At 57.1% G+C, this 230,686-nt stretch carries 198 protein-coding genes, 5 tRNA genes, 2 other RNA genes and 1 pseudogene (1 of these 206 cut by a window edge); 141 read left to right on the plus strand and 65 right to left on the minus strand.

Going from position 1 to position 230,686, the window contains the following annotated elements; translation table 11 throughout:
• The first annotated feature begins 369 nt into the window (after positions 1 to 369).
• Positions 370 to 1,776, plus strand: coding sequence for a multidrug transporter subunit MdtD (gene mdtD / locus ABIB18_RS14195; protein ID WP_069728668.1), 1,407 nt, complete (start codon positions 370 to 372; stop codon positions 1,774 to 1,776).
• On the opposite strand, the gene rbsR is transcribed toward mdtD, so the two are convergent.
• From rbsR to ABIB18_RS14230, 7 genes are all read right to left on the minus strand, one after another.
• Positions 1,773 to 2,765, minus strand: coding sequence for a ribose operon transcriptional repressor RbsR (rbsR, locus tag ABIB18_RS14200; protein ID WP_502922715.1), 993 nt, complete (start codon positions 2,763 to 2,765; stop codon positions 1,773 to 1,775). The two genes, mdtD and rbsR, sit on opposite strands and share 4 nt — an antisense overlap.
• Positions 2,766 to 2,769: 4 nt before the next feature.
• On the minus strand, positions 2,770 to 3,699 hold the full coding sequence (rbsK, locus tag ABIB18_RS14205; protein WP_069728667.1) for a ribokinase: 930 nt from the start codon (positions 3,697 to 3,699) through the stop codon (positions 2,770 to 2,772).
• Positions 3,700 to 3,761: 62 nt separating this feature from the next.
• Entirely contained in the window at positions 3,762 to 4,637 is an 876-nt protein-coding gene (gene rbsB, locus ABIB18_RS14210) for a ribose ABC transporter substrate-binding protein RbsB (RefSeq protein WP_031376181.1), read from the minus strand.
• Between the two features lie 26 nt (positions 4,638 to 4,663).
• Entirely contained in the window at positions 4,664 to 5,635 is a 972-nt protein-coding gene (gene rbsC, locus ABIB18_RS14215) for a ribose ABC transporter permease (RefSeq protein WP_031376180.1), read from the minus strand.
• Positions 5,632 to 7,140 carry a ribose ABC transporter ATP-binding protein RbsA gene (gene rbsA / locus ABIB18_RS14220; RefSeq protein WP_046289505.1) on the minus strand — a complete coding sequence of 503 codons (1,509 nt, stop codon included), beginning with the start codon at positions 7,138 to 7,140 and terminating at the stop codon, positions 5,632 to 5,634. Before rbsA ends, rbsC begins: the two co-directional genes overlap by 4 nt.
• A 7-nt stretch (positions 7,141 to 7,147) precedes the next feature.
• Positions 7,148 to 7,567, minus strand: coding sequence for a D-ribose pyranase (gene rbsD, locus ABIB18_RS14225; protein WP_046289504.1), 420 nt, complete (start codon positions 7,565 to 7,567; stop codon positions 7,148 to 7,150).
• A 182-nt stretch (positions 7,568 to 7,749) separates the two neighbouring features.
• On the minus strand, positions 7,750 to 8,151 hold the full coding sequence (locus tag ABIB18_RS14230; protein WP_031376179.1) for a YgiW/YdeI family stress tolerance OB fold protein: 402 nt from the start codon (positions 8,149 to 8,151) through the stop codon (positions 7,750 to 7,752).
• A 162-nt stretch (positions 8,152 to 8,313) separates the two neighbouring features.
• Here ABIB18_RS14230 and qseB point away from each other — a divergent pair, with 162 nt between their 5' ends.
• Both qseB and qseC read left to right on the plus strand, forming a co-directional pair.
• A complete protein-coding gene (gene qseB / locus ABIB18_RS14235) occupies positions 8,314 to 8,985 on the plus strand; it encodes a quorum sensing response regulator transcription factor QseB (protein WP_031376178.1) in 672 nt (223 codons plus the stop codon).
• Entirely contained in the window at positions 8,973 to 10,313 is a 1,341-nt protein-coding gene (gene qseC / locus ABIB18_RS14240; RefSeq protein WP_354474579.1) for a quorum sensing histidine kinase QseC, read from the plus strand. The genes qseB and qseC overlap by 13 nt, the downstream gene beginning before the upstream one ends.
• Before the next feature lie 33 nt (positions 10,314 to 10,346).
• On the opposite strand, the gene kup is transcribed toward qseC, so the two are convergent.
• On the minus strand, positions 10,347 to 12,215 hold the full coding sequence (gene kup, locus ABIB18_RS14245) for a low affinity potassium transporter Kup (protein WP_046289503.1): 1,869 nt from the start codon (positions 12,213 to 12,215) through the stop codon (positions 10,347 to 10,349).
• Between the two features lie 292 nt (positions 12,216 to 12,507).
• Between kup and ravA the strand changes: the two genes are divergently transcribed.
• The 24 genes from ravA to ABIB18_RS14365 all read left to right on the plus strand — a co-directional run bounded on the left by ravA (position 12,508) and on the right by ABIB18_RS14365 (position 39,124).
• Positions 12,508 to 14,004 (plus strand): ATPase RavA, encoded by a 1,497-nt coding sequence (gene ravA, locus ABIB18_RS14250; protein WP_031376176.1) that lies wholly within the window; start codon positions 12,508 to 12,510, stop codon positions 14,002 to 14,004.
• Positions 14,001 to 15,461, plus strand: a complete 1,461-nt coding sequence (gene viaA, locus ABIB18_RS14255) for an ATPase RavA stimulator ViaA (protein ID WP_354474582.1) — start codon at positions 14,001 to 14,003, stop codon at positions 15,459 to 15,461. The genes ravA and viaA overlap by 4 nt, the downstream gene beginning before the upstream one ends.
• Before the next feature lie 73 nt (positions 15,462 to 15,534).
• On the plus strand, positions 15,535 to 17,673 hold the full coding sequence (gene ovoA, locus ABIB18_RS14260; RefSeq protein WP_354474584.1) for a 5-histidylcysteine sulfoxide synthase: 2,139 nt from the start codon (positions 15,535 to 15,537) through the stop codon (positions 17,671 to 17,673).
• 102 nt (positions 17,674 to 17,775) lie between these two features.
• Complete coding sequence (gene asnC / locus ABIB18_RS14265) at positions 17,776 to 18,237, plus strand: transcriptional regulator AsnC (RefSeq protein ID WP_003849496.1); 462 nt, start codon at positions 17,776 to 17,778, stop codon at positions 18,235 to 18,237.
• Positions 18,238 to 18,391: 154 nt separating this feature from the next.
• Positions 18,392 to 18,832 (plus strand): FMN-binding protein MioC, encoded by a 441-nt coding sequence (gene mioC, locus ABIB18_RS14270; protein WP_031376174.1) that lies wholly within the window; start codon positions 18,392 to 18,394, stop codon positions 18,830 to 18,832.
• Positions 18,833 to 19,264: 432 nt separating this feature from the next.
• Complete coding sequence (gene mnmG / locus ABIB18_RS14275) at positions 19,265 to 21,154, plus strand: tRNA uridine-5-carboxymethylaminomethyl(34) synthesis enzyme MnmG (RefSeq protein WP_031376173.1); 1,890 nt, start codon at positions 19,265 to 19,267, stop codon at positions 21,152 to 21,154.
• A 47-nt stretch (positions 21,155 to 21,201) separates the two neighbouring features.
• Entirely contained in the window at positions 21,202 to 21,819 is a 618-nt protein-coding gene (gene rsmG / locus ABIB18_RS14280) for a 16S rRNA (guanine(527)-N(7))-methyltransferase RsmG (RefSeq protein WP_354474587.1), read from the plus strand.
• A 713-nt stretch (positions 21,820 to 22,532) separates the two neighbouring features.
• Entirely contained in the window at positions 22,533 to 22,913 is a 381-nt protein-coding gene (atpI, locus tag ABIB18_RS14285; protein ID WP_031376171.1) for a F0F1 ATP synthase subunit I, read from the plus strand.
• Positions 22,914 to 22,921: 8 nt separating this feature from the next.
• Entirely contained in the window at positions 22,922 to 23,740 is an 819-nt protein-coding gene (atpB, locus tag ABIB18_RS14290) for a F0F1 ATP synthase subunit A (RefSeq protein WP_031376170.1), read from the plus strand.
• Between the two features lie 104 nt (positions 23,741 to 23,844).
• Positions 23,845 to 24,084, plus strand: a complete 240-nt coding sequence (atpE, locus tag ABIB18_RS14295; RefSeq protein ID WP_003849523.1) for a F0F1 ATP synthase subunit C — start codon at positions 23,845 to 23,847, stop codon at positions 24,082 to 24,084.
• A gap of 105 nt (positions 24,085 to 24,189) precedes the next feature.
• Positions 24,190 to 24,660: a F0F1 ATP synthase subunit B gene (gene atpF / locus ABIB18_RS14300; protein WP_031376169.1), complete on the plus strand. Its 471-nt coding sequence runs from the start codon at positions 24,190 to 24,192 to the stop codon at positions 24,658 to 24,660.
• 14 nt (positions 24,661 to 24,674) lie between these two features.
• Entirely contained in the window at positions 24,675 to 25,208 is a 534-nt protein-coding gene (atpH, locus tag ABIB18_RS14305) for a F0F1 ATP synthase subunit delta (protein WP_031376168.1), read from the plus strand.
• 14 nt (positions 25,209 to 25,222) lie between these two features.
• Complete coding sequence (gene atpA / locus ABIB18_RS14310; RefSeq protein WP_069728658.1) at positions 25,223 to 26,764, plus strand: F0F1 ATP synthase subunit alpha; 1,542 nt, start codon at positions 25,223 to 25,225, stop codon at positions 26,762 to 26,764.
• Between the two features lie 52 nt (positions 26,765 to 26,816).
• Entirely contained in the window at positions 26,817 to 27,683 is an 867-nt protein-coding gene (gene atpG / locus ABIB18_RS14315; protein ID WP_031376166.1) for a F0F1 ATP synthase subunit gamma, read from the plus strand.
• A gap of 30 nt (positions 27,684 to 27,713) precedes the next feature.
• Positions 27,714 to 29,111, plus strand: coding sequence for a F0F1 ATP synthase subunit beta (atpD, locus tag ABIB18_RS14320; RefSeq protein ID WP_010258870.1), 1,398 nt, complete (start codon positions 27,714 to 27,716; stop codon positions 29,109 to 29,111).
• Between the two features lie 24 nt (positions 29,112 to 29,135).
• The gene (locus ABIB18_RS14325; RefSeq protein ID WP_031376165.1) at positions 29,136 to 29,555 is read left to right on the plus strand and encodes a F0F1 ATP synthase subunit epsilon; all 420 of its coding nucleotides are present in this window, start codon (positions 29,136 to 29,138) and stop codon (positions 29,553 to 29,555) included.
• Between the two features lie 160 nt (positions 29,556 to 29,715).
• Positions 29,716 to 31,086: a bifunctional UDP-N-acetylglucosamine diphosphorylase/glucosamine-1-phosphate N-acetyltransferase GlmU gene (gene glmU, locus ABIB18_RS14330; protein WP_354474590.1), complete on the plus strand. Its 1,371-nt coding sequence runs from the start codon at positions 29,716 to 29,718 to the stop codon at positions 31,084 to 31,086.
• A gap of 146 nt (positions 31,087 to 31,232) precedes the next feature.
• Positions 31,233 to 33,062 carry a glutamine--fructose-6-phosphate transaminase (isomerizing) gene (gene glmS, locus ABIB18_RS14335; protein ID WP_031376164.1) on the plus strand — a complete coding sequence of 610 codons (1,830 nt, stop codon included), beginning with the start codon at positions 31,233 to 31,235 and terminating at the stop codon, positions 33,060 to 33,062.
• 165 nt (positions 33,063 to 33,227) lie between these two features.
• Positions 33,228 to 34,271 (plus strand): phosphate ABC transporter substrate-binding protein PstS, encoded by a 1,044-nt coding sequence (gene pstS / locus ABIB18_RS14340; RefSeq protein ID WP_031376163.1) that lies wholly within the window; start codon positions 33,228 to 33,230, stop codon positions 34,269 to 34,271.
• A gap of 87 nt (positions 34,272 to 34,358) precedes the next feature.
• Complete coding sequence (gene pstC / locus ABIB18_RS14345; protein WP_031376162.1) at positions 34,359 to 35,321, plus strand: phosphate ABC transporter permease PstC; 963 nt, start codon at positions 34,359 to 34,361, stop codon at positions 35,319 to 35,321.
• A complete protein-coding gene (pstA, locus tag ABIB18_RS14350; RefSeq protein WP_031376161.1) occupies positions 35,318 to 36,208 on the plus strand; it encodes a phosphate ABC transporter permease PstA in 891 nt (296 codons plus the stop codon). The genes pstC and pstA overlap by 4 nt, the downstream gene beginning before the upstream one ends.
• Before the next feature lie 44 nt (positions 36,209 to 36,252).
• The gene (gene pstB, locus ABIB18_RS14355) at positions 36,253 to 37,026 is read left to right on the plus strand and encodes a phosphate ABC transporter ATP-binding protein PstB (RefSeq protein ID WP_031376160.1); all 774 of its coding nucleotides are present in this window, start codon (positions 36,253 to 36,255) and stop codon (positions 37,024 to 37,026) included.
• 17 nt (positions 37,027 to 37,043) lie between these two features.
• Positions 37,044 to 37,778 (plus strand): phosphate signaling complex protein PhoU, encoded by a 735-nt coding sequence (gene phoU / locus ABIB18_RS14360; RefSeq protein WP_031376159.1) that lies wholly within the window; start codon positions 37,044 to 37,046, stop codon positions 37,776 to 37,778.
• Between the two features lie 107 nt (positions 37,779 to 37,885).
• Entirely contained in the window at positions 37,886 to 39,124 is a 1,239-nt protein-coding gene (locus tag ABIB18_RS14365) for an MFS transporter (RefSeq protein WP_031376158.1), read from the plus strand.
• Between the two features lie 126 nt (positions 39,125 to 39,250).
• Here ABIB18_RS14365 and xylB read toward each other — a convergent pair whose 3' ends face one another.
• Both xylB and xylA read right to left on the minus strand, forming a co-directional pair.
• Entirely contained in the window at positions 39,251 to 40,693 is a 1,443-nt protein-coding gene (gene xylB, locus ABIB18_RS14370; RefSeq protein ID WP_354474594.1) for a xylulokinase, read from the minus strand.
• 17 nt (positions 40,694 to 40,710) lie between these two features.
• Complete coding sequence (xylA, locus tag ABIB18_RS14375; RefSeq protein ID WP_031376156.1) at positions 40,711 to 42,033, minus strand: xylose isomerase; 1,323 nt, start codon at positions 42,031 to 42,033, stop codon at positions 40,711 to 40,713.
• A gap of 346 nt (positions 42,034 to 42,379) precedes the next feature.
• On the opposite strand from xylA, the gene xylF reads away from it, so the two are divergent.
• The 5 genes from xylF (at position 42,380) to ABIB18_RS14400 (ending at position 49,374) form a co-directional block, all read left to right on the plus strand.
• A complete protein-coding gene (gene xylF, locus ABIB18_RS14380; protein ID WP_069728653.1) occupies positions 42,380 to 43,372 on the plus strand; it encodes a D-xylose ABC transporter substrate-binding protein in 993 nt (330 codons plus the stop codon).
• Between the two features lie 28 nt (positions 43,373 to 43,400).
• Positions 43,401 to 44,921: a xylose ABC transporter ATP-binding protein gene (locus ABIB18_RS14385; protein ID WP_354474596.1), complete on the plus strand. Its 1,521-nt coding sequence runs from the start codon at positions 43,401 to 43,403 to the stop codon at positions 44,919 to 44,921.
• Positions 44,914 to 46,098: a xylose ABC transporter permease XylH gene (gene xylH, locus ABIB18_RS14390; protein ID WP_031376154.1), complete on the plus strand. Its 1,185-nt coding sequence runs from the start codon at positions 44,914 to 44,916 to the stop codon at positions 46,096 to 46,098. Before ABIB18_RS14385 ends, xylH begins: the two co-directional genes overlap by 8 nt.
• A 92-nt stretch (positions 46,099 to 46,190) precedes the next feature.
• Entirely contained in the window at positions 46,191 to 47,369 is a 1,179-nt protein-coding gene (gene xylR, locus ABIB18_RS14395) for a D-xylose utilization transcriptional activator XylR (RefSeq protein WP_354474598.1), read from the plus strand.
• Between the two features lie 553 nt (positions 47,370 to 47,922).
• The gene (locus tag ABIB18_RS14400; protein WP_031376152.1) at positions 47,923 to 49,374 is read left to right on the plus strand and encodes a sugar porter family MFS transporter; all 1,452 of its coding nucleotides are present in this window, start codon (positions 47,923 to 47,925) and stop codon (positions 49,372 to 49,374) included.
• A 31-nt stretch (positions 49,375 to 49,405) separates the two neighbouring features.
• On the opposite strand, the gene ABIB18_RS14405 is transcribed toward ABIB18_RS14400, so the two are convergent.
• The 6 genes from ABIB18_RS14405 to ABIB18_RS14430 all read right to left on the minus strand — a co-directional run bounded on the left by ABIB18_RS14405 (position 49,406) and on the right by ABIB18_RS14430 (position 55,208).
• On the minus strand, positions 49,406 to 50,539 hold the full coding sequence (locus tag ABIB18_RS14405; protein ID WP_354474600.1) for an ROK family protein: 1,134 nt from the start codon (positions 50,537 to 50,539) through the stop codon (positions 49,406 to 49,408).
• Between the two features lie 128 nt (positions 50,540 to 50,667).
• Positions 50,668 to 52,179, minus strand: coding sequence for a sodium:solute symporter family protein (locus tag ABIB18_RS14410; protein ID WP_031376150.1), 1,512 nt, complete (start codon positions 52,177 to 52,179; stop codon positions 50,668 to 50,670).
• 190 nt (positions 52,180 to 52,369) lie between these two features.
• Complete coding sequence (dnaC, locus tag ABIB18_RS14415; protein WP_031376149.1) at positions 52,370 to 53,110, minus strand: replicative helicase loader DnaC; 741 nt, start codon at positions 53,108 to 53,110, stop codon at positions 52,370 to 52,372.
• Complete coding sequence (dnaT, locus tag ABIB18_RS14420; protein ID WP_031376148.1) at positions 53,110 to 53,646, minus strand: primosomal protein DnaT; 537 nt, start codon at positions 53,644 to 53,646, stop codon at positions 53,110 to 53,112. Before dnaT ends, dnaC begins: the two co-directional genes overlap by 1 nt.
• 107 nt (positions 53,647 to 53,753) lie before the next feature.
• Positions 53,754 to 54,431: a hypothetical protein gene (locus tag ABIB18_RS14425; RefSeq protein ID WP_031376147.1), complete on the minus strand. Its 678-nt coding sequence runs from the start codon at positions 54,429 to 54,431 to the stop codon at positions 53,754 to 53,756.
• A 75-nt stretch (positions 54,432 to 54,506) separates the two neighbouring features.
• Positions 54,507 to 55,208 (minus strand): autotransporter, encoded by a 702-nt coding sequence (locus ABIB18_RS14430; RefSeq protein ID WP_354474603.1) that lies wholly within the window; start codon positions 55,206 to 55,208, stop codon positions 54,507 to 54,509.
• A gap of 182 nt (positions 55,209 to 55,390) precedes the next feature.
• Between ABIB18_RS14430 and ABIB18_RS14435 the strand changes: the two genes are divergently transcribed.
• The 9 genes from ABIB18_RS14435 (at position 55,391) to ABIB18_RS14475 (ending at position 64,511) form a co-directional block, all read left to right on the plus strand.
• A complete protein-coding gene (locus tag ABIB18_RS14435) occupies positions 55,391 to 55,951 on the plus strand; it encodes a DNA-3-methyladenine glycosylase I (RefSeq protein WP_354474605.1) in 561 nt (186 codons plus the stop codon).
• Positions 55,952 to 56,067: 116 nt separating this feature from the next.
• Positions 56,068 to 56,730, plus strand: a complete 663-nt coding sequence (locus ABIB18_RS14440; protein WP_069728646.1) for an OmpA family lipoprotein — start codon at positions 56,068 to 56,070, stop codon at positions 56,728 to 56,730.
• Between the two features lie 148 nt (positions 56,731 to 56,878).
• Entirely contained in the window at positions 56,879 to 57,859 is a 981-nt protein-coding gene (locus tag ABIB18_RS14445; RefSeq protein WP_354474607.1) for a LacI family DNA-binding transcriptional regulator, read from the plus strand.
• A gap of 71 nt (positions 57,860 to 57,930) precedes the next feature.
• Positions 57,931 to 58,956 carry a LacI family DNA-binding transcriptional regulator gene (locus tag ABIB18_RS14450; RefSeq protein ID WP_031376142.1) on the plus strand — a complete coding sequence of 342 codons (1,026 nt, stop codon included), beginning with the start codon at positions 57,931 to 57,933 and terminating at the stop codon, positions 58,954 to 58,956.
• A 138-nt stretch (positions 58,957 to 59,094) separates the two neighbouring features.
• Positions 59,095 to 59,841, plus strand: coding sequence for an IolE/MocC family protein (locus tag ABIB18_RS14455; RefSeq protein WP_089561640.1), 747 nt, complete (start codon positions 59,095 to 59,097; stop codon positions 59,839 to 59,841).
• A gap of 9 nt (positions 59,842 to 59,850) precedes the next feature.
• Positions 59,851 to 60,804 carry a sugar kinase gene (locus ABIB18_RS14460; protein ID WP_031376140.1) on the plus strand — a complete coding sequence of 318 codons (954 nt, stop codon included), beginning with the start codon at positions 59,851 to 59,853 and terminating at the stop codon, positions 60,802 to 60,804.
• Between the two features lie 33 nt (positions 60,805 to 60,837).
• Positions 60,838 to 62,121 (plus strand): MFS transporter, encoded by a 1,284-nt coding sequence (locus ABIB18_RS14465; protein ID WP_354474609.1) that lies wholly within the window; start codon positions 60,838 to 60,840, stop codon positions 62,119 to 62,121.
• An 83-nt stretch (positions 62,122 to 62,204) separates the two neighbouring features.
• Entirely contained in the window at positions 62,205 to 63,179 is a 975-nt protein-coding gene (ghrB, locus tag ABIB18_RS14470) for a glyoxylate/hydroxypyruvate reductase GhrB (RefSeq protein ID WP_031376138.1), read from the plus strand.
• Positions 63,180 to 63,260: 81 nt separating this feature from the next.
• Positions 63,261 to 64,511: a valine--pyruvate transaminase gene (locus tag ABIB18_RS14475; protein ID WP_031376137.1), complete on the plus strand. Its 1,251-nt coding sequence runs from the start codon at positions 63,261 to 63,263 to the stop codon at positions 64,509 to 64,511.
• On the opposite strand, the gene ABIB18_RS14480 is transcribed toward ABIB18_RS14475, so the two are convergent.
• Positions 64,508 to 65,959, minus strand: coding sequence for an aminotransferase-like domain-containing protein (locus ABIB18_RS14480; RefSeq protein WP_354474611.1), 1,452 nt, complete (start codon positions 65,957 to 65,959; stop codon positions 64,508 to 64,510). The genes ABIB18_RS14475 and ABIB18_RS14480 overlap by 4 nt on opposite strands.
• 227 nt (positions 65,960 to 66,186) lie before the next feature.
• Between ABIB18_RS14480 and ABIB18_RS14485 the strand changes: the two genes are divergently transcribed.
• From ABIB18_RS14485 to ABIB18_RS14510, 6 genes are read left to right on the plus strand one after another with little or no spacing between them, the layout of a single operon-like run.
• Positions 66,187 to 67,653, plus strand: a complete 1,467-nt coding sequence (locus tag ABIB18_RS14485) for a hypothetical protein (protein WP_069728641.1) — start codon at positions 66,187 to 66,189, stop codon at positions 67,651 to 67,653.
• Between the two features lie 17 nt (positions 67,654 to 67,670).
• Positions 67,671 to 68,945, plus strand: coding sequence for an ATP-grasp domain-containing protein (locus ABIB18_RS14490; RefSeq protein ID WP_354474612.1), 1,275 nt, complete (start codon positions 67,671 to 67,673; stop codon positions 68,943 to 68,945).
• Positions 68,933 to 69,640: a class II glutamine amidotransferase gene (locus ABIB18_RS14495; RefSeq protein WP_031376133.1), complete on the plus strand. Its 708-nt coding sequence runs from the start codon at positions 68,933 to 68,935 to the stop codon at positions 69,638 to 69,640. Before ABIB18_RS14490 ends, ABIB18_RS14495 begins: the two co-directional genes overlap by 13 nt.
• Positions 69,641 to 69,645: 5 nt before the next feature.
• On the plus strand, positions 69,646 to 70,446 hold the full coding sequence (locus tag ABIB18_RS14500) for a 2OG-Fe(II)-dependent halogenase WelO5 family protein (RefSeq protein ID WP_031376132.1): 801 nt from the start codon (positions 69,646 to 69,648) through the stop codon (positions 70,444 to 70,446).
• A gap of 30 nt (positions 70,447 to 70,476) precedes the next feature.
• A complete protein-coding gene (locus tag ABIB18_RS14505) occupies positions 70,477 to 70,977 on the plus strand; it encodes a YbaK/EbsC family protein (protein ID WP_031376131.1) in 501 nt (166 codons plus the stop codon).
• Between the two features lie 20 nt (positions 70,978 to 70,997).
• Positions 70,998 to 71,909, plus strand: a complete 912-nt coding sequence (locus ABIB18_RS14510) for an EamA family transporter (protein WP_031376130.1) — start codon at positions 70,998 to 71,000, stop codon at positions 71,907 to 71,909.
• A gap of 229 nt (positions 71,910 to 72,138) precedes the next feature.
• Here the strand turns inward: ABIB18_RS14510 and ibpA are convergent, their stop codons facing one another.
• The gene (gene ibpA, locus ABIB18_RS14515) at positions 72,139 to 72,555 is read right to left on the minus strand and encodes a small heat shock chaperone IbpA (RefSeq protein WP_046289498.1); all 417 of its coding nucleotides are present in this window, start codon (positions 72,553 to 72,555) and stop codon (positions 72,139 to 72,141) included.
• A 289-nt stretch (positions 72,556 to 72,844) separates the two neighbouring features.
• Between ibpA and ABIB18_RS14520 the strand changes: the two genes are divergently transcribed.
• Positions 72,845 to 73,216: a YceK/YidQ family lipoprotein gene (locus ABIB18_RS14520; protein ID WP_031378056.1), complete on the plus strand. Its 372-nt coding sequence runs from the start codon at positions 72,845 to 72,847 to the stop codon at positions 73,214 to 73,216.
• Here the strand turns inward: ABIB18_RS14520 and ABIB18_RS14525 are convergent.
• The 12 genes from ABIB18_RS14525 to dnaA all read right to left on the minus strand — a co-directional run bounded on the left by ABIB18_RS14525 (position 73,188) and on the right by dnaA (position 87,313).
• The gene (locus tag ABIB18_RS14525; RefSeq protein ID WP_069728638.1) at positions 73,188 to 74,450 is read right to left on the minus strand and encodes a YidR family protein; all 1,263 of its coding nucleotides are present in this window, start codon (positions 74,448 to 74,450) and stop codon (positions 73,188 to 73,190) included. The genes ABIB18_RS14520 and ABIB18_RS14525 overlap by 29 nt on opposite strands.
• 47 nt (positions 74,451 to 74,497) lie before the next feature.
• On the minus strand, positions 74,498 to 75,820 hold the full coding sequence (locus tag ABIB18_RS14530) for an MFS transporter (RefSeq protein WP_069728637.1): 1,323 nt from the start codon (positions 75,818 to 75,820) through the stop codon (positions 74,498 to 74,500).
• A gap of 113 nt (positions 75,821 to 75,933) precedes the next feature.
• Positions 75,934 to 77,082: a galactonate dehydratase gene (gene dgoD, locus ABIB18_RS14535; RefSeq protein ID WP_354474616.1), complete on the minus strand. Its 1,149-nt coding sequence runs from the start codon at positions 77,080 to 77,082 to the stop codon at positions 75,934 to 75,936.
• Positions 77,079 to 77,696: a 2-dehydro-3-deoxy-6-phosphogalactonate aldolase gene (locus tag ABIB18_RS14540; RefSeq protein WP_031375174.1), complete on the minus strand. Its 618-nt coding sequence runs from the start codon at positions 77,694 to 77,696 to the stop codon at positions 77,079 to 77,081. The genes dgoD and ABIB18_RS14540 overlap by 4 nt, the downstream gene beginning before the upstream one ends.
• Positions 77,680 to 78,555, minus strand: a complete 876-nt coding sequence (locus ABIB18_RS14545) for a 2-dehydro-3-deoxygalactonokinase (RefSeq protein ID WP_089561632.1) — start codon at positions 78,553 to 78,555, stop codon at positions 77,680 to 77,682. Before ABIB18_RS14545 ends, ABIB18_RS14540 begins: the two co-directional genes overlap by 17 nt.
• Positions 78,552 to 79,250: a FadR/GntR family transcriptional regulator gene (locus tag ABIB18_RS14550; protein ID WP_279810135.1), complete on the minus strand. Its 699-nt coding sequence runs from the start codon at positions 79,248 to 79,250 to the stop codon at positions 78,552 to 78,554. The genes ABIB18_RS14545 and ABIB18_RS14550 overlap by 4 nt, the downstream gene beginning before the upstream one ends.
• A 130-nt stretch (positions 79,251 to 79,380) precedes the next feature.
• Complete coding sequence (gene yidA, locus ABIB18_RS14555; protein WP_046289495.1) at positions 79,381 to 80,190, minus strand: sugar-phosphatase; 810 nt, start codon at positions 80,188 to 80,190, stop codon at positions 79,381 to 79,383.
• Positions 80,191 to 80,290: 100 nt separating this feature from the next.
• Positions 80,291 to 80,770, minus strand: a complete 480-nt coding sequence (locus ABIB18_RS14560; RefSeq protein WP_316554477.1) for a NanQ anomerase/TabA/YiaL family protein — start codon at positions 80,768 to 80,770, stop codon at positions 80,291 to 80,293.
• 198 nt (positions 80,771 to 80,968) lie between these two features.
• On the minus strand, positions 80,969 to 83,377 hold the full coding sequence (gyrB, locus tag ABIB18_RS14565; RefSeq protein WP_031375178.1) for a DNA topoisomerase (ATP-hydrolyzing) subunit B: 2,409 nt from the start codon (positions 83,375 to 83,377) through the stop codon (positions 80,969 to 80,971).
• 18 nt (positions 83,378 to 83,395) lie between these two features.
• Positions 83,396 to 84,481 carry a DNA replication/repair protein RecF gene (gene recF, locus ABIB18_RS14570; protein ID WP_046289494.1) on the minus strand — a complete coding sequence of 362 codons (1,086 nt, stop codon included), beginning with the start codon at positions 84,479 to 84,481 and terminating at the stop codon, positions 83,396 to 83,398.
• Positions 84,482 to 84,795: 314 nt separating this feature from the next.
• Entirely contained in the window at positions 84,796 to 85,896 is a 1,101-nt protein-coding gene (dnaN, locus tag ABIB18_RS14575) for a DNA polymerase III subunit beta (RefSeq protein ID WP_031375180.1), read from the minus strand.
• Positions 85,897 to 85,900: 4 nt separating this feature from the next.
• Positions 85,901 to 87,313 carry a chromosomal replication initiator protein DnaA gene (gene dnaA, locus ABIB18_RS14580; RefSeq protein ID WP_031375181.1) on the minus strand — a complete coding sequence of 471 codons (1,413 nt, stop codon included), beginning with the start codon at positions 87,311 to 87,313 and terminating at the stop codon, positions 85,901 to 85,903.
• Positions 87,314 to 87,909: 596 nt separating this feature from the next.
• Between dnaA and rpmH the strand changes: the two genes are divergently transcribed.
• From rpmH to ABIB18_RS14620, 8 genes are all read left to right on the plus strand, one after another.
• Positions 87,910 to 88,050, plus strand: a complete 141-nt coding sequence (gene rpmH / locus ABIB18_RS14585) for a 50S ribosomal protein L34 (RefSeq protein ID WP_003849659.1) — start codon at positions 87,910 to 87,912, stop codon at positions 88,048 to 88,050.
• 14 nt (positions 88,051 to 88,064) lie between these two features.
• Positions 88,065 to 88,424, plus strand: a complete 360-nt coding sequence (rnpA, locus tag ABIB18_RS14590) for a ribonuclease P protein component (RefSeq protein WP_008926396.1) — start codon at positions 88,065 to 88,067, stop codon at positions 88,422 to 88,424.
• Positions 88,388 to 88,645: a membrane protein insertion efficiency factor YidD gene (gene yidD / locus ABIB18_RS14595; protein ID WP_072051038.1), complete on the plus strand. Its 258-nt coding sequence runs from the start codon at positions 88,388 to 88,390 to the stop codon at positions 88,643 to 88,645. The genes rnpA and yidD overlap by 37 nt, the downstream gene beginning before the upstream one ends.
• A gap of 2 nt (positions 88,646 to 88,647) precedes the next feature.
• Complete coding sequence (gene yidC, locus ABIB18_RS14600) at positions 88,648 to 90,294, plus strand: membrane protein insertase YidC (RefSeq protein ID WP_031375182.1); 1,647 nt, start codon at positions 88,648 to 88,650, stop codon at positions 90,292 to 90,294.
• A 91-nt stretch (positions 90,295 to 90,385) separates the two neighbouring features.
• Complete coding sequence (gene mnmE / locus ABIB18_RS14605) at positions 90,386 to 91,750, plus strand: tRNA uridine-5-carboxymethylaminomethyl(34) synthesis GTPase MnmE (RefSeq protein WP_046289493.1); 1,365 nt, start codon at positions 90,386 to 90,388, stop codon at positions 91,748 to 91,750.
• A 294-nt stretch (positions 91,751 to 92,044) separates the two neighbouring features.
• Positions 92,045 to 92,635 (plus strand): malonic semialdehyde reductase, encoded by a 591-nt coding sequence (locus ABIB18_RS14610; RefSeq protein WP_031375183.1) that lies wholly within the window; start codon positions 92,045 to 92,047, stop codon positions 92,633 to 92,635.
• A 189-nt stretch (positions 92,636 to 92,824) separates the two neighbouring features.
• Positions 92,825 to 93,574, plus strand: coding sequence for a 4'-phosphopantetheinyl transferase family protein (locus ABIB18_RS14615; protein WP_031375184.1), 750 nt, complete (start codon positions 92,825 to 92,827; stop codon positions 93,572 to 93,574).
• 319 nt (positions 93,575 to 93,893) lie between these two features.
• On the plus strand, positions 93,894 to 94,754 hold the full coding sequence (locus tag ABIB18_RS14620) for a sugar phosphate isomerase/epimerase family protein (protein WP_354474621.1): 861 nt from the start codon (positions 93,894 to 93,896) through the stop codon (positions 94,752 to 94,754).
• Positions 94,755 to 94,797: 43 nt separating this feature from the next.
• Here ABIB18_RS14620 and ABIB18_RS14625 read toward each other — a convergent pair whose 3' ends face one another.
• A complete protein-coding gene (locus ABIB18_RS14625) occupies positions 94,798 to 95,709 on the minus strand; it encodes a sugar phosphate isomerase/epimerase family protein (RefSeq protein ID WP_031375186.1) in 912 nt (303 codons plus the stop codon).
• Between the two features lie 335 nt (positions 95,710 to 96,044).
• On the opposite strand from ABIB18_RS14625, the gene ABIB18_RS14630 reads away from it, so the two are divergent.
• Positions 96,045 to 97,364 (plus strand): MFS transporter, encoded by a 1,320-nt coding sequence (locus tag ABIB18_RS14630; RefSeq protein WP_354474623.1) that lies wholly within the window; start codon positions 96,045 to 96,047, stop codon positions 97,362 to 97,364.
• Between the two features lie 52 nt (positions 97,365 to 97,416).
• The gene (locus ABIB18_RS14635) at positions 97,417 to 98,193 is read left to right on the plus strand and encodes a hydroxypyruvate isomerase family protein (RefSeq protein WP_354474625.1); all 777 of its coding nucleotides are present in this window, start codon (positions 97,417 to 97,419) and stop codon (positions 98,191 to 98,193) included.
• Between the two features lie 49 nt (positions 98,194 to 98,242).
• On the opposite strand, the gene ABIB18_RS14640 is transcribed toward ABIB18_RS14635, so the two are convergent.
• The gene (locus ABIB18_RS14640) at positions 98,243 to 99,556 is read right to left on the minus strand and encodes an NCS2 family permease (protein WP_031375585.1); all 1,314 of its coding nucleotides are present in this window, start codon (positions 99,554 to 99,556) and stop codon (positions 98,243 to 98,245) included.
• 151 nt (positions 99,557 to 99,707) lie between these two features.
• On the opposite strand from ABIB18_RS14640, the gene yieH reads away from it, so the two are divergent.
• Together yieH and ABIB18_RS14650 are read left to right on the plus strand one after the other, a co-directional pair.
• On the plus strand, positions 99,708 to 100,367 hold the full coding sequence (gene yieH / locus ABIB18_RS14645) for a 6-phosphogluconate phosphatase (RefSeq protein WP_069728629.1): 660 nt from the start codon (positions 99,708 to 99,710) through the stop codon (positions 100,365 to 100,367).
• 13 nt (positions 100,368 to 100,380) lie between these two features.
• A complete protein-coding gene (locus ABIB18_RS14650) occupies positions 100,381 to 101,313 on the plus strand; it encodes a GlxA family transcriptional regulator (RefSeq protein ID WP_031375583.1) in 933 nt (310 codons plus the stop codon).
• Here ABIB18_RS14650 and ABIB18_RS14655 read toward each other — a convergent pair.
• Positions 101,298 to 102,293, minus strand: coding sequence for an acyltransferase (locus tag ABIB18_RS14655; RefSeq protein ID WP_089561620.1), 996 nt, complete (start codon positions 102,291 to 102,293; stop codon positions 101,298 to 101,300). The genes ABIB18_RS14650 and ABIB18_RS14655 overlap by 16 nt on opposite strands.
• A 220-nt stretch (positions 102,294 to 102,513) precedes the next feature.
• On the opposite strand from ABIB18_RS14655, the gene glyQ reads away from it, so the two are divergent.
• Both glyQ and glyS read left to right on the plus strand, forming a co-directional pair.
• Complete coding sequence (gene glyQ / locus ABIB18_RS14660; RefSeq protein ID WP_031375581.1) at positions 102,514 to 103,425, plus strand: glycine--tRNA ligase subunit alpha; 912 nt, start codon at positions 102,514 to 102,516, stop codon at positions 103,423 to 103,425.
• 9 nt (positions 103,426 to 103,434) lie between these two features.
• Positions 103,435 to 105,504 (plus strand): glycine--tRNA ligase subunit beta, encoded by a 2,070-nt coding sequence (gene glyS / locus ABIB18_RS14665; protein WP_069728628.1) that lies wholly within the window; start codon positions 103,435 to 103,437, stop codon positions 105,502 to 105,504.
• Positions 105,505 to 105,580: 76 nt separating this feature from the next.
• On the opposite strand, the gene ABIB18_RS14670 is transcribed toward glyS, so the two are convergent.
• The 5 genes from ABIB18_RS14670 to fdnG are packed head-to-tail and all read right to left on the minus strand — an operon-like array spanning position 105,581 to position 111,743.
• Positions 105,581 to 106,192, minus strand: coding sequence for a glutathione S-transferase (locus ABIB18_RS14670; protein ID WP_279810139.1), 612 nt, complete (start codon positions 106,190 to 106,192; stop codon positions 105,581 to 105,583).
• 18 nt (positions 106,193 to 106,210) lie between these two features.
• The gene (gene fdhE / locus ABIB18_RS14675) at positions 106,211 to 107,137 is read right to left on the minus strand and encodes a formate dehydrogenase accessory protein FdhE (protein ID WP_354474629.1); all 927 of its coding nucleotides are present in this window, start codon (positions 107,135 to 107,137) and stop codon (positions 106,211 to 106,213) included.
• Positions 107,137 to 107,778 (minus strand): formate dehydrogenase cytochrome b556 subunit, encoded by a 642-nt coding sequence (gene fdoI / locus ABIB18_RS14680; RefSeq protein ID WP_031375577.1) that lies wholly within the window; start codon positions 107,776 to 107,778, stop codon positions 107,137 to 107,139. Before fdoI ends, fdhE begins: the two co-directional genes overlap by 1 nt.
• Positions 107,775 to 108,680, minus strand: coding sequence for a formate dehydrogenase subunit beta (gene fdxH / locus ABIB18_RS14685; RefSeq protein WP_031375576.1), 906 nt, complete (start codon positions 108,678 to 108,680; stop codon positions 107,775 to 107,777). The genes fdoI and fdxH overlap by 4 nt, the downstream gene beginning before the upstream one ends.
• 12 nt (positions 108,681 to 108,692) lie before the next feature.
• Entirely contained in the window at positions 108,693 to 111,743 is a 3,051-nt protein-coding gene (gene fdnG, locus ABIB18_RS14690; protein WP_354474631.1) for a formate dehydrogenase-N subunit alpha, read from the minus strand.
• 404 nt (positions 111,744 to 112,147) lie between these two features.
• Between fdnG and fdhD the strand changes: the two genes are divergently transcribed.
• Positions 112,148 to 112,972: a formate dehydrogenase accessory sulfurtransferase FdhD gene (gene fdhD, locus ABIB18_RS14695; RefSeq protein ID WP_425343573.1), complete on the plus strand. Its 825-nt coding sequence runs from the start codon at positions 112,148 to 112,150 to the stop codon at positions 112,970 to 112,972.
• Here fdhD and ABIB18_RS14700 read toward each other — a convergent pair.
• Positions 112,969 to 113,745, minus strand: a complete 777-nt coding sequence (locus ABIB18_RS14700) for a DeoR/GlpR family DNA-binding transcription regulator (protein WP_279810142.1) — start codon at positions 113,743 to 113,745, stop codon at positions 112,969 to 112,971. The genes fdhD and ABIB18_RS14700 overlap by 4 nt on opposite strands.
• Positions 113,746 to 113,922: 177 nt before the next feature.
• On the opposite strand from ABIB18_RS14700, the gene ABIB18_RS14705 reads away from it, so the two are divergent.
• The 3 genes from ABIB18_RS14705 (at position 113,923) to ABIB18_RS14715 (ending at position 117,313) form a co-directional block, all read left to right on the plus strand.
• Complete coding sequence (locus tag ABIB18_RS14705) at positions 113,923 to 115,263, plus strand: aspartate aminotransferase family protein (RefSeq protein WP_031375574.1); 1,341 nt, start codon at positions 113,923 to 113,925, stop codon at positions 115,261 to 115,263.
• Positions 115,264 to 115,520: 257 nt separating this feature from the next.
• Positions 115,521 to 116,138 carry a superoxide dismutase [Mn] gene (gene sodA / locus ABIB18_RS14710; RefSeq protein ID WP_031375573.1) on the plus strand — a complete coding sequence of 206 codons (618 nt, stop codon included), beginning with the start codon at positions 115,521 to 115,523 and terminating at the stop codon, positions 116,136 to 116,138.
• A gap of 212 nt (positions 116,139 to 116,350) precedes the next feature.
• Positions 116,351 to 117,313: a VirK/YbjX family protein gene (locus tag ABIB18_RS14715; protein ID WP_354474634.1), complete on the plus strand. Its 963-nt coding sequence runs from the start codon at positions 116,351 to 116,353 to the stop codon at positions 117,311 to 117,313.
• 8 nt (positions 117,314 to 117,321) lie between these two features.
• On the opposite strand, the gene ABIB18_RS14720 is transcribed toward ABIB18_RS14715, so the two are convergent.
• The 6 genes from ABIB18_RS14720 to ABIB18_RS14745 form a co-directional block, all read right to left on the minus strand.
• Positions 117,322 to 117,684, minus strand: a complete 363-nt coding sequence (locus tag ABIB18_RS14720; protein ID WP_031375572.1) for a YibL family ribosome-associated protein — start codon at positions 117,682 to 117,684, stop codon at positions 117,322 to 117,324.
• Positions 117,685 to 117,788: 104 nt separating this feature from the next.
• Positions 117,789 to 118,334 carry a mannitol operon repressor MtlR gene (gene mtlR / locus ABIB18_RS14725; protein ID WP_176035878.1) on the minus strand — a complete coding sequence of 182 codons (546 nt, stop codon included), beginning with the start codon at positions 118,332 to 118,334 and terminating at the stop codon, positions 117,789 to 117,791.
• A 64-nt stretch (positions 118,335 to 118,398) separates the two neighbouring features.
• On the minus strand, positions 118,399 to 119,547 hold the full coding sequence (mtlD, locus tag ABIB18_RS14730; protein ID WP_031375570.1) for a mannitol-1-phosphate 5-dehydrogenase: 1,149 nt from the start codon (positions 119,545 to 119,547) through the stop codon (positions 118,399 to 118,401).
• Positions 119,548 to 119,642: 95 nt separating this feature from the next.
• Positions 119,643 to 121,577 carry a PTS mannitol transporter subunit IICBA gene (locus tag ABIB18_RS14735; RefSeq protein ID WP_031375569.1) on the minus strand — a complete coding sequence of 645 codons (1,935 nt, stop codon included), beginning with the start codon at positions 121,575 to 121,577 and terminating at the stop codon, positions 119,643 to 119,645.
• A gap of 442 nt (positions 121,578 to 122,019) precedes the next feature.
• Positions 122,020 to 122,736, minus strand: a complete 717-nt coding sequence (locus tag ABIB18_RS14740; RefSeq protein WP_069728623.1) for a DUF3053 domain-containing protein — start codon at positions 122,734 to 122,736, stop codon at positions 122,020 to 122,022.
• Positions 122,737 to 122,984: 248 nt separating this feature from the next.
• Positions 122,985 to 124,583, minus strand: a complete 1,599-nt coding sequence (locus ABIB18_RS14745) for a gamma-glutamyltransferase family protein (protein ID WP_354474637.1) — start codon at positions 124,581 to 124,583, stop codon at positions 122,985 to 122,987.
• Between the two features lie 728 nt (positions 124,584 to 125,311).
• On the opposite strand from ABIB18_RS14745, the gene ABIB18_RS14750 reads away from it, so the two are divergent.
• Positions 125,312 to 125,605, plus strand: coding sequence for an HTH-type transcriptional regulator (locus tag ABIB18_RS14750; protein WP_031375566.1), 294 nt, complete (start codon positions 125,312 to 125,314; stop codon positions 125,603 to 125,605).
• A gap of 41 nt (positions 125,606 to 125,646) precedes the next feature.
• On the opposite strand, the gene ABIB18_RS14755 is transcribed toward ABIB18_RS14750, so the two are convergent.
• On the minus strand, positions 125,647 to 126,240 hold the full coding sequence (locus ABIB18_RS14755) for an HD domain-containing protein (RefSeq protein WP_031375565.1): 594 nt from the start codon (positions 126,238 to 126,240) through the stop codon (positions 125,647 to 125,649).
• Positions 126,241 to 126,303: 63 nt separating this feature from the next.
• On the opposite strand from ABIB18_RS14755, the gene ABIB18_RS14760 reads away from it, so the two are divergent.
• The 20 genes and pseudogenes from ABIB18_RS14760 (at position 126,304) to ABIB18_RS14855 (ending at position 154,319) form a co-directional block, all read left to right on the plus strand.
• Positions 126,304 to 126,768 (plus strand): MarR family winged helix-turn-helix transcriptional regulator, encoded by a 465-nt coding sequence (locus ABIB18_RS14760; protein WP_031375564.1) that lies wholly within the window; start codon positions 126,304 to 126,306, stop codon positions 126,766 to 126,768.
• Positions 126,769 to 126,863: 95 nt separating this feature from the next.
• Positions 126,864 to 127,292 carry an organic hydroperoxide resistance protein gene (locus ABIB18_RS14765; RefSeq protein ID WP_031375563.1) on the plus strand — a complete coding sequence of 143 codons (429 nt, stop codon included), beginning with the start codon at positions 126,864 to 126,866 and terminating at the stop codon, positions 127,290 to 127,292.
• Between the two features lie 326 nt (positions 127,293 to 127,618).
• Positions 127,619 to 129,310: a kdo(2)-lipid A phosphoethanolamine 7''-transferase gene (eptB, locus tag ABIB18_RS14770; protein WP_256150991.1), complete on the plus strand. Its 1,692-nt coding sequence runs from the start codon at positions 127,619 to 127,621 to the stop codon at positions 129,308 to 129,310.
• Between the two features lie 126 nt (positions 129,311 to 129,436).
• Positions 129,437 to 129,513, plus strand: a tRNA-Pro gene (locus ABIB18_RS14775).
• 34 nt (positions 129,514 to 129,547) lie between these two features.
• A non-coding RNA gene (locus ABIB18_RS14780) (RtT sRNA) lies at positions 129,548 to 129,676 on the plus strand.
• A 1,550-nt stretch (positions 129,677 to 131,226) separates the two neighbouring features.
• Positions 131,227 to 132,837, plus strand: coding sequence for a dipeptide ABC transporter periplasmic-binding protein DppA (gene dppA, locus ABIB18_RS14785; protein WP_354474639.1), 1,611 nt, complete (start codon positions 131,227 to 131,229; stop codon positions 132,835 to 132,837).
• A gap of 171 nt (positions 132,838 to 133,008) precedes the next feature.
• Positions 133,009 to 134,028 carry a dipeptide ABC transporter permease DppB gene (gene dppB / locus ABIB18_RS14790; protein ID WP_031377817.1) on the plus strand — a complete coding sequence of 340 codons (1,020 nt, stop codon included), beginning with the start codon at positions 133,009 to 133,011 and terminating at the stop codon, positions 134,026 to 134,028.
• Between the two features lie 9 nt (positions 134,029 to 134,037).
• A complete protein-coding gene (gene dppC, locus ABIB18_RS14795; protein ID WP_031377816.1) occupies positions 134,038 to 134,940 on the plus strand; it encodes a dipeptide ABC transporter permease DppC in 903 nt (300 codons plus the stop codon).
• Between the two features lie 12 nt (positions 134,941 to 134,952).
• Positions 134,953 to 135,939 (plus strand): dipeptide ABC transporter ATP-binding protein, encoded by a 987-nt coding sequence (dppD, locus tag ABIB18_RS14800; RefSeq protein ID WP_031377815.1) that lies wholly within the window; start codon positions 134,953 to 134,955, stop codon positions 135,937 to 135,939.
• On the plus strand, positions 135,929 to 136,951 hold the full coding sequence (dppF, locus tag ABIB18_RS14805; RefSeq protein WP_069728620.1) for a dipeptide ABC transporter ATP-binding subunit DppF: 1,023 nt from the start codon (positions 135,929 to 135,931) through the stop codon (positions 136,949 to 136,951). Before dppD ends, dppF begins: the two co-directional genes overlap by 11 nt.
• A gap of 504 nt (positions 136,952 to 137,455) precedes the next feature.
• Positions 137,456 to 138,046, plus strand: a complete 591-nt coding sequence (bcsO, locus tag ABIB18_RS14810; protein WP_159223043.1) for a cellulose biosynthesis protein BcsO — start codon at positions 137,456 to 137,458, stop codon at positions 138,044 to 138,046.
• Positions 138,037 to 138,840 (plus strand): cellulose biosynthesis protein BcsQ, encoded by an 804-nt coding sequence (bcsQ, locus tag ABIB18_RS14815; protein WP_031377812.1) that lies wholly within the window; start codon positions 138,037 to 138,039, stop codon positions 138,838 to 138,840. Before bcsO ends, bcsQ begins: the two co-directional genes overlap by 10 nt.
• Before the next feature lie 53 nt (positions 138,841 to 138,893).
• Positions 138,894 to 141,004, plus strand: a pseudogene (bcsA, locus tag ABIB18_RS14820) (UDP-forming cellulose synthase catalytic subunit).
• Positions 141,001 to 143,607 carry a cellulose biosynthesis cyclic di-GMP-binding regulatory protein BcsB gene (gene bcsB / locus ABIB18_RS14825; RefSeq protein WP_354474642.1) on the plus strand — a complete coding sequence of 869 codons (2,607 nt, stop codon included), beginning with the start codon at positions 141,001 to 141,003 and terminating at the stop codon, positions 143,605 to 143,607. Before bcsA ends, bcsB begins: the two are co-directional and overlap by 4 nt.
• Positions 143,608 to 143,618: 11 nt before the next feature.
• Positions 143,619 to 147,422 (plus strand): cellulose biosynthesis protein BcsC, encoded by a 3,804-nt coding sequence (locus ABIB18_RS14830; RefSeq protein ID WP_354474644.1) that lies wholly within the window; start codon positions 143,619 to 143,621, stop codon positions 147,420 to 147,422.
• On the plus strand, positions 147,422 to 147,865 hold the full coding sequence (gene bcsD, locus ABIB18_RS14835) for a cellulose biosynthesis protein BcsD (RefSeq protein WP_031375073.1): 444 nt from the start codon (positions 147,422 to 147,424) through the stop codon (positions 147,863 to 147,865). Before ABIB18_RS14830 ends, bcsD begins: the two co-directional genes overlap by 1 nt.
• Positions 147,866 to 147,874: 9 nt before the next feature.
• The gene (locus ABIB18_RS14840; protein WP_069728616.1) at positions 147,875 to 148,882 is read left to right on the plus strand and encodes a family 8 glycosyl hydrolase; all 1,008 of its coding nucleotides are present in this window, start codon (positions 147,875 to 147,877) and stop codon (positions 148,880 to 148,882) included.
• 172 nt (positions 148,883 to 149,054) lie between these two features.
• Positions 149,055 to 151,061, plus strand: coding sequence for a biofilm formation regulator HmsP (gene hmsP / locus ABIB18_RS14845; RefSeq protein ID WP_031375071.1), 2,007 nt, complete (start codon positions 149,055 to 149,057; stop codon positions 151,059 to 151,061).
• A 225-nt stretch (positions 151,062 to 151,286) separates the two neighbouring features.
• On the plus strand, positions 151,287 to 152,576 hold the full coding sequence (locus ABIB18_RS14850) for a dicarboxylate/amino acid:cation symporter (RefSeq protein ID WP_031375070.1): 1,290 nt from the start codon (positions 151,287 to 151,289) through the stop codon (positions 152,574 to 152,576).
• Between the two features lie 246 nt (positions 152,577 to 152,822).
• The gene (locus ABIB18_RS14855) at positions 152,823 to 154,319 is read left to right on the plus strand and encodes a M16 family metallopeptidase (RefSeq protein WP_031375069.1); all 1,497 of its coding nucleotides are present in this window, start codon (positions 152,823 to 152,825) and stop codon (positions 154,317 to 154,319) included.
• Between the two features lie 4 nt (positions 154,320 to 154,323).
• On the opposite strand, the gene ABIB18_RS14860 is transcribed toward ABIB18_RS14855, so the two are convergent.
• Both ABIB18_RS14860 and kdgK read right to left on the minus strand, forming a co-directional pair.
• A complete protein-coding gene (locus ABIB18_RS14860) occupies positions 154,324 to 155,196 on the minus strand; it encodes an alpha/beta hydrolase (protein ID WP_031375068.1) in 873 nt (290 codons plus the stop codon).
• A gap of 381 nt (positions 155,197 to 155,577) precedes the next feature.
• Positions 155,578 to 156,510, minus strand: a complete 933-nt coding sequence (kdgK, locus tag ABIB18_RS14865) for a 2-dehydro-3-deoxygluconokinase (protein WP_354474648.1) — start codon at positions 156,508 to 156,510, stop codon at positions 155,578 to 155,580.
• Between the two features lie 283 nt (positions 156,511 to 156,793).
• Between kdgK and pdeH the strand changes: the two genes are divergently transcribed.
• Both pdeH and ABIB18_RS14875 read left to right on the plus strand, forming a co-directional pair.
• Entirely contained in the window at positions 156,794 to 157,567 is a 774-nt protein-coding gene (gene pdeH / locus ABIB18_RS14870) for a cyclic-guanylate-specific phosphodiesterase (protein ID WP_069728613.1), read from the plus strand.
• A gap of 63 nt (positions 157,568 to 157,630) precedes the next feature.
• Positions 157,631 to 159,691 carry an AsmA family protein gene (locus ABIB18_RS14875; RefSeq protein WP_354474650.1) on the plus strand — a complete coding sequence of 687 codons (2,061 nt, stop codon included), beginning with the start codon at positions 157,631 to 157,633 and terminating at the stop codon, positions 159,689 to 159,691.
• Here the strand turns inward: ABIB18_RS14875 and ppiC are convergent, their stop codons facing one another.
• Positions 159,692 to 159,973, minus strand: coding sequence for a peptidylprolyl isomerase PpiC (gene ppiC / locus ABIB18_RS14880; protein WP_031375064.1), 282 nt, complete (start codon positions 159,971 to 159,973; stop codon positions 159,692 to 159,694).
• Between the two features lie 75 nt (positions 159,974 to 160,048).
• Here ppiC and rep point away from each other — a divergent pair, with 75 nt between their 5' ends.
• Positions 160,049 to 162,070 carry a DNA helicase Rep gene (gene rep, locus ABIB18_RS14885; RefSeq protein WP_031375063.1) on the plus strand — a complete coding sequence of 674 codons (2,022 nt, stop codon included), beginning with the start codon at positions 160,049 to 160,051 and terminating at the stop codon, positions 162,068 to 162,070.
• A 61-nt stretch (positions 162,071 to 162,131) separates the two neighbouring features.
• Here rep and gppA read toward each other — a convergent pair whose 3' ends face one another.
• Positions 162,132 to 163,616, minus strand: coding sequence for a guanosine-5'-triphosphate,3'-diphosphate diphosphatase (gppA, locus tag ABIB18_RS14890; protein WP_031375062.1), 1,485 nt, complete (start codon positions 163,614 to 163,616; stop codon positions 162,132 to 162,134).
• Between the two features lie 7 nt (positions 163,617 to 163,623).
• Complete coding sequence (gene rhlB, locus ABIB18_RS14895) at positions 163,624 to 164,916, minus strand: ATP-dependent RNA helicase RhlB (protein WP_354474653.1); 1,293 nt, start codon at positions 164,914 to 164,916, stop codon at positions 163,624 to 163,626.
• A gap of 117 nt (positions 164,917 to 165,033) precedes the next feature.
• Between rhlB and trxA the strand changes: the two genes are divergently transcribed.
• The 19 genes from trxA (at position 165,034) to ABIB18_RS14990 (ending at position 180,779) form a co-directional block, all read left to right on the plus strand.
• Positions 165,034 to 165,366, plus strand: a complete 333-nt coding sequence (gene trxA, locus ABIB18_RS14900) for a thioredoxin TrxA (RefSeq protein ID WP_003851963.1) — start codon at positions 165,034 to 165,036, stop codon at positions 165,364 to 165,366.
• 351 nt (positions 165,367 to 165,717) lie between these two features.
• Positions 165,718 to 166,977, plus strand: a complete 1,260-nt coding sequence (rho, locus tag ABIB18_RS14905) for a transcription termination factor Rho (protein ID WP_031375060.1) — start codon at positions 165,718 to 165,720, stop codon at positions 166,975 to 166,977.
• A 280-nt stretch (positions 166,978 to 167,257) separates the two neighbouring features.
• The gene (wecA, locus tag ABIB18_RS14910; protein ID WP_031375059.1) at positions 167,258 to 168,346 is read left to right on the plus strand and encodes a UDP-N-acetylglucosamine--undecaprenyl-phosphate N-acetylglucosaminephosphotransferase; all 1,089 of its coding nucleotides are present in this window, start codon (positions 167,258 to 167,260) and stop codon (positions 168,344 to 168,346) included.
• Between the two features lie 24 nt (positions 168,347 to 168,370).
• Complete coding sequence (gene wzzE, locus ABIB18_RS14915) at positions 168,371 to 169,420, plus strand: ECA polysaccharide chain length modulation protein (RefSeq protein ID WP_354474656.1); 1,050 nt, start codon at positions 168,371 to 168,373, stop codon at positions 169,418 to 169,420.
• Positions 169,421 to 169,430: 10 nt separating this feature from the next.
• On the plus strand, positions 169,431 to 170,561 hold the full coding sequence (wecB, locus tag ABIB18_RS14920; protein ID WP_031375057.1) for a non-hydrolyzing UDP-N-acetylglucosamine 2-epimerase: 1,131 nt from the start codon (positions 169,431 to 169,433) through the stop codon (positions 170,559 to 170,561).
• The gene (wecC, locus tag ABIB18_RS14925) at positions 170,558 to 171,817 is read left to right on the plus strand and encodes a UDP-N-acetyl-D-mannosamine dehydrogenase (RefSeq protein WP_089561597.1); all 1,260 of its coding nucleotides are present in this window, start codon (positions 170,558 to 170,560) and stop codon (positions 171,815 to 171,817) included. The genes wecB and wecC overlap by 4 nt, the downstream gene beginning before the upstream one ends.
• A complete protein-coding gene (gene rffG / locus ABIB18_RS14930; protein WP_089561596.1) occupies positions 171,814 to 172,884 on the plus strand; it encodes a dTDP-glucose 4,6-dehydratase in 1,071 nt (356 codons plus the stop codon). The genes wecC and rffG overlap by 4 nt, the downstream gene beginning before the upstream one ends.
• An 18-nt stretch (positions 172,885 to 172,902) precedes the next feature.
• Positions 172,903 to 173,784, plus strand: coding sequence for a glucose-1-phosphate thymidylyltransferase RfbA (rfbA, locus tag ABIB18_RS14935; protein WP_031375054.1), 882 nt, complete (start codon positions 172,903 to 172,905; stop codon positions 173,782 to 173,784).
• The gene (rffC, locus tag ABIB18_RS14940; protein WP_354474659.1) at positions 173,762 to 174,469 is read left to right on the plus strand and encodes a dTDP-4-amino-4,6-dideoxy-D-galactose acyltransferase; all 708 of its coding nucleotides are present in this window, start codon (positions 173,762 to 173,764) and stop codon (positions 174,467 to 174,469) included. The genes rfbA and rffC overlap by 23 nt, the downstream gene beginning before the upstream one ends.
• Complete coding sequence (rffA, locus tag ABIB18_RS14945) at positions 174,456 to 175,586, plus strand: dTDP-4-amino-4,6-dideoxygalactose transaminase (RefSeq protein WP_069728608.1); 1,131 nt, start codon at positions 174,456 to 174,458, stop codon at positions 175,584 to 175,586. The genes rffC and rffA overlap by 14 nt, the downstream gene beginning before the upstream one ends.
• Positions 175,586 to 176,836 (plus strand): lipid III flippase WzxE, encoded by a 1,251-nt coding sequence (wzxE, locus tag ABIB18_RS14950; RefSeq protein ID WP_354474662.1) that lies wholly within the window; start codon positions 175,586 to 175,588, stop codon positions 176,834 to 176,836. The genes rffA and wzxE overlap by 1 nt, the downstream gene beginning before the upstream one ends.
• Positions 176,833 to 177,900, plus strand: coding sequence for a TDP-N-acetylfucosamine:lipid II N-acetylfucosaminyltransferase (gene wecF / locus ABIB18_RS14955; RefSeq protein WP_354474664.1), 1,068 nt, complete (start codon positions 176,833 to 176,835; stop codon positions 177,898 to 177,900). The genes wzxE and wecF overlap by 4 nt, the downstream gene beginning before the upstream one ends.
• Complete coding sequence (gene wzyE, locus ABIB18_RS14960; RefSeq protein ID WP_069728606.1) at positions 177,897 to 179,240, plus strand: ECA oligosaccharide polymerase; 1,344 nt, start codon at positions 177,897 to 177,899, stop codon at positions 179,238 to 179,240. The genes wecF and wzyE overlap by 4 nt, the downstream gene beginning before the upstream one ends.
• Positions 179,241 to 179,265: 25 nt before the next feature.
• Positions 179,266 to 180,006, plus strand: a complete 741-nt coding sequence (gene wecG, locus ABIB18_RS14965; RefSeq protein ID WP_031375048.1) for a lipopolysaccharide N-acetylmannosaminouronosyltransferase — start codon at positions 179,266 to 179,268, stop codon at positions 180,004 to 180,006.
• Positions 180,007 to 180,164: 158 nt separating this feature from the next.
• Positions 180,165 to 180,241, plus strand: a tRNA-Arg gene (locus ABIB18_RS14970).
• A 102-nt stretch (positions 180,242 to 180,343) separates the two neighbouring features.
• Positions 180,344 to 180,419: transfer RNA gene (locus ABIB18_RS14975), tRNA-His, on the plus strand.
• Positions 180,420 to 180,435: 16 nt separating this feature from the next.
• A tRNA-Leu gene (locus ABIB18_RS14980) sits at positions 180,436 to 180,522 on the plus strand.
• Positions 180,523 to 180,542: 20 nt separating this feature from the next.
• Positions 180,543 to 180,619 (plus strand) — tRNA-Pro (locus tag ABIB18_RS14985).
• 31 nt (positions 180,620 to 180,650) lie between these two features.
• Positions 180,651 to 180,779, plus strand: a non-coding RNA gene (locus tag ABIB18_RS14990) — RtT sRNA.
• Positions 180,780 to 181,348: 569 nt separating this feature from the next.
• On the opposite strand, the gene hemY is transcribed toward ABIB18_RS14990, so the two are convergent.
• The 4 genes from hemY to hemC are packed head-to-tail and all read right to left on the minus strand — an operon-like array spanning position 181,349 to position 185,373.
• On the minus strand, positions 181,349 to 182,545 hold the full coding sequence (hemY, locus tag ABIB18_RS14995; protein ID WP_031375047.1) for a protoheme IX biogenesis protein HemY: 1,197 nt from the start codon (positions 182,543 to 182,545) through the stop codon (positions 181,349 to 181,351).
• 2 nt (positions 182,546 to 182,547) lie between these two features.
• A complete protein-coding gene (gene hemX, locus ABIB18_RS15000; protein WP_031375046.1) occupies positions 182,548 to 183,681 on the minus strand; it encodes a uroporphyrinogen-III C-methyltransferase in 1,134 nt (377 codons plus the stop codon).
• A 25-nt stretch (positions 183,682 to 183,706) separates the two neighbouring features.
• On the minus strand, positions 183,707 to 184,435 hold the full coding sequence (gene hemD / locus ABIB18_RS15005) for a uroporphyrinogen-III synthase (protein WP_354474667.1): 729 nt from the start codon (positions 184,433 to 184,435) through the stop codon (positions 183,707 to 183,709).
• Complete coding sequence (gene hemC, locus ABIB18_RS15010) at positions 184,432 to 185,373, minus strand: hydroxymethylbilane synthase (RefSeq protein WP_046289559.1); 942 nt, start codon at positions 185,371 to 185,373, stop codon at positions 184,432 to 184,434. The genes hemD and hemC overlap by 4 nt, the downstream gene beginning before the upstream one ends.
• Positions 185,374 to 185,686: 313 nt before the next feature.
• Between hemC and ABIB18_RS15015 the strand changes: the two genes are divergently transcribed.
• The 10 genes from ABIB18_RS15015 to ABIB18_RS15060 all read left to right on the plus strand — a co-directional run bounded on the left by ABIB18_RS15015 (position 185,687) and on the right by ABIB18_RS15060 (position 196,487).
• Positions 185,687 to 188,245 carry a class I adenylate cyclase gene (locus ABIB18_RS15015; RefSeq protein ID WP_031375043.1) on the plus strand — a complete coding sequence of 853 codons (2,559 nt, stop codon included), beginning with the start codon at positions 185,687 to 185,689 and terminating at the stop codon, positions 188,243 to 188,245.
• A 146-nt stretch (positions 188,246 to 188,391) separates the two neighbouring features.
• Positions 188,392 to 188,592, plus strand: coding sequence for an LPS translocon maturation chaperone LptM (lptM, locus tag ABIB18_RS15020; protein WP_031375042.1), 201 nt, complete (start codon positions 188,392 to 188,394; stop codon positions 188,590 to 188,592).
• 28 nt (positions 188,593 to 188,620) lie between these two features.
• Positions 188,621 to 189,445 (plus strand): diaminopimelate epimerase, encoded by an 825-nt coding sequence (gene dapF / locus ABIB18_RS15025; protein WP_031375041.1) that lies wholly within the window; start codon positions 188,621 to 188,623, stop codon positions 189,443 to 189,445.
• A complete protein-coding gene (locus ABIB18_RS15030; protein WP_031375040.1) occupies positions 189,442 to 190,146 on the plus strand; it encodes a DUF484 domain-containing protein in 705 nt (234 codons plus the stop codon). The genes dapF and ABIB18_RS15030 overlap by 4 nt, the downstream gene beginning before the upstream one ends.
• Positions 190,143 to 191,048, plus strand: a complete 906-nt coding sequence (gene xerC, locus ABIB18_RS15035) for a tyrosine recombinase XerC (protein WP_046289560.1) — start codon at positions 190,143 to 190,145, stop codon at positions 191,046 to 191,048. The genes ABIB18_RS15030 and xerC overlap by 4 nt, the downstream gene beginning before the upstream one ends.
• Positions 191,045 to 191,761, plus strand: a complete 717-nt coding sequence (gene yigB, locus ABIB18_RS15040; RefSeq protein WP_031375039.1) for a 5-amino-6-(5-phospho-D-ribitylamino)uracil phosphatase YigB — start codon at positions 191,045 to 191,047, stop codon at positions 191,759 to 191,761. Before xerC ends, yigB begins: the two co-directional genes overlap by 4 nt.
• A gap of 157 nt (positions 191,762 to 191,918) precedes the next feature.
• A complete protein-coding gene (gene uvrD, locus ABIB18_RS15045) occupies positions 191,919 to 194,081 on the plus strand; it encodes a DNA helicase II (RefSeq protein WP_031375038.1) in 2,163 nt (720 codons plus the stop codon).
• 67 nt (positions 194,082 to 194,148) lie between these two features.
• On the plus strand, positions 194,149 to 194,205 hold the full coding sequence (ysgD, locus tag ABIB18_RS15050) for a YsgD/CorL family protein (RefSeq protein ID WP_353846917.1): 57 nt from the start codon (positions 194,149 to 194,151) through the stop codon (positions 194,203 to 194,205).
• Between the two features lie 178 nt (positions 194,206 to 194,383).
• Complete coding sequence (gene corA / locus ABIB18_RS15055; RefSeq protein WP_031375037.1) at positions 194,384 to 195,337, plus strand: magnesium/cobalt transporter CorA; 954 nt, start codon at positions 194,384 to 194,386, stop codon at positions 195,335 to 195,337.
• A gap of 97 nt (positions 195,338 to 195,434) precedes the next feature.
• Positions 195,435 to 196,487, plus strand: coding sequence for an AbrB family transcriptional regulator (locus ABIB18_RS15060; RefSeq protein ID WP_046289561.1), 1,053 nt, complete (start codon positions 195,435 to 195,437; stop codon positions 196,485 to 196,487).
• Here ABIB18_RS15060 and rarD read toward each other — a convergent pair.
• Both rarD and ABIB18_RS15070 read right to left on the minus strand, forming a co-directional pair.
• The gene (rarD, locus tag ABIB18_RS15065) at positions 196,458 to 197,357 is read right to left on the minus strand and encodes an EamA family transporter RarD (RefSeq protein ID WP_069728604.1); all 900 of its coding nucleotides are present in this window, start codon (positions 197,355 to 197,357) and stop codon (positions 196,458 to 196,460) included. The two genes, ABIB18_RS15060 and rarD, sit on opposite strands and share 30 nt — an antisense overlap.
• 23 nt (positions 197,358 to 197,380) lie before the next feature.
• Positions 197,381 to 197,851, minus strand: coding sequence for a thioesterase family protein (locus ABIB18_RS15070; RefSeq protein ID WP_031375035.1), 471 nt, complete (start codon positions 197,849 to 197,851; stop codon positions 197,381 to 197,383).
• A gap of 194 nt (positions 197,852 to 198,045) precedes the next feature.
• Here ABIB18_RS15070 and pldA point away from each other — a divergent pair, with 194 nt between their 5' ends.
• From pldA to rhtC, 3 genes are read left to right on the plus strand one after another with little or no spacing between them, the layout of a single operon-like run.
• Positions 198,046 to 198,924: a phospholipase A gene (gene pldA, locus ABIB18_RS15075; RefSeq protein ID WP_031375034.1), complete on the plus strand. Its 879-nt coding sequence runs from the start codon at positions 198,046 to 198,048 to the stop codon at positions 198,922 to 198,924.
• A 24-nt stretch (positions 198,925 to 198,948) separates the two neighbouring features.
• A complete protein-coding gene (recQ, locus tag ABIB18_RS15080) occupies positions 198,949 to 200,778 on the plus strand; it encodes an ATP-dependent DNA helicase RecQ (protein WP_031375033.1) in 1,830 nt (609 codons plus the stop codon).
• Positions 200,779 to 200,790: 12 nt separating this feature from the next.
• Complete coding sequence (rhtC, locus tag ABIB18_RS15085) at positions 200,791 to 201,414, plus strand: threonine export protein RhtC (protein WP_031375032.1); 624 nt, start codon at positions 200,791 to 200,793, stop codon at positions 201,412 to 201,414.
• A 90-nt stretch (positions 201,415 to 201,504) separates the two neighbouring features.
• Here the strand turns inward: rhtC and rhtB are convergent, their stop codons facing one another.
• Complete coding sequence (gene rhtB / locus ABIB18_RS15090) at positions 201,505 to 202,128, minus strand: homoserine/homoserine lactone efflux protein (RefSeq protein WP_031375031.1); 624 nt, start codon at positions 202,126 to 202,128, stop codon at positions 201,505 to 201,507.
• A 113-nt stretch (positions 202,129 to 202,241) separates the two neighbouring features.
• Between rhtB and pldB the strand changes: the two genes are divergently transcribed.
• Both pldB and yigL read left to right on the plus strand, forming a co-directional pair.
• Complete coding sequence (pldB, locus tag ABIB18_RS15095; RefSeq protein ID WP_031375030.1) at positions 202,242 to 203,234, plus strand: lysophospholipase L2; 993 nt, start codon at positions 202,242 to 202,244, stop codon at positions 203,232 to 203,234.
• 52 nt (positions 203,235 to 203,286) lie between these two features.
• The gene (gene yigL / locus ABIB18_RS15100) at positions 203,287 to 204,087 is read left to right on the plus strand and encodes a sugar/pyridoxal phosphate phosphatase YigL (RefSeq protein WP_031375029.1); all 801 of its coding nucleotides are present in this window, start codon (positions 203,287 to 203,289) and stop codon (positions 204,085 to 204,087) included.
• A gap of 48 nt (positions 204,088 to 204,135) precedes the next feature.
• On the opposite strand, the gene glpT is transcribed toward yigL, so the two are convergent.
• Positions 204,136 to 205,476, minus strand: coding sequence for a glycerol-3-phosphate transporter (gene glpT / locus ABIB18_RS15105; RefSeq protein ID WP_031375028.1), 1,341 nt, complete (start codon positions 205,474 to 205,476; stop codon positions 204,136 to 204,138).
• A 376-nt stretch (positions 205,477 to 205,852) separates the two neighbouring features.
• Here glpT and ABIB18_RS15110 point away from each other — a divergent pair, with 376 nt between their 5' ends.
• Positions 205,853 to 206,716, plus strand: coding sequence for a carboxylate/amino acid/amine transporter (locus ABIB18_RS15110; RefSeq protein ID WP_354474675.1), 864 nt, complete (start codon positions 205,853 to 205,855; stop codon positions 206,714 to 206,716).
• A 182-nt stretch (positions 206,717 to 206,898) separates the two neighbouring features.
• Here ABIB18_RS15110 and ABIB18_RS15115 read toward each other — a convergent pair whose 3' ends face one another.
• Together ABIB18_RS15115 and metR are read right to left on the minus strand one after the other, a co-directional pair.
• A complete protein-coding gene (locus tag ABIB18_RS15115; RefSeq protein ID WP_312054726.1) occupies positions 206,899 to 207,378 on the minus strand; it encodes a YehS family protein in 480 nt (159 codons plus the stop codon).
• A gap of 83 nt (positions 207,379 to 207,461) precedes the next feature.
• A complete protein-coding gene (gene metR / locus ABIB18_RS15120) occupies positions 207,462 to 208,388 on the minus strand; it encodes an HTH-type transcriptional regulator MetR (protein ID WP_031375025.1) in 927 nt (308 codons plus the stop codon).
• 138 nt (positions 208,389 to 208,526) lie between these two features.
• Here metR and metE point away from each other — a divergent pair, with 138 nt between their 5' ends.
• The gene (gene metE / locus ABIB18_RS15125) at positions 208,527 to 210,797 is read left to right on the plus strand and encodes a 5-methyltetrahydropteroyltriglutamate--homocysteine S-methyltransferase (RefSeq protein WP_354474678.1); all 2,271 of its coding nucleotides are present in this window, start codon (positions 208,527 to 208,529) and stop codon (positions 210,795 to 210,797) included.
• A 58-nt stretch (positions 210,798 to 210,855) separates the two neighbouring features.
• Here metE and ABIB18_RS15130 read toward each other — a convergent pair whose 3' ends face one another.
• Positions 210,856 to 211,689, minus strand: coding sequence for a dienelactone hydrolase family protein (locus ABIB18_RS15130; RefSeq protein ID WP_089562553.1), 834 nt, complete (start codon positions 211,687 to 211,689; stop codon positions 210,856 to 210,858).
• 302 nt (positions 211,690 to 211,991) lie between these two features.
• On the opposite strand from ABIB18_RS15130, the gene udp reads away from it, so the two are divergent.
• From udp to tatD, 10 genes are all read left to right on the plus strand, one after another.
• Positions 211,992 to 212,753, plus strand: a complete 762-nt coding sequence (udp, locus tag ABIB18_RS15135; protein WP_031375022.1) for a uridine phosphorylase — start codon at positions 211,992 to 211,994, stop codon at positions 212,751 to 212,753.
• A 97-nt stretch (positions 212,754 to 212,850) separates the two neighbouring features.
• Positions 212,851 to 214,119 (plus strand): tetratricopeptide repeat protein, encoded by a 1,269-nt coding sequence (locus ABIB18_RS15140; protein ID WP_354474680.1) that lies wholly within the window; start codon positions 212,851 to 212,853, stop codon positions 214,117 to 214,119.
• A gap of 85 nt (positions 214,120 to 214,204) precedes the next feature.
• On the plus strand, positions 214,205 to 215,704 hold the full coding sequence (gene rmuC, locus ABIB18_RS15145) for a DNA recombination protein RmuC (protein ID WP_354474682.1): 1,500 nt from the start codon (positions 214,205 to 214,207) through the stop codon (positions 215,702 to 215,704).
• Positions 215,705 to 215,779: 75 nt separating this feature from the next.
• Entirely contained in the window at positions 215,780 to 216,538 is a 759-nt protein-coding gene (gene ubiE / locus ABIB18_RS15150) for a bifunctional demethylmenaquinone methyltransferase/2-methoxy-6-polyprenyl-1,4-benzoquinol methylase UbiE (protein WP_031375019.1), read from the plus strand.
• A gap of 11 nt (positions 216,539 to 216,549) precedes the next feature.
• On the plus strand, positions 216,550 to 217,155 hold the full coding sequence (gene ubiJ, locus ABIB18_RS15155) for a ubiquinone biosynthesis protein UbiJ (RefSeq protein ID WP_354474684.1): 606 nt from the start codon (positions 216,550 to 216,552) through the stop codon (positions 217,153 to 217,155).
• Complete coding sequence (ubiB, locus tag ABIB18_RS15160) at positions 217,152 to 218,789, plus strand: ubiquinone biosynthesis regulatory protein kinase UbiB (RefSeq protein ID WP_031375017.1); 1,638 nt, start codon at positions 217,152 to 217,154, stop codon at positions 218,787 to 218,789. Before ubiJ ends, ubiB begins: the two co-directional genes overlap by 4 nt.
• A 111-nt stretch (positions 218,790 to 218,900) precedes the next feature.
• A complete protein-coding gene (tatA, locus tag ABIB18_RS15165; protein ID WP_031375016.1) occupies positions 218,901 to 219,155 on the plus strand; it encodes a twin-arginine translocase TatA/TatE family subunit in 255 nt (84 codons plus the stop codon).
• 3 nt (positions 219,156 to 219,158) lie between these two features.
• A complete protein-coding gene (gene tatB / locus ABIB18_RS23790; RefSeq protein ID WP_502922716.1) occupies positions 219,159 to 219,851 on the plus strand; it encodes a Sec-independent protein translocase protein TatB in 693 nt (230 codons plus the stop codon).
• Positions 219,851 to 220,609: a Sec-independent protein translocase subunit TatC gene (tatC, locus tag ABIB18_RS15175; protein WP_354474687.1), complete on the plus strand. Its 759-nt coding sequence runs from the start codon at positions 219,851 to 219,853 to the stop codon at positions 220,607 to 220,609. The genes tatB and tatC overlap by 1 nt, the downstream gene beginning before the upstream one ends.
• A 90-nt stretch (positions 220,610 to 220,699) precedes the next feature.
• Positions 220,700 to 221,482, plus strand: coding sequence for a 3'-5' ssDNA/RNA exonuclease TatD (tatD, locus tag ABIB18_RS15180; RefSeq protein WP_089562557.1), 783 nt, complete (start codon positions 220,700 to 220,702; stop codon positions 221,480 to 221,482).
• Here the strand turns inward: tatD and rfaH are convergent.
• Entirely contained in the window at positions 221,479 to 221,967 is a 489-nt protein-coding gene (gene rfaH / locus ABIB18_RS15185) for a transcription/translation regulatory transformer protein RfaH (RefSeq protein WP_031375013.1), read from the minus strand. The genes tatD and rfaH overlap by 4 nt on opposite strands.
• Before the next feature lie 209 nt (positions 221,968 to 222,176).
• Between rfaH and pepE the strand changes: the two genes are divergently transcribed.
• The 3 genes from pepE to fre all read left to right on the plus strand — a co-directional run bounded on the left by pepE (position 222,177) and on the right by fre (position 225,210).
• Entirely contained in the window at positions 222,177 to 222,902 is a 726-nt protein-coding gene (gene pepE, locus ABIB18_RS15190) for a dipeptidase PepE (protein WP_354474689.1), read from the plus strand.
• An 80-nt stretch (positions 222,903 to 222,982) separates the two neighbouring features.
• A complete protein-coding gene (gene ubiD, locus ABIB18_RS15195) occupies positions 222,983 to 224,467 on the plus strand; it encodes a 4-hydroxy-3-polyprenylbenzoate decarboxylase (RefSeq protein ID WP_354474691.1) in 1,485 nt (494 codons plus the stop codon).
• 41 nt (positions 224,468 to 224,508) lie between these two features.
• On the plus strand, positions 224,509 to 225,210 hold the full coding sequence (gene fre / locus ABIB18_RS15200; protein WP_031375011.1) for an NAD(P)H-flavin reductase: 702 nt from the start codon (positions 224,509 to 224,511) through the stop codon (positions 225,208 to 225,210).
• A gap of 72 nt (positions 225,211 to 225,282) precedes the next feature.
• Here the strand turns inward: fre and fadA are convergent, their stop codons facing one another.
• Positions 225,283 to 226,446 carry an acetyl-CoA C-acyltransferase FadA gene (gene fadA / locus ABIB18_RS15205; RefSeq protein ID WP_354474693.1) on the minus strand — a complete coding sequence of 388 codons (1,164 nt, stop codon included), beginning with the start codon at positions 226,444 to 226,446 and terminating at the stop codon, positions 225,283 to 225,285.
• A gap of 10 nt (positions 226,447 to 226,456) precedes the next feature.
• Complete coding sequence (fadB, locus tag ABIB18_RS15210) at positions 226,457 to 228,640, minus strand: fatty acid oxidation complex subunit alpha FadB (RefSeq protein WP_354474695.1); 2,184 nt, start codon at positions 228,638 to 228,640, stop codon at positions 226,457 to 226,459.
• Positions 228,641 to 228,827: 187 nt separating this feature from the next.
• Between fadB and pepQ the strand changes: the two genes are divergently transcribed.
• Together pepQ and ABIB18_RS15220 are read left to right on the plus strand one after the other, a co-directional pair.
• Positions 228,828 to 230,159, plus strand: coding sequence for a Xaa-Pro dipeptidase (gene pepQ / locus ABIB18_RS15215; protein ID WP_031375008.1), 1,332 nt, complete (start codon positions 228,828 to 228,830; stop codon positions 230,157 to 230,159).
• Positions 230,159 to 230,686 carry the 5' portion of an IMPACT family protein gene (locus tag ABIB18_RS15220; protein WP_031375007.1) on the plus strand. 90 nt of this gene lie beyond the right edge of the window, so the window shows 528 of its 618 coding nt (coding positions 1-528); its start codon is at positions 230,159 to 230,161; its stop codon lies off the right edge, out of view. The genes pepQ and ABIB18_RS15220 overlap by 1 nt, the downstream gene beginning before the upstream one ends.

Genomic DNA, 230,686 nt, shown 5'->3' on the forward strand with positions numbered 1-230,686 from the left:
GCGAACAGTGCGTTAGCGTCCTGTCGCGAGGAGGCGTATATTACGCTTTCCTCCCTCAGAGTCAACCTCTTTTTCAGAAGCTTTTCTCCGGCGGCGCAGTCTCCTGTGCCTGCTGACCCGTCTCTCCGTAAGCCGGTGTTCCGTGTCAGTGGAGGCGCATTATAGGGAGTTTCCGGAGGCTGACAAGCGTTTCTTTAAATAAATTTGCTAAGCGCGCTTTTTTTAAACGAACGCCTTAAAAACCGCCATTTGATGATCAAATAACGCACAGAAATCCCCGTAAAGCGGAAAAAACAGGCCTGCCGCGTTGCGCTGGCGGTGCTATTCTTTTTCATTCTTCTCGCTGGATAACCCTAAGAAGGACGCTCAATGATAAAATCCGCGCGCAGCATGGCCGGTTTGCCATGGATTGCTGCCATGGCATTTTTCATGCAGGCACTGGATGCCACTATTCTCAACACCGCCCTGCCCGCTATCGCCACCAGCCTTGAACGTTCTCCTCTGGCCATGCAATCCGCTGTAATCAGTTATACCCTGACTGTGGCAATGCTGATCCCGGTCAGCGGCTGGCTTGCCGATCGCTATGGCACCCGAAAAGTGTTTATCGCTGCGGTCTCCCTCTTCACGCTCGGTTCGCTGGCCTGTGCCCTGTCACCCACGCTCTCTATGCTGGTGACCTCACGTATCGTACAGGGGGTGGGCGGCGCCATGATGATGCCGGTTGCGCGCCTGGCGCTGTTGCGTGCCTATCCGCGCAGCGAACTGCTACCGGTGCTTAATTTTGTCACCATGCCGGGACTGGTCGGGCCGATACTGGGTCCGCTGCTGGGTGGTGTAATGGTGACCTACGCCACCTGGCACTGGATCTTCCTGATTAATATTCCCATCGGCATACTCGGCATCTTCTATGCCCGCAAATATATGCCGGACTTCACCACGCCAAAACGCCGCTTCGATTTCTTCGGCTTTTTACTGTTTGGTCTGGGGCTGGTCATGATCTCGACAGGGATTGAACTGTTTGGTGAGCGTATTGTGTCAGCCTGGCTGGCGGGCGGGGTATTACTCGGCGGGATTGTTCTGCTGCTTCTCTATATAATGCACGCGCGCCGCCATCCCTCCCCGCTGATTAATCTGCCGATGTTTAAAACCCGCACCTTCTCGGTAGGCATCATCGGGAATATCGCTTCACGTCTGGGCACCGGCTGTGTGCCGTTCCTGATGCCGCTGATGTTGCAGGTGGGCTTTGGTTATTCGGCGATTATCGCCGGTTGTATGATGGCTCCTACCGCCGTGGGGTCGATACTGGCGAAGTCGACGGTGACACAACTGCTGCGCTGGTTAGGCTATCGCCGTCTGCTGGTCGGTATTACCGTCATTATCGGCATCCTGATTGCCACTTTCTCTCTGCAGTCACCCGAGGAAGGCATGATCCTGTTATTACTGCCGCTGTTTATTCTCGGCATGGCAATGTCGACTCAGTTTACCGCGATGAATACCATCACCCTCGCCGACCTGAATGACGATAACGCCAGCGGGGGTAACAGCGTGCTGGCCGTGACACAGCAGTTAGCGATCAGTTTTGGTGTCGCGGTAAGCGCCGCCGTCCTGCGCTTCTATCAGGAATTTGAAACCAGCACCGTTGCACAGTTCCACGCAACATTTCTGACCATGGGCGTGGTAACGGTGCTGTCAGCGCTGACCTTTATGCTGCTGAAAAACGGCGACGGACGGAATCTGATTACCAACCGCGATAAGAAAAAGAAGAAGACGGCTTAAGTTGAGCCCCGCGCCACCAGCTCCGGCGTCAGCACCAGCGTCTGCTGGCTGGCGTCGGGATCGTGCAGGCGATGGATTAAGGTATCGATAGCCAGTTCGCCCAGTTCATCTTTAGGTTGATGAATGGTACTCAGCGGCGGAGAAAGATAACGCGCCAGCTCAATATCGTCATAGCCCATCACGGCGACATCCTGCGGAATCTGTAAACCCGCCTGATATAACGCATGATAAACCCCGACCGCCATCGCATCATTACCGGTGAAGACCGCCTGCGGCACCGTTTCCAGCGCCAGCAGCTCAATCATCCCGTTGTAACCGCCCTGAAATTCAAAGTCGCCGTTGACCACATAACCCGGCAACACCTCCAGACCGCTTTTCGCCATCGCATTGTGAAATCCTTCCAGCCGCATCCGCGCGGTGGTTTTGTCCTGCGGGCCGGCAATACAGGCGATGCGGGTATAGCCGCTGTCGATCAGGTGCTGAGTTGCCAACTCACCGCCCAGCAGCGCATTGTCCTGGATGATGTCGCCGCGACCTTCAAACGGTGCCCAGTCCATCATCACGGTCGGAATAGAGGGATAACGGTTGAGAATGTCCGCCGACGGCAGATGACTTTCGGTACACATCATCAGCAATCCATCGACGCGCTTTTGCATCAGCGTTTCGAGACTGCGATTCATCCGCTCCTCATCACCGGCGGTATTACACAGGATCAGGCTGTAGCCACGCTGATAGCAACTGTCCTCAACGCCGCGCACCACTTCTGCATAAAACGGGTTGCTACTGGTGGTCAGCAGCATGCCGATAGTGTGGGTCTGGTTGATCTTCAGGCTGCGCGCCAGCGCCGAGGGGGCGTAGTTCAGACTGCGGATCGCCTGTTCGACTTTCTCCCGCACGCCCTCGCTGACAAAGCGATTGTTATTGATGACGTGCGAAACGGTGGAGGTAGAGACGCCCGCCAGGCGAGCGACATCTTTCATGGTGGCCAAGCGCTTAATCCTGCTGCTGCAAAAAGTCATCGATCTCCGCGCGCCACGGCACGGAGGGCTGCGCGCCGGATCGGGTTACGGCGATAGCCGCAGCGGCATGCGCAAAGCGCACCGCATCCTGCATCGGTTTTTGCTCCAGTCGCGCGGTAATAAAGGCACCATTAAAGGTATCGCCCGCAGCGATGGTATCAATCGCCTTAACGCTAAAGCCCGGAATACGCTGACCCTGGCCCTGCTCACTCAACCAGACACCGCGCCGGCCCAGCGTAATCAGTACGGTATCGATGCCTTTGGCATGCAGTGCCGCCGCAGCCCGGGCAGCGTCCTGATCGTTATGAACGGCAATCCCGGTCAGAATTTCCGCCTCGGTTTCATTCGGGGTAATGATATCGATCAACGCCAGCAGCTCATCGGAGAGCGGCGTAGCCGGTGCCGGGTTGAGGATCACCTGAGTCTGCTGTTCTCTGGCGAAACGCGCCGCTGCCAGTACACTTTCCAGCGGTGACTCCAGCTGCATCAGCAGCGCGTCAGCCTCGGCGATCACCTGCTGATGGCGCGCCACACAGTCGGGCGTTAAGGCGGCGTTAGCGCCGGAATAGATGCCGATATTGTTCTCGCCTTCACGGTTGACGAAAATCATCGCCACCCCGGTCGACTCGCCCGCCACCACTTCTACCGGAGCAGTATCAATATTGTCGCGGGCCAGTTGCTGACGAATACGTTCGCCAATGTCATCCGCGCCCACACAGGCGATAAAAGCGATATCCGCGCCAGCACGCCCTGCGGCCACGGCCTGATTGGCACCTTTACCGCCAAACGCAATCTGGTAATCCTGCCCGATCACCGTTTCACCGGGACGAGGAAAGTGCGCCAGATTAAGGATGTGGTCAGCGTTGATGCTGCCAAGAACGGCCAGTTTTGCGTTTTTGCTCATTAGGGGAGTCCGGAATAAGTGCGCCACCGGGAGGGTGGCGCAGTGCCCTGCTTTTCTTTGAGTTATTGAGTGACCAGCTTCAGGTCGACCGGATTGATCGCCTTCACTTTTTCACCCTTCAGCACTTTATCAGCGGTATCAACGCCGATCATGCCAATTTTGTCTGGCATCTGTGCCACGGTCGCAGACAGTTTGCCACCTTCTACCGCTTTCACGCCATCAGCGGTGCCGTCAAACCCCACCACGATCACATCGGTTTTACCGGCAGTCTGCAGCGCACGCAGTGCACCCAGCGCCATTTCATCATTCTGCGCAAACACAGCCTGCACGTCCGGATGGGCCTGCAGCAGGTTCTGCATCACGTTCAGGCCCTTAGTCCGGTCAAAGTCAGCCGGCTGGCTGGCAAGGATCTGGAATTTGTGGGCATCAGCAGCCTGTTTGAATCCCTCGCCACGTTCACGGGCGGCTGAGGTGCCGGCAATGCCCTGCAGCTCAATAATTTTGGCGCTTTCGCCGACTTTTTTGGCGATGAAATCACCGGCCATTTTCCCACCAAAACGGTTATCAGAGGCGACGTGGCTGACCACCGTGCCCTGCGCGGCCACGCGGTCCAGGGTGATAACCGGGATGTTGGCCTGGTTAGCCATCTTCACTGCGTTGCCGACCGCGTCAGAATCGGTTGGGTTGATCAGCAGCAGTTTGGTACCGCGTACCGTCAGATCCTGTACGTTCGCCAGCTCTTTTGCCGGGTTATTCTGCGAATCCAGCACCACCAGGTTGTAGCCCAGTTTGTCGGCTTCTTTTTGTGCGCCCTCTTTCAGCGAAACAAAAAACGGGTTATTGAGGGTCGATACCACCAGCGCGATGGTCTCTTTTGCCATGGCGCTGGTACTGAGCGTAGCGCCAAGGATCATGGCCAGTGCGGTTAACTTTTTCATCATTTCATCCTGTGTAAAGGTCAGAGTTATTTACTGCTTTTATTATCCACCAGCACCGCCAGCAGGATTACCACCGCTTTAACGATCATCTGGTAGTACGAAGAGACGCCCATCAGGTTCAGGCCGTTATTAAGGAAACCGAGGATCAGGGCACCAATCAACGTGCCGACAATACGTCCTTTACCGCCCGCCAGGCTGGTACCACCCAGCACTACAGCGGCAATCGCATCCAGCTCATAGCCGGTACCAGCCGTTGGCTGCGCCGAGGAGAGACGCGCCACCTCAATGGTGCCCGCCAGCGCAGCCAGCATGCCACTCAGTGAATAGACGATGACCTTGACGCGATTAACATTGATACCGGAGAGGCGGGTCGCGGCTTCGTTGCCGCCCAGCGCATAGATGTAGCGGCCGAGACGGGTGTGGTGCAGCATGTACCAGGCGGCGATAAATACCAGCGCCATCAACCATACCGGGGCAGGAATACCCAGCGGACGACCAATACCAAACCAGCCCAGCAGATCGGCGTTGGCATTAAAACCGGTACTGATTGGGCTGCCGTCGGTGTAGACCATGGTGACGCCGCGCAACAGCAGCATCATCACCAGCGTGGCGATAAATGCCTGCACCTTACCGCGCGCCACAATGGTGCCGGTCAGCGCACCAATCGCTGCACCGAGCGCCAGAGACGCCGCCACGGCCACCAGCGCATTCACTTCCATGCCGACCAGCGACGCGCCTACCGCCCCGGTCAGCGCCAGCAGCGAGCCCACCGAGAGATCGATACCCGAGGTCAGAATCACCAGCGTCATGCCAACCGCCATAATGGCGTTCACCGAGGTCTGCTGCAGAATGTTGAACAGGTTGGCTACGGTAAAGAAGTTCGGGCTCTGACTCGCCACCACGGCAATTAACACCATCAGCGCAATCAGCGACTTTTGTTCCAGTAACCAGCTTTTGCTAAACCAGCGACGGCTGGCAGGTAAAGATTGGGTCGTCATACCACTAAATCCTCGCTGTGTTGCTTGCCTACGGCGGCGGCCATCAGGCTCTCCTGAGTGGCTTCTTCACGGGTAAATTCGCCGCTTAAACGGCCTTCATGCATCACCAGGATGCGGTCACTCATTCCTAATACTTCCGGCATTTCAGAAGAGACAAGGATGATGCTCAGCCCTTCGGCTTTGAACTGGTTAATCAGCTGGTAGATCTCTTTTTTCGCGCCAACATCGACGCCACGGGTTGGCTCATCAAGAATCAGCACGTTGGGACGGGTCATCAGGCCGCGGGCAATCGCCACTTTCTGCTGATTGCCGCCGGAAAGCAGCCCGATCGGCTGCGCCATAGAGGGGGTTTTCACGTTGAACAGCCGGATAAAGTCACCCACCGCCAGCTGCTCAGCCGCATGCTTCAGCGTGCCGCCGCCGTGACTGAAATAGCGCAGCGCGGTCAGCGACATGTTCTCTTTGACCGACATGCCCAGCACCAGGCCGTCACGCTTACGATCTTCCGAGATATAGACGATGCCGTTAGCCAGCCCATCCTGCGGCGAACGCGTCACCACTTCCCGACCGCTGAGCCACAGGCTGCCCTGATAACGCGGCAACGCGCCATACAGCACTTTCATCAGTTCGGTACGGCCCGCGCCCATCAGTCCGGAGATGCCCAGAATTTCACCTTTGCGCAGGCTGAAGCTGACGTTATGCACGCCGGGACCGCTGACGTTATCGACTTTCAGCCGCACCTCGCCTGGCGCCTGATCCAGATGAGGATACTGATCTTCCAGTTTGCGACCGACCATCATTTCGATCAGGCTCTCTTCGGTCAGTTCGCTGACCGGACGCTCGGCAATAAACTGGCCGTCACGGAACACCGTGACGTCATCGCAGATCTCAAAGATCTCTTTCATACGATGTGAGATATAGACGATGCCGCAGCCCTGCGCTTTCAGTTCGTTGATTACCCGGAACAGCGACAGCGTTTCGGTATCCGTCAGCGCATCGGTCGGCTCATCCATGATGATCACCTGCGACTCAAAGCTCAGCACTTTGGCAATTTCGACCATTTGCTGATCGCCAATCGACAGATCGCCGACCAGCTTGTGGCTGTTGAAGCGCAGATTAAGCCGCTTAAGTAACGCATCCGCTTCGGCATACATGCGCGCCCACTGGATGCGGCCAAAGCGGTTAACAAATTCGCGACCGAGAAAAATATTCTCCGCCACGGTTAACTGGGGGATCAGGTTCAGTTCCTGATGAATAATGCCGATGCCCGCTTCCTGTGACGCTTTAGGGCCATTGAAACGGGTCTCTTTGCCGAGCCAGTGCAGCGAACCGGCGTCGAACTGATATATCCCGGTCAGCACTTTCATCATGGTAGATTTGCCGGCACCGTTTTCACCCACCAGCGCCATGACGCGTCCTGCCCGGACATTCAGTGAGGCACCCTTCAGGGCTTTTACCCCAGGGAACGATTTTTCAATGCCGTTGAGCTGCAGTAAAGGTTGCATAGCGGCCTCAGAAGGTCACACCGGCGCTGAGGATGACATTCGCAAACGGAGAACACTCTCCGCTGCGAATGACCGCCTGACTGCGCTGCGTTTGTTGTTTGAATTGATCATGGCTGGTGTAGCGGATGGTGATGGTATTTCCCTGGTGCTGTTGCAAGGCTTCGAGCACGGCGAGCAGTGCGCTATGGAGCTGCGGATTGTGCTGCTTAATCTCCTCCGCGATCAGGGCGCTTTCTACCTGCATCTCAAGCGTGACGGCCTTTACCACCGCGATAAAATCGGGCGTACCCGGTATCAGGGCTAAATCGATGCGTTGCGGTCCTGCCGGGATCGGCAAACCGGCATCGGCAATCGTCAGCGTATCTGTGTGTCCCAGGCGGGCAATCACATGAGAGAGTTCAGCGTTTAACAAGCGACCTTTTTTCATTTTTCACTCCACAGCGAAACGTTTCGCTGACAGGAGTGTATGAAAAGCCGCCAGCAACTCAATCGGCGAAGCTGAAATTTGTGATCGCTATCGAAACGTTTCGCTTACGCGGCGGGAAATTTGAATTAAGGCGGGCAGCAGGGCAGAAAAAAGGACCGCTGATGCGGTCCCGTAGTGGACGATTAAGGCAGTTTCTTAACCTGTTTAACGTCCATTTCGATGCTGTTGAAATCTTTATCCAGCTCACCGGTCAGCTCAACGGTATCTTTTGGCGAGATAGTCTGGCCGTTCCAGTGCTTATGGTCGATTTCGACTTTCATCGTACCGGTCTGATCGCGGAACAGATAATCTTCATCGCCGATCTGTTTTTCCAGCTTACCGCGTACGGTAATCCAGCTGTCATCCTTCATCTCTTCCGCCTGCTTCACCGTCACCACACTGGTGTGGTCAGCGCTGAAACCACCCTGTCGGGTCTGAACCTGCGCCGCCGGGGCATTGGGGTCGACAAAGCCGCCTTGCTGAGCAGCAAAAACCGGGGCAGAAGCCAGCATAACGACAGCTAAAATTGCAGCGTGCTTTTTCATTTTGTCACCTCTTTTCCATGATGTGTTTCGTTTTGTTGAGCCTAGTTGACCATAAGGTTCTTAACAGCTTCTTAAGAAGCAAAAATAAGCCATTTTCGCCGAAATGCGCTGTACAAGCGGCAGTCTGCTTCGTATAAAGCGCTATCACCGCAGGGAGAAATGATGCGTATTTTACTGATAGAAGACGATCGCTTAATTGGCGACGGGATTAAAGCGGGACTGGGTAAGCTGGGATTTAGCGTCGACTGGTTTACCTCCGGCGAGGCCGGATTTCAGGCGTTAAACGCCGCGCCGTGGGATGCGGTGATCCTCGATCTGTCACTGCCCGAACGGGACGGACTGGATATCCTGCGACAGTGGCGTCAGCAAGGGCAGGATGTACCGGTGCTGATCCTGACGGCGCGTGATGCGCTCGATCAGCGAGTCGAAGGGCTGCAGATGGGCGCGGATGATTATCTCTGCAAACCGTTCGCTCTGACCGAAGTAGCTGCTCGCTTACAGGCGCTGATCCGTCGCCGGCATGGTCAGCTACAGCCAGAGCTGCGTCATGGCAACGTGGTCCTGAAGCCCGACAGCCACAGCGTTACCTGCGACGGCCAGGCGATTGAGCTGAAAAGTCGGGAACTGGCGCTGCTGGAGCTGTTTATGCGCAACCCTGGCCGGGTGCTAACCCGCAGCCAGCTGGAGGAAAAACTGTATAGCTGGGACGCCGACGTCTCCAGCAATGCGGTGGAAGTGCATATTCATCACCTGCGTAAGAAACTCGGCAGCCAGTTTATCCGCACTCTGCACGGCGTGGGTTATACCCTGGGAGCGACAGAATGCGATCGGTAAGTCTGTTTCTGCGGCTTGGCATCGGTTTTGTGCTGCTGCTGGGCATCTGCTGGGCCAGCGCCAGCCTCAGTGCATGGCATCAGACGCGTGACACCATTAATGAGCTGTTCGATACCCAACAGATGCTGCTGGCCAAGCGCCTGCTGACCCTCGATTACGCCTCGCTAGATGCACCGTCCCTGCCAAAAACCCGACAGCTGCTGCGGCACCACCGTGGCGATCAGGATGATGACGCGCTGGCGTTTGCTGTCTTCACCCATGATGGCCGGCAGGTGCTCAACGATGGTGATAATGGCAGATACCTGCCGTTTGAAGCGGACTACCAGGGTTTTCATGATGGCCAGCTCACCAATGATGATGACCGCTGGCGTTTTGTCTGGCTGACCACACCAGACAAACAGTTTCGCGTGGTGGTCGGTCAGGAGAGGGAATATCGCGATGAGATGGCCGGAGATTTGATGCAGGCCAGCGTATTACCCTGGCTGATCGCGCTGCCTTTTATGCTGCTGCTGCTCATCAGCCTGGTCTGGTCGGAATTACGTCCGTTAAAGCAGCTGGCGAAGCAACTGGCTCAGCGTACACCGGATGACGGCACCCCTTTGCAGGCCGAACGGGTGCCGAAAGAGGTGCAGCCGCTGATCCTCGCGCTGAACGGCCTGTTCAGTCGCATCAGCGCAATGATGCAACGTGAACGGCGTTTTACCTCGGATGCCGCGCATGAGCTGCGCAGCCCGCTGGCCGCGTTGCAGGTACAAAGCGAAGTGATTCAGCTGGCCGTCGACGATGAAACGATGCGAACCCATGCGCTGAAACAGCTGGATAGCGGCATTGCGCGCGCTACCCGGCTGGTGGATCAGCTGCTTACCCTGTCGCGGGTGGAAGCGGATGATGCCCGCAGCGCCTTTGAACCGGTATCGTTAAAACAGACGCTGCAGGAGACGCTGGCGGCGCAACTGCCGCTGGCGGATAAAGCCGGCGTAACCCTACGTCTGCACGCAGAAGCCGAACCGGTGATACAGGGCCATCCGCTGTTGCTCTCGTTGCTGGTACGCAACCTGCTGGATAACGCGATTCGCTATACCCCTGCCGGCAGTGAAGTGGATGTGCGGCTCGCGGCCAACAGCCTGTCCGTCGAGGATAACGGAGAGGGCCTGAGCGATGCCGATCGGCAACGGTTAGGCGAGCGTTTCTGGCGACCGCCCGGTCAGGAGAAGAGTGGCAGCGGGCTGGGATTATCGATCGTGCGGAACATCGCTCAGCTGCACGCGATGCAGCTGGCGTTCAGCCAGCGCCCCGGCAGCGGATTGTGCGTCACGCTGCACTGGTAATAAAAAACCCGCCGATAAGGCGGGTTTCACAGGTTAGATCTCGACCTGGGTGCCCAGCTCGATCACCCGGTTTGGTGGGATCTCAAACTGGTCAGGGGCGCGTAACGCATTGCGCTGTAGCGCCATGAACAGCTTGCCACGCAACCGCAGATACCACGGCCGTTTGCCGATAATCAGCGACTCATGCGACATAAAGAAAGAGGTTTCCATCATCCGGCAGTTCAGCCCTTCCAGCCCACAACGGTGGAAAATCTCCTCCACGTTCGGCGTTTCGCGCCAGCCATAGCTGGCCACCACGCGCCAGAACGTCGGCGAAAGCTGCTCAATCGTCACCCGCCGCACATTGTGCACGTAAGGCGCATCCTCAGTACGCAACGTCAACAGCACTACCCGTTCGTGCAGCACTTTGTTGTGCTTGAGGTTATGCAGCATGGCAAAGGGGATCACGTTCAGTGCGCGCGACATATAGACCGCGGTGCCCGGTACCCGCACCGGCGGCGATTTCTCCAGTGACGCAATCATCGCCTCCAGTGAGTTGCCGTGCTCATGCATCCGGCGCAGCAGGCGGAAACGTTCACTTTTCCACGTCGTCATAATGATAAACATCACCAGGCCGAGGCAGAGCGGCAACCAGCCACCCGAGAAAATTTTGACCAGGTTGGCGGTAAACAGCGGCACGTCGATAAACAGCATCAGCAGCAGGATTACGCCAACCGCCAGCTTGTGCCAGTGCCAGTTTTTAATCGCCACGGTGCAGGAGAGAATTGAGGTCAGCACCATAGTACCGGTCACCGCAATGCCATAGGCCGCCGCCAGATTGCTGGAGTGTTCAAAGCTGATAATCACAATCAGCACCGCGAAATAGAGCACCCAGTTGATCATCGGGATATAGATCTGGCCCGATTCACGCTCCGAGGTATGAATGATCCGCATGCCGGGCAGATACCCAAGACGGACCGCCTGGCGCGTCAGCGAGAAGACGCCGGAGATTACCGCCTGCGAGGCGATTACCGTCGCCAGAGTCGCCAGAATCAGCATCGGGATCAGCGCCCAGTCCGGCGCCAGCAGGAAAAAGGGGTTCTTAATCGCTTTGGGATCGCTGAGCAGCAGCGCGCCCTGGCCAAAATAGTTGAGCACCAGTGACGGCAGCACCACGGAGAACCACGCCAGCCGGATCGGGATTTTACCGAAGTGGCCCATATCAGCATACAGCGCTTCTACGCCGGTAATCGCCAGTACGACGGCGCCCAGTGCAAAGAAGGAGATCGACTTATATTGCAGGAAGAAGTTAACCGCATAGGTGGGATTAAGCGCCTGCAGAACTTCAGGGTTCTTCATGATGCCGTTAACGCCGAGGATCGCCAGCACCAGGAACCACAGCAGCATTACCGGCGCAAACAGCTTGCCGACCATGCCGGTTCCGTGTTTCTGAATCGCGAACAGCAGCGTCAGCACCGCAATCGACAGCGGCACGATAAAGGGATCAAGCGACGGAGCGGCAATTTCCAGTCCTTCTATCGCCGACATCACTGAAATCGCTGGCGTGATCACCACTTCGCCATAGAAGAAGCTGCCGCCAATCAGGCCCATGATTACCAGCACCGCAGTGGCGCGGGCACCGGTATGACGGCCCGCCAGCGACATCAGGGTCAGAATTCCCCCTTCACCCGCGTTGTCGGCCCGCATGACGTAGCTGATGTATTTCAGTGAAACCACCAGCACCAGTAGCCAGAAAATCAGTGACAGAAAGCCAAATACCGCGCCGCGTTCCACGCCGAAGCCGAACTGGCCGGAGAGACATTCACGCAAGGTATACAGCGGACTGGTGCCGATATCCCCATAGACAACACCAATTGCGGCCAGCGTTAGCCCACCAAGTGACTGCTTATTATCCGAGCTCATAGAGTTATCTTTTGTTGGAGTCTAAGAGGCGCAAAAACCCCTCGCTCAAGCCATCAAAAAGCGCACAGTATGCACGTATTGCCGAAAATTCCTATACCCGGTTAACCTGACCACCGGCGGAATGCGGCGGTTTTTACCTCAGAAACCGCGGCTTATGGCCGCTTTCCCGTTAACCGAATCTTCTGAAACAAAAAAGCTGACAGCTATCAACGCTTTCACGCATCATTATCTATAGAGTAAGGCGCTTGCTTAAGCGCGGCGGCCCGACGATCGTAAGGACATTGATGTGATTATGGCTCAACCCCATCTTTTGGCAGAAAGAATTTCTCGCCTCAGCAACGCGTTAGAAAAAGGCCTGTATGAACGGCATCATGCTATTCGCCTTTGTCTGCTGGCCGCGCTCAGCGGTGAAAGCGTGTTCCTGCTCGGTCCGCCTGGCATTGCGAAGAGTCTGATTGCCCGCCGCCTCAAATATGCCTTTCAGCACGCCCGCGCCTTTGAATACCTGATGACCCGTTTCTCCACGCCTGAAGAGGTGTTTGGCCCGCTGTCGATCCAGGCGCTAAAAGATGAAGGTCGCTATCAGCGCCTGACCAAAGGCTATCTGCCCGACGCGGAGATTGTCTTTCTCGATGAGATCTGGAAAGCCGGTCCGGCCATTCTGAACACCTTGCTGACTGCGATTAACGAACGCCGCTTCCGCAACGGCGACAGCGAAGAAAAAATTCCGATGCGGCTGCTGGTCACCGCCTCCAACGAACTGCCGGAAGCCGACAGCGGTCTGGAAGCACTGTATGACCGGATGCTGATCCGCTTATGGCTGGACAACGTGCATGAAAAGCAGAACTTCCGCAGCATGCTGACGCATCAGCAGGATGAAAATGCCAATCCGGTGGCCGAATCGCTGCGCATCAGCGATGAAGAGTATGCCCAGTGGCAGCTTGGCATCAGCCAGGTCAGTTTACCCGATGCGGTGTTTGAACTGATTTATCAACTGCGTCAGCAGCTGGAGAGCCAGCCAGCGGCCCCTTACATTTCTGACCGGCGCTGGAAAAAAGCCATTCACCTGCTGCAGGCCAGCGCCTTTTACAGCGGCCGCAACGCCATCGCGCCAATCGACCTGATCCTGCTGAAAGATTGCCTGTGGCACGATGTCGCCTCAATGCAGCTGCTGGAACGTGAAATTGACCTGTTAATGACCCAGCATGCCTGGCAACAGCAGCCGATGCTGCTCAGGCTGCAACAGATCAAAGCGCGCCGGATGGCCTTGCAGCAGCAACAGAGCATGGCGCAGGCGATCACGCTGGAGAAGCACAGCGGTATGTTCAGCCGCAAACCCTATTACGATTTGCCGGAAAATCTTACCGACGAGCAGCTGACGCTGATGCTGCAACATCCACTGACGCTGCACGATATGCAGGTCACGCATCTGGTGATCGCCCGCGACGCACTGCATCAGTGGCTGCAAAAAGGCGGCGAGATACGCGGCAAGCTCAACGGCATCGGCTTCGCGCAGACGCTGGATTTGCAGGTCGATGCGCAGCACTGCCTGGCGATACGTGACGTCAGCCTGCAATCCTCACGGCTGACACTGCCTGGCGCCAGCAATAGCGATCAGCTACCCGGCGAAATTATCGAGGCGCTGGATACGCTGGAAAGTGAGTTACGCAGCCAGCGTCACCTGTTCAGCCAGCATCAGCGCTGTCTGTTTATCAGCGATGACTGGCTGGCGCGGGTTGAGACCAGCCTGCAGGATGTGGCGGAACAGCTGAAACAGGCGCGTAAATGATCTCACTGGAGACGCTCAGCACGTTGCTCTCAATTGGCGAAACGGAACTGATTGAAGAGTTGATCATCGCTCTGCTGGCGTCGCCGCAACTGGCACTGTTTTTTGAAAAATTCCCCGGTCTGAAAAAAGCCCTGCTGCGCGATGTGCCGCGCTGGAAAGCGGAGATCAACGCTGAGCTGAAGGCCACCCCGGTACCTGCTGTGCTGGCGGAGGAGTTTCAGCTGTTCCAGCGGGTGCAGCTGCTCAGCGATCGTCAGTTCAGCCAGCAGCTCGATGACACGCTACAAACGCTGGAACGCCTGCCTTCACCGTTTATTGATGAAGCCCGCCGGCTACTGCAACACACCGACATCCATCATCTCAGCAGTGCGCAGCATACGCTGTTTTTACAGCGCTGGCGGCTCAGCCTGACGCTGCAAACCCTTACGCTGAATCAGCAGTTGCTGGAGCAGCAGCGCGAACGTCTGATGGCGGAACTGCTGCAGCGTATGGCGCTGAGTGGTCAGCTGGCACCGATGCTGAGCGACGATGACGAAGCGGCGTCAGGCCGGCTGTGGGACATGAGCAAAACTTCACTGCAGCCAGGCGACTACCAGCTGATGCTGCAGTACGGTGATTTTCTGGCGCAGCAGCCGGAACTGCTGAAGCTGGCACAACAGCTCGGCCGCAGCCGGGAAGCGAAATCGGTGCCGTCACAGGATGCGCCGATGGAGGCATTTCATCAGCTGGTTCACGAGCCAGCGGCGGTACCGGAAGAGGTCAGCGGCATTCATCAGAGCGATGATGTGCTGCGCCTGCTGCCACCGGAGCTGGCTGCGCTGAGCATCAGCGAGCTGGAGCTGGAATTTTACCGCCGGCTGGTAGAGAAACGCTTGCTGACCTACAAGCTGCAGGGCGACGCCTGGCATGAAAAAGTGACCCAGCGACCGGTCAGCCACCAGCATCATGAAGAGCAGCCGCGCGGACCGTTTATTGTCTGCGTCGATACCTCCGGTTCGATGGGCGGGTTCAACGAGCGCTGCGCCAAAGCGTTCTGCCTGGCACTGCTGAAGGTGGCGCTGGCCGATCGTCGTCGCTGCTATATTATGCTGTTCGCCCATGAGGTGATTGGCTATGAGCTGACCGGTGATGATGGACTTGAGCAGGCTATTCGCTTCCTCAGCCAGCGTTTTCGTGGCGGCACCGATCTTGCCGCCTGTCTCACGGCCGTGGTTAAGCGCATGGAAGGACCGGTCTGGCAGGAGGCGGACGCGGTGATCGTCTCCGATTTTATCGCCCAGCGGCTGCCGGAAGAGGTGATCAGCGCCATCAAACAGCGCCAGCGACACAATCAGCAACGTTTTCACGCCGTGGCGATGTCGACCCACGGCAAGCCCGGCATTATGCGCATCTTCGACCATATCTGGCGCTTCGATACCGGTATGAAAAGCCGCCTGCTGCGCCACTGGCGGCGTTAAGTCATCAGGCAGAAATGCTTCTTTGCTATAGTGAATCACTGCCATTTTTTCACACAGCAATCTGGAGCACCTTGTGACGACCGTCCAACCCCATCGCGATCTGCCTGCGCCGACGCGAACCTTACTGCTCTCCGGCCAGAATAGTGAACAAAAACGTGCCGAACTGCTGACTTACTTTCTCCAGACCTGGGAGCAGTACGAAAGTCTGTTTACCTGCCTGACTGATTCGCAGGCCTGGTTTACCAAAGCCATTCCGCTGCGTCATCCGCTGATCTTCTATTTTGGTCATACCGCCACCTTCTACATTAATAAGCTGATGGCCGGATGCTACATTGAGGCGCGCCTCGACGATCGTATTGAAGCGATGATGGCGATTGGCGTCGATGAGATGAGCTGGGACGATCTCAACGACAGCCACTATGAGTGGCCCACTATCGACGCGGTACGTGACTATCGTGGTCGGGTCAAAGCAGTGGTCAGCGACCTGATCCAGACGATGCCGCTGAGCTTACCGATCCAGTGGGACAGCCCGGCCTGGGTGATCCTGATGGGGATCGAGCATGAGCGTATTCACCTGGAAACGTCCAGCGTGCTGATCCGGCAACTGCCGGTTGACTGGGTGACGCCGCAGCCGGCCTGGCCAGTCTGTCCGCTGGCGCGCCATCAGCGCCAGGATGTGCCGGTCAACAGTCTGCTGCCGATGCCGGGCGGTCGCGTTACGCTGGGCAAAACCGACGATACCTACGGCTGGGATAACGAATATGGCAGCCAGCAGATCACGCTGCAGCCGTTCAAAGCCAGCAAGATGCTGGTCAGTAACGCCGAGTTTTTTGAGTTTGTCAGCGCAGGCGGCTATCAGGACGCCCGCTGGTGGGATGATGAAGGCTGGGGCTGGTGCCAGTTTGCCCAGGCGGAGATGCCAACGTTCTGGGTCGGCACGCCAGCGATGCCCGATCAGCTTAAGCTGCGTCTGATGCGTGAAGAAGTGGCGATGCCGTGGGACTGGCCAGCGGAAGTGAACCAGCTGGAAGCGGCCGCCTTCTGTCGCTGGAAAGCCGACCAGAGCGGAATGGCTATCCAGCTGCCGTGCGAAGCGGAGTGGTATCAGCTGCGTGAACAGGTCGCCGGCGATCAGCCGCAGTGGGAGCGGGCACCTGGCAATATCAATCTGTCATACTGGGCCTCTTCCAGCCCGGTCGATCAGTTCGCCCAGGGCGAGTTCTTCGATATCGTCGGTAACGTCTGGCAGTGGACCACCACGCCGACTAACGGCTTTGAAGGCTTCAAAGTCCATCCGCTATACGACGACTTTTCCACCCCGACCTTTGATGGCAAGCATTCGCTGATTAAAGGCGGCAGCTGGATCTCGACCGGCAACGAAGCGCTCAAATCGGCGCGTTATGCGTTCCGCCGACATTTCTTCCAGCACGCCGGTTTCCGCTACGTGGTCTCCCGCCATCAGGAAAGCATGACGCTGAATCCGTACGAAACCGACGCCATGGTGTCGCAGTATCTCGATTTCCAGTATGGCCCGCGCTATTTTGGGGTCGATAATTACGCCGAAAGCCTGGTAAAACTGGCGCTGAATTACACCACGTCACACGCTGAAGCGCTGGATATCGGCTGCGCCACCGGACGCGCCAGTTTTGAGCTGGCCCGCCATTTTGAACGCGTTACCGGCATGGATTACTCGGCGCGCTTTATTGACGTGGCGCTGCAACTGACCAGCGGCGAAGATTTCCGTTATGTCGTGCCGCAGGAGGGCGATCTGGTGGAGTATCGCCAGGTGCGCCTGAAAGATTTCGGGCTGGATGGCGATCTGGCGCAGCGCATTCAGTTTGTGCAGGGCGACGCCTGTAACCTCAAACCGCAACCGGCCCGCTACGATCTGGTGCTGGCTTCCAATCTGATCGATCGCCTGCGCCAGCCTGCGCGCTTCCTGCAGGATGTCACGCCGATGCTGCGTCCGGGCGGCATTCTGCTGCTCTCCTCGCCTTACACCTGGCTGGAAGCGTATACGCCTAAAGAGAACTGGCTGGGCGGCGTACGTGAAAATGGTGAGGCGCTGACGACGCTGCAGGCGCTGCAACGGCTGCTGGCGGCCGACTTTGAACTGCTGGATACGCCGCAGGAGATGCCGTTTGTGATCCGTGAAACGGCGCGCAAGTTCCAGCACACGCTGGCGCAGGTTACCGTCTGGCGTAAACGCTAAGTTACCTGGCAGCGGCGCCCGTCGCTGCCGGTTGTTGCCTGAACCGCGCTTTTGCTGCACATTCTCCCTTGTTCAATTCAAAGCAGCCCAACGAGGATGGCCATGGCCGAACATCTGCAGCTTGATAATCTGGATCGCGGCATTCTGAATGCCCTGCTGGATAACGCGCGTACCGCTTACGCCGAACTGGCAAAACAGTTTAACGTCAGCCCCGGCACCATCCATGTGCGGGTAGAGAAGATGAAGCAGGCCGGCATTATACTGGGCACCCGCGTCGACATCGATCCGCGCCAGCTGGGATTTGATGTCTGCTGTTTTATCGGCATCATCCTGAAGAGTGCCCGCGATTATCCGGCGGCGCTGAGCAAGCTGGACGCGCTGGATGAAGTGGTGGAGGCCTGGTACACCACCGGCCACTACAGCATCTTTATTAAGGTGATGTGCCGCTCGATTGATGCCCTGCAACAGGTGCTGATCAACAAGATCCAGACCATTGATGAAATTCAATCAACAGAAACCCTGATCTCTCTGCAAAACCCGATCATGCGGACCATCAAACCCTGATCGCACTTCTCCTGTGCACAACCTTATCCCGGACGAATGCAGCGGCTGACAACGGCTGCGTTCACCTCTCCTGATCTATTAACCCTGTTTTCCACAGGTGGATCACCGCTTGATCACAGCGTACAATGCCCGCCTTAATGTCCAGGAGAGCAAGATGGCCGATATTACTTTAATCAGTGGCAGTACCTTGGGCAGCGCCGAGTATGTTGCTGAGCATCTGGAAGAAAAATTACAGGACGCAGGCTTCTCAACGCAGATGCTGCACGGCCCGGCGCTGGATGAGGTGCCGCAGGAAGGCATCTGGCTGGTGGTCTGCTCAACCCATGGCGCAGGTGAAATTCCCGACAATCTGCAACCGTGGTTCGAGGCTATCAGTGAAAGCCAGCCCGATCTCTCTCAGGTCCGGTTTGGTGCCGTCGGTCTCGGCAATCATGAATATGACCTGTTTTGCGGGGCGATTCGTCAGATCGAGACGCTGTTGATCGCCCAGGGCGCACAGCGGATCGGTGATCGACTGGAAATCGACGTACTGGAGCATGAGATCCCGGAAGATCCGGCTGAGGCCTGGGTCATGACGTGGAAAAACGCGATCTGAGACTGGTCGGGGATCGTGAAATAGTGACGATCCCCAGTGGAAGATGCTGATTTTGTCCTTTTGCAGACGTTTATTTTGTGGATAACTGCCCTCTTTTACTGCGTATAACCGGTAGTTATCCAAAGAATAACCGTAGTATGCTTTTTGAGCTGTGTATAAGTCGCCATTTAGATCCCAGCTTATACGGATCAGGATCACCGATCATTAACAGCTAGTGATTCTGGGTAATCCCCTGTTTTGACGGGTGTTCTGGCACATATCCACAGAAACCGGCGATCCTAATAAGAGATCTAACAGAAAGATCATATACAGATCTAAGATCCTTTCTTTTAAAACCGGACGATCCCGCGGCTTTCACCCCAGACGGAATTTGAGTAGAATCCACGCCCCAGGACGACGATCCGGCACGTTTATCAACCGAGGTACCACTTCATGTTTTATCAGGATCCTTTTGACGTCATCGTAATTGGTGGTGGTCATGCGGGCACCGAAGCCGCAATGGCGGCAGCCCGAATGGGTCAGCAAACCCTGTTACTCACCCATAACATTGATACGCTTGGACAAATGTCCTGTAACCCGGCGATCGGTGGCATTGGCAAAGGACATCTGGTGAAGGAAGTGGACGCCATGGGGGGTCTGATGGCCCACGCAATCGATCAGGCCGGTATCCAGTTTAGGATACTAAACGCCAGTAAAGGCCCGGCAGTCAGGGCAACCCGTGCTCAGGCCGATCGCGTGCTCTATCGGCAGGCGATTCGCACCGCGCTGGAGAATCAGCCCAACCTGATGATCTTCCAGCAGGCGGTCGACGATCTGATTGTGGAAAACGATCGGGTAGTCGGTGCCGTTACCCAGATGGGGCTGAAATTCCGGGCGAAGACCGTGGTACTGACGGTCGGGACTTTCCTCGACGGTAAAATTCATATCGGACTGGATAACTACAGCGGCGGTCGCGCAGGCGATCCACCTTCCATTCCGCTAGCAAAACGTCTGCGTGCCCTGCCACTGCGGGTTAATCGCCTGAAAACCGGTACACCGCCGCGCATTGATGCGCGCAGCATCGACTTCAGCGTACTGGCGCCGCAGCATGGCGATAACCCGATGCCGGTGTTTTCGTTCATGGGCAATGCCGCTCAGCATCCGCAGCAGGTGCCGTGCTGGATCACCCATACCAACGAAAAAACCCATGAAGTGATCCGCAATAACCTCGATCGCAGCCCGATGTATGCCGGGATCATCGAAGGGATCGGCCCGCGTTACTGCCCGTCGATCGAAGACAAGGTGATGCGTTTTGCCGATCGTAACGCGCATCAGATCTTCCTTGAACCGGAAGGGCTGACCAGTAACGAAATTTACCCGAACGGCATCTCAACCAGCCTGCCGTTTGACGTACAGATCCAGATCGTGCGATCGATGCAGGGCATGGAAAATGCGAAGATCGTACGTCCGGGCTATGCCATCGAGTATGACTTTTTTGATCCACGCGATCTGAAACCGACGCTGGAGAGCAAATTCATTAACGGTCTGTTCTTTGCCGGACAGATCAACGGCACCACCGGCTACGAAGAAGCAGCCGCGCAGGGGATGCTGGCCGGCCTCAACGCCGCGCGTCAGTCTGCCGACAAAGAGGGCTGGGCACCGCGTCGCGATCAGGCTTACCTCGGCGTACTGGTTGACGACCTCTGCACCCTCGGTACCAAAGAGCCGTACCGCATGTTTACCTCCCGCGCCGAGTATCGTCTGATGCTGCGTGAGGATAATGCCGATCTGCGTCTGACCGAAACCGGCCGCGAGCTGGGCCTGGTCGATGATGCCCGCTGGGCGCGTTTCAACCAGAAGCTGGAAGCGATTGAGCAGGAGCGTCAGCGTCTGCGCGATATCTGGGTACACCCTAAATCTGAGCGCGTTGCCGAGGTGAACACCGTCCTCAGCGCGCCGCTGACCAAAGAAGCCAGTGGCGAAGATTTGCTGCGTCGGCCGGAAATGACCTATCTCACCCTGATGACGCTGGATACCTTTGGCCCGGCGCTGGCCGATGAGCAAGCGGCAGAGCAGGTTGAGATTCAGGTCAAATATGAAGGATACATTGCGCGTCAGCAGGAAGAGATCGATCGTCAGCAGCGCAACGAGAATACCCTGTTGCCGGTGGATCTGGATTATCGCCAGGTCAACGGCCTGTCAAATGAGGTGATCGCGAAGCTGAATGACCACAAGCCAACCTCGATTGGCCAGGCGACGCGCATTTCCGGCATCACGCCGGCGGCTATCTCTATTCTGCTTATTTATCTGAAAAAACAGGGTCTGCTGCGCAAAAGCGCCTGACCTGAAACGGGGCGAGGCGACTCGCCCCCGCTGACTGGACTTACGCTGTGATCAACACACTCACCTCGCTGCTACAGGCAGCCAAGATTACCCTCTCCGATCAACAAAAACAGCAGCTGGTTGCCTATGTCGGCCTGCTGGACAAGTGGAATAAAGCCTACAACCTGACGTCAGTGCGCGATCCGCAGCAGATGCTGATTCGCCATATACTCGACAGCATTGTGGTGGCACCACACCTGATCGGTTCGCGCTTTATTGATGTCGGTACCGGACCGGGCCTGCCAGGCATTCCGCTGGCGATTGTGATGCCTGATGCGCACTTTACGCTGCTCGACAGCCTCGGTAAGCGGGTGCGTTTCCTGCGGCAGGTACAGCATGAGTTAGGACTCACTAACATTACGCCGGTGCAGAGCCGGGTTGAAGACTTCCCGGCAGAGCCACCGTTTGATGGCGTGATCAGCCGGGCATTCGCCTCACTGACTGACATGGTTAACTGGTGTCATCATCTGCCCGGGGCAGAAGGGCGCTTTTTTGCCCTTAAAGGTGTCCGTCCGGATGATGAAATCACCAGCTTACCGGCCGGCTATCGCTGTGATGAGGTGATTAAGCTGCAGGTTCCGCAGCTGGAAGGCGACCGGCACCTGGTGATCCTCCGTCAGCAATAAGCCTGAAACAGGTAAGGATTTAACCCGCTTCAGCGATTTGTCTTATCCCGCTGACTGGTGAAAAAAAGTGCATTTGATGCGTTAATAATAAAGGATTTTCATTAAGCCTCTGACGGCGGAAGGTTAAAAACGCCGACGGAAATTATCCGAAAAGCTCTGTTACATTTAACGTTTAATTCACATTTAGTTAGCACAAAGATCACTTGTATAGCGGACTAACGGAATAAAAATAGTCACGCCAGAAAATATATCAAGGTAATTACCTGGCGTGCGTAATATGAATTTCACGATTCTCATGCACAGTTCGATGTCAATAGCGTGTTTTCAGTGAAAATAGGCTTTTTTGGCGGTTAATATATTTTCAAGCCACTGATTTTTATGGCTTTAGCGCGGATATGAACGGCATGTAATTAGCGTTCTGAGAAAAGTCCTGGCGGCGCGAATGCTTATTATGTGATCTAAAGCACGCTTTAAAAGCAACTCGCCAGCCAATTTTCAGCCGGGAAAAGGCGAATCCTCACCGGGGGATGTTTGGAAAAATAGCCCTCCGGAAAGAAATTTAAATAATTGTTCACCTTTTCGCTACTTACCGATTGAAATCGCAGGTGCGGCCCGTATAATTTGCACGGCTTTTGCTGCTTGACTCAAATGCGTAAAGGCAGTCTTATACGACACGCGACATACCCCGAATGGGGCAGGAGAGTATCAGCGTCATGTCAGTGTCTCTTTACAGTGTAAAATTCGCCCGGACAGTGCTGATGATTCAGCTGGTGACAATCGTCATCATCGGCGCACTCTTTGCCCTGAAAGATGTCACCTGGGGCGTCTCTGCTGTAGCTGGCGGAGCGGCAGCCTGGCTGCCGAACGTGTTGTTTTTGTTTTTAGCCTGGCGCCTGCAGGGGCAAACCCCGGCTTCGGGGCGAGTCGCGTGGAGCTTCGCTTTGGGTGAAATAGCCAAAGTGTTCGCGACCATCATTTTGCTCATTGTGGCGTTGGGTCTATTCGGGGCGGTTTTCTGGCCGGTCGGAATAACCTGGTTATCGGTGCTGGTGGTACAAATGCTGGCACCGGCGGTAATTAACAACAAAGGGTAAGAGGCATCATGGCTGCAGGAGAAATCTCTACTCCGCAAGAATACATAGGACACCATCTGAATAACCTTCAGCTGGACCTGCGTACTTTCGAGTTAGTGAATCCGCACGACGCTCCCGCGACGTTCTGGGTATTAAATATCGATTCCATGTTTTTCTCTCTGGTGCTGGGATTCATCTTCCTGGTGTTGTTCCGTAAAGTAGCTAAAACAGCTACCAGCGGTGTGCCAGGGAAATTACAAGCGGCTATCGAACTGGTTGTCGGCTTCGTTGATGACAACGTGCGCGACATGTATCACGGTAAGAGCAAACTTATCGCCCCGCTGGCGCTGACAATTTTTGTCTGGGTCTTCCTGATGAACTTCATGGATCTGCTGCCAATCGATCTGCTGCCGTATATCGGCGAGCATTGGTTGGGCCTGCCGGCGCTGCGCGTCGTGCCGTCTGCAGACGTGAACATCACGCTCTCTATGGCGTTGGGCGTCTTTATTTTGATTCTGTTCTACAGCATCAAAATGAAAGGCATTGGCGGCTTCACGAAAGAGCTGACGCTGCAGCCTTTTAACCACCCGATCTTCATCCCGATCAACCTGATTCTGGAAGGTGTGAGCCTGCTGTCTAAACCGGTTTCTCTCGGTTTACGACTGTTCGGCAACATGTATGCGGGTGAGCTGATCTTTATCCTTATTGCCGGTCTGTTGCCGTGGTGGTCGCAGTGGGTGCTGAATGTGCCGTGGGCCATTTTCCACATCCTGATCATTTCGCTACAGGCTTTCATTTTCATGGTCCTCACGATTGTCTATCTGTCGATGGCATCTGAAGAACATTGATTTTTTTCTCAACACTACTTTCCCTCTCTATTCCGGGTGACGGCCATCAGGCCGCGGCCCGGAAGATGAAGGGAGCATTTAACTGAAACAAACTGGAGACTGTCATGGAAAACCTGAATATGGATCTGCTGTACATGGCTGCCGCTGTGATGATGGGCCTGGCGGCAATCGGTGCTGCGATCGGTATCGGCATCCTCGGAGGAAAATTCCTGGAAGGCGCTGCTCGTCAGCCTGACCTGATTCCTCTGCTGCGCACGCAGTTCTTTGTTGTAATGGGTCTGGTGGATGCAATCCCGATGATCGCTGTTGGTCTGGGTCTCTACGTGATGTTTGCTGTCGCCTAAAGCTCCTGTGTTCACTCAGCGCACAGTGTGCAAGGGTGAACGGATTCTGCCGCTTATCGTTGATAACGGCAGAAAAGTTAAATACTCAATTAGAGGCATTGTGCTGTGAACATTAATGCAACAATCCTCGGCCAGGCCATCGCGTTCATCCTGTTTGTCGCGTTCTGCATGAAGTACGTATGGCCGCCGATTATGGCTGCCATCGAAAAGCGCCAGAAAGAAATTGCTGAAGGCCTTGCTTCTGCTGAACGCGCGAAGAAAGATTTGGATCTCGCGCAGGCTAATGCGACCGACCAGCTGAAAAAAGCTAAAGAAGACGCTCAGGTCATTATCGAGCAAGCGAACAAGCGTCGCGCGCAGATTCTGGACGAAGCCAAAACCGAAGCTGATAACGAACGTGCTCGCATCGTGGCACAAGCGCAGGCTGAGATTGACGCCGAACGCAAACGTGCTCGTGAAGAACTGCGTAAGCAAGTCGCGTTGCTGGCTATGGCCGGTGCCGAGAAGATCATCGAACGTTCCGTGGATGAAGCTGCTAACAGCGACATCGTTGATAAACTGGTCGCTGAACTGTAAGGAGGGAGGGGCTGATGTCTGATCTGATTACTGTAGCTCGCCCCTACGCCAAAGCAGCTTTTGACTTTGCTGTTGAGCATCAAAGTATTGAACGCTGGCAACAGATGCTGGCGTTTGCCGCAGAAGTGGCTCGCAATGAACAGATGGCTGATCTTCTTTCAGGTGCGTTAGCACCCGAAGCGTTGGCAGCGTCGTTTAACGCAGTCTGTGGTGATCAACTGGATGAACCCGCGCAGAACCTGATTAAGGTGATGGCGGAAAACGGACGTTTGACAGCGCTTCCGGCAGTACTGGCCCAATTCATCGACCTGCGTGACGCTTATGAAGCCACCGCAGAAGTTGATGTTATCTCCGCCAGTACGCTGAGTGACGACCAGCTGAATAAAATCAGCGCCGCGATGGAAAAACGTCTGTCACGCAAAGTTAAGCTGAATTGCAAAATTGATAAGTCTGTGATGGCAGGCGTGATCATCCGTTCGGGTGATCTGGTTATTGATGGCAGCGTACGCGGCCGTCTTGACCGTCTGGCTGACGTCTTGCAGTCTTAAGGGGACTGGAGCATATGCAACTGAATTCCACCGAAATCAGCGAACTGATCAAGCAGCGCATTGCTCAGTTCAATGTCGTGAGTGAAGCTCACAACGAAGGTACGATTGTTTCTGTAAGTGACGGTATCATCCGCGTACACGGCCTGGCCGATGTGATGCAGGGTGAGATGATTGCCCTGCCGGGCAACCGTTACGCGATTGCCCTGAACCTCGAGCGTGACTCAGTAGGTGCAGTGGTAATGGGTCCTTACGCTGACCTCGCCGAAGGCATGAAGGTGAAGTGTACTGGCCGTATTCTGGAAGTACCGGTAGGCCGTGGTCTGCTGGGCCGTGTGGTGAACACCCTGGGTGCACCAATCGACGGTAAAGGCGCAATCGACAACGACGGTTTCTCACCGGTTGAAGTGATTGCACCAGGCGTTATCGACCGTCAGTCAGTCGACCAGCCGGTTCAGACCGGTTATAAGTCGGTCGATGCGATGATTCCAATCGGCCGTGGCCAGCGTGAGCTGATCATCGGTGACCGTCAGACCGGTAAAACCGCGATGGCGATCGATGCGATCATCAACCAGCGCGACTCGGGCATCAAGTGTGTCTACGTTGCGATTGGTCAGAAAGCCTCAACCATCTCTAACGTGGTTCGCAAGCTGGAAGAGCATGGCGCGCTGCAGAACACCATTGTTGTGGTGGCCTCTGCTTCTGAATCTGCTGCCCTGCAGTATCTCTCTCCGTACGCAGGCTGTGCGATGGGTGAATACTTCCGTGACCGCGGTGAAGATGCGCTGATCGTTTATGATGATCTCTCTAAGCAGGCAATTGCTTACCGTCAGATCTCTCTGCTGCTGCGCCGTCCACCAGGTCGTGAAGCATTCCCTGGTGACGTGTTCTATCTCCACTCCCGTCTGCTGGAACGTGCATCACGCGTAAGCGCTGATTATGTTGAGCGTTTCACTAACGGTGCCGTGACAGGTAAAACCGGTTCACTGACTGCACTGCCGATCATCGAAACCCAGGCGGGCGACGTTTCTGCGTTCGTTCCGACCAACGTAATCTCGATTACTGATGGTCAGATCTTCCTGGAATCGAACCTGTTCAACTCCGGTATTCGTCCGGCGGTTAACCCAGGTATTTCGGTATCGCGTGTTGGTGGTGCTGCACAGACCAAGATCATCAAGAAACTGTCCGGTGGTATCCGTACCGCGCTGGCACAGTATCGTGAACTGGCGGCGTTCTCGCAGTTCGCCTCTGATCTGGACGATGCAACCCGTAAACAGCTGAGCCACGGTCAGAAAGTCACCGAGCTGCTGAAGCAGAAACAGTATGCGCCGATGTCAGTCGCGCAGCAGGGTCTGGTTCTGTTCGCGGCCGAGCGTGGCTATCTGAACGACGTTGAGCTGGCAAAAATTGGCAGCTTCGAAGCTGCACTGCTGGCCTTCGCCGATCGCGATCACGCCGAGCTGATGGCTGAAATCAACCAGTCGGGTAACTACAACAACGATATCGAAGCCAAGCTGAAAGGCCTGATCGATACGTTTAAAGCAACCCAGTCCTGGTAATGTCTGGCGGCTTGTCTGAAAAGGCAGGCCGCAAGGCTTTGAGGAGAAGCTAATGGCCGGCGCAAAAGAGATACGAAGCAAGATCGGAAGCGTGAAAAACACGCAGAAGATCACCAAAGCGATGGAAATGGTCGCCGCCTCCAAGATGCGTAAAACGCAGGAACGCATGGCGGCCAGCCGTCCGTATGCAGACACCATGCGCAAAGTGATTGGTCACCTTGCGTTGGGTAATCTGGAATACAAGCACCCTTACCTGCAAGAGCGCGACGTTAAGCGCGTCGGCTACCTGGTCGTTTCAACTGACCGCGGGCTTTGTGGTGGTTTGAACATTAACCTGTTCAAGAAAGTACTGGCAGATATGAAGTCCTGGTCCGATAAAGGCGTGCAGAGCGATCTGTCGATTATCGGTTCTAAAGGGGCGTCATTCTTCAGTTCTGTTGGTGGCAACATCGTGGCGCAAGTCAGCGGCATGGGCGATAAACCTACCCTTTCTGACCTGATTGGCCCGGTAAAAGTGATGTTGCAGGCTTATGATGAAGGCCGCATCGACAAACTGATGATCGTCAGTAACAAGTTCAATAACACCATGTCTCAGACTCCGACCATTACCCAACTGCTGCCGTTACCGCCAGCGGAAGGTGAAGAAGAGATGAAGGCGAAGACCTGGGATTACCTGTACGAACCCGATCCGAAAGCGCTGCTGGATACCCTGCTGCGTCGTTACGTCGAATCGCAGGTTTATCAGGGTGTGGTGGAAAATCTGGCCAGTGAGCAGGCCGCACGTATGGTGGCGATGAAAGCCGCAACCGATAACGGCGGAAATCTGATCAAAGAGCTGCAGTTGGTGTACAACAAAGCTCGTCAGGCCAGCATCACCCAGGAACTTACCGAGATCGTCTCGGGGGCCTCCGCGGTTTAACCAGGTTTGGAATTAGGTAGAGGATTCAAGATGGCAACTGGAAAGATTGTCCAGATTATCGGCGCCGTTGTTGACGTCGAATTCCCTCAGGACGCGGTACCGCAAGTGTACAGTGCCCTCGAGGTTATGAATGGTGATGCGCGTCTGGTGCTGGAAGTTCAGCAGCAGCTGGGCGGCGGCGTGGTCCGTACCATTGCAATGGGTACGTCTGACGGCCTGAAGCGTGGTCTGAGCGTCAACGACCTGCAGAAACCGATTCAGGTTCCGGTCGGTAAAGCGACCCTGGGCCGTATCATGAACGTTCTCGGTGAGCCAATCGACATGAAAGGCGAGCTGAAAGAAGAAGATGGCAGCGCAGTAGAGATCGCCTCTATTCACCGCGCGGCACCTTCTTATGAAGATCAGTCTAACTCGCAGGAACTGCTGGAAACCGGCATCAAGGTTATCGACCTGATGTGTCCGTTCGCCAAGGGCGGTAAAGTGGGTCTGTTCGGTGGTGCGGGTGTAGGTAAAACCGTCAACATGATGGAACTGATCCGTAACATCGCGGCTGAACACTCAGGTTACTCAGTGTTTGCCGGTGTGGGTGAGCGTACTCGTGAGGGTAACGACTTCTACCACGAAATGACCGACTCCAACGTTATCGACAAAGTTGCCCTGGTGTATGGCCAGATGAACGAGCCGCCGGGTAACCGTCTGCGCGTGGCACTGACCGGTCTGACCATGGCGGAAAAATTCCGTGATGAAGGCCGCGACGTTCTGCTGTTCATCGATAACATCTACCGTTATACCCTGGCCGGTACCGAAGTTTCTGCACTGCTGGGTCGTATGCCATCTGCGGTAGGTTATCAGCCAACGCTGGCCGAAGAGATGGGTGTGTTGCAGGAGCGTATTACCTCCACCAAGACCGGTTCAATCACTTCCGTACAGGCCGTTTACGTCCCTGCGGATGACCTGACTGACCCGTCACCAGCAACTACCTTTGCGCACTTAGACTCAACGGTAACGCTGAGCCGTCAGATCGCCTCTCTGGGTATCTACCCGGCCGTTGACCCGCTGGATTCCACCAGCCGTCAGCTGGATCCACTGGTTGTGGGTCAGGAGCACTACGACGTAGCGCGTGGCGTTCAGTCACTGCTGCAGCGTTACCAGGAGCTGAAAGACATCATCGCCATCCTCGGTATGGACGAGCTGTCTGAAGAAGATAAACTGCTGGTGGCACGTGCGCGTAAGATTCAGCGTTTCCTGTCTCAGCCGTTCTTCGTTGCGGAAGTCTTCACCGGTTCTCCGGGCAAGTACGTTACGCTGAAAGACACTATCCGTGGCTTTAAAGGCATCATGGAAGGTGAGTTTGACCACCTGCCAGAGCAGGCCTTCTACATGGTTGGTGCCATCGAAGAAGCCGTGGAAAAAGCGAAGAAACTGTAATAACGGTTTCCCGGGAGGAATATTATGGCTATGACTTATCACCTGGATGTGGTCAGCGCAGAGAGTCAGTTGTTCTCTGGTCTGGTACAGAAAATTCAGGTGTCAGGTAGCGAAGGTGAGTTAGGGATTTTCCCTGGCCATGCGCCGCTGCTGACTGCCATTAAGCCTGGAATGATCCGTATCGTGAAACAGCACGGCGAAGAGGAGTTTATCTACCTCTCTGGCGGCGTGCTGGAAGTGCAGCCGGGCAGCAGCACCGTTCTGGCCGATACCGCTATTCGCGGTACCGATCTGGACGAAGCCCGCGCCCTGGAAGCGAAACGCAAAGCAGAAGAGCACATGAACAGCAGCCACGGTGACGTGGACTATGCTCAGGCCTCTGCCGAGCTGGCGAAAGCCATTGCTAAACTGCGCGTGATCGAACTGACCAAAAAAGCGATGTAATCCAGCTTTATGCGTCACGAAATGCCAGCCTCCGGGCTGGCATTTTTTTTGCCTGCCGGGTCATCTGCGCCCTCCCGCCTAATTTCGGCCTGAGAAAAATGTAGTAATCTCACCCTCAAACCGTTTTACTTTCACCCGTAAAAATTCACTCAGGATAGTTATGTCTAACAGTGCGATGAGCGTGGTGATCCTTGCCGCTGGCAAGGGCACCCGTATGTATTCCGATCTGCCAAAAGTTCTGCATACGCTGGCAGGCAAGCCGATGGTGCAGCATGTGATTGACGCGGCCAAAGGGCTGGGCGCGCAGCAGGTGCATCTGGTTTATGGTCACGGCGGCGATCGTCTTAAAGCCACCCTCACCGACAGCGCCCTCAACTGGGTGCTGCAGGCCGAACAACTCGGCACCGGCCACGCCATGCAGCAGGCCGCGCCCTGCTTCGCTGACGATGAAGACATTCTGATGCTCTACGGCGACGTACCGCTGATCGCTGAAGCGACGTTACAGCGCCTGCGTGAGGCCAAACCGCAGGGCGGCATCGGCCTGCTCACCGTGGTGCTGGAGAATCCGACCGGCTATGGCCGCATCGTGCGCGAGAACGGCACCATTGTCGGCATCGTCGAGCAGAAAGATGCCACGCCAGAGCAGCTGCAAATCACTGAAATCAACACCGGTATCCTGATCGCCAACGGCGGCGATCTGAAACGCTGGCTGGCGCAGCTCACCAACAGTAACGCGCAGGGTGAATACTACATCACCGATATCATCGCGCTGGCGCATCAGGAAGGCCGGGTGATTGAGGCGGTTCATCCGACGCGCATCAGTGAGACCGATGGCGTGAATAATCGTCTGCAGCTGGCAACGCTGGAACGCACTTATCAGACTGAACAGGCTGAGCGCCTGCTGCTGGCGGGCGTGATGCTGCGCGATCCGGCCCGCTTTGACCTGCGCGGTACCCTGACCCACGGCCGGGATGTGGAAATCGACACCAACGTCATCATTGAAGGTCAGGTGGCGCTGGGCGATCGGGTAAAAATCGGCGCGGGCTGCATCATCAAAAACAGCGTGATTGGCGACGATTGCGAAATCAGCCCTTATTCGGTGATCGAGGATGCGAATCTGGCCAGCGCCTGTACCGTCGGACCTTTCGCCCGACTGCGTCCCGGCAGTGAGCTGGCACATGCCGCCCATGTCGGCAACTTCGTTGAGATGAAAAAAGCCCGTCTGGGCCAAGGTTCGAAAGCGGGTCACCTCTCCTATCTGGGCGACGCGGAGATCGGCGCTAACGTCAACATTGGGGCCGGCACCATTACCTGCAACTATGATGGCGCGAATAAATCAAAAACCGTGATCGGTGATAACGTGTTTGTCGGCTCGGACACCCAGCTGGTGGCGCCGGTCAGCGTGGCGGCAGGTGCTACCATTGCGGCGGGCACCACCATCATGAAAGATGTCACCGAAGCGGGACTGGTCTACAACCGTAAAGAGCAGAATCACAAAGCGGACTGGCAGCGCCCACAGAAGAAAAAATAATTTTAACGGCCCGCTTCATGCGGGCCGATGCAGTGCCAAAACTATAATCCCCACTCTCTACAAGGCTCGGGGAACCGGCAAAGCCGGATATCAGGTCGCATGACAACGAAAGTGGCGAACAGCCATGTAGTCAGGAAAACATCATTATGTGTGGAATTGTTGGTGCAGTAGCACAACGCGATATCGCAGAAATTCTGCTGGAAGGCCTGCGTCGTCTTGAGTATCGCGGATATGATTCGGCCGGTCTGGCCGTGGTCGATCGTCAGGGGCACGTAACGCGCCTGCGACGTTTAGGGAAAGTGCAGAAGCTGGCCGATGCAGCCGAACAGCAGCCGCTGATTGGCGGCACCGGTATTGCCCATACGCGTTGGGCAACGCACGGCGAGCCGTCGGAAGCCAATGCGCATCCGCACGTTTCTGAGCACATCGTTATCGTGCACAACGGCATCATTGAAAACCATGAGCCGCTGCGCGCTGCGATGATCGAGCGTGGTTACGTGTTTGCCTCTGAAACCGACACCGAAGTGGTGGCGCATCTGGTTCACTGGGAGCAGAAGCAGGGCGGAACGCTGCGTGAAGTGGTGCTACGCGTCATCCCGCAACTGCGCGGCGCCTATGGCATGGTGATCATGGACAGCCGCGATCCGTCGCTGCTGGTGGCGGCACGCTCCGGCAGCCCGCTGGTGATTGGCCGTGGCGTGGGCGAGAACTTTATTGCCTCCGATCAGCTGGCGCTGCTGCCGGTGACGCGTCGGTTCATCTATCTGGAAGAGGGTGATATCGCTGAAATCAGCCGTCGCGATGTGACCATCGTTGATCGTACTGGTAAACCGGTGACGCGCGCAGAGATCGAATCGACCCTGCAGTATGATGCCGGTGACAAAGGCATCTACCGCCATTACATGCAGAAAGAGATCTACGAGCAGCCGATGGCGCTGAAAAGCACCCTGAGCGGCCGTTTCAGTCACGGCCAGGTCGATCTCAGCGAGCTGGGCGCAGGTGCAGAAGCGCTGCTGGCGCAGGTGGAGCATATCCAGATTATCGCCTGCGGTACCTCGTATAACTCCGGCATGGTGTCACGCTACTGGTTTGAGTCGCTGGCCAATATTCCGTGTGATGTCGAGATCGCCTCTGAGTTTCGCTACCGCAAGTCGGCGGTGCGGAAAAACAGCCTGCTGATCACCTTATCGCAATCGGGCGAAACGGCCGATACCCTGGCAGCGCTGCGTCTCTCCAAAGAGCTGGGCTATCTCGGTTCCCTGGCGGTGTGTAACGTGGCCGGTTCGTCGCTGGTGCGGGAATCTGATCTGGCGCTGATGACCAAAGCGGGCACCGAAATCGGTGTTGCCTCGACCAAAGCCTTTACTACGCAGCTGGCAGTGTTACTGATGCTGGTGGCGAAGCTGGGCCGGCTGAAAGGCATGGCGGCGGAAACCGAGCATGAGATTGTCCATGCGCTGCAGGCGCTGCCCAGCCGGATCGAACAGATGCTGGCGCAGGATAAGCTGATTGAAAATCTGGCAGAGGGCTTCTCAGATAAGCATCATGCGCTGTTCCTCGGCCGCGGCGATCAGTATCCGATCGCCATGGAAGGGGCGCTGAAGCTGAAGGAGATCTCCTACATTCACGCCGAAGCCTATGCGGCGGGCGAGTTGAAGCACGGCCCGCTGGCGCTGATTGATGCCGATATGCCGGTGATCGTGGTGGCACCCAACAACGAACTGCTGGAGAAGCTCAAATCCAACATCGAAGAGGTGCGGGCACGCGGCGGTCTGCTGTATGTGTTTGCCGATCAGGATGCGGGCTTCAGCGACAGTGACGGGATGAAGATTATCCCGCTGCCCCACGTTGAAGAGGTGATTGCGCCAATCTTCTATACCGTGCCGTTGCAGCTACTGTCGTATCACGTCGCGCTGATCAAAGGCACTGACGTCGATCAGCCGCGTAACCTGGCGAAATCGGTTACCGTAGAATAACAAAGTGGGCCCGGTCGCGGGCCCGCTTCATTTTTGCCCGCTGTCATATAACTGTCATATTTCGTACATTTCACTGTCATCAAACTGTCCTATTTTCCCTCCTGCAGCAATCACTGACTCTTACTAAAACGGCCCCGAGCCTGAATTTTCTCCCCTGGAGGGAACATGACACTGATGCGTAGCACCGTAGCCCGAATCCTCGCCGCCACCTTTGCAGTCAGCGCGGTATCTGCTTTTGCGGCCACCGATTTGACGGGCGCAGGCGGGACGTTCCCGGCGCCGGTTTATGCCAAGTGGGCAGCAGAGTATCAGCAAGCCACCGGTAGCAAAGTTAACTACCAGGGCATCGGTTCATCTGGTGGCGTGAAACAAATCATCGCCAAAACCGTCGATTTCGGTGCGTCCGATGCGCCAATGAAAGATGAAGATCTGCAGAAAAATGGCCTGTTCCAGTTCCCGACGGTAATCGGCGGCGTGGTGCTGGCGGTTAACCTGCCGGGCATCAAATCAGGTGAACTGACGCTGGACGGTAAAACCGTCGGCGACATCTACCTCGGCACCATCAAAAAGTGGAACGATCCGGCGATCGCTAAACTGAACCCGGGCGTGAAACTGCCAGAGACTAATATCAACGTGGTACGCCGCGCTGATGGTTCCGGTACTTCGTTTGTCTTCACCAGCTACCTGGCGAAAGTGAACCCGGACTGGAACAGCAAAATCGGTAAAGGCAACACCGTAAACTGGCCGGTCGGTCTGGGTGGCAAAGGCAACGACGGCGTGGCTGCGTTTGTACAGCGTCTGCCGGGTTCAATCGGCTATGTGGAATACGCCTACGCCAAACAGAACAACCTGACCTACACCAAACTGATGGACGCTGATGGCAAACCGGTCGCCCCAGGCGAAACCAGCTTCAGCAACGCGGCGAAAGGCGCAGACTGGAGCAAATCATTTGCTCAGGACCTGACCTTCCAGAAAGGCGCGGATGCCTGGCCTATCTCTTCCACCACCTTTATCCTGGTTTACAAAGATCAGGCTAATGCGGCCAAAGGCAGCGAAGTGCTGAAGTTCTTTGACTGGGCATACAAAAACGGCAGCAAAACCGCTACCGCGCTGGATTATGCCGCCCTGCCAGAGAGCGTGACCGAGCAGATTCGCGCTGCCTGGAAAGCCAATATCAAAGACAGTTCTGGTAAGGCGCTTTATCAGTAATTGACCGACCCTGGCCGGACTCCGGTTCGGTCAGACCCAACGGGCGGCGTACTGCCGCCCTGATAACTCCTGAAGACTGAGACTTCTATGGCTGCAACCAAGCCGGCATTCAAAGCCCCAGGCAAGCAAGGTGACAGAATATTTGGTGCGCTGGTCAAGCTTGCCGCGCTGATCGTCCTGTTGCTGATGGGCGGCATTATCGTCTCCCTGATCATCTCCTCATGGCCAAGCATTCAGAAGTTTGGTTTCTCCTTTTTGTGGACCAAAACCTGGGATGCCCCCAACGAACAATTTGGTGCGCTGGTACCGATTTACGGCACCCTCGTCACCTCTATCATCGCGCTGATTATTGCCGTGCCGGTCAGTTTTGGTATCGCGCTGTTCCTGACCGAACTCGCGCCAGGCTGGCTGCGTCGCCCGCTGGGTACCGCCATTGAGCTGCTGGCCGCGATCCCCAGCATTGTCTATGGCATGTGGGGCCTGTTCGTGTTTGCGCCGCTGTTTGCTGAATATTTCCAGACGCCGGTCAACGACGTGATGTCAGGCATTCCGATTGTCGGTGAGCTGTTCTCCGGTCCGGCATTCGGTATCGGTATTCTGGCCGCTGGCGTGATTCTGGCGATCATGATCATCCCCTACATCGCCTCCGTGATGCGCGATGTGTTTGAGCAGACGCCGGTGATGATGAAAGAGTCGGCCTACGGCATCGGCTGCACCACCTGGGAAGTGATCTGGCGTATCGTGCTGCCCTTCACCAAAAACGGTGTGATAGGGGGCGTGATGCTGGGACTGGGCCGCGCACTGGGTGAAACCATGGCGGTGACCTTTATTATCGGCAACACCTACCAGCTCGATAGCCCGTCGCTGTTTATGCCGGGCAACAGCATCACCTCCGCCCTCGCCAATGAGTTCGCTGAAGCGGAATCCGGCGTGCATGTGGCGGCGCTGATGGAGCTGGGTCTGATTCTGTTTGTGATTACCTTTATCGTGCTGGCGATTTCAAAACTGATGATTATGCGGCTGGCGAAAAGTGAAGGAGCGCGATCATGACCACCATTGAAGTTCAGGCGCGCGCCGAACTCGACGCATCCCGTCGTAAGATGCAGTCCTGGCGCAGCACCAAAAACAAGATAGCGCTGACGCTGTCGCTGCTGACCATGGCATTTGGTCTGTTCTGGCTGGTGTGGATCCTGTTCACCACCGTATCACGCGGCCTTGATGGCCTGTCGTGGTCGCTGTTCACCGAATCAACGCCGCCACCGAATACTGCCGGCGGCGGCCTGGCGAACGCCTTAGCGGGCAGCGGATTACTGATTTTCTGGTCGACCTTCTTCGGCACGCCGCTGGGCATCATGGCCGGCATCTACCTGGCGGAATATGGCCGCAAGTCGTTTCTGTCGGAAGTGATCCGCTTTATTAACGACATTCTGCTGTCAGCGCCGTCGATTGTGGTCGGGCTGTTTGTCTACACCATTGTGGTGTCGCAGATGCAGCACTTCTCCGGCTGGGCCGGGGTGATTGCGCTGGCGCTGCTGCAGGTGCCGATCGTAATTCGTACCACCGAGAACATGCTGCGGCTGGTGCCGGACAGCATGCGTGAAGCGGCTTATGCGCTGGGCACGCCGAAGTGGAAGATGATCTCCGCCATCACCCTGAAGGCGTCGGTCTCCGGCATTATCACCGGGGTATTGCTGGCGATTGCCCGCATCGCTGGTGAGACCGCGCCGCTGCTGTTTACCGCGCTGTCGAACCAGTTCTGGAGCACCGACATGATGCAGCCGCTGGCGAATCTGCCGGTCACCATCTTTAAGTTCGCCATGAGCCCGTTCGCCGAATGGCAGAGCCTGGCCTGGGCTGGCGTACTGATTATTACCTTGTGCGTGCTGCTGCTGAATATCGTAGCGCGGGTGATTTTTGCCAAAGGTAAACACGGTTAACTTCCGGCGCTGCCCTGCGCGGCGCCGTATAAGAGAGACGAGCAATGAGTATCGCGACTGCATCAGCCGATAAAATTCAGGTCCGTAATCTGAACTTCTATTACGGTAAGTTTCACGCGTTAAAGAATATCAATCTGGATATCGCCAAAAATCAGGTCACCGCATTTATCGGGCCATCCGGCTGTGGTAAATCGACCCTGCTGCGGACCTTCAATAAAATGTACTCGCTCTACCCGGATCAGCGGGCTGAAGGCGATATCCTGCTGGACGGCGACAACATTCTGGCGGCGCAACAGGATATCGCGCTGCTGCGCGCCCGGGTCGGCATGGTGTTTCAGAAGCCAACGCCGTTTCCGATGTCGATTTATGACAATATCGCCTTCGGTGTTCGCCTGTTTGAGAAGCTGTCACGTGCCGATATGGACGAACGGGTCCAGTGGGCGCTGACCAAAGCCGCGCTGTGGAACGAAACCAAAGACAAGCTGCATCAGAGCGGTTACAGTCTCTCCGGTGGTCAGCAGCAGCGTCTGTGCATCGCCCGCGGTATCGCGATTCGCCCGGAAGTGCTGTTGCTGGATGAACCTTGTTCGGCGCTCGACCCGATTTCAACCGGGCGTATTGAAGAGCTGATTACCGAGCTGAAGCAGGACTACACCGTGGTGATCGTGACGCACAACATGCAGCAGGCCGCACGCTGCTCCGACCACACCGCATTTATGTATCTGGGCGAACTGATTGAATTCAGCGATACCGACACGCTGTTCACCAAGCCGGCACAGAAGCAAACTGAAGACTACATTACCGGCCGCTACGGCTGATTTGACAGGAGATCGCCATGGATAATCTGAATCTGAACAAACATATCTCCGGTCAGTTCAATGCCGAGCTGGAGCACATTCGCACCCAGGTGATGATCATGGGTGGCATGGTCGAGCAGCAGCTGACCGACGCCATCACCGCGATGCATAACCTCGATGGTGAACTGGCGCAGCGGGTGATCGACGGCGACCAGAAGGTCAACATGATGGAAGTGGAGATTGATGAGGCCTGCGTGCGCATCATCGCCAAACGTCAGCCAACCGCTATCGATTTGCGGCTGGTGATGGCGATCATTAAAACCATTTCTGAGCTGGAACGGATTGGTGACGTAGCGGAGAAGATCAGCCGCACCGCGCTGGAGAAGTTCGGTCAGCAACATCTGCCGCTGCTGGTGAGTCTCGAGTCGCTGGGTCGTCATACCGTACAGATGCTGCATGATGTGCTGGACGCCTTTGCGCGCATGGACCTCAACGAAGCGATCGCTATCTACCGTGAAGATAAAAAGGTGGATAAAGAGTACGAGGGCATTGTGCGTCAACTGATGACCTACATGATGGAAGATCCGCGTACCATTCCCAGCGTACTGACGGCGTTGTTCTGCGCCCGGGCGATTGAGCGCATCGGCGATCGCTGCCAGAACATCTGTGAAATCATCTTCTATTTCGTCAAAGGTCAGGATTTCCGCCACGTTGGCGGTGACCGGCTCGACGAACTGCTGTCAGGCGATGATGGCAGCAATAAGCCCTCCTGAGTGACCGCAACCGTACGCCGCGCTGGCGTACGGTTCGGCGTTTTCGATTGGTCCCCCCGGCAACACTCTTTATACTTGCGGCACTTTTCCTTCTGAGGTGCTGAATAATGTCTCCTTCTCCCCAGGCTAAACCCGGCGTCACGCCCGGTAAAGCGATGCTGGCCGCCGTCAGCGGTTATGCGATGGATGGATTTGATCTGCTGATCCTTGGCTTTATGCTGCCGGCGATCAGCGTCTCGCTGGCGCTCAATCCATCGCAGGCGGGATCGCTGGTCACCTGGACGCTGATCGGCGCGGTCATCGGCGGTATTGTGTTTGGCCATCTCAGCGATCGCTTTGGGCGTATTCGTATGCTGACCATCACTATCCTGGTGTTCTCGGTGTTTACCGGCCTGTGCGCCGTGGCGCAGGGCTACTGGGATCTGCTGGCCTGGCGTACCCTGGCGGGCGTCGGGCTGGGCGGAGAGTTCGGCATCGGTATGGCGCTGATTGCCGAAGCCTGGCCGGCAGAGAAGCGCAACCGCGCCTCGGCGTGGGTCGGTATCGGCTGGCAGCTCGGTGTGCTGCTGGCGGCCTTTATTACGCCGCCGCTGCTGAGCGTGATCGGCTGGCGCGGCATGTTTCTGGTCGGTTTATTACCCGCGCTGGTCTCGTTTGTGATCCGTCGCAGCATGGGCGAACCGGAGGCCTATCGCCGACAGGTCAAAAACGTTCCCTCGCTCTCTTTCCCGGCGCGCCTCAAGCTGCTGGTCCGCGATCGCGCGACTGCAAAAGCCAGCCTCGGCATTTTCATCCTCTGTTCGGTACAGAATTTTGGCTACTACGGCCTGATGATCTGGATGCCGAGCTACCTCTCCTCCAGCTTCGGTTTCAGCCTGACCAAATCGGGTCTGTGGACGGCGGTAACGGTGGTCGGTATGACCTTCGGTATCTGGCTGTTTGGTGTGCTGGCCGATCGCTTTGCGCGCTGGAAGATTTTCCTGCTCTATCAGTTTGGCGCGGTAGTGATGGTGGTGATTTATGCTCAGTTACGCGATCCCGGCATCATGCTGGTTACCGGGGCGATCATGGGGATGTTCGTTAATGGGATGATTGGTGGCTACGGCGCGCTGATCTCCGATACCTTCCCGCCACAGGTGCGGGCCACGGCGCAAAACGTCCTGTTTAACCTTGGGCGGGGCGTCGGCGGCTTCGGCCCGGTGGTGATTGGCCTGCTGGCGAGCCAGTTCTCCTTTGCGGCGGCGATTACGCTGCTGGCGCTAATCTATCTGCTGGATATTGTGGCCACCCTGTTCCTGCTGCCGAAAAAGCACAGTCAGGATGACACGCTGGGCGCGATTGGCTGAAAGCAGGGCACGGATCTGCCGGGATGTGAACACCCATCCCGGCTGTGATGCTACCGGCCGGTAAACGGATAAGCGAAACGCACCGACACGGCGGTTACCGGCCAGCGCGTCGGGGTTTGTCGCGGTTTAGTGCATTAACGGCAGCAGTTGCTGATACAGCGCGGCAAACGTCTGCCGCAGCGGCTGGTAATGCGCCCTGCGCGCGCTGTCCGGCTGGTGGCGTTGCACCAGGGTAAGCGTCGGTGCCGCAGCCTGACCATCCAGCGCCAGCTGCGCCAGCCTGGCCGCGCCGAGTGCCGGTCCGACCTCACCACCGTGGCAGTAATCGAGCGTCTGACCGCTGATGTCCGCCAGCATCTGCCGCCACATCGCACTGCGTGCGCCGCCCCCGATCAACATAATACTTTTTGGCTGCACGCCGCATTCATGCAGCACATCCATCCCCTGCGCCAGCGCAAATCCCACGCCTTCCAGCACCGCCCGCGCCAGTTCCGGACGACCATGCTGGTGGGTAAAGCCAAAGAAAGCGCCTCTGGCGTTGGGATTGTTGTGCGGCGTGCGTTCGCCGGAGAGATAGGGTAAAAACCACAGCGGCGGCACGTCATCGCGCGCCCGCGCCGCCTCATCCAGCAGTGCCGGTACATCGTGACAGCCGGTCAGTTCAGCCGCCCAGTCGAGGCAGGAAGCGGCGCTGAGCATCACCGACATCAGATGCCAGCGCTGCGGTAAGGCATGACAGAAACTGTGAACGGCGCGCTGAGGATTACTCAGATAGCCCTCGCTGACCACAAAGTAGACGCCGGAGGTGCCCAGTGAGAGCATGCCCTGACCCGGCTCAGTCATGCCAACGCCGACCGCGCCCGCCGCATTATCGCCACCGCCCGCCGCCAGCGGCACCGGATTCATTTTCCAGCGCGCCGCCAGGGCAGCATCCAGCGTGCCGGTTATGGCATTGCCCTCATACAGTTGTGGCATCTGCTCACGACTGAGATCGCAGGCGCGCAGCATCTCATCGCTCCAGTCTCGCCGCGCCACATCCAGCCACAGCGTGCCTGCCGCATCTGACAGGTCGGTGGCGAAGTCACCGCTCATCCGCCAGCGCAGGTAATCTTTTGGCAACAGCACCTTCGCGATCTGACTGAAAATGACCGGTTGGTGTTGCTGCACCCACAGCAGCTTGGGCGCCGTGAAACCGGGCATCATCAGGTTGCCGGTGATCGCCCGGGCGTCCGGCACCTTCTGTTCCAGTTCACGGCACTGCGCCTCACTACGCCCATCATTCCACAGTATCGCCGGACGCAGAACGCGGCCGGCGCTGTCCAGCAGGGTCGCGCCATGCATCTGGCCGCTCAGCCCGATCGACTCAACGGCGCGCAGATCGTGCTGCCCGCTCAGCGCCTGCATGGCGTGGTCCAGCGCCTGCCACCAGCTTTCGGGATCCTGTTCGCTCCACAGCGGCTGTGGACGTGAAACCTGCAGCGGCGCTGTTTCTGTCGCCTGCACCTGGCCGGCGGCATCCACCAGCACCACTTTGACGCCAGAGGTGCCTAAATCGATCCCGATAAACATGTTCTGCTCCTGAGCCTTTAGAAATCAAACAGATAGTGATTCACCAGGTTTTCCAGCTGCTCCTGGCGTCCGCTCTGATGTTGCGGATTCAACTGCTGTTGCTGAGCATGCGCCGCCAGCGTGGCCAGTGAAAACTCGCCTTTCAAAATTTGCTGGCCGAACTCACCATTCCAGCCGCTGTAACGCTGTGCCACGCGCTTATCCAGCTCGCCGTCGTCGATCATCCGGGCCGCGACTTTCAGCGCCAGCGCCATGGTATCCATCGCGCCGATATGGCCGTAGAACAGATCGTATTTGTCGGTGCTCTGGCGACGCACTTTGGCATCAAAGTTTAAGCCGCCGGTGGTAAAGCCGCCCGCCTTGAGGATCTCATACATCACCAGCGCATTCTCCTCCACGCTGACCGGGAACTGATCGGTGTCCCAGCCACACTGCGCGTCGCCGCGGTTGGCATCGACCGAGCCGAAAATGCCCAGCGCAATGGCGGTAGCTATTTCGTGGTGGAAAGAGTGACCGGCCAGCGTGGCGTGATTGGCCTCGACGTTCACTTTGATCTCTTTCTCCAGACCGAACTGTTTGAGGAAGCCATACACCGTGGCGACGTCGTAGTCGTACTGATGCTTGGTCGGTTCCTGCGGCTTCGGCTCAATCAGCAGTGTGCCCTGGAAACCGATTTTGTGTTTGTGCTCAACCACCATCTGCATAAAGCGGCCAATCTGCTCGCGCTCCTGGCGCAGATCGGTATTCAGCAGAGTTTCATACCCTTCGCGGCCGCCCCACAGCACATAGTTTTCACCGCCAAGGGTTTTGGTGGCCTGCATGGCGCTGCACACCTGAGTCGCGGCCCAGGCGAAGACCGCCGGATCGGGATTGGTCGCCGCGCCCGCGCCGTAGCGTGGATGGGTAAAGCAGTTCGCCGTGCCCCACAGCAGCTTCACCCCGGTCTCCTGCTGCTTCTCCAGCAGCTTATCGGTCATGATGGCAAAATTGTCCTGATAGCTGCGCAGCGAATCGCCTTCCGGCGAAACATCCACATCATGAAAGCAGTAATAAGGCACGTTCAGCTTGTGAAAGAACTCAAAGGCGACGTCCGCTTTTTGCTTCGCCAGCTGCAGCGCATCACCATTTTTTTGCCATGGGCGATCAAACGCGCCGACGCCAAACATATCCGCTCCGTTCCAGCAGAAGGTATGCCAGTAGCAGGCCGCAAAGCGCAGATGTTCCGCCATGGTCTTGCCGAGGATCACTTCGTCAGGATTGTAATGACGAAACGCGAGAGGCTGAGTCGATTTGGTTCCTTCGTAACGGACGCGATCGATCTGATCGAAATAAGCGTGCATGGTTTGCTCCTTAGCATCGGGACCCGAATGGTCTGCATTGAAGCGATATTTGATATTGGCTGTCGGCGCGGCTCAATTACGATATTTCACACTGCGTATCAGATAATTATTATTTGTGCGCTGGCTCGCAAAATAAAGCTGATCTCAGCGCGGTTATTGCCGGATCTCTTGCTCAGTCCGAAAAAGATGAAATATCGATCGCGCTCATAAAAAAAGAAATAAACCAAAAAACGTAATGGCCGGATAAAAATCAGTAATTGATGTAACGGGAAAATCAGGGCAACAATTCATCCGCCTGGTTCATGGGCCTGCAACGACAATAGCCTCAACCTACAGGATAAACGCAATGAAGATGAAACATGCGCTGTTAGCCGTCTGCGCTGCGCTGGCTCTGTTCAGCCAGACCAGCGTGGCCAAAGAAGTGAAGATCGGCATGGCAATTGATGATTTACGTCTGGAACGCTGGCAAAAAGACCGCGATATTTTCGTGAAGCAGGCGGAATCGCTGGGTGCGCAGGTGTTTGTCCAGTCGGCAAACGGCAATGAAGAGACCCAGATGTCGCAGATTGAAAATATGATCAACCGCGGCGTCGATGTGCTGGTGATTATTCCCTATAACGGCCAGGTGCTGAGTAACGTGGTCGCCGAAGCGAAACGTGAAGGGATTAAAGTACTGGCCTACGACCGGATGATAAATAACGCTGACATCGATTTTTATATCTCGTTTGATAATGAAAAAGTGGGTGAGTTGCAGGCCGAAAGCATTGTGAAACAGGTGCCTAAGGGCAACTACTTTTTAATGGGCGGTTCCCCGGTAGATAATAATGCCCGCCTGTTCCGCGCCGGCCAGATGAAAGTATTAAAACCCTTTATCGATAATGGCAGCATTAAAATTGTCGGCGATCAGTGGGTCGATGCCTGGCTGCCGGAAAACGCTCTGAAAATTATGGAAAACGCGCTGACCGCCAACGGTAACCATATCGATGCGGTTGTGGCGTCTAATGATGCTACCGCCGGCGGGGCGATTCAGGCGCTGAGCGCCCAGGGACTGGCCGGCAAAGTGGCGATCTCCGGCCAGGATGCTGACCTGGCGGCCATCAAACGGATTAAAGCCGGCACCCAGACCATGACGGTATACAAGCCGATCACCGAACTCGCCACCGAAGCAGCAAAAATCGCAGTCGAACTGGGCGATGGCAAAAAGCCGGCCAGCAACAGCACGCTGAACAACGGACTTAAAGAGGTTCCATCGCGGCTGCTGACCCCGATTCAGGTCAACAAAGACAATATCGAAAGCACCGTGGTGAAAGACGGTTTCCACAAACAGAGCGAACTCTGACCGCGCCTGGCGTGAGGGAGAACAGTCGATGCTGCTGGAAATGAACAATATCACCAAGCGTTTCGGCGCGGTGAAAGCGCTGAATGATGTCAGCCTGCAGCTGGATGCGGGCGAAGTGATGTCGCTGTGTGGCGAAAATGGCTCAGGTAAATCGACCCTGATGAAAATCCTCTGCGGGCTCTATCCGCACGGTGATTTTGACGGCCAGATTTACTTTGCCGGCGACAAAATAGAGGCGCAGACCATTCGTGATACCGAGCGCAAAGGGATTGTGATCATCCATCAGGAGCTGGCACTGGTGCGGCAACTGACGGTGATGGAGAACATTTTCCTCGGTGCCGAGCTGGGGCGTTTCGGCATGGTTGATGATGAAACCATGACGCTGCGCTGCCAGCAACTGCTGGCCCGGGTCGGGCTGAACGTCTCTCCCGCCGCGCGGGTCGGCGATTTGGGCCTCGGTCAGCAGCAGCTGGTGGAGATCGCGCGTGCGCTTAACAAGCAGGTCCGGTTACTGATCCTGGATGAGCCGACCTCCTCACTGACCGAACAGGAGACGGAGGTGCTGCTCGGCATTATCCGTAACCTGCGTGAACACGGCATCGCCTGCATCTACATCTCCCACAAGCTGAACGAGGTCAAAGCTATCTCCGATACCATCTGCGTCATTCGCGACGGTCAGCATATCGCCACCCGCACGGCAACCGGCCTGAGTGAAGATGACATCATCACCATGATGGTCGGACGCGAGCTGACCGCGCTCTATCCCCATGCGCCGCATCAGATTGGCAATACGGTGCTGAAAGTCGAGAACCTCACGGCCTGGCATCCGGTTAACCGGCATATTCGCCGCGTCAACAACGTCTCCTTCAGCCTGAAGCGCGGGGAAATTCTCGGCATCGCCGGGCTGGTCGGGGCGGGCAGAACCGAAACCGTGCAGTGCCTGTTCGGGGTCTGGCCGGGACGCTGGCAGGGCGATATCTGGATCAACGGCAAGCCGGTCAGGATCACCGATTGCCGCGCCGCCATTGCACACGGCATCGCCATGGTGCCGGAAGACCGTAAAAAAGATGGCATCGTGCCGCTGATGGCGGTGGGAAAAAATATCACCCTCGCGGCGCTGGATCAGTTCAGCCACCGGCTTTCCACCCTCGATGAAGCGCAGGAACAGCAGGCGATCAACGCGGCGATTACCCGTCTGCGGGTGAAGACTTCCTCCTCTGAATTACCGATTGGCCGGCTGAGCGGCGGCAATCAGCAGAAAGCGATTCTGGCGAAGTGCCTGCTGCTTAACCCGCAAATCCTGATTCTGGATGAGCCGACGCGCGGCATTGATGTTGGTGCACGTCAGGAGATCTACCTGCTGATCAATGCGCTGGTGCAGCAGGGGATCGCGGTGATTGTGATTTCGTCCGAGCTGCCGGAAGTGCTGGGCCTGAGCGATCGGATACTGGTGATGCATGAAGGGCAAATTAAAGCTGATTTGATCAACGATAACCTGACTCAGGAGCAGGTGATGGAAGCCGCCCTGCGGAGTGAACATTATGCTTAAGAGTGAAAGTACCCAAAGTGGCCTGTCAGGAACCCCGGGCAAGCCGTCGCCCGGCAAATTCCCGCTGCCTAATCTCCAGGTGCTGGTGATGCTGGGAGCGATTGTGCTGATTGCCCTGTTCTTTACCTGGACCACCGATGGCGCGTGGCTCAGCCCGCGTAACGTTTCCAACCTGCTGCGACAGACCGCGATTACCGGCATTCTGGCGGTGGGGATGGTGTTTGTGATTATCTCGGCGGAGATCGATCTGTCGGTCGGCTCAATGATGGGATTACTGGGCGGCGCTGCGGCAATTTTTGACGTCTGGCTGGGCTGGCCGCTGCCGCTGACCATTGTGGTTACCCTGGTGATGGGACTGCTGCTGGGGACCTGGAACGGCTGGTGGGTCGCCTATCGCAAAGTGCCGTCATTCATCGTCACGCTGGCGGGGATGCTGGCCTTTCGTGGCATCCTGGTGGGGATCACCGATGGCACCACGGTTGCGCCAATCACGCCGGGCATGTCGCAGATCGGCCAGAGCTACCTGCCGGGCGGCGTCGGTTTCGGCTTTGGTTTCGCCGGTCTGGCGCTGTTTATGCTGTGGCAATGGCGTTTACGCCTGCGCCGTCAGCAGATTGGACTGGCCCAAAGCCCGGCCAGCGGCACCGTGGCACGTCAGGCGATTACCGCGATACTGGTGCTGGGCGCGATCTGGTTGCTGAACGATTATCGCGGCGTACCGACCCCGGTATTACTGCTCGCCCTGCTGTTGCTGGCCGGGATGTTTATGGCGACCCGGACCGCTTTTGGCCGACGCATTTACGCAATCGGCGGCAATATCGATGCGGCGCGACTGTCAGGGATTAACGTGGCGCGTACCAAACTGGCGGTGTTTGCGATTAACGGCGTGATGGTGGCCATTGCGGGTCTGATCCTCAGTTCGCGGCTGGGTGCCGGTTCGCCTTCGGCTGGCAACATTGCGGAACTCGACGCCATCGCCGCCTGTGTGATTGGCGGTACCAGCCTGGCCGGTGGGGTTGGCTCGGTAGCCGGTGCGGTGATGGGGGCATTTATCATGGCTTCACTGGATAACGGCATGAGCATGATGGACGTGCCGACCTTCTGGCAGTACATCGTCAAGGGTGCCATTCTGCTGCTGGCGGTGTGGATGGATACCGCCACGCGGCGTCGGGTGTAATCGCGTGGAGGATCACATTGTGGCGCAAACCATTTTTATGCCCCTGTCAGCCGTGCTATGCAATGCGCTGAGCATTTAAGGGAATCGCCACCATGCATGATAAACGTTATCGCATTACCTTGTTGTTTAACGCTAACAAGGTGTATGACCGTCAGGTTGTTGAGGGCGTCGGGGAATATCTACAGGCGTCGCAAACCGACTGGGACATTTTCATTGAGGAGGACTTCCGCTGCCGCATCGACAATATTCGGGAGTGGCTGGGCGACGGCGTGATCGCCGATTACGACGATCGCTCAATCGAAACCCTGCTGTCGAATGTGCCGGTGCCGATCGTCGGCGTTGGCGGCTCATATCACCGACAGGAGGATTATCCGCCGGTGCATTACATCGCCACCGATAATGCCGCGCTGGTGGAGCGGGCGTTTATGCATCTCAAAGAGAAAGGCATCAACCGCTTTGCCTTTTACGGTTTGCCGGCCTCAAGCGGCAAGCGCTGGGCGCAGGAACGGGAACAGGCATTTCGTCAGCTGGTGATGCGGGAGCGCTATCAGGGGGTGGTCTATCAGGGCATGGAGACCGCGCCGGAAAACTGGCAGCACGCTCAGAACCGGCTCGCCGACTGGCTGCAGACGCTGCCACCGCAAACCGGCATTATCGCCGTCACCGACTCACGGGCGCGCCATCTGCTGCAGGCCTGTGAGCATCTGAAAATTCCGGTGCCGGAAAAGCTGGCGGTTATCGGCATTGATAACGAAGAGCTGACGCGCTATCTGTCGCGCGTCGCGCTCTCATCGGTGGCGCAGGGCTCGCGGCAAATGGGTTACCAGGCGGCCAAACTGCTGCACCGCCTGCTGGATAAGCAGCCGCTACCGCTTCAGCGCATCCTGGTGCCGCCGGTCAAAGTGATCGCCCGTCGCTCTACCGACTTCCGTTCGCTGCGCGATCCTGCCGTCATTCAGGCGATGCATTACATCCGCTTTAACGCCTGTAAGGGCATTAAGGTGGAGCAGGTGCTGGATGCCATCGGCCTGTCGCGATCCAATCTGGAAAAACGGTTTCGCGATGAAACCGGCGACACCATTCATGCGATGATCCACCGTGAAAAGCTGGAAAAAGCCGGCGAACTGCTGGCATCGTCGTCACTCAATATCAATGAAATCTCGCAGATGTGCGGTTATCCGTCCCTGCAGTATTTCTATTCGGTCTTCAGGAAAGGGTACGACACCACGCCGAAAGAGTATCGCCAGCTTTATGGTGAAAACGTGTTGTAGCCGTGGGGCCAGGCCGGTCCAGGTGATACTGGCCGACCGCTCGCCTCTAAATCCTATCGTTCATAAAAGCGGCGGGATGGAAATTATATTTCATCCGCCGGACAAAACCGACTCATCGGACCAAAGTCAGGCCAGCCGCCGACAGGGTGAATGGCATGGAATACTCATTATAACCTTATAAATCATCGGATTAATAAGTAACTTTTCCCCTCTCATCCTGTAGGCGTTTTTACGCCTCCCCCAGGCTTTCAGGCTGCTGTCAGCGGAAAAAATGTCGCTCGGCCAGCCCGCTGCCGTTGAGAAAAAACGGGCTCAGGCAGCATATTGCTGTTTATTATCCTGATTAATAACCCTTTTTATGATGGTTTTACCTCAGCGCCTCCACAAAATTTTCGAACCCCGCTCACATTTCCGAAAGAATTAATCCAAATTATCTGATTTAGAAAATATATTTCACTGGTGCTTGATCGCTGAAGCCCGTAAGCCTCTGACAACTATGCCCCCTCTTTCTGAACCGTTTCGGTTCAGGCAGTAGAGAACAGGAGCCTGAAAAATGGAAACCCGGCAAAAACGCTACAACATGAAATATGTCATGCTCTGTTGCACCGTCGCCGCCTTTGGCGGTCTGCTGATGGGCTATGACTCGTCGATTATCTCCGGCGCCATCGAACCGCTCAGTGACTATTTTCAGCTCACCCCGGCAGAAACCGGCTGGGCGGTATCAAACATCCTGCTGGGCAGCCTGGTCGGCTGTTTTATTGCGCCAAAGCTCAGTGATAAATTCGGCCGCAAAAAATCGCTCGCGATTACTGCGCTGCTGTTTACCGCCTCGGTGGTTGGCACCGCAATCGCCCATAACTTTTTCACCTTTGTCGCGTTCCGTATCCTGGGCGGCCTGGCGATTGGTCTGGCGTCAGTGATCTCGCCGATTTATCTGGCGGAGCTGTCGCCGTCGAAATTTCGCGGCCGGACCAGCGCGCTCTACGCTGTCTGCTGCGTTGGTGGTCAATCGGTGGTGCTGCTGACTAACTATTTCATCAACAAATCGATGTTGCCCGAGGCGATGGTGGATATCGGCTGGCGTTACATTCTGGCTACCGCGCTGGTGCCCTGTGCGCTGTTCATCTTTTTCATTGCCTTTATCCCGGAATCACCACGCTGGAACGTGCTGAAAGGCAAAGATAAAGAAGCGCTGGATACCCTGAGCAAAATCTCTAACCCGGCGCACGCCGAGAGCGTATTCAATGAGATTAAGCACTCGTTTTCTGATGAAGCCGCCAGCCGCCATAAAGCCCGCTTCCGTCTGAATAAAACCACGCTGCCGCTGTTGATCATCGGTATTGGTCTGGCAGTCGGTAATCAGATCAGCGGCATCAACGTGATTCAGTATTTCGGCCCGACGCTGCTGAAAAATGTCTCCGGCAGCACCGATTCGGCGCTACTGCAGACTTTCTGGCTGTCAGTCTGCCAGTTTGTCGGCGTGCTGATGGGGATGGCGCTGATCGATAAGGTCGGACGGCGTAAGCTATTGCTGCTGGGGGCGATCACCTCTGCCATTTTCCTCGCCTATACCTTTATCGCGTTCTATTACCGCCTGCCGGGTCTGCTGGCGGTGGTGGGATTGTTTGCCTATATGGTGTTCTTTGGTATGACCTGGGGACAGATTGTCTGGACCGTGCTGGGCGAGCTGTTTCCCACGGAAATCCGATCAATCTGCGTCGGCATCTCAATCTGTGCCATGTCGGTGGCGAACTTTATTATCAGCACCACCTTTCCGATTCTCAACAGCAACACCGTGCTGCTGGAGATGTTCCACGGCGGCTTCCCGCTGCTGCTGTTCGCGCTGTTTTCGCTCGGCATGTACTTCTTCACCTTCCGCTACCTGCCGGAAACGGCCGGAATGCCGCTGGAGAAAATCCACGCACGCGTACTGGAGAAGTTTAATATCGACCCACGCGAAGCGGACGAGACGGTTAGCGTGCCGGTAAGTGACGTCCGATCATAAAAAGGCAGCACTCGCTGCCTTATCTGGCGGGTTAACCGACCCGCTGTTCGGCCTGCTCAATCACCGCCAGCGCCAGCCCATTGGCCGGATCGATGCGGTTTTCAAGGAAAAGCAGCTGGGTATGGGCGGCGGTAAAGGCGAGGGCGCTGGCCTGGGTGGTATCGCGCACCGCCTTGCAAAAGGCCGGGCTGGCGCTCCACGGACAATCGATCATGATGGTCGCCGGATTGAGCAGCAGCATGATCTGACTCAGCGCCGCACCCAGATAGCTACCAGCCTGCGCCATCACCTCATCCACTATTCGCGGTGCGCTGTCGCGGTTCTGCCAGCTCAGGCCGGGCTGGCGCTGCGCCAGCTGCTGTTGCACTGCCGGCTGGCTGATTAACGCCTCAAGGCAGCCCCGTCGGCCGCAACTGCAGCGCGGGCCGTCAGGCTGAACGGTCAGGTGGCCCGCCTCACCGGCGGTCCAGCTGTGTCCGGTAAAAACTTCGCCGTGCTGCACCTGCGCCCCACCAATCCCCTCTGAGATGCGCAGATAAAAGTGGCCGCTGTCGACGGAGAGCCCGCGCTGCTGTACTGCCAGCAGCGCAGCGGCCTTTACGTTGTTCATGATGCGGATCGGTAGCCGTACCTGCTTCCGCAGCGCGGTCAGCAGATCCACTTCCTGCCAGTCGAGGTGTGATGAGAGATGCATCCAGCCGCGCCGGGGATCAACGATGCCGGGAAAGCCGAGGCCTATCCCCAGCAAATCGGGGTAGCGCTCGGCCAGCTCACGACACAGCATCGCCAGCTCAGCCAGCAGCCGGGTTGGGTTTTCAGTGTCGGTACGCAGCGTCTGTTCGGCCAGTACCTGAGAAAAGTAGTCGCAGACCCGCCAGTGAATCACATTGCGTTCCACCATTACGCCTGCGCTCTTCAGCTTCTCCGGGCGCAGGGTAATCTCGATTTTAGGGCGTCCTGCCGCTGCCACGCTGACCGGTCCCAGCTCCTCAATTAACTCCTGCTCCAGCAAATCATCAATGATCAGTGAGACGGTATTTTTGCTGAGCGATAAGGTCTGGGCCAGATCCTGGCGCGAGGTGATGCGCAGTTTTCGCAACTGCGTCATGACCCGCTTTTGGTTGTTAAGTCGCAGTAACGCGGGACCTTTTCCGTTCGCTTTCATGGCGAATTCACCCACCAGAGGAGAAAGAATTCAGTGTATCAGCCCGTACGTATTCGTCATCCCACACTTTTGCGTGCTATTTCACACAACCAGGCGAGATCCGGCCGATCGGTCGGCGTCTGAGCGGCTTAACTCAGGGTTTTATGCCGCCAGACCGCTTTCGGCGATGCCGAACGATCCTGATTAAGCGCGCTCAGCAGCACATCGACCTGTGGGCTGACGGGCGAGCGACGCAGCCAGCCGAGCAGGGTAAACAGCAACAGCGAGGACAATACCGGTGCCGCCACCTGAGTCGCCAGGCTGGCATCGTCAATCACAAACCGCACGAAGAAGAAGGTCCCGACGCCTGCCGCCCAACTGACCAGCGCTGCGGTGCTGCCAGATCGACGGAAAGCGGGCAGCAAACCCAGCAGCATCGGGATCGATATCGGCCCGACCAGCCCGCCAAACCAGATAACCAGTAGCGACAATACGCCGCCGAACCGGCTGGCATTCAGGGCAATCACCAGGGTGGTGATAATAAACAGGAAGGTGGTGCAGCGTGCCACCCGTAGCGAACTCTGGCCGCGAGGAAAGGCACGCGGCCAGATGGCGGGCAGAATATCGCGGGTCACCACCGCCGTAATGGCGTTGGCGTCAGACGAGGTCATTGAGAGGGTATGGGTGAACATCGCAACCAGCATCAGCCCGATCAGCCCGTCAGGCAGTAACTGCATCGCCATCAGCGACCAGGCGCGTGACGGGTCGGCCAGATTGGGAAACAGCAGCGGTGCAGCCCACATCGGCCAGAACAGCACCAGCGGCCAGATCAGGTAGAGGGCGGCAGAGAGCAGTGCCGCCTTGCGCGCTTCGCGTCCGTCCGGTGCGGCAATAAACCGCTGCGCCAGGTTCCAGGTTCCGCCGTTGTAGCTCAGGGTGTAGATCAGCAGGTAGGCAAAGATAAAGCCAGTGGTGTAAGGACCTTGCACAATCTGAAGGTGGCTGGCCGGCAGCCGATCCCAGATAGTCAACAGCGCGCCGATGCCGCCGAGCTGAAGTCCAACCGCCACCAGCATCACAATGGCGGCGACAAACTGCACGATGAACTGACCAAAATCGTTGCAGGCATCGGCCCACAGTCCGCCGATCACGCTGTAAAACAGACTTAATCCGCCTGCAATGCAGATGCCGAACAGCGGGTCGAGACCGGTGAAGACGTTGATAATCACCGCGATGGCGGCCCATTTGGCCCCGACATCTACCGTTTTCAGCAGCACGCCGCTGCACGCCAGCACCATCTGGGTCGGCAGGTTATAGCGGGTCAGCAGATACTCGGTGGGGGATTCAATCTGCATGTAACGACGCAGCCTGGCCCAGCGCGGGGCAAACAGCGAGGAGCCGATCAATACCGCCAGCGAAATAGGCAGCGCCCACCAGAACCAGATCGTAATGCCCATGTTGTAAGCCACCGCGCCGTAGGCAACAAAAACCGCGGCGCTGTAGCCAGACATATGATGGGAAACGCCGGAGAGCCACCAGGGCATCCGGCCACCGGCAGTAAAGAAGTCACGGGTATTGCCGACCCTGCGCATCGCCCACAGCGTGATCAGCACAATCATCAGCGCGTAGAGCGCTATTACAGCGTAATCGAGCAGGCTCATGGCTGACTCCACCGGGTCACTCGCCTGTCCGGCAATCCGGCGGCGCAGCGCGGGAGGCAGAACAACAGCAGGGTGACTGAAAACGAATCGATCCGGCGGCGTTACGCAGGCTAAGCGCAGAGGTGACGCTCAGCCGTGTGGGTAGTCCGGCGGGCAATACAGCAGGCTGCCCGCCGCAGCGGGCAGGGTATTAATATTCGTCGCCACGCACCCGGCTGCGATAACTTTCCCAGTCGAAGCGCACCCACAGGCTGTTGCCGAGGCGCATCCGGTCCATGACGCGTTCGCCAAGCAGGGTGTTCATCTCATTTGGATTAAGGTTGGTTAACATGCCGGTTGGGCGCTTCGACGAGGAGCGGCGATCGACAATCTGGTTGATGATCACTTTTTCGTAGCGGGATTCGCTCTGCATGCCGATCTCATCAATCACCAGCAGGTCAACGCTGCTGAGATCCTGAAGCAGTCGCTCTTCAGTAATGCCGCTGCTGCCGCTGAAGGTGCCCTTCATGCTCGACATCAGATCGGCGACCGTCACAATCAGCACGCTTTTACCGCGCAGGATCAGGTCGTTGCCAATTGCGGCTGCCAGATGATTTTTACCGGTGCCGGGGCGGCCCGAAAAGACAAAGCTGGCGATGCTACCCTCGAATTCGGCCGCATACTGTCGCGCTTGTTCCAGTGCCTTACGCTGGCCTTCATTTTCGACACGGTAGTTGTCGAAAGAACAGTTAATATGCAGTTCGCGAATACCGGATCGGCCCATAATGCGCTGCATTTTCATTGCGCGATTCTCACGCACGATGGCTTCAGAGCGCAAACGGCCTTGTTCCTGGTTCCAGGCCAAAAGTTCTTCACCATTAGTGAACTTTGGTCGGGTACCTGCGGGCATCATTCTTTTCAGGCGACTAAAGAGATCGTTTGGCGTTTTCATTATTCACCTCGGAAACCATCGGGAATATCGTAGTCAGTACTGCTGATTTGAGTGATATCGCGCTTCGGTTGCCCGCCGTTGGCGGCACGGTTCATCTGGATGCTTCGCGCCAGCTTTTGTTGCCACTGAACATGGTGAAACAGCCGGCCCTCTGCCTGCCAGTAGGCGACGAAAGCAGCCAGCTCGCTGGCAGTAACCGGTTCGCTGAGCGCCACGCCCCAGATGGCGGCCTGGCGGGTAAAATCTGCGTCTGGCTGCCAGCCAGCATACATCGCGAACTTACCAACCGGCGCAGAGATTGCCGCAGGCGCATCGTCATACAGGCTGTCATCCAGCGCCACATCATTTGGCTGTCGGGCAGCGGCTTCCAGCGCCAGTAACTGCGCCAGACGCGCCGGGGTGATGGCGTACATCACCGGCGCGTAATCCTCTAATACCGCCAGCGTACCGTTTTCCGCCTGTTGCAGCGCGGTCAGCGGGTCCTGACGGAAGGCATCCAGGCCAATGAGCGTTGAAGTTAAGATTTTGACTGACATGAAAAGACCTGAGGTTAACGAACACCTTGCGCCGGGGCCGTGCCGCCGACGCAGAAGTGTTTATTGTACCTTTTTTAACGTTGCGGATCGCTCAAAAAGCGCGACCATTATGAGTGAGAGGTCACCGGGGAGGTTGCATGACGGGCAGAGGCGGGTTGGGTCGCACTGACGGCAACGGCAACCGGGCGGGTTTGCCATAAATAGCGCACCGAGGCCAGCCAGCACAGGCCGTAACCCAGCAGTTCGGTTCCCTCTTCCGCCATGTTTTTAACCACACGGTTATAATCGCCCAGCATCAGGTGCTGCCACAGCGAATGAATGCCAAACAGGCGGGAAAAGACCAGCACCACCAGAAAGCCGGAGGCCATCACCGGCCAGCTACGGTGCTGCAGCAGTCTGGCCAGCGCGTGCAGGGTTTTTTTCGGCGTCCGCAGCGCGACCGCAAGGCATCCTGCAGTCACCGCCAGCGCGAACCAGATCCAGCTGCCGTGCTGGATGGTATCAAACACAAAGTCGAGTTCGCGGATCAGCATGCAGCTATAGAAGCCCGCCACTAAGGTCAGCGCACCACGCTGCGCCGGACGGCGCTGAGCGGCAATAAAGAACAGGGCGGCGATCACCGCCAGCATGATTTCCTGGGTGGTTTCAGTAAAAGAGGTTTCGTGCAGCGCATCATTCATCCAGGCCACATCAATATAGATGGGCAATATCATCAGAGCGAGAAAGAGTGCTGCCAGTATGAAGACCGTTATTTCACGGCCAATAATTGTCAAATCGTTGCGCATAGTGTTACCAGTATAATGATTAGCGGACTCATTATATTTTAAACGCTCAACGCCCTTTCTCTTTTTATGCCCCGCTCAGAAGCTGGCGCTGATGCCGAGGCTATACAGCAACGGCTCATCACCATTCAGCGCACTGTTTTGTGAAAACGAAGCGAAAGCCGCCAGATTACTGTTCAGCGGCAGCTGCGCGCCGACGCTGAGGTCGATTCCGCTCTCCTGACGGGTCCCGATCGCCGCATCGCGCCGATCGTTTTGTGGCGATTCCGCCAGTGGATGGCTGTAGCTAAGCTGGGCCCACGGCGTAATCCATCCCTGCTGCATATCGACACGCCAGCCGACGCTGGCAATCTGTTCACGGCTCTGCTGATCGCTGTAATCGCACTGCAGACAGTTCATCTGCGGCGGATCGACCGCATATTGCGCCACGGGACCGGTAGTGAAGGATTCGCCAACCGGCAGATCGACCCCGGCGCGATAGCGTTTTCCCAGCGGCGTGCTGCCGACGATGCCGGTTTCACTGTGCAACTCTACCGGCAGGGCTGCCGGAGAATTGAGCGCAGCCTCGAACAGAGCGCGATTTTCGTCACTGAAGTCGAGCGAGGTGCGGGAGATCTTCTCTGCCAGAATGGTGTTGTAGTCGGGCGGCGGTGTGACGATCGCGGGCGCAGCAAAGTCGCCGCCCCAGGCAAAGGTCGGTTGCGTCAACAGTAACAGTCCTGCACCACACCAGCCGCCTATCCGATAGCACTGGTCTCTCCACCCACTTTTCTGCAACATACGATCTCCAGTCGGGGCTGAAGTTATTCCCGGGGAAGCTGGATTAACCACCGGTTTGCGATCTTGTTTTACCCGTCGTTATATAACCCATCGTCGTATAGCCGTTAGTTGTTTAACTATTAACCGATTGTTTCTAAGATCAAGCGGCCCGATAAAATATTTCCGCGATAAGGAATCAGATAATGCAACGATGTGGCTGGGTGACCCAGGATCCCCTCTATCTGGCATACCACGATACCGAATGGGGCGTGGCGCAAACCGACAAGCGCGCGCTGTTTGAGATGCTCTGCCTGGAAGGGCAGCAAGCGGGATTATCCTGGATCACCGTATTGAAAAAGCGACAGAATTACCGTGCGGCGTTTCACCATTTTGATCCACAGGCGATTGCCTTAATGGATCAGCAGGCGATTGAGGCGCTGATGCATAACAGCGGCATTATTCGCCATTCAGGCAAAATCGCCGCGATCATCGCGAATGCGCGCGCGTTTCTGGCGATGGAAGCCCAAGGGGAAGATTTTGCCCGCTTCGTCTGGCAATTTGTCGATAATGCGCAAATTGTCCATCATCATCCCGACTATAAGCTGGCACCCACCACCTCAGCGCACGCCATTGCGCTCTCTAAGGCGCTTAAGCAGCGTGGTTTTAAATTCATCGGCCCGACAATCTGTTATTCGTTTATGCAGGCCTGCGGGCTGATAAACGATCATCAGTCCAGCTGTTTTTGCCATCCTGACAATCTTTAAGCGCGATTCGTGACAAATTAAGACTTTCCCTCACCCCTTTCCTCACTTTTACGCGGCATAATCGTGCCGCTTATGGGGACAGTTTTCCCCTGTGTGTCGAACGTAAGGGAACAAAAATGCAGAAGAAATTAGTCGCGATTACCTTGTTATTAAGCGGAAGCCTGGCCCTGTCTGGCTGTACCACCAATCCTTACACCGGCGAATCGCAGGCGGGTAAGTCAGGCGTGGGTGCCGGTCTGGGTGCTTTAGTGGGTGCCGGCGTGGGCGTGCTCTCCTCATCGAAGAAAGATCGCGGTAAAGGCGCGTTGATTGGCGCAGCCGGCGGTGCAGCGCTGGGTGGCGGTGTCGGTTACTACATGGACGTGCAGGAAGCGAAGCTGCGCGACAAGATGCGCGGTACCGGCGTCAGCGTGACCCGTGAAGGCGATAACATCGTCCTCAACATGCCGAATAACGTGACGTTCGACTCCAACAGCAGTAACCTGAAGCCAGCGGGGGCGAATACCCTGACGGGCGTTTCGATGGTGCTAAAAGAGTATCCAAAAACAGCGGTAAACGTGGTGGGTTATACCGACAGCACCGGAACGCGCGCGCTGAATATGCGTCTGTCACAGCAGCGCGCCGACAGTGTCGCCAGCGCGCTGATTGTGCAGGGCGTCGCCAGCAATCGTCTGCGGACTCAGGGCGCAGGCCCGGATAATCCGGTCGCCAGCAACAGTACCGAAGCCGGAAAAGCGCAAAACCGTCGGGTTGAAATTACCCTTAGCCCGCTCGGTTAATGGGTGTCGCCCCCGCTCGGGGGCGCATTCATCCCGCTGACATTTTCGGTAAATATCAGCGTTAAAGGTTCCAGTAACGCATCTGCTGATAGAGCCACTTCAGGCTTTATGTTAGCCTGATCAAAATTTGATCAGTGAGTCATCTCTTATGTCACTTAAAGCGATTGCAGCGGCATTAGGACTTTCTGTCACCACGGTCAGCCGCGCGCTCAATGGTTACGAAGATGTCGCGCAGGAAACCCGTAAACGGATTGAAGAAGAAGCGCAGCGTCGCGGTTACCGGCCCAATGCTGCTGCCCGCCGTCTGAAAACCGGGCGTGCTAATGCGGTAGGTCTGGTTTATCCGGTCAGCGCGCCGCCGCTGAGCGACGGTCACTTCAGTGAGATGCTGCTGGCGCTGGATCAACGGCTTGCCCACCATGAAATCGACCTGCTGCTGCTGGCGGATAAGCCGCACAGCCAGCCGCTGTTAACCCGTCTGCTGCGCAGCCGCGCGGTCGATGCCATCATCGTCACCCACATCACCCCGCAGGACCGGCGACTGGCTTATCTGCTACAGACCGATTTTCGTTTTCTGGCGCTGGGCCGCAGCGATCTGTCACAGGATTACGCCTGGTTTGATGTCGACCACGCAGCCGGTTCGCAACTGGCGGTCGCCTATTGCCTGTCACAGGGCAGAGAGAAAATTGCCTGGCTCGGCAGCAACGAAAACAGCACCCGGATTCGCGATCGTCGCCAGGGCTATCTGGATGCGCTGGGCACCCTTGCGCCTTATGCGCAGGCCGCAATGCCCGCTTCGCGCCGCGCCGGCTACCAGCAGGCCTGTGCCTGGCTGGCAGAGGAAAACCCGCCCGATGCGATTATCACCGACTGCGGCCCGCTGGCAGAAGGGGCGATGGTGGCGCTGCAACAGGCTGGCCGGGCGACGGGCAACCACGCTATTTCGCTGATCGGCTGGGATGGACTGCCGCGCGATGCGATTCTCGATCATCCCATTATCACCATACGACAGGCGGCGCAGCATCAGGTCGGCGAGCAGCTGGCAGAGATGGTATTACAGCTGCTGAAAGGCACGTCGCCGCAGCAATTACAGACGTTGTGGCAGCCGTGGCTGCAATTACCGCCGTAGCGTCGGGGTTTTTTGCGACTGGACGCGGCTGTGCTAGTCTCTGCCTGGTTTCTACTTTTGCAGGATATTTCATGAAAATCAGGCCGCCTCGCGCCACCATTAGCGATGTTGCTCACGCGGCACGAACCGGAAAAACCAGCGTTTCACGCTACCTCAATGGTGAGCTGCATCTTCTTTCAGCCGATCTCAAAGCCCGGATTGAGCAGGCTATTGCCGATCTCAGCTATCGGCCAAGCCAGATGGCGCGCGGCCTGAAGCGCGGCCGCACCCGCCTGATAGGGCTGATCATCGCCGACATCACCAATCCCTATTCAGTTGACGTGATGAGTGGCATTGAAGCCGCCTGCCGCGAGCAGGGCTTCACCCTGCTGATGTGTAACACCAACAACGAAGTGGACCTGGAACAGCACTATCTGCAACTGCTGAGCAGCTATCAGGTGGAAGGCATTGTGGTGAATGCGGTGGGAATGCGCGAAGAGGTGCTGAGCCATCTGCAACAATCTTTGCTGCCAATGGTGCTGATTGACCGAAAAATTCCGGATTTTCCCTGCGACGTGGTCGGGCTGAATAATGCCGAAGCGGCGGAGACCGCGACGCGTCATCTGGTCGATAACGGTTACGACGCGCTGCTGTTTCTGAGTGAGCCGCTGGGCAGCGTCAACACCCGACGTGAGCGTTTGCAGGCTTTCCGCCAGGTACTGATGGCTTATCCGCAGGTGCAGCATGAGAATGCGGAGCTGGCGCTGCATCAACCCGCCGCGCTTGATCAGGCGCTGCGCGCCTTTCATCAACGTCACGCAGGCAAACGCAGCGCGGTAATGGTGGCCAACGGCGCGCTGACGTTGCAGGTGGCGCGATCGCTGCAGCGGATCAATCTGCATTGGGGCAGCGATATCGGCCTGCTTGGCTTCGATGAGCTGGAGTGGGCCGCGCTGGCGGGCGTCGGGATCACCACGCTGAAACAGCCCACCTGGCAGATCGGTTACAGCGCGCTGCAACGAGTGATTGCGCGCATCGAAAGCAGCGATTTGCCGGTCGCCGAACAGGTCTTCTCTGGCGAACTGATTGTTCGCGGTTCCAGCCAGCCTCTGCGCTAATTTTCAGACTTTTACTCATCCCCTGCGTGCTCGCTTCGTGAGCACGATCATAAATTCATTGTTTGCTGCTTTGCTTTGGAACCGGTTCCATCTAGGGTTTTTAAAGAACTTAAGGCGAAAGCCTCGATGGAGCACAACATGAAGCCAGACATTATCGTGGTCACCGCCGCTTACGGCCATTCGCAGATCGCCGCGCTCGGCGGTCAGACGGCACTGCTGCCGATCATTCAGCAGGCGGGCGCTGACGGCGTTGAAATCCGTCGTGAACTGTGTGATCAGGCCACGCTGGCCGATCTGCCTGCCCTGGCCGCCGCGGTGGCGCAGCATCAGCTGCACGCCAGTTATTCGGTGCCGGATACGCTGTTTTGTGACGACGGTGACGTAAATCCGCGCATAACTCACTACTTTGAAGAAGCACGCCAGTTAAACGCACAGCGTCTCAAGCTGGCGCTGGGTCACTTCACCGGCACGCTTCCGGCGTCGTTGTCGTCACTGCTGGCTGACCAGCCACTGTCGCTGACGGTGGAAAACGATCAGACCGAGCACGGCAAGCTCGCCGCCAGCGTGCAGTTTTTCGCTGCGGTCCGCGCAGCCGGACTGCCGATCAGCATGACGTTTGATATGGGTAACTGGTGCTGGACCGGCGAAGATGCCGCCCGGGCCGCGCAACAGCTGGCGGCGCAGGTCGGTTATATCCACGTGAAAGCAGCGATCCCGCATCACGACAGCTACCGGGCAATCGCGCTGGATGAAGCCGATGACGGCTGGCGCGCCCTGCTGCAACAGCTGCCCGCTACGGCTCCGCGTGGGATTGAGTTTCCGCTGGAAGGCGAGGACCTGACTGCGGTCACGCGCCATTATGTGTCGCTGCTGCGCAACGTTTAAGGAGTGAAGATGACTACGCATCACAACGGTACGCTTGATGTTGTCACTATCGGGGAAGCGATGGCGATGTTTATCGCCCGTGAAACCGGCGACCTGGCCGCCGCGGAAACCTTTGTTAAACGCGCGGCAGGTGCGGAACTGAATGTGGCGACTGGCCTGGCGCGTCTCGGCCTTAAAACAGGCTGGGTCAGCCGCGTCGGGGATGACGCCTTTGGCCGCTTTATCTGCCAGCAGCTGGAGAAAGAGGGGATTGATCATCGCCAGGTGACGGTGGATAACCGTTATCCGACCGGTTTCCAGCTTAAATCCAAAGTGGATGATGGCTCCGATCCGCTGGTGGAGTATTTCCGTAAAGGCTCGGCCGCCAGCCATCTGTCGGTAGACGATTTCGACGCGGACTACTTTGGCTCGGCACGCCATCTGCATCTGAGCGGCGTGGCGGCTGCGCTCTCCGACAGTTCGCTGGCGCTGCTGAAACATGCGGCAAAAGAGATGCGTGCGCGCGGCAAAACCATTTCGTTCGACCCTAACCTGCGGCCGGTGCTGTGGCGCAGCGAAGAGGAGATGCGTACTCAGCTTAATCTGCTGGCAGAGTACGCCGACTGGGTGCTGCCTGGCGAGAAAGAGGGACTGATTCTGACCGGTTATCGTCAACCGGAAGCGATTGCCGACTTCTACCTCGATAAAGGGGTGAAAGCGGTGGTGATTAAAACCGGCTGTGACGGTGCCTGGTATAAAACCGCCAGCGGCGAAAAAGGTCAGGTTGCCGCGATCAAAGTCGATAACGTGGTGGACACCGTGGGCGCTGGCGACGGATTTGCCGTTGGCGTGATCAGTGCGCTGCTGGAAGGTCTGAGCCTGCCGCAGGCGATTCAGCGCGGCAACAAAATTGGTTCGATGGCGATTCAGGTGATTGGCGACAGCGAAGGTCTGCCGACGCGTCAGCAACTCGGCGACGCGTAGCCCGCGCCTCACATATTGACACAGGAGTTCTCGATGAAAACGCAGACAATCGCGCCAAAACGCTGGTGGTTCATCATGCCCATCGTGTTTATCACCTACAGCCTGGCCTATCTTGACCGTGCTAATTTTAGCTTTGCTTCGGCGGCGGGGATAAACGACGATCTCGGCATTACCAAAGGTATGTCCTCTCTGCTGGGTGCCCTGTTCTTCCTCGGCTACTTCTTCTTCCAGATCCCTGGGGCGATCTACGCCGAACGCCGCAGCGTCAAGAAACTGATTTTCTGGTGCCTGATTCTGTGGGGCGGCTGCGCCTCGCTGACCGGCATCGTCAGCAATATTCCGATGCTGGCGGCGATCCGCTTTATCCTCGGGGTAGTTGAAGCTGCGGTGATGCCAGCCATGCTGATCTACATCAGTAACTGGTTCACCAAATCTGAACGGTCACGCGCTAACACCTTCCTGATCCTCGGTAACCCGGTGACGGTGCTGTGGATGTCGGTGGTGTCAGGTTATCTGATCGAATCCTTCGGCTGGCGTGAAATGTTCATTTTCGAAGGGATTCCGGCCGTTGTCTGGGCCATCGCCTGGTGGTTTATGGTGCAGGACAAACCGGCACAGGCGCGCTGGATGAGTGATGCAGAGAAAGCCGCACTGCAGGCGGAACTGCAAAAAGAGCAGGACAATATCAAAGCGGTGCGTAACTACAGTGAAGCGTTCCGTAACCGCAATGTGATTATTCTTTGCCTGCAATATTTTGCCTGGAGCATTGGCGTTTACGGCTTCGTGCTGTGGCTGCCATCGATTCTGCGTAACGGTACCCAGATGGGAATGGTTGAAGCTGGCTGGCTGTCAGCGGTGCCGTATCTGGCGGCAACCATTGCGATGGTAGTGGTCTCGTGGGCCTCTGATAAGACGCAAAACCGTAAGCTGTTTGTCTGGCCACTGCTGCTGATCGGCGCGCTGGCGTTCCTCGGTTCTTATCTGGTGGGATCGGACAACTTCTGGCTCTCCTACACCCTGTTAGTGATTGCCGGTGCAGCGATGTACGCCCCTTACGGTCCGTTCTTCGCCATTATTCCTGAGATGCTGCCGCGCAATGTTTCCGGCGGGGCGATGGCGCTGATCAACAGTATGGGCGCGCTCGGCTCGTTTATCGGATCGTGGATTGTCGGCTATCTTAATGGTGCGACCGGCAGCCCGTCCGCGTCTTACATCTTTATGGGATCGGCGCTGCTGGTGTCGGTGTGGCTGACGCTGATTGTTAAACCGGCGCAGAACAAGACGACGCCGCCGCTGCACGGGGCGAAACACGCCTGAAAGCGTAAGCCCAGACGTTAGCCCTCATTTTCCGGGCGGCCTGAGCGCCGCCCGTCACTTATTTAATGACCGGGAGCCACCGAATGAAACCCGCTGTGATTCTGTATAAAAAACTGCCCGACGATTTGCGCGCGCGCCTGGCGGCGCATGCCGAAGTGACTGAAATCAGCGATCTGTCACCTGCCAGCCAGCAGCAACACGCTGCGGCGCTGGCCCAGGCCGAAGGCCTGCTGGGATCAGGCGGTAAAGTGAATGGCGAACTGCTGGCGAAAATGCCAAAACTGCGCGCCTGCTCCAGCGTCTCGGTCGGTTATGACAATTTTGACGTCGAGGCGCTGAATCAGCGTCACGTGGTACTGATGCACACCCCGACCGTGCTGACGGAAACCGTCGCCGATACCATCATGGCGCTGGTGCTGAGCACCGCGCGTCGGGTGCCGGAACTGGACGCCTGGGTAAAAGCGGGCAACTGGCAGAAGAGCATCGGTCCGGAGCGTTTTGGCATCGACGTGCACCATAAAACGCTGGGTATCCTCGGTATGGGCCGCATCGGCATGGCGCTGGCCCAGCGCGCCCACTTTGGCTTTGGCATGAAAATCCTCTACAACGCACGCCGCGAGCATCAGGAAGCGCAGACGCGGTTTGGCGCAGAGCGCTGCGAACTGGAGACGCTGCTGAAGCAGAGCGACTTTGTCTGCATCAGCCTGCCGCTGACTGAACAGACCCATCATCTGATCGGGGCAGAGCAAATCGCTCTGATGAAGCCGGAAGCGGTGCTGATCAACGCTGGTCGCGGACCGGTGGTGGATGAAAACGCGCTGATCGCTGCTCTGCAGGCGGGAAAACTGCACGCCGCCGGGCTGGATGTGTTCGAGAAAGAGCCGCTGCCGGCCGATTCTCCGCTGCTGTCGCTGCCCAACGTGGTGACGCTGCCGCACATCGGTTCCGCGACTCACGAAACCCGCTACGGCATGATGCTGGATGCCGTGGATAATCTGATCGCTGCGCTCAGCGGTAAGGTCGATAAAAACTGTGTTAACCCGCAGGCGCTGAAGTAATCCCTGCGCCTTCCCATTGCGCCCGCCGGTGGCGGGCGTTATGGTGGACCCCCGATTCGTTATCACAAATTTTTAACCGCTATGTCCTTTTCTCAGTTCGGCGACAAATTTACCCAACATTCCGGCATCTCACGGCTGATGGAAGATATGGGCGCAGGCTTGCGTACGCCCGGCACCATCATGCTGGGTGGCGGCAATCCGGCGCAAATCCCGGCCATGAACGACTACTTTCAGCAACTGCTGCAGCAGATGCACGAGGAAGGCAAGCTCAGCGAGGCACTCTGCAATTACGATGGCCCGCGTGGCAAAGCGACACTGCTGGAGGCGCTGGCAGAACTGCTGCGTGACCAGCTGGGCTGGCCGATCGGCGCGCAGAATATTGCGCTGACCAACGGCAGCCAGAGCGCCTTCTTCTATCTGTTTAACCTGTTTGCCGGCCGCCGGGCCGACGGCAGCAAAAAGCGCGTGCTGTTCCCGCTGGCACCGGAGTATCTCGGCTATGCCGATGCCGGGCTGGAAGAGGGCATGTTTGTCTCGGCCAAACCGAACATTGAACTGCTGCCGGCCGGCCAGTTCAAATATCACGTCGATTTCGAACATCTGCCAATGAAAGAGGATATCGGGCTGATCTGCGTGTCGCGTCCGACCAATCCGACCGGCAACGTGATCACCGACGATGAGCTGCTGCAGCTGGATGCGCTGGCGCAGCAGCACGACGTCCCGCTGTTGATCGACAACGCCTACGGCGTGCCGTTTCCCGGCATTATCTTCAGCGAGGTCCGCCCGCTGTGGAATCCCAACATTATCCTCTGCATGAGTCTGTCGAAGCTTGGCCTGCCGGGCGCACGCTGCGGCATTATTATCGCCGATGAGAAAACGATTGGGGCGCTGAGCAACATGAACGGCATCATCAGCCTGGCGCCCGGCAGCATTGGCCCGGCGATTGCCGGTGAGATGATCCGCCGTGGCGATCTGTTGCGCCTGTCAGAAGAGGTGATAAAGCCGTTTTATCAGCACAAGGTGCAGCAGACCATCGCTATCCTGCGTCGCTATCTGTCAGAAGAGCGCTGCCTGATCCACAAACCGGAAGGGGCCATTTTCCTCTGGCTGTGGTTCCGCGATCTGCCGATCAGCACCGAGACGCTCTATCAGCGGCTCAAAGCGCGCGGCGTACTGATGGTGCCGGGCCACTTTTTCTTTCCGGGACTGGAACATGAATGGCCGCACACCCATCAATGCATGCGTATGAACTACGTGCCGGATGCGGAGAACATCGAGCGGGCGGTGCAGATTCTGGCCGAAGAGATTGAGACCGCCTGGCGCGACGCCTAATCCTGCGGCCCGGTTAATGACAGCTGGCACCACTGCGCCAGCTGTCGTATCGCCTGTTCAACCTCGTCATTCCAGCCGAAACCGGCATTGAGCCGGAAACAGTGGTCATAGCGCTGATCGGTGGCAAAAATATGGCCGGGCGCAATGCCAATGCCTGCATTCCGCGCTTTCAGAAACAGTGAGCGCACGTTCAGCGCCTGCGCAGGCATCTCCACCCATAACACATAGCCGCCTTCTGGATCTGAAACCTGGGTTCCCGGCGGAAATTCCCGCAGTACCGACTGACGCATGGCGCTGATTTGCCGCGCCAGCTCGCGCCGCAGTTTGCGCAGATGCGCGTCATAGCCCCCGCTGCGCAGCAGCTCAGCGACCGCCGCCTGCGACAACACCGAGGTGCCCATGGTCGAGGTATATTTCAGCGAGGCGATTTTGCGCATGTAGTTGACGCTGTGGACCCAGCCGATGCGGATGCCGGGGGCCACCGTTTTGGAGAAGCCACTGCACAGAATGGCATTCGGGCTGAAGGCGCGCATCGGGAAAGGGCGGCGCTCACCAAAGGCGGTATCGCCAAAAATATCGTCCTCAATGATCACCACATCGTTTTCATCTGCCTGCCGTGCAATATAGGCTTTCTGCTCGTTAGGAATGCTTTTCCCCAGCGGATTATTGATGTTGCACAGAGTCAGAAATACCCGCACCGCCTTGCGCTGAAACAGCCCGGTGAGCTTCGCCACATTCACATAGCCTTCCGGCCCGGCCTCAACCTCGATCACCCGCAGATTGAGGTTGTGCAGCATTTGCAGCAGCACGAAATAGCAGGGCGACTCGACCGCCACCACGTCGCCAGGCTGGGTGGTGGCGCGCAGCGACAGAGAGATAGCTTCGATACAGCCGTTGGTGATCAGGATATCGTCGGTGCTGATATTGCAGCCGTAATCGACCGCCCGGCGGGCAATTTCGACTTTTAACGGCGCATAGCCGGTGCCTTTCACCGTGTTGCCCAGCAGGGCAGGCTTGCTGTAGCCCATCTGGCGCATCAGCAAGCCGAGCTTCTTCACCGGATAGAGCGCGCTGTCGCCGTTCGCCAGATCGAGACGCACCCGGCAGTCTGAACCGAGCATCGCCAGATGCAGCTCAGTCTGTTCGTCGAGCGGGGCGATGGCGCGTGGCTGTTCGCTGACGGCGGGCAGCTGTCGCGGGCGATGCCGTTGCGGCGCCACAAAAAAGCCCGACTTCGGCCGGGCGACGGCGTAGCGCTCATCCTCCAGCGTACGTAATGTTTTCAGAGCGGTAGTGAGGCTGACGTTATACTGCGTCGCCAGGGTACGCACCGACGGCAGACGACTGTCTGGTGCCAGCGTACCGGCATGAATCGCCTGCTTGATCTGTTCGGCTATCTGGCGGTAACGACTGCTCTGACTCTCCTGTTCTCCGACAACATCGGCCATCTGTACCACCCCATATCGCGCTGATCTGTGCATATTCAACAGAGTACATTCAAAGTACTTTAGCCTGCATCTCTTAATTATTCATGACGCTAAACGGACCTGTCGCCCTGGCGATTGCGCGTCTGAGAGGTGTGCCGATCGTCATCGTCATCCGCGCAGGCCGCCGGTTGCGACATCAGGCGTTCTGGCGGTTGAGTGATTCTATTCGCGTAAGGAAAAAGTGAAAAATGAATAATCTGTCCACCATGATGAAGGAGATTCAGGGCTACCTTTCGCCGGCCATCATCGACTCTGCACAGCGCTGTTCTGACCGTCTGCTGGCGGCGTTACCCGATCGGCAGCAGCTGGAAAATAACCGAGTTCTGCTCGCCTATGGCGGCGGGAAAGACAGCAGCTACATGGTGGCCTATGTCCGCTATATCCAGGGCATCATCTGGCAGCAGCGCGGTGCCACCTTTCGCCTGCGCGTCAGCACCAATCGTCATGCGGCGATGAACGACAGCGTGATGGAGAACATCAACCGGGTTTATCAATCGCTGGCGATGCATGACGATCCGCTGGCTGAATGTCTGGTGGTGGATGGGTTACAGATTCGTCCTTTCGCCCGGCATCTGCCGATGCCGGAGGCGGTGCGGCAGCAGAATCGCAACGATGTGCTGATGAATGGCCACCGGTTTCGCGCCGATGCGCGCTCGACCTTCTGTAACGCCTGCAACCTCAGCATGGTCAACTCATTTGGTCTGGCGGCGGATTACGACGGTGGCGTGGATGTGATCATCACCGGCGACTCGCCGCAGGAGCAGGCAGCCTATGTTGCCTGGGCGCGCCATCTGTCGCGGCTGTTCGACGCGCCGGTGGCGGATAAAAGCCGCGGCTTTAGCGGTTTCCTGCAGACGCTGGATGGCGTCGCCGAACGCTATTTCACCGATATCAACGGTGCCGATCAGCTGACGCCTGCGCACCGCATTACCCATCAGTTAGCGCGCGATCCGCTGTTTTTCAATATCTATCAGGACACCGCCTATGAAGCGGGCGCGCACTGGGCGCTGCTCAGCGAGTTTATGCGCTTCCGTTTCGATGAGCTGATGTTCAGCTTCTCTGAGTCAGACTGCGGCAATCCGACCTTAATGGCCCATCTGCGCGGGCTGCGGGCGGAAACCCTGCTGCAGCGCAACTACGCCGAAGGGATCCGTGAATATGTGCGCTTTGCACTCGGCTTAATGGTGAAGAAGGATTTCCCGCCGCAGCTGATCGACGAAATGGCGGCGCGGTATCAGGATGACGCGGCGATCCAGCGTCAGCGCCAGCGGGCGGCGACGTTCGCTGTCGAGGCGTTCGATCTCAGTGAAGATCAGCTGATCTGCATGATTTACTCGCCGTTCCTCGCCCACGGGCAACAGCTTAACCACTGGCTGACCCGGCAGCAGATTGCGCTGGATGAGGCGGCGATCCGCGATCTCCTTGACCAGCGCAGTGAAGATAACGCGCTGGCGCAGCAGTTAACTCAGCTTTCCGGCATGACGCTGACGCAGATGCGTCACTGCTGGCAGAGCAACCCGGTCAGTTCGCTGCTGGACGGCAAAAGCGCCGATCCGCTGTCGCGCGTGCTGCGTTTTGATCCCCATAAAGCGGTGATTCAGGTTAACCACGGTGAGCTGAACGACACCGTGACTGAAGTCATTTCCGGGCGTTAGTCCGGTAAGGCGAGGCGATGAAAAAGATTTTTCTGCAGATTGGCGCGACCCGTGACGGACACAATCCCTACTGTGCGGTGGCGAAGCGCGACGGCTACTTTACCGTGCTGGCTGAGATGGGCGACTTTGTTGATTACCAGTCGCTGAGCCTGACGCTGCCCTTTGATCTGATCGTTCGCCTTGATCGACCAGAAAACCCGTGGGAGGTGATCCAGGCGTATCTGCACGCCGGTCTGCTGTCGCATCCACAGGTGGTGCTGGCCGGTTTTGAAGCCTACAACGCCAGCGCCGGACGGGTACGGGAAATGCTGGCCGGACCCGATGCGCCTGCCGCGTTTATCCCGCTGGATAAATATGCCCAGCGCATGGCGCTGAAAAAAGCCTGGCCCGCCTTTCCACAGCCGGAGTTCCGCTTCTTCGCCTCGCCGCTCAGCATTCTGGATGCGAAAGAGGCGCTGCTCTATCCCTGCGTGGTGAAACCGGTGGATGGCGGCGGCGGGCTGGGGATCTGGCTGATTGAACGGGCCGATCAGCTGTGCCAGGTGGTGAACAAGCTGGTACAGACGATGAATTACGGCGGCCGCGGCTTCAGCGGTTTCATTGTCGAGAGCGGATTATCAGGTGAGGAATTTTCGTTGCAGGGCGTGGTGCATCAGGGGCATCCGCAGGCGCTGACCTGCTGCCAGAAAGTGATTGAGCAGCATCGTGACGCTGAGGGCTGCGTCAGCTTTTACGAGTCGGGACATGTGGCGCTGGCGGCGGCCACGCTGCCTCCTTCATTCACCAGCCTGATGGCGTTTTGCTGCGAAACCTTTGGCTATCGTCAGGGCGCTTTCCATATCGATTTCATCCTGGTGAACGGCATTCCGCATTTTCTGGAGATGGGCTTTCGCCTGTCAGGCATGGGCGTGACAACGTTGGTGCAGGAAGCCACCGGCATCGACTGGGCAGACGTGACTTTTGGCCTGGAGGCGGGCGCGGTGCTGCCGGCATTTGCCTTCACCGCGCCGCACGCGGTAGGCCAGCTACGGTTGCGGCAACCGGCACAGCTGCAGGCGGCCGAGCGCTGGATCGATCAGCATCAGCAGGGTCAGCTGATGCCGACGCTGCGGCTGCCGACGCTGCAGGTTTCACCGCGATCGTCTTTGTATGCCGATCTGACCCGCCATGCCGGGATTCTGGCGACTTTTTGCCTGAGCGCGGCGGCGCGTGAACCGATTCTGGCGGCCTTTCATCAGGTGATCGCCGCGCAGCCCGCGGCGGCAGGGAGAAACACAGTATGTGCAGAATGATTCTGGCGCATGGCCGGTTCGACAGCGCCGCCATTCTGGAGGCCGCGCGCGCCATGAGCTGTGGCGAAAGCGCCGACCACGACGGGCCGATCAAACAGCATCCTAACGGCTGGGGCTGTCTGTGGCTGGAGAACGGCGAGATCCGCACCCTGCATGGCACCGGCGCGTTTGCCGACGCGCTGCCGGGCATTGATGTTGATCGGCTGCGCAGCCGCTTTCTGGCGGTACACGTGCGCCACGCCACCCTGAGTAAAAATCACGGGCTGGAGTTTTCGCATCCGCTGTGGCGCAACAGCGCGGGACATCGCTGGTACATGATGCACAACGGTTTTCTGCCCACCATCTATCGTCAGCTCGGCCTGACTGAATCGCGCTTCGATTCGGAAGAGTATCTGCACTATCTGGTCGATCAGATCACCCCGGCTGATTTCACCCGTGACTATCTGCGGGAAAAAATGGCCCAGGTTGCGCCAGGCGGCAGCGCAGGTAATGCGATTTTTGTCACCCGCGACAAGGCCTGGGCGTGGCAGTGGCATCCGCACGACACGCCGTATCCCGACTACTTTACGATGCATTTTCGGCAACAGGACGATTGTACCCTGATCGCGTCTGAACCGGTGGCAATACCAGGCAGCGCCGGCAACTGGCGGCGAATGAACAATCATGAACTCTATGAAATACCGTTTAGGGAGTGAGAAACATGGCTATTTTCAATCAGTTCCGCGTGATTAATCCCAACATGTTTGTGGAGTCGACCTGGCTGGATGACATCGTGACGGCACGCGTGCCGTTGCTGGTGCTGCGCAACTTCCTCACGCCGGACGTCCGTCAGGCAGTGGTGACCGATCTTCAGCGCTGCCGGGAAAAGATCCGCGTATCCCACTACCCCAACGGTGCGCTCACTACGCTCGGCCCCTATCTGGCCCGGCATACGGCGGCGCCGGATAACTACTTTACTGAGCTGCGCGACATTCAGCCGTCGCTGCCGCCGTCGCTTGGTACGTTGCGTGAACAGATCTACTACTGGGTACAACATGCGCTAAGGCTGGAGAGCCTGCGTACCGCGCAGGAGCCGGGCCGGGGCGAGTATGCCGGTTCGATTGTGCGCTTTCATGCCGACGGCGTGGCGAATCCCCTGCATAACGACAACATCGTGCGTGATGCCGCCGACAGCGGTCTGGCGGTAACCCAGATCCTGCATCAGCTCAGCTGCGTGGTCTGCCTGCAGGAGTGCAACGCGGGCGGCGCGCTACGCATCTACAACAAAAAATGGTCGCCGGAAGATGAACAGTTCAAAACCGCCGGTGAACTGGGTTACCACAGCGGCGTAGTGGCGGGCAGTGAAACCTGCGAGTTTTCACCGCGCAGCGGCGATATCTACCTGTTTAATCCCGCCTTCTATCACGAAATTGACCGGGTCGAAGGCGATACCCGCATCACCATGGGCTTCTTTTTCGGCCTGACCGATAAAAAAATGAAGCACGCTATCGCCTGGAGTTAATCCAGGTTGCGCCAGATTAAGGAGAGGGGAATGACGACGTTTGAAAAAATCATCGCGCTGCTGGATCAGCATCAGGCGAACTATCGGGTGGCAGAGCATCAGGCGGTGGGTCAGACCGATTTGATCAGTGAGATACGCGGTAACGCGCTCAATCAGGCGGCCAAAGCGATGGTGCTTGAGGTCAGCATGCCAGAGGGCGCCGATGCGCGTTATCTGCTGGCGATTGTGCCGGGCGATTGCCGCATCAATTTCAAAAGCGCGGCGCGCGCCATCGGCGGTAAGAAGTCCGCCTTTGCCGCACCGGAGATGGCCCAGGCGCTGACCGACTGCGTAATGGGTGCGGTGCCACCGTTTAGTTTTGATGACCGGCTGGCGTTGCGGGTCGATACGCGGCTGCAACAGGTCGGGACGTTATGGTTTAACGCGGGTGCGCTGGATAAGTCGATTGCGCTGGCGGTAGAGGACTATTTTCGCATTGTGGGTGACGACTGCTGTGTGGATATCGCGACGCCGGTGGCGATCACTGCCTGAAGCGGCACAAGGAGTATCCGATGTCGGTAAAAGATATGCTGTTAGCGCTGTGCGTGGTGGTGGCATGGGGCGTCAATTTTGTGGTGATCAAGTTAGGGCTGCAGGGCATGCCGCCCTTCTTGCTGGCCGGGCTGCGCTTCAGCCTGGTGGCGTTTCCCGCCATCTTCTTTGTGCGCCGTCCGCCGATTCCGCTGCGCTGGCTGGTGGTCTACGGGATGACCATCAGTTTTGGTCAGTTCGCGTTTCTGTTTCTGGCGATCAAGCTGGGCATGCCCGCCGGACTGGCGTCGCTGGTGCTGCAGGCGCAGGCGTTCTTCACGCTGCTGCTGGGCGCGCTGCTGCTGTCGGAGAAGCTGCGCTGGAATCACATTGTCGGAATTATTATCGCCACGCTGGGGATGTTTATGCTGGCCACGGCGGGCATGGAGGGCCAGACCACGGCCGGTATCACGCTGACGACAATGATGCTGACGCTGGCGGCCGCGCTGTCGTGGGGGCTGGGTAACATCACCAATAAGATCATTATGCGTAACCGCAAGGTGCCGATCATGTCACTGGTGGTCTGGAGTGCGCTGGTGCCGGTGGTGCCTTTCTTTGCCTGCTCGCTGCTGTTTGACGGCCAGGCCGCCATCCTCAATAGCCTGCTGCATATCGGGTTACAGACCATACTGGCGTTAATTTATCTGGCGTTTATCGCCACCATCATAGGCTATGCGATTTGGGGCAACCTGCTGAGCCGCTACGAAACCTGGCGCGTTGCGCCGCTGTCGCTGCTGGTGCCGGTAGTCGGGATTATCACCGCCGCGCTGGTGCTGGATGAGCATCTGTCGGGACAGCAGATGCTGGGCGCTACCATCATTATTCTGGGGCTGCTGGTAAACGTATTTGGCGGGGTAGTGGGTCAGCGTTTAGCGATGCGAACGCAGCCGTAAAGGCAAACAGAAAAACGCCGCTGGCGCGGCGTTTAAGAGCGTGATGGCTGCGTTTCGCAAAGACGCAAAAACACCATTTCTGGTCCGCTATGCTTTGCTACAGGCGTATGCTCCCATCGCGTTAATTCAATCAGCCGTCTGAAACCCTGGAGCGGAGCAGCCTTTTTGCTCCCTGAGCAGGTACTGATATCAAAAACGAAAAACGCCGCGTTAGCGGCGTTTGTTATGATTATTTCAGAATCTCAATACGGCGTGGTTTCGCTTCTTCCGGCACCAGGCGTTCAAGATCGATGCTTAACAGACCATTTTCCAGACGGGCATCGCGTACCACAATGTGGTCGGCCAGCTGGAATTTACGCTCGAAGTTGCGTTCGGCGATACCCTGATACAGGTATTTACGTTCGGTCTGCTCTTCCGGGTGGGCACCCCGCACGATCAGCACATTATCGTGGGCGGTGATCTCCAGTTCGCTCTGAGAAAAACCGGCTACGGCGATGGTAATGCGATAGTGGTTTTCATCGACCAGCTCGACGTTGTACGGAGGATAGCCGCCGTTGCTCTGATTTTGATTCGCTTCGAGCAGGTTAAACAGGCGGTCAAAGCCGATGGCAGAACGATAAAGTGGAGAGAGATCAAAATTACGCATATTAAGACTCCTGAGTTTCAGCAAGTTTTGGCAACCTTCCACTACGGGACAGGTTTCTGTACGGCACCTCACTGTCCCTTGCGGCAACGGTGAGTGCGTCCGTAATCTAAAAATGGGTGCCGGACGTCAGCTTTCAAGGGGAAAACGCAATTTTTTTCGCCTGTTTGAGAAAATGACATACACTCAGGACTACCTTTGCCGGACCAGAACGGACTTCACCCCAGAGTGATGGCGTTGTCTGGCAAACCAACTCAGTCAGGCTTCTGTCAGGACTGAAGGGATGATAATAATGAAATTGATGAAAACGTTACCGCTGGCGGGTGTAGTCTGCTGTGCCGTTGCGGCAAGCGGCTGCTCCAGCGTTATGTCACACACCGGCGCCAGTCAGGGCTACTATCCTGGCACCCGCGCCAGCGCCGATCTGCTGGTCGATGACGACACCAGCTGGGCACTAAAACCGCTGGCGCTGATCGATCTGCCTTTCTCCGCTGCGCTGGATACGCTGTTACTGCCGTGGGATTATTATCGCAACGACAGTGACAAATCGATCGACTCTCCGCGCGAGCGGGTACTGCAAAGCGAGAAGCTGGCGCATACCCAGGAAAATCTGGCGCAGGCACAGCCGATGCCGACTATGCAGCCGCCGTCGCCGCAACCGTAAACAGCTGCCGCCAGCCGTTCACCTCACGCATATAAGCAATCTGGCTTCCATCAGGCGACCAGACCACCGCGTCACCTGATGGTGGCTGCTCTGTCCGGTCAGTCAGCCGCTGACATGCTCCGCTTATCACCTCACACCGCATCACGCTGTTGTCGCAGATAAAGGCGATCGCCTCACCTCTGGGGTGCCAGCTAAACGCCGACTGGATGCTGTGGCTCAGCCAGGTGATCTGGCGTGGCTCGCCGCCGTTGGGCGATACGGTCCACAGCTGAACCACCTGCTGCGGGTCCGCCATCAGAAAGGCGATCTGGCTGCCGTCCGGCGCGGCGCGCAGCCAGTGGCGCGGTTGCAGTGCCAGACCGCGACTTACCGTCAGGCGACGCTGCTGCACGCCAGCAGGCGGTGCAGGTAACTGCCGCTCGCTGCCCTCCAGCGGCGCCTCGCCCGCGCGGGCATAATCCTCCAGCGCCTCGGGCAGATCGACAATAAACACCTCAGGCCGTTTTTCACCCTGCGCATTCAGCGTATCGCCAATAAAGGCGATGGCCCAGCGCTGCCAGCTGCCGTCCGGTTTCTGATAGCCGCGATCGCCGACCCAGCACTCTTCATAAGCGCGATTAATCTGGTCGCTGCCGGGTAGGGGCTGCGCATGGGTACGGCTGACCAGCAGACAAAAATAACTGCCGTCATATTCACGGGGATGCTGCTTCTGCGGCGTCACTGCCCGCAGCGGTACGGCGATGCCCACGTTACGCAGGTCCTGGCGGCTATCCCATTCATGCATCACATGATCGTTGTAGGTGAAGCTGAGGCGTGACCCGTCGGCACTGAACACATGTACGTGCGAGCCGCCCCGCAGCGCGCCGGGCGTAAAGGGCGGGGTAATGTCGCAGGCATCGAGATTCATCGCATTGCCGTTCTGAATAATGACGCCACGCCGATGGTGAAAGTCATACTGCCAGCTTGCGTCGGGATGCTCCGGGCCGTGAATACAGACATAGCGCGGCGGCAGATCGGGGCTGACGGTAACTACCCCGACATGGGCGCCGTGGTGCGCCTGATACAGCACCTCAACCTCGCCGGTGGTCACATTGACGCGCTCAATGGTCTGGCTGGTAAACGACGCGCCGGAGGGACGCAGGTCAAACGCCAGCCACTGGCTATCGGCGGTCCAGACATTGATATTGGTAAGCTGATGCTGGCGGGCAGCAAAGGTGATCTGTTTTTCGCGCATGGAGGCAACCTGATAAAAATGTTGCCCCACACGCTACGCCAAACGGGCTAAAGATGCAGCTTCGATTTCGCCTCACTGAGCACCCGCCCGTCACCCTCGACGGTTTTTTTTCGTCCCAGCAGCAGGCCGAGTAAGCCGCCCAGCACCAGCGCGCCCGCCACAATCAGCAAACCATCATTGTAGCTGTGGGTGGCATCTTTGATGCGGCCCATGATCGGCGGAAAACCGAGGCCGGCAATGTTCGCCACGGCGTTGATCAGCGCAATCGACGCGGCCCCGGCGACGCCGGAGATGGTCTCGGTGGTGACGGCCCAGAAGACCGGCGTAATCGCCCAGTTGAGGCCCACCATCAGCACCAGCAGACCGTAGGCCAGCCACTGTTGCGAGACTGCCATCGCGCCCAGCAGCAGCAGGCCCGCGGCGATCAACGGCAATCCCAGATGACGGGCCCGCTCACCGGTTTTGTCCGAATGACGGCCATTGAAATACATAAACAGGCAGGCAAACAGGAACGGCACCGCCGACAGCAGGCTGACCATCAGGTTACTGCGGTCCTCCGCCACGGCCTTGACAATCAGCGGCAGAAACAGCGTCACGCCGATGGTGCCAAACGCCTGCAACAGCCACAGCAGGCTGAGCGCCCAGACGCGACCGCTTTTCAGCGCCACCCGCCAGTTATGATGGTGAATGGCGGAATGCTTCTCGTCACGTTCAATGGTCTGCTGCAGCCAGCTACGCTGCTCGCCGGAGAGCCAGCGCGCTTTGGCCGGTGAATCATCAAGATAAAACCAGGTGACGATGCCGAGGAAGAAAGCGGGAATGCCTTCCAGCAGGAACAGCCAGCGCCAGCCCTCGACACCTAACATGCCGTGCATGTTCAGCAGACTGCCGGAGAGCGGCAGGCCAATCACCGATGCCAGCGCCGCACCGATATAGAACATCGACATGGCGCGGGCGCGATCGCTACGCGGATACCAGCAGGAGAGGTAGAAGATAATGCCGGGCGTAAACCCGGCCTCTGCCGCCCCGAGCAGAAAGCGCATCACATAAAGCTGGGTGGGCGTCTGGACCAGGCTCATGCCGGCGGCAATGATGCCCCAGCTCACCATGATGCGGGCGATCCAGCGCCGCGCACCGACCCGCGTCAGCAGGACGTTACTCGGCACTTCGAAGATGATGTAGGTGACGTAAAAAATGCCGGCGGCGATGCCGTACATCTCGGCGGTCATCGCCAGATCGGCATTCATCTGTAGCGCGGCGACGGAGATATTGGCGCGATCGATATAGGCAATCAGGTAGAGCAGCATGATGAACGGCATAATGCGCCGGTTCATTTTTTTCACGGTACTGAGATGCAGATGTTCACTCATCGGGAGATCCTCACGTAGGGTATAGCGGACCCGGATCCCGCATCGCGCGGGACCTGGCGAGTGTTTCTTATTATGGGGTGAAGCGGGTGGCTGCTACTGAAAAGCGGCGAACATTACCATTCGGCAACGGCGCCGTCATCGTGCCGCCACAATGGGTTGCGCCAGTCTGGGGCATCACGGCTGCGTTCAATCACCAGCGCTTCATCGATCTCAACCCCGAGACCCGGCCGGTTCAGCGGCGAAAAGCTGCCATTGTGCATGGCGAAATCAGCTTTATTGACAACATAATCAAGCAGTTCCGCTCCCTGATTATAGTGAATGCCCATGCTCTGTTCCTGGAATATGGCGTTATGCGAGACAAAATCGACCTGCAGACAGGCGGCCAGCGCCAGCGGTCCGAGCGGGCAGTGCGGTGCCAGTCCGACATCGTAAGCCTCTGCCATCGCGGCAATCCTGACGCATTCCGTGATGCCGCCAGCATGGGAGAGATCGGGCTGCACGATTGCCAGACCGCCCGCTGCCAGCACCCGCTTAAACTCGAAGCGGGAGTACATGCGCTCGCCTGCGGCAATCGGAATGTGGGTTTGCGCGGCGAGGCGCGGATAGTATTCTGCCTGCTCGGCCAGCACCGGCTCTTCAATAAACAGCGGCCGATAGGGCTCCAGTTCTTTGATCAATATTTTCGCCATCGGCGCGCTGACCCGGCCATGAAAATCGAGGCCGAATTCAATCTGATTGCCAAAGACTTCGCGGATTTGCGCCACGGTATTGACCGCCTCATCCACCGCGCGGCTGTTATCGATCAGGCTCATTTCGGCGCAGCCGTTGAGCTTGAAGGTATCGATGCCGATGGCGCGCAGCGTTTGAATCCCGGCAATCACATCGGCGGGACGATCGCCGCCAACCCAGCTGTAGGCTTTCATCCGGTCGCGAACCAGACCGCCAAGCAGTTGCCAGACCGGGACGCCGAGCGTTTTGCCTTTGATATCCCATAACGCCTGATCGATACCGGCAATGGCGCTCATCAGGATCGGACCGCCGCGATAGAAACCGCCCCGGTACATCACCTGCCACAAGTCGTTAATGCGCGCCGGGTCCTGACCGATGAGTGCATCGCCCAGTTCATGCACCGCCGCTTCGACGCTGCGCGCCCGGCCTTCGATTACCGGCTCGCCCCAGCCGCAGACGCCTTCATCGGTTTCAATTTTCAGGAACATCCAGCGTGGCGGCAGGCGGTAAGTGGTGAGTTTTGTGATTTTCATCGTACGGCATCCTTATAAGCAGCAATAAAAGCCTCAGCTTTTTCCACGGTGCGCGACAGCGGCTGACCGGCGCGGTACAGGTCACTGCCCAGTCCGGCACCGACGCAGCCCGCCGCCAGATAGTCCGCCAGGTTTTCTGGCGTCACACCACCTACTGCGAACAGCGGCACCTCCGGCGGCAATACGGCTTTGATCGCCTTGATATAGGCGGGCCCAAAAGCCGATGCCGGGAAAATTTTCAGCGCATGGGCCCCTGCGTTTAGCGCGGTAAAGGCTTCACTGGCGGTGGCGCAGCCGATGGCCGTCCAGATCTGCTGCCGGACTGCCCCGGCAATCACCTCTGCATCGGTATTCGGCGTCACCAGCAGGCGGGCACCTGCTGCCGCAACGGCGTTGACCTGCGCGACGTTCAGCACCGTTCCGGCACCAATCATGGCCCGATCACCAAACTGACGTACCAGCTGCGGCAGGGTCTGCTGCCAGTCGGGCGAGTTGAGCGGCACTTCAATACTGTCAAAACCGCACTCAATCAGGGCGCTAACGTGCGCCCCGGCTTCGTCCGGCCGGATGCCGCGCAGGATGGCGATCAGCGGCAGCTTAAAGGGCAAGGTCATCGACAATTCTCCTTATTCCTTGCTGGAAGGCACTATCGCCTGCCAGCCATTGCAGCGGGATATTGAGCAGGGCAAAAGCCGCCTGATAACGCTGGGCCAGTGCTTCACTGGCAATCAGCGTCACCGGACCGCTCAGCGCCGACTGCGCCGCCTGACTGGCGACTTCATGTCCGATCAACAAACCGGAGAGGAAATCGCTGACCGACCCGGGGGCCAGCGCACCCAGCAGATGCTGCGCCCGCACTTCAAACAGGCGCGCCAGCAGGGACGGATCGTTGATGCCGGTTTCCAGCCCGCGCTGAAAGGCCGCCGCATCCGGCTGCTGTTGAGGTAAACCGGTCCCGATCAGGGCGTGGTTCAGCAGCAGATGATGCAGTTCGCCGGTCATCACGGTGCGGAAATCGATCACCCGGCGCGCTTCGCATTTCACCCACTTGGAATGGGTACCGGGCATCACGATCAGTTCCGCCGGTGCCAGGGTTTGCGCCCCCAGCAGCTGGGTCTCTTCACCGCGCATCACGTTGTGATTGTCACGGCGGCTGACGCTTAATCCCGGCACGATCCAGCGATTTTCACCGGCTGCGGTCAGCTGCGTCGCGAGGGAGTCCAGCGTCAGCGGGCAAGGAAGATAGGGCGCGGCCTTCCAGCCGGCGTTGCTACCCACCATGCCCGCCATCACCACCGGCACCGCATTCACCGGCCAGCCGTGGGTTATCTCATCGAACACCTGCTGGTGGCTGCGGCCGTTTAAGCGGGTGACGCCCGCTTCTGAACGTCGGCTCTCAACAGCGTCGCCGTCGCGGTAGTACCAGGCGCGCAGGTTGGTCGAGCCCCAGTCGAGAGCGATATAGTGGCTCACACGATCTCCTTCAGGCGTTGGGTTGAGCTGGCAATCATGGCGCGTGCCGCCGCTTCTGCGGCGTCACCATCCTGATGGCGAATGGCATCGAACAGGTTCTGATGTTCACGCAGGGTTTGCGGCATATTGTCGCGATCGGCGCGGTAGGTGCGGGCAAAAACCGCTTTCTGCAGCTGAACCAGGGCGATACTGAGCTGTTGCAGAATCGGATTGTGAACCGAAGCCAGCAGCGCCTCGTGGTAGCGCATATCGGCTTCGTTAAAGGCGTCACGATCGTTGTGCCGGGCGATCATATCGTTGAGCGCCAGCTCGATAGCGGCTAGATCCTGCGAGGTGGCGCGTTCGGCTGACCAGCGCGCCAGCTGCGGCTCGACCAGCACCCGCACATCGTTCATCGCGGCGATGAGTTGTGGATCGTGATTGTGCTTTAACGACCATTGCAGGACGTCACTGTCGAGGAAGTTCCAGTGCTGATGCGGGGTGACGAAAGCGCCGCGATAACGCTTAATTTCAATCAGTCGTTTCGCGGTTAGCGAGCGATAAACTTCGCGGATGATATTACGGGAGGTGGCGAACCGTTCGCACAGGTCCGCCTCGGCGGGCAACGGCTGACCCGCCACAAACTGGCCGGAGACAATCTCTTCGCCCAGCGTTAAAAGAATCCGATCGGTTTTGCTGACGTCCTGCTTTTCCACTGTCTGAGTTCCTTTGCCCGGCTGATGCCTGAGCAAAAATTGTAGTACCACCTATCAAGGTTGTGCTACAATCCTGATCACAAAACAGACAATCTGTTGCGCTGCAGCCTGCCAGCAAGAAAACAGACGATTACAGCACCAGCTCTTCAATCGCGTGTGCTACGCCATCTTCCATATTGGTTTTAGTCACGAACTGGGCGATTTCCTTAACCGAATCAATGGCATTACCCATCGCTACTCCGGTGCCGGCATACTCAATCATCGCCAGATCATTTTCCTGATCGCCAATCGCCATTACTTCTTCCTGCTTCAGCCCAAGCTTCTCAGCCAGCATTCTGACGCCCTGACCCTTGTTAACCCGACGATCGAGAATTTCGAGGTAGTAAGGCGCACTCTTCAGAATGGTGTAAGTCTGGCGCGCCTGTTCGGGCAGACGAGCAATGGCCGCATCCAGCAGGGCAGGCCGGTCGATCATCATCAGTTTCGGAAAGCGGGTGGCGCGATCCATCTCTTCAACGGCGCGGTAGCGTACCGGAATCCCGGTCAGGCTGGCTTCATGAATGGTGTATTCACTGATGTCTTTATTTGGCGTATAGAGGTGGGACTTGTCGAACGCCTGGAAATGCACGCCCAGCTCACGCGCCAGCTGCTCAATGTAGAGGTAGTCGTCAAAGGTCAGCGTCACTTCCGCTACGCATTCGCCATCTTCGGCCTGATGGACCAGCGCACCGTTGTTGCTGATTGCGTACTGACCGGGCGTCTGCATATCCAGCTCCATCAGGTAGCGCTGGATACCGACAAACGGCCGGCCGGTGGTCAGCACAATCGAGACCCCCTGCTGGCGGGCGCGATCCAGAGCGGATTTCACGCCAGGCGTGATTTCATGTTGCGGATTAAGCAGGGTGCCATCCATATCGATAGCGATCAATTTAATAGCCATAGGGTCCTCGTTGCGTCTGGGTTTTGTTCAATGCTAGCGCGATTCAGCTCACATTGACCAGTTTAGCGGCAAGCGATGACAAATGACTGACGGCCGGACCTCAGCCGGTAAACAGATCGCGATGGATTTTAATCACGGCTTTTCGAATCAGGGCCGGTTCGGCGGGCGCGCAGCAGGGACGATGTACGTCATGCGGGAAGAACAGCGCAAACATGCCGGGCATCAGGGTGATCATCGACTCGTTTATCGTCTGCTGATAAAAAATCACGTCACGCTGCTGGATAAAATCTTCGGTCACCACATGCTCCGGGTGCGCGCGAGCCACGCCGATATTCTCTACGCCAGCCAGCAGGTACTGGATGTCGATGTAGCTGACGTGGGATTCTGCCCGCCGGGCGCTGGCCGGCTCGGTCATCATCTCCTGCACCAGACAGAACATTTTGTCGTCCGCGAGGATCGGGTATTTCCCGCTTTCAAGCTGGCTAAAATCTTTCTCAGCAATCCAGCTTATCGCCTGGTCAATGACCGGATGAAAGGCGTGACGTTCTGTGGCCCAGTCGAGACGATCGCAAATAATCATGGTGTAACTCCCTGTCTGAACAGCATAGTGCGCCCGCAGAGGCGCGAAGAGAGGCAAGAGTAAGGGAGGGCCCGCCGCTAAAAAGTGATCGCGATCGCAGCCTGCAGGCAACGCGGTGCCCTCGTCTGCGAGTATCGGACTGTGCAGGGCAAAAAAAAGGCCATCACTTGCGTGATGGCCTGTGACGTCAGCAGCCGATTAGATATCGATATTGGCGGCTTTCAGCGCATTCTCTTCGATGAAGGCACGGCGCGGTTCAACCGCATCGCCCATCAGGGTAGTAAATAGCTGGTCAGCGCCAATCGCATCTTTAATGGTAACGCGCAGCATACGACGGCTATCCGGGTCCATGGTGGTTTCCCACAGCTGTTCCGGGTTCATCTCGCCCAGACCTTTGTAGCGCTGTACCGAGAGGCCGCGACGCGACTCTTTCACCAGCCACTCAATCGCCTGCTCGAAGCTGGCTACCGGTTGACGACGCTCGCCACGTTCAATGTAAGCATCCTCTTCCAGCAGGCCACGCAGCTTGTCGCCGAGGCCACAGATTTTGCGGTACTCAGGTCCCTGGATGAAATCGGCTTCCAGCGGATAATCAGTATCCACACCGTGGGTACGGACGCGCAGCACCGGTTCGAACAGGTTCAGCTCGCGGTTTTCACGCACCTGCGCCAGATAGGTACTACCGTGCGCTTCGCGCTCAGTGAGATAGCTCACCAGGCTGTTCAGCCAGCGGGTCACTTCTGCTTCATTGCTCAGATCGCTCAGCGTGTCGTGATAAATCAGCGCGCGCAGCAGGGCAACCGGATAACGGCGCTCCATACGCTTGATCATCTTCTGGGTGCTGTTGAAGTCAGAGACCAGCGTCTCCAGCGGCTCACCAGCCAGGGCCGGGGCGCTGGCATTAGTGTGCAGCGTGGCACCATCAAGCGCGATAGCGATCTGGTATTGATCCATCGCGTCGTCATCTTTGATGTACTGCTCCTGCTTGCCTTTCTTCACTTTATACAGCGGCGGCTGCGCGATATAAACGTGGCCGCGCTCGATGATTTCCGGCATCTGACGGTAGAAGAAAGTCAGCAGCAGCGTACGGATGTGCGAACCATCGACATCGGCATCGGTCATGATGATGATGCTGTGATAGCGCAGCTTGTCCGGGTTGTACTCGTCGCGACCAATGCCGCAACCGAGCGCGGTAATCAGCGTGGCCACTTCCTGCGAGGCGAGCATTTTGTCGAAGCGCGCTTTCTCAACGTTAAGGATCTTACCTTTTAGCGGCAGAATCGCCTGATTCTTACGGTTACGGCCCTGTTTGGCCGAACCGCCAGCGGAGTCACCCTCCACCAGGTAGATTTCAGACAGCGCCGGGTCGCGCTCCTGGCAATCCGCCAGTTTGCCTGGCAGACCCGCCAGGTCCAGCGCGCCTTTACGACGGGTCATCTCACGGGCACGACGTGCGGCTTCACGGGCGCGCGCTGCGTCGATGATTTTGCCGACCACGATTTTTGCGTCACCCGGATTTTCCAGCAGGTATTCCGCCAGCAGTTCGTTCATCTGCTGTTCAACCGCTGACTTCACTTCAGACGAAACCAGTTTGTCTTTGGTCTGGGATGAGAATTTTGGGTCCGGCACTTTCACCGAAACCACTGCGATCAGACCTTCACGCGCATCGTCACCGGTGGCGCTGACTTTGGCTTTCTTGCTGTAACCCTCTTTATCCATGTAGGCATTCAGGGTACGGGTCATCGCCGCACGGAAGCCCGCAAGGTGGGTACCGCCGTCACGCTGTGGGATGTTGTTGGTGAAGCAGTAGATGTTTTCCTGGAAGCCATCGTTCCACTGCAGCGCCACTTCCACACCGATGCCATCTTTCTCGGTAGAGAAATAGAACACGGTTGGGTGAATCGGGGTTTTGTTTTTGTTGAGGTATTCAACGAATGCCCGGATGCCGCCTTCGTAATGGAAGTGATCAGACTTGCCGTCACGCTTATCTTCCAGACGAATCGACACGCCGGAGTTGAGGAACGACAGTTCACGCAGGCGTTTCGCCAGGATGTCATACTCAAAATCGCGCACGTTGGTAAAGGTTTCGTGGCTTGGCCAGAAGCGCACACGGGTACCGGTCAAATCGGTCTCGCCGGTCACCGACAGCGGTGCCTGCGGCACGCCATGGACGTAGACCTGCTGGTGTACTTTGCCTTCGCGACGAATGGTCAGCTCCAGCTTCTGTGACAGGGCGTTAACCACCGAGACACCGACGCCATGCAGACCGCCGGAGACTTTATAGGAGTTATCGTCGAACTTACCGCCCGCATGCAGCACCGTCATGATCACTTCAGCGGCGGAAATGCCTTCTTCTTCGTGAATGCCGGTTGGAATGCCGCGTCCATCATCCTGCACCGAAACGGAGTTATCCGCATGAATGGTGACCACGATGTCACTACAGTGACCAGCGAGCGCTTCGTCGATTGCGTTATCCACGACCTCGAATACCATGTGATGCAGACCGGTACCGTCATCGGTATCGCCGATATACATGCCCGGGCGTTTGCGTACCGCATCAAGCCCCTTCAGGACTTTGATACTTGAGGAGTCATAAGAATTCGACATCAACGTTTCTCGCTCATTTTAATCTTCAGGTTGAACCGCTATTTTACCCTGTTCCACGCGGAACATCTTGCCCTTTTCGTCGGTCATGTCGATTACATGCTCGGCAGAAATAGCGCTGACAAACACCTGCGCCTGGGTGGCTTTTAACCGCTCTGCCAGCAGGCGTCGGCGGCTGTCATCCAGCTCAGAAGCAAAGTCATCGATCAGGTAAACACAACGGCGTCCGCTCTGGCTTGTCAGGAACTCGCCCTGCGCCAGACGCAATGCACACATCAGCAGTTTTAGCTGCCCGCGTGAGAGTAAATCTTCCACCGGCGTCCCTTCAGCCCGAATACGAAAATCGGCTTTATGCGGCCCGCTGGCGGTGTAGGTCAGGGCGCGATCGCGCTCAAAGTTGCGTTCCAGCAGTTCGCCGTAATCGCTCTCTTTGTCCCAGCCGCGCTGAAATGAAAAGCGCAGCTCAAACTCGGGCAGGAACTGGCGGCAGGTGGCAGTAATCTCCGCCGAAATCGCCGCGCTGTATTCGGCGCGCCACTGGCTTATCTGTTCAGCCAGCGGTACCAGTTCCTGGTCCCAGGGACGAATCTGACTGTAACGTGAGACCTGGCGCAGGGCGGCGTTGCGCTGTTTTAACAGGCGGCGCAGGTTGCTCCAGGCGTTGAAAAAACCGGGCGTATTATGAAAGCAGCCCCAGTCGACGTAGGCTCTACGGTATTTGGGGCCGCCATTGAGCAAAGTAAACCCTTCCGGCGTGATTAACTGCATCGGTAACAGCTGCGCCAGTTCAGCCACTTTGTGGCCGTCGCTGCCGTCAATGCGTACTTTACTGTCACCGGCGCGGTTTTTGGTCAGCCCGACAGAAATCTCCCGCTCTTTACCTTCCAGCCGGCCATGCAGCACAAAGGCTGCTTCGTCGTGACGGATCACGCGGCCCGCCTGCAGGCTGCGAAACGCCCGACCGTGGCCCAGGGTGTAAATCGCCTCTAATACGCTGGTTTTACCGCTGCCATTAGCGCCGACCAGGAAATTAAAGCCGGGTGCCAGCTGCAGGTCAGCCTGCTCAATATTACGAAAATCTTTGATAAGGAGGCGGGTTAAAGCCATGAATCAATCCAGCGTGAAGGGCAATAAAATTTTGGGCCTGGCGATCCAGTGCGTCAACGGCAAAGCTGGTTTGCCCGATACCTCAGTCACCAGGCCGTCGGCGTCGCAGCTACGTTGCGCCCCGCCAGCGCACAGCCACCGGAGCGTACTGAAGTACGTGAGGATGGCGAGCACTGCCGGGGCACAACGTAGCAAGTAAGCCAGGCCGATATATTCTACAAGAAGCGCGCAGGCCCTGGGAGCATACTGAAGTATGTGACCAGGGGCGAGCACTGCCCGGAATCAGAATGGCAAGTAAGCCAGGCCGATATATTCTACAAGCGCATGGGCATCACGACGTAGGCTGCTGCCGGACTCGCCACATCTTCAATCTGTACGCTCGACACCGAGTCGGTCAGCAGCAGACGGACATTTTCACACTTCAGCGCGTTCAGCACATCCAGCACGTAACTGACGTTAAAGCCGATCTCCAGTTCGGTGCCGTTGTAGCTGACATCCAGCATCTCTTCCGCTTCTTCCTGTTCAGGGTTATTGGCGGTGATTTTCAGCTGATTTTCGGTGATATAGAGGCGAACGCCGCGGAACTTCTCATTCGACAGAATCGCTGCGCGGGCAAATGCCTGCTTTAACAGATCGCAGCCGGCTTCCAGCGCTTTATCGGGATTCTTCGGCAATACGCGGCGATAGTCAGGGAAACGACCATCAACCAGCTTCGACGTAAAGATAAAGTCGCCGACGTGCGCGCGGATATTGCTGCCGCCGATTTGCACCTGCAGCGGCGTATCGCCGCCATCCAGCAGTCGCAGCAGCTCAATTACCCCTTTACGCGGCACAATCACCGAGTGACTCGGCAGCGCCTGACCGATCGGCATTGAACAGACCGCCAGACGGTGACCGTCGGTAGCCACGGTGCGCAGCTCTTCCCCTTCGGTTTCAAACATCATCCCGTTGAGGTAGTAGCGAACATCCTGATGCGCCATTGAGAACTGAGTCGCTTCGATCAGTCGTTTCAGCGTCGCCTGCGGCAGGGTGAATTCAACCTCGCTCTGCCAGTCATCCAGATTCGGGAAATCGCTGGCGGGCAGGGTCGACAGCGAGAAGCGGCTGCGGCCTGAACGCACTAACATGCGATCGCCTTCCAGTGACAGCGTGATCTCCGCGCCTTCCGGCAATCCGCGACAGATATCGAGGAATTTCCGCGCGGGCACGGTGGTTGCTCCAGGCTCATGGGCCTGCGTCAGGGCAACGCGCGCCACCATCTCCATTTCTAAATCGGTACCGGTCAGCAACAGCGTACCTTCTGTCACCTGCAACAGCAGGTTTCCAAGAATCGGCAGCGTCGGACGACCCCCTAGCGGGCCGCTCACCTGTTGCAGCGGCTTCAGTAACTGCTCACGTTCAACAATAAATTTCATAGCGTCAGGAAGATAATGTTCTGATGAGATTAGAGAAATCTTCTTTGATATCGTGGCTCTCTTCACGCAGCTGCTCAATCTTGCGGCAGGCGTGAAGCACCGTCGTGTGGTCGCGACCGCCAAAGGCATCGCCAATTTCTGGCAAGCTATGGTTAGTCAGCTCTTTTGCCATCGCCATCGCCATCTGGCGCGGACGCGCTACCGAACGCGAACGGCGCTTGGAAAGCAGATCCGCGACCTTAATTTTGTAGTACTCAGCCACGGTCTTCTGAATATTATCAATGGTGACCAGCTTTTCCTGCAGCGCCAGCAGATCGCGCAACGCTTCGCGCACGAAGTCGATGGTGATCGCCCGGCCGGTAAAGTTGGCGTTGGCGATCACGCGATTCAGTGCGCCTTCCAGCTCACGAACGTTAGAGCGTAAACGCTTGGCAATAAAGAACGCCACTTCACCCGGCAGACGAATGTCATTCTCGTCGGCTTTTTTCATCAGGATCGCCACGCGCGTTTCCAGTTCAGGCGGCTCGATCGCCACCGTTAACCCCCAGCCAAAACGCGACTTCAGACGATCTTCCACCCCGTTGATCTCTTTTGGATAACGATCTGAGGTCAGGATGATCTGCTGATTGCCTTCTAATAAGGCATTAAAGGTGTGGAAGAACTCTTCCTGCGAACGCTCTTTATTGGCGAAGAACTGAATATCATCGATCAGCAGCGCATCGACCGAACGGTAGTAGCGCTTAAATTCTTCGATCGCATTGTTCTGCAACGCCTTAACCATGTCCTGGACGAAGCGCTCTGAGTGCATGTAAACCACTTTAGCATTGGGTTTACGCGCAATAATGCCGTTGCCTACCGCGTGCAGCAGGTGGGTTTTCCCCAGGCCGGTGCCGCCATACAGGAACAGCGGGTTGTACGCGCCGCCCGGATTATCTGCCACCTGGCGTGCCGCCGCGCGCGCCAGCTGGTTAGATTTACCTTCGACGAAGTTATCGAAGTTATGGCGGTTATTCACATTCGAACGGTAGGTCACATCAGCGGGTGCCGGCACGTTATCCCAGCTTGGACGCATGATCTGCGTCGGGGCCGGACGGATATGGCTCTGTACCGGGATAGCAGGCGCGCTGACGCTGGCCATCACCGGCTGGCTGACGGCGGCAGTTTGCTGAACCGGGCGTGTACCCACTTCAAAACGCAATAACGGTACGTTCGGACCGCAGAATTCATTCAGTAATGCGTTAATGCTATTGAGGTATTTGTCCCGAACCCAGTCGAGTACGAAGCGATTTGGAGCATACAAGGCAAGCGTATTGTCGTTTAACTCAGCCTGTAGTGGACGAATCCACATGCTGAATTCGGTGGCAGGAAGCTCATCCTGCAAACGGGCAAGACACTGTTGCCAAAGCGTAAGTGACACGGCGGACTCCACTCGTACAAATTCGATAAGAATAGTAGGCGTTACTCTAAGAAACGTTCATTTTTGACACAGACGTAAGAAAGCGCCTGCGACCGCTATCAGCGGTTTTCCGTCCTGCAATCACCGGAGGATCGTCAGCGGAAGGGCGGATCATAGCGCAAAGCGAGACAGAGATCTTCCCTTTCTACACAGTTTTGATCCTTTTTATCCACAGGCGAAAGGCGCGCAGAGAAGTTTACGCCAGTTGCGGGAAAAACCAGCAGGAATCTGGCTGAATGCGTCAGATTTTCGGGTGACTTCTCGTTTTATCCCCACGATCCGCCAATTTGATCGCAATAAGATCCGGCGCGATCCTTGCGCTTTAACCGGGAGCCCGTATAATTCGTCACCCGGCGTTGTCGCGTTAAGCCCAATGCCCGGACTCAGCGGGCTGTATCCGTGTTTCCAGGTACTGCGACACGCGAAGTAAATTGACTCGGGACTGTACAATTATTACAATCCCGCCTCTTTATTAAAGACACATTGAGGCGTCGGTCGATTTATTGGCCCGAAACGCGTCACCCAGTGAAAATTTTCAAGTTTAGGTAGAAACCGCCATGAAACGCACTTTTCAACCGTCCGTACTGAAGCGCAACCGTTCACACGGTTTCCGTGCTCGTATGGCTACAAAAAATGGTCGTCAGGTTCTGGCACGTCGTCGTGCTAAAGGCCGTTCTCGTCTGACCGTTTCTAAGTAATAAAGCTAGCCCTGATGGGTAAGCTCGCATTTCCCAGGGAGTTACGCTTGTTAACTCCCACTCATTTCACTTTCGTCTTCCAGCAGCCACAACGGGCTGGCACGCCGCAAATTACTATTCTCGGCCGCCTTAACGCGCTGGGGCATCCCCGCATCGGTCTCACCGTCGCTAAAAAACATGTGAAACGTGCCCACGAACGTAACCGGATCAAGCGATTGACCCGCGAAAGCTTTCGTCTGCGTCAACATGAACTGCCGTCGATGGACTTCGTGGTGGTGGCGAAGAAAGGGGTTGCCGATCTGGATAACCGTATGCTGGCGGAAGCGTTGGAGAAATTATGGCGTCGTCACTGTCGCCTGGCGCGCGGCTCCTGATCGTCCTGATACGCGTCTATCAACGCGGCATCAGTCCATTACTGGGCCCACACTGTCGGTTTCATCCGACCTGCTCTCAATACGGAATTGAGGCGTTACGCAGGTTTGGCGTGATAAAAGGCAGTTGGTTGACGTTAAAACGCGTATTAAAATGCCACCCTTTGAACCCGGGTGGTGACGATCCTGTGCCGCCAAAAACCTTTGATACCAGAGAACATTAACGATGGATTCGCAACGCAATCTCTTTCTCATCGCTTTTCTGTTCGTGTCTTTTATGATCTGGCAAGCCTGGCAGACGGACCACGCTCCGCAGCCACAGCAGACGCAGACCACACAAAACACTAACAGCGTAGCGGGTGATGCCGCCAGTCAGGGTGTACCGGCCAGCGGTCAGGGCCAGACGATCACCGTTAAGACTGATGTCCTGTCATTAAATATCAACACCCGCGGCGGTGATGTTGAACAAGCACAGCTGCTGACTTTCCCGGACAAACTGGGTTCCGACCAGCCGTTCCAGCTGCTTGAAACGACGCCATCGTTCCTTTATCAGGCACAGAGTGGTTTGACCGGTCGTAATGGCCCGGACAACCCGAACAACGGCGCGCGTCCTTTGTTCACTACCACGCAGGATCACTTCGAAATGGCGGAAGGCCAGTCCGAGCTGCGTGTGCCGATGACCTATACCGCTGAAAACGGCGTGGTTTACACCAAAACCTTCGTCTTCAAGCGTGGCGAATATGCGGTTAACGTCGATTATCATGTCAACAACACCACTCAGCAGCCGCTGGAAGTGTCGCTGTTTGGCCAGCTGAAGCAGACCATTGATCTGCCGAAGCACCGTGATACCGGCAGCAACAACTTTGCACTGCATACCTTCCGTGGCGCGGCGTACTCCACCAGCGATTCGAAATATGAGAAGTACAAATTCGACAATATCGCGGATAACGAGAACCTGAACACCACCACCAGCAACGGCTGGGTGGCGATGCTGCAGCAGTACTTTGCCACCGCATGGGTTCCGCGTACCGATGGCACCAACACCCTTTACACCAGCAACCTGGGTAATGGCGTGGCGGCGATTGGCTACAAATCTGCGCCGGTGACCATTGCCGCAGGCGCACAGCAGAACCTCGGTGCAACCCTGTGGGTCGGTCCGGAAATTCAGGACAAGATGGCAGCCATTGCGCCGCACCTTGATCTGACCGTCGATTACGGCTGGTTGTGGTTTATCTCTCAGCCGCTGTTCAAGCTGCTGAAATTTATCCACAGCTTCATCGGTAACTGGGGCTTCTCCATTATCGTGATCACCTTTATCGTGCGTGGCATCATGTACCCGCTGACCAAAGCGCAGTACACCTCGATGGCGAAGATGCGCATGCTGCAGCCGAAGATTCAGGCGATGCGTGAACGTCTGGGTGATGACAAGCAGAAGCAGAGCCAGGAAATGATGGCGCTGTATAAAGCAGAGAAGGTCAATCCGCTGGGTGGCTGTCTGCCGCTGGTAATCCAGATGCCGATCTTCCTGGCACTGTATTACATGCTGTCAGGTTCTGTTGAACTGCGTCACGCGCCGTTTGTGCTGTGGATCCATGACCTGTCCGCGCAGGACCCGTACTACATCCTGCCGATTCTGATGGGCATTACCATGTTCTTCATTCAGAAGATGTCACCGACCACCGTGACCGATCCGATGCAGCAGAAGATCATGACCTACATGCCGGTGATTTTCACCGTGTTCTTCCTGTGGTTCCCGTCAGGTCTGGTGCTGTACTACATCGTCAGCAACCTGGTTACCATTCTCCAGCAGCAGCTGATTTATCGCGGCCTGGAAAAACGTGGTCTGCATAGCCGCGACAAGAAGAAAGCCTAAGCGATGTAAAGCGGGAGCGATCCCGCCCTAAACGGTCTATCCTCAGGCGGTCAAAGCGACCGCCTTTGTTTTTTGTAGCGAGAGAGAATTTATGAGCCACAGCGATACCATTGTTGCCCAGGCTACGCCGCCCGGACGCGGCGGCGTAGGTATTTTGCGCATCTCCGGTGCCCGTGCAGCCGAGGTGGCGCAGCAGCTGCTGGGCAAACTGCCTAAGCCGCGTTATGCCGACTATCTGCCGTTTACCGATGCTGACGGCAGCGTACTGGATCAGGGCATTGCGCTGTGGTTTCCGGGGCCTAACTCGTTTACCGGTGAAGATGTGCTGGAGCTGCAGGGCCACGGCGGTCCGGTGATCCTCGATCTGTTGCTGAAACGCATCGTGGCGCTGCCCGGCGTACGCATCGCCCAGCCGGGTGAGTTTTCAGAGCGCGCGTTTCTCAACGATAAGCTCGACCTGGCGCAGGCCGAGGCGATAGCCGATCTGATCGATGCCAGCTCAGAGCAGGCGGCCCGTTCTGCGGTCAATTCGCTGCAGGGGGTATTCTCCACCCGCGTCAATCAACTGGTGGAAGCCCTGACTCATCTGCGCATCTACGTTGAAGCGGCTATTGACTTCCCGGATGAGGAGATCGACTTCCTCTCTGACGGCAAAATCGAAGCGCAGCTGAATGCGGTGATCGCCGATCTCGATGGCGTACGGGCTGAGGCGCGCCAGGGCAGCCTGCTGCGTGAAGGGATGAAGGTGGTGATTGCGGGTCGGCCTAACGCGGGCAAATCGAGCCTGCTGAATGCGCTGGCGGGTCGTGACGCGGCGATTGTCACCGACATTGCCGGCACCACGCGCGACGTATTGCGTGAACATATTCATATTGATGGTATGCCACTGCATATCATCGATACCGCCGGTTTGCGTGAGGCCAGCGATGAAGTCGAGCGCATCGGTATTGAGCGCGCCTGGCAGGAGATTGAGCAGGCTGACCGGGTGCTGTTTATGGTCGATGGCACTACCACCGACGCGACCGAAGCCGCGGCCATCTGGCCCGACTTTGTTTCACGCCTGCCGCCTGAGTTACCGATTACCGTGGTGCGCAATAAAGCCGACGTCACCGGTGAACAGCCAGGCCTGACAGAGATAAATGGCCACGCAGTGATTCGGCTGTCGGCACGCACCAGCACCGGGGTTGATGAACTGCGCGATCACCTGAAGCAGAGCATGGGGTTCGCCGGCAATATGGAAGGCGGCTTCCTGGCGCGCCGTCGTCATCTGCAGGCGCTGGAGTTAGCAGCGACGCACCTGCTGCAGGGCAAAGCGCAGCTGCTGGGTGCCTGGGCTGGTGAGCTGCTGGCAGAAGAACTTCGCCTGGCTCAGCAGGCGCTGAGCGAGATTACCGGCGAGTTCACCTCGGATGATCTGCTGGGCCGCATCTTCTCCAGCTTCTGTATCGGTAAATAACCTCGCTTTTGCCGGTCCGATAGTGCGTCCTTATCGGACCGGCGCCTTTCCCCGCTTTCACGCTTTCACTTTGCTGCGCACCTGCGGTGATTCTTGCTGATATGTTATTTTGCGGCGGCCCGGCATTGCCGTATAACGGTCAGAGCGCCGACCTGATGATCGACGGCGGATGGCCGTGATTTGTCCCGTCTGATAAACGCTATTATCTGCCGCCGTCGCGGCATCACGCCGGCAGCGAACCCCTATTCGTGGTCACCCTTGGGCGAAATTTTTTGCCTGAAACAGGAGAGTTGCATGAGTACACCGCTTGACACTGCCGCACTGAACACGCTGTTTACCGACGCCCGCACCCACAGTTACTGGCAGGCGAAGCCGGTCGACAACGCCCTGCTGGAACAGCTGTATAGCTTAACGGCGCTGGGCCCGACCTCGGCTAACTGCTCGCCCGCCCGCTTTGTTTTCGTGACGTCGGCGGAAGGTAAAGAGAAGCTGAAACCGGCGCTCTCTTCCGGCAACCTCGAAAAAACCATGAGTGCGCCCGTCACGGTGATCGTCGCCTGGGACCGCGAATTTTACGAGCAGCTGCCTGCGCTGTTCCCGCATGCCGATGCCCGCAGCTGGTTTACCGGCAGCCCGGAAGCGGCGAAAGAGACCGCTTTTCGTAACAGCAGCCTGCAGGCCGGGTACCTGATCCTGGCGGCCCGCTCGCTGGGACTGGATGCCGGCCCGATGTCCGGTTTTGATCCGGCGAAGGTGAATGAGGCGTTCTTTGCTGATAGTCAGTATCAGGTTAACCTGCTGATTAACCTCGGCTATGGCGAGGCGTCAAAACTGCACCCGCGTCTGCCGCGCCTCAGTTTTGAACAGGCGTGCCGGTTCGCCTGATGCCGCTGGCGTCGCGATGTCCGTCGCGACGCTTATTCTGACCCGACTGAGTTTTCACCGCCGCGAATCTAGCCAGATCGCTCATCCTATTCCTAATTTGGTTCATTCTGTGTTGTGCCGGATGCATTAAGTTAAGAAAATTCTTACAATGCAGCTGATGATTATCTGACCATTTTCACGGAGCGACAGATGGCTGGTCATTTTGTACGCTGGACGGGTAACCCCGACTTCTCTGCACAAGATATGCGCATTCCCCAGCATATTATTGAAACGGCACAGCAGTTTGCTGATAAGCGCCGTGGGCGTTTTCTTGCCGCGCGTACGCTGCTGGCCCAGCTGATGCTGCGGGTTTATGGCATTAACACGCTGCCGCGCCTGACCACCGATTGCCACGGACGCCCCGCTTTTGCTGACCCCGATCTGCCTGATTTCAGCATCGCTTATGCCGGCAATACGGTCGGCGTGCTGCTGGCTGAAGAGGGCGGCCGCGCCGGCCTGGACATGGAAATCGTGCGGGCCCGCAGTCGCCAGACTCAGGAACAGTTAATGCAGGGATTAACCTCCGGGGAGATCGCCTGGATTAATGCCCAGCAGGATTTTGTCGAAGCGGTAACGCAAATCTGGACGCTGCGCCAGAGCCTGCTCAAGCTGACCGGCGAGCGCGAAGCGGGGCTCGATTCGCTGCGGCTGCTGCCGGGCGCAGGCCGTCTGCGTTCATCGCTCTATCCCGATATCCAGGTGGTATGCGATGCTGAACCAATGCTGGTCTGGTCCTGCGCGCTCTCGCCCGCGACCCAGCGCCTGCATCTGTGGGAGATGGATAACCACCATCAGTGGATCGCCTTACGTGAAGTGGAAATGAGTAAACCGAATATTGGTCCCCGCACCCTGCGGCTGACCAGCCTGCCCAATGAACGCAGCGTGCATCCTGAAATCTGACGGAATGCTGCGGTTCGCGAGCGCTTAAGCTTCCGTTCATAAGCGCATAGATAAGTCATTTGTTCATTGTGACCAGCTGCGCAGGCTTCGGCTGACCGTCTGCTCCGAATCCTGTTGAGACTCATCACCTTTACCCCGATGTGACCCTGCCCGCAACTCTGTCTGCCGGTACGGGTTACGCTTTTTTTTGTGACCGTCATCACTTCACCCTGGCATGCTTTGCTCTATATCTTTGAACATAAGAATCGGCATTGAACGTTTGTAAAGTTTGGATGAAAAGCGCTGAAGCTGGCGTCATAGCTAACGTCTTAAGGAGACGATGATGGAAAAAATGAAGCTGGGCGTGAACAGCGCCATGTTCGATGGGCATCCACCGGAAGTTGCCTTCCAGACCGTGCGTGCGGCCGGGTTCGCTTACATTGAGCTGGCTTACAATCAGGGTTATGTGGGCCAACTCGATCCGGCCCTGTTTGGTCAGGAGAATGCCGCCCGCATCAACGATCTTAAACAGCAGACGGGCCTGAAGATGCACGCGCTTGGCTGCACCATTAACCTGGCCGCGCCGGATGCAGTGGAACAATTCCGGCTGCGGGTAGCCTTCGCCCGGCTGATTGGGGCCCGTTATCTCAATGCCTGCACTGCCCGACGCGATAATCGCGCTGCGTTAATTGAAAACCTGCGGCAGATGGCGCCGATTGCCGAAGAGGCAGGCTGCATTTTGTGTATCGAGAATGGGGGCGATCCGGATTATGACGCCTTTGCCGTGGCTGAGGATGGCTTCGCGCTGCTGGAAGCGGTCAGCCATCCGGCGGTGGCATTTAACCTCGATCCCGGCAACATGGTATCGCTCTGCCCACAGCAGGATCCTATCGCCGAGGCGCTGACGATGCTGCCCGGTGCCCGGCATTGCCACATTAAAGATGTGATGCGGCTGAACGGGGAATATCATTTCCCGCCGATTGGAGAGGGTGAACTGAATTATGCGCCGCTGCTTCAGGCGCTGGCGGAAAATGAGATTCCGGCCAGCCTGGAGATCCCCCTGCGGATGCATCGCCAGCCCGATAGCTGGCCGCAGCGGGCTGCTCAGCCGGTTGATCCGGCCATCAGCCTTGAGGTGTTAATCCGTTCGCGGCTGGCGCTGGAAAAAATGCTGGGCTACCGGCTGGCTGCAGACGACTAACGGATGGGCCCTCAGCCGGTACGCACGCGACATACCGGCAGTGTCATGCCATCTCTCCGGTCCCGGCGAGTGCCTGCTGCAGAAATTCCCGGCACGCCTGCTCGATTTGCCAGCGATCGTCATCGGGCGTGGTGCGCATCTCCACCGCAATACTGCGTTCATCTAATCGCGGATCGTTCGGCAGCTGCCGGGCTGCTGCCACGATAGCCGTCGCCACAGCGGGCGTCAGGAAACCGGGCGCGCCAAAACGCATATGGTGATCGCCATAGCCCGGATCGTGCGGATCAAGGATGGCGTTAGCCAGATGCAGCTGTGACACCAGCGCTCCCCACAGACGCAGAGCCTCGACAGGATCTTCCTGATTGAGCGCCACATGCGCGCTGTCCCAGGCGAGATAGAGCCGTGGGCAGGTCCGACGCAGCTGCTGCATCCAGCGCAGGGTTTCGTCGGTGGGGCCGATGAGCTGGCATTTATGGGCGAAGCGGTCCAGCGGCTCCAGCTGCATGATCATCTGCGGGTATTGACTCATCACCTCGCCGATCTGTTCCAGCGTCTCGCCGAGCGCGCTTTTTGCCGCTTCGCGCTGTGCCGCGCCGGGATCGCTGCCGCTGACAAAGGCAATCCGCGTTGCGCCACATTCGGCGGCGCGATGCACCAGTTCACAGGCCCGTTTCATGCTGCGTTTACGCTGAATCCGGTCAGGACTGCTGAGGTTCAGCCCCTGCTGATTCAGCACAAAGGTCATCCACTGTGTCAGCTTCACCTGTTTCGTTTCGCTGATATCCCGCAGTCGCCGGGCCTGCGCCGGTTGCAGCACCATGCCGGTTTCAATGAAACGATAAAATGGCTGCTGACTGAGGTGATCAGCAATGTCGACGACTCTGCTTTCATCCTGCATATCCGGAAAGAACAGCTCAGCAATATGAGCTGAAGGCACCAGCATGGTCTGTTTCATCCTGCCTCCTGATTCATTCATAAGTTACTAAGTAAAACATATGTTCATAGAGGGAAGTGCAGTGATGCTGTTAAAAATGCGCTTAACTTCACACTTCAGACATCGAGCCAACTTTCCAGGCACCGTTAATTAGTCACTGTTATTAATCATTGGCAGCCATTATTCAATTTATTGCGTTGCTATAGCCCATTTTCGCTGCATTTACTGAAGTGTGAGCTGCCGCAAATCTTTTCTCACAGGATCCGCTTTAATGTCTAAACATAAGATATGTTAATGAACATATGTTCAGTTCCCGGGATTTACCCGGCATCGCCACTGACAAGCGGGAGAAAGTTATGCAAGCGTTACACCCTGATTCCGATGCCGCGTCCCAGCCTACCCGGGTTCGCTGGCGCATTTTCGCCGTGCTGTTTTTCCTGCTGGCGGTCAACCTGATGGACCGTATCACGCTCTCAATCGGTATTCCGTTCATCAAGGATGAGTTCCATCTGTCGCCTGCCATGCAGGGGCTGATTCTCAGCAGTTTTTTCTGGTCCTATGCGCTGTTACAGGTGCCAGGCGGCTGGGCGCTGGATCGCTTTGGCCCGCGTAAGGTGCTGACCTTCTCCAGCATACTGTGGGGCCTCAGCCAGATTGGACTGGCGCTGGCAACCGGTGGACTGTCGCTAATCTTTGCCCGCATCGCGCTGGGCGTGGCGGAAACGCCGATTTCGCCCTCTGGCGGCAAAATGAATGCCAGCTGGATGCCCAAATCGGAACGTGGACGCGGCGCGGCCATCATGGATTGCGGCAGCCCGCTGGGTGTGGCGTTTGGCGGACTGATCATCGCCTACCTGATCGACATGCTCGACTCGTGGCGGCTGGCGTTTATCATCGCCGGTCTGTTCAGCATGTCGCTGGCGCTACTGGCGTGGTACAAGCTGCGCGATCGCCCGGAAGAGGATCCTCGGGTTAACGCCGCCGAAATGGCGCTGATACGGCAGGGCCGTGACGACGGTGTGGCGCCGGATGCGCCGCCGCCCGCCGGTCCGGGCGTTGACTGGCGGTCGCTGTGTGGCCTGATGTTTGGCCGGGCCACCTGGGCGATGATCTACTTTGGCCTGATGACATGGGGACCCAGCTATCTGGCGCAGGCACGCGGCTTCGATTTGCGCTCCATCGGTAATGCCACCTTTGTGATTTTTATGCTGGGTGCTGCCGGATCACTGGGGGCCGGATTCGCCGTCGATGCGCTGGTGAAGCGCGGCTATCAGCACGGCACGGTGGTGAAAAGCCTGATTGCGCTGTCGGGCGGCGTTACGCTGCTGATCTTCTTTGCGTTGCCGGACGTGGCGAATCCGATTACCGCCGTGGCGATGCTGTCGGTTGCCTCCTTCTTCCTGACCGGCGGCGGCAGTATCTACTGGAGTATCCCGGCGCTGATCGCCCATCCGGCGCGCGCTGGGCTGGTCGGCGGCTTTATGAATATGGCCGGCAGCGTGGGCGGCATTCTGGTGCCGATTCTCGCCGGTCTGATCCTGCAACTCACCGGCGGATACGGCGGCGTACTGACCTTCTTTACCCTGTGCGCCGCGCTTTACGTAATTGGCACGCTGTTTATCCGTTTTGCGCCGCCGACCGCGCCGCTGCCGGCCGGCAGCACTCAAGTCAGCTAACCGCACTCGCCTGGCGGCGAGGCTGCCGGGCGACATCTTAACAGGAGAGAATATGCTTCGTTTCGCCGCTAATCTGACCATGCTCTATACCGAATATCCGTTTTATGAACGCTTCGACCGCGCCGCTGAGGCCGGATTTGAGGCGGTTGAATTTTTCTTCCCCTATGGCCTGGAGAGCGCCGATATCCAGCAGGCGCTGGATCGCAACCAGCAGCAGCTGGTGCTGTTTAACATGCCGCTGGGTGACTGGGATGCAGGTGACCGCGGATTCGCGGCGCAACCGGCGCGGCGTGACGAGTTCCGCCGGGCTATCGATCAGGCGGTGAGCTATGGTCAGCAGCTGAAACCGCCGCGCATTAACTGTCCGTCAGGACCGGCCGCCGGTCAGGGCGATCCGCTGCCAACCCTGCGTGAAAACTTTGCTCTGGCCGCCAGCGCGCTCAAGGCGCACGACATTCAGCTGGTGCTGGAGCCGATCAATCACGGCGACGTACCCGGCGCGGTGATCTCCGGGGTGGAGCAGGCAGTGCGGCTGTTTGACCAGATCGACAGCGACAACCTGGCGGTGCAGTACGATCTCTGGCATTCACTGCGTGCCGGTGAAGATCCCTATCAGGTGCTGCCCGCCTTTATTGACCGTATTGCACATATCCAGATTGCGGACGTGCCTGGCCGTCATCAGCCCGGCAGCGGCGAGGTCGATTTCGAGCGGCTGTTTACCCTGCTGGATAATCTCAACTATCCCGGCTGGGTCAGCCTTGAGTTTCATCCACAGGGCGCAACGGATGCCAGCTTTGCCCACCTGTGTCAGCTCGGGGTGTTGAAATAAAAAAGGCCGCTACCCTGACGGGAGCGGCCTGATGCGGTTATCGCAGCGTTTAGTGAGCGTCGATAAACACAATCTTCAGCACGAACATCAGCGCGACAATCACCACGCAAGGGCTGATTTCACGCCAGCGGCCGGTGCCGAGCTTCATCACGCAGTAAGCGATAAAGCCCAGCGCAATCCCTTCGGTGATTGAGAAGCTGAACGGCATCATCGCGGCGGTGACAAAGGCGGGAACCGATTCGGTCAAATCATCCCAGCGCACGCGCGACAGGCTGGCGGTCATCAGTACGCCGACATAAATCAGCGCCCCGGCAGCGGCGTAGCCTGGCACCATCGCCGCCAGCGGTGACAGGAACATCACCAGCAAAAACAGTAGGCCGGTTACCACCGCCATCAGTCCGGTGCGGCCACCAATCGCCACGCCCGAGCTACTTTCAATGTAGGCGGTGACCGAGGAGGTGCCCGCCAGCGCGCCACTGACCGAGCTGATGCTGTCAACATACAGCGCCTGCTGCATGCGCGGGAAGGTGCCGGTTTCATCGGTCAGTCCGGCTTTGTCAGTTACGCCGATCAGCGTGCCCGACGAGTCGAACAGATTGACCAGCATAAAGGAGAAAATCACGCCCGCCATGCCGATGTTAAAGGCGCCTTTGATATCGACCTGACCGACCACCGAACTGATGGCTGGCGGGGCAGAAAACAGGCCAACGAACTTCACGTCGCCCAGCATCCAGCCAATCGCCGTGGTCACTACCATCGAAATCAATACTGCGGCATGGATATTACGTGACGCCAGAATAGCGATGATAAAGAAACCCAGCGCGCCCAGCAGCACGCTGTGCGAAGTCAGATTCCCTACCGCCACCAGCGTATCGGGATTCGGCACGATGATGCCGGCATTTTTCAGCCCCATCATAGCGATAAACAGGCCAATCCCGGCGGTGATGCCGACGCGCAGGCTGAGCGGGATGTTGGCAATCATCCAGTAGCGCACCCGCAGCAGCGTCAGGATCAGCAGACCGACGGCGCCCCAGAAGATCGCCCCCATACCGACCTGCCACGAATAACCCATTGCGCCGACCACCACAAAGGCGAAAAAGGCATTCAGTCCCATTGCCGGGGCCAGTGCGACTGGCAGATTGGCAAACAGTCCCATCAGAATACTGCCGAAGGCGGCAATCAGGCAGGTGGTGACAAACACCGCCTGGGTATCCATACCGGCCACGCCGAGGATCTGCGGGTTCACAAAGACGATGTAGACCATCGTAAGAAAGGTGGTCATACCCGCGATCACTTCGGTGCGCACCGTGGTGCCATGTTCCTGCAGCTTGAAGATGCGCTGCAAAAGGCCTTGCTTGCTCATGCCATCCATCCAGAAGAAAAATTCATCGGCGCGTATCCTGGCGATTTTGCCAGGCCAATACAATGATTTTTCGCAACCGATTGCCACTCTCGCAATCTGCGCTCAGTACGGTAGAGTGAGGGACTCCCACAAAATCAAAGGATAGAGTCTGATGTCAGTAGAATGCGTCTTTTTCGATTGCGATGGCACGCTGGTGGACAGCGAACTGCTCTGCACCCAGGCCTACGTCAATACTTTCGCCCGCTATGGCATCGACCTGTCGCTGCAGCAGATGTTTGAGCAGTATAAAGGCGTCAAATTGTACGACATCATCCGCGACGTCGGTGAGGCGCATCAGCAATCGTTGCCGATGGAAGAGGTGGAAACCGCCTACCGCGCCGAGGTGGCGCAGTTGTTTGATCAGCACCTGCAGCCGATCGACGGTGCCAAGGCGCTGGTTGAACAGATAAAAGTGCCGATGTGCGTGGTATCGAACGGAACGGTGAAGAAGATGCAGCACTCGCTGGGCTTAACCGGCATGCTGCCGCTGTTTGCTGACCACCTCTACAGCGGTTATGACATTCTGCACTGGAAGCCCGATCCGGAACTGATGTACCACGCTGCCGAGCAGATGCAGGTCGCGATTGAGCGCTGCATTCTGGTGGATGATTCTGAAGCGGGCGCGCGGGCCGGCATTGCCGCCGGTATTCCGGTGTTCTACTACTGCGCCGATGCGCATAATCCGGAACTGGATCATCCGCTGGTCACGCGATTCGACAACATGGCGGACCTGCCCGCGCTGTGGCGCGCCCGCGGCTGGGATCTGGTGTAATCCAGGCCAGCCGATGAAACAGACCGTCTGGTTTTTAACCCTGCCTGGAGTGATGGCGCTCGATCTGACTGGCCCGGCGGAGGCGCTTAAGCTGGCGGGCGATCGCTTTGTGCTGCGCTACATTGGACCGCAACCGCAGGTGATCTGCTCCACCGGGATGACCATCGGCGGGATTGAGCCGTTACCAGCAGGTTTGCCTGCCGACAGCCTGCTGGTGGTGCCTGGTGTTTATGACTCGCGGATCTGTTACGCCACGCCCGAAGCGCAACAGGCGCGCCAGTGGCTGAAGCAGCAGCAGGCAGCACTGCATTCACAGGCCCTGATGCTGGTCTGCGTCTGTTCCGGTGCGCTGCTGGCCGCGCAGGCGGGGTTGCTGGATGGCATTCGCTGCACTACCCATCATGAGGTCATCGATCGGCTGAAAGCGGCTGCGCCGCAGGCACTGGTGCAGGAAAATCGGGTGTTTGTCGGGCATGACAATATCTGGACCAGCGCCGGCATTACGGCGGGCATCGATCTGGCGCTGCATCTGATTAATCAGCTGTGTGATACGCCGACCGCGCTGGCGGTGGCACGTGAAATGGTGGTGTGGTTCCGCCGCGCCGGTGACGATCCGCAGCTTTCACCCTGGCTGCGTTATCGTAACCATCTGCACCCGGCGGTTCATCGGGCGCAGGATGCGATGATTGCCCATCCCGAGTACAGCTGGTCGCTGACCGAGCTGGCAGCACGGGCGCACGTCAGCAGTCGGCATCTGGCGCGGCTGTTCCGTCAGCATCTGGGCATCAGCGTGCGCGAATACCATGAACAGCTGCGGGTCAGCATTGCGCGCCAGCATCAGCAGCAGGGCAAATCAGCCGAGAAAGCGGCGCTGGCGGCCGGGTTCTCCTCGGCGCGCCAGCTGCGTCGCGCCTGTCAGCGTGACGCCGATCAGCTGACGAAGTGACGTTTATCAACGCGTTTAAGCGCCATCGCCAGTAGCAGGCTTCCGCCCAGCGTCACCCCGAATACCCACGGCAGATCGAACCACGGACGCGACATATCGTCGTAGTGATGGGTACGCAGATAGTGGATAAACAGCGCGTGAAAACCGTAGATCGGCAGAGAGTAGCGCGCAATCAGCGATAAACCCGGCAGCGCGCGCTGGTTAAGGGCATTTTTAAACACCAGCAGTAAGCTGATTGCTGCGATAAAGACCAGCGGTCCGCAGTAGAGATACCAGGTGTCGTTAAACGCGCCATTGTCCCGTAACGCCTGCTTTGTCCCGAGCGCAATGCCAATCACACAGGCGATAAACACCCCGCTGGCAGCGGGTGTCAGCCCGCGTTTTTCTGTCTCCATGGTGCCGATAGCCCGTCCTAACAGCGCATACAGCAGGTAGTAGATGCTGTCGCCGCTGACATAGAGATTGACCGGCAGGAAGTGAAACGGCCCCAGCGACTGACTGACGGTGTTCGGATTGGCCAGCACCGCCAGCACCAGCACCAGCAGCGCCACATAGCGCGCCTGTACCGACTTCACCTGAATCAGCGGCGACATCAGATAGATACCGATCAGCGCGAAGAAAAACCACAGGTGATAAAACACCGGTTTTTGCAGCATTTTCAGGATCGATCGGCCTTCACTGATCGGCGTCAGCCAGGTGATATACGCCAGTGATACCGCGCTGTAGAACAGCAGACACAGCACCAGCCGGATCATATGACGCGGCTGGGCGCTGCGTTCGCCGAAAAACAGGTAGCCGGAGATCATGAAAAACAGCGGCACGCAGACCCGCGAGGCGGAGTTCAGCAGATTGGCGACGTCCCACGACGTGCCGGTGACCGCCATCGGCCCGGTGATATACCAGGTCGTGGTGTGGATCACGATCACCATCAGGCAGGCAACCGCGCGTAAATTATCGATCCAGTAAATCTTCTGCGGCATGGCGTCCTCTTGCGCATAACGTCCGTGCGGAGAAGGGTAGCCAGGCGCGGCGGTGGCAACAACCTTTGCCGGCAGGATTCGGAGCCCTCTGTATGGCAGCAAAAGGACGCAACAACCAAACCGCGCCGCAACCGTACAGGATTTCCGGCTGCACATCGCGCGGTCAAAGGGTATACTGTCGCACTCTTTTTTCATCTAGCCAATCGCGTGCAAATTCAACATGCAAAAGTTTGATACCAAGACCTTTCAGGGCCTGATCCTGACCTTGCAGGATTACTGGGCACGTCAGGGCTGCACCATTGTTCAACCGCTGGACATGGAAGTAGGCGCTGGCACTTCGCACCCAATGACCTGCCTGCGCGCACTCGGCCCGGAGCCGATCGCCGCAGCTTACGTGCAGCCGTCACGCCGTCCGACCGATGGTCGCTACGGTGAAAACCCGAACCGCTTACAGCACTATTACCAGTTTCAGGTGATCATCAAACCGTCACCGGACAACATTCAGGAGCTGTATCTCGGGTCGCTGAAAGAGCTGGGTATGGACCCGACGGTGCATGACATTCGCTTCGTGGAAGATAACTGGGAAAACCCAACGCTGGGTGCCTGGGGACTGGGCTGGGAAGTGTGGCTCAACGGCATGGAAGTAACGCAGTTCACTTACTTCCAGCAGGTGGGCGGCCTGGAGTGTAAACCGGTGACCGGTGAAATCACCTACGGTCTCGAACGTCTGGCGATGTATATCCAGGGCGTCGACAGCGTCTACGATCTGGTGTGGAGCGACGGTCCGCTGGGTAAAACCACCTACGGCGACGTGTTCCATCAGAACGAAGTGGAGCAATCCACCTATAACTTCGAATACGCCGACGTGGATTTCCTCTTTACCTGCTTCGAGCAGTACGAGAAAGAGGCGCAGCACCTGCTGGCGCTGGAAAAACCGCTGCCGTTGCCCGCCTATGAACGCATTCTGAAAGCCGCACACAGCTTCAACCTGCTGGATGCGCGTAAGGCGATCTCGGTCACCGAGCGTCAGCGCTATATTCTGCGTATCCGCACCCTGACGAAAGCCGTGGCTGAAGCTTACTACGCCTCTCGCGAGGCACTGGGCTTCCCGATGTGCAATAACAAAAAGTAAGAGGCAGCCATGACTGAGAAAACCTTCCTGGTGGAGATCGGCACCGAAGAGCTGCCACCAAAAGCCCTGCGCAGCCTGGCTGAAGCCTTTGCCGCGCAGGTCACTGCGGAACTTGATGCCGCCAATCTGAACCACGGCGACGTCAGCTGGTTTGCCGCACCGCGCCGTCTGGCGCTGAAAGTGGCGAACCTGAGCGCCTCACAACCCGATCGGGAAGTGGAAAAGCGCGGCCCGGCGGTCAGCGCAGCGTTTGACGCCGACGGTAACGCCACCAAAGCCGCAGAAGGCTGGGCACGCGGTAACGGCATCACCGTTGATCAGGCTGAACGTCTGAGCACCGATAAAGGCGAGTGGCTGGTCTATCGCGCTCAGGTTAAGGGCGAAGCGGCTCAGGCTCTGCTGCCGGCGATGATCGCCACCGCGCTGAGCAAACTGCCGGTGCCAAAACTGATGCGCTGGGGCGACAGCGACGTGCAGTTCGTCCGTCCGGTTCACACCGTGACGCTGCTGCTGGGCGATGAGCTGATTCCCGCTACCATTCTGGGCGTGGACTCTGCGCGCACCATTCGCGGCCATCGCTTCATGGGCGAGCATGACATTACTCTCGACAACGCCGATCAGTATCCGGACGTGCTGGAGAAACGCGGCAAGGTGATCGCCGACTACCAGACCCGTAAAGCGATGATCAAGGCCGATGCCGAAGCCGCCGCCCGTCGTCTGGGCGGTAATGCCGATCTCAGCGATAGCCTGCTGGAAGAAGTGACCTCGCTGGTGGAGTGGCCAGTGGTGCTGACCGCCACCTTTGAAGAGAAATTCCTCAAGGTGCCGGCTGAAGCGCTGGTCTACACCATGAAAGGCGATCAGAAATATTTCCCGGTATATGACGATAACGGCAACCTGCTGCCGAACTTCATTTTCGTCACCAATATCGAATCCAGCGATCCGCGCCAGATTATCTCGGGTAACGAGAAAGTGGTGCGTCCGCGTCTGGCCGATGCGGAGTTCTTCTTCAATACCGACCGCAAAAAGCGTCTGGAAGATCATCTGCCGCGCCTGGAAACAGTGCTGTTCCAGAAAGAACTGGGCACGCTGCGTGACAAAACCGATCGCATCCAGGCGCTGGCCGGCTGGATTGCCGGTCAGATTGGCGCCGATGTCAACCATGCGACCCGTGCGGGCCTGCTGTCGAAGTGTGACCTGATGACCAATATGGTGTTCGAGTTCACCGACACGCAGGGCGTGATGGGGATGCACTATGCGCGTCACGATGGCGAAGCTGAAGATGTGGCCGTCGCGCTGAATGAGCAGTATCAGCCGCGCTTTGCCGGTGACGATTTGCCGTCCAGTCCGGTCGCCTGTGCGCTGGCGATCGCCGACAAAATGGATACGCTGGCCGGCATTTTTGGCATTGGTCAGCATCCAAAAGGCGACAAAGATCCGTTTGCTCTGCGTCGTGCCGCACTCGGTGTGTTGCGCATCATCGTTGAGAAGAATCTGCCGCTTGATCTGCAAACCCTGACTGAAGAAGCCGTGCGTCTGTATGGCAGCAAGCTGAGCAACGCCAGCGTAGTGGATGATGTGATCGACTTTATGCTGGGTCGCTTCCGCGCCTGGTATCAGGAAGAAGGCCACAGCATTGATACGCTGCAGGCGGTGCTGGCGCGTCGTCCGACCCGTCCGGCTGACTTCGATGCCCGCATGAAAGCGGTATCGCACTTCCGTACGCTGAATGAAGCCGCTGCGCTGGCCGCTGCCAACAAGCGCGTCTCTAACATTCTGGCAAAATCGACCGAAACGCTGAATGACAGCGTGCAGGCGTCACTGCTGAAAGAGAATGAAGAGATCCAGCTGGCGACGTTTGTCACCGCGCTGAGCAGCAAGCTGCAGCCGTACTTTGCGGAAGGACGCTACCAGGATGCGCTGATCGAACTGGCGCAGCTGCGTGAAGCCGTTGATAACTTCTTCGATAAAGTGATGGTTAACGCCGACGATCAGGCGGTGCGGGTTAACCGCCTGACGCTGCTGTCAAAACTGCGTGAGCTGTTCCTGCAGGTGGCGGATATCTCGCTGCTGCAGTAATGCTATTTGTTGTGCGGAAAAGGGACGAGCTATCGTCCCTTTTTTTATGGCCGTGGCGGCGCACCGCGCCGGCCTGTCACGCCGCAGGCGGCGTTGTCCGCGCAAAACTCTCGCGCTGAAACAGCGTCTCCGCCAGTTTCACCAGTGCCGGCCGCTCCACGCACCAGTTAGGTACCACCCGCCGGAAATTGAGGTAACCGATCATGCAGCCGGTGGCGATATCGGCCAGGTTGAGCTGGCCGTTATTGAGCCATTTGCCCTCGGCGGCAAGGGTCTCCAGCATATCGAGGCTGCGCTGGATTTTTTCCCGGTTACGCAGCAACACCTCTTCCGATTGCTGATTGCCTGGCCGCATCTGCTCACGCACAATTACCAGCGCGGCGTCGCTGACACCATCCGCCAGTTTCTCCAGCTGGCGGATGTGCAGCGACTGATGAGGATCGGCAGGCAGCAGGGCGGGCGCATCGCCGCGCAGCTCCAGAAACTCTGCAATGATGCTGGAATCGAACCAGATCTGCTGATCGTCAGCCACCAGTGCCGGGACTTTTCCCAGCGGATTGTAGTGCGGAACGTGACTGTCATCGCTGTAGGGCGATGCGTTAACGAACTCAAAGATAATGCCTTTTTCCAGCATGATGACCGAAATCTTACGCACAAACGGGCTGGTATAGCTGCCAATCAGTTTCATCGGGTTTCTCCAGGTTAGCTACGATTCGCCAGGAAACATAAAGGAGTTAAGGCTGCTGCGGGCAAAGCCTTCCTGCTCCATCCGGGCATCCAGCACCAGCGACGCCAGATCGTCGGCGACCGGTTCGATAGCCGGGTTCTTTTCCTGATACAGCATCTTCAGATAGGTGCCGCAGTCGCCGCAACTCTCCGCTTTCACCGCCGCGTGCTCACTGTCGAGCGACCAGTAGTGCAGATCGCGGGTCTGTTCGCACTGGGTACATTTACTGCGCACCACGTACCACTCGCTCTCGCACAGGTTGCAATGCAGATAACGTGCGCCATCATGGCTACCCATATGTACCACACTGGCGACCGGCATACTGGCGCAGACCGGACAAAACTGACGCTGGTCGCCCATTTCGGCGCGCGCTTTGCCCGGGATCATCGCGGCCATCTGCGCCCAGTAAAGGGCCAGCGCCGCCCAGATAAACGGTGCCTTGTCGCTGCTGACCTGTGCATATTCGCCGGCGAACAGCGCGCTGGCCAGCGTCTCCAGCTCGGTCGCCGAGGCTTTCTCCAGGTTTTCCAGCACCGCCAGCGCCTGGCCACTCATTTCTGGCTTCAGTTCAGCGATCAGTGAGTGCAGCAATCGGTGCCAATGGGTATCGCGCGGCAGCGTATGGATATTTAGCGGCGGCTTGCCTTCACTGGCACTCTGGACCAGCCGCGCCTGCAGATCCATATGCAGCGGATGGTCATACAGTACAATTTCCTGCGCTTCGGCAATCACTGCGGCAAAACGCAGATAGTCACCCAGTGGATTTTTAGCCGCCAGGTCGCGCAGTCGCGCAGCACGGCGGCTGTACAGGTTTTTCAGCCGTGGAAAAAGTAACGGCGGAATCATCTCCGCCGTCGTTTTTTCGCTCTTCTCCAGCTGATCTTGCGGGATAATGCGAATACTCATCAGGGGCGTTTTTCCTGTTTAAGAGGCTGATTACGCTGCTCACGGTACCAGCGCGGATGATGCTGTCTGGCCCAGTCGGAACTGACCCAACCCTCTACCATCGCCGTCAGGGTGCCTTTGATCCACAGCGCGGCATAAACATGCACCATGATCATCAGGATCAGCGCCGTGGCGGAAACCGAATGCACCACCAGTGCCAGTCTAATCAGCGGAATAGTGAATGCACCGGCGAAGTAAGGTCGCCAGATCACAATGCCACTGACCAGCAGCAGTACTAAGCAGATGATAGCAGCCCAGAACACACACTTCTGACCAAAGTTATATTTACCGGTATCACCGACCTCTTCATTCAGGGCAATACGGTGAATATTTCTGGCCCAGTAGAGATCGTCGCGATTGACCAGATTATGCCGCCAGTAGCGCAAAAACATCAGCATAAAGGCGGCAAACATCACCACCCCCACAAACGGATGCAGAATACGCGCCAGCTGTGGCGTGCCGAATATCAGCATCAGCCAGTTGAAGGAGGGAAAGAAAAAGCCTAACCCGCTCAGCGAAGCCAGCACAAAGCATAAGGCGACAATCCAGTGATTAATGCGTTCTGCCGGGCGATAACGCACCAGGCGATCGGAAGTTTTCATAATTTGCGCTCCTCCGCGCGATCGTCGTCGTCATCATTGTGGTGTTCGGCGACCCGGTTCGGGCCCACGCCGACATAGTGGAACAGCGAGGCGGCGAAGGTGGCGGCAAAACCGACGGCGGCCACCGGTTTCCAGATACCTTTCCAGAAGGTAACGGTCGGGCTGATATGCGGATCGGCCGGTAAGCCGTGATAGCGCTGCGGCTGACTGGCGTCATGCAGGACATACATCACATGGGTGCCGCCAACGCCTGCCGGGTTATACACCCCGGCCTGGGCGTAACCGCGCGCCTTAAGTTCAGCAACGCGTTCGGCGGCCAGCGTCAGCATGTCGCTTTTGCTGCCGAAATGAATGGCACCGGTCGGGCAGGTTTTAACGCATGCCGGCTCCTGGCCGACGCTGACGCGATCCACGCACAGGGTGCATTTGTAGACGCGGTTATCCTCTTTATTCAGTCGGGGCACGTTGAACGGGCAACCGGCGATACAGTAGCCGCAGCCAATACACTGCTCTGACTGGAAATCGACGATGCCGTTGGCGTACTGAATAATGGCACCCGCCGATGGACAGGCTTTCAGGCAGCCGGGATCGGCGCAGTGCATGCAGCCATCTTTGCGAATCAGCCACGCCAGCTTGCCGTTCTCTTCCACTTCGGAGAAGCGCATCACCGTCCAGGCTTTGGCGCTTAAGTCGGTGGGGTTGTCATAAATCCCCACGTTATGCCCGACCTCGGCGCGGATGTCGTTCCACTCTGAGCAGGCCACCTGACAGCCTTTACAGCCGATGCAGGTGGTGACGTCGATTAATTTTGCGACCTGGCGCTGATGATCGCGCGCCTGCGGTGGCGGGGTGAATCCGTTGGTCGCTGAGCGACGAATAATATCTTGTGATTGGTAAGCCATCGTCATCCACCGTTACGCTTTTTCCACGTTCACTAAAAATCCCTTGTATTCCGGGGTCTGTGAGTTGGCATCGCCAACTGAAGGGGTCAGCGTATTGGCGAGAAAGCCTTTGCGCGTCGTGCCTTCGAAGCCCCAGTGACAGGGAATGCCCACGGTATCGACCGGCTTGCCGTCGATCATCAGACGTGGCAGACGGCGCGTCACCACCGCTTTGGCTTTGATATAGCCGCGACGTGACGTCACCCTGACGCTGTCCCCAGCGCGTATTCCTTTCTCTGCGGCCAGTTCGGTGCCGATCTCGACAAACTGCTCCGGCTGCGCAATGGCGTTCAGCAGGGCGTGTTTGGTCCAGTGGCGGAACAGTTCGGTAATCGAGTAGGTGGTCGCCACGCAGGGATAGTCAGCGGCCTCGCCCAGACTGGCCGCATCGTTGCGGAACAACCGCACCACCGGACTGTGACGCTGCTGCGGATGCAGCGGATTGTCAGCCAGCGGGCTTTCCATCGGCTCGTAGTGTTCCGGGAACGGGCCATCAGCCAGTTTGTCGAGCGCAAACAGATGACCGAGACCATCGGGCTGCATGATAAACGGCCCGGCCTGCTGCTGCGGCGACAGGGTCAGCGGATAGTCCGGTACATCAATGCCGTGCCAGCGTGTGTCATCCCACTCGATCAGGCGGCGCTGCGGGTCCCAGGCTTTGCCATCGGCATCAGCAGAGGCGCGGTTGTAGAGGATGCGCCGGTTAGCGGGCCACGCCCAGGCCCAGCCGGAGATGGCTCCCAGGCCGGAAGGATCGGCGTTATCGCGCCGCGCCATCTGATTGCCCTGTGAAGTCCAGCTGCCCGCGTAGATCCAACAGGCACTGGCGGTGGTGCCATCATTACGCAGCTCCGAAAAGCCGTTAAGCTGTTGGCCTTTTTTCAGCAGCAGCGTGCCGCTGTCATCATAAATGTCAGCCAGCGCCCGGCCATTACTCTCCTGCGCCACCTCTTCCGGCGACGGGTTAGCGGGATCGTGGTAATCCCAGCGCATCGCCATCAGCGGCTCGGGGGCGGTGCCGCCTTCCTGGCGATAAAGATCGCGCAGACGCAAAAACAGATTGCCGAGAATTTTGCCGTCGTGCAGTGCTTCAGCCGGCGGCTCGGCGGCGGCCCAGTGCCACTGCAGCCAGCGCGAGGAGTTCGCTACCGAACCTGCTTCCTCAGCGAAACAGGAGGAGGGCAGACGGAACACCTCGGTCTGGATATTGGCCGGATCGACGTCATTAAACTCATCATGATGCTGCCAGAAGCTGGCGGTTTCGGTACTGAGCGGGTCGATCACCACCATATATTTCAGACGCGACAGGGCGCGACAGGCTTTATTTTTATCCGGGAAGGCGGCCAGCAGGTTGAAGCCCTGAATCAGGCAGCCGTTCAGTTCGCCCTGCTCCATCATCTCCGCCTGCGCCATGCAGTCGTAGCTTTTGTCCCACTTCGGCAACCAGTGGTAACCCCATTGATTCTCCGCGGTGGCGTTATCGCCATAAAAACTCTTCATCATGCTGACGAAAAATTTGTCACTGTTCTGCCAGTAATTAACCTGGCCCGGCAGCGGGGCCGCAGGCGTCGCCTGCTGCAGATAGCTCGCCAGGGTGGGCATTTTCTCTGACGGCAGCGGCAGATAGCCCGGCAGGCTTTGTGCCAGCAGGCCAAGATCGGTAAAGCCCTGCACGTTGGAGTGGCCGCGCAGCGCATTGATGCCGCCACCGGGCATACCAATATTGCCGAGCAGCAGCTGGATCATGGCGGCGGTGCGGATAATCTGCGAACCGTTGGTGTGATGGGTCCAGCCGAGCGCATACAGGATGGTGGTGGTGCGATCGGGCACGCAGGTGGCGGCCAGTTGCTGGCATATGCTGAGGAAGCTCTCCTGCGGTGTGCCGCACAGACGCGCCACCATTTCCGGCGTATAACGGCTGGCGTGCTCCCTGAGTAGGTTGAGCACGCAGCGCGGATGGCTGAAGCTCTCATCGCGTTGCGCATGGCCGTTTTCATCGAGCGCATAGCGCCAGCTCTGACGATCGTAGTGGCGCGATGCGGCATCGTAGCCGCTGAACAGGCCGTCGCTGAAGCGGTAGCCCTCATCAACAATCAGCGCGGCGTTGGTAAAGGCGCGCACATACTGGTGCTGAATGTGGTCATGCTGCAGCAGATAGTTAATCACCCCCATCAGGAACACCACGTCGCTGCCGGCGCGTAGCGGGGCGTAGAGATCGGCGACCGCGGCAGAGCGGTTAAAACGTGGGTCGACCACAATCACCTGGGCCTGGTTGTGAATTTTGGCTTCAATCACCCATTTAAACCCGACCGGATGCGCCTCGGCCGGATTGCCGCCCATGATCAGCACCACATTGGCGTTTTTGATGTCGTTCCAGTGATTGGTCATTGCGCCGCGCCCGAAGCTCGGTGCCAGTGCGGCAACGGTGGGGCCGTGACAGAGCCGCGCCTGATTCTCCAGCGCCACGATGCCGAGCGCACGCGCAAATTTTTGGTCGAGCAGGCCGGTCTCGTTGCTGGCGGCGGATGAACAGAGCATCGCGGTGGTTGGCCAGCGGTTAACCGTGAGTCCGTCGGCGTTGCTGGTCTGGAAATGGGCGTCGCGATCCTGCTTCATCAGCCGGGCGATGCGCTCAAACGCCTCCTGCCAGCTGATGCGCTGCCATTTATCGCTGCCTGGCGCGCGGTATTCCGGGTATTTCAGCCGCTGCTCACTGTGGATAAAGTCGAGCACGCCGGCCCCTTTTGGACAGAGTGAGCCGCGACTGACCGGATGATCGGGATCGCCTTCGATATGGTAAATCGAGGCGCTGGCATTTTTCGCACCGTCACCCAGGCTGTAGATCAGCATGCCGCAGCCGACCGAGCAGTAGGTGCAGTTATTGCGCGTTTCTCTGGCGCGGATCAGCTTATATTCTCTGACGCTGGCGAGGGCGTTTACCGGGGCAAACCCTAATAGTGCTGCGCTGGTGCCAGCCAGACCGCCGGCACAGATTTTGAAAAAACTCCGTCTGCTTACTTGCATTGATTATTCTTCTTTATTAACTCCATTGCGAATCAATGCAAAATAGCAGCCCTCCCTGTATGCAAATTGACCCGGGTCAACAGGTTAGTCATTAGTAATCCATTTTTTACATAGTGTTAAAATTTCTCTGACAAAAAAGTCCCGTTACTCCCTCTTTATGAGTAGGGGGCAACAACGATCGCGGCCGGAGGCTGGCCGCGTTTAAAGCATGAGGAAGAATCATTCTCATTCTGCCGCCAGCGGGCGCGGCAGGCGCAATCTGCGTCAGCGGAAACGCATCAATTGCCCCGTGGTTTATTTGCGCTGTCCCATGCCAGAGGGCAAAATTAGCTGCTGCCGGGCTGTTTTTGAACGACAGCGCGGTCAGTCCTCTTTCATTATTTGTTAACAACAGGTCGTACTCTTTGAACGTTATTCCGCACGCTTCCGACGAAGATTTAACAATTCAGCCCGGCATCAGCGAGGCCCAGGTGTGGCAGCGCGCAGATCTTGCGGTGGCGCAGCCTGACTGGCTGGCGGAAGAGGTCCCGGTGGCGCTGGTCTATAACGGCATTTCTCACGTGGTGATGATGACGACGCCAAAAGACCTGGAGGCGTTTGCGCTGGGTTTCTCGCTGTCGGAGGGGATTATCGACGCGCCGGAAGATATTTTCGGGATGGATGTGGTGCCGGGTTGTAACGGTATTGAAGTGCAGATTGAACTCTCCAGCCGCCGCTTTATGGCGCTTAAAGCGCAGCGTCGTGCGATGGCCGGTCGCACCGGCTGCGGCGTCTGTGGCGTTGAACAGTTGGATCAGATCGGCAAACCGCTGTCGCCCTTACCGTTTACCCAGACCTTTGCTCTCGCACAGCTGGATCGGGCGTTGGGCCAGCTGAAAGATTACCAGCCGGTCGGGCAGAAAACCGGTTGTACCCACGCCGCTGCGTGGATCCAGCCGGATGGCCAGCTGGCGGGCGGCTGTGAAGATGTCGGCCGTCATGTGGCGCTGGATAAGCTGCTGGGCTACCGCAGCCAGTCAGACTGGGGCGATGGCGCGGTACTGGTATCCAGTCGCGCCAGCTATGAAATGGTGCAGAAATCGGCGATGTGCGGCGTCGAGATTCTGTTTGCGGTTTCGGCGGCGACGCGGCTGGCGGTTGAGGTTGCTGAGCGATGCAACCTGACGCTGGTCGGCTTCAGCAAGCCGGGACGCGCGACCGTTTACAGCCATCCGCAGCGCCTGATTTAAACCACTATTACCTGCGGCAGCGCCTGCTGTAAGGCGGCCAGCGCAGAAGAAATCTCACCGCCGCCATCGGTAATCAGCGTGGTAATCGCCTGCGGCGCAGCGTACACCGTGCGGCTGACCACGCCCAGCTTGCTGTGGTCAGCCAGTAAAACGGTGGTGGCGGACTGCTGCACCATCGCCCGGGCAATCGCCGCTTCGTGCGGATGAAAACTGGTGGCACCGCGACTGGCGTCAATGCCGACCGGCGACAGCAGCGCAACATCGGCGCGATAACGGACGATCTCTCCGACGGTAATTTCGCCGCGCGTCTGCTGCGCGCCGGCTGACAGTGTTCCGCCCAGTAAAATAATCTCGTTACCCAGCACGTCATGCTCCTCGCCGGCGCTGAGTGCCAGCGCAGCCTGCAGACTGTTGGTGAGGATGGTCAGACCGGAGAGTGCGCGCAGCTCCCCGGCTAACAGGGTGGTGGTGCTGCCTGCATCAATAAACAGCGTCTGTCCCGGCTGCAATAACTGCGCGGCTGCCCGGGCGATGGCGCGTTTTTCTCGGGCCTGCGCGGCACGGCGTACCGTCAGCGGCGGCTCCGGCGGCGTCTCAATGGCTACCAGACCACCGTGGACACGGCGTGCCTGCCCCAGTGCTTCCAGCTCAATAATGTCGCGGCGCGCGGTTTCGCGTGACACCCCCAGTTCCCTGATGATGCGATCGGTGCTGACCTGATTTAAGGTGGTCAGCAGGGCACGAATGCGCTGAAGACGCGTTTCCTGCAGCATGGTCGGTTCCTTATAGGCGCAGTGCGAAAGTCGGCTGAATCAGTGACTAAGCTTACCTGAGCGCCCGGATGCCGTCATGTGTATTTGGTTGTATTTGTGTATTTGGTTGCATTTTTAGCGCAGGCAGGCATGATGGGTTATCAGCCTCAACCACTTCACCTCGCAACGGGAGTTATCATGGCCACGCGTTCCACTATTATGGATACCAACAGTTTTCGGGCCGAACATGCGGATGCGCTGGATAGCGACACCCGTAAAATGACCGAAAAACGCAGCAAAGTGCTCGGCGAATCCTATCGCCTGTTCTATCGCAAGCCGGTGCATCTGGTGCGTGGTGAGGGGCAATATCTGTGGGACGCGGCCGGCGACAAGTATCTTGACGTCTATAACAACGTGGCGAGCATCGGCCATTGCCATCCGGCGGTGATTGAGGCGGTGACGCAGCAGATGAAAATGCTGAACACCCACACCCGTTATCTGCATGAAAATATCCTCGATTACAGCGAAGCGTTGCTGGCCACCACGCCCGCGGCGATCGATCGCGCCATGTACATGTGTACCGGCTCTGAGGCTAACGATCTGGCGATTCGCGTGGCGCGCGCCTTTAGCGGCGGCAGCGGCATTATCGTCAGTAAAGAGGCGTATCACGGCACCAGTGAGCTGACCTCCGGTGCTTCGCCGGCGCTCGGCAGTGGACAGCCGCTGGCGGCGACCACCCGGCTGGTGATGCCGCCTGATGCGTATCGGGTTGATGCGCCCGATCTGGGCGAATGGTTTGCCGATCAGATTCAGCAGCAGATTGATGATATGGCTGCGCACGGCATTAAATTTGCCGGTTTTCTGGCGGATTCCATTTTCTCCTCCGACGGGGTGCTGCCGGATCCGCGCGGCTTCCTGAAACGCGCCGTGGACGTGGTGCATGCCAATGGCGGCATTTTCATCGCCGATGAAGTGCAGCCTGGCTTTGGCCGCACCGGTGATGCCTTCTGGGGCTTTGGTCGTCACGATGTAGTGCCGGATATCATTACCACCGGTAAACCGATGGGCAATGGCATTCCGGTATCGGGCCTGCTGGCCAAAAGTGAGGTGCTGGCAGCCTTCAGCGACTCGATTCCTTACTTCAATACTTTTGGCGGTAATCCGGTGGCAATGGCGGCGGCGCAGGCGGTGCTGAACGTGATCACCGAAGAGGGCTTGCAGGAGCATAGCCGCGTAGTCGGGGCGAAACTGCTGGCCGAACTGCGCAGCCTGATGGATCGCTACGACTGCATCGGTGATGTGCGCGGTGCCGGGCTGTTTATTGGCTTTGAGCTGGTCACCGATCGTGACAGCAAAACGCCTGACAAAGCGCTGGCGCTGGACCTGATTGAGAAACTGCGTGAGCATCGGGTGCTGACATCGGTCGCTGGCCCGTATGGGAATGTGCTGAAACTGCGTCCGCCATTGGCGTTCCAGCAGGGCGACATCGACTGGCTGGTCGGCGCGCTCGACAGCGCGCTGCGCGAACTGGGTCGCTGAGTCCAGGCCAGCAGAGCGGCACTGAGGCTGCCGCCACGTCGCGCAGAAGCAGGGCCAAAGGCGTCTGAAAAGCGTCACATCAGGCGGCAGTCTGTAAAAACAACGGGTTGCTTTTGCCGGATTGCTCAAATCCTTATGGTTAATAGGGCATTGATTACCCTTTTACGCTACATGAATTTAACTATAATGATTCGACTGCTTACGCGGCACGTCCCGAATTCGTCGTGCTGCTCAAATACTAAATGGAGAGGAAGAACATGAGTTATTCACTGCCATCCCTGCCTTACGCATACGACGCACTGGAACCGCATTTCGACAAGCAGACGATGGAAATCCATCACACTAAACATCACCAGACCTATGTCAACAACGCGAACGCGGCGCTGGAAGGCACTGAATTTGCCAATCTGCCGGTCGACGAGCTGATCACCAAACTGGATCAGCTGCCAGCAGATAAAAAAGGCCCACTGCGCAACAACGCTGGCGGTCACGCTAACCACAGCCTGTTCTGGAAAGGCCTGAAAATTGGTACCACCCTGCAGGGCGACCTGAAAGCCGCTATCGAAAAAGATTTCGGCAGCGTGGAAAAATTCCAGGAAGAGTTTGAGAAAGCCGCAGCGACCCGTTTCGGTTCTGGCTGGGCGTGGCTGGTTAAAAAAGGCGACAAACTGGCGGTCGTTTCTACGGCTAACCAGGATAACCCGCTGATGGGCGAAGCGATCGCCGGCGTTTCTGGCTACCCAATCCTCGGTCTGGATGTATGGGAACACGCTTACTACCTGAAGTATCAGAACAAGCGTCCTGACTACATCAAAGCGTTCTGGAACGTGGTTAACTGGGACGAAGCGGCAGCGCGCTTTGCTGCTGCTCAGTAAGTCATCTTTGCGTTAACGTGATGATAATAAACCGGTGGACAGGCTCCGCCGGTTTTTTTTCGCCTTAATTCCGGCCAGGCTTAATTAAACCAAAAATAAACAAACCACAGGTTTAAAGCAGGGCGCTTTTTAACCTTATGCCACATTAACCTGCCGTTGATAATGGTTGTTTTATCCTCAGCGACATTCCTGCTAACTGTGTGTCGCTAACTATGTCAATTATAACTACTCACCAGACCCGCACTGATTCATCTGCTTCGCTGTTTTTTCAGTTAATAAGCGGAAAATATATCCCAAATAAGCTCTGGCTGAGCAAGCGTTTTCGGCTGAAATTTGTGTTAAGGAGCTTAATATCGCCACTGACAACGTTGCGTTATTTACATCAGCTGTCGCATTTACCGCAAATCGGGCTGCTGATGAGTACCCAGGGGCTGCTGCCCGCCAAGCTGCACCGGCCTTATCTGCGGGCCGGCATCAGCATTGCGGCGCGTGCACAGGCGATTCTGGATCACTATACCCTGATGAATAATCTGCCGAATCCGGCGTTACGCCAGCTGCTGCAAAGCGCCGGTGATAATTTACTGGCGTCGCTGAACGGTAAAAATGACGAGACGTTTTTACTCTCCTGCAGTTCGGGTTATTTCGACCGCGAAGGCGAAGTGACGCTGGTGCTGCGTTATAACAGCGAAATTATTGCCTCGCTCTCCTTCTCGATTATTAACGAGAATAAAAAGCGCACCTTATTAATTGGCGGACTGCAGGGGCCGCGTAAACATATCAGCAATGACGTTATTCGCGAGGCGACCAAAGCGGCACACGGTCTATTTCCGAAACGTCTGTTAATGGAAGTGGTGTTTATTGTGGCACGGCAGTGTGGGGTGGAAAATATCCTGGCGGTCGGCGATGAAACCCATGTTTTCCGTAGCCTACGCTATCGTCACAGTAAAGGGGATAAATTCTTTGCCAGCTACAGCGAATTCTGGCTGTCGCTGAACGGAGAGGCACGCCGGGATGGGATGTTTACGCTGCCGTTAAACCTGCCACGTAAAACCCTGGAAGAGATTGCCAGCAAGAAGCGTGCAGAGTATCGCCGTCGTTACCAACTGCTGGATGCGCTGGCGGAGCAGGTTGATGCTGCCGCCGGCGAGCACAGGATCGATCAGGCTGCCGCCTGATCGCCCGATCAGAAGGCCGTTTTAGCGAAGCCGGTCATCGCTTGCAGACCCATTTCACGTCCCAGCGCGGTCATTGGATGCACCACAACCAGGCCGCGCACGCTTTTTTTCAGCGCGCCCAGGTTCGCCTGCTCTTTCTTAGTGATTTCGCGGCTGAAGCCCATCTTTTGCAGCTTCTGCGCTTCGGCACTCAGCTTCTCGACGCGCTGATTACGCAGGCGCTCAATCTCAGTGACCAGCGTCTCTTTTTCTTTCAGCAGTGCGCCCAGTTTCTCAACATCACCCGATTCAAGTAACTGTGGCTCTTTGCGGTTAAGGGCGTCCAGCTGATCGCTGAGACGTTTGATTTCGTTCTTTTCTTGCTCTTTCATGACAACAACTCGTTGAGGAAAACAGGCAAAGGATACACCAAATCGGGCGCATATTCCCGGTGAGGTTACAGCGATATCAGGTGCCGCTCTGGCACCTGATAGATTTAATTGGCGGACTTTTTGAAAGCCTGCTTCAGGCTGATGCGAGAGATCAGCTCGGTGAGCGACAGCACCATGGTGGAACGCACCATCTGCAGATAGCGCTGCTGTTGCATGCTGCGCAGCTCCGCATCCTCCGTGTGAAACACCGGCGCAGGTGGCCAGGCGGTCACGCAGTGTAACTCGCCAAACGGCCCGAGAATCTCATCATCGGTAAAGCGGTAATCGCCGGTGTCGTTATTCAGTTCCTCGCGCAGCGCCAGCAGCAGTTCACAATCTTCATATTCGTGCCGGCTGATGACGCCAAGTCCGTAAATCAGCTTGAGGCGCACCGACAGTTCGCCCAGCGGACCATTGCCCAGCAGCAGCGGTTCAACGGCATATTTGACGGCGTAATCGTCTTTGCGGAACACCTGCAACACCAGCAAATTGACCGCTTCAGCCAATAGCTCAACGGCGGCGATCAGAAAGCTTCTCACCGAGCGACCGGCGTTCAGGCGCTCAAGCACCCGGTTTTCAAAAGCTTGCTTCTGTTCCATTATTGCCTGCATAGGTTCAATACCGCCGTTGGGCGCAGGCGAACTGCGCCCGGCTTGCGTCACTAACACGCGCGCATTATGCCATAGCGTGCCAGGCGCTCACCACAGAAGCCACCACTTCGCTGTTGGCGTCCAGTCCGGAAATCTCAGCCAGCGTGGCCTGTGGGCCTTTCTCTGCCAGCAGCGCAGCCAGCTCCTGAGCCTGTGGGTCCTGATCGCTGCGATAGTGCATCGCGGCCGCAATACCCTGTACCAGACAATCGTGCGGCAAGCCATACTCCAGCGTACCCAGCGTCGGCTTGATCAGGCGATCGCCCGCGCTCAGTTTACGTAACGGCTGGCGGCCGACCCGCTCAACATCATCTTTCAGGTAAGGATTTTCAAACCGGCCGAGGATTTTCTGGATATAAGCCGCGTGCTTATCGGCGTCAAAATCGTAACGCTTAATCAGCACTGCGCCGCTCTCTTCCATCGCGCCTTTAACAATCGCCCGTACTTTTTCATCAAGGATCGCGTCGCGGATGGTCTGGTGACCCGCCAGCTGGCCAAGATAAGCGGTGATGGCATGACCGGTATTCAGAGTGAACAGTTTACGCTCGACGAAGGCCATCAGATTATCGGTCAGCTCCATACCTGGAATGGCCGGCAGATCGCCTTTGAACTGGGTTTTATCGACAATCCATTCGCTGAAGGTTTCGACCGTCACTTCCAGCGGATCGGTGCTGCCTGCCTCGGAAGGGGGGACGATGCGATCGACCGCAGAATCAACAAAACCGACATGCTGTTCCAGCCAGGCGTGATACTGCTGCGGCAGTGCTTTCAGCACATGCTGTTTCAGCTGGCTGGTGCCGCGCACCATGTTTTCACAGGCGATGATGTTTAACGGACGGAGATTACCGTTGTCGCTGCGTCTGGCCAGACCGTTGGCAACGCTGGTGGCGATGCGTTCCAGAATCTGCGGGCCAACCGCCGTGGTCACCAGATCAACCTCTGACACCAGCGTGATGATCTCATCGCTGGTGCTGTTTACTGCGCTAACGCCTTTTACTCTTTCCACTTTGGCCTGTTCGCCAACCACATGAACGGGATACTCATGACGCGCGTTGAGTGCATCCAGCACCACCTGATTCACATCAGCAAAAACCAGTTCGATACCTGCATCCGCCAGTAATTTACCGATGAAGCCGCGACCAATGTTTCCTGCTCCGAAATGTAACGCTTTCATAATTTTTGACCCATATCAAATGACGAAGGGGCGGGCACGCCCGCCCCAGGAATCGGGACGGGCCTGTCCGCCCCAGGGAAAATAATCCGTTTAAATTACGCGGTGGCCGGTTTGCCTGACAGCAGATCCAGCACGTCCTGCACCCGGGTGGTATTGGCCAGCTTTTCAATCACGCTGTCATCATCCAGCGCATTGGTCAGGCTGGTGATCACCTGGATGTGCTCGTTATTGCGGGCTGCAATACCGATAACCAGCCGCGCCACATCTTCCGCATCATCACCGAACTGCACGCCTGCCGGATACTGGCAGAACACCACGCCGGTTTTCAGCACCCGGTCTTTGGCTTCAACCGTTCCGTGCGGCACGGCAATCGACTCACCGAGGTAGGTTGGCGTCAGTTTTTCACGTGCCAGCATCGCGTCAATATACTCTGGCTCAACGTAGCCGCCTTTCACCAGCTGTTCACCGGCAAAACGAATCGCCTGCTCTTTGTTGCTGGCGCTCAGGCCGAGGAACACGTTGTCCGCACCCAGTCTGAACAGGTGCGCGTTGCCTTCGTCGTAGCTGTCTGACAGCGCAGTCTGCACCGTTTCACGGTGGACTTCGCTGCGGTTAGCCGCCACCAGACGGTCGGTCAGGGTGCTGTAGAGCGCGCTGTCGAGGAAGTTGTTCAGCGAGATATGCTGAGCATGGGGCGCCTGGCGAATCGCGCGTTCGGTCAGGTCACGGTGGGTAATCACCAGATCGACATCACCCGGCAGGGCGTTAATCGCCGTGTTGGTTACCGACACGTTGCTTAAGCCGGCATCCTGCACTTTCTTACGCAGCACGCCTGCGCCCATGGCGCTGGAACCCATACCGGCATCACAGGCCACAATGATTTTACGCACGTGGTGCAGCTCAACGCTCATTGCATCGCTGGCAACCGGTGCGCCCGCCGTGGTCTGGCCTTTAGACTGCGCCTTCATATCCTGCATGCGTTTTGTTGCGGCTTCGATATCGTCATCTTCTTTCACTTTGCTGGTTTTCAGCAGGATGGCAGAGACCACGAAGGAGACCGCGAACGCCGCGATGATCGCCGCGATATTAGCGAAGTAAGCGCCTTTTGGCGTCATCGCCAGCACGGCGAGGATAGAACCTGGCGAAGCAGGGGAGACCAGGCCGCCATTCAGCAGCGTCAGGGTGAAGACGCCGGTCATCCCGCCGAGGATCACCGCCAGCAGCAGACGCGGCGCCATCAGCACATACGGGAAGTAGATTTCATGGATGCCGCCGAGGAAGTGGATAATAGCCGCACCGCCCGCAGACTGTTTGGCACTGCCACGACCAAAGAACATGTACGCCATCAGCACGCCCATACCGGGACCTGGGTTGGCTTCAATCAGGAAGAAAATCGACTTGCCCGCTTCGCTCGCCTGCTGGATACCGAGCGGCGAGAAGATGCCGTGGTTAATGGCGTTGTTCAGAAACAGGATTTTCGCCGGTTCGACGAAGATGGAGGTTAATGGCAGCAGGTTGTTCTGCACCATCAGGTTCACGCCCGCCGCGAGGATGTGCGACAACCCTTCAACCAGCGGACCGATAGCCAGGAACGCCAGCAGCGCCAGCAGCATACCGATAATGCCGGCAGAGAAGTTGTTAACCAGCATCTCGAAGCCGCTTTTGATTTTGCCGTCGACGACCCGGTCAAACGACTTGATCGCCCAGCCGCCCAACGGACCAGCAATCATTGAGCCGAGGAACATCGGCATATCGGCACCAACAATCACCCCCATGGTGGTGATTGCACCGACCACGCCACCGCGATCGCCGCCGACCAGACGTCCACCGGTAAAGCCGATCAACAGCGGCAGCAGATAGGTGATCATCGGGCCAACCAGTTTGGCTAACGTTTCGTTAGGGATCCAGCCAGTTGGAATAAACAGTGCAGTGATGATACCCCAGGCGATAAACGCCCCGATATTTGGCATCACCATATTACTCAGAAAGCGACCAAAGCTCTGTACTTTGACCTTCACTGATGAGGACATAAACCCACCCCTTATTGAGACGCGCTGCAATAGGAGAGCGCGCTTGTTTTTGTTTAGCCACCCCGGCAATCAGCCGGTGGTATTACTGTATGCAGCCGGACTCTACCACGCGAATATGACGCTGCGTAGCGGCCGAAATAAGTGTGATTCAGATCACGTAATGCGGGTGGTAGCGGGGGTATTTTTAGTGACTATGATCACAAAAATAACTCAGAAGAGTCTTAAGGTGGCGGGATTTTAACCGCAAAACCGGCTTATCTGTGACCATTGTCACATTTTACAGGCGGCAGTTTGTTATGACTCTGTGACTTCGATCACAAACTATTTTTGGTCAAAAATGCGCCCGATCACACTTTAGTCAGGCCAGCAGAAAGCAGGGGGAGAGGGGAGACAAAACGGAGTGGGAAAAGGGCAGGCGATCGACGCCTGCCGCTAAATGAGGTTACTGTAAACCACCCTGAACGGCACTTTGTGCCTGGGTCAGCGCCTGGGCATTGGCTGATAAGGTACTCATCAGCGCGTTATATTGCGAAGCCTGCTCCTGGGTCGGGAACTGTACGCCGCCATCGTTAAAACTGACGCGGGTGCCCTGGGTTTGCAGGAAATCACCGGTCTGTACCGCGGCCTGGCTCAGCGCCTGCAGCTGTGGCAACAGTGGGATAAGCTGATTCGCCGGCACGGTGACCACTTTGTTGTAGGCGGTATCGTAAACTTTTTTCAGATCATCAGACTGCTTCAGGGCCGCTTTGCTGCTGTCCGCCTGCATTTTGGCGCTTTCGATCTGTTGAGTGACAATCACCAGCGCGCTGTTTGCCTGGCGCAGCGAGTCGCGACGATTAAGGTAATCCTGCGGCACGCGAATGGCAGAAAGCTCATCCACCACCGGACGCATACCCTGATCGACCGCCTTATTCGCCTGCTGCGAGAAGCCATACAGGATGGCGTAATCACCGGCAAAATTGCCAAAGCTCTGTTTTTGGTTTTCGCTCAGGCTCGGCAGGTGCTCGCCACTGCGCATTACGGTATTCTGCAGAAAATCGATAAATGCTTTGCGCTGCTCGCCTTCTTTATCACCGCATGCGGTGAGTTGCAGCACGATCAGCGCGCCAGCGACTAAAAACGCGCCGCGCGCCCAGAGGCGTGTGAGTCCTAAAGCCATACGTTCAACTCCTGTCGGTGAAACTGGCTGATGTCCAGGTAAGAATGGCCTAAAGAATAGAACAAACCCGCGTCGCGGCACAATGCGAAACCATCAGTGATATGCAGCCGATCGCGGTTGTCTGCTGCCGGGCAGGATGCGCAACACGGTCGATGACGCTGTGCCGGTCATCCCGGCTGCTGTCCGCCGGTCATCCGCAACCGCAGACGACGGGCAGCATAACGCTTGGCAGCCGCGCTCAGACGGCCTTAAAACACCACGGCCTGACCATCTTTACGGCTTTCGGTGGCGGCAATATAGAAGCCCTGCGGATCGCGGACAATCGCCTGTGCGCCGCCAAAATTATAGTTACTCAGCGGATCTTCCAGCACCACCTGGTGGCCCATACGGCGCAGGGTGCTGAGGGTATTGCGGTCGAGAGTCGATTCAAACACCACTTCACGGCCCTGTTCCACTCGCCAGCGCGGCGCATCGATCGCGGCCTGCGGATTTTGCCGATGCAGCATAATCCGCAGCGCCAGTTGCAGGTGCCCCTGCGCCTGCATCGGGCCGCCCATCACACCAAACGACATCAGTGGCTGACCCTGACCATCCAGCGCGAAGGCGGGAATAATGGTATGGAACGGCCGCTTGCCGCCCGCCACCACGTTGGGATGATGCGGATCGAGTGAAAAGCCCGCGCCGCGGTTCTGCAGGCTGATACCGGTATCCGGCACTACCACGCCCGATCCAAAACCCATGTAGTTAGACTGAATAAATGACACCATCATGCCGCTGGCATCGGCGGTGGAGAGATAGACCGTGCCACTTTGCTGCGGAGCACCAAACGCGTAATCACCCGCCTGTGCCGGATCGATTAACCCGGCCCGCTGGCGGATATAGTCAGCGCTCAGCAGCCGGTCCGCCGGGAACTCAAGGTGATCTTCATCACTGACGTAGCGCGTCAGATCGACCAGCGCCAGTTTCATCGCCTCAATTGACAGATGCAGCCACTGCGGTGAGTCGGGCGCATAGCGGCCAATGTCCCACTCTTCGAGGATACCGAGGGCGATTAAGGTGGCGATGCCCTGACCGTTAGGCGGCAGCTCCTGCACCGATCCGCCGGCAAACGGACGTGACAGTAATTTCACCCAGTCAGGGCGATGCTTGCTGAGATCGTCCAGCGTCAGGGCGGCACCGTGCTCGCGGGCAAAGGCCACCATTTTCTGCGCCAGTTCACCGCGATAAAAGCTTTCCCCCTGGCTCGCGGCAATCTGCTGCAAAGTGCTGGCCTGCGCCGGGTTACGGAACAGTTCGCCGATGCGTGGTGGACGACCCTGCGGGGCAAAACAGTCGCTGAAGCCAGGCTGATGCCGCAGCTTGTCGTAGCCGCGCTGCCACAGCTGGCCAATCAGCGGCGAAACCGGAAAACCGTGGCGCGCATAGTCAATCGCCGGCTGGGCTAAGGTGGTGAGCGGCAGCGTGCCGAAGCGTTGGGCCAGCGCCACCCACGCCGAAACGGCACCGGGCACTGTGACCGACTCCCAGCCGATCTCCGGCATCACCTGATGTCCGGCAAAGCGTTGCAGGTTCCAGGCGGCTGGCGCACGCCCTGAGGCGTTCAGGCCGTGCAGTTCCTGGCCATCCCAGACAATGGCGAAGGCGTCGCTGCCGATGCCGTTGCCGGTCGGCTCGACCACGGTCAGCGCGATAGCCGTGGCGATGGCGGCATCCACCGCATTACCGCCCTGTTGCAGCATTCGAATCCCAGCCTGGGCCGCCAGTGGCTGTGAGGTAGCGACGGCATTGCGCCCCATCATTGGCACCCGATGGGAGGCATAACTCACATTAAAATCAACTTCACTCATCACTGTTCCTTTTGATTAACTCTTCTGCGATTCGCAGAATCTCTCCGGTGATGTTGTCGCCCGGCGGCGCACCACGACAGCGCAGCGATCTCGCAGAGATCGTTCGCACGCACCTGCATAAGGCACCCGCGTGGTGACGGCTGCGCCAGCCGCGGAAAAGGTTACGGCAGAGTAAAAGAATTGTTAGCCCACGGATGTGAGCCACGCCGCGGCCGCGCGGCATATCGCCCCAGGACTATTCTTAATTTGATTAACACAGTGAATATAAATGTTTAAGAAGTGAGCCATTGGCGTATATTTTGCACTCGTTCAGGTGGAAGTGTATTTCCTCACAGAATCGACAATATGCCGACAGAAAGCATGACGGCATCCACATTACTACCAAACATAATTTGATTTTTTTGCCGCTTGCTGAGGTACAAAAGATAGTAGCCTCAACTATTTAGTGGCGCTGGAACTTTTCCGGCTAAGAAAAGATAAAAAAATAATTATAAATTGCGCGGCAAATCGTCAGGTCTCTATCCATACTTAGCTTCCCGGCATTTGTTGCATTGACCTGACATGTTTACAAGCAGTGCACAGCAGGCTGTGTCCCGTAGTGGTTTCTCTCATAACAAAAACAAACCCTTGCGGGATACAGCCTGACCAGGCCCGGTTTCAGAGTCTGACTTCAGACTCGTACCTCTCTACTTTCACGTGCTTCATAGTGAGTTTTTAAGGAGTTCTCTATGGAATTAAAAGACCCAATGTTTGAATTGCTCAGCAGCCTTGAGCAGATTGTTTTGACACGTGACAACCGTCCCGCTGAGATCTCTATTCAACGCCAACCTGCCGTGCCAGAGCCACAGCGTCTGCGCGAAATGACCGGCATGCAGGTTGATGAATTTGCAAAAGTGATGGGCGTAAGCGTTTCTTCAGTAAAAAGTTGGGAAGCCCGACGTACCCGTCCTTCCGCGACAGCACAGAAATTAATGAAGCTGTTGCATGCCAATCCCTATCTGGGTCGGCAACTGCTGGAATAATGAAGAAAAATCCAAAGGAACCCGCCATGGCGGGTTTTTTTTTAGCCTGGCTCGCGGTATCTGGCCGCCTGCTTCTCAAACCAGCTGTCCGGCACGTTGTAGGGTGGCTGTCCCAGTTGGGCAATGCCTGATTCGATAATGGTTGAGGCCTGCTGCCATAGCTGCGCATCACCCTGCTTCAGCAGATCAATCTGCACCCGTTTTTCCACCAGATAGATGCGGGCGAAGTGGGGATCGAAGCGCACGATCGCCCGGGTATTGTCGATGATGTCCGCCAGCTTGATGGTTTGCGCCTCCGGACTGGCGCTGGCGGTATGTCGGAAGTGCGCCAGCTTACGCGCTGCCCGGTTCTTTGCGGATGCCGGTGCGCTGTCGGTCAGCATCTCGACCAGACTGGCGACGCGGGCACCAAACAGCGTGTCGATATCGGCCAGCGTGGTCGGCGTATCTTCAACCGTATCATGAAGCCACGCCGCCGCCAGCAGGGCGTCGTCATCGCTGACGCTGCGGACGAGTTCCGCCACCGCCGCCGGGTGAACAATATAGGGTTCATCGGTATATTTGCGACGCTGACCAGCATCGGCATGGGCCTGCGTTGCGTAGCGTCGCGCGTGTTCTTCCAGTGAATTCTGCATGCGTTTTCCCCTGTTCAAAAAGTTTGCTTGCAATTATCTAGCGCGCTATCTATATTTACCACTATGAACAGTGATCAAGATGACAAAAAAGTGAAAACGATGCCACTGTTGGTCGATCAGCAACTCTGCTTTGCACTTTATTCCGCTAATCTGGCGATGAATAAGGTCTATCGTCAGTTGCTGTCCCAACTCGACATTACCTACCCGCAATATCTGGTGATGCTGGTGCTGTGGCAAAAGGACGATCTTACGGTTTCAGAGATTGGCGAGCAGCTTTTCCTGGATTCAGCCACCCTGACGCCGCTGCTGAAGCGCCTGGAAAGTGCCGGACTGATTATGCGTCAGCGCACCCGGCAGGATGAGCGCCAGGTTGCAGTGACTCTGACCGAGGCTGGCCGGGCGTTGCGCAGTAAGGCGGAATCTATTCCGGAAGCGGTCAAATGCGCGACCGCCTGTGACGATGATGCGTTGCTGGCGCTGAAAGTGCAGCTGGACGGTTTACGCGACAATCTGAACCGATCACGATAAATCTTACTGACGGGCGTATCGCGCCCGTTGAACCTCACCGCCTCATTACCGCGTTACAAGTAGTGAGCGATTAAATAGCGTAACGGAGAAATGTCATGTCTTTAGAACAAGTGGTTTACCGTGCAAAAGCCAAAGCAACCGGTGGTCGTGATGGCCGTGCAACCTCCTCTGACGGTGTGCTGGACGTGAAGCTGGGTGTACCAAAAGAGATGGGCGGTGCTGGTGGTGAAGTGACTAACCCTGAGCAACTGTTCGCTGCGGGTTACTCAGCCTGCTTCCTGGGCGCAATGAAATTCGTCGCCGGCCGTGACAAAATCGCGATGCCGAAAGAGGCGTGGATTGAAGGTGAAGTCGGTATCGGTCCGATCCCGAATGGCTTTGGTATCGAAGCTACCCTGAACATTCATCTGCCAGAAATGGATGAAGCCGAAGCGCAGAAGCTGGTTGATGCCGCACATATCGTTTGTCCTTACTCAAACGCGACCCGCAATAACATCGACGTGACGCTGAACATCATTCGCTAAGCGTATCGCGGGCCAGCTATGCTGGCCCGCTCTCTCCTGTCCGCCCGCCACGCCTTATCCCGCACTTCTGCCTTGTTTGCCTCAGTCGGGATCCGACCGGCAATACCGTTTGTACAAAAAATGTGCTAATCGGCTCGACAAAGATTATTTTCTGGTCTATCAGGTGTCGCCATGTTTTACTGGGCCACCTCGCGTTATAGCCTGTAAATCCGTTCAGAATTCTCCTTCATCTGGTCCGGTCCGCTTATTCAGCGAACTCTGCCGCGTTTCGGTAGTCACATTAAAGATTTGGTAAAGCGCATCATTCCGGGGAAACTCCATTTTTCATGAATTATATTAAAACCTTAACGCAGCAAAAGTTGTCGCTACTGCTCGCGCTCTATCTCGGTATATTATTGAATTTACCGATTTTTTATCGCCGTTTTGACGGTTTCCTGACGAAATCGACGGTGACCAACTGGCTGACTGCCGTGACCGAAGTGGTGGCAATTGTGCTGCTGACTTTCTTCCTGATGCGGCTGCTGTCGCTGGGTGGAAAGTGGTTTTATCGCGTGCTCGCCACGCTTATCGTGCTGATTTCTGTTGCTGCCGCCTATTACATGGCATTTTTTAACGTCGTGATTGGCTACGGCATTGTGGCATCGGTGATGACCACCGATACCGATCTCTCCAAAGAGGTGATTGGCTACCATTTCATCCTGTGGATGGTGCTGGTCAGCGCGCTGCCGCTGTTAATGATCTGGCGTAATAAACTGAGTATGACGCTGAATGAACAGCTGCGTACGCCAGGACAACGCCTGAAACCCACTCTGATTATGCTGATCTGTGTGGCGCTGGTCTGGCTGCCAATTCGGTTTTTCGACAAGCTGCAGAAGAATAATGAAGAGATCACCAACATCGATCTGCCGAGCTACGGCGGTGTGGTGGCGCACTCTTATCTACCTTCGAACTGGCTGGCGGCGGTGGGGCTGTTTGCCTGGACCCGCATAGATGAGTCGCTGAATAGCGAGGAACTGCTCGATCCGGCGAAGAAGTTTACCTACGTCGCACCTGCCGGGCTGGACGACACCTATGTGGTGTTCGTGATTGGGGAAACCACCCGCTGGGATCACATGGGCATGCTCGGCTACGATCGTGATACCACGCCGAAGCTCTCGAAAGAGAAAAACCTGGTCGCGTTCCGCGGTGAGTCCTGTGATACCGCTACCAAGCTGTCGCTGCGCTGCATGTTCGTGCGCGAAGGCGGCACCATGGATAACCCTGGCCGTACGCTGAAAGAGCAAAACGTGTTTGCGGTGATGAAAGAGCTGGGCTTTACCTCTGAGCTGTTTGCGATGCAGAGTGAGGTCTGGTTCTACGACAACATCAACGCCAATAACTTTGCTTTCCGTGAGCAGATTGGTTCAGAGAAGCGTAACCAGGGTAAAGCGGTCGATGACATGCTGCTGGTGCCTGAGATGAAGGCGTCGCTGGATCGCTTCCCGAAAGGCAAGCATCTGGTCGTGCTGCACACCAAGGGTTCGCACTATCTCTATTCTCAACGTTATCCGCGCAGTTTCGCGAAGTACCAGCCGGAATGTATGGGGGTGGATGAAACCTGTAGCAAAGCACAGTTGATTAATGCCTATGACAACTCGGTGCTGTATGTCGATAGCATGCTCGACAGCGTGCTGGATCAGCTGCGTGATAAGAAGGCGATTGTCTTCTATGCCGCTGACCACGGTGAGTCGATCAGCGAAAATATGCACCTGCACGGCACCCCACGTGAGATGGCACCGCCGGAGCAGTTCCGCGTTCCGATGATGGTGTGGGCGTCAGATAAGTATCTGGCCGACAGCCAGAACCGCAGCAACTTTGAGCGCTTACAGGCGCAGCAGCGCGTCGGCAAAACCCATCGCCACGTAGAATTGTTTGATACCATTCTTGGTTGCCTGGGTTACACCTCGCCAGATGGCGGGATTAATCCGGCCAACAACTGGTGTCAGGCTCCGGCGACCAGCCCGGCGAAACCGCTGTAATAACAACGCCGAATCGGTGAATCGGGTGCGGGATGATCAGCAACCGCGCGCTTTCCAGGCGATTGGCGGCAAAAGCGCAAAAAGCGGTTGACGCTGATCGGGGGTCGCAGTAACATGCGCCCCCATCGGCGAGTAGCGCAGCTTGGTAGCGCAACTGGTTTGGGACCAGTGGGTCGGAGGTTCGAATCCTCTCTCGCCGACCATATTTAAGAAACCTGTCTGAAAAGACAGGTTTTTTTTCGTCTGTTGTAAAAGAGGATGAGGACCTCCGAAGGAGGTTTGAGCCGAGCGCAGCGAGACAACGTTGCTTCAGCAACGGCCCGCAGGGCAGGCTCGCAGAGCCCGGTAATCCTCTCTCGCCGACCATATTTAAGAAACCTGTCTGAAAAGACAGGTTTTTTTTCGTCTGTAGCAAAAGAGGATGAGGACCTCCGAAGGAGGTTTGAGCCTGCTGATTGGCCCAGTCAGAGTGAATCTGGCCGCAACGAATAAGCTCAAGGCGCCGGGAACACGGGCAGAAGAGGAAAGCGTCCCGCGCCATGGACGGCGCGGGCCGAGCGGCCAGGGATTGGCTTTAGCGTCTTTCCGATCTGACCGTGTTCCCTGAGCAGTCCCGGTTTCAACGCCAGGCAGGCTTCAGGGAGCATACGCCTTCCGCAAAGACGCAAAAGACGCCATCCCTGGCAGGCTCAGCGCGGGCCATCCCTGGCCCGCTATGCTTTGCTACAGGCGTATGCTCCCTTCGCTTTACGTCCGGAACCGTATCAGGCGGCCAGGGATTGGCTTTAGCGTCTTTGCGATCTGGCCGTGTTCCCTGAGCAGTCCCGGTTTCAACGCCAGTAAGGCTTCAGGGAGCATACGCCTTCCGCAAAGACGCAAAAAGACGCCATCCCTGGCAGGCTCAGCGCGGACCATCCCTGGCCCGCTATGCTTTGCTACAGGCGTATGCTCCCTTCGCTTTACGTCCGAAGCAGTAGCAGGCGGCCAGGGGTTGGCTTTAGCGTCTTTCCGATCTGACCGTGTTCCCTGAGCAGTCCCGGTTTCAACGCCAGTAAGGCTTCAGGGAGCATACGCCTTCCGCAAAGACGCAAAAGACGCCATCCCTGGCAGGCTCAGCGCGGGCCATCCCTGGCCCGCTATGCTTTGCTACAGGCATATGCTCCCTTCGCTTCAGCCTGCTGACAAACCCCAATCAGGGTGAATCTGAGCATGTTTACTCTGCAGGCATAGGCTTACAGTGAACTGGGCCTTTCTTCTCCTTTACGCTATTCCCGCTTCCCATTGTTGACTGTTCTGTTTGTCGATCTTCCAGAAAGTTCCAATAACAGGCATCCGTAACGCAATCTGATTTTCAGCCGGGATTAATCCGCTTTTCCCATCGGCAGCCCTTGGCACATCTGCGACGCAGGGATAATTCGTGACACGTTCTTCTTATGACCGAAAGCGGCAAGTTGCTGATTTCTTATGCCTCAATACCAGCATATTCCGCTGGCTGAACGTCATAACGCACGGTGAATCGTTCAGTTATTCAACATTTGCCGGTAAAAGTTTTAAGTTTTTTAGCGGTGAGAATCACTAGCGACAAACTGGCTATCCAGCAGAAAGTCCGGACGTTACGCCAGCGGCACTGTGCTTTGTATGGCTTTTAGCCGAAAAGGGTTTTTTTTACCGTTGCTTGCTATCCCTCACACTCTGTGTAAATAACTAACCGTTGTATTGACGTTCTTTGCAACTGTTGACAAATTGATGCGTCAATAAAGCGCAGTTACGGAATTTTCTGACCGCTTCCACGGCATCAGGAAAAACATAAAAAACCTGACGCGCTTTAGCCACCCGTTCGGTGGTACGCCTGAACCGCATAAAAAAACCAGAGGTCGGGCAATGCACACAACATCACATCACAATGGAGCAAAAGCATGATCAACTCCCTGGCTAAATCCGGGATGCTGAAGGTCGGTCTGAGCCTGATTGCTATGACTGTCGCCGCCGGTGTTCAGGCAAAAACCCTGGTTTACTGTTCAGAAGGTTCTCCGGAAGGCTTTAACCCGCAGCTGTTCACCTCGGGTACCACTTATGACGCCAGCTCACGCCAGATTTACAACCGTCTGGTTGAGTTCACCATCGGCACCACTGAATTACACGCAGCACTGGCCGAGAAGTGGGATGTCAGCGAAGACGGCAAAACCTACACCTTCCACCTGCGCAAAGGCGTGAAGTGGCAGACCACCAAAGATTTCAAACCGACGCGTGAATTTAACGCGGATGATGTGGTGTTCACCTTTGAACGCCAGCTGGATAAAAACAACGCCTACCATGGCGTCTCCGGCGGCAGCTACGAATATTTCGAAGGCATGGATATGCCGAAGCTGATCAGCAAAATTGAAAAAGTGGACGATCATACCGTGCGCTTTGTGCTGACCCGTCCTGAAGCGCCGTTCCTGGCGGATCTCGGCATGGACTTCGCCTCTATTCTGTCGAAAGAGTACGCGGACAACATGCTGAAAGCCGGCTCACCGCAAAAGGTCGACCTGAATCCGGTCGGTACCGGCCCGTTCCAGCTGCTGCAGTACCAGAAAGATTCGCGCATTCTGTATAAAGCCAACCCGGACTACTGGGGCACTAAACCGAAAATCGATCGGTTAGTCTTCTCCATTACGCCGGATGCTTCCGTGCGTTACGCCAAACTGCAGAAGGGCGAATGTCAGGTAATGCCGTATCCAAACCCGGCTGACATTGCGCGCATGAAGCAGGACAAAAACATCAACCTGTATGAGCAGGCTGGCCTGAACGTCGGCTATCTGTCGTACAACGTTGAGAAAAAACCGCTGGATAACCTGAAAGTACGTCAGGCCCTGACCATGGCGGTGAACAAGCAGGCGATCATTGATACCGTTTATCAGGGTGCAGGCCAGACGGCTAAAAACCTGATCCCACCGACCATGTGGGGCTACAACGACGCCGTGAAGGACTACGCCTACGATCCTGAAAAAGCCAAAGCGCTGCTGAAAGAAGCAGGTATGGCTGACGGCTTCTCCATCGACCTGTGGGCGATGCCGGTACAGCGTCCTTACAACCCGAACGCGCGCCGTATGGCGGAGATGATTCAGTCCGACTGGGCGAAGATTGGCGTGAAAGCCAAGATTGTTACCTATGAGTGGGGCGAATATCTGAAGCGTGCCAAAGCCGGCGAACATCAGACCGTAATGATGGGCTGGACCGGTGATAATGGGGATCCGGATAACTTCCTCGCCACCCTGTTCAGCTGTTCAGCGGCCAAAGATGGCTCTAACTACTCGCGCTGGTGCGATAAATCCTTTGAGGATCAGATTCAGCCAGCACGCGCCACCGCCGATCAGGCCAAGCGCATCGAGTACTACAAGCAGGCACAGGTTGTGATGCATGACCAGGCACCGGCGCTGATGATCGCGCACTCAACGGTCTACGAACCGGTCAGCAAGAAAGTCTCCGGCTACAAAGTCGATCCGCTTGGCGGACACTACTTTGCCCAGGTAGACATTCAGGAATAATTATTGCCTTTTCCGGGGCGGCCACCCGTCGCTCCGGCTTTATCTCCCTGTTTTACTGGAAACGGTAGAGGCGCAGCCTGGCTGCGTCGCGGTCGGGCCTACCCGATCGTCAGATGTAAGCAATAACTACCCTCGCGGCGACGGTCGCGCGGACAAGAGAGAACCCGGATTATGCTGCAGTTCATACTCCGACGTTTGGGCCTTGTCATCCCAACGTTTATCGGTATTACATTACTCACTTTCGCATTTGTTCACATGATCCCCGGCGATCCGGTGCTGATCATGGCGGGCGAACGCGGTATTTCCCCTGAACGCCACGCGCAGTTAATGGCGCTGTTAGGCCTGGATCAGCCGCTGTGGAAACAGTACCTGAACTACATTAACGGCGTATTACATGGCGATCTGGGCATTTCACTCAAGAGCCGCATCCCGGTATGGGATGAATTTGTGCCGCGCTTTAAAGCCACGCTGGAACTGGGCGTCTGCGCGATGCTGTTTGCGGTCGCGATCGGCATCCCGGTTGGGGTGATGGCGGCGGTTAAACGTGGCTCGATCTTCGATCACACCGCGGTCGGCATCTCCCTGACCGGCTACTCGATGCCGATCTTCTGGTGGGGCATCATGCTGATCATGCTGGTTTCGGTACAGTTCAATCTGACGCCGGTTTCCGGCCGCGTCGGCGACACCGTATTCCTCGATGACACCATGCCACTGACCGGCTTCATGCTGATCGACACCTTTTTCTGGGGTGAGGCGGGTGATTTCCACGATGCGGTGATGCACATGATTTTGCCCGCTATCGTGCTCGGCACCATTCCGCTAGCGGTGATTGTACGTATGACGCGCTCGGCGATGCTGGAAGTGCTGGGTGAAGATTACATCCGTACGGCGCGCGCTAAAGGACTGACGCGGATGCGGGTTATCGTGGTGCATGCGCTGCGTAACGCCATGCTGCCGGTGGTGACCGTCATCGGTCTGCAGGTCGGAACCTTACTGGCCGGCGCGATCCTGACCGAAACCATCTTCTCGTGGCCGGGTCTGGGCCGCTGGCTGATCGAAGCGCTGCAACGCCGCGATTATCCGGTAGTGCAGGGCGGTGTGCTGCTGACGGCGGTACTGATTATCCTGGTCAACCTGCTGGTTGATCTGCTGTATGGCGTGGTTAACCCGCGCATACGTCATAAGAAATAAGGGGGCATCATGTCTGTTGTTGATCCCGCCAGCGTAACCGCTGCACCCAAGCCGATGACCCCGTTTCAGGAATTCTGGCACTATTTTAAACGCAACAAAGGCGCCGTGGTGGGCCTGGCGTACATCATCATTATGTTGCTGGTGGCGGTGTTCGCCGATCTGCTGGCGCCCCATGCGCCGGCGGAACAGTTCCGTGATGCGCTGCTGCATCCGCCGGTCTGGCAGGAAGGCGGAAACTGGAGCTACATCCTCGGTACCGATGATGTTGGCCGCGATGTGCTGTCGCGTCTGATGTACGGCGCGCGTCTGTCGCTGCTGGTCGGCTGCCTGGTGGTAGTGCTGTCGCTGATTTTCGGGGTGATCTTCGGTCTGCTGGCCGGTTACCTCGGCGGCGTGGTGGATGCCACTATTATGCGCCTGGTCGATATCATGCTGGCGCTGCCGAGCCTGCTGCTGGCGCTGGTGCTGGTGGCTATTTTCGGTCCCTCAATCGTTAACGCCTCTATCGCCCTGACGTTTGTCGCGCTGCCGCACTACATTCGTCTGACCCGTGCCGCGGTACTGGTGGAGGTGAACCGCGACTACGTGACCGCCTCCAGCGTCGCCGGGGCCGGTATGCTGCGTCAGATGTTCGTTAATATTCTGCCTAACTGTCTTGCACCGTTGATCGTGCAGGCGTCGTTAGGTTTCTCCAACGCCATTCTCGATATGGCGGCGTTGGGCTTTCTCGGTATGGGTGCGCAACCGCCAACGCCGGAGTGGGGCACCATGCTCTCCGACGTATTGCAGTATGCGCAAAGTGCCTGGTGGGTGGTGACGTTCCCTGGATTAGTCATTCTGCTTACCGTGCTGGCATTTAACCTGATGGGCGATGGTTTGCGTGATGCACTCGACCCGAAACTCAAGCAGTAAAGAGGCACCGAGATGGCGTTATTAAATGTAGACAAACTGTCGGTGCATTTCGGCGACGAAAAGGCACCGTTCCGGGCGGTTGACCGCATCAGTTATCAGGTGGAGCAGGGCCAGGTAGTCGGCATTGTCGGCGAGTCAGGCTCCGGTAAGTCGGTCAGCTCGCTGGCGATCATGGGGCTGATCGATTTCCCTGGCAAAGTGATGGCGGAAAAGCTGGAGTTTAACCAGCGCGACCTGAAACGCATCTCCGAAAGAGAGCGCCGCCAGCTGGTGGGCGCGGAAGTGGCGATGATTTTCCAGGACCCGATGACCAGCCTCAACCCTTGTTACACCGTGGGTTTCCAGATCATGGAAGCGATCAAAGTGCATCAGGGCGGCAACAAACGTACCCGGCGTCAGCGGGCAATCGACCTGCTGAATCAGGTGGGCATTCCCGATCCGGCGTCGCGACTGGATGTTTATCCGCACCAGCTGTCGGGCGGGATGAGCCAGCGTGTCATGATCGCCATGGCGATAGCCTGCCGTCCGAAGCTGCTGATTGCCGATGAGCCAACCACCGCGCTCGACGTGACTATCCAGGCGCAGATCATCGAACTGCTGCTGGAGTTACAGCAGCAGGAGAACATGGCGCTGATCCTGATTACCCACGATCTGGCGCTGGTGGCCGAAGCGGCGCACCACATTATTGTGATGTATGCCGGTCAGGTGGTGGAGAGCGGCAAAGCGACCGATATCTTTAAGGCACCGCGTCATCCTTACACCCAGGCGCTGCTGCGTGCCCTGCCGGAGTTCGCTGCCGATAAAGCCCGTCTGGCCTCGCTGCCGGGCGTGGTACCGGGCAAATACGATCGCCCGGTTGGCTGCCTGCTCAACCCACGCTGTCCTTATGCCACTGATCATTGTCGTAAGGAAGAACCGGAACTGCGCACCATTCCAGGCCGCCAGTCCAAGTGTCACTATCCGCTGGACGATGCCGGGAGACCGACTTATGAGTCATGAAACAACCAAGCATGAGTATTTGTTACAGGCGATCGATCTGAAAAAGCACTACCCGGTGAAGAAAGGGTTGTTTGGTCAGGAACGTCTGGTGAAAGCGCTGGATGGCGTGTCGTTTAATCTGGAGCGCGGCAAAACGCTGGCGGTAGTCGGCGAGTCAGGATGTGGAAAATCCACCCTTGGCCGCCTGCTGACGATGATTGAAACCCCGACCGAAGGCCAGCTTTACTGGCATGGACAGGATCTGCTGAAGCACGATCCGCAGGCGCAGAAACTGCGTCGTCAGAAAATCCAGATCGTCTTTCAGAACCCCTACGGCTCTCTGAATCCGCGTAAGAAAGTGAGTCAGATTCTGGAAGAGCCGCTGGTCATCAATACCACGCTGACCAAAGCCGAGCGCCGCGAGAAAACGCTGGAGATGATGGCCAAAGTGGGCCTGAAGACCGAGCATTACGACCGCTATCCCCACATGTTCTCCGGGGGACAGCGCCAGCGTATTGCGATTGCCCGCGGCCTGATGCTCGATCCGGACGTGCTGATTGCCGATGAGCCGGTTTCGGCGCTCGACGTCTCGGTGCGCGCCCAGGTGCTGAACCTGATGATGGATCTGCAGCAGGATATGGGACTTTCCTACGTCTTTATCTCGCACGATTTGTCGGTGGTAGAGCACATTGCGGATGAAGTGATGGTGATGTACCTCGGACGCTGCGTTGAGAAGGGCAGCAAAGAGGCGATTTTTGCTAATCCGCGCCATCCGTATACCCAGGCTCTGCTGTCGGCCACGCCGCGTCTGAATCCGGACGACCGCCGTGAGCGGATTAAGCTGACCGGCGAGCTGCCGAGTCCGCTCAGTCCGCCACCGGGTTGCGCCTTCAACGCACGCTGCCGCCGGCGCTTTGGCACCTGCGTTCAGCTGCAACCGAAGCTGAAAAGCTACGGTGGTCAGCAGATCGCCTGCTTCGCCGTCGACCAGGATGAAAATCAGCCGGTCGGCGCGGCAGAAAAAGTCGGTTAAAGATAAGAAGGCTCCTGCGGGGGCCTTTTTTACTGACGCGTCCCGCTCAGCCCACATCCGGGTGTCGCTTACCCTCCTCTGCTGTCTTTTTTCATTATCCTGATTAATCAATGGGTTCAGCCGCGGATATTTGCAGCAAAAAACCGGTAAATATCCTCAGTCTCTGTCGGGGATTAAATCCAGGCAGATGCGCGCAAAGCCATCGGGCAAATTTAGTCAGTGCCAGGGATTAATCTCATCTTATCCCGGCTGGCTGGGCCAGCCGTTACATGAGTACACCTCAGCCGCTGAATGTTGAAACCCTGCTAATCAATTTAACTTAACAACTACTTATTAATTTCAGGGCAAAAGCAGTCGCTGTCACCCTTTTTCGGCGCTTATCGAATCTTTCTGATTAAACTATTTTATTGAATTCGCTGTTTTTGTAATCAGATTTTTCTCACTGAGTTTAAGCGGATGTGCTATATTCCAGGAAAATTCCCCCCTTGTTGCAGGCCATAGTCAATGAAGAATTACGACGATTTGCAGCGTTTTAAAGAGAAGACGCAAACGCTCGACATCGCCTTTAAAGATATGTCTGGCCAGACGCAGGAAGCGGCGGAACACAGTAAATGGTCATTGATTCGTCAGCTGGCGAGCGATGCCCAGCAGAATGCCCTTGGCGGCGGTCAGCGTATCGATTTGCCCCAACCTCAGCCGCTGCGCGGCGATGAATTCAGCGCGCCGGCTCCGGCCTCTCAGCCGCGCCAGCCGACGCTCAGTGCACAACCGGCAGCGGCAGCTCGCGGCTCGATACTGGACAGTCTGGCGGGCAGTGCTGCCGCAGCGAAACTGACCGCTGAAGCTGGATCTTCATCGCTGTTCCCGCCGCCTTCGCTAAAACCGGCAGAGCCGGTGGCAACGCTGCGTCCTGCTGCTGTTCAGCCCGCTGCGGTGGCAAACCCACCGACGGACCTCACCCCGCCTGCGTCGGCGAACCGCGCCGAACCGGGACGTTTTGGTGCATTGTTCCGCTCACGCGACAGCGAACCGGTTAACCTGCCAAAAGAGACCTTATTGAAACCGTTACTGGAGAAGATTGCGCTATGCCGTTAGTTTGTGTGTGCTCGCCGAAAGGGGGAGTAGGGAAAACCACGTTGGCGGCGAACCTGGCCTGGAGTCTGGCGCGTTCCGGTAGCAAAGTTCTGGCAATTGATTTTGATGTGCAGAATGCTCTGCGTCTGCATTTTGGCGTTCCGCTTCATGACGGGCGCGGATTTGTGGCCCGTTCGGAAGAGCAGGCGGACTGGAGTCAGTCGATTCTGACCACCGGCGGCAATATCTTCGTGCTGCCCTATGGCGACGTGACCGAGCCCCAGCGTGAGCGCTTTGAAGAACAGCTGATGAAAGATCCGCACTTTATTCAGCGCGGACTCGACACGGTGCTTAATTATCCCGGCCTGGTCATTGTGGCTGATTTTCCGCCGGGTCCGGGTCCGGCCCTTAAAGCAATGACGGCGCTGGCCGATATGCATTTAGTGGTGATGTTAGCGGATACCGCCTCGGTCTCTTTATTACCGCAGATTGAGGAGAACCGGATGACCGGTAAACCTCTCAACAATAAACAGGGTCACTATTTCGTCCTGAACCAGTGCGACAACCGCCGCAATATTAACCGTGACGTGACGGCATTTATGCAACAGCGGCTGGGCGATAATTTACTCGGCGTGGTTCACCGCGACGAAAGTGTGGGTGAAGCAAATGCTTCCCAGCAGTCTGTGTATGATTTTAGTCCCGCGTCTGCGGCGGCCTTTGATATTGAACTGATTGCCAAACGTGTCAGCAGCATTCTGAATATCACCGTCGGCAACGGCGAAGTTCAGGCTCCCATCCGTACTAACCAATATTAATCACCTGATGTGAACAGGTGATTGAATTTACACAGCTCTTCTCAGGGTGAATCATGAGTAAAATCGGGTTTTACCTGCTGCTGCTGGTGCTTGCGCCCGTTGCCGCGGTGATCATCATTACGCCAATGGACAGCCAGAAACAGTATATTTTTGGCCTGATCAGCATCGGTTTGATGTTTTTATTGGGTTTCAGCAAAAGCGCAAAATAACCGTGATGATGGTGATTCTGTCGGCGTTGATGTCCACCCGTTATATCTGGTGGCGCACGACAGAAACCCTGCATTTTAATTCCGAAGTCGAAGCGATTTTAGGGATTGGCTTATATCTGGCTGAACTTTATGTCTGGCTGATCTTAATTCTCGGCTTTCTGCAAACCACCTGGCCATTAAAGCGCACCATCGAACCGTTACCGGATGATACCGATCTGTGGCCGACGGTTGATATTTACGTGCCTTCTTATAATGAGAGCCTCGATGTGGTGCGCGACACCGTGCTGGCTGCGCAGTGTATCGACTATCCGCGTGACAAACTGAAAGTCTATTTGCTGGATGACGGCAAGCGCAGTGAGTTCGCCCGCTTCGCCGCCGATGTGGGCGTAGGCTACATCACCCGTGACGATAACAATCACGCCAAAGCCGGCAACCTCAATCATGCAATGAAGATCACCAAAGGTGAGCTGATTTGCATTTTTGACTGCGACCACGTCGCGACGCGTACCTTCCTGCAGGCGACGGTAGGCCCGTTCCTGAAAGATCCGAAGCTGGCGCTGCTGCAAACGCCACACTACTTCTACTCACCCGATCCGTTTGAGCGTAACCTGCGCGCCGCGCGCAGCATTCCCAATGAAGGTTCACTGTTTTACGGCCCGGTACAGCAGGGCAATGACAACTGGAATGCCACTTTCTTCTGCGGCTCCTGTGCGGTGATCCGCCGTTCAGCGCTGGAGCAGATTGGCGGTTTTGCGGTAGAAACCGTGACCGAAGATGCGCATACCGCGCTGAAAATGCAGCGCCTTGGCTGGGGATCGGCGTTTCTGTCCATTCCGCTGGCGGCCGGTCTGGCGACCGAGCGTCTCGGTCTGCACATCATTCAGCGTACCCGCTGGGCGCGCGGTATGACGCAGATTTTCCGGGTGGATAATCCGCTGTTGGGTCGCGGCCTGAAGTGGCAGCAGCGCCTGTGTTATCTCAACGCCATGCTGCACTTCCAGTTTGGTCTGCCGCGCGTAGCCTTTCTCACCGCGCCGCTGGCTTACCTGCTGTTTAACCTGAATATTATTCACTCCTCCGCGTCGCTGATCTTTGCGTACGTGCTGCCGCATCTGGTGATGTCGCTGTACGTCAACTCGCGGATGAATGGCCGTTTCCGCTACACCTTCTGGGGTGAGATTTATGAGACGGTGATGTGTTTCCACCTGGTGATCCCGACCATCCTGACGCTGCTGTCGCCGAAGCACGGCAAATTCAACGTGACCGATAAAGGCGGGGTGCTGGATCAGGGCTTCTTCGATTTCCATATCGTGCGTCCGCACGTCATTGTGGCGCTGCTGCTGGGTATCGGCATTGTGGCGGGCGTGGTGCGAGCGGTGATGCACGATTACTTTGGCGTCGATCCTTACGTTATTGCGCTGAACGTCGGATGGGCCATCTTCAGCCTGATCATTCTGATGGCGGCGATTGCCGTGGCGCGCGAAACCAAACAGGTGCGTAAAACCATCCGTATTGAGGTGCAGATTCCGGCGATCATTCACTACGCCAGCGGTATCTCATCACGCACCCTGACCAGCGATCTCTCTATGGGCGGCGCGCAGCTGGATGCGCCAGATAACCGTCATGAATTCGATGAGATTGAAGAGATCGATCTGCTGCTTAAATCGGGCGCGATCACCATTCCGGTCAGTAAGATTTCTGGCGATGCGGAAACCATCCGTCTGCGTTTTGAGGCGATGCCTCTGGCGCGCCGCCGTGAGCTGGTGCGGGTGGTGCTGGCACGCGCCGATGCCTGGATTCAGCCGGAGTATAAGCAGGATAACCCGCTGATCTCGCTGGGAACCATTATCCGTACCGTCTTTGAGCTGTTCTGGCTGACCTGGAAAGGACGCCACGATAAACGTAAAAATGTCGACCCGGTTGCCGCGGCGGCGAAAGAGGATGGCGCAGTATGAAAACCCTGACCCAAACGCTGCTGGTCAGTTCACTGACCGCGGCGCTGTGGCTGACGCCAGCCTGGGCCGAAACGCCATCTGCTGATGACACCAGCAACCCCGCGCCGGTCAACAGCGCGGCACCGACCGTGCAGCCCACTGCGCAAGCGACGCCATCAGCCCAGCCTGCGGCTGGCGAGGCGTCATCGGGCGTCCAGCCTGAGTCAGCACCGGCACAGAGTGCGCCGGCGGCTACCTCTGCCGCGTCCGCGCTGACTGGGGACGCGGTGACGCAGGACAGCGGTGCGCTCTCCACCGTGCCACTGCCGCAAGGGCTGAACAATGGCGATCCGGCGCTGGAAGCGGCCGCCAGTGCGCTGCCCTACGCGCCAGGTCAGGCCGTAACGCCGGTGGCCGCCCCCCCGGTAGTGGAACCACAGCCGGTCATCAGCGCCGCCATTAACCAGCCGATCAGCAGCACTATTTCTGTGGCGCAGATGGGCCAGGCGCGCGGCATCACGCTGACCGGCGGCCAGTTGCAGTCTGGCATTACTTTTACGCTGCCCTCGGATGAGGTGGTGACTAATGCGCGTCTCAACCTGACGCTGCGCGTCTCGCAGGCGCTGGCGGCGCGCAACACTTCGCTGCAGCTGATGCTGAACGGCCAGCCGCTCGGCACGCTGCCGCTCGGCGCCAGCGACAGTGATACCAGCGATTATCAGCTGGATATTCCGGCGGCGATGGTGGTCTCCAGCAATAACCTCAGCTTCAAAATTAATGATGCCGACAAGTTACTGTGCGAGCGTGCAAGCGCCGAGCAGTATCAGGTCACCATCATGCCGACAACCACGCTGAGCCTTGAGGGCCAGCAGCTGAACATCGGCACCAGCCTGCGCAACTTCCCGCGGCCGTTCCTCGATCCACAACGTATGACCGCCGCCACTGTCACCTTCGGATTCGCCAGTAATGTCGCACCGGATGCCGTGAGCGCGGCGACGCTGGTGGCGTCCTGGCTCGGCATTCAGAGCGATTATCGCGGTATTCGCTTCCCGGTGATGCGGGGTGAATTGCCGGAGCACAACGGCATTCTGTTTGGTCACCCCGGCGATCGCATCGGTACGCTGACCTTTCCAGCCAGCAACGGGCCGATGCTGCAGGTAGTCGATAACCCGAATAACCCGGTGTATAAATTGCTGCTGGTGAGCGGTAATGACGATGCCGAGCTGCGTCAGGCGGCAAACCGTCTGACCACGCAGCCGCTGACCACTGACGACAGCCAGCTGCTGGTAAAACCGCAAACGCTCGGCAATCGCAAACCCTATGATGCGCCGCGCTGGATCAATACCGATCGCCCGGTGCGTCTCAGTGAACTGCTGCGTAAAGACCAGAGCCTGACCAGCAGCGGTATCTGGCACGATGCGCTGCGCGTTAACTTCCGTGCCGCGCCCGATCTGTTCCTGTGGGATGGCGATACCGTGCCGGTCAATCTGCACTATCGCTTCCCGTCTGAAAGCTGGATCGATGAAGAGAATTCGTTTCTTAACGTGATGCTGAACGGGACCTTCCTGCGCAACCTGACCGTGAATAAGGTCGGACTGCTGGAAAATGTCTGGCACCGTTTAGGGGGCGATGCGCGACAGGAACAATATCAGCTCAACCTCGAACCCTATCTGATTTATGGCGATAACCAGCTGGCGCTCTACTTCAACATCAAACCGCGGGCGGATGCGCCCTGTGGCGTGCTGCTGAATAACAACATCAAGAGCCGGATTGAAGAGGATTCGTGGATCGATCTCAGCCACACCCGCCACTTCAGCATGCTGCCGAACCTCTCTTATTTTGTCGGTGCCTCGTTCCCGTTCTCTCGCCTGGCGGATTTTGGCCAGACTACGCTGCTGCTGCCGGAAAAACCCAGCAATGCCGAACTGTCGACGCTGCTGGATCTGGCGGCGCGTGCCGGTAACGCTACCGGTGTAGCTCTGACGCAGAATCAGGTGCTGTTTGGTCTGCCGCAGGGCGGCACTAATCTGGCACGGCTGCAGCAGAACGATCTGCTGGCGGTCAGCACCACCGGCAACAGCGATTTCAATCGGGCGTTACTGGCCTCTTCACCTTATGACGCCAGCAGCAGCACCTTCGGTGTGAAAGAGTCCGATACGCTGGAGAAACTGCGCGGCTGGCTGAGCGGTGACTGGAGTCGTCAACAGCTGGATGCCGATCGGTACTTCTCTTCTAACGAAGCGTGGCGCGGCTTCCTGAGCTATCGCTCGCCGTGGAATCGCGATCGGCTGGTGGTGGTCACGGTGGCGACCAGTGACGATCAGCTGTTGCGGCTCCACAACGATCTGAGTTCGGCACGTATCAATGCCGCGATTCGTGGCGATACCGCAATCATCACCGATGAAAATGGCATTCGCAGTTTCCGTGTTGGCGCGCAGTTCCCGGTCGGGGAAATGCCCTGGTACATGATGGTGGTGTGGTACGCCAATCAGCATTCGGTATTCCTTGCGCTGGCGGCGTTGCTGCTTTCTGCGCTGGTGGGCAGTGCGGTCTGGGTGATGCTGAAGCGTCATGCGTGGCGGCGTCTGAATCCGAAGCAGGATAGTCATTCCGGCAAGAAGTAAGGATAACAAGAATGAAAAAAAATCTGATAAGTGCCGGTGTTCATCATGCGTTATTGCTGGGCGGCCTGCTGGCGTTTTCACCGTCGCTGCTGGCGGCTGAAAGCGCCAATCCGGCGTTGCAGGCGCTGTTCGATCAGGCGGCTTACTGGCATCAGAAAGCGCATGACGATCTGGCGACATCCTCGCTGCAGAAGGTGTTGATGGTGGAGCCCAACAACCCGCAGGCGCTCTATTTACTGGCGCTTTATGCGCAGCAGGGCGGTGATAATGCCGCCGCAGCGCAGTACCGCCAGCGTCTGAGCAAAGTATCACCCAACGATCCGCACCTGAGCGAGCTGGACAATGCCCGTCAGCTACAGACGATTCCGCAGGCGCAGCTGTCACTGGCGCGTCAGCAGGCGCGCAGCGGCAACATTGCTGCCGCTCTGCAGACCTGGCGTAATACCTTTAGCGGCAATGAGCCGCCAGCCAGCGTTGCTGCTGAATATTATCTGACGATGGCCGGTGACCGTACTCTGCTGCCACAGGCGGTAGAGGCGTTGCGGCAGTTTGCCGCGCAGCACCCGCAGGATACCGGCGCGCAGCTGGCGCTGGGTAAAGCGCTGACGTATCAGGAGTCGACCCGTCGCGAAGGGATTGAGGTGCTGTCCGCGCTGGCGAGTGGGAATCAGGAGGCCGACCGCTCGCTGCGGCAGGCGCTGCTGTGGCTCGGTCCGCAGCCCACCGATGCCGCGTTGTATCAGACCTGGCAACAGCGTCATCCACAGGATGCCGCGGTGATCGACTATTACCGTAAAAACGTCGGGGGCGCTGAGAAAGGTGCCGGTTTCAGTGCGCTCAACAGCGGTGACGTGGGCGGTGCGCAGACCAGCTTCGAAAAAGTGCTGAGCGCCAATCCGCAGGACGCCGATGCGCTGGCGGGTATGGGCTATGTCGCTCAGCGCGCCGGTCGTTATCAGGAAGCCGCAGACTATCTGCAACGCGCCGCGCAGCTGGGAGGCGATCAGGGATCGGCCCGTCAGCAGCAGGCCGACGATGCCCGTTTTTATGCGCAGCTGGCCAATGCGCAGCAGGCGCTGAAAAGCGGCAACAGTGCACAGGCGCTGGCATTAAGCGAACCGCTGGCGCAGGCTGAAGGCGAGAAAGGCATTGCTGCCCGCCTGTTCCGCGCTGACGTGCAGCGGCGCAGTAACCAGCTCGATCAGGCGGAGCAGACCTACCGATCTGTTCTGCAGAGCGATGCCAATAACCGCAGCGCCAAAGAGGGGTTGTTCTACGTGCTGCGTCAGCAGAATCGCAGTGCTGAAGCCAATACCCTGCTGGGCTCGCTGCCAGCCAGCGTTCGTCAGAGCGTGACGCCGCAGGCAAACGGTGCCGATACGCTGCGTCAGCAGGCGAAGCGTCAGCTGGCCGCCGGCAACAACGCAGCGGCCATCGCGACGTTGCAGCAGGGAGTCCAGCGTTATCCAGCCGATGGCTGGCTGCGGCTTGATCTGGCCCGTCTCTACCGGCAGCAGGGTGAACCTTTACAGGCCGCTAATGTAATGCAGCCGGTGATGCGCAGCGGTGCCAGCAACAGTGAACTTTATGCTGGCGCACTCAACGCCAGCGAAAGCGGTGGCTGGCAGCAGGCCAGCGTGCTGCTATCGCGCATTCCGCCGTCTGCCCAAACGCGAGAGATGCGCGCTCTGGCGCAGCGGGTCAATTTTAATCTGCAGATGAGCACCGCTGACCAGTATCTGTCTCAGGGTGCCAATGCCGCCGCCGCTAACACCCTGAAAGCGTTAGCGGTGAATCCGCCCGCCAACCCGGCTGATGCCGGTAATCTGGCGCAGAAGCTGGCGCAGGCTGGCGATCTCACCACCGCCGTTTCGGTGGTGCGCACCAATATGCAGCGCGGTGTACAGGGTAATGCCGGTGATTACGCAGCGCAGATGGCGGTCCTGAACCAGGCCGGGCTGAGCGCCGAAGCGCAGCGCTTCCTCAGCAGCCCGGAACTGCAGGCGCGCAGCACGCCGACGCAGCTGGCGGCGATACGTAACGGGTATCTGATTAATGAAGTTGACCGCCTGCGGCAGCAGCGGCAGTACGCAGCGGCCTACGATAAGTTGATCGGTGCGTTACAGCAGGATCCACAGAATCGCGATTTGATGTTCGCCATGGCGCGTCTCTATCAGGACGGTAAGATGAACCGGGACGCGGGCGTGGTATATGACTACCTGATGACGCAGGACACGCCGACTCAGGATGCGCGCGTCGGGGCGATTAACGTCGCGCTGGCGCAGAATAATGTGCAGCGCGCCAACACGCTGACGCGCGGCCTGAACACCGCCACCCAGACGCCGGATCGCCTGCTGCTGCTGGCGCGGGTGGCGGAAGCGAATGGCGAGCATAGCGAAGCGATGCGCTATCTGCGTTCGGCACGCGGACAGCTGATTGGCCTGCAGGGCGCGCAGCCGGGCAGTATGCCGACCGTGGGCGGGCTGGCGCTGGCGGATAATCCGTTCATCAATCGCAACACGTCGCCGGTCGGGCGTTCAGCTTCCCGCTACGGCACCGTGCTGCCATGGCAGGTTGCGCCTGCCACCACGTCTGTCCGCTCTGAGCAGCCAGAAGGCGATGCGACGGTATCTGCCTCATCGCAGACCCTGCGTCAGATTGACAGCATGATGGATTCGCTGCAGGAAAAAACGGCCAGCTGGAGTCAGGGAATGGTGCAGGTGCGCGGTCGTGATGGCGAATCGGGACTGAGCAAGCTGACCGAAGCCAAAGCGCCGCTGACCTTCTCTACCGTGCCGTTTGGTGAGTCGCGCTTTGACTTCACCATGACGCCGGTGTCGCTGACGGCCGGCAGCGCCGCGGGCGATGCATGGCGACGTTTTGGCACCAACGCCTTAACCCAGGGCCAGGTGGTCGCCGCAGGCGGGGCAACCCTGAATGACGTGCCGAACGCCACAACCGATTCACAAACCGCCTCGGGCGTGGAGCTGAATCTGGCGCTGAAGGGCGACAGTTACAAAGTCGATCTTGGCAGTACGCCGCTGGGTCAGGATCTCAGTACGCTGGTGGGTGGGGTGCAGTGGTCGCCGAAGCTTACCGACTTCCTGACGCTGATCCTGACTGGCGAACGTCGCGCCATCACCGACAGTCTGCTGTCATATGTTGGCGCAGAGGACAAGACCAGCGGCAAGCGGTGGGGTCGCGTCACCAAAAACGGCGGCAATGCCTTACTGAGTTATGACAATGGCGATGCCGGTTTCTACGCGGGCGCGGGCGCTTACAGCTACCTCGGCGAGAATGTCGCCAGTAACAACAATCTGCAGGCGACCGCCGGCGCTTATGTGCGTCCTTACCATGCCGACGACCGGGAGCTGAAACTGGGGATGAACCTGTCGTGGATGGACTTCTCGAAAAACCTCAGCTATTTCAGTTATGGCCAGGGCGGCTACTTCAGTCCGCAAAACTACGCTTCCGTGTCATTCCCGATCGACTTCTCACGTCAGTATGACGATCTGAAGGTGAAGCTGGGCGGCTCGGTCGGCTATCAGTCCTACAGTCAGGACAAGAGTGCTTACTTCCCGGACGATGCCAGCCTGCAGTCACAGCTGGAAGCGCTGGCTGCCGACGGTAGCGTGAAAAGCGCGTACTACTCCGGCGGCAGTAAAAACGGTATCGGTTATAACCTGCACGCGGGTGCCGATTACAAACTCAATAAAGAGGTGACGATTGGCGGTCAGCTGGGTTACGACACCTTTGGTGATTACAACGAAAGCAGCGCGCAGCTTTATGTCCGTTATCTGTTTGGAGATAAATAATGAATGAACATTCTGGCGTGTCGCATCCGCATCCACCCGGCTGGTTTGATCTGGTCAGCGTACTGATTGAGGGCATGGTCGCCAACGGCGGCCAGCAGCAGGCTGAAGCGTTCCTCTACAACATGGGCGAATCGCTGGCGACCCGCTATCCGTTGTCTGAAGCACGCACGGTGCAGGATCTGGAGCGGGAAATGAATCTGCAACTGGCGCGTTTTAACTGGGGGTTTGTGCAGCTGCAGCCGGAAGAGAAGGCGCTGCTGATCAGCCATCACGCCTTACCGGCAGGTGATAATATCCATACGGCTGCTGACTGGCAGGCGGCGTTTGGCGCAGTCGCGGCGGGGCTGTTCTCGGGCTGGCTGCAGGCCCAGGGCGGCAGCAGTGCGGTGCCGGTAACGCCTGAACTGAATGATGGCAGTACGCTGTATTATCGATATCAATAGGACGGGTGAATGAACGTTAAGCCACAGTGGCTGGGATGGATCTGCTGTATCTGGCTGTTACTCGGCAGCGCGCAAGCCGCAGCCAGCGGCTGGGACAGTTTTAAAAGTCGCTTTGTCACGTCAGAAGGGCGGGTCATCGACACCGCGAATAACAATGTCAGCCATACCGAAGGGCAGGGCTACGGCATGCTGCTGGCGGTGGCGAATGACGATCGCGCCACCTTTGATCGGCTATGGCAGTGGACGCGCAGCCAGTTAGGGAATCCACAGACCGATCTGTTTTACTGGCGCTATACGCCAGGCACGGCAAACCCGGTTGCGGATAAAAATAACGCCGCTGATGGCGATGTGCTGCTGGCCTGGGCGTTACAGCGCGCCGCGCAGAAATGGCAGGTGGAGAGTTATCAGCAGGCGTCTGATCGTATTCAGCGGGCGATTATTAAGCTGGATGTGGTGACCTTTGGTGGGCATACCGTGCTGTTGCCTGGCGCACAGGGCTTCAATAAAAGCAGCTACGTGGTGCTGAACCCCTCTTACTTCCTGTTTCAGGCGTGGCGGGAGTTCGGTGAACACAGCCATCTGCAGGTGTGGAATCAGCTGATTGAGAGCGGTCTTGATTTGCTCGCTAAGCTGCATTTCGGTAACAGTGGTCTGCCGCTGGATTGGGTGGCGCTGAATGCCGACGGTTCGGTTGCCCCGGCCATCGGCTATTCCAGCCGCTTCAGCTACGATGCGATTCGCGTGCCGCTCAATATCTGGTGGTACGATCCGCACAGCCTGGCGCTGGTGCCGTTCCAGCAGGTCTGGCAGGGCTATAGCCGGATGATGACGCCGGCCTGGTTTGATGTCCTGGCCAATACTCCCGCGCCCTACCATCTTGAAGGCGGTCTGCTGGCGGTGCGCGACCTGACGCTGAATGAGACCGGCTATCTGAGCGACCGGCTGGCAGCGGATCAGAACTATTTTTCGGCCAGCCTGCAACTGCTGACCTGGATGGCGTTTCAGGAAAAACGGTAACGCGACTGCTATTGCCTGCCCGATAAGTGCGGAAAAAATCGCCCTTATCGGGTAGAGAATCCGAATCTCTCCGCTGTGGCGCTATTGCCAACAAAAAAAACCAACGTTGGGATATACTTGCCGGACATTTTCCTGTCTGATATCTGAGCTTTTTATAGTCGGGAGAGAATTTTTGCGGGTAAGCCGGTCACTTACGATAAAGCAGATGGCGACGGTTTCGCTGGTTGCGGTTATCACCATCAGTATCTTTATCGTCATCCAACTGTTTCATTTTGTGCAGCAGCGCAGGATTGACTACGCCCAGCAGATGGAAAATATCGCGCATACCGTCCGGCAGCCGCTGTCAGAAGCGGTGCTGAGAGCGGACATTCCGCAGGCCGAACGCATTCTCCACTCGCTGAAACCCGCCGGGATTTTATCGCGCGCTGACGTGGTGCTGCCCAACGCGTTCCAGGCGCTCCATGCTGACTTCGAAAACGAGAAGCCGGTGCCGCGACTGGTGGCACGCCTGTTTGAGTTGCCGGTGCAGATTACCCTGCCGCTCTACTCGGTTGAAAATACCGGGCTGCCTAAACCGCTGGCCTATCTGGTGCTGCAGGCCAACTCGACGCGGGTCTACCAGTTTATCCTCAGTACGCTGTCGACCATGATCACCACCTATCTGCTGCTGGCGCTGATTCTGTCGGTGGCGATCAGCTGGTGCATTAACCGGCTGGTGGTCCATCCGCTGCGTAATATCTCGCGTGAACTGCAGGAGCTGCCGCCGCAATCGATTCTGACCCACAAACTGACGCTGCCGCCGAGCCACCGTGACGATGAGATCGGCATGCTGATCCGCAGTTACAACCGTAATCAGCAGGTGCTCGAGTCAGTGCATGATGAGATGAGCCGGCTGACCACCCATTTTGACGTCACCGATCTGCCCAACCGGGCGCTGTTTCTGGCGCTGGTCGAGCAGTACATGTGCAATCCTGACCAGCCACTCGGCCTGATGGTGATCCGCATTGAGACCCTGCAGGAAGCCAATGGCGTGTTGAGTGATGAGCAGCGCGACACCCTGATGCTGACGCTGGTCGAGAAAATCCGCAGTACCCTGGATGACCACACCCTGCTGGCGCAAACCGGTCCCAGCGACTTCGTGCTGTTGATGAAGCGCGCCAGTAATCCATTCCGCGCGCTGCGGCTGGCGCGTAATCTGATGATTCGCCTCAACCAGCCGGTTAATCTGCATCAGCTGCAGCTGCGACCGAACGCCAGCATTGGCCTGGCGCTGCGCGACGATCGGCCGCTGAGTGCCAATGAGCTGCTGGATCGCGCCACTTCCGCCATGATGTCGGCGCGCCATCAGGGTAAGAACCAGATTCTGTTCTTCGATGCGGCCTTAACCGAGCGGGCGCAAAAACGCCTGACCCAGGAGCACGACATTTTGCAGGGGCTGCATGACGATCAGTTTGCCCTCTACCTGCAACCACAGATTGATATGCGCACCGGCGAACTGGCCGGGGCGGAAGCGCTACTGCGAATGCGTCAGCCGGACGGCAGTTTCGGTCTGACCGAGGAGTTTATCGCCAGCGCTGAAGAGATTGGGGTAATTAGCGCGATTGGCCGCTGGGTGTTTGAAGAGGCGTGCCGCATTCTGGCCGGCTGGCAGCGACAGGGCATTATGCTGCCGCTGAGCGTGAATATCTCTGCGGTCCAGCTGCGTGATAGCGCGATGGTGAGCCATCTGCAGGCGCTGCTGAAGCGCCATCAGATTGCGCCAGGCACCTTCGTGCTGGAAGTGACAGAAACAGCCCATATCGGGGATACCGGCCAGGCCATCTCGCTGCTGCGGACCTTGCAGCAGACCGGCGTGGCGGTCGCGCTGGATGACTTCGGCATGGGCTACTCCAACCTGAACTCTCTGCATCAGCTCAAAGCGTTGCCGGTCAATAAGCTGAAGATGGATCGCAGCTTCGTCGCGGCGCTGCCGGATGATGACACCATGGTGCGCATCGTGGCGGCAATAGCCGAGATCATCCATCTGGATGTGATTGCTGAAGGCGTCGAAACCGCCGAGCAGCGCGACTGGCTGCTGGCGCGCGGCATCCATATCGGGCAAGGGTATCTTTATGCTGAAGCCTTGCCGCTGGCGCGCTTCAATCAGGCATGGATTGAAAACCGCTCACTGCCGGAATAATTACCTGATTCATTGATTTTGCGAGAATTTTAGTTACAAAACCCTATGCTGAAGCGTTTCAGTTCAGAATTACGTCTGTATCATTTCCCCCTGCTTTGTAAGCCTGTATTAATCACGTAAACAGAGTGTTATTTTCGGGTTACTGTCAGGCGCCGCCTGTGTTGCCCGTCAGTCACAATAACGAATCCGACAACATCACCTCACGGCGTTAGTGGACACCTGTTTATGAAAACCTCACTTTTTAAAAGCCTTTATTTCCAGGTGCTGATGGCGATTGGCATCGGCGTTTTGATAGGCCATTTTTATCCGGAATTAGGGACCCAGATGAAGCCGTTGGGAGATGGCTTCGTTAAGTTGATCAAGATGATTATCGCCCCGGTTATTTTCTGTACCGTGGTGACCGGCATTGCCGGTATGGAGAGCATGAAGGCGGTTGGCCGCACCGGCGCGGTGGCGCTGCTCTATTTTGAAATTGTCAGTACTATTGCGCTGATCATCGGTCTGGTGGTGGTCAATGTGGTGCAGCCGGGAGCCGGAATGAACGTCGACCCGGCCACGCTGGATGCCAAAGCGGTGGCGGTTTACGCGCAGCAGGCGGAGCAGCAGGGAGTCGTTGCGTTCCTGCTGGATGTGATCCCTAACAGCGTCATCGGCGCCTTCGCCAGCGGCAACATTCTGCAGGTACTGCTGTTCGCCATTCTGTTTGGTTTCGCGCTGCATCGCCTCGGTAATACCGGCACGTTGATTTTCAACGTGATTGAGAGCTTCTCGAACGTGATCTTCGGGATTATCAACATGATCATGCGTCTGGCTCCGATCGGCGCATTCGGCGCGATGGCGTTCACCATCGGTAAGTATGGCGTTGGCTCGCTGGTGCAGCTCGGCCAGCTGATTATCTGCTTCTATATCACCTGTATCCTGTTCGTGGTGGTGGTGCTGGGACTGATTGCGCGGCTGTTTGCCGGTTTCAGCATCTTCAAATTTATTGCTTACATCAAAGAAGAGCTGTTAATCGTGCTGGGGACCTCCTCTTCGGAGTCGGCGCTGCCGCGTATGCTGGATAAGATGGAGCGACTGGGCTGCAAGAAATCGGTGGTGGGCCTGGTGATACCGACCGGCTACTCCTTCAACCTGGATGGCACGTCGATCTACCTGACCATGGCGGCGGTGTTTATCGCCCAGGCCACTAACGCGCACATGGACATCTTCCATCAGATCACGCTGCTGGTGGTGCTGTTGCTCTCGTCGAAAGGGGCCGCCGGGGTGACCGGTAGCGGATTCATCGTGCTGGCGGCGACACTTTCAGCGGTCGGCCATCTGCCGGTAGCCGGTCTGGCGCTGATCCTGGGTATCGACCGCTTTATGTCCGAAGCCCGTGCACTCACCAACCTGGTGGGTAACGGCGTGGCGACCGTGGTGGTGGCGAAGTGGGTCGACCAGCTGGATCAAAAACAGCTTAAAGAGACGCTGGCCGGTGGGAATAAGGCGAAAAAAGCAGCTGATCCCACACTTTAATCATTGATTTGCACTTAAATCCCGACAAATGCCCGCTGTCACTTGCCCTGACAGCGGGCATTTGGATAATAAACCCTACTTGTTTTTTTTGACGTTTTTCACTTCGTTGCGCGACATCCTGAGCTTCCTGTGGTCAAACACTCTGTTATTGGATAACAGCGCGATTCGGCGCCAGCCGATTCGCTAATAACAGCGGCAAAACGTGCCAGCGATAACGATATTTGAATTATTTGAGTAGGGGTTCACATGCAGGGCACCAGAATTCGGCTTTTGGTTGGTGGATTAGTGCTGGCAGCGACCAGCTATGGTCTCCAGGCAGAAACGCTGCAACCGGATCCGGCCTGGCAGGAAGGCAAGCTGGATAACGGATTTAACTGGCAGTTACTGGCCACACCGCAACGTCCCAGTGACCGCATCGAACTGCGCATGGTGGTGAATACTGGCTCGCTGGTCGAAAGTGCGCAACAGGCGGGCTTCAGCCATTTGCTGCCACGTCTGGCGATGGTGCATAACACCGCGCTCGACACCAACCAGCAGCGCGCTTTGTGGCAACAGGCCATGGATCCCCAGCACCCGCTGCCACCTGTCATCGCCTCTTATGATTTCACCCAATACAACCTCAGCCTGCCGAACAATCGCCCTGAACTGCTGAAAGAAGCGCTGAGCTGGCTGGCGGCTACCGCCGGCAATATGGCGATTACCGAGCAGGTGGTGAATACCGCGCTGACCGCGTCCGATCCGGTTGCGACCTGGCCGAAAGATACCCAGGATGTCTGGTGGCGTTATCGGCTGAAAGGCTCGGCCCTGCTGGCGCACGATCCCGCGGCACAACCGCGCGCGCCGGTCGATTTAACCCAGCTGAATGATTTTTACCGTCAGTGGTATACGCCTGACGCGATGACGCTGTATGTGGTGGGTAATGTTGATAGCCGTAGCCTCTCCGAGCAGATCAATAAAGCGTTTTCGCCGTTAACCGGCAAACGTGAAACGCCTGCGCCGCTGCCGACCTTATCACCGCTGCCGCATGAGCCGGTGAATCTGGTCAACGGCAAAATGACTCAGGATCGTCTGTCGCTGGTGTGGGATACGCCGTGGCAACCGATCCGTGATTCCCAGAACCTGCAACGTTACTGGCAAGGCGATCTGGCGCGTGAAGCGCTGTTCTGGCACGTCCAGCGTGCGCTAAGCGACAGCAAAGCGCAGGGCGTACAGGTTGGTTTTGACTGTCGTGTGCTCTATCAGCGTGCGCAATGCTCCATCAACCTGGATGCGCGCAATGAATCGCTGGCGCAGAACATGACGCTGGTGGCGCGCGAACTGGCGACGGTGCGTGATAAAGGCTTACCGCAGGAGGAGTTTGATGCGCTGATGGCGCAGAAACTGCTGGAGCTGAACAAGCTGTTCACCACCTACGCCCGCACCGATACCGATGTGCTGATGAGCCAGCGTCTGCGTTCACAGCAGAACTCGGTGGTGGATATCGCCCCGGAACAGTATCAGAAACTGCGGCAGGCGTTTCTCGCCGGTCTGACCCGCGAGCAGCTGAATCAGGAACTGCGTCAGCAGCTTAGCCAGGAACTGATGATGGTGCTGATTCAGCCGGAAGGGGAAGCCGAAACCAACGTGAAAAGCCTGCAGAGCAGCTGGGAGAAGGTGATGGCGCCGCCTGCGGCACCGGCGGCCGGCAACGATGCCAGCCAGCCGGATAACAGCGTCAGCGACATTCAGCCGCCCGCCGCGTAATCCCTCAGGTTTTTGCCCTGAGCCACTCGGTCACCAGCATCGGCCAGCTGGCAAGGGGCAAATCTGCCACGCCACGGATACCGAATCCGTGGCCACCCTTCTGATAGAAATGCACCTCTGCCGGGACGTTGTGCTCCCGTAATGCGCCGAAAAACGCCATGCTGTGGTTCACCGACACCGATTCGTCGTCGGCGGCGTGAATCAGCAGGGTTGGCGGCACCAGCGGGTGAACCCGGGTTTCCAGTGAATAGGCCTCAATCGTTTTTTGATCGGGCCATGCGCCGAGCAATCGGGTACGTGAACCTTCATGAGCAATGCCGTCACGCATGCTGATCACTGGATAGACCAGCACCATCGCATCGGGACGCGGCGAGAAGTTTTCTGCGCCATCCTGTACCGGATAGAGCTTTTCGGCAAAGCGGGTACCCAGGCTGGCGGCGACGTGTCCGCCGGCTGAAAAGCCCATCATCACGATGTATTTGCCGTTCAGGCCGCGCTGCGCACGTTCACGCAACACCCGTACTGCCCGCTGCGCATCGGCCAGCGGCGCATCCGGCCCCTCATGATGTCCATCATAAGGCAGCCTATAGGTCATTACCGCCAGGGTGTAGCCCATCGAGGTAAAGAAAGTGGCGAGCGCGCTCCCTTCACGATCGATCATCACGCGATGATAGCCACCGCCCGGCGCGACCAGCAGGGTAATACCGTTCGACTCCACCGGATGCCAGATCGCCATTTCCGGGCAACGTACGCCGGTGGCGGCGCGATCGTAAGGCTCATACTGTTTGGCCATATCGATAATTTGCGGCTGCGCGCGCGAATCGCTGGCGCCTGGCGCATCACCGTGCGGCCAGATATTAATAATTTCTGTGTGCATAACATGTCCTGATGCGAGGGATGTTTTAATTGTTTTGTTCGCGGCCGGAGAGCACAGCGTCCTGCTGTTGTTGATTAAAAGATGGTCTTTTTTCAGCCGGACGTCCATCCGAAAACGGTAAAAATGACCAGATTCGGACTATGCCTGGTGGCGACTTTTTTCCAGTAAGCGGCTAATTTTAAACAAGAATTTATAAGTCGTTCTGGAGGCGTTAAGGCGGCAGGATAGGCGATTAATGACGATTTATCCGCTTAAGGTAAATGTCCGGTATAGCCCGCTTTGTTAGCCGGAATTTACCGGATATTTCGCTGCGGGCTGTTAAGGGGCAATAATGGGTCGGGCAGGCTACGGGCGGTACTGATACGCCCTCGCCGGAGCCGTTTAGTCGGGCATCACCTCAGCGGGAATAATTGCGCCACGATGCTGAATCACGGTGCTGGCGGTGAGATGGCCCCGCTGCGCAGCGGCTTCGGCTGAAGCGCCGGTCAGGCGGCGGGCCAGATAACCGGCACTGAACGAGTCGCCGGCGGCCGTGGTATCAATCACCTTCTCCTTCGCCAGACGCACCGCCGGGACATCCGTCAGGGGGGCATCACGCACGGCGACCAGGCACGATTCTGCGCCGCGTTTAATCACAATTTCACTGGCTCCCGCCTGGCGAGTGCGGGCAATCACCGCCTCCAGCGGCTGTTCGCCCCACAGCAGATGCTCATCATCCAGCGTCAGAAAAGCGATATCGGTGCGGTTAAGCATGGCGCGGTAAGCCGCCTGCGCACTGGCCTGATCCGCCCATAAGCGCGGACGATAGTTATTATCAAAAATCACCTTACCGCCATTGGCCCGACAGCGGTCCAGCAACTGCATCAGCTTATCGCGGCTGGCCGGGGCCAGAATCGCCAGGCTGATGCCGCTCAGGTAGAGATAGTCGTAGTGCGCCAGCTGCTGACAGATCGCCTCTGACTGAGGGCTGTCGAGCCAGTAACGGGCTGCGGCATCGCTGCGCCAGTACCAGAAGGTGCGCTCGCCTTCAGCATCGGTTTCAATCACATACAGGCCGGGCATCTTGTTGTCGAGGCGCTGGATCAGATCGGTATTGACCTTCTCCTGCTGCCAGGCGGCGATCATCTGATCGCTGAAGGAGTCGACGCCGAGTGCAGTAACGTAATCGACCCGAAGCTGATCCTGATTCACCTGGCGAGCGAGGTAGACCGCAGTATTCAGCGTATCGCCGCCAAAGCCGCGTTTAATGTTCTCACCCTTTTCGGACAGCTCAATCATGCATTCACCAATAATGGCAATTTTTTTCTGCGTCATGGTTTTAGACCTGTAGTGAAATATCGCCTTAGTCTCGCGTCTGGTATGGCAGACGTCAATGCTTTTAAAACGGTGTTTTAATTTAACTTAAGGTGACGAATAGCGGCGATCGCGCTGATAAAGAGGGCTATTTTCGGCTTGTTTTGGCGATAGTGTCCCGCTAAAGGTTGTTAAACTCCCCGCTTTGATGTGGCCGGACATTTCATCAAGCGATCACAGGCATGGTCGATAATCGCCGCTGAGTCGCCAATTTTGAGCGCTCATTACCAACCAGGAAAACATCATGGTGATGGAGAGTATTAGTCAATGGCTACCTTCTTCAACTGACCTCAACTCCCAACCGGAAACGCCGCATTTCTGGCACCAATGCCAACGATTTTATCGCTTCCAGCCGATTTATCAGGTGACGGGGCGGTTGCTGGCAATCGAGTTGCTGACGGCCATTAGCCATCCGTCTGCACCGGAAGAAACCCTGTCGCCGGAAGCCTATTTTGCCGGGCTTGAGATTGCGCAGCGACTGCATGTGGTACAGGAACAACTCGAACTGTTAACGCAGTGGGCTGCTTTCTTTGAGCAGAATGCGGTGGTCGCCTCGGTCAACATTGATGGGCCGTCGCTGTTATCTATTCAGCATCATCCGGCGATCCGCAGCTTGATTGTTCGCCTGCCCTGGGTTCGCTTTGAACTTACAGAACACCATGTCCTGCCACAGGAAGAGATGATCGCTCAGATGCCGGAGCTCGGGCCGCTGTGGCTGGATGACTTTGGCTCCGGCATGGCCAATTTTTCGGCGCTGACCGAACTGAGATATGACTACATCAAACTGTCGCGCGAGCTGTTTATCCTGCTGCGCAATTCCGATGAAGGACGCAGCCTGTTTTCGATGCTGCTGGCGCTAATCAACCGCTACTGTAACGGGGTGATCGTCGAAGGAGTAGAAACCGACGATGAGTGGCAGCAGGTCAGAAGTTCGCCCGCTATTGCCGCGCAGGGCTATTTCTTTTCGCGTCCGCTCCCATTTTCTGAGTTGAATCATCTCACTATCCAGCTTCCCTGATCCCGTTGCCCACGGTCTCGACTATCTTTAACGGAGACCGTGAAAGTGCAAGGAGAAAGCGCAATGTCGCGTACCGGGAAAATAGTCAGTTGGGTTGCAGGAATTCTGTTGTTGTTAATCGTGATCATCATCGTGGTGATCGCCACCTTTGACTGGAACCGACTGAAACCCACCATCAATAAGAAAGTCACGACCGAACTCAATCGTCCGTTTGCGATACGCGGCGATCTGGGCGTCGACTGGGCGCGCAATCCGCAAGAGCAAGGCTGGCGGCGCTGGGTGCCATGGCCGCAGGTGCATGCGGAAGATATCATGCTGGGCAATCCGCCCGATATTCCTGACCTGACCATGGTGCATCTGCAGCGGATCGATGCCACGCTGGCTCCGCTGGCGTTACTGCATAAAGAGCTGTTCATCCCGTGGATTAAATTGCAGCGGCCCGATGCGCGGCTGGTTCAGACCGCGGATAAGAAAAATAACTGGACCTTCAATCTCGCCAACAGCGACAGCAACGATCAGCAGGCGGCACCTTCAGCCTGGTCGTTCCGCCTCGATAACATCCTGTTCGATCAGGGCCAGATTCGCTATCGCGACGCGATTAACCACGCCGATGTAACGGTACAGGTTAATCCGTTGGGTAAACCTGTACCGTATGGTCAGATCGCTGGCGGTGACGATAAGCAGCAGGGCGCAGGCGATTTTGTCTTCGGCTGGCAGGCGCGCGGAACCTATAACGACGAGAAACTGAACGGTGAAGGCAAGATTGGCGGAATGCTGTCGCTGCGCAGCCAGACGACGCCGTTCCCGGTGCAGGCTGATATCCGCAACGGCACCACGCGCGTGCAGGTGACCGGCGGGGTGAAAGACCCAATGAATCTCGGCGGGCTGGATGTGCGTCTGCGCTTCTCTGGCGACACGCTGGCGAATCTGTATGGGCTGACCGGCGTGCTGTTGCCTGACACGCCGCCGTACGAAACCGATGGCCACCTGATCGCGAAATTCAGCGACGATAAGGGCGCGATCTACCACTATCAGAAATTTAACGGCCATATTGGCGACAGTGATATTCATGGTTCGCTGACCTACAGCCAGGGCAAACCGCGCCCCCGGCTGAGCGGTGAGCTGACCTCAGACCAACTGCGGATGGCCGATCTGGGGCCGCTGATTGGGGTCGATTCCGGTAAAGGCAGCGACAAAACCGCACAGGCAAAATCGCGGCGGGGTGAGAAATCGAGCCAGCCAGCCGATCGGATATTGCCACACGATCGGTTCGACACTAAAAACTGGGACGTGATGGATGCCGACGTTAAGTTCAGCGGGAAACGCATTGAACACAGCAATTCGCTGCCGCTGAGCGATCTTTATACCCATCTGCAGCTGAAGGATGGCGATCTGCTGCTTGATCCCCTGCGTTTTGGTATGGCGGGCGGCACCCTCAACAGCACTATCCGGCTGGAAGGCGATCGCACGCCGATGCGCGGCCGGGCTGACATTCATGCGCGTAAACTGCGCCTGCGTCAGCTGTTCCCGAATGTTCAGGCGATGCAAAACAGTCTCGGCCAGCTAAACGGCGATGCCAGCTTCACCGGCACCGGTAACTCGGTAGCCGATCTGCTGGCGACCAGTAACGGTCAGCTGAAGCTGCTGATGAACGACGGCGTGATCAGCCGTAGCCTGATGGAGATTGCCGGACTGAACGTCGGCAACTACGTGGTGGGCAAGCTATTTGGCGACGATCAGGTACGGATTAACTGCGCCGCTACCGATATCAAACTGCAAAACGGTCTGGCGACGCCAAACCTGTTTGTGTTTGATACCGAAAATGCGGTGATTAACGTCACCGGTAACGCCAACTTTGCCACCGAGCGGATGGATCTTTCGGTCAATCCGGAGAGTAAAGGGGTGCGTATCATCACGCTGCGTTCACCGCTCTATGTGCGCGGCACCTTTAAAAATCCGGATGCCGGCGTGAAAGCCGGTCCGCTGCTGGCCCGTGGCGCAGCAGCAGTGGCGCTGGGCACCGTTGTCGGCCCGGCTGCGGCATTGCTGGCACTGATTTCGCCGAGTGATAACGATGATAACCAGTGCAGCACCGTATTGCAGCAGATGAAGCAGCAGAAGTAATCAGCTGCGGTAGAGCACTTTGATAATGTGATAACCAAAGCCGGTCTTTACCGGCCCGTAAGGTGTTAACAGCGGGCAGGTAAAGACCGCTTTATCAAAGGCTGGCACCATCTGCCCCTGACGAAATTCCCCCAAATCACCGCCATTGCGGCCGGAAGGACAGGTTGAGTGCTTCTTTGCCAGCTGCTGAAAATTGCCACCCTTAGCCAGTTTCGCCAGAATCTCTTTTGCCAGCGCTTCCTCTTTCACCAGGATGTGTAAAGCCGCCGCGGTTTTCGCCATGTTGCTATCTCGGTTGTGTATAATTGCCGCCCAGTATAAACCCCTTTCTTTTGATTCAACTGAGCGATTTTTCCTATGCGTTTAAACCCCAGCCAACAACGCGCCGTCGAATTTGTTACCGGTCCCTGTCTGGTGCTGGCGGGCGCGGGATCGGGCAAAACCCGCGTAATCACCAATAAAATCGCCCATCTGATTCGCGAGTGCGGCTACCAGGCACGCCATATCGCGGCGGTCACCTTCACCAATAAAGCGTCGCGAGAGATGAAAGAGCGCGTAGCGCAGACGCTGGGTCGCAAAGAGGCGCGCGGCCTGATGATCTCGACCTTCCATACGCTGGGGCTGGAGATTATCAAGCGTGAAACCGCGGCGCTGGGCATGAAGTCCAACTTTTCGCTGTTTGACGACCAGGATCAGCTTGGCCTGCTGAAAGAGCTGACCAAAGAGTGGCTGGAAGAGGATAAGACCCTGCTGCAACAGCTGATCTCTACCGTTTCAAACTGGAAAAACGATCTGGTCGATCCTCCCCGGGCGGCCGCACTGGCACAATCGGAGCGCGATAAAATCTTCGCGCACTGCTATGCGCTTTATGACCAGCATCTTAAAGCCTGTAACGTGCTGGATTTTGACGATCTGATCCTGCTGCCGACGCTGCTGTTGCAGCGTAATCAGGAGGTGCGTGAACGCTGGCAACAGCGCATCCGCTATCTGCTGGTGGATGAATATCAGGATACCAACACCAGCCAGTATGAACTGGTTAAGCTGCTGGTTGGCGCGCGGGCGCGCTTTACCGTGGTGGGCGATGACGATCAGTCGATCTACTCGTGGCGCGGGGCGCGACCCCAAAACCTGGTGCTGCTGAAAGAGGATTTCCCCGCGCTGGAAGTGGTGAAACTGGAGCAGAATTACCGCTCCTCCCAGCGCATCCTGAAAGCCGCGAATATCCTGATCGCCAATAATCCACACGTGTTCGAGAAGCGCTTATTCTCAGAACTGGGCCAGGGCAGCGAGTTGAAAGTGGTGACTGCCAACAGTGAAGAGCACGAAGCGGAGCGGGTCACGGGTGAACTGATCGCCCATCACTTTATCAACAAGACGCAGTACAAAGACTACGCGATTCTCTACCGCGGCAACCATCAGTCACGGGTGTTTGAAAAGTTTCTGATGCAGAACCGTATTCCCTATCGCATTTCTGGCGGCACCTCGTTCTTTTCCCGCCCGGAAATCAAGGATCTGCTGGCTTATTTGCGCGTTCTGACCAATCCCGACGATGACAGCGCCTTTTTGCGCATCGTGAATACGCCGCGCCGCGAGATTGGCCCGGCGACGCTGCAAAAACTGGGCGAATGGGCCAACCTGCGCAATAAGAGTCTGTTTAATGCCAGCTTTGATGTCGGGCTGGGACAGACGCTGGGCGGGCGCGGGCTGGAACATCTGCAACGCTTCACCCACTGGCTGCATGAGATTATCCAGCTGACCGAACGCGAGCCGGTCAATGCCGTGCGCGACCTGATTCGCGGCATCGATTACGAAAGCTGGCTGTTTGAAACCTCGGGCAGTCCGAAAGCGGCAGAAATGCGGATGAAGAACGTCAATACGCTGTTTCAGTGGATGACGGAGATGCTGGAAGGCAGCGATCTGGATGAGCCGATGACTCTGGCGCAGGTGGTAACGCGCTTTACCCTGCGCGACATGATGGAGCGTGGGGAAAGCGACGAAGAGCTTGATCAGGTGCAGCTGATGACGCTACACGCCTCTAAAGGACTGGAGTTTCCTTATGTGTTTCTGGTGGGAATGGAGGAGGGACTGTTGCCGCATCAGAGCAGCATTGATGAGAACAACATCGAAGAGGAGCGTCGTCTCGCCTACGTCGGCATAACGCGGGCGCAGAAGGAGCTGACCTTTACCTTATGTCGCGAACGTCGGCAATATGGCGAGTTAGTGCGGCCGGAACCGAGTCGTTTTCTGCTGGAGCTGCCGCAGGACGATCTGCAGTGGGAAACGGAGCGCAAAGTGGTCAGTGCTGAAGAGCGGATGAAAACCGGGCAGAGCCGCGTGGCGGGCCTGAGAGCGATGCTGGATAAGGCGAAGAAAGCCTAAACTCGAGGCTACAGCGCTGAGGCGACGGCGGTTCGCCTCACGCTGACTTCACGCCCGTCGATTACGACAGGGTCAATAACCAGTGCACATAGGACTGATAATGGCTCTCCTGCTCCAGCAGCTCGGTGCGCAGCGGATGCGCCTCCAGCCAGCCGGCCGGCAAGGTCAGATGCAGCGCATCATCGTCGGCCTGCAGCCGGACTGCGGGCAGGGTATCGTCGCGACGGCGACTGGAGAAGATGATTGCCAGACGCAGCAGACGACACATCCGTTCCGCCAGCCGCGGCGGTAAGGCATTTTGCTGCGTCAGCAGCGCCAGGTCGATACTGCCGCTCTGGTTTTGCAGCAGACAGGCCAGCAACTTTTTCTGCGCCGGAGTAAAGCCGGGCAGATCGAGGTGACGAACCAGGTAAGCCGCGTGCTGCGGCGCATGACGGAAGTCGACGCTCAGGCCAATTTCATGAATAGCGCAGGCGCTGAGCAGCAGCTCACGACAGCGCTGATCCAGTTTCCACAGCGTACAGACCTGACGGAAAAAACTTTCTGCCAACTGACGGACCCGATCGGCTTGCTCAACATCAATGCTAAAACGACGCTGCACGTTCTGTAGCGTGCGGGTGCGGATATCGCGATCGATTGGCAGATGCAGCATGCCGTAAACCAGTCCTTCACGCAGCGCGCCGCCCGCCAGCGTCATGCTATCAATACTCAGTTCCTGGAAGATGGCGATCAGAATCGACAGGCCGCTGGGAAACACCAGCGCCCGTTCCAGCGTCAGCCCTTCAATTTCCAGCTCTTCCAGCTTGCCGCACTGAATGGCACGTTGCTTCAGCTGCTGCAGTTTATTCAGGGTGATGCGCTCATCCATGCCCTGCGCCACCATGATCTCCTGCAGCGCCTGTACCGTGCCCGAGGCGCCGACGCAGGCTTGCCAGCCCTGTTGACGCAGTTGCGCGGCAATCGGGTGGATCATTTCACGTGCCGCCTGTTCAGCCTGGTCAAAGTTTTCCTTCGCCAGATGCCGATCGCTGAAAAAGCGTTCCAGCCAGGTGACGCAGCCCATCGACAGGCTGAACAACACCGTGGCGTGCGAGCCATCACCGGTCGCCAGTTCAGTGCTGCCGCCGCCGATATCGACCACCAGACGCTGATCGGAACCGCCGGTGGTGTGCGCCACGCCCTGATAAATCAGGCGCGCCTCTTCTTCACCGCTGATCACGTTGATGGTACAGCCGAGAATCTGTTGCGCCGTATCGAGAAATTCCTGCGCATTCGCTGCCAGACGCAGCGTGGCGGTCGCCACCACGCGGATCTGATCGAGAGGGATGTCCTGCAGTTGTTCAGAGAACAGTTTGAGGCATTGCCAGCCGCGCGACATCGCCTCAGCTGACAAATGGTTGCTTTTATCCAGACCGGCCGCAAGGCGTACCTTGCGCTTAATTTTCGCGATGGTCTGAATACTGCCAGACACCTCGCGCACCACCAACATATGAAAGCTGTTAGAACCTAAATCAATCGCAGCATAAAGTGACGATGCGCTTAGCATGGTGAGCTTAACCCGAACGTTTACGGTTGTTGTTGCGTGGTGCACCGCGACGATTGGCGTTATTTCCTCCGCGACGCGGACCGTTACCGGTGCGGCTACGCGCCAGGCGTTTAGGCGGCGGCAGATCGGTCAGTAATGCATCACTGTTGTACTTGCTGACCGGAATGCTGTGACCAATGTACTCTTCAATCGCAGGCAGGTTCAGTGCGTACTCTTCACAGGCCAGGCTGATAGAATGTCCGCTGGCACCTGCGCGACCCGTACGACCGATACGGTGAACGTAATCTTCGCAATCGTCCGGCAGATCGTAGTTAAACACGTGGGTAACGGCAGGAATATGCAGACCACGGGCGGCAACGTCAGTGGCAACCAGAATATCCACATCCCCTTTGGTGAAGTCGTCAAGAATGCGCAGGCGCTTCTTCTGAGCGACATCGCCGGTCAGCAGGCCGACACGGTGACCATCCGCAGCCAGATGGCCCCAGATATCTTCGCAACGGTGCTTGGTGTTGGCGAACACAATGGCACGATCCGGCCATTCTTCTTCCAGCAGGGTTTGCAGCAGGCGCATTTTCTCTTCGTTAGACGGATAGAAAAGCTCTTCCTGAATGCGGTGGCCGGTTTTCTGTTCCGGTTCCACTTCGACATATTCAGCACTGTTCATGTGCTCAAACGCCAGTTCACGCACCCGATAAGAGAGGGTGGCGGAGAACAGCATGCTGAGTCGCTGGGTTGCCGCAGGCATCCGGCGGAACAACCAGCGAATGTCTTTAATAAAGCCGAGATCGAACATGCGGTCGGCTTCGTCCAGCACCATCACCTGAATGGCACCGAGGTTAACGTGGTTTTGCTTCGCGTAATCAATCAGACGGCCGGTCGTCCCGACCAGAATGTCGACGCCTTGCTCCAGCACTTTCAGCTGTTTATCGTAGCCATCACCGCCGTAAGCGAGACCCAGCTTCAGGCCCGTTGAGGTGGTTAGCGGTTCTGCATCGGCATGAATTTGCACCGCAAGTTCACGCGTTGGCGCGAGAATTAATGCCCGCGGCTGGTTAACCTGACGACCTTCAGCCGCAGGATGAGAGAGAAGATGATGAAACGTTGACGTCAGAAACGCCATCGTTTTGCCGGTACCGGTTTGCGCCTGGCCTGCAACATCACGCCCGGAAAGCGTAAAGGGCAGAGCTAACGCCTGAATCGGCGTGCAGTATTGAAAGCCTTTACTATCAAGGGCTTCAACCACTTTTGGGTGCAGGGCGAAGTCGGAAAACTTCTGTTCAGTTAAGTGTGTTTTGCTCATAGTGTGGTAGAATATCAGCTTACTATCGCTTTACGAAAGCGTATCCGATGAAATAAAGTCAACCTACATTGGTTTATATTACGCCAATTCGCCAGGCATAATCTTGTGGAGTAAAACATGAGCAGCGATAAAATCGTTCATCTGACTGATGACAGTTTCGACACCGACGTGCTGAAGGCCGACGGCGTTACACTGGTAGATTTCTGGGCTGAATGGTGTGGTCCTTGCAAAATGATCGCCCCAATCCTTGATGAAGTTGCAGAAGAGTATGATGGCAAACTGACCATCGCTAAGCTGAATATTGATGATAACCCAGGCACGGCACCGAAATACGGCATTCGTGGTATCCCGACGCTGCTGCTGTTTAAAAATGGTGAAGTCGCCGCGACCAAAGTGGGCGCGCTGTCTAAAGGCCAGCTGAAAGAGTTCCTGAACGCCAACCTGGCGTAATTCAGGGCTGAACGTTCGGCAGTGGTGAATTTATCTCCTGCTGCTGGACGTTCGCTTTTAGGCGTGCTAAGTTACCAATACTGCATTACGAACTTACCTTGTAGTTAGCATCTAAAGTTTTCCCTTGTTAAACCCTGTCGCACTGTACCTTATAAAGGTAGAACGGTTTAGCAATCTGACGGTTAGCTCCAACTCTGGCATCGCAATCGACCGTCTCCTCGCTTCCAGGTCGCCAACCCAGACGATGATCGTCGAGAAGAGTCGAAAAGAGCCATTAACGGCATGGATTAATTGCCATACCATTCACGACAAACATTTCGAGTATTACCCCGAGTTTAAGAACCCATCACTATGAATCTTACCGAATTAAAGAATACGCCGGTTGCTGAGCTGATTACTCTCGGCGAAAATATGGGGCTGGAAAATCAGGCTCGCATGCGCAAGCAGGACATCATCTTCTCCATCCTGAAGCAGCACGCGAAAAGCGGCGAAGACATCTTCGGTGATGGCGTGCTGGAGATACTGCAGGATGGATTTGGATTCCTCCGTTCCGGAGACAGCTCCTACCTCGCCGGTCCTGATGATATCTACGTTTCCCCTAGCCAAATCCGCCGCTTCAACCTCCGCACAGGTGACACCATCTCTGGCAAAATTCGTCCCCCAAAAGAGGGTGAACGTTATTTTGCGCTGCTGAAAGTTAATGAAGTTAACTACGACAAGCCGGAAAACGCGCGTAATAAGATTCTGTTCGAAAACCTCACGCCGCTGCACGCGAATAAACGTCTGCGTATGGAGCGGGGTAATGGCTCAACGGAAGATTTGACGGCGCGCGTACTGGATCTGGCTTCACCGATCGGTCGTGGTCAGCGTGGTCTGATCGTAGCACCGCCGAAAGCCGGTAAAACCATGCTGCTGCAGAACATTGCGCAGAGCCTGGCGTATAACTACCCGGATTGCACCCTGATGGTGCTGCTGATCGACGAACGTCCGGAAGAAGTCACCGAGATGCAGCGTCTGGTCAAAGGTGAAGTTATCGCTTCTACCTTCGATGAGCCCGCTTCGCGCCACGTTCAGGTCGCTGAAATGGTGATCGAAAAGGCCAAGCGTCTGGTTGAACACAAAAAAGACGTGATCATCCTGCTCGACTCCATCACCCGTCTGGCGCGTGCTTACAACACCGTGGTTCCGGCATCAGGTAAAGTCCTGACCGGTGGTGTTGATGCCAACGCCCTGCACCGTCCGAAGCGTTTCTTCGGTGCGGCACGTAACGTGGAAGAGGGCGGCAGCCTGACCATCATCGCGACCGCGCTGGTAGACACCGGTTCGAAGATGGATGAGGTGATTTACGAAGAGTTTAAAGGTACCGGTAACATGGAACTGCATCTCTCACGTAAAATCGCAGAAAAACGCGTCTTCCCGGCGATTGATTACAATCGTTCTGGTACCCGTAAAGAAGAGCTGCTCACTTCTCAGGAAGAGCTGCAGAAGATGTGGATCCTGCGTAAGATTATTCACCCAATGGGCGAGATCGACGCGATGGAGTTCCTCATCAACAAGTTGGCGATGACCAAAACCAACGACGAATTCTTCGATATGATGAAGCGTTCCTAATCCGATACTGTAAAGCCGAACCACAGATTCGGCTTTTTTAGCTTAAATGCGCAGAAAATCGACCTTACGCCACGTCTCAACGTGGCGTTTTTCATTTGTGAGCTATAGGATTGAACACTGACAGGAGCATTTATAATGACTGTGGTAGTGGTGACGAATTAATGACCGTTCGTGCATCTCTTTATGCAGAATTCGGAATCCGACGCAGCGATAAACGCACTTTTTCGCGTATTGTTGCCCGGGATGTTAGCTGAGAGCGTTTAACGTGAATTTACTCACTATGAGTACTGAGCTTGGTTTAATTTTTCTCTTTTCCCTGGCTTTCCTCTTTTTTGCTCGAAAAGCAGCTAAAAAAATTGGTTTAGTTGATAAGCCTAACTCACGTAAACGCCATCATGGCGCGATTCCGTTGGTGGGCGGCATTTCTGTGTTCGCAGGTATCTGCTTCACCTTCGCAATAACCAATTATTATCTGCCGCATGCGCTGCTCTATCTGGGGTGTGCCGGGGTACTGGTGCTGGTTGGCGCGCTGGACGATCGTTTCGATATCAGCGTGAAAATCCGTGCCGTGGTACAGGCGCTCGTCGCCGTTGTGATGATGGTCGGTGCCAAACTTTATCTGCTCAGCCTCGGCTTTATTGTCGGTCCGTTTGAACTAATCGTCGGGCCGTTTGGCTACGTGCTGACGCTGTTTGCCGTCTGGGCGGCGATTAACGCCTTTAATATGGTCGACGGGATTGACGGCCTGCTGGGCGGACTCTCCTCAGTGACCTTCGCGGCGATGGGCATCATCCTCTACTTTGATGGCCAGACCAGCCTCGCCATGTGGTGCTTTGCGATGATCGCCGCCACGCTGCCCTACATTCTGCTTAACCTCGGCTTCCTCGGACGTCGCTTCAAAGTCTTTATGGGCGATGCGGGCAGCACGATGATCGGCTTCACCATCATCTGGATTCTGCTGGAAACCACGCAGGGCCTGAGCCATCCGATTACGCCGGTGACCGCGCTGTGGCTGATTGCCATTCCATTAATGGACATGGTGGCGATTATGTATCGCCGTCTGCGCAAAGGCATGAGCCCGTTCTCTGCCGACCGCCAGCATATCCATCATCTGATCATGCGCGCCGGTTTTAGCTCGCGTCAGGCCTTTGTCCTGATTACCGTTGCTGCCGCGATCCTCGCCGGTATTGGCGTTTTAGGCGAATACCTGGCGTTCATCCCCGAATGGGTGATGCTGCTGCTGTTCCTGGTGGCCTTTATGGTTTACGGCTACTGCCTGAAGCATGCGTGGCGCGTGGCGCGACGTGTCCGGCGGATCAAACGCCGTCTGAGCCATTACCGCGACGCCAAAAAAAACTTACCCCGCTAAGCGCTGATAAAGGATAACGCTGCCATGCCTGCTGACATTGTGGACAACGAACTGGATATTCGCGGCTTATGTTGCCGTTTATGGCGTGGCAAGCGCTGGATTGTCGGGCTGGCGTTGCTGTTTGCGCTGGTCGCCTGGCTGGCGACGCTGCTGATGAAACAGGTCTGGAGCACCACGGCGGTCACCGATCGCCCGACGGTGAACATGCTCGGATCTTACTATGCGCAGCAGCAGTTCCTCGCCAATCTGGATGTGCGCAACAATGCCCTGACCCTGGCCGCCCCGTCACCCACGGTGATGGATGAGGTCTATCAGGAATTCACCATGCAGCTTGCCTCATGGGATACACGCCGCGAGTTCTGGCAACAAACTGATTATTACAAAAGCCGAAAAACCGGTAATGCGCACAACGACGCTGCGCTGCTTGACGATATGATCAGCAATATTCTGTTTACGCCTGCTGATGCGGCGCACAACCTGCCGGATAACGTGCGGCTTAAAGCGGAAACCGCCGGCGATGCGAATAATCTGCTGCGTCAGTACATTGCCTATGCCAGCGAGCGTGCAGCCCGTCATCTGAACGAAGAATTCAAAGGGGCCTGGCAGGCGCGCACGGCACAGCTTCAGGCGCAGGTTAACCGGCAGGAAGATGTGGCCAACGCGGTGTTTCAGCGTCAGCAACACCGGCTGGAGCAGGCACTGAAGATTGCCAGCCAGCAGGGTATTAATGAAAAGCAGGCGCGCGAAGCTGGTGAAAACCTGGCGGACAGCGACCTGTTTCTGCTGGGCAAGCCAGTTTTACAAGGGCAGCTCGAGACCCTGCGCGCTACCGGCCCGAACTTCGATATAAGCTATGATCAGAACAGAGCCATGCTGACCACGCTGGTCGCCGGCCCGACGCTGAACAGTAAATTCCAGACTTACCGCTACCTGCGTACCCCCGAAGAACCGGTGTCGCGTGATAGTCCACGCCGCCTGTTCATGATGATTATGTGGGGTGCCGTAGGGGCATTGGTTGGGGCTGGTGTGGCGCTGGCACGTCGTCCGCGTCTGATGTCAGACCAGCGTCATTGAGAGAAACAGTGTGAAAGTTCTGACAGTATTTGGTACCCGTCCCGAAGCGATTAAGATGGCGCCCCTGGTGCAGGCCCTGGCGCAGGATCCGGCGTTTGAATCGCGTCTGTGCGTCACGGCACAGCATCGTGAAATGCTCGATCAGGTGCTGCGCCTGTTTCAGCTGCAGCCGGACTATGACCTTAATATTATGCGTCCTGAGCAGGGGCTGACCGAGATCACCTGCCGCATTTTAGAGGGCATGAAAACCGTGTTGCTCGACTTCAGACCAGATATCGTGCTGGTTCATGGCGACACGACCACCACCTTAGCGGCCAGCCTGGCGGCGTTTTATCAGCAAATCCCGGTCGGCCATGTTGAAGCCGGACTGCGCACCGGTGATCTCGCTTCACCGTGGCCGGAAGAGGGGAACCGCAAACTCACCGGTCATCTCGCCCGTCTCCATTTCACCCCCACCTCGCGCTCGCGCCAGAACCTGTTGCAGGAAAATCTGCCGGATGCGCGCATCGTGGTGACCGGCAATACGGTGATTGATGCGCTGCTGTGGGTGCGCGATCGGGTGCTGGATGACTGCAATCTGAATGCCCAGCTGGCGGCGCGCTATCCGTTTCTCGACGCCAGCAAGAAACTGGTGTTGGTGACCGGCCATCGGCGTGAAAGCTTCGGTGACGGTTTCGAGCGGATCTGTAGCGCGCTGGCGCAGATTGCGCGTCAGCATCCGGAGGCGCAAATCGTCTATCCGGTGCACCTTAATCCCAACGTCAGCGAGCCGGTTAACCGCATACTCAGCGGCGTTGAAAATATCATTCTGATCGAGCCCCAGGAGTATCTGCCTTTTGTCTGGCTGATGAACCGTGCCTGGCTGATTCTCACCGATTCGGGTGGCATTCAGGAGGAAGCGCCGTCGCTGGGCAAACCGGTGCTGGTAATGCGCGATACCACAGAACGGCCCGAAGCGGTCGATGCGGGTACGGTTAAACTGGTAGGGACGGATATCGACAGAATCGTCGCGGAGGTCAGCACCTTGCTGACGGATGACAATGCCTGGCAGGCGATGAGCCATGCCCATAACCCGTATGGCGATGGCAAAGCCTGTGGCCGTATTTTGCAAGCCTTAAAAGATAACCGAGCCGACTTATGAGTTTTGAAACCATTTCCGTGATTGGACTGGGATACATTGGGCTGCCAACGGCAGCCGTTTTTGCCTCAAAGGGAAAAAAAGTAGTGGGTGTGGATATCAACGCCCGGGCGGTTGAAACCATCAATCGCGGTGCGATTCATATCGTGGAACCCGATTTAGACCAGGTGGTGCATGCCGCCGTCACGCGCGGCGATCTGCGGGCGACAACCCAGCCGGAAGCCGCCGATGCGTTTCTTATCGCCGTGCCGACGCCTTTTCAGGCAGAGCATCAGCCCGATCTGCGCTTCGTCCAGGCTGCAGCAGAGTCGATCGCACCGGTGCTGAAGCCGGGCGATTTAGTGATTCTTGAATCAACCTCGCCGGTTGGCACCACCGAGCAGATGGCTGACTGGCTGGCCGCAGCGCGTCCCGATTTGCGTTTCCCGCAGCACGGTGAAACGCCCGATATTTATATCGCCTACTGTCCGGAGCGGGTGCTGCCAGGCAAGGTGATGGTGGAACTGATTAATAACGATCGGGTAATTGGCGGCATGACGCCAGCCTGCTCGGCCCGCGCCAGTGAACTCTATCGGCTGTTTTTAAAAGGTGAATGCGTGGAAACCAACGCCCGCACCGCTGAGATGTGCAAGCTGACCGAAAACAGCTTCCGTGACGTTAATATCGCCTTTGCGAATGAGCTGTCGCTGATTTGCGCCGATCAGGGGATTAACGTCTGGGAACTGATTGCGCTGGCGAATCGCCATCCGCGCGTCAACATCCTGCAGCCCGGACCGGGCGTCGGCGGTCACTGCATCGCTGTCGATCCGTGGTTCATCGTGGCGCAGAATCCTGAGCTGGCGCGCCTGATCCGCACGGCGCGTGAGGTTAATGACGCTAAGCCGCAATGGGTACTGGATCAGGTCAAAACGGCAGTAGCGGACAGCCTGACGCAGACCGGTAAGCGTGCTACTGAGTTGACCATTGCCTGCTTTGGACTGGCCTTCAAGCCGGACATTGATGATCTGCGCGAAAGCCCGGCGATGGGTGTCGCCCGACTGATTGCTGACTGGCACAGCGGCAGCACCTGGGTGGTTGAACCGCACATCGACCAGATTCCTGCGGCCCTCAGGGATAAAGCCACGCTGGTCTCCAGTGAGCAGGCGCTGGCGCAGGCCGATATCCTGGTGATGCTGGTGGATCATCGCGCCTTCCGCGCAGTGGATGCCGCCGGGGTGCGCCAGCAGTGGGTGGTCGATACCAAAGGCGTCTGGCGATGAAACGTTTTCTGATCACTGGCGGTGCTGGCTTTATCGGATCGGCGCTGGTTCGTTTTCTGATTGCCGAAACGGACCACCAGGTGGTGGTGGTCGACAAACTCAGCTATGCCGGCAATCTTGCTTCGCTGAGCAGCGTCGCCGATTCGCCACGCTTTATCTTTGAGCAGGCTGATATTTGCGACCGGCCGGCGCTCGATCAGATTTTCGCCCGTCATCAACCCGACTGCGTGATGCATCTTGCTGCGGAAAGTCATGTAGATCGCTCTATTGACGGACCGATGGCCTTTATCGAAACCAACATTGTCGGGACTTACCAGCTGCTGGAAGCGGCGCGTTTTTACTGGCAGGCGCTGGATGTCGCGCGCAAAGCCGCCTTTATCTTTCACCACATCTCCACCGATGAGGTGTTCGGCGATCTGCATAGCAGTCAGGAATACTTTACCGAAACTACCCCTTACGCGCCGAGCAGCCCTTACTCTGCCAGTAAAGCCAGCAGCGACCATTTAGTCCGGGCCTGGCTGCGAACCTACGGTTTACCTACGCTGGTCACCAACTGTTCAAACAATTACGGTCCGTGCCACTTCCCGGAAAAACTGATCCCACTGACCATCATCAACGCCCTGGCGGGCAAAGCGTTGCCGGTGTACGGCAACGGACAACAGATCCGTGACTGGCTCTATGTCGAAGATCATGCCCGCGCGCTGTACCAGGTTGTCAGTCATGGCAAGCCTGGCGAGACGTACAATATTGGCGGCCATAATGAGCGGCGCAATATTGAGGTGGTGGAAACCGTATGCAGCCTGCTGGAAGAGCTGGCTGCAGATCAAAAACCGCAGGGGCTGGCCCATTATCGTGACCTGATCACCTACGTAACCGACCGTCCCGGCCATGACCAGCGGTACGCCATTGATGCCAGCAAAATCGCGCGAGAACTGGGCTGGCTGCCGCAGGAAACGTTTGAAAGCGGCATGCGTAAAACGGTTGCCTGGTATCTGGCGAATCCCGACTGGTGGCAGGCCATTCTCGACGGGCGCTACCGTGGTGAGCGCCTCGGCTTATCGCAATAATCAGCGAAAGGAGCAGCGATGAAAGGCATCATTTTAGCCGGAGGATCGGGAACACGGTTACATCCCATCACCCGTGCAGTTTCTAAACAACTGCTGCCGGTCTATGACAAACCAATGATCTACTACCCGCTGTCAGTTCTGATGCTGGCGGGTATCCGCGATATTCTGCTGATTACCACGCCGGAAGATCGGGCGCAATTTGAGCGTCTGCTGGGCGACGGAGCGGAATTTGGTCTGCGGCTCAGTTATGCGGTTCAGCCCCGTCCGGACGGTCTGGCGCAGGCGTTTATCATCGGTGAATCTTTTATTGGCGACGATAATTGCTGCCTGGTTCTGGGCGACAATCTCTACTTCGGCCAGGGATTCAGTCCGAAGCTACGAAAAGTGGTAGAGCAGAACCGTGGCGCGACCGTGTTCGGTTATCAGGTGATGGATCCCGAACGCTTCGGTGTGGTGGAGTTTGATGATGACTTTAAAGCGATTTCTATTGAAGAGAAGCCAAAGCAGCCGAAGTCTCGCTGGGCGGTAACCGGCCTCTATTTCTATGATAATCAGGTGGTCGACTTCGCCAGACAGGTTAAGCCTTCGCCACGCGGTGAACTGGAAATCACCGCCATTAATCAGATGTATCTTGAGCGCGGTGAGCTGACTGTCGAACTGCTGGGACGCGGATTCGCATGGCTGGATACCGGTACCCATGACAGCCTGGTGGAAGCGAGCATGTTTGTGCAGACGGTTGAAAAACGTCAGGGCTTCAAGATTGCCTGTCTGGAAGAGATCGCCTGGCGTAACAGCTGGCTGAGCGATGACCAGCTACGTGCGGCAGGCGAAGCGCTGACCAAAACCGGCTACGGCCAATATCTGCTGGATCTGTTACATGCCCGTCCACGTCAATATTAATCCCCTTCGCTGGGAGAGTCAGTTCTTCGGTGTTGAGACCGTGCGGCTGGATCTTAACGGTGACACCGCCCTGGATGCAGCGCTGCAACATCCCTGCGCGCTGCTGCAGGTCAAAGTGCCCACCAGCCAGACCGCGCTGATTGATACGCTGCAGCAGCACCGGTTCCAGCTGGTGGAAGGCGAAGCGGATCTGACGCTGCCGATTAACCAGACCGAACGACAGGTCGGCATTCGCATTGCACGCGAGGCGCAAATTCCGGCCCTGCGCGAGGCGGCCTCACAGCTGTTCAGTCAGAGTCGCTTTCGTGCGCCGTGGTATGCGCCCGATGCCAGCGGGCGTTTCTACGCCCAGTGGATTGAAAACGCGGTGCATGGCACCTTTGATCATCAATGCCTGGTGGCTGCGGATGCGGCAGGCCAGCTACAGGGCTTCGTCTCGTTGCGTGAAGTGGACGGCGACGCTCGTATCGGTTTGCTGGCGGTGCTGCCTGACGCGCAGGGCCAGGGACTGGGCCAACGGCTGATGCTGGCGGCAGCGGACTGGGCGCGGGTGCGGCGACTGGCGCAGCTTCGGGTCGCCACTCAGCTCAGCAATCTCACGGCGATGCGCCTCTATTTACGCAGCGGTGCCCGCATCGACAGCACCGCCTACTGGTTCTACAGGAAAGGTCATGATTCCATTTAATGCACCCCCGGTTGTGGGCACGGAAATTGAGTACATGCAGTCGGCGATGAACAGCGGCAAGCTGTGCGGAGACGGCGGTTTTACCCGTCGCTGCCAGCAGTGGATGGAGCAGCGCTTTGGCAGTAAAAAAGTGCTGCTGACCCCCTCCTGCACCGCGTCGCTGGAGATGGCCGCGCTGTTGATCGATCTGCAGCCGGGCGATGAAGTGATCATGCCGAGCTACACCTTCGTCTCTACCGCCAACGCCTTTGTGCTGCGCGGCGCCCGCATCGTGTTTGTCGATGTGCGTCCCGACACCATGAATATCGACGAGACGCTGATTGAAGCCGCCATCACCGAAAGAACCCGCGCTATCGTGCCGGTGCACTACGCCGGCGTCGCCTGTGAAATGGACACCATAATGGCGCTGGCGGCGAAGCATAAGCTGTTTGTCATTGAAGATGCGGCGCAGGGCGTGATGTCACGCTACAAAGGCCGTGCGCTGGGCACTATAGGTCACATCGGTTGTTTCAGCTTCCATGAAACCAAGAACTACACCGCTGGTGGTGAAGGCGGGGCGACGTTAATTAACGATGCCAGCCTGGTTGAACGCGCCGAAATCATTCGCGAAAAAGGCACTAACCGCAGCCAGTTTTTCCGCGGTCAGGTGGATAAATATACCTGGCGCGATATGGGATCAAGCTACCTGATGGCCGATTTGCAGGCAGCCTATCTCTGGGCGCAGCTGGAAGCGGCTGAACGCATCAACCAGCAGCGGTTGCGCATCTGGCAGCGTTATCATGATGCGTTACAGCCGCTGGCGGAGCAGGGGCGAATCGCGCTGCCGGTGATCCCCGCCAGCTGTGAGCACAACGCGCATATGTTTTACATCAAACTGCGCGATCAGGACGACCGTCAGGCGTTGATTAACTGGATGAAAGAAGCCGAGATACTGACGGTATTCCACTACATTCCGCTACACAGTTCGCCGGCTGGCCAGCGTTTCTCGCAGTTTTTCGGCGACGACCGCTTCACCACCGTTGAGAGTGAACGCCTGCTGCGCCTGCCATTGTTCTATAACCTGTCGGATAACAACCAGAGCACGGTTATCAGCTCGCTGCTGAGCTTCTTTTCCTGATGTCACTGGCCAGAGCTTCAGTGTGGACCGCATCGTCCACGCTGGTAAAAATCGTTGCCGGACTGCTGGTGGTCAAACTGCTGGCGGTCAGCTTCGGGCCGGAGGGCGTCGGTCAGGCGGGTAACTTTCGTCAGCTGATTACCGTGCTGGGCGTGCTGGCGGGGGCCGGAATTTTCAACGGCGTCACCAGCTATGTGGCGCAGTATCAGCAGCAGCCCGAACGGTTACGGGCGCTGGTAGGTACCGCCTCAACCCTGGTGCTGGGCTTTTCCGGCATGCTGGCGCTGCTGTTCCTGCTGGCGGCAGGCCCGATCAGCAGCGCGCTGTTTGGTCACGATCGCTATCAGAACGTGATCCGCGTGGTGGCGTTTCTTCAGCTCGGTATCGCCTGGGCGAACTTTAGTCTGGCGCTGCTGAAAGGGTATCGTGATGCGCGCGGCAATGCGCTGGCGCTGATTCTCGGCAGCCTGATTGGCGTCGCCGGTTATCTGTTGTGCTGGTGGTTTGGTGGTTATCAGGGCGCACTGATCGGTCTGGCGCTGGTGCCGGCACTGTTGCTGGTGCCGGCAGTGGTGTTGCTGAAACGCCGCGTACCCTTGCCGCTCAGCTGGCTGCGTCCGCAATGGCAGCCCGAGCTGGCGCGTAATCTGGCTAAATATACCCTGATGGCGTTAATTACCACCGTGACGCTGCCGGTAGCCTGGGTAATGATGCGTAACCTGCTGGCGCAGCAGCAGGGCTGGGCGCAGGTCGGACTGTGGCAGGGCGTAACCAGCATCTCCGATGCCTATCTGCAATTTATCACCGCCACCTTCAGCGTCTGGCTGCTGCCGACGCTGGCGCGACTGGATAACAAACGCGATATTGCCCAGGAAATTGGCCGGGCTCTGCGCTTTGTGCTGCCGGCGGTAGCGGTGGCCAGTTTCGCGGTCTGGATCCTGCGGGATGTTGCCATCAGCCTGCTGTTTTCCGACGCGTTCCGTGGCATGCGCGATCTGTTTGTCTGGCAACTGTGCGGTGATGTTTTTAAAGTGGGAGCCTATGTTTTCGGATATCTGGTGATCGCCAAGGCCTCGCTGCGCTTTTATGTTCTGACTGAGATCAGCCAGTTTGTATTGCTGACGCTGTTCTCACGCTGGCTAATCCCGTTACAGGGCGCGACGGGTGCGGCGCAGGCCTACATGTTTACCTATATGGCTTACTTTGCCCTGTGTTGTGGCGCTTTTATGGTTTATTGCCGGAAAAAATGACTTTAATTCACGTTTTGGGATCGGATATTCCCCACCACAACCTCACGGTGCTGCGTTTCTTCAACGACATACTGAGCGTTGAACAGCCCACGGCCACGCCACGCCATTTTATGGTGGTGACGCAACAGCCTGAGAGCTTTTCGCCGTTTAGCGCCTTACAGATTGAGTGCTTTGCCAGTAAAAAAGCGCTGGCGCAGGCGGTATTGCAGCGCGCCAGGCAGCGTCAGCAACGCTTTTTCTGCCACGGCCAGTTCAATCCCTGGCTCTGGCTGGCGTTACTCAGCGGCAAGCTGCATCGTTCCCAGCTGTTCTGGCACGTGTGGGGCGCTGACCTGTATGAAGATTCTCGCAGCCTGAAGTTTCGCCTGTTCTATTTTCTACGCCGGCTGGCGCAGGGGCGGGTAGCGCACGTTTTTGCCACCCGCGGCGACCTGCATCATTACCAGCAACGCCATCGCCGGGTACCCGGTTCGTTACTCTATTTCCCGACCCGCATGCCGGAGGCCGCGGTCCACTCTGCGCCCGATTCGAGGTTTACCCTGCTGCTGGGAAATTCAGGCGATCCGAGTAACCGGCATATCGACGGACTCAAGGCGATCCGCGCGCAGTTTGGCGACCAGGTGCGTATCGAGGTGCCGCTGGGATATCCGCCGAATAATCAGGCCTATATCAGTCAGGTGCGGGCCGCGGCTGAGGCGCTGTATCCGCAGGGGCAGGTGAACCTGATTAGTGAACAAATGGCGTTTGATGACTATTTAGCGCTGCTGGCGCGCTGCCACGTCGGGTATTTTATGTTTGAACGTCAGCAAGGGATCGGGACCTTGTGTCTGTTAATCCAGGCCAACGTACCTTTTGTCCTGAGCCGTAAAAACCCGTTCTGGCGTGATGTGGCGGAGCAGCAGTTACCGGTGCTGTTTAGCGAAGATGCGCTCTCGCCTGCAGTGATTACCGAGGCGCGTCGTCAACTGGCGGGTTGCGACAAACAGGAGATCGCCTTTTTCGCGCCCGGCTATCTGGCCGGATGGCGTTCAGCATTACGCCTCAGCGAAGGGGAGTTGCCATGAGCCTTGTGCAGTTTAGCGGTCTGCTGGCGGTCTACCTGCTGTCGCTGGGTTTTATTCTGACCCTGACCTGGCGGGAGTTTAAGCGCGTGCGTTTTAACTTCCATCTGTTCTTCACGCTGCTGTTCTTACTGACTTTTTACTTCGGCTTTCCGCTGACCAGCGTGCTGGTGTTCCGTTTTAATGTTGAAGTGGTGCCGGTAGCGTCTCTGCTGCAGGCGCTGCTGTCGGCCACCGGATTTTATGCCATCTATTACGTCAGCTATAAGGTCCGACTGCGGCCCGCGAACGCCCCGCCGGCCAAACCCTGGCTGCAGATGAACCGGGTCGAAACCCACCTGACCTGCGTGATCCTGGCGCTGGTGGCGCTGGGCACCGTGACGGTGTTTTTCATCCATAACGGTTTTCTGCTGTTCCGTCTGACCGCCTATAACCAGATTTTCTCCAGTGAAGTCTCTGGCGTGGCGCTTAAGCGCTTCTTCTATTTCTTTATTCCGGCGATGTTGATCCCCTATTTTTTGCGTCCGACACGACGCAACTGGCTGCTGTTTCTGGTAGTAACCGTCGCTTTTGGTCTGCTGACCTACGCGCTGGTCGGCGGTACCCGTGCCAATATCATTATCGCGTTTGCCCTGTTTCTGTTTATCGGCATTACCCGCGGCTGGATTACGCTGTGGATGCTGGCAACTGCGGGCGTCATGGCGATTGCCGGCATGTTCTGGCTGGCGCTGCGGCGTTATAACCTCGACGTGATGGGCGATGAAGCCTTTTATACCTTTCTCTACCTGACGCGTGATACCTTCTCGCCGTGGGAGAACCTGGCGTTACTGCTGGATAACTATGCCCGCATTGAATTTCAGGGACTGGCGCCGCTCTGGCGTGACTTTTATGTGTTTATTCCCAGCTGGTTGTGGCCGGATCGTCCGCTGGCGGTGCTGAACAGCGCTAACTACTTCACCTGGGAAGTGCTGAATAACCATTCGGGACTGGCGATCTCGCCAACGCTGATCGGTTCGCTGGTGGTGATGGGCGGCGTCTGGGCAATCCCGATCGGTGCGGTGGCGGTGGGGATGATTATCAAAGTCTTCGATGCACTCTATGCGCGAGGCTGCCAGGAAACCAATCGCTACAGCGGGGCTATTCTGCAAAGTTTCTGTTTTGGCGCGGTGTTCAACATGATCGTGCTGGCGCGTGAAGGTCTGGATGCGTTTGGCTCACGCGTGGTGTTTTTCGCTATTATTTTTGCCGCCTGTCTGGGCGTGGCTAAATTACTATTTTGGTTATTGGATCGCGCCGGTTTAATTCGCGACCGCAGCGAGCGGGTGCTGCATAGCCCCTCCTGATTAACCTCTGGGATTGACGGAAGATATGACAAAGTTACCTGACTCGCCGCAGTACCGGATTCGCGGCGTCGCGCTGTATGGCTTCGACAGCATGCCGTCGGCGGTGGATTTTTTAATGCCGCCGCAGGGCGTGCGGAGCGGCATCTTAGTCGCCATCAATGCAGAAAAGATTCTGACTGCCGAACGGGATGAGGGATTACGTAACCTGTTAACGCAGGCCGAGTTCGCCTATCCGGACGGCATCAGTATCGTCCGTTCAATCCGTAAAAAATACCCGCAGGCGTCGGTACAGCGCATTGCTGGCGCAGACTTATGGGAAGCCCTGATGGAGCGGGCCGGACGTGAGGGCACCCCGGTGTTCCTGATCGGTGGGCGTCAGGCGGTGCTGGATGAAACCTGCGACAAGCTGCGTCGTCAGTGGAATGTAAACATTGTCGGGGCGCAGGATGGTTATTTTGCGCCAGCCGATCAGGATGCGCTGTTTGCCCGCGTGGCCGCCAGCGGTGCGAAGCTGGTGACGGTTGCACTGGGTTCACCTCGCCAGGAGCTGTTAATGCTGGCGTGCCGCGCCCACTGGCCTGATGCGCTCTATATGGGTGTCGGTGGCACCTATGATGTTTTCACCGGTCATGTGAAGCGCGCACCTAAAATCTGGCAGCGACTCGGACTGGAATGGCTTTATCGGTTGATCAGGCAGCCAGGCCGCTGGCGCAGGCAATTAAAACTGCTGAAATATTTGCGCTACCACTGGCGTGGCGATCTCTGATATTGCTGATTAATGCCGCATTTTTACCCGGAAGGTGGGGAGAAGTGCACTATTTGTCGACGAAATGCACAAAGCGTAATCAAACGCGTTTTTTTATTGAAAAAGCACTAGACACGATGGGCGCTTATCTCTAGTATGCACATCCGCAACGGCGCTACGCGCCCGTAGCTCAGCTGGATAGAGCGCTGCCCTCCGGAGGCAGAGGTCTCAGGTTCGAATCCTGTCGGGCGCGCCATATCGTTTGTGCGCATGAGCTTCGGTGGTTTGATTTACCGCGTTAGTTGGCAGTAAAGATTTAGATGCTGCAGGTTTTAAACTTGTAACATTCGGTACAGTGGTGGCTATAGCTCAGTTGGTAGAGCCCTGGATTGTGATTCCAGTTGTCGTGGGTTCGAGTCCCATTAGCCACCCCAGATTTTGCTGGGATACGCGAAGGTGGCGGAATTGGTAGACGCGCTAGCTTCAGGTGTTAGTGTCTTAACGGACGTGAGGGTTCAAGTCCCTCTCTTCGCACCAGGCAAAACAGTTAAAAAAATCGGCGAGTAGCGCAGCTTGGTAGCGCAACTGGTTTGGGACCAGTGGGTCGGAGGTTCGAATCCTCTCTCGCCGACCATTTTAGAAACCTGTCTGAAAAGACAGGTTTTTTTCGTCTGTAGCAAAAGAGGATGAGAACCTCCGAAGGAGGTTTGAGCCGAGCGCAGCGAGACAACGTTGCTTCAGCAACGGCCCGCAGGGCAGGCTCGCAGAGCCCGGTAATCCTCTCTCGCCGACCATTTTAGAAACCTGTCTGAAAAGACAGGTTTTTTTTCGTCTGTCGGTTAGCGAAAGACCGGCCGCGTCGCTATTCTGCGACAGTTAACCTGTTGATTTTATAAGGATGTCCGACAGTTTCTCGTGGCTGTCTCCAGAGAGAGACAGCGAAGCGGACCGGTGTCGCTGAATACCGACACTCGCGGCAGGCTGTTTACGTCACCTTATTCCGTATTTTTATTAAGTAGCTGATTTAAAAGGCTTTGAAAATAAAATCTAAGCTGGCATGAATTATGCAATAATAAACCTGTAGATGCTCATTCCACCTCTTATGTTTGCTGATGCAACATAAACCTGGGAATGATGCAGAGCCAATTTTTAGGTACCTGTTGTCTGCCTGCCTGTATCGCGAAAGTCTTACAGGGTTAACAGACACCACGTTGAGTCAGGTACCTCCCGGTTGTCTTACCGACCTGATCTTGCACCTGCCTATGGCAGGTGTTTTTTTATCTGCGGTTTACTGCCGGCTGGCGGTAAATGTCGGGCACAAAAAAGCCGGGCAAGCCCGGCTTTTATCTTTCTCTCCGGCCAATCAGGCGCCGGGATTGTTCTTCAGCGTCAGCAATAAGCCTTCACGACGCATCTTTGCCGCTTCTTCCGGGCGACGCAGGCGATCGTATACATCCGCCAGCCAGGCATAGTCGAACGCATCAGGACGCTGTGCCAGCGCCTGCTGCAGCGCTTCGGCCGCCTGTTGCCATTCACCATGACGCATCAATAGCTGACCCAGCGTACTGTGCAGCAGCGGCGTAGCACCATGCTGTTTAATCTGCTGGCGTAACGCTTTCTCCAGCGCTTCCGGATTCCCGCTCTTGATGCGTGGCATCAGCAGCACCAGCCGATCGTCATAGTGGCGTTTCAGCCCCTCCAGGACGATTGACTGCGCGGTATCGTGATCGTCACACTCAATCAGGTGGTCAGCCATCGCGACCTGCAGCGTGGTTTCCTGACGGGTTTTGCGGCTCAGATTGCCCCACCAGCGCTTCAGTCCGTCGCTACCCTGATCGGCCATCGCCTGACTCATCAGGCCCAGCCAGGCCTGTTGCTGCAGGGCAGCGCGGTGATCGTCATCGCCAACCTGTGCTTTCTGCATCGCTGGCAGAATATCCAGCAGGGCGCTCCAGGCGCCGGTACGGATATAAGCCTGCTCGGCCAGGCGCAGCACTTCAGGATGGCGCGGCGCAACTTCCAGTAAACGATCGATGCTGTGACGCGCGGCGTGATCTTCATTACGCGCCAGCTGAATACGCGCACGGGCAATTTCCACCGGGATGGTGTTGCTGTCTGACAGTTCAGCCGCCCGCTCCAGATGCTGATTGGCGCGGACTTCATCGCCACGCTGTTGGGCTGCTTCCGCCGCCAGCAGGTAGTTGGCGACCGGCACATCGGCATGATCGGCATCTTTAGACAGCAGTTTTTCAACCTGACGATGGTCGCCTTCCGCCAGCTTCATCAGCGCGGACTGGGTATGACGCTGGGCGCGACGACGTTTACGACCGGTAAACCAGCCGCGGGTACGGGCACCGGTATGCAGCACGCGACGCAGCAGCCATTCCACGGCCAGAATCACCAGCAGGCTGATGATCAGGATAATCACCAGCCCGGTCACGCTGGTCTCGATATTCCAGTTATCGGTCTGAATCAGCACGTAGCCCTGATGACCCGCGATCATCGGTCCCAGCACCACGCCAGCAATCAGCAGGATAAAGAGGATAAATACCTTAAGCATGCTTAGCCTCCCTGCTGATTAGCAGCGGCAGAGGGTTGCGCTAACAGGTTCCGCACGCGGGTTTGCATCAGCTGCTCAAGTAACGGCTGGCTTTCGAGGTTGTCCGGCAGATCCATATTGATGCTCTGCTGGCTCAGCTCATCCAGCTGGGCGAGAAACGCTTTGGTGGCGGCATCATTGGTATCGTACCAGGCGCGAACCCAGGCGGAGACGGTGTCGATCGATTGTTTGTAGATCTCATCCTGATGACGCGGAACCGCCTGAGCGGCAATCAGCAGACGGGAACGAATGTTCTCACGCAGATAAACATCCTGATTAGGTGCCAGCAGCGGTTGTGCGGTGTTATCACGGCGACGGATGGTAATAAAGTCATCCATAAAGTTGTGCCAGCTTTTCACCAGATTCTGCCGCCATTCGCGCACTGAACCTGACAGCTCACCACCGTCGCTGTCCATCGGCGCATCATCGCTGTCGTTATCGGCCAGACGCAGATTGTCGACATTGTTCGACAGCTGATTCAGCTTCAGGATCACGCCATCATAGTCGACCTGGCTGACCGATGAGAGGGTGCTGATATCCTGGGTTAACGCGCGACGGACATTCATCACGCTCGGGTCGTTCATGTCAGCCAGGCTGGCATCGGCGCTTTTCAGCAACGCGGCGGCGGTGGTGACATCCTGATCGCTCCACAGTTTGCGACCCGCCAGTTTCACCAGGTAATCCGCCTGCGCCAGCAACCAGCTGCGCACGTCGTTGCCTGAAATCACAGCCACTTTCTCACGCAGCGTTTCCAGCTCTTTGGCAGAGGCGCCCTGTTGGGCTTCCGCCTTCTGCAGCGCGGTTTCGGTGCTACTCAGCTGCTGCGTTAGCTGCTGTTTGTCGTTGCTGGCCTGCTGCTGAAGCGCGCTAAGCTGTTCGCTCAGACGCTGGTTGGTTTGTGCCTGTAAATCAGCCTGATGTTTCCCATTAAGGTATAAACCTGCACCAATCGCCAGCGCAATGACGATCGCAACCGCACCCAGCACCATGCCACCGTTTTTTGCTTTACGGGGTGGTGTGGCGTTGCTGGCAGCAGAGCGGTCGACCGCTGGGGTGGTTTCTTCAACCATGGCGGAGGAGTCTTTTTGTTCCGTCATATGTGGCACATCCCATTGTTAAAGTTCAGCGTAACGCGCGCAATAGCGCATCGTTATCGGCACCATCGGCTACCTGAATATCCTGCCAACCCAATCCTGCGGCCAGGGTAGCCAAACGTTCACTGACGACAATCAGTCGGCAGTTGAGCAGCCATTCCTCGCGATCGATCGCGGGGAACAGCGAAAAAAGCTGTTGTAACATTTCTCCACTGGTCACCACCAGCACCGAGACGCCGCGATCGCGCCATCGCCGGCCTTCTGTCGCACCGTTATAGTGTTTCTGACAGCGCTGGTAGCAGGCGGCAAACGACACCTCTGCGCCGCGTTGCGTTAAGGTCTCCGCCAGTAGCTCCCGGCCGGGGTTACCGCGCAAAATCAGCGCACGCTTATGGGCAACCTGCTGCAGCGTATTTAACTGAATTAACTCTTCACTGGTTTCATGTGCATGCGGCCAGGTCACCTGCTGACCACTGACGGTATGGAACGCCAGCGCAGTGGATCGACCAATTGCATAATAGTCCAGCCCGGGGGGCCACGCTGTGACGGCGTGTTGAGCGTAGTGGATAACCTGCTGCGACAGGATAAAAACCAGATCGCCAGGTTGCAGATCGGCTAACTTTTGCGGCAGATGAGGCAGGTCGACGCCCGGCGCGAATTCAATCAGCGGCAGGCTCCATGCCTGCTTACCCAGGGCATGCAGGCGTGATACCAGCTCTGCTGCTGCGGGTTCCGGACGCGTCACCAGAATGGTCATGCCGGCGGCTGCCCCTGGTAAACTTCACGCAGGATTTCACGCGCGCCGCCGTTAAGCAGCTCATCGGCAAGTGAAATGCCCATCTGTTCTGCCTGATCGCGCGGCCCGCGGCGCTCGCCGCTGACCATCACGCTGCCATCCGGCGCGCCGACCATGCCACGTAGCCAGAGCTCATCGCCTTCCAGCACCGCAAAGCTGCCGATGGGCACCTGACAACCGCCTTCTAAGCGGGTATTCATGGCGCGTTCTGCTTTGACGCAGACGGCGGTATCATCGTGGTTTAACGCCTGCAACAGGCTGATTAAGTGGCTGTCGTTGAGACGGCACTCAATGCCGACCGCGCCCTGACCGACCGCGGGCAGGGAAACATCTGCCGGCAGCGCCTGACGGATCCGATCCTGCAGTCCGAGGCGCTTCAGTCCGGCGACGGCCAGAATAATGGCGTCATAGTCGCCAGCATCGAGTTTACCCAATCGGGTACCGACGTTGCCACGCAGCGAGCGGATCACCAGATCCGGACGACGGGCGCTGATCTGACACTGACGGCGCAGGCTGGAGGTGCCGACGACCGCGCCATGCGGCAGGGCATCAATGGAGTCATAGTGATGAGAAACGAACGCATCGCGCGGATCATCGCGCTCGCAAATGGTGACCAGACCCAGACCGGCAGGGAAATCGACCGGCACATCTTTCATTGAGTGCACCGCCATGTCGGCCCGGCCATCCAGCATCGCCTGTTCGAGCTCTTTGACAAACAGCCCCTTGCCGCCCACTTTAGCCAGCGGCGTATCAAGGATAATGTCACCTTTGGTGACCATCGGCACCAGCTCAACCTGCAGGCCAGGATGGGCGCTCATCAAGCGTTGCTGTACATAATGTGCCTGCCATAATGCCAGCGGGCTTTGTCTTGTAGCAATTCTGAAAATTTTGTCTAACATGCTGTTAACCATTTTGATCGTTCACTGAATATCCTATCATCTATGAGGGAATGCTGTCAGTTTCAACGGATTGAAAACGGCCTGCTCACGGATTAGGCCCGATTTATCAAGGCTCATTTGATACCGATGCTGAAAAGGCGGGAAGCCAGTAAGAACGTGCTAAACTGTTAAGTAGCGCAACTTTCTTTACGGTCAATCTGCCGAGTGTTAGATTGATCACGTTTCCAGCAATAATCTGCCCACTTTTTCACTTTATAAGCGGCAGATGGTGGAAACAGGGTGCTTAAACACTGGGACAATCAGGCGAAACGTCTTGTACCTCTACATTGAGACACTGAAACAGAGACTGGATGCAATCAACCAGCTGCGCGTCGATCGTGCACTGGCTGCCATGGGACCCGCTTTTCAGCGCGTCTACAGTCTGCTGCCAACCTTATTACATTATCAACATCCGCAGATGCCGGGTTACCTTGAAGGTAACGTTCCACATGGCATCAGCTTCTTCACGCCTGATGAAAATCAGCGTCAGCTACTGGCCGATTTGACCGGCGACAGCGATCTGCGCCTTGCCGATGCGCCAAAAGGCGAAATGCCGATCACCGCGATCTATTCGATGGGCAGCACCTCGTCGGTCGGTCAGAACAGCGTGTCGGATCTCGACATCTGGGTCTGTCATCAATCCTGGCTGGACAATGAAGAGCGCCTCAATCTGCAGCGTAAATGTACCATGCTGCAGAAATGGTGCGTCTCGATGGGCGTGGAAGTGAGCTTCTTCCTGATCGATGAGAACCGTTTCCGGCATAACGAAAGCGGTAATCTGGGCGGTGAAGATTGCGGTTCGACCCAACATATTCTGTTGCTGGACGAGTTTTACCGCACTGCGGTGCGCATGGCGGGTAAACGTATCCTGTGGAACATGGTGCCCGGTGAAGAAGAGCACCATTATGACGACTATGTGATGTCGCTCTACGCCAAGGGTGTGTTGACGCCAAACGAATGGCTCGATCTGGGCGGCCTTGGCACGCTGTCGGCGGAAGAGTACTTCGGTGCCAGCCTGTGGCAGCTGTATAAAAGTATCGACTCGCCGTATAAAGCGGTGCTGAAAACCCTGCTGCTGGAAGCCTACAGCTGGGAATACCCGAATACACAACTGCTGGCGATGGACATCAAACAGCGCCTGCACGACGGCGAAATCATCTGCTTCGGGCTTGATCCCTATTGCATGATGCTGGAACGCGTTACGCATTATCTGACCAGCGTGGACGATCAGCCACGTCTCGATCTGGTGCGCCGCTGTTTCTACCTCAAAGTGTGCGAGAAACTCAGCACCGAAGAACATCAGCATCGCACCGGATGGCGGCGTGAAATTCTGTCGCAGCTGGTGAAAGAGTGGGGCTGGGATGACGAGAAAATAGCCATCCTGGATAACCGCGCAGAGTGGAAAATCGAGCGGGTGCGTGAAGCGCACAATGAACTGCTGGATGCGATGATGCAGAGTTATCGCAACCTGATCCGGTTTGCCCGCCGCAACAATTTAAGCGTCAGCGCGAGTCCGCAGGACATCGGCGTGTTGACCCGTAAACTGTACGCCGCGTTTGAAGCACTGCCAGGCAAGGTTACCCTGGTCAACCCGCAGATTTCGCCCGATCTTTCTGAGCCGAACCTGACCTTTATTCATGTGCCGCCTGGCCGGGCCAACCGCGCTGGCTGGTACCTGTATAATCAGGCACCGGACATGGATTCGATCATCAGCCATCAGCCGCTGGAATATAACCGCTATCTGAATAAGCTGGTGGCGTGGGCGTGGTTTAACGGTCTGCTGACCCGCAAAACCCGGCTGCACATTAAAGGCAATGAGATCTGCGATCTGGCGCGTCTGCAGGAGCTGGTCAATGACGTCTCCAGTCATTTCCCGCTTCGCCTGCCGGCCCCGACGCCAAAAGCGCTCTACAGCCCGTGTGAAATTCGTCACCTCGCGATTATCGTCAACCTCGAGCACGATCCAACCTCGGCGTTCCGTAATCAGGTGGTGCACTTCGACTTCCGTAAGCTCGACGTGTTCAGCTTCGGCCAGCAGCAGCAGTGCCTGATTGGCAGTATCGACCTGCTCTATCGTAACTCGTGGAATGAAGTGCGTACGCTGCACTTCAGCGGCGAACAGGCGATGATCGAAGGGCTGAAAACCATTCTTGGCAAGATGCATCAGGATGCCGCGCCGCCGGATACGGTCGAAGTGTTCTGCTACAGCCAGCATCTGCGCGGGCTGATCCGGACCCGCGTGCAGCAACTGGTGTCGGAATGCATTGAGCTACGGCTTTCCAGTACGCGACAGGAGCCGGGCCGTTTCAAAGCGCTGCGTATGGCCGGCCAGACCTGGGGTCTGTTCTTTGAACGCATGAGCGTTTCGGTACAGAAGCTGGAAAACGCCGTCGAATTTTACGGCGCGATTTCCAATAACAAGTTGCACGGTCTGTCGATCAAGGTGGAAACCAACCAGACGCCGCTGCCGCCGGTGGTTAACGGCTATGCCAGCGAAGGCATCATCCAGTTCTTCTTTGAAAACACCACCGATGAGCGCGGTTTCAACATCTACATTCTTGATGAGACTAACCGGGTTGAGGTTTACCATCACTGCGAAGGCAGCAAAGAGGAGCTGGTGCGAGACGTCAGCCGTTTCTACTCCTCGTCGCACGATCGCTTTACCTACGGCTCAAGTTTTATCAACTTCAACCTGCCGCAGTTCTATCAGATCGTGAATACCGGTGAACGTTTCCAGGTGATTCCGTTCCGCAGCCAGACGCTGACGCAGCTGTGCGCCTCGCCGCCTGATAACGACAACGGCGACTATCAACCGCGCTATCAGGTGCATTGAACCCGATCGGCCGCCTGCCTGCTCAGGTGGCCGTCGTCTTTCCGGCCTGACACTCTGCTCACGCTATTTGCGGGGATTTCCTGTTGCTTTTCCAACTTCAACTGCGATGATAAGCATCCAGGTAAAGGACATGAAGAGCATAAAGAATGAAGAAAGTGATAAGCCTGTTGGCGATGGCGCTGGCCGTGACCAGCCTTGCCGGTTGTGGTCTGAAAGGGCCGCTTTACTTCCCGCCGAAGGACCAGCCGAAGAAGCAACAAGCCCCGACTGAACGCCAGAAAGCAGACGCCTCTAAAGCGGATGTCAACGGTCTGGTGACCGGCGATTCGAGCGCGCAAGCGAACTAATATAATGGCTTATCCGGCGGAGCTAAAAATGCAGTTCTCCAAAATGCACGGTCTCGGCAACGACTTTATGGTGGTCGATGCGGTGACACAAAACGTCTTTTTCTCGCCGGAGTTGATCCGCCGGCTGGCCGATCGTCATTTGGGGATCGGTTTTGATCAATTGCTGATTGTTGAACCGCCTTACGATCCCGATCTCGATTTCCACTATCGCATTTTCAATGCCGATGGCAGCGAAGTCGCGCAGTGCGGCAACGGCGCGCGCTGCTTTGCCCGCTTCGTTCAGCTGAAAGGGCTGACCAACAAAAGTGATATTCGCGTCAGTACCCAGAATGGCCGTATGGTGTTGAGCGTGACGCCGGACGATCAGGTGCGCGTCAACATGGGCGAGCCCAACTTTGAGCCGCAGCAGGTGCCGTTTCGCGCCAATAAAGCCGAGAATCTCTATCTGCTGCGCGTGGCCGAGCAGACGGTGATGCTGGGGGCAGTTTCCATGGGCAATCCCCACTGCGTTATTCAGGTCGAAAGCGTGAAAACCGCGCAGGTTGAACTGCTGGGGCCGATTCTGGAAAGCCATGAGCGCTTCCCGGATCGCGTTAACGTCGGCTTTATGGAAATCATTAATCCGGAACACATTCGTCTGCGCGTGTATGAACGCGGCGCAGGGGAAACGCAGGCGTGCGGCAGCGGAGCCTGTGCTGCCGTTGCGTGCGGCATTCAGCAGGGTATTCTGGCGCCGAAAGTGCGCGTTGATTTGCCCGGCGGAACGCTGCATATCGCCTGGAAGGGGGCGGGTCAGCCACTCTACATGACCGGTCCCGCCACACATGTCTACGATGGGTTTATTCATCTATGAAAAATATCGAAGAGCAGGCGGACAGTACGGTCCTGCTGGACGATCAGGCCGTCAGTGATTATCTGCGGCAAAATCCCGATTTCTTCATCCGCAACGCCCGCCAGATTGAACAGATGGCGGTGCCGCATCCGGTACGCGGTAGCGTGTCACTGGTTGAGTGGCACATGGCGCGGCAGCGTAACCATATCCAGCAGCTGGAAGAAGAGATTACCCTGCTGATGGAACAGGCCACCGCCAATCACGAATTGTTTGATCGCTTGCTGGCGCTGCAAAGCCATCTGGCGGCAGCGGATTCGCTGCAGGAGATGCTGAACCGTCTGCACCGCTGGGCGCGTGAACTCGGCCTGGCCGGGGCCAACGTGCGGCTCTTCAGCGATAAATGGCAGCTCGGCGCGCCTTCGGATTTTTTCCAGCTTAGCCTGTCGCGTCAGGCCTTTGAGCCGCTGCGCATCCAGCGCTTCGGTAATCAGCATCACTATCTGGGCAATATCAATGGCCCGGAATTACTGCTGCTGCTACCGCAGGCGAAAGCGATCGGTTCGGTCGCGATGTCGCTGATGGGCGAAGCCGGCGATCTGGGCGTGCTGATCTTCAGCAGCCGCGACAGCCAGCATTATCAATCTGGCATGGGTACCTTGCTGCTGCAGCACCTGTCACAGATGATGCCTGATTTGCTGACTCGCTGGATCGAACGCGCATGAGCAGCGCGCTGCAGGAGGCCGTCGACGGATTTCTGCGCTACCTCAAGGTGGAGCGCCAGCTCAGTCCGCTGACCCAGAGCAGCTATGCCCGCCAGCTGGCGGCGCTGGTTGCGATTGCCGATGAGATGAAGCTCAGCGCCTGGACGCAGCTTGAACCGGCGCAGGTGCGCAGCATGGCGGCACGCAGTCGTCGCGCCGGTCTGGCCGCCAGCAGTCTTGCCTTACGCCTCTCCGCGCTGCGCAGCTTTCTCGACTGGCAGGTCAGCCAGGGTTTGCTCAGCGCGAACCCGGCGAAAGGAGTGATGACGCCGCGTAAGGCGCGCCATCTGCCGAAAAATATTGATGTCGATGACGTAAACCAGCTGCTGGAGATCGATCCCAGCGATCCGCTGGCGGTGCGCGACCGCACCATGCTGGAAGTGATGTACGGCGGTGGTCTGCGTCTCTCTGAACTGGTGAATCTGGATTGCCGTCATGTCGATCTCGATTCCGGCGAAGTGTGGGTTGTGGGTAAAGGCAGCAAAGAGCGTCGTGTGCCGATTGGCCGTACCGCGGTCAGCTGGATCCAGCAGTGGCTGCCGCTGCGCACCAGCTTTGGCGGCCAGGATGACGCGCTGTTTCTCTCTACGCGCGGCAACCGGATATCGGCGCGCAACGTGCAAAAGCGTTTCGCCGAATGGGGCATTAAGCAGGGCGTGACCAGCCATATTCATCCGCATAAACTGCGGCACTCCTTTGCGACTCACCTGCTGGAATCGAGCGGTGATTTGCGCGCGGTGCAGGAGCTGCTGGGCCATGCCAATCTCTCGACCACCCAGATTTATACCCATCTCGACTTTCAGCATCTGGCTTCGGTCTATGATGCTGCGCATCCCCGGGCCAAACGAGGAAAGAACGAATGAAGTTTTATCGTCCGCTGGCTGCCATCAAAGCGATTACCTTCGACCTTGATGACACGCTGTATGATAACCATCCGGTGATCCGCCGGACCACCGCTGAGTCCCACGCGGCGTTACAGGCTTTTCATCCGGCGCTGCGCGATTTTACGCCGCAGGCTTATCAGGCGCTGCGCGATGAGTTGCTGCTGCGTGAACCGGAGATCTACCACGATGTGTCGGAGTGGCGGCGGCGTTCGGTTGAGCTGGCGATGCTCAATATCGGCTTGTCTGCGGCTGATGCGACGGCCGGAGCGGAGCAGGTCATGGCGGTGTTTCATCAATGGCGTAGTCAGGTTGAGATGCCGGATGAGACCCATCAGACGCTGAAAATCCTGGCGGAGAAAGTCCCGCTGGTGGCGGTCACCAACGGCAATGCCTGCCCGGAAAAAATGGGCATTGCCGATTACTTCCGGTTCACGCTGCGGGCGGGGCCGGATGGACGTGCGAAGCCGTGGCAGGATATGTATCAGCTGGCGGCACAGCGGCTTAACATCGCCCCTCAGCACATTCTGCACGTCGGCGACGACCTCACCACCGATGTGGCTGGCTCGTTGCGTTGCGGTATGCAGGCCTGCTGGATTAACCTGCGTCAGGGCAACCTGATGCAGATCGCCGATGCGCGCCTGTTGCCGCATGTCGAAATTTCGCAGTTGGCATCACTCACCTCACTGCTATAATGGCTGTAAATTTATCCAGTCGTCTCCCTTACTTTCGCGCTGCGGCCGTGGCGGCAGCCGGGTTTGTTCCCGCCGCAGGCCGGACACCGGCAGCCGTCGCCTGGCGTCAGGCGTAACAGACCGGGTGACGACCTTTTTTCTTTGGTAAACGGGGCTTATGGACGTTTCTGAACTGCTCGACGGTTTGAATGACAAACAGCGCGAGGCCGTAGCGGCACCGCGCAGTAACCTGCTGGTGCTGGCAGGCGCGGGCAGTGGAAAAACGCGGGTGCTGGTCCATCGCATCGCCTGGCTGCTGTCGGTCGAAAACTGTTCGCCTTACTCGATTATGGCGGTGACCTTTACCAACAAAGCGGCGGCCGAGATGCGTCACCGTATCGAGCAGCTGATCGGCACCAGCCAGGGCGGCATGTGGATCGGTACCTTCCACGGCCTGGCGCACCGCTTGCTGCGTGCCCACCATCTGGATGCCAATCTGCCACAGGACTTTCAGATCCTCGACAGTGAAGATCAGCTGCGGCTGCTAAAACGCCTGATCAAATCGATGAATCTGGATGAGAAGCAGTGGCCGGCTCGCCAGGGCATGTGGTACATCAACGGCAAAAAAGATGAAGGTCTGCGGCCAAAGCACATTGAAAGTTATGGCAATCCGGTTGAGCAGACCTGGCTGCGTATCTATCAGGCCTACCAGGAAGCCTGTGACCGTGCCGGTTTAGTCGACTTTGCTGAACTGCTGCTGCGCGCCCATGAGCTGTGGCTCAATAAGCCACACATTCTGAATCACTACCGCGAACGCTTCACCAACGTGCTGGTGGACGAATTCCAGGATACCAACAACATTCAGTATGCGTGGATCCGCATGCTGGCGGGGGACAGCAGCCGGGTGATCATCGTCGGCGATGACGATCAGTCTATCTATGGCTGGCGTGGGGCGCAGGTCGAGAATATCCAGCGCTTCCTGCAGGATTTCCCCGGCGCGGAAACCATCCGCCTTGAGCAAAACTATCGCTCAACCAACAACATTCTGAAGTCCGCCAACGCCCTGATCGCCAACAACAACGGCCGTCTGGGTAAAGAGCTGTGGACCGACGGCAGCGACGGCGAACCCATCTCCATCTATTGCGCCTTCAATGAGCTGGATGAAGCGCGCTTCGTGGTAAACCGCATCAAGACGTGGATGGAAAACGGCAACGCGCTGAATGATTGCGCCATTCTCTATCGCAGCAACGCCCAGTCACGCGTGCTGGAAGAGGCGCTGCTGCAAAGCAGTATGCCATACCGTATTTATGGCGGTATGCGCTTCTTCGAACGTCAGGAGATCAAAGATGCGCTCTCCTATCTGCGCCTGATGGCCAACCGCAATGATGACGCAGCATTTGAGCGCGTGGTTAACACCCCGACGCGTGGCGTGGGCGATCGTACGCTCGACGTGGTGCGCCAGACCGCGCGTGAACGACAGATGACGCTGTGGCAGGCAACGCGCGAACTGCTGCAAACCCGCGCGCTGGCTGGCCGGGCCGCGTCGGCGCTGCAACGTTTCTGTGAACTGGTCGATTCGCTGGCGACGGAAACCGCAGAGCTGCCGCTGCACGTCCAGACTGACCGGGTGATCAAAGACTCCGGTCTGTGGCTGATGTATGAGCAGGAGAAAGGTGAAAAAGGTCAGGCGCGAATTGAAAACCTTGAGGAACTGGTAACCGCCACACGCCAGTTCAGCTATCAGGATGAAGATGAAGACTTAATGCCGCTGCAGGCCTTTTTATCGCACGCGGCGCTGGAGGCAGGCGAAGGCCAGGCCGACAAATGGCAGGATGCGGTGCAGCTGATGACGCTGCACTCGGCGAAAGGGCTGGAGTTCAGCCAGGTGTTTATCGTCGGCATGGAAGAGGGGATGTTCCCGAGCCAGATGTCGCTGGACGAAGGCGGCAGGCTGGAAGAGGAACGTCGACTGGCTTACGTTGGTGTGACCCGCGCGATGATCAAGCTGACGCTAACCTACGCCGAAACCCGCCGACTGTATGGTAAAGAAGTGTATCACCGTCCTTCACGTTTTATCGGCGAGCTGCCGGAAGAGTGCATTGAAGAAGTGCGCTTACGCGCCAGCGTCAGCCGTCCGGTGAATCATCAGCGGATGGGTGCGCCGATAAGCAAAAACGACAGCGGTTTCGCGCTGGGCCAGCGGGTGCATCACGCGAAATTTGGTGAAGGCACCATCATTAATCTGGAAGGCAGCGGTGAGCATAGCCGCCTGCAGGTGGCTTTCCAGGGGCAGGGAATCAAGTGGTTAGTGGCGGCTTACGCCAAACTGGAAACCCTGTAGCCTGCGGTTGACGACATTTTCGTCTCAGCGTAACATGCGCCCACTATTATCATGAGAGGACAATGCCTTGGACACGCCCAGTCGATGCTGGCTCACTAACCTGGATAACAGGAATAACATCTAAGGCTACCTCTCTACGCGGGTAGCCTTAGCGGTTATCAGCGACCTCCCTTTTCTAATCCCGTCGCACGAGTCAGCACTGATTTACCCTTGAAACTGTGTTTCCGTGTTCAGGTTGCCCGTTCCGCTTGGTGAACGGCGGACTGCCTTGTCCCATTTAGTCTGCAATGGGGAGTATTGCTATGCTGAGCGCATTTAAACTGGATCACAGCCGCCTGACGCGTCTGGAGCTGGAAGACGAAAACGACAAACTGACCACCTCCGTCTGGGTCGATCTGATCGAACCGGAAGAGGGCGAGCGTGACCGGGTGCAATCCGAACTCGGTCAGAGCCTGGCAACCCGGCCAGAGCTGGAGGATATTGAGGCCTCGGCGCGCTTCTTCGAAGATGAAGATGGCCTGCATATACACTCCTTCTTCTTCTATGAAGATGCTGAAGATCACGCCGGTAACTCCACCGTGGCGTTCACCATCCGTGAAGGCCGTCTCTATACGCTGCGTGAACGCGAACTACCGGCCTTTCGGCTCTATCGCATGCGCGCCCGTAATCAGACGCTGATCGACGGCAATGCGTTTGAGCTGCTGCTCGACCTGTTTGAAACCAAAATCGAACAGCTGGCGGATGAGATTGAGAACATCTATAGCGCCCTGGAAAAACTGAGCCGGGTGATCATGGAAGGTCAGCAGGGCGAAGAGTACGATCTGGCGCTGTCGCGTTTAGCCGAACTGGAAGATATCGGCTGGAAGGTGCGTTTGTGCCTGATGGATACCCAGCGCGCGCTCAACTTCCTGGTGCGTAAAGCGCGTTTGCCGGGCAATCAGCTGGAGCAGGCGCGTGAAATCCTGCGCGATATCGAGTCGCTGCTGCCGCATAACGAATCGCTGTTCCAGAAGGTGAACTTCCTGATGCAGGCGGCGATGGGCTTCATCAACATCGAGCAGAACCGCATTATCAAGATCTTCTCGGTGGTTTCGGTGGTGTTCCTGCCGCCGACGCTGGTCGCCTCAAGCTACGGAATGAACTTTGAGTTTATGCCAGAGCTGAAGTGGAGCTTTGGTTATCCCGCCGCGATTGGCCTGATGATTCTGGCCGGACTGGCGCCTTATCTCTACTTTAAACGTAAGAACTGGTTATAAAGCAGGCAGCGGGTCGTCTGAGACGGCCCGTTTTGCTGGTCCCCGTCTGCATTTCTGCGTAATCTTACCCCCTCTTTTTACAAATAATTAACTTCTTATGGATGCACTCTCGTTGCGCGCGCAGTGGACACTGCTGTTATTCAGCTCGGTGCTGTTGGGCGGCGTGCTGCAATTTTTTCATCTGCCCGCCGCGCTGTTGCTGGGACCGATGATTGTCGGTGTGGTGATGGGGCTGTCAGGCGCGACAATGCGCATTGATAAACGGCTGTTTCTGCTGGCGCAGGCGGTACTGGGCTGCATGATTGCGCAGAGCCTTTCGCCCTCTATTCTGACTCCGCTGATTCAGGACTGGCCGGTGGTGCTGGCGGTGCTGCTGCTGACGCTGGCGGCCAGCGGCCTGTCAGGCTTTCTGCTGGTCCGCTTCAGTCATCTGCCCGGCCCGACCGGCGCATGGGGATCGTCACCGGGCGGCGCATCGGCAATGGTCGCGATGGCTGGCGATTTCGGTGCCGACGTGCGGCTGGTGGCATTCATGCAATATCTGCGGGTGCTGTTTGTCGCCACTGCGGCGGCGCTGGTGGCCCGGATCGGACTGGGCGATGCGGCCCATAGCGTTTCGCTGCTGTGGTTCCCGCCGCTGAATCGCGGTTTTGCGGTAACGCTGGCGGTGATGCTGACTGGAGCATGGCTCGGGACCCGGTTGCGCATTCCTTCCGGTGCCTTATTGCTGCCTGCCCTGGCGGGTGCGGCGTTGAACACCAGCGGGATGGCAATTTTGCAGGTGCCGGAATGGCTGCTGGCACTGGCTTACGCGCTGATTGGCTGGAGCGTCGGCCTGCGCTTCACCCGGCCGGTATTTTTGCTGGCTCTGCGCACGCTGCCGCAGATGCTGGCGTCGATCTTTGGATTGATGCTGCTGTGTGGCGGACTGGCGTGGATGCTGACGCGCGTACTGCACATCGATCTGATGACGGCTTATCTCGCCACCAGCCCAGGCGGACTGGACACGGTGGCGATTATTGCTGCCGGAACCCAGGTCAATATGGCCTTTGTGATGGCATTACAGACGCTGCGGCTGTTTACCATCCTGCTGACCGGTCCGGCAATGGCGCGCTTTATCTCACGCTATGCGCGGCCGGCCACGGAATGAAAATGCCACCGCATCACAGACAAACACCAGCAGTGCCAGCCAGATAAAGCCAAAGGTCACCATTTTGTCTGGCGTGATGGTTTCGCCGTAGAACACCACCGCCAGCACGAACATCAGCGTCGGGCCAAGATACTGAAAGAAGCCGACGGTAGAGAGACGCAGGCGGCTACAGGCGGCAGCGAACAGCATCAGCGGAATGGTGGTGACAATACCTGCCGCCACCAGCTTCAGGTTCAGGCTCAGCGGGTTGGCCGATAGATGGCTGGTGGCGCTGTCGGCAAAACCAAACAGGTAGATGGCCGCCAGCGGAAACAGCCACAGGGTTTCAATCAGCATTCCGCTCTGCGCATCCACCTGAATCTTTTTGCGTAACAGCCCATAAAAAGCAAAGCTCAGCGCCAGACCCAGCGCGATAATCGGCAGCGAACCGAACTGCCAGAGCTGTACCAGCACACCGACGGTAGCCAGCACCACTGCCAGCCACTGTAAGCGGCGAAAACGCTCGCGCAAAAACAGCATGCCAAATACTACGTTGATCAGCGGGTTAATAAAGTAGCCGAGACTGGCCTCCAGCATATGCTGGTTATTCACCGCCCAGATAAACAGCAGCCAGTTGCCGCCGATAGTGAGCGCGGTAAGTGCCAGCAGCAGCACTTTTTTCGGCTGGCGCAGGACGCTGTGAACGCCTGGCCAGCTGCGCGTCAGGGAGATCAGGATCAGCATAAACAGGGCTGACCAGATTACCCGGTGCGTCATGATTTCGGTTGCCGGAACATTTTTTACCAGCTTGAAATAAGCCGGGGCGATGCCCCAGATAAAGTAAGCGCCCAGTGCAAAGCCAACGCCCTGGCGAGTTTGTTGCGTATCCATGTCTGTCCTGTTGTAAGGCGAAATTAGCCGATCAGATAAGTGGCGGTTGCGGTAGCGATATAATCACCCTGCTGGTTGTGCAATTCGACGCGGGCCACCGCGACTTTGTTACCGGCGCGCAGCAGACTGCTGGTGGCGGTAAAGCGTTCGCCGCGTCCCGGACGCAAATAGTCAACGCGCATATCGATGGTGCCCATGCGGGAGAGGCGCTGACGCAGCTCCTCTTCGCTGATGCTCTCCTGGCGCGTCAGGGCATTGCTGACGCACACCATGCCCGCCGCGACGTCCAGCACGGAAGCGATCACGCCGCCGTGCAGAATCTGCTGGGCAGTGTTGCCGACCAGCATGGTTTGATTGGCGAAACTGATTTCGGCATAGTCGGCATCCAGCCGCGTCAGCTCCAGACCTAGCGCCTGATTAAACGGCATGTGGTAGACGAAAATCTCGCCAACCAGACGGCGGGCATCCTGCTGCGTCAGCACAAGTGATGACATGATGAAGTGTCCTGAAAAATTCGGGCCAGAGGGGCGCGTAATGTTAATGAGATGTGTATTCTATGCCGCTCGCGAGGGGGTTTCCAGTTTAAGAAATCAGCTCTCATCTTCACTGCCATTTGCGTGTAGAATGGCCTGCTTTTTACGACACCCTTTCAGAAATTTTTACTACGCAGCGCTCACCGGAGAATTTTATGCGTAAGCATCGCGCCTTGCTGGCGGCTATGTTATTACTTCCTGCACTGGCGCAGGCGGACGAAGCTCAGGTTAAAGAAGTGCATGACGCGCCGCAGGTTCGTGGCAGCATCATCGCTAACCTGCTGGAGAAGCATGATAATCCGTTCGTCCTCTATCCTTACGAGAACAACTATCTTCTCTACACTTACACCAGCGATCTCAATAAAGAGGCGATCTCCTCCTACAACTGGGCAGAAAACGCCCGTAAGGATGAGGTAAAATTCCAGCTCAGTCTGGCATTCCCGCTGTGGCGCGGTATCCTGGGCGATAACTCGGTGCTGGCTGCCTCATATACGCAGCGTTCCTGGTGGCAGTTGTCGAATCGCGGCGAATCATCACCATTCCGCGAAACCAACTATGAGCCTCAGATTTTCCTCGGCTGGGCAACCGATTATTCTTTTGCTGGCTGGACGCTGCGTGACGTGGAAGTGGGCCTGAACCATGAATCCAATGGCCGAAGCGACCCGACCTCACGTAGCTGGAACCGCGTCTATACCCGCCTGATGGCGGAGAACGGGAATTTCCTGGCGGAAATCAAACCCTGGTACCGGATTCCGGAAGGCGAAAGCAGCGATGATAATCCCGATATCACCAAATATATGGGTTACTACCGCGCCAAAGTTGGCTATAAGCTCGGCGACAGCATCTTTAGCGTCGAAGGCAACTATAACTGGAACAGCGGTTATGGCGGCGCGACCATGGCCTGGAGCTATCCGATCTCGGAGCATGTTCGCTTCTATACCCAGGTGTTTAGCGGCTATGGCGAATCGCTGATCGATTACGACCATCGTCAGACCCGTCTGGGTGTAGGCGTAACGCTTAACGACTTGTTCTAATCAATTACGTAAGACAGGAATAGAGTGGCAACCTCGGCAGTCCTAAATCAGGAAGCGCTGGCGCAGCAGGTATTGCAGGATACCTTCGGCTACCAGCAGTTTCGTCCCGGTCAACAGACGATCATCAACCAGGCGCTGAGCGGGCGTGATTGTCTGGTCGTGATGCCGACCGGCGGCGGTAAATCACTGTGCTATCAGATTCCGGCGCTGGTGCGCGAGGGGCTGACACTGGTGGTCTCGCCGCTGATTTCGCTGATGAAAGATCAGGTCGATCAACTGCTGGCCAACGGTGTTGCGGCGGCGTATCTCAATTCGACCATGACGCGTGAGCAACAGCAGGCGGTGATGGCAGATTGCCGTACCGGTCGGGTTAAGCTGCTTTATATCGCGCCAGAACGCCTGATGATGGATAACTTCCTGGAGAATCTGGCGTACTGGCAGCCGGCCATGCTGGCGGTCGACGAAGCGCACTGTATTTCTCAATGGGGTCACGATTTCCGTCCGGAATATGGCGCGCTGGGGCAGATGCGTCAGCGTTTTCCGGATTTGCCGGTGATGGCGCTGACCGCCACCGCCGACGAAACCACCCGTAACGATATCGTTAACCTGCTGCATATGCAGGATCCGCTGATCCAGATCAGCAGCTTTGACCGTCCCAATATTCGCTACACGCTGGTCGAAAAATTTAAACCTACCGAGCAGCTGCTGCGTTACGTGCAGGATCAGCGCGGTAAGTGCGGCATTATCTACTGCAATAGCCGGGCGAAGGTCGAAGATACCGCCGCGCGCCTGCAAAGTCGGGGACTGAGCGTCGGGGCCTACCATGCCGGCATTGACAGCGAGCAGCGCGCCCGGGTTCAGGAAGCATTCCAGCGTGACGATCTGCAAATCGTGGTCGCCACGGTGGCGTTCGGGATGGGCATCAATAAGCCCAACGTCCGCTTCGTGGTGCATTTCGATATCCCGCGCAACATCGAATCCTACTATCAGGAAACCGGGCGAGCGGGGCGTGATGGCCTGCCTGCCGAGGCGATGATGCTCTACGATCCGGCGGATATGGCGTGGCTGCGAAAATGTCTCGAAGAGAAAGCGCCAGGCCCGTTGCAGGACATTGAGCGTCATAAGCTCAACGCGATGGGCGCCTTTGCTGAAGCGCAGACCTGTCGCCGTCTGGTGCTGCTCAACTATTTTGGTGAGGGCCGACAGCAGCCGTGCGGCAACTGCGATATCTGTCTCGATCCGCCCAAGCGTTACGACGGACTGGTCGAGGCGCAGAAAGCGCTGTCCGGTATCTATCGCGTCGGCCAGCGTTTCGGTATGGGCTATATTGTCGAAGTGCTGCGCGGTGCCAATAACCAGCGGATCCGCGAGCACGGTCACGACAAACTGCCGATTTATGGGCTGGGCAAAGACCAGAGCCATGAGCATTGGGTCAGCGTGTTACGTCAGCTGATTCACCTCGGACTGGTGACGCAAAACATCGCGATGCATTCAGCGCTGCAGCTAACCGAAGCGGCAAGGCCGGTGCTGCGCGGCGAAGTGCCGCTGATGCTGGCAGTGCCGCGCCTGATTACCGCGAAGCCGAAGAGCAACAGTTCGGCGAAATTTTATGGCGGCAACTACGATCGCAAACTGTTTGCCAAGTTGCGCAAGCTGCGTAAAGCGATCGCTGATGAAGAGAATATTCCGCCTTACGTGGTGTTCAATGACGCCACGCTGATTGAGATGGCAGAACAGATGCCGGTTAGCGCGTCAGAGATGCTCAGCGTCAATGGCGTCGGTCACCGCAAACTGGAGCGCTTTGGCAAACCTTTCCTGGTGATGATCAAAGAGCATCTTGATGATGAAGAGTAAAGGATACTAATAATGCTGATGTTATTCGCCACCGTGGCACTGGTTCATCTGGTCGCACTGATGAGCCCCGGCCCCGATTTCTTTTTCGTTTCGCAAACCGCCGCCAGCCGTTCACGCAAAGAGGCGATGATGGGCGTGCTGGGCATTACACTCGGCATCGTGGTCTGGGCCGGGGTGGCGCTGATGGGGCTGCATCTGATTCTGGAGAAAATGGCCTGGCTGCATCAGATCATTATGGTGGGCGGCGGTCTTTATCTGCTGTGGATGGGCTGGCAGCTGATGTGTTCAGCGCGTCAGCGTCATAAACAGCCGCAGCAGGATGAGCCGGTGGTTGAGCTGCCGAAACGTGGCATGAGTTTCATCAAGGGTCTGCTGACCAACCTGTCCAACCCTAAAGCGATCATCTACTTCGGCAGCGTATTTTCCCTGTTTGTCGGCGATGACGTCGGTGCAGCCGAGCGCTGGGGCCTGTTCTTACTGATTATCGGCGAGACATTTGCCTGGTTTGCGCTGGTTGCCGCTATCTTCGCAATGCCGTGGATGCGTAACAGGTATCAGCGCCTGGCGAAGTGGGTCGATGGCATGGCTGGCGTGTTGTTTGCCGGCTTTGGTATTCATCTGATCATTTCCCGCTAAGGCGGAACGCGCGCGGCCGGTTCATCGCCAGGCCGCGCCACAATCGCCAGAGGGCAGGGCGATTGCGTCTTTTTCACCGGCTGGTAGCTCTCAGGCAATGCGCCGCGCGCTGGCCAGCAGCGCACCCACCGCCATAAACAGCCCGCCAAAAATACGGTTCATCAGCTTCATCTGCTTCGGCCCTTTAATCCAGCCCGCAATGCGCGTCGCTAAGGTGGCGTAGCCAATCATCACGATAATATCGACCACCACGGTGGTCACGCCCAGCACCACGTACTGCATCAATAGCGGCTGATGCGGCTGGATGAACTGCGGAAACAGCGCGGCCAGGAAAACGATACTTTTCGGGTTGGTCAGGTTAACCAGAACGGCGCGTTTGAACAGACGACGACGCGGCATCGCTTTGGCAACCGCATCAAGATCGATGCCGCCAGCCGATCGCCATTGCTGAATGCCAAGCCACACCAGATAGGCAGCACCGGCCCATTTGAGAATTTCAAACGCCAGCAGCGACTGGGAGAACAGCGCACCCAGACCGATCCCGACCAGCACAATGTGCACGGCCAGCCCGACCTGCAAACCGGAGATCGAGGCAACCGTGCCGCGATAACCATGGCTGATGCCGGTACTCATGGTATTAATAGCGCCCGAACCGGGCGACAGGCTAAGAATTGTGGTGGTAAGCAGGTAGGTCAGCCACCATTCAATGGTCATGGGATGCGCTCTCTTTAGCGGCGGAAATGTGACACAATACGCCAGAAATAAGCGCGGCGCTATGGCCGACACACAGCGTTAAGGACACTTTTTTCCGGTCATCAGGGGGGCGAATGAATCAACACAAAGCCAGTTGGCTGCGACGAGAAAAAGCCTTTGCTGCCTTCGCTACCGGGCCACTGCTCGATTTCTGGCACCGGCGTGAGGAGCGTGAATTTACCGGCGTCGGTAATCTCACTCTGCGTTACGTACGCTTCACCTCGCCACAACATAAGCGTGTGGTGCTGATTGTGCCCGGCCGCATCGAGAGCTATATAAAATATCCTGAGCTGGCGTACGATCTGTTCCATTGCGGTTTTGACGTGGTGATCCTCGATCATCGTGGTCAGGGCCGCTCCGATCGTCTGCTGGAAGATTCACACCGCGGCCACGTGGCAGAATTCGCGCATTACGTCGACGATCTGGAGACGCTCTACCTGAAAGAAATTGTCAGCGGCCACTATCAGCAGCGTTATGCGCTGGCCCACTCCATGGGCGGGGCCATTTTAACGCTGTTTCTGGCGCGACAGCCGCAGGCTTTTCATGCGGTTGCGCTGGTGGCACCGATGTTTGGTATCGCGCTGCCGTTGCCCTCATTTCTGGCGCACCGGATCCTCGACTGGGCCGAGAAACGCCCGGCGCTGCGCGACGGTTACGCGCTGGGTACCGGGCGCTGGCGGGCGCATCCGTTTGGCATTAACCGGCTGACGCACAGTGCTGAGCGTTATCGGCGCAGCCTGCGTTTTTATGCCGACGATCCGGCAATTCGCGTCGGTGGCCCGACTTATCATTGGGTGCGCGAAGGCATTCATGCCGGTCGCAACATTATCAGTCAGGCCGATAAAATCACCACCCCGCTGCTGCTGCTGCAGGCCAGCGACGATCAGGTGGTGGATAATCGTTCGCAGGATCTTTTTTGTGCTGCCATGGCGGCGGCGGGTCATCCGTGCGAAGGCAACAAACCGCGGGTGATCAACGGTGCGCGTCATGAGATCCTGTTCGAAAAAGATGACATGCGCGCCGAAGCGCTTAATGCAGTGATCGACTTTTTTTCATCGCATCACTGACGTTCATTATCCGGCTGGCCACGGCCAGTAGAATCAGATACCCGAGGTTTTCATGTACCACATCGTTGCATCCGATCTGGATGGCACGCTGCTTTCTCCCGAACATCGCCTGACGCCTTTTGCACGTGAAACGCTGCAACAACTGGTGGCAAAGGATATCCACTTTGTTTTCGCCACCGGTCGCCATCATATCGATGTCGGACAGATGCGTGACAGCCTGGCTATCCCGGCGTATATGATCACCTCAAACGGCGCGCGGGTACATAACGCCCAGGGCGAGCTGGTGTTCAGCCATAATCTGGATGAGGATATCGCTAACGACCTGTTTGGCCTGCAGTATCATCACAGCGATATTCTGACCCACGTTTACCGTGATGATGAGTGGTTTGTCAGCCGTTCACGTCCCGCTGAGCAGGACTATTTCCGTGAATCGGTATTCAACTATCAGGTTTATGAACCGGGTCTGTTGCCGACGGATAACATCAGTAAGGTCTTTTTTACCTGCGAAGATCCCGAGCATCTGATTCCGATGGAGCAGGCGATTGAAGCGCGCTGGGGCGATCGGGTCAACGTCAGTTTTTCACTGCCTACCTGCCTCGAAGTGATGGCGGGCGGCGTATCGAAGGGGCATGCGCTCGAAGCCGTGGCGAAGCAACTGGGTCATACGCTGCATAATTGCATCGCCTTTGGCGACGGCATGAATGATGTCGAGATGCTGAGCATGGCGGGTAAAGGATTCATCATGCACAACGCGCACCAGCGGTTGAAAGACCGGTTGCCTGAACTGGAAGTGATCGGGTCCAACGCCGACGATGCGGTGCCGCAGACGCTGCGTGACCTCTATCTTTCCTGACAGAACAGCGCAAAAAAGGGCCGGTTAACCGGCCCTTTTTTATTGCCGTCAGGCCAGTTTTTGCTTGTGTTTATGCTCGCTAACCATGGTGAGTAACAACAGGATCACCGCCAGTACACAGCCAGCAATCATCACCAGGAAGCCGCCGTCCCAGCCAAAGTAGTCAACGGTGTAGCCGACAATGGCGCTGGCCGCGACGGAACCGCCCAGATAACCAAACAGACCGGTAAAGCCCGCAGCGGTGCCGGCGGCCTTCTTCGGTGCCAGTTCCAGCGCGTGCAGACCAATCAGCATCACCGGCCCGTAAATCAGGAAGCCAATCACGATCATACAGGCCATATCAACGCCGGGGTTGCCCGCCGGGTTCAGCCAGTAAATCACGGTGGCGATGGTGACCAGCGTCATAAAGAACACCCCGGTCGCACCCCGATTACCCCGGAACACTTTGTCCGACATCCAGCCACACAACAGCGTTCCCGGAATGCCGGCATACTCATACAGGAAGTAGGCCCAGGAGGACTTATCCAGCGTGAAGTGCTTCACCTCTTTCAGGTAGGTCGGTGACCAGTCCAGAATGCCGTAGCGCAGCAGGTAGACAAACACGTTTGCCAGGGCGATGTACCACAGCAGTTTATTGGGCAGTACATATTTCATGAAGATCTGCTTAGCCGTCAGCTCTTCTTCATGGCTGGCATCGTAATCCGGCGGATAGTCGTTTTTGTACTCTTCAATCGGCGGCAGACCACAGGACTGCGGCGTGTCGCGCATCAGGGCAAAGGCGATGAACGCCACCAGGATGGCACCAAAGGCGGGCATGTAGAGCGCCGCTTTCCAGTCGTTGAACCACGCCATACCGAGCAGAAACAGCAGTGGCGGCAGGCCGCCGCCAACGTTATGGGCGCAGTTCCACACTGAGACAATGCTGCCGCGCTCCTTCTGTGACCACCAGTGCACCATGGTCCGTCCGCACGGTGGCCAGCCCATTCCCTGGAACCAGCCGCAGATAAACAGCAGGACGAACATCACCATGATGCTGGAAGTGGCCCACGGCACAAATCCCATAAACAGCATCACCGCAGCAGCCAGGATCAGCCCGGCCGGTAAAAAGACGCGTGGGTTTGAGCGATCGGACACCGAGCCCATGATGAATTTGGAGAAGCCGTAGGCGATGGAAATGCCTGACAGGGCGAAACCGAGGTCGCCACGTGAAAAGCCTTGCTCCACCAGATACGGCATGGCGAGCGCAAAGTTTTTTCTGACCAGGTAGTAGGCGGCGTAGCCGAAAAAGATCCCGATGAAAATTTGCCAGCGCAGGCGACGGTAGAGCGGATCAACGCGATCCGCTGCCACCTGCGGCTGACGTGGTGCAGGTTTAAAAATACTCAGCATCAGTGAGGCCCTCCAGGGCACTTTATGGTTTTTACATTCCCAGTGGTTGGGTCAAAAAAAAGCAAAGGGAAAATGGCGGCGTGATGTTCCATTTCGCGCAAAGAATAAAATTAGTGACGCGGCGTTACTGTGATGTGTGACACATTTGTTACAGTTTTATTACACTTAAGAGCGAAAGTGATCATCAGATGGTTTATTTCGCGCATTTTGCGCCGCAGGCAGGCGTGAAAAGAGAAGGTGATGCTAACCAGCCGTAACAAAGCTCTTGTCGGTTGTATTTGTTTGCCTGGTAAATAACCAGATGTAAACCAGATAGTGCAGCCGCCTGACAGCACATTGTTTACACTGTCGCTCTGTTAATTTCGGGGTCGTTACCGTGTTCTTATTGATTATTACCACCATTCTGTGGGCTTTTTCGTTTAGCCTGATTGGCGAATATCTTGCCGGTCAGGTGGACAGCTGGTTTTCCGTGCTGATGCGACTGGCACTGGCCGCGCTGGTCTTTTTGCCGTTCCTGCGCTGGCGCGGCTATCGTCCCTCAACGCTGCTGCTCTATATGCTGGTGGGGATGTTGCAATTAGGGGTGATGTACCTGCTGAGTTTCGAAGCCTACCTCTATCTCAGCGTGTCAGAGTTCCTGCTGTTTACCGTGATGACGCCGCTCTATGTCACCCTGATTTATGATCTGATCAGCCGCCGTCCGCTGCGGGTCGGCTATATCTTCAGCGCCTTGCTGGCGGTAGCGGGTGCGGCCATCATTCGCTACGACAAAGTCAGCGATAACTTCTGGACCGGCCTGTTGCTGGTGCAGCTGGCAAACATCTGCTTTGCTGCCGGTATGGTGGGCTATAAGCGCCTGCAGGAAACCCGTCCGATGCCGCAGCACACCGCCTTCTCCTGGTTCTATCTGGGGGCGGTGGTGATCGCGGTAATCGCCTGGTTTGCCTGGGGCAATCCGCAGAAATTACCCACCACCTCACTGCAGTGGGGCATTCTGGTGTGGCTGGGCGTGGCCGCTTCAGGGCTGGGCTACTTTATGTGGAACTATGGCGCGACCCAGGTTGATGCCGGCACGCTTGGCATCATGAACAACATGCACGTGCCTGCCGGTCTGCTGGTTAATCTGGCTATCTGGCAGGAGAAACCGCACTGGCCGAGCTTCGTTGCCGGAGCGCTGGTGATCCTCGCCTCGCTGTGGGTGCATAAGCGCTGGGTGGTGGGGCGCGGTGACCGATCATAAACAGGGCTGTTGCATGGGTGCGGCCTCCCGGGCTGGCGCGTCCGATCGCGAAGGAATCTCACATCCCTGTGGATCGTCCGGGCCAGGGATGGCGAGGCCGTGCTGCATGGATGCAGGCTTTCTTTGCGATCAGGTGCGCCACTTCTGACCACGCAGGTACCCGACGCGATCGGCAACAGAAGTTAAGCTGGCTTTCCACTCTTCGGACGCTGGATCATCGCCAGCCCCTTCAGGAAGTTGCGCAGAATCTGATCACCGCATTCGCGATAGTTCTTATGGTCAGGCTTGCGGAAAATCGCACCAATCTCAGCCTGCGAAACGGTAAAGTTCACGCGTTTCAGTACCTCAGGAATATCGGTGGTTTTCAGATCAAAGGCGATGCGCAACTTCTTCATAAAGATGTTGTTATTCATCTTGCGCTCAATGGACGGGGCGGGCATCTCTTCGCTTTTTCCGCGACGGTAAAAAATCAGGCCGTTGAGGAAGTAGCCCATCAGCACATCGGGGCAGGGACGGAACGCCGCATCTTCATCTTTTTTCAGCCACGCCTGAATATCCGTCTGTGGGACTTCACACTGCGCCAGCGCAAAAATTTCCACCATTTTGGCATCGCTCAGATCGAGCATGTAGCGCACGCTGCGCAGAATATCGTTGTTAGTCATGGTGAGATCTTCTCATGGTCAGTCGACAGGCTGCGCATTATAGGGGATTTTGCCCACCTCCGCGCAGGTTTGTACCCTCCGACTTAACGCTGCAATATCGCACCGGGCTGTAGCGCATCGCGGACAAAAGGCAGATGTTCACAGGCATGCTGGCGGGCAAAGCGGATAAAGGCTTCCAGCACCGGCTGACGCTGCTCGCCATCGCGCACCGCGGCATAAAGACGGCTCCACAGCCCGTCACCCAGCGTTTTGGTTACCACCAGTCCCTGCTTCTCAAAACTCTCTACCACCCAGTGCGGCAGCGCGGCAATTCCCATGCGGGCCGAGACCATCTGGATCATCAGCAGGGTGTTATCTACGTTTTTCAGCGCCGGGCTGACGCCGGCCGGTTGCAGAAAGTGACGCCAGATATCAAGGCGCTGACGCTGCACCGGATAGATCATCAGCACCTCGTCGGCCAGATCCTCAGGGGCAATATGTTCAACCTGCGCCAGCGGATGATCCGGTGCCAGCACCAGTCGCACTTCAAAATCAAACATCGGCGAATAGAACAGCCCGGAGCGCGCCAGGATGTCGGAGGTCAGCACCACATCCAGCTCGCCCTGCTGCAGCGCAGGCTGAGGATCAAAGGTGACGCCTGATTTGAAATCCATCACCACCTGCGGCCAGCTCTGACGGAAATTATCCAGTGCCGGCGTCAGCCACTGGATGCAGCTGTGGCACTCAATCGCCACCCTGAGAGTGGTCTGCTGCGGCTCATGACAGGCCTGCAACGCTTGCTGGATCTGCGGCAGCACCTGTTCGGCCAACTGCAGCAGGATGTCGCCCTGTGGCGTGAAGCGCAGCGGCTGACTTTTACGCACAAACAGGCGGAATCCCAGCCGCTGTTCCAGATCGCTGAACTGGTGGGACAACGCCGATTGCGTCTGATGAAGCTGGGATGCCGCCGCCGCCAGCGAACCCGTATTACGCAGAGCCTGAAGCGTCCGCAGGTGCTTGAGTTCGATCATGAGAGTCCTTCACATCGAAAGTGAACATATTGCGCTTGAGGAACATACAGTACCCGCAGATTATAGCGGTGTAAACATCTGGACGGCTAAACATCTTTGGCTGTCAGCCAAAGTGAAAGATTATCTGGAGAACAGCGAATGACAATCCTTAACCATACCCTTGGTTTTCCGCGTGTCGGCCTGCGCCGTGAACTGAAAAAAGCCCAGGAGAGCTACTGGGCCGGTGACTGCAGCCAGCAGGAATTACTGGAGGTGGGCCGTGAATTGCGTGCACGTCACTGGCAACAACAAAAAGAGGCTGGGGTCGATCTGCTGCCGGTGGGTGACTTTGCCTGGTACGATCATGTGCTGACCACCAGCCTGATGCTGGGCAACGTGCCGGCACGTCATCAGAATAAAGAGGGTTCGGTTGATCTGGATACGCTGTTCCGTCTGGGCCGAGGCCGCGCGCCGACCGGCGAACCTGCGGCGGCGGCGGAAATGACCAAGTGGTTTAACACCAACTATCACTACATGGTGCCAGAATTTACGCCGGGCCAGACCTTCCGGCTGGCCTGGACTCAGTTGCTGGATGAAGTCGACGAGGCGCTGGCACTGGGCCACGACATCAAGCCGGTGCTGCTGGGGCCGGTGACTTATCTGTGGCTGGGTAAGGTCAAAGGGGAAGCGTTTGATCGTCTGTCGCTGCTGAAAGCGATCCTGCCGGTTTACCAGCAGGTGCTGGCCGAGCTGGCAAAACGCGATATCGAATGGGTGCAGATTGATGAACCTGCGCTGGCTCTGGAGCTGCCGCAGGCGTGGCGTGAGGCGTTTAAGCCCGCCTACGATGCGTTGCAGGGACAAAGTAAACTGCTGCTCACCACCTATTTCGACAGCATCGGTCAGAACATTGAGGTGATTCGCCAGCTGCCGGTGCAGGGGCTGCATGTCGATCTGGTGCATGGCCGGGATGATATTCAGCAACTGAATCAGCAATTGCCCGCTAGTTGGCTGCTGTCGCTGGGGGTGATCAACGGGCGTAACGTCTGGCGCGCCGATCTGAGCCGCTGGTTTGAGCGCCTGCAGCCGCTGGTCGCTCAGCGCGCGCAGCTGTGGATCGGCTCCTCCTGCTCGCTGCTGCACAGCCCTATCGATCTGAGCGTTGAGACCCGGCTGGATGAGGAAGTGAAAAGCTGGTTCGCCTTCGCGCTGCAGAAATGCACCGAACTTTCGCTGTTGACCCAGGCGCTCAACCACAACGATACCGCGTCACTGGCGGTCTGGAGCGCGCCGGTTCACGCCCGTGCTCACTCCAGCCGCGTACATAACGCCGCGGTCGCTCAGCGCCTGCTGGCTATCACGCCGCAGGACAGCGAACGACACAGCCGCTACAGCGAGCGGGCTAAGGCACAGCGTCAGCGCTTTAATCTGCCCACCTGGCCAACCACCACGATTGGCTCTTTCCCACAAACCCCGGAAATTCGCGGTCTGCGCCTCGATTTCAAACAGGGTCGCCTCGACAGCAATCATTACCGTACCGGCATCGCTGAACATATCAAACAGGCGATTACTGAGCAGGAGCGGCTGGGGCTGGATGTGCTGGTGCACGGCGAAGCGGAACGTAACGACATGGTTGAATATTTCGGCGAGCATCTGGATGGATTCGTCTTCACCCAGAATGGCTGGGTACAGAGCTATGGCTCACGCTGCGTGAAACCACCGGTGATTATCGGCGACGTCAGCCGGCCGGAAGCGATCACCGTTGAATGGGCGAAGTATGCCCAGTCGCTAACGGACAAACCGGTGAAAGGGATGCTGACCGGTCCGGTGACCATTCTCTGCTGGTCATTCCCGCGTGAAGATGTGTCACGTGAAACCATCGCAAAACAGATTGCGCTGGCGCTGCGTGATGAAGTGGCCGATCTGGAAAAAGCCGGTATTGGCATTATCCAGATTGATGAACCCGCGCTGCGCGAAGGGCTGCCGCTGCATCAGTCCGACTGGGCTGCCTATCTGAACTGGGCGGTCGATGCTTTCCGCCTGAATGCCGCTGTGGCGCAGGATGACACCCAGATCCACACCCATATGTGTTACTGCGAGTTTAACGACATCATGGATTCCATCGCTGCGCTGGATGCCGATGTGATTACCATCGAAACCTCGCGCTCTGACATGGAGTTGCTGGCGTCGTTTGAACACTTTGACTATCCGAATGAGATTGGCCCAGGCGTCTACGACATTCACTCGCCTAATGTACCGGACGTCGAATGGATTGAAGCGCTGTTGCTGAAAGCGGCGAAGCGTATTCCGCCGCAACGGCTGTGGGTAAATCCGGACTGCGGGCTGAAAACGCGTGGCTGGACCGAAACGCGGCAGGCGCTGGCTAACATGGTCACTGCGGCAAAAAACCTGCGGGCTAAAACGGCGTAAACGGGCGTCTGGCAGGGAATGAGAAATAATCGGGGCGCGCAGGCGCCCCTTTTTTCGCTTACTGTGAGGCTACGCCATACTGCCTGAACCAGGCCAGCATCCGCGCCCAGCCATCGCTGGCCGATTCGGCATGATAGCTCGGACGGTAGTCAGCATTAAACGCATGTCCGGCTTCGGGATAGACGATGATTTCCGCGGTGGCATTGGCGGCGTGCAGCGCCTGACGCATCTGCTCAACGCTCTCCAGCGGAATTCCGTCATCCTGACCGCCGTATAAGCCTAATACCGGGGCGCTGAGATCGACGGCGACATCAATAGGGTGCTTTTGCTGCTTCATGGTCCGATCGCCGGTCAGCCGTCCATACCAGGCGACGGCGGCACGCAGCTGTGGATTGTGCGCCGCATAAAGCCAGCTAATGCGGCCGCCCCAGCAGAAACCGGTAATGCCCATCCGCCGGATATCACCGCCGTTACGCGCTGCCCAGTTGGCGGCATGATCAAGGTCGGACAGCACCTGGCTGTCGGGCACCTTACTCACCAGCTCGCTGAATAGCGTCGGAATATCGTGGTAATCGTTGGGATCGCCTTCACGGAAGTAGAGTTCCGGGGCGATGGCCAGATAGCCTTCCAGCGCCAGCCGGCGGCAGATATCACGGATGTGCTCATGCACCCCGAAAATTTCCTGTACCACCAGCACCACTGGCAGCGAACCCTCTGCGGATTTTGGTCGGGCAAAAAACGCGGGCATATTTTCGCCCTGGCTTGGCACTGAGGTCTCACCCGACTGAATCGCCGGGCTGTCGGTAATAATGGTGGTGGAAGCGGTCGGCTGAACGGCAGGCGCAAAGGTCCCTGCCGCGGCTTTTTGTGTCATATTATCACTGGTTTTCATTATTCTCTCCGTGCGAGCAATTGCGCAATCACGTAACTATAGCCTGGCCGGAAACGGTGCGAGCCAGACGTCGGGTAACAGAGTCAGCAGCGGACAATATCACCCAACTCTTTAACACTGCGATGACCCCGACACAGCCCCGCCGATCGCAATGACGGCGAACCCGATGTGATATTGTGATAATCATCACATTGTTTTTAGTGAAAAATGTAACTTTCATTTTCTTAAGTGAATTTTGTCACATATTTATCGGGCGTGCTGACGTAGAGTGACGCGCTACCTTCCCTTAACAGGAGTCTGAAATGACACAGTCTGACGTTTTCCATCTTGGCCTGACTAAAGCCGATCTGCAGGGCGCTACCCTGGCGATTGTGCCCGGCGATCCGGAGCGCGTGAAGAAAATTGCCGGACTGATGGAGGATGCCACGCATCTGGCCTCACACCGTGAATTCACCAGCTGGCTGGCAAAACTCGACGGTAAGCCGGTGGTGGTCTGTTCAACCGGTATCGGCGGTCCTTCTACCTCCATTGCGGTTGAGGAACTGGCACAGCTTGGCGTACGCACTTTTCTGCGCGTTGGCACCACCGGCGCTATCCAGCCGCACATCAACGTTGGCGATGTGCTGGTGACTACCGGTTCCGTGCGGCTCGACGGTGCCAGCCTGCATTTCGCACCGATGGAGTTTCCGGCAGTGGCCGATTTTGCCTGTACCACGGCGCTGGTGGCTGCGGCAGAAGCCTGTGGCGCGAAGACCCATATCGGCATTACTGCCTCTTCTGATACCTTCTATCCGGGACAGGAACGCTACGATACCTTCTCTGGTCGGGTGGTGAATCGCTTCCAGGGATCGATGAAAGAGTGGCAGGAGATGGGCGTACTCAACTATGAGATGGAATCCGCTACACTGTTAACCATGTGTGCCAGCCAGGGCCTGCGCGCCGGCATGGTGGCTGGTGTGATCGTTAACCGTACCCAGAAAGAGATCCCGGATGCGGTGACGATGAAACAGACCGAAAGCGATGCGGTAAAAATTGTGGTTGAAGCGGCACGCCGCTTGTTATAACCCTCACAGCCAGGCAGCAGGTTAACGGGCCGCTATGAGGCCTGCCTGCTGCCGGATAACCCCGGCGCAGCCTTTCAACGGACTCTGAGAGTGCCCGATGCGCAAAACTATTCCCGTTCGTCGTCCCGTCGTTAACCCGAATTCCGCCGCGCTCAATGCCCGTCTGGAGAGCAGTGCTGCCCGGTTCCGCGCCGCCATGCAGCAGGGCGATTATGCGCAGGCCGTCCGCTCTTGCGAAGAGGTGTTGCGTTATCAGCCTCACCAGATGCAGGTACTGAGTGACTATGCGCTCTGCCTGATGCGTCTCGGTCAGCATCACAAAGCGTACAAAACCTACCAGAAAATTTACCAGTCGCCGCCGGCCGTGCGCGCCACCGCGTCAGAAACCTGGCTGGATGGCCTGACCGAAGTGTGTGGCTGGCTGGATAAGCAGGATGAGGTGGCGCGTTACGGCCTGGAATCGCTGATGCAGTCAGACGCCCGCTTTCGTCAGGGGCCGCGGGTCGCCTTTCCCGCTGCGCAGCCTGAGCCAATCGATCTCAGCCAGCCGCAGCAGAACGTGATCGCGTTCAGCCTGTATGGCGACCAGCCGCGCTACTGTGAAACCCTGATTAAAAATGTTGAGGTGGCACCGCAGCTCTTTCCCGGCTGGATCTGCCGCATCTATCTGGATGACAGCGTGCCGCAGCATGTCTGGCAACGGCTCGATCAGCCCCACGTTGAACGGGTTGATATGTCGCAGGAAAAAACGCTGTTCCCGACGCTGTGGCGCTTTCTGGTGATGGACGATCCCAGCGTTAAACGCTTTATTGTCCGTGATGCCGACTCGCTGCTTTCCGAGCGCGAAGCGGCGGCGGTCAACGCCTGGCTGGCATCGCCGTACTGGTTCCACCACATGCGCGACTATTTTTCCCACACCGAGTTACTGCTGGCCGGCATGTGGGGCGGCTGCCATGGCGTTTTCCAGCAGGTTGAACAAACGATGCGCGAATTTATTGCGCAGTACCGTGGCAGCGAACGCTTTACCGATCAGTACTTCCTCAAGACGGCGCTGTGGCCAACGGTGCGTGAAAGCATTCTCAATCATGATGAGTTGTTTCATTTCCATCAGGCTCAGCCGTGGCCAGCGCATCCGCCGGTGCGCTGGCAGATGCCCCGATTTCACGTTGGCAGCAACGTGGGCTTTGCCAGCCTGACCGGACAGTCCGCCGCCGCCGACGGCACCCGGCAGGCGGTGGACATCAGCGCGGGCGGCAAAAGCTGGCAATATCCGGCCCAGGTGAAAAGTGGCCAATGGCTGCTGCCGATGCCGTTCTTCCTGATTGAAGACTGGCAGGCCGGAAAGCTGACGGTGACCGTGCGGTAAGTGATTGAGTGCAGGTAAATATATCTGGACATTCATACAGTGCGACTCTACCTTTTCCCTCAGCAGCTTGAGTCGCGGGGAAATCATGGATCAGCACATCATTATCAGCGTCTGTCTGGCACTCGCCGGCGCAGGAATTGGCTGGATGCTGGCACAGTTACGTGTCGGGCATCAGGCCGCCAGTTTCTTAACCGAGCGCCGTCTGCTGGAAGAGGCACAACAGCGCCAGCAGCAGCAGATTGAACAGCTTCAGCAGCAGGCGCAGCAGCGTGAGCAGGAACTGCGCCAGCTTCATGGTGCGCTGAGTGGTGCCAATGAACGTCTGCAACAGCTCGATTACTGGCGCAATGAGAGCGAACAGCTTAACCGGGAACTGCGCAACCAGCTGGAGGTCAACAGCGCTCAGGAAGCGGAGCTGCGTGAGGTAACCATCCGTCTTGAAGAGACCCGCTTCGCCGCCGAAGAGAAGCAGCGTCTGCTGACCAACAGCGAGCAACGCCTCAGCGCCCAGTTTGAAAACCTCGCCAACCGTATTTTCGAAAATAGCGGCCGCCGCGTCGATGAACAGAATCGCCAGAGCCTCGACAGCCTGATCGGCCCGTTGCGTGAACAGCTGGATGGTTTCCGTCGTCAGGTGCATGAGAGCTTTGGCGCGGAAGCGCGTGAGCGGCACACCCTGACCCACGAAATCCGTCAGTTACAGCAGCTTAATGCGCAAATGGCGCAGGAAGCGCTCAACCTTACCAAGGCGCTGAAAGGCGACAATAAAATTCAGGGCAACTGGGGCGAAGTGGTGCTCAGCCGGGTGCTGGAAGCGTCCGGGCTGCGTGAAGGCTATGAGTATGAAACCCAGGTCAGCATTCAGTCGGAGCAGCAGGGCAGGATGCAGCCGGATGTCATTGTGCGTCTGCCGCAGGGCAAAGATGTGGTGGTGGACGCCAAAATGACGCTGGTCGCCTATGAGCGTTACTTCAATGCGGAAGATGAGGTTGAGCGTGAACAGGCGATTCAGGAACATGTCAGCGCGATGCGCAGCCATATTCGTCTGCTGGGACGTAAAGATTATCAACAATTGCCCGGTTTACGCTCGCTTGATTATGTGTTGATGTTTATTCCGGTCGAACCGGCGTTTTTGCTGGCGATCGATCGCCAGCCAGAGCTGATTGGCGAGGCGCTGCAGCAGAATATCATGCTGGTCAGTCCCACCACGCTGCTGGTAGCGCTGCGTACCATCAATAACCTGTGGCGTTACGAGCACCAAAGCCGCAATGCACAGCGTATCGCTGACCGCGCCACCCGGCTGTATGACAAAATGCGGCTGTTCGTTGATGACATGAGTGGTATTGGTCACAGCCTGGATAAGGCGCAAATCAGCTACCGCGAGGCGATGAAAAAACTGGCCGAAGGACGCGGCAACCTGATTGCGCAGACGGAAGGTTTCCGTGCGCTGGGGGTTGAAGTGAAACGGTCGATTAATCCCCAGCTGGTGGAGCGGGCGATGCCGGAAAATCCGGCTGATGAAGAGCAGGACGACGATGATGATGCGGATGACAGAGCCATGCATGTGAGACGCCTCCACGAATAGTATGGGCGCAGCGTGCCTGACTTCCGTGACTCTGATACACTTCGGGAAGTATTGTTTGTGGAGCAGGTAAAACCGATGGCAGATGAATCACAGCAGGAAACCACCCATTTTGGCTTTCAGACGGTCGCCAAAAGCGAAAAAGCCGACAAAGTTGCGGATGTGTTTCACTCCGTAGCGGCAAAATATGACCTGATGAACGATTTGATGTCCTTTGGCGTCCATCGTGTCTGGAAGCGTTTTACCATTGACAGCAGCGGCGTACGTCGCGGTCAACGCGTGTTAGATCTGGCCGGCGGAACCGGCGATCTGACGGCTAAATTTTCTCGCCTGGTGGGCGAAACGGGTCAGGTAGTGCTGGCCGATATCAACAGTTCGATGCTGAAGATGGGCCGTGAAAAGCTGCGCAATCTCGGCGTGGTCGGCAACGTGAGCTACGTGCAGGCCAACGCAGAAGCTCTGCCGTTCCCGGATAACTACTTCGATTGCATCACCATCTCCTTCGGCTTACGCAACGTAACGGAAAAAGAGAAGGCGCTGGCCTCTATGTTCCGTGTGCTGAAGCCGGGCGGACGGTTACTGGTACTTGAGTTCTCCAAACCGGTGATTGATCCGCTGAGCAAAGCCTATGACGCTTACTCGTTCCATATTCTGCCGCGTATCGGGCAACTGGTGGCGCAGGACGCCGAGAGCTATCGCTATCTGGCCGAATCGATCCGCATGCATCCCGATCAGGAAACGCTGAAAGCGATGATGAACGACGTCGGTTTTGAAAATACCACTTACTCCAATATGACCGGCGGCATTGTGGCCTTACACCGTGGATTTAAGTTCTGAGTGAGATGGTGATGAACCTAACGCCCTTGATTACCGCGGGCCTGGAAACAGCGCTGAACCGCATGTTGTATCGCGATCGCGGCCTGAAGGCGGCACGGCAGCGTCTGACCGGTAAGATCCTGACGCTGCGTCTGAGCGAGTTTTCCCATCCGCTGGTGCTGGTATTCAGTGAGCAGCAGCTGGATGTGGTGGCTGACTGGCAGGATACCAGCGACTGCACGGTGATTACTTCACTGAAAACCTTGCCGAAGTTGCGCGATCGCCAGCAGCTGACGCCGCTGATTCGCAGCGGTGAGTTGCAGGTAGAAGGTGATTTGCAGGTAGTGCAGCAGTTTTCCGCGCTGATGGATCTTGCCGAGCTGGATCCGGCGGAATACCTGGCGCCGTGGGTCGGCGATATTGCGGCACAGGGCATCAGTCAGGGCGCACAACGAGTCTTTCGCCGGATAAAAGGCGAAGTCGGGCGTCGGCAGGATTACCTCGGTCAGGCACTGACCGAAGAGTGGCGTGTCGCGCCAGGCTCGCTCGAATTAGCCTGGTTTTCCGAGGAGGTCGGCGCGATGGAACGTTCGCTTGAGGCGCTTAATGCGCGTCTGGCGCAGCTGGAGGCAAAATGAGTTTTGGAGAGATCCGCCGCTTATATTTGATCATGAAGGTGTTTTTGACTTACGGCCTTGATGAACTGATTCCTAACACGCGCCTTACCCTTCCGCTTCGCCTGTGGCGTCGCTGTATTTTCTGGTTACCCAATCTGCATCAGAATGAACCGACCGGCGCCCGCATGCGCATGGCGATGGAGCAGCTGGGGCCGGTATGGATTAAGTTCGGTCAGATGCTGTCGACCCGCCGTGACCTGTTCCCGCCGATGATCGCCGATCAGCTGGCCATTCTGCAGGACCGGGTTGCACCGTTTGATGGCGTTAAAGCGAAAGCGCAGATCGAAGCCTCAATGGGCGCACCGATCGAAACCTGGTTTGATGATTTTGACATTAAGCCGCTGGCATCAGCGTCGATTGCCCAGGTTCACACGGCAACGCTGAAGTCGACCGGTAAGAAAGTGGTGATCAAAGTCATTCGTCCGGATATTTTGCCGGTGATCAAAGCTGACATGAAGCTGATCTATCGCCTGGCGCGCTGGGTGCCGCGTTTACTGCCTGATGGCCGTCGTCTGCGTCCGGTTGAAGTGGTGCGCGACTACGAAAAAACCCTGCTTGATGAGCTGAACCTGTTACGCGAAGCCGCGAACGCCATTCAGTTACGCCGCAATTTTGAAGACAGCCGGATGCTTTATGTACCGGAAGTCTATTCCGACTACTGCAGCGAAACCATGATGGTGATGGAACGTATTTACGGCATTCCGATTTCGGACGTCGCCACGCTGGAGCGACACGGGGTCAACATGAAGCTGCTGGCAGAGCGTGGCGTGCAGGTGTTCTTCACCCAGGTATTCCGCGACAGTTTCTTCCATGCTGATATGCATCCCGGCAATATTTTTGTCAGCTATGAGCATCCGGAAGATCCGCAATACATCGGCATCGACTGCGGTATTGTCGGGTCGCTCAACAAAGAAGATAAGCGCTATCTGGCTGAAAACTTTATCGCCTTCTTTAACCGCGACTACCGCAAGGTGGCGGAGCTGCACGTTGACTCTGGCTGGGTGCCGCCCGATACCAACGTCGAAGATTTTGAATTTGCGATTCGCACCGTCTGTGAGCCGATTTTTGAAAAGCCGCTGGCTGAAATTTCCTTCGGTCACGTGCTGCTGAATCTGTTCAATACCGCGCGTCGGTTTAATATGGAAGTCCAGCCGCAGCTGGTGCTGCTGCAAAAGACTCTGCTGTATGTGGAAGGTATTGGTCGTCAGCTCTATCCGCAGCTTGACCTGTGGAAGACCGCCAAGCCGTTCCTCGAAGAGTGGATCAAGGATCAGGTCGGTCTGCCCGCCATCATTCGCGCGGTTAAAGAGAAAGCACCGTTCTGGGCCGAGAAGTTACCGGAACTGCCGGAACTGTTTTATGACAGCATGCGCCAGCATAAACTTTTGCGGCATAGCGTTGACAAATTAGTGGGCGATCTCAATGCGCAGCGTACCCGGCATCACCAGGCACGCTATCTGTTTGGCGTTGGCGCAACCCTGCTGCTCAGCGGCACGGCAGTGCTGCTTTCGCGACCGGACTGGGACCTGTTTCCGGCGGTATTAATGGCAGCGGGCATCGTCTCATGGTTAATCGGCTGGCGTAAGACAAACTGATTGTCACTTCAGCCAAAAACACGGTAATGTCGCTGGCTCAGGCCCGGGTTGATAAGGGCGCTCTGTGGTGCATTACCCCATCGTTTTTCACAGAATATTAGAGGCTATCTCATGGGCGGTATCAGTATTTGGCAATTGTTAATTATTGCCGTGATTGTTGTACTTCTGTTCGGTACCAATAAATTACGTAATCTGGGTTCGGATTTGGGTTCCTCGATTCGTGGCTTCAAAAAAGCCATGGGCGATGAGGACGACAAAAAGGATCAACCGAAAGAGCAGGACGCTGACTTCAGCGCCAAAACGCTGGCGGACAAACAGCAAACTTCGGCTACTAAAGAAGAAGTTAAGAACGACAAGCAGGTGTAAACCGTGTTCGACATTGGTTTTAGTGAACTGGTATTGGTGTTCGTTATCGGGCTGATTGTACTCGGCCCACAACGTTTACCGGTTGCGGTGAAAACCGTGGTCGGCTGGATCAGGGCGATTCGTTCGCTGGCAGCCAATGTGCAAAACGAACTGGCGCAGGAGCTGAAACTGCAGGAGTTGCAGGACAGCCTGAAAAAGGTGGAAGAAGCGGGCCGCGGGACACTGTCGCCGGAGCTGAAAGAGTCAATGGAAGAGCTGCGTAAGACTGCGGATTCAATGAAGCGCTCGGTCAGCCAGAGCATCGACATTGAAAAAGAGGAAGACGAAGCCAACACTATTCACTCGCCACAGCACCGATCGGCGCCGCCTCTGGCGGACCAGCCGGAAGTGCATCCGGCAGCGGCCGGCACTGCGTCGCCGTCAGGCACGCCTGCGGCGGCTGATCATCAGGCCAGCGCGCCAGTTCAGACACCGTCTGTGGAAACGGCATCAGCCGGGCAGCCGGCAGCGACTGTAGCCAGCGCGCCCGCTCAGGCACCGTCTGTGGAAACGGCATCAGCCGGGCAGTCAGCAGCGACTGTAGCCAGCGCGCCCGCTCAGGCACCAGCCCGTGCTGACACGGCATTAGCCAGCAAACCTGACGCCGCCACTACGCGCACTTCCGCTTCCCCCTCTTCTGCAAGTGATGAACGATAATGGCCGTTGAAGATACCCAACCGCTCATCAGTCATCTGATTGAGCTGCGTAAGCGACTGCTGAACTGCATCATCGCCGTTTTAGTGATATTCCTGGCGCTGGTTTATTTTGCCAATGATATCTATCAACTGGTGGCGGCACCGCTCATCAGTCAGATGCCAATCGGCTCCAGCATGATCGCCACCGATGTGGCTTCGCCGTTTTTCACCCCGATTAAACTGACGATTATTGTGTCGGTATTTCTGGCGGTGCCGGTGATCCTCTATCAGGTCTGGGAGTTCATTGCGCCTGCGCTCTATCGCCATGAACGTAGACTGGTAATGCCGCTGCTGTTTTCCAGCACCTTTCTGTTCTATATCGGTGTGGCATTTGCCTACTTTGTCGTCTTCCCGCTGGCGTTTGGTTTCTTTACCAAAACCGCGCCGATTGGCGTCACCATGGCGACCGACATTACCAAATACCTCGATTTTGTCATGACGTTGTTTATGGCGTTTGGCGTGGCGTTTGAAGTGCCGGTAGCGATTGTACTGTTGTGCTGGACTGGTATCACCAGCCCGGACGATCTGAAAAAGAAACGTCCCTATATTCTGGTCGGGGCCTTCGTGGTCGGCATGTTACTGACGCCGCCGGACGTTTTTTCCCAAACTTTGCTCGCTATTCCGATGTACTGCCTGTTTGAAGTCGGCGTATTCTTTTCCCGATACTATGTGGGCAAAGGCCGCCGGGCACAGGATGAGGAACATAACACCGAATCCTGACGCGATCTTCAGGTCCCGCTCTGGCGGGCAGAGATCAATCCGAACCGCCCTCCGGGGCGGTTTTTGTTTAGTAAAACTGTGGGAAAAATTATGTTTGATATCGGTGTAAACCTGACCAGCACGCAATTCGCCTCCGACCGGCCAAAGGTGGTAAAACGCGCGCGTGAAGCGGGCGTCACCGGCATGCTGATTACCGGCACCAATGCGCTGGAGAGCCAGCAGGCGCAGAAACTGGCTGAAGATCAGCCGGGCTTCTGCTGGTCTACCGCGGGCGTGCATCCGCACCACGCCAGCGAATGGTCAACGGAGATCGCCAGCACGCTGCGTCGGCTGGCGGAGAAACCGGAAGTGGTGGCTATCGGCGAATGCGGGCTCGATTTTAACCGCAACCTGTCAGCCCATGAGCAGCAGGAATATGCGTTTGAAGCACAGCTGGCGCTGGCAGCCGAACTGAATATGCCGGTGTTTCTGCACTGCCGCGAAGCCCATGCGCGCTTTGCGGCCATCGTGGCGCCCTGGCTGCCAAAACTGCCGGGTGCGGTAATTCACTGCTTTACCGGCACGCGCGATGAACTGGAAGCGTGCCTGGCGCTGGGATTATCGATAGGAATTACTGGCTGGGTGTGTGATGAACGTCGCGGGCTTGAACTGCGTGAAATGCTGCCGCTGATCCCGGCCGATAAGTTGCTGCTGGAAACCGACTCGCCCTATTTATTGCCGCGTGATATGCGACCGCGTCCGACTTCACGTCGTAACGAACCCTGCTTCTTACCGCATATTGTGCAACAGGTGGCGACATGGCGTGGCGAGAGCAGCGAGGCGCTGGCGGCCTGCGTTGATAACAATGCGCGGACGCTGTTCCGACTGGTTTAGATCTTACGGAACTGTTTGTTATCCACGCTGCGCATCACCTGTTTATTCAGCAGGTTGAGCAACAGAATCGAACGGGTTTCGCCATCCGGCTCGGCAAAGATGGCGCGTAGCCCTTCAAACGTCCCTTCGGTGATGACAACTTCATCGCCGATTTGTGGCGTTTCAGGATCGAGCAAAATTTGCGGGACATCGGTTTCCAGCGCTTCAATCACCGCAGGCGGCACCGTAGCGGGCGTAGTGCCAAAGCGCACAAAGTGGCTGACGCCGCGCGTGCTGCTGATGGTGGTGGTATGAATCGCTTCCGGATCGAATTCGATGAACAGATAGTTAGGAAACAGCGGCTCACTCACCGTGGTGCGTTTACCGCGCACGATCTTTTCCAGAGCGATCATCGGGCTGAGGCAATTCACTTCTTGCCGCTCCAGATGCTCCTTCGCGCGCAATAGCTGACCACGTTTGCAATAGAGTAAATACCAGGATTCCATAACCGCTCCCATCGAATGGACGCTAAGAATAGCAAACCTGCTGCCAGAGTTATAGCGCATCGGGCAGGGGAAAAGCGCAGCGCGCAGAAAATAAACTGAGACTTTTCTTAAGATGCCGGATAGTGACAGAAAAGGCGATTGGAAATTGACGTTTCACCCTGCTCTGTATCAGACTCGGTGGCCATCATACCGGCGAAAAGGATCATCTGATGGAACTCTTTTTGTTAAGCAACGGCAAGCTGGCGGATGATGCGCCGTTACTGGGTTATGCTCAGCCGCAGTTACACGCCATGATTGCCAGACGTGCTATCCGTTCAGCGGTGCTGATTCCTTACGCCATTATCCGGGGCGATCATGCGCAGCGCGCCGCCGATCTCAGTGCGTCACTGGGCATTGCGGTGCGCACCGTTGACGCTTTTACCTCACCGGCTGAGGCAATCGCCCAGGCGGAGCTGATTTTAGTCAGCGGCGGTAATACCTGGTTGCTGAACCAGATGCTGCATGAGCAGGGCTTAATCGTGGCGATACAGCGCGCGGTGCGTGAACGGCAGGTGCCGTATGTCGGCTGGAGTGCTGGCTGTAATGTGGCGACGCCGTCGATTCGCACCACCAATGATATGCCGGTGCGTAGTAGCGTGGTGCTGCCTGCGCTGGGGCTGTTCCCGGTGCAGATCAATCCTCACTATCTGGATGCCAGCGTCAGCGGTCATATGGGCGAAACACGTGACGAGCGGCTGGCTGAATTCTGTGCCGTCAATCCGTCCGAGTCGGTGATTGCGCTGCGTGAAGGCAGCTTTCTGCATCTGCATGACGATCGGCTACGCTATCACAGTGTGCGCAACGAAGACTTTAAGGTGTTCCGCCACGGCGAGCCGATTCAGGCTTATCACGATACCCGCGCGCTTCAGCCGCTGGTGCCTTTTCGCTGTGATTAAGGTTGCCGCATAAACCTCAACACAACCGCATAATCAGCCCTATAATGGCCGATTCACTCTGGCCGGAAAGCTAAAGCCGCATGAAATATCACGATTTACGCGACTTTCTCGCGCTGCTCGAACAGCGCGGTGAGTTAAAAAGAATTAAGCAATCGATTGATCCCGTCCTGGAAATGACCGAAATCGCCGACCGCACGCTGCGTGCCGGCGGGCCCGCGCTGCTGTTTGAAAACCCGAAAGGGTATGACATGCCAGTGCTGTGTAACCTGTTTGGCACGCCAAAGCGCGTCGCCATGGGGATGGGTCAGGAAGAGGTGAGTGCACTGCGGGAAGTAGGCAAACTGCTGGCGTTTCTGAAAGAGCCGGAGCCACCAAAAGGCTTTCGCGATCTGTTCGATAAGATGCCGCAGTTTAAGCAGGTGCTCAACATGCCGACTAAACGCCTGCGCAATGCGCCCTGCCAGGAAGTGGTGTTCAGCGGTGATGAGGTCGATCTGTCGCGCATTCCGGTGATGAAATGCTGGCCGGGCGATGCCGCGCCGCTGATTACCTGGGGTCTGACCGTCACCCGTGGTCCGCATAAAGAGCGACAGAATCTCGGCATTTACCGCCAACAGGTGATCGGCAAAAACCGGCTGATTATGCGCTGGCTGTCGCACCGTGGCGGCGCGCTCGATTTTCAGGAGTGGAGCAAAGCGCATCCGGGCGAGCGTTTTCCGGTTTCGGTGGCGCTCGGTGCTGACCCTGCGACTATTCTCGGTGCGGTAACGCCGGTGCCGGATACGCTGTCAGAATATGCGTTTGCTGGTCTGCTACGCGGCAATAAAACCGAAGTGGTGAAATGCCTGTCGAACGATCTGGAAGTGCCAGCCAGCGCGGAGATCGTGCTGGAGGGTTACATCGAGGCAGGCGACATGGCACCTGAAGGGCCTTACGGCGACCACACCGGCTACTACAATGAAGTAGATAGCTTCCCGGTCTTTACCGTGACGCACATTACCCAGCGGCATCAGGCAATTTATCACTCGACCTATACCGGCCGTCCGCCGGATGAGCCCGCCGTACTGGGTGTGGCGTTGAATGAAGTGCTGGTGCCGATTCTGATCAAGCAGTTCCCGGAAATTGTCGATTTCTATCTGCCGCCGGAAGGATGTTCTTACCGGCTGGCGGTGGTAACCATCAAAAAGCAGTATGCCGGGCATGCCAAACGGGTAATGTTTGGCGTCTGGTCATTTCTGCGGCAGTTCATGTACACCAAATTTGTTATTGTGTGTGACGATGATGTTAATGCGCGTGACTGGAATGATGTGATCTGGGCGATTACCACCCGCATGGATCCGGCGCGTGACACGGTATTAATGGAAAATACGCCGATCGACTATCTCGATTTCGCCTCACCGGTTTCCGGGCTGGGGTCGAAGATGGGGATGGATGCGACCAACAAATGGCCGGGCGAAACGCAGCGCGAATGGGGCACACCTATCGTGAAAGATCCTGCGATTACCGCGCGCATTGATGCTATCTGGGATGAGTTAGGTATTTTTGATCAGCCGCCACAGCGTTGATGGCGAGCACAACCATAAAGACGACCCGACAGAGGGAACGCATGACAACGTTAAGCTGTAAAGTAACTTCAGTTGAAGCGATTACCGACACGGTGTATCGCGTTCGCCTGATTCCGGAAGCGGATTTCAGTTTTCGCGCGGGACAGTATCTGATGGTGGTGATGGATGAGCGTGATAAGCGCCCGTTTTCACTGGCCTCAACGCCAATGGAAAAGGATATCATTGAGCTGCACATCGGTGCGTCCGATCTCAACCTGTACGCCATGGCGGTGATGGATCGTATTCGTGACGATCGCCAGATCACCGTCGACATGCCGCACGGTGATGCCTGGCTGCGCGAAGAGAGCAGCAAACCGTTGATCCTGATCGCTGGCGGTACCGGCTTCTCCTATGCCCGTTCCATTCTGCTGACCGCGTTAGCGCAGCAGCCGGATCGTGATATCGCCATTTACTGGGGCGGACGTGAGCTGAAGCATCTGTACGATCTGGATGAGCTGGATGCGCTGGCGGTGAAACACCCCAACCTGAAGGTGATCCCGGTGGTCGAGCAGCCGGAAGCGGGCTGGCAGGGACGTTCGGGTACGGTATTAACCGCGGTAATGCAGGATTTCAGCACGCTGAGCGAGCATGAGATCTATATTGCTGGCCGTTTCGAGATGGCCAAGATCGCACGCGATCGCTTCTGCGCCGAACGCGGTGCGCTGGAATCGCAGATGTATGGTGATGCTTTCGCCTTCATCTGATCGATGACAAGCCAAAAGAAAAAACCCGCCCATCATGGGCGGGTAAATCGGACAAAGAAGTGACCCAACGTATTACAGACGCTCGAATACGGTGGCGATGCCCTGACCTAAACCGATGCACATGGTCGCCAGACCAAACTGCGCATCGCGTCGCGCCATGATGTTAAGCAATGTGGTACTGATACGTGCCCCGGAACAGCCCAGCGGGTGACCCAGCGCAATCGCACCACCATTCAGATTGATCTTTTCATCCAGCCGATCCAGCAAACCCAAATCCTTTATGCATGGCAGGGTTTGTGCTGCAAACGCCTCATTGAGTTCAAACACGTCAATATCATTGACGCTCAGACCGGCACGTTTCAGCGCCAGCCTGCTGGCCGGCACCGGGCCGTAGCCCATGATTGACGGATCGCAGCCGACCACCGCCATACTTCTGATGCGGGCACGCGGGGTCAGCCCCAGTTCACGGGCGCGGGATTCGCTCATCACCAGCATCGCGGCCGCGCCATCAGACAGAGCTGACGAGGTGCCCGCCGTTACCGTGCCATTGACCGGATCAAACGCCGGCCGCAGTGCCGCCAGACCTTCGGCGCTGGTCTCTTCACGGATGACCTCATCGTAATCGTAGCGTTTGAGAATGCCGTCGCTGTCGTGACCGGCAGTGGCGACGATCTCCGCTTTGAAATCACCGCGCTGAGTTGCCTGCCAGGCGCGCTGGTGCGAACGCAGGGCAAACGCATCCTGCTGCTCGCGGCTGATATGATGCATACGCGCCAGCATTTCAGCGGTCAGACCCATCATCCCCGCCGCTTTGGCCACGGTGCGGCCGAGGCCCGGATGAAAGTCGACGCCGTGATTCATCGGCACGTGTCCCATATGTTCCACTCCGCCAATCAGGCAGCTGTGCGCATCGCCGACCATAATGGCATGGGCGGCATCATGCAGTGCCTGCATCGATGAGCCGCACAGGCGGTTGACGGTGGTTGCCGGTACCGAGTGCGGTATTTCAGCCAGCAGGGCGGCGTTACGCGCAATGTTAAACCCCTGTTCCAGCGTCTGCTGCACGCAGCCCCAGACAATGTCATCCAGCGAGGCAGGATTGACCGCCGGGTTGCGGCTCAGTAGCTCACGCATCAGGTGGGCGGAAAGATCCTCGGCACGTACATGACGAAAAGCACCGCCTTTTGAACGACCCATCGGCGTACGTACCGCATCGATAATCACCACATTTTCCATATTCTTGCCCTCAGGCGCTTTTCAGCGCGGCTTCGTCAATTGGTTTGGCGGCGGGATACCAGCTTTGATGCTGATGCGCTTTTTGCACCAGCAGTTCAGGCAATTCATACAGGCCACCGAGTGCACTGTAGCGCCGGGCCTGATCGACCACATTGCTGTTGCCCAGGGTATCGAGGTAGCGGAAGGCGCCGCCGCGGAAAGGCGGGAAGCCGAGACCGTATACCAACGCCATATCTGCTTCGGCCGGCGAGGCGATGATTTTCTCCTCCAGGCAGCGCACCACTTCATTCAGCATTGGCAGCATCATGCGATTAAGGATCTCTTCGTCGCTGAAGACACGCTTAGGCTGGCAGACCTGTTGCAGCAGCGTATCGACCTCGCTGTCTGCCACTTTTTTCTGTTTGCCCTTTTTGTCGGTTTCCCAGCGCCAGAAGCCTTTGCCATTTTTTTGACCGAAACGACCGGCCTCAAACAGCAGATCGATCGCATCGCGATAATCGTGTTTCATGCGTTGTGGAAAACCTTCCGCCATTACGCTTTGCGCATGATGCGCGGTATCGATGCCGACTACATCCAGCAACCACGATGGTCCCATTGGCCAGCCAAACTGTTTTTCCATTACTTTATCAATCTGACGGAAGTCAGCACCGTCGCGCAGCAGCAGGCTGAAGGCGGCGAAGTAGGGGAACAGCACCCGGTTGACGAAGAAGCCGGGGCAATCATTGACCACAATCGGGGTTTTACCCATTTTGCTGGCCCAGGCCACTACTTTGCTCAGGGTCGCTTCACTGGTTTTCTCGCCACGCACCACTTCTACCAGCGGCATACGCGGCACCGGATTGAAGAAGTGCATGCCGCAGAAATTTTCCGGACGTTGCAGCGCCTGTGCCAGCTGACTGATGGGAATGGTGGAGGTATTGGAGGCCAGGATGGCGTCGTCCCGCAGGTGCTGCTCGGTTTCGGCCAGCACTTTAGCTTTAATCAGGGGATTCTCGACCACCGCTTCGACCACCACGTCGGCGTGTTCAAAACCGGCGTAATCCAGCGTTGGCTGAATGGTCGCAATCACGCTGGCCAGCTTATTGCCGTCAATTTTGCCGCGCTCCAGCAGCTTATTAAGCAACTTGCTGGCTTCGTTCATCCCGAGCGTCAGGGCCTGTGGATTGATGTCTTTCATTTTGACCGGCACGCCTTTCCAGGCTGACTGGTAGCTGATGCCGCCACCCATAATACCGGCACCCAGTACGGCCGCCTGCGTTGGCGCGCCGCTTTCGCTGCCGCGTTTTTTAGCCAGCCCTTTAACGTATTGATCGTTGAGGAAGATGCCGACCAGCGCCCGCGCTTCGTCAGACTGCGCCAGCGGAACAAAAGCGGCATTTTCCAGTTTCAGCGCATCTTCACGGCCAAGACCGGCAGCCGCTTCAATGGTTTTCACCGCCATCAGTGGCGCTGGGTAATGTTTGCCTGCGGTCTGCATCACCATACTTTTGGCAAGGGTGAAGCTCATCGCCGCTTCAATCGGGCTCAGTTTCAGCGGTGCCAGTTTCGGTGCCCGGCGCGCACGCCAGCTACCATCGAGCGCCACAGCTTTAAGCATGGTGATGCCCGCCTCGCGCAGTTTATCGCGTTCCACCACCGCATCGACCAGACCGAGTTTAAGTGCCGCGTTTCCGTCGACGTCTTTACCAGCGGCAATGATCTCCATTGCGCTATCGGCTCCTAACAGACGCGGCAGACGGACGCTGCCGCCGAAGCCTGGCATGATCCCGAGTTTCGTTTCCGGCAGGCCAATGCGGGCATCGGCAGTGGCAACGCGCAGGTCGGTTGCCAGTACGCATTCACATCCACCACCCAGCGCATAGCCATCGATGGCGGCCAGCGTCGGTACCGGTAAATCTTCCAGCCGGTTAAAAATGCTGTTGGCGTAGCTCAGCCACTGACTCAGTTTTTCGGTCGGTGCATCAAACAGTGAGAGGAATTCGGTGATGTCAGCACCGACAATGAAGGCCGGTTTAGCCGAGCTGAGCAGCACGCCGCGCAGGTCAGACTGCTGCTCCAGCACTGCAATGGCTTCGCCCAGGCTGGCGACGGTTTGCGTATCAAGCTTATTGACCGAGCCAGGGGCATCAAAAACCAGCTCGACGATGCCATCGTCCAGCCAGTGAAGAGAAAGGTTAGCGCCTTGGTAGAGCATGTGCATCTCCTGAAACCGCGGAAAAGTGATCTGGTCATACCAGATGATCGAGAGTGTGGGAGTGATGTTAATTTTTTGCAAACGGGTCTTTGCTTATTTGCTAACAAGATCACAGCCGCTCTCAACACGGCATCCGCTTAAGGGGTATGCTAAACTGCGGCCATTTCGCGACACTGGAGAGACGTCAATGGATTCCCTGAAGACCTTGTATCACGCGCATATCGCCACGTTGCAGCAACGGGCGCAGCAGGTGTTGGCACACAATAAACTGGATGCGATGCTGATCCATTCCGGTGAGTTGTTGACGGTGTTTCTGGATGACCACACCTATCCGTTCAAGGTGAATCCACAGTTTAAAGCCTGGGTGCCGGTAACGCAGGTGCCGAACTGCTGGCTGTGGGTTGATGGGGTCAGTAAACCAAAGTTGTGGTTTTACTCTCCGGTTGACTACTGGCATAACGTTGAGCCGCTGCCGGACAGCTTCTGGACCGCTGAGATTGAGGTCATCGGCCTGAAAAATGCGGATGAGATTGCGCAGCTGTTGCCGGCTCAACGTGAGAATGTCGCCTATATTGGCCCGGTAAATGCGCGGGCAGCGCAGCTCGGTATCAGTTCTGGCAATATCAATCCCAAAGCGGTGATCGATTTCCTGCATTACCATCGCAGCATCAAAACCGAGTATGAGCTGGCCTGTATGCGCCAGGCGCAGAAGCTGGCCGTGGCCGGACATCGCGCCGCCAAAGAGGCTTTTTCTGCCGGGTTAAGCGAGTTCGACATCAATCAGGCTTATCTGACAGCCACCGGACATCGCGATACCGACGTACCTTACGGCAACATCATTGCGCTGAATGAACACGCGGCGGTGCTGCATTACACCCGTCTGGATCATCAGCCACCGGCAAAGCGCCACAGCTTTTTAATTGACGCGGGTGCCGAATATCTTGGCTATGCCGCTGATTTAACCCGCAGTTACGCGGCGCAGAGCAGCTCGCTGTATGCCCGGATGGTCGAGGCGATGAATGCAGAAGAGCTGGCGCTGATCGCGACCCTGAAGCCAGGCGTGCGTTACACCGATTATCATCTGCAGATGCATCAGCGTATCGCCAGATTGCTGCTGAAGTTCGAGCTGGTGCAGGGCATCAGTGAAGAGGCGCTGGTGGCGGAAGATCTGACCGGTCCGTTCATGCCACATGGATTAGGGCATCCGCTCGGCCTGCAGGTGCATGACGTCGCCGGGTTTATGCAGGATGAGCAGGGCACCCATCTTGCGGCGCCAGCGCAGTATCCTTATCTGCGCTGCACTCGCGTGCTGCAACCCGGCATGGTATTAACCATCGAGCCTGGCTTCTATATTATTGACTCGCTGCTGACGCCACTGCGTGAAGGCCGGTTCAGCCAGCATTTTAACTGGCAGGCCATTGATGCGCTCAGGCCTTACGGCGGTATTCGCATTGAGGATAACGTGGTGATCCATGCGCATCGCGTTGAAAATATGACCCGCGATCTGCACCTGGCCTGATGGACGCCTTTGATATTCCCGCGGTGGCGTTAAGCGTCAGCGAGGAGACCATCAAAAAGAGCCGCTTTATCACGCTGTTGGCTCACACCGACGGCACGGAAGCGGCACGGGCGTTTGTTCAACAGGTCAGGCATGAACATCCTGCTGCGCGTCACCACTGCTGGGCCTGGGTGGCTGGCGCGCCAGATGATTCACAACAGCTGGGTTTCTCTGACGATGGTGAGCCGTCCGGCACCGCCGGTAAACCGATGCTGGCGCAGCTGATGGGCGCCGGTATCGGTGAAATCACCGCGGTTGTGGTGCGCTATTACGGTGGCATCATGCTGGGCACGGGCGGCTTAGTGAAAGCGTATGGCGGCGGGGTGCAGCAGGGGCTTAAGCAACTGGCGCGCCAGCGTAAAGTGCCGATGAAACTGTTCACTTTGCAATGCGACTACGCGCAGCTCAGCGATATCGAACGGCTGGTGCAGCGCTTTGAAGGCAAGGTCACCGACAGCCAGTATCAGGACCGCATTGCACTGACGCTG

Origin of the sequence: Pantoea sp. UYEF8 (assembly GCF_040546285.1) — a bacterium.
Lineage (GTDB): Bacteria > Pseudomonadota > Gammaproteobacteria > Enterobacterales > Enterobacteriaceae > Pantoea > Pantoea brenneri.

Coding starts and splice junctions, on each gene's coding strand:
- mdtD (WP_069728668.1), top strand. CDS start 370: ATGATAAAATCCGCGCGCAGCATGGCCGGTTTGCCATGGATTGCTGCC.
- rbsK (WP_069728667.1), bottom strand. CDS start 3,699: ATGAGCAAAAACGCAAAACTGGCCGTTCTTGGCAGCATCAACGCTGAC.
- rbsB (WP_031376181.1), bottom strand. CDS start 4,637: ATGAAAAAGTTAACCGCACTGGCCATGATCCTTGGCGCTACGCTCAGT.
- rbsC (WP_031376180.1), bottom strand. CDS start 5,635: ATGACGACCCAATCTTTACCTGCCAGCCGTCGCTGGTTTAGCAAAAGC.
- rbsA (WP_046289505.1), bottom strand. CDS start 7,140: ATGCAACCTTTACTGCAGCTCAACGGCATTGAAAAATCGTTCCCTGGG.
- rbsD (WP_046289504.1), bottom strand. CDS start 7,567: ATGAAAAAAGGTCGCTTGTTAAACGCTGAACTCTCTCATGTGATTGCC.
- ABIB18_RS14230 (WP_031376179.1), bottom strand. CDS start 8,151: ATGAAAAAGCACGCTGCAATTTTAGCTGTCGTTATGCTGGCTTCTGCC.
- qseB (WP_031376178.1), top strand. CDS start 8,314: ATGCGTATTTTACTGATAGAAGACGATCGCTTAATTGGCGACGGGATT.
- qseC (WP_354474579.1), top strand. CDS start 8,973: ATGCGATCGGTAAGTCTGTTTCTGCGGCTTGGCATCGGTTTTGTGCTG.
- kup (WP_046289503.1), bottom strand. CDS start 12,215: ATGAGCTCGGATAATAAGCAGTCACTTGGTGGGCTAACGCTGGCCGCA.
- ravA (WP_031376176.1), top strand. CDS start 12,508: ATGGCTCAACCCCATCTTTTGGCAGAAAGAATTTCTCGCCTCAGCAAC.
- viaA (WP_354474582.1), top strand. CDS start 14,001: ATGATCTCACTGGAGACGCTCAGCACGTTGCTCTCAATTGGCGAAACG.
- asnC (WP_003849496.1), top strand. CDS start 17,776: ATGGCCGAACATCTGCAGCTTGATAATCTGGATCGCGGCATTCTGAAT.
- mioC (WP_031376174.1), top strand. CDS start 18,392: ATGGCCGATATTACTTTAATCAGTGGCAGTACCTTGGGCAGCGCCGAG.
- mnmG (WP_031376173.1), top strand. CDS start 19,265: ATGTTTTATCAGGATCCTTTTGACGTCATCGTAATTGGTGGTGGTCAT.
- atpI (WP_031376171.1), top strand. CDS start 22,533: ATGTCAGTGTCTCTTTACAGTGTAAAATTCGCCCGGACAGTGCTGATG.
- atpB (WP_031376170.1), top strand. CDS start 22,922: ATGGCTGCAGGAGAAATCTCTACTCCGCAAGAATACATAGGACACCAT.
- atpE (WP_003849523.1), top strand. CDS start 23,845: ATGGAAAACCTGAATATGGATCTGCTGTACATGGCTGCCGCTGTGATG.
- atpH (WP_031376168.1), top strand. CDS start 24,675: ATGTCTGATCTGATTACTGTAGCTCGCCCCTACGCCAAAGCAGCTTTT.
- atpA (WP_069728658.1), top strand. CDS start 25,223: ATGCAACTGAATTCCACCGAAATCAGCGAACTGATCAAGCAGCGCATT.
- atpG (WP_031376166.1), top strand. CDS start 26,817: ATGGCCGGCGCAAAAGAGATACGAAGCAAGATCGGAAGCGTGAAAAAC.
- atpD (WP_010258870.1), top strand. CDS start 27,714: ATGGCAACTGGAAAGATTGTCCAGATTATCGGCGCCGTTGTTGACGTC.
- ABIB18_RS14325 (WP_031376165.1), top strand. CDS start 29,136: ATGGCTATGACTTATCACCTGGATGTGGTCAGCGCAGAGAGTCAGTTG.
- glmU (WP_354474590.1), top strand. CDS start 29,716: ATGTCTAACAGTGCGATGAGCGTGGTGATCCTTGCCGCTGGCAAGGGC.
- glmS (WP_031376164.1), top strand. CDS start 31,233: ATGTGTGGAATTGTTGGTGCAGTAGCACAACGCGATATCGCAGAAATT.
- pstS (WP_031376163.1), top strand. CDS start 33,228: ATGACACTGATGCGTAGCACCGTAGCCCGAATCCTCGCCGCCACCTTT.
- pstC (WP_031376162.1), top strand. CDS start 34,359: ATGGCTGCAACCAAGCCGGCATTCAAAGCCCCAGGCAAGCAAGGTGAC.
- pstA (WP_031376161.1), top strand. CDS start 35,318: ATGACCACCATTGAAGTTCAGGCGCGCGCCGAACTCGACGCATCCCGT.
- pstB (WP_031376160.1), top strand. CDS start 36,253: ATGAGTATCGCGACTGCATCAGCCGATAAAATTCAGGTCCGTAATCTG.
- phoU (WP_031376159.1), top strand. CDS start 37,044: ATGGATAATCTGAATCTGAACAAACATATCTCCGGTCAGTTCAATGCC.
- ABIB18_RS14365 (WP_031376158.1), top strand. CDS start 37,886: ATGTCTCCTTCTCCCCAGGCTAAACCCGGCGTCACGCCCGGTAAAGCG.
- xylB (WP_354474594.1), bottom strand. CDS start 40,693: ATGTTTATCGGGATCGATTTAGGCACCTCTGGCGTCAAAGTGGTGCTG.
- xylA (WP_031376156.1), bottom strand. CDS start 42,033: ATGCACGCTTATTTCGATCAGATCGATCGCGTCCGTTACGAAGGAACC.
- xylF (WP_069728653.1), top strand. CDS start 42,380: ATGAAGATGAAACATGCGCTGTTAGCCGTCTGCGCTGCGCTGGCTCTG.
- ABIB18_RS14385 (WP_354474596.1), top strand. CDS start 43,401: ATGCTGCTGGAAATGAACAATATCACCAAGCGTTTCGGCGCGGTGAAA.
- xylH (WP_031376154.1), top strand. CDS start 44,914: ATGCTTAAGAGTGAAAGTACCCAAAGTGGCCTGTCAGGAACCCCGGGC.
- xylR (WP_354474598.1), top strand. CDS start 46,191: ATGCATGATAAACGTTATCGCATTACCTTGTTGTTTAACGCTAACAAG.
- ABIB18_RS14400 (WP_031376152.1), top strand. CDS start 47,923: ATGGAAACCCGGCAAAAACGCTACAACATGAAATATGTCATGCTCTGT.
- ABIB18_RS14405 (WP_354474600.1), bottom strand. CDS start 50,539: ATGAAAGCGAACGGAAAAGGTCCCGCGTTACTGCGACTTAACAACCAA.
- ABIB18_RS14410 (WP_031376150.1), bottom strand. CDS start 52,179: ATGAGCCTGCTCGATTACGCTGTAATAGCGCTCTACGCGCTGATGATT.
- dnaC (WP_031376149.1), bottom strand. CDS start 53,110: ATGAAAACGCCAAACGATCTCTTTAGTCGCCTGAAAAGAATGATGCCC.
- dnaT (WP_031376148.1), bottom strand. CDS start 53,646: ATGTCAGTCAAAATCTTAACTTCAACGCTCATTGGCCTGGATGCCTTC.
- ABIB18_RS14425 (WP_031376147.1), bottom strand. CDS start 54,431: ATGCGCAACGATTTGACAATTATTGGCCGTGAAATAACGGTCTTCATA.
- ABIB18_RS14430 (WP_354474603.1), bottom strand. CDS start 55,208: ATGTTGCAGAAAAGTGGGTGGAGAGACCAGTGCTATCGGATAGGCGGC.
- ABIB18_RS14435 (WP_354474605.1), top strand. CDS start 55,391: ATGCAACGATGTGGCTGGGTGACCCAGGATCCCCTCTATCTGGCATAC.
- ABIB18_RS14440 (WP_069728646.1), top strand. CDS start 56,068: ATGCAGAAGAAATTAGTCGCGATTACCTTGTTATTAAGCGGAAGCCTG.
- ABIB18_RS14445 (WP_354474607.1), top strand. CDS start 56,879: ATGTCACTTAAAGCGATTGCAGCGGCATTAGGACTTTCTGTCACCACG.
- ABIB18_RS14450 (WP_031376142.1), top strand. CDS start 57,931: ATGAAAATCAGGCCGCCTCGCGCCACCATTAGCGATGTTGCTCACGCG.
- ABIB18_RS14455 (WP_089561640.1), top strand. CDS start 59,095: ATGAAGCCAGACATTATCGTGGTCACCGCCGCTTACGGCCATTCGCAG.
- ABIB18_RS14460 (WP_031376140.1), top strand. CDS start 59,851: ATGACTACGCATCACAACGGTACGCTTGATGTTGTCACTATCGGGGAA.
- ABIB18_RS14465 (WP_354474609.1), top strand. CDS start 60,838: ATGAAAACGCAGACAATCGCGCCAAAACGCTGGTGGTTCATCATGCCC.
- ghrB (WP_031376138.1), top strand. CDS start 62,205: ATGAAACCCGCTGTGATTCTGTATAAAAAACTGCCCGACGATTTGCGC.
- ABIB18_RS14475 (WP_031376137.1), top strand. CDS start 63,261: ATGTCCTTTTCTCAGTTCGGCGACAAATTTACCCAACATTCCGGCATC.
- ABIB18_RS14480 (WP_354474611.1), bottom strand. CDS start 65,959: ATGGCCGATGTTGTCGGAGAACAGGAGAGTCAGAGCAGTCGTTACCGC.
- ABIB18_RS14485 (WP_069728641.1), top strand. CDS start 66,187: ATGAATAATCTGTCCACCATGATGAAGGAGATTCAGGGCTACCTTTCG.
- ABIB18_RS14490 (WP_354474612.1), top strand. CDS start 67,671: ATGAAAAAGATTTTTCTGCAGATTGGCGCGACCCGTGACGGACACAAT.
- ABIB18_RS14495 (WP_031376133.1), top strand. CDS start 68,933: ATGTGCAGAATGATTCTGGCGCATGGCCGGTTCGACAGCGCCGCCATT.
- ABIB18_RS14500 (WP_031376132.1), top strand. CDS start 69,646: ATGGCTATTTTCAATCAGTTCCGCGTGATTAATCCCAACATGTTTGTG.
- ABIB18_RS14505 (WP_031376131.1), top strand. CDS start 70,477: ATGACGACGTTTGAAAAAATCATCGCGCTGCTGGATCAGCATCAGGCG.
- ABIB18_RS14510 (WP_031376130.1), top strand. CDS start 70,998: ATGTCGGTAAAAGATATGCTGTTAGCGCTGTGCGTGGTGGTGGCATGG.
- ibpA (WP_046289498.1), bottom strand. CDS start 72,555: ATGCGTAATTTTGATCTCTCTCCACTTTATCGTTCTGCCATCGGCTTT.
- ABIB18_RS14520 (WP_031378056.1), top strand. CDS start 72,845: ATGAAATTGATGAAAACGTTACCGCTGGCGGGTGTAGTCTGCTGTGCC.
- ABIB18_RS14525 (WP_069728638.1), bottom strand. CDS start 74,450: ATGCGCGAAAAACAGATCACCTTTGCTGCCCGCCAGCATCAGCTTACC.
- ABIB18_RS14530 (WP_069728637.1), bottom strand. CDS start 75,820: ATGAGTGAACATCTGCATCTCAGTACCGTGAAAAAAATGAACCGGCGC.
- dgoD (WP_354474616.1), bottom strand. CDS start 77,082: ATGAAAATCACAAAACTCACCACTTACCGCCTGCCGCCACGCTGGATG.
- ABIB18_RS14540 (WP_031375174.1), bottom strand. CDS start 77,696: ATGACCTTGCCCTTTAAGCTGCCGCTGATCGCCATCCTGCGCGGCATC.
- yidA (WP_046289495.1), bottom strand. CDS start 80,190: ATGGCTATTAAATTGATCGCTATCGATATGGATGGCACCCTGCTTAAT.
- ABIB18_RS14560 (WP_316554477.1), bottom strand. CDS start 80,770: ATGATTATTTGCGATCGTCTCGACTGGGCCACAGAACGTCACGCCTTT.
- gyrB (WP_031375178.1), bottom strand. CDS start 83,377: ATGTCGAATTCTTATGACTCCTCAAGTATCAAAGTCCTGAAGGGGCTT.
- recF (WP_046289494.1), bottom strand. CDS start 84,481: ATGGCTTTAACCCGCCTCCTTATCAAAGATTTTCGTAATATTGAGCAG.
- dnaN (WP_031375180.1), bottom strand. CDS start 85,896: ATGAAATTTATTGTTGAACGTGAGCAGTTACTGAAGCCGCTGCAACAG.
- rpmH (WP_003849659.1), top strand. CDS start 87,910: ATGAAACGCACTTTTCAACCGTCCGTACTGAAGCGCAACCGTTCACAC.
- rnpA (WP_008926396.1), top strand. CDS start 88,065: ATGGGTAAGCTCGCATTTCCCAGGGAGTTACGCTTGTTAACTCCCACT.
- yidD (WP_072051038.1), top strand. CDS start 88,388: ATGGCGTCGTCACTGTCGCCTGGCGCGCGGCTCCTGATCGTCCTGATA.
- yidC (WP_031375182.1), top strand. CDS start 88,648: ATGGATTCGCAACGCAATCTCTTTCTCATCGCTTTTCTGTTCGTGTCT.
- mnmE (WP_046289493.1), top strand. CDS start 90,386: ATGAGCCACAGCGATACCATTGTTGCCCAGGCTACGCCGCCCGGACGC.
- ABIB18_RS14610 (WP_031375183.1), top strand. CDS start 92,045: ATGAGTACACCGCTTGACACTGCCGCACTGAACACGCTGTTTACCGAC.
- ABIB18_RS14615 (WP_031375184.1), top strand. CDS start 92,825: ATGGCTGGTCATTTTGTACGCTGGACGGGTAACCCCGACTTCTCTGCA.
- ABIB18_RS14620 (WP_354474621.1), top strand. CDS start 93,894: ATGATGGAAAAAATGAAGCTGGGCGTGAACAGCGCCATGTTCGATGGG.
- ABIB18_RS14625 (WP_031375186.1), bottom strand. CDS start 95,709: ATGAAACAGACCATGCTGGTGCCTTCAGCTCATATTGCTGAGCTGTTC.
- ABIB18_RS14630 (WP_354474623.1), top strand. CDS start 96,045: ATGCAAGCGTTACACCCTGATTCCGATGCCGCGTCCCAGCCTACCCGG.
- ABIB18_RS14635 (WP_354474625.1), top strand. CDS start 97,417: ATGCTTCGTTTCGCCGCTAATCTGACCATGCTCTATACCGAATATCCG.
- ABIB18_RS14640 (WP_031375585.1), bottom strand. CDS start 99,556: ATGAGCAAGCAAGGCCTTTTGCAGCGCATCTTCAAGCTGCAGGAACAT.
- yieH (WP_069728629.1), top strand. CDS start 99,708: ATGTCAGTAGAATGCGTCTTTTTCGATTGCGATGGCACGCTGGTGGAC.
- ABIB18_RS14650 (WP_031375583.1), top strand. CDS start 100,381: ATGAAACAGACCGTCTGGTTTTTAACCCTGCCTGGAGTGATGGCGCTC.
- ABIB18_RS14655 (WP_089561620.1), bottom strand. CDS start 102,293: ATGCCGCAGAAGATTTACTGGATCGATAATTTACGCGCGGTTGCCTGC.
- glyQ (WP_031375581.1), top strand. CDS start 102,514: ATGCAAAAGTTTGATACCAAGACCTTTCAGGGCCTGATCCTGACCTTG.
- glyS (WP_069728628.1), top strand. CDS start 103,435: ATGACTGAGAAAACCTTCCTGGTGGAGATCGGCACCGAAGAGCTGCCA.
- ABIB18_RS14670 (WP_279810139.1), bottom strand. CDS start 106,192: ATGAAACTGATTGGCAGCTATACCAGCCCGTTTGTGCGTAAGATTTCG.
- fdhE (WP_354474629.1), bottom strand. CDS start 107,137: ATGAGTATTCGCATTATCCCGCAAGATCAGCTGGAGAAGAGCGAAAAA.
- fdoI (WP_031375577.1), bottom strand. CDS start 107,778: ATGAAAACTTCCGATCGCCTGGTGCGTTATCGCCCGGCAGAACGCATT.
- fdxH (WP_031375576.1), bottom strand. CDS start 108,680: ATGGCTTACCAATCACAAGATATTATTCGTCGCTCAGCGACCAACGGA.
- fdnG (WP_354474631.1), bottom strand. CDS start 111,743: ATGCAAGTAAGCAGACGGAGTTTTTTCAAAATCTGTGCCGGCGGTCTG.
- ABIB18_RS14700 (WP_279810142.1), bottom strand. CDS start 113,745: ATGCTGCAGGAAACGCGTCTTCAGCGCATTCGTGCCCTGCTGACCACC.
- ABIB18_RS14705 (WP_031375574.1), top strand. CDS start 113,923: ATGGCCACGCGTTCCACTATTATGGATACCAACAGTTTTCGGGCCGAA.
- sodA (WP_031375573.1), top strand. CDS start 115,521: ATGAGTTATTCACTGCCATCCCTGCCTTACGCATACGACGCACTGGAA.
- ABIB18_RS14715 (WP_354474634.1), top strand. CDS start 116,351: ATGTCAATTATAACTACTCACCAGACCCGCACTGATTCATCTGCTTCG.
- ABIB18_RS14720 (WP_031375572.1), bottom strand. CDS start 117,684: ATGAAAGAGCAAGAAAAGAACGAAATCAAACGTCTCAGCGATCAGCTG.
- mtlR (WP_176035878.1), bottom strand. CDS start 118,334: ATGCAGGCAATAATGGAACAGAAGCAAGCTTTTGAAAACCGGGTGCTT.
- mtlD (WP_031375570.1), bottom strand. CDS start 119,547: ATGAAAGCGTTACATTTCGGAGCAGGAAACATTGGTCGCGGCTTCATC.
- ABIB18_RS14735 (WP_031375569.1), bottom strand. CDS start 121,577: ATGTCCTCATCAGTGAAGGTCAAAGTACAGAGCTTTGGTCGCTTTCTG.
- ABIB18_RS14740 (WP_069728623.1), bottom strand. CDS start 122,736: ATGGCTTTAGGACTCACACGCCTCTGGGCGCGCGGCGCGTTTTTAGTC.
- ABIB18_RS14745 (WP_354474637.1), bottom strand. CDS start 124,583: ATGAGTGAAGTTGATTTTAATGTGAGTTATGCCTCCCATCGGGTGCCA.
- ABIB18_RS14750 (WP_031375566.1), top strand. CDS start 125,312: ATGGAATTAAAAGACCCAATGTTTGAATTGCTCAGCAGCCTTGAGCAG.
- ABIB18_RS14755 (WP_031375565.1), bottom strand. CDS start 126,240: ATGCAGAATTCACTGGAAGAACACGCGCGACGCTACGCAACGCAGGCC.
- ABIB18_RS14760 (WP_031375564.1), top strand. CDS start 126,304: ATGAACAGTGATCAAGATGACAAAAAAGTGAAAACGATGCCACTGTTG.
- ABIB18_RS14765 (WP_031375563.1), top strand. CDS start 126,864: ATGTCTTTAGAACAAGTGGTTTACCGTGCAAAAGCCAAAGCAACCGGT.
- eptB (WP_256150991.1), top strand. CDS start 127,619: ATGAATTATATTAAAACCTTAACGCAGCAAAAGTTGTCGCTACTGCTC.
- dppA (WP_354474639.1), top strand. CDS start 131,227: ATGATCAACTCCCTGGCTAAATCCGGGATGCTGAAGGTCGGTCTGAGC.
- dppB (WP_031377817.1), top strand. CDS start 133,009: ATGCTGCAGTTCATACTCCGACGTTTGGGCCTTGTCATCCCAACGTTT.
- dppC (WP_031377816.1), top strand. CDS start 134,038: ATGTCTGTTGTTGATCCCGCCAGCGTAACCGCTGCACCCAAGCCGATG.
- dppD (WP_031377815.1), top strand. CDS start 134,953: ATGGCGTTATTAAATGTAGACAAACTGTCGGTGCATTTCGGCGACGAA.
- dppF (WP_069728620.1), top strand. CDS start 135,929: ATGAGTCATGAAACAACCAAGCATGAGTATTTGTTACAGGCGATCGAT.
- bcsO (WP_159223043.1), top strand. CDS start 137,456: ATGAAGAATTACGACGATTTGCAGCGTTTTAAAGAGAAGACGCAAACG.
- bcsQ (WP_031377812.1), top strand. CDS start 138,037: ATGCCGTTAGTTTGTGTGTGCTCGCCGAAAGGGGGAGTAGGGAAAACC.
- bcsB (WP_354474642.1), top strand. CDS start 141,001: ATGAAAACCCTGACCCAAACGCTGCTGGTCAGTTCACTGACCGCGGCG.
- ABIB18_RS14830 (WP_354474644.1), top strand. CDS start 143,619: ATGAAAAAAAATCTGATAAGTGCCGGTGTTCATCATGCGTTATTGCTG.
- bcsD (WP_031375073.1), top strand. CDS start 147,422: ATGAATGAACATTCTGGCGTGTCGCATCCGCATCCACCCGGCTGGTTT.
- ABIB18_RS14840 (WP_069728616.1), top strand. CDS start 147,875: ATGAACGTTAAGCCACAGTGGCTGGGATGGATCTGCTGTATCTGGCTG.
- ABIB18_RS14850 (WP_031375070.1), top strand. CDS start 151,287: ATGAAAACCTCACTTTTTAAAAGCCTTTATTTCCAGGTGCTGATGGCG.
- ABIB18_RS14855 (WP_031375069.1), top strand. CDS start 152,823: ATGCAGGGCACCAGAATTCGGCTTTTGGTTGGTGGATTAGTGCTGGCA.
- ABIB18_RS14860 (WP_031375068.1), bottom strand. CDS start 155,196: ATGCACACAGAAATTATTAATATCTGGCCGCACGGTGATGCGCCAGGC.
- kdgK (WP_354474648.1), bottom strand. CDS start 156,510: ATGACGCAGAAAAAAATTGCCATTATTGGTGAATGCATGATTGAGCTG.
- pdeH (WP_069728613.1), top strand. CDS start 156,794: ATGGTGATGGAGAGTATTAGTCAATGGCTACCTTCTTCAACTGACCTC.
- ABIB18_RS14875 (WP_354474650.1), top strand. CDS start 157,631: ATGTCGCGTACCGGGAAAATAGTCAGTTGGGTTGCAGGAATTCTGTTG.
- ppiC (WP_031375064.1), bottom strand. CDS start 159,973: ATGGCGAAAACCGCGGCGGCTTTACACATCCTGGTGAAAGAGGAAGCG.
- rep (WP_031375063.1), top strand. CDS start 160,049: ATGCGTTTAAACCCCAGCCAACAACGCGCCGTCGAATTTGTTACCGGT.
- gppA (WP_031375062.1), bottom strand. CDS start 163,616: ATGCTAAGCGCATCGTCACTTTATGCTGCGATTGATTTAGGTTCTAAC.
- rhlB (WP_354474653.1), bottom strand. CDS start 164,916: ATGAGCAAAACACACTTAACTGAACAGAAGTTTTCCGACTTCGCCCTG.
- trxA (WP_003851963.1), top strand. CDS start 165,034: ATGAGCAGCGATAAAATCGTTCATCTGACTGATGACAGTTTCGACACC.
- rho (WP_031375060.1), top strand. CDS start 165,718: ATGAATCTTACCGAATTAAAGAATACGCCGGTTGCTGAGCTGATTACT.
- wecA (WP_031375059.1), top strand. CDS start 167,258: ATGAGTACTGAGCTTGGTTTAATTTTTCTCTTTTCCCTGGCTTTCCTC.
- wzzE (WP_354474656.1), top strand. CDS start 168,371: ATGCCTGCTGACATTGTGGACAACGAACTGGATATTCGCGGCTTATGT.
- wecC (WP_089561597.1), top strand. CDS start 170,558: ATGAGTTTTGAAACCATTTCCGTGATTGGACTGGGATACATTGGGCTG.
- rffG (WP_089561596.1), top strand. CDS start 171,814: ATGAAACGTTTTCTGATCACTGGCGGTGCTGGCTTTATCGGATCGGCG.
- rfbA (WP_031375054.1), top strand. CDS start 172,903: ATGAAAGGCATCATTTTAGCCGGAGGATCGGGAACACGGTTACATCCC.
- rffC (WP_354474659.1), top strand. CDS start 173,762: ATGCCCGTCCACGTCAATATTAATCCCCTTCGCTGGGAGAGTCAGTTC.
- rffA (WP_069728608.1), top strand. CDS start 174,456: ATGATTCCATTTAATGCACCCCCGGTTGTGGGCACGGAAATTGAGTAC.
- wzxE (WP_354474662.1), top strand. CDS start 175,586: ATGTCACTGGCCAGAGCTTCAGTGTGGACCGCATCGTCCACGCTGGTA.
- wecF (WP_354474664.1), top strand. CDS start 176,833: ATGACTTTAATTCACGTTTTGGGATCGGATATTCCCCACCACAACCTC.
- wzyE (WP_069728606.1), top strand. CDS start 177,897: ATGAGCCTTGTGCAGTTTAGCGGTCTGCTGGCGGTCTACCTGCTGTCG.
- wecG (WP_031375048.1), top strand. CDS start 179,266: ATGACAAAGTTACCTGACTCGCCGCAGTACCGGATTCGCGGCGTCGCG.
- hemY (WP_031375047.1), bottom strand. CDS start 182,545: ATGCTTAAGGTATTTATCCTCTTTATCCTGCTGATTGCTGGCGTGGTG.
- hemX (WP_031375046.1), bottom strand. CDS start 183,681: ATGACGGAACAAAAAGACTCCTCCGCCATGGTTGAAGAAACCACCCCA.
- hemD (WP_354474667.1), bottom strand. CDS start 184,435: ATGACCATTCTGGTGACGCGTCCGGAACCCGCAGCAGCAGAGCTGGTA.
- hemC (WP_046289559.1), bottom strand. CDS start 185,373: ATGTTAGACAAAATTTTCAGAATTGCTACAAGACAAAGCCCGCTGGCA.
- lptM (WP_031375042.1), top strand. CDS start 188,392: ATGAAGAAAGTGATAAGCCTGTTGGCGATGGCGCTGGCCGTGACCAGC.
- dapF (WP_031375041.1), top strand. CDS start 188,621: ATGCAGTTCTCCAAAATGCACGGTCTCGGCAACGACTTTATGGTGGTC.
- ABIB18_RS15030 (WP_031375040.1), top strand. CDS start 189,442: ATGAAAAATATCGAAGAGCAGGCGGACAGTACGGTCCTGCTGGACGAT.
- xerC (WP_046289560.1), top strand. CDS start 190,143: ATGAGCAGCGCGCTGCAGGAGGCCGTCGACGGATTTCTGCGCTACCTC.
- yigB (WP_031375039.1), top strand. CDS start 191,045: ATGAAGTTTTATCGTCCGCTGGCTGCCATCAAAGCGATTACCTTCGAC.
- uvrD (WP_031375038.1), top strand. CDS start 191,919: ATGGACGTTTCTGAACTGCTCGACGGTTTGAATGACAAACAGCGCGAG.
- corA (WP_031375037.1), top strand. CDS start 194,384: ATGCTGAGCGCATTTAAACTGGATCACAGCCGCCTGACGCGTCTGGAG.
- ABIB18_RS15060 (WP_046289561.1), top strand. CDS start 195,435: ATGGATGCACTCTCGTTGCGCGCGCAGTGGACACTGCTGTTATTCAGC.
- rarD (WP_069728604.1), bottom strand. CDS start 197,357: ATGGATACGCAACAAACTCGCCAGGGCGTTGGCTTTGCACTGGGCGCT.
- ABIB18_RS15070 (WP_031375035.1), bottom strand. CDS start 197,851: ATGTCATCACTTGTGCTGACGCAGCAGGATGCCCGCCGTCTGGTTGGC.
- pldA (WP_031375034.1), top strand. CDS start 198,046: ATGCGTAAGCATCGCGCCTTGCTGGCGGCTATGTTATTACTTCCTGCA.
- rhtC (WP_031375032.1), top strand. CDS start 200,791: ATGCTGATGTTATTCGCCACCGTGGCACTGGTTCATCTGGTCGCACTG.
- rhtB (WP_031375031.1), bottom strand. CDS start 202,128: ATGACCATTGAATGGTGGCTGACCTACCTGCTTACCACCACAATTCTT.
- pldB (WP_031375030.1), top strand. CDS start 202,242: ATGAATCAACACAAAGCCAGTTGGCTGCGACGAGAAAAAGCCTTTGCT.
- yigL (WP_031375029.1), top strand. CDS start 203,287: ATGTACCACATCGTTGCATCCGATCTGGATGGCACGCTGCTTTCTCCC.
- glpT (WP_031375028.1), bottom strand. CDS start 205,476: ATGCTGAGTATTTTTAAACCTGCACCACGTCAGCCGCAGGTGGCAGCG.
- ABIB18_RS15115 (WP_312054726.1), bottom strand. CDS start 207,378: ATGACTAACAACGATATTCTGCGCAGCGTGCGCTACATGCTCGATCTG.
- metR (WP_031375025.1), bottom strand. CDS start 208,388: ATGATCGAACTCAAGCACCTGCGGACGCTTCAGGCTCTGCGTAATACG.
- metE (WP_354474678.1), top strand. CDS start 208,527: ATGACAATCCTTAACCATACCCTTGGTTTTCCGCGTGTCGGCCTGCGC.
- ABIB18_RS15130 (WP_089562553.1), bottom strand. CDS start 211,689: ATGAAAACCAGTGATAATATGACACAAAAAGCCGCGGCAGGGACCTTT.
- udp (WP_031375022.1), top strand. CDS start 211,992: ATGACACAGTCTGACGTTTTCCATCTTGGCCTGACTAAAGCCGATCTG.
- ABIB18_RS15140 (WP_354474680.1), top strand. CDS start 212,851: ATGCGCAAAACTATTCCCGTTCGTCGTCCCGTCGTTAACCCGAATTCC.
- rmuC (WP_354474682.1), top strand. CDS start 214,205: ATGGATCAGCACATCATTATCAGCGTCTGTCTGGCACTCGCCGGCGCA.
- ubiE (WP_031375019.1), top strand. CDS start 215,780: ATGGCAGATGAATCACAGCAGGAAACCACCCATTTTGGCTTTCAGACG.
- ubiJ (WP_354474684.1), top strand. CDS start 216,550: ATGAACCTAACGCCCTTGATTACCGCGGGCCTGGAAACAGCGCTGAAC.
- ubiB (WP_031375017.1), top strand. CDS start 217,152: ATGAGTTTTGGAGAGATCCGCCGCTTATATTTGATCATGAAGGTGTTT.
- tatA (WP_031375016.1), top strand. CDS start 218,901: ATGGGCGGTATCAGTATTTGGCAATTGTTAATTATTGCCGTGATTGTT.
- tatC (WP_354474687.1), top strand. CDS start 219,851: ATGGCCGTTGAAGATACCCAACCGCTCATCAGTCATCTGATTGAGCTG.
- tatD (WP_089562557.1), top strand. CDS start 220,700: ATGTTTGATATCGGTGTAAACCTGACCAGCACGCAATTCGCCTCCGAC.
- rfaH (WP_031375013.1), bottom strand. CDS start 221,967: ATGGAATCCTGGTATTTACTCTATTGCAAACGTGGTCAGCTATTGCGC.
- pepE (WP_354474689.1), top strand. CDS start 222,177: ATGGAACTCTTTTTGTTAAGCAACGGCAAGCTGGCGGATGATGCGCCG.
- ubiD (WP_354474691.1), top strand. CDS start 222,983: ATGAAATATCACGATTTACGCGACTTTCTCGCGCTGCTCGAACAGCGC.
- fre (WP_031375011.1), top strand. CDS start 224,509: ATGACAACGTTAAGCTGTAAAGTAACTTCAGTTGAAGCGATTACCGAC.
- fadA (WP_354474693.1), bottom strand. CDS start 226,446: ATGGAAAATGTGGTGATTATCGATGCGGTACGTACGCCGATGGGTCGT.
- fadB (WP_354474695.1), bottom strand. CDS start 228,640: ATGCTCTACCAAGGCGCTAACCTTTCTCTTCACTGGCTGGACGATGGC.
- pepQ (WP_031375008.1), top strand. CDS start 228,828: ATGGATTCCCTGAAGACCTTGTATCACGCGCATATCGCCACGTTGCAG.